The sequence below is a fragment of the Hyphomonas sp. genome (genome assembly GCF_965284475.1).
Taxonomy (GTDB): domain Bacteria; phylum Pseudomonadota; class Alphaproteobacteria; order Caulobacterales; family Hyphomonadaceae; genus Hyphomonas.
Genome location: NZ_OZ260087.1, coordinates 2,623,017 through 2,853,702 on the forward strand (window position 1 = coordinate 2,623,017; position 230,686 = coordinate 2,853,702).

Consider the following 230,686-nt stretch of genomic DNA (forward strand, 5'->3'; position numbering starts at 1 on the left):
CGGATGAGTTCAGAATCCATCTTCATCACCGGCGCCACAGGTTTTCTGGGCAGCACGCTCAGTCGCGCTCTGCTGAAGCGAGGCCATCGGGTTGTCGCGTCGGGACGGCGACCAGACCGGCTGAAGGTATTGCAGGATGGCGGAGCCGATATTCTGCAATACGACCTGTCCCGGCAGCTCACGCCAGCCGTGCCTGAATGCGGCTACATGGTGCATTGCGCCGCACTGTCTGCCCCCTGGGGCCGGAAAAGTGCATTTGAGCAAGCCAACATAGATGGCACGCGAGGTGCGATTGCCCTTGCGCGGGCAATGGGCGTTCATCGCCTGGTTCATATCTCCACCCCGAGCGTGTATTTCAGGTTCGCAGATCAGGATCGGGTTCGCGAGGACGCCGCCCTTCCCAAGCCTGTCAATGCTTACGCGCAGAGCAAACGCGTTGCCGAGGCCCTGATCTGCGCAGCGCCAGATCTCAGTCCTATCATCCTGCGTCCACGTGGTCTCTATGGAAGGGGAGATGTCGCACTCCTCCCGCGCCTTTTGCAAACAGCGGCCCAGCGTCCCCTCCCGTTCATGCGAGACGGGGCTGCCGCGACAGACCTGACCCATGTCGACGATGTCGTCAGCGCCGTCATGGCCGCGCTCGAGGCACCCGGGCGCCTATCGGGCCAGGTCTTCAATATTTCGGGCGGCGCCGCTCTCCCGGTCACAGATGTTGTCAATGCAGCCTGTGCCCGCGTCGGCATACGGGCACGATGGCGCTCGCTTCCATTCAGACTCGTCAAAACTTACGCGCAATTGTCCGAGAGCCTGTCCAGGATTCAACCATCTGCTCCGGAACCTCCGATCACTGCGTATGGGGTAGGATTGTTCGCCTTCCGGCAAACGCTCGACATATCAAACGCGCAGACCCATCTGGGATGGCGGCCTGCCATTGGGTTCGAGGAGGGGCTTGAGCGTACCTTTGGTGATGGAGCAAGCTGTTGAACGTCACGTTTCCGAATAGTGCCATCGTGCGCGCGCCTGAGCGCTTCGTGTTGCGTGGCGGGCGATGGAAGTGGATCGATATCCCGGTGCGCTACGGTGTGTTCGATCACCCGGTCGGTGGTCGCTGTCTTGTCGATACCGGATATTCCAGCCGCACTTTGCGAGGACCACGGTCCCTGGCGCTCACACTCTATGCTGCATTGTTGCGGCCCCGGCTGACGGCGCGCTCCCTGCCCAAGGCGGAGCCGGATATAGACGCAATCCTGCTGACCCATTTGCATGCCGACCATGTCAGCGCGCTTCGTGATTACCCTTGTGCCAGGCTGTATGCGAATCGACGTGCCGTGCGGCATTTTTTGAGCGGCAACCGGATGGCCCGCCTGCGACATGGCGTGTTCAGGGAATTATTGCCTGATGACCTGTCAGACCGCATTCTGGCGTATGAGGACATGACGCAGATTGAAGCCCCTTTGGGGCTCGGCAAGTCTGCCGACGTGTTCGGGGATGGAAGCGTTCTTGCCGTACCCCTGCCGGGTCACATGAGGGGACATACCGGATTCCTCTGGACCGATAGGCAGCGCCCGCTGCTTTACGCCGCCGATGCCGAATGGGTCCGGGAGGCCATCACGGCCGACCACCCGCCAGGTCTGCCCGCGAAATTCATTCTGGATGATGTGCCCGCATCCCGTGACAGCGCGGCACGTCTCAGGCGTTTCATCGAACAGGGGGGAGATGTGGTGCTCTGCCACGATCCGGAGCCGCTATGATCATGCCGCAGGTATTGACTCTGGCGGCCTTCGCACGTGCGCGCATCAGGATGTCCCGCCTGAACACGCGGTCAAAGCTCGATGCCTTTCAAAAGCGCAGAATTGCACGTTTCCTTCGAGATCAGGTGCCGCGGGTGAGTGCCTATAGCCAAACCAGTTTCGACAGGCTCTGCCAGGCGCCCGTGATGGACAAGGCGCAATTGATGGAAAGCTTCGCATCCTACAATCGCCTGGGACTGGGAGCTGACAGAGGTTGGCGTATCTTCGATGGTATGGAAGTCGCCCCGAGGGGTTACGCGGTCGGCGCCAGTACCGGTACAAGTGGCAACAGGGGACTGTATGTCGTGTCTGATGCTGAGCGCTACGTGTGGCTGGGTGTCATGCTTTCGCGCGCCTTTCCAGACCTTCTGACACAGCGTGAGCGTGTCGCCGTCATCTTGCCACAGACCAGCCGTCTCTATGACTCGGCGAACGAAAGTCAGCGCCTGAACCTGAAATTCTTTGACCTGGGTTCAGGTGTGGAGAGGCAGATCAAGCCGGTCACCGCGTACAAGCCCACCGTGATCGTCGCGCCGCCGCGTGTCCTGACTGCCCTGGCACAGGCTGACACGCCCCTGGCCCCGCGACAGATTTTCTCAGGCGCCGAAGTTCTGGATTGTGCAGACAGGGCAATCATCGAGGCACGCTTTGGTTTGTGCGTGCGGGAAATTTACATGGCATCCGAAGGCCTGTTCGCCATCTCTTGCCCGTTCGGTACACCCCACCTTGTCGAGGATCATGTGATGTTCGAGTGGGAGCCGGTGGAAGGCAGCCGAGAGCTCAGGACGCCGCTCATAACGGATTTCACGCGTCGCACACAGATAATGCTCCGCTATCGCATGAATGACCTGATAGAGCTCGACGATCGGACCTGCGCCTGCGGTTCGCCGCAGCTTGGTATCAGGCAGATTGTCGGACGCCAGGATGATGCTTTCAGTCTTGTGAGCCGTGACGGAAAGCGCGTGACCATCACGCCGGACATCATTCGCAATGCCGTGTTGAACTCGGATCGCTCCATCCTGGAATATCAGGTAACCCAGACGGCCGCGAACGAGATCAGGATAGAATTGCCGCCGGCGCATGAAACGCTACTGAAAGGCGCCGCGGCGGCCTTGCAGGCTTTGTTTTCAGAGGCGGGTCTTCATCCGCACCTTGTCAGCATGGTGCGCGCCTTCGGTGATGAAGGCCCCCGGAAACGGCGCCGCGTACTGGTCGACATGAAGGGGGAGGCCGTGTGAAAGTCTCGATCCAGGTATTAGGGTCGCTTGGCGATGTCATGCCCTATATATCGACAGCATTGGTCCTGAAGGAACAGGGGGTCGACGTTTCGATCCTTGCACCGCGTGACTTCTCGGCACTCATCGCGTCACACGGTATCGCAGTTGCCGAAACCGCTGACTTTTCCCTGGATGCGTGGATGGAAGAGGCAGCCACGCGTGGAACGCTGGGCGGGCCCATCTCCTTTTTCCGCGACTGGAGTGAAATGATCCAGCCTCATATCAATGACGTGATGGCGCGTTGCCTGAGTGCCGCTGACAAAGCCGATGTCGTCATGGGCAATCTCATCTGCGCGCCGGCGCGGGTTGCAGCAGAAGCAGAGGGAATCCCCTTTATCCTGACAGGCCAGCAGCCTGTCCTGAGTCCGACGCGGCAGGAGCCATGTGCAATGACGTGGCGTCCGTGGCATGGCGAGCGCCTCAATCGCGCCAGTTATCTCATGATAAATCTGGCAAACAGGGTGATCGGCGTCACACTGAGCAAACATCGCAAATCCCTTGGTCTGTCCAACCAACCGCGCTTTTCCGATATGCGTATGCATCTCGGTCGTCCATTGCCGAAGATATCCACGATTCCCTGGCCCATCATGCGCGAGCGGCCGCAAGACTGGGGGCCGCACGATTTTCTCACAGCCTACCCGTCACTCAGGCCGTCCAGGCCCGATGCGCTGAGCCCTGGTTTGAGACGTTTCCTCGCCGCAGGATCGGCGCCTGTTTACATTGGCCTCGGTTCGCTGGCAGCAGCCCATGGCAACCATGTGCTCGGCGAGGCGATTGAAAGTGTGGAGCAGCTTGGATGTCGGGGCCTGGTCGCGAAATCGATGGTGAACGATGCGGCGCGGCTTTCGGACCGGTTTTATGTGGTTGATCACGAACCTCATGATCAGGTGTTCCGTCACTGCTCCGCAGTGATTCATCATGGTGGCGCGGGTACGTCTGACACGGCCCTGCGCGCGGGCGTGCCACAAATCCTGCAACCCCATTTCCTGGACCAGTTCTGGTTTTCTGACCGGCTGAAACAGCTTGGCGTCGCTCCGGGGCCATTGCCTGTTCGGGGACTTGCGAGCCGGCATGTTGCAGACGCGATTGAGTTTGCTGTGTCGCCTGCGTGCCGCAAGCAGGCCGAGATGGTGCAGAATGATGCCATGGCCCATTCCGGTGCCAGTGATCTTGCGGCGCTTATCCTGTCCCAGCTGGATCGGGGCGTCGCCAGGAGGTGACCAGGCGCCACAGGAGTGCGAGCGAAAGAAGCAGGCACTGCCCGCCTATGAACAGCGTCCAGAAATGCGTCTCGAGAAATGTTTTCGGATCGAACCCGCCCCGTTCAGCGGAATAGGCGCCGAGCCAGCCGAGCACCAGAAATTGCCCGACACCCAGCACGACACCAATCAGGGAGCCAAGGGAAAACCTGGAATACGGCATCGACAGGTTGCCCGCCAGAGGGGGCGTGATCCACGCGATCGGGCCCATGAAGCGACTGGCGGCAATCATCACAATGCCACGCTTTTCAAGCAAGGCGCCAGCCCGCCGGATAATCCTGCGACGACGCGCGGTCTTGAGTGCGAAGCGCCTGAACGAGCGCCGGGAGAAACGGCCCATACCATAGCTGCACTGATCTGCGGCATAGGCCCCTCCATAGGCTGCAAGAATTGGGAGAAATGATCCTGATGTGTAAGCAAGCCCTCCTGCCAGCAGGAACACGGCTTCACCAAAGACAAAGAGACACGTCACGAGCCAGGCGTCGAAAAACGCCCCCAGAAAAATCGTCGCCAAAATCGCGATCGTGATCGTGTCTTCCATGCCTCAACTATAGATACGTCAACGCCGTGTTTGTCACCTCCTGCTCCGGGCTAGCAGCTCTGGGGGTGCTGCCCGGCGCGAGTTCTGCCGAAGACGATATCGCGGCATATGCGTTGCTCTTTACCGAAACCGGTCTTTTCTGCCAAACTCGCGGCCAGAAACCATTCATCGTTCACGATGCCAAGCGCCATCCTGGGGGGTGCGTGATACTGCTCCAGTCAACCGAAGCATTTTTTTCCGCGTGAGCTTCCGGCCCAAAACATAAATTGTTTCGCTCACCTTATTTTCAGGATTGCGCCCCAGCCAGCCCATGGTCGCTGACGGGGAACGGATTATCTGATATTACAGAGGCAAAGCACCCAATCTCTGGACCGCTATCTCGCGCCAGAAATCCGCTCTTCGATCAGTTTAATATTAGCGGGGCGCACGCCGTGCGCTTTTGCCAGATTGCTCCATTGCGCGAGTGCATCGCGCGTTTGCGTGATGATCTCCTGAATGCGGCTTGCTGCCAAGTCAGCATCCAGTCCGAGCTTCAACAAATGCTCCGTGCCCGGTGCTTTTCCTTCCCCCAGAACCATCGTTGTCTGTTCACCGCCCGGACCTGCAGAAAAAGTCAGATCGTAGGCAGGGGAGAGCCGCCAATCGCCGCGCTCATCCATCAGGAAGGTGAAATTTTTCGCGTGATCATCACGGTTATGAGCCAGCACGTTAAACGCTGCGAGTCGGAACATCTCCTCAGCTTCGCGAATATCGCGTGTGAGCCGCATGCTCAATGCCATCAGGTCTTCATAGTCGAGCGAGGGTGTACGGTGATCGGCATGAAATAAGCCAGAAGCCGTATGCGCATGCAGGCGCCTTCCATGCTTTCGGTCGAACCGCCGCGTCGCAAAGAACCCTGCACCCTTTCGGGCGGGGAAGAGATGCGCCTCCATCATCTCCAATCCTGCGCTTTTGGCCATCTGCGCATAAACATATTCAATTGCGCCGGCATCGAGGCCGTCTTGCGTGTTCGGAAACTTCACCAGCCAGTGTTCAAAGCCGTCCGGCAGGTCGATGTTCCCGTGTATTATCGCGCCCGTAGCCGGGTTGTAGCCGATCATCGCCTTGGGACGCGCTCCGGCAGAAGATCCATTCAGGGAGATAAGCTCGGCCAGTACCTCATCCGCCTGACCTTCCAGAACGGCCTGCGCCTGTCCTGCCAGAAGGTTGAGGTCGATGGCCTCACCGGCCGCCTCAGGCCCCTTGTCCGGCTCATAGACCAGAGCGCCCATGCCCGTGCTGCCGACACACGCCAGCCGATCAAGCGGGCTTGGCTGCTCGGGCAAAATTCCTTCGGCCCGCATGGCGCGGTCGAGCAGCAATCGACCCCAACCATCGGGCAGACTGTCATTGAACGCGCCAGGCAGTCCTTCGAACAACAGCGTATCAAAGCTCTGAAGTCCTGGCTGCAGAGGCAACTGCAAGGGCGAGAGTTCAAGACCGCGCGCAGTAAAGCCGCGATCATATTCGAAGTAAATTTTCCGCGCGCGGACGGCCAGGCGACCAACCGGCGAAGGTCCGCCTCCAAAATCGATACCGACATTGACCGTGCTCACAGGGGTGAAGCTCATGATCGCCACCCGTGTTTGCGTTTGGGTTTACCGTCCGCTTTCAGAACCTCATCAATGGTGGTGAAGTCACTTTGCTTCGGGGCGCTCGCCTCAACGACATCCTCCAGCCCGCCCACAACCATCAACAGCTTGCATAGCACCTCTATTGAGGCCGCGCCCGTTTGCTCAAACTTGCGCAGTGTGGAAAGCGGCACGCCAGAGCGGGACGAAAGTCCGGCCTGCGTCAGCCCCATATCCAGGCGCCGCGCCTGCACATTACCGGCGAGAGTCTCTAGAGCTTTGTTTGGTGTTAAAAGTGATATCATAAGAGTAATTCTATAGGATATTGGTTAAAAATACCACTATAATATTACTTATGATGAGGCTGACAGCGACCCTGTCTACTTCGTTCTCGCATTTGATCAGTGCATTCTCGCCGCGCATCCCCAAGGCCTTTCGGTTTCCGTTTGATAGCCAGACGGGCTCGATGACCTGGCAGCGAAGCCAGCAGTGTTGTTGGACGCAATCGCTTGACGAACGCGCTGCGCGCCAATTGCAGACGATGTTTCAGGGTGAGATCACCAAAATGCATGTCACGATGGAATCATTCCGTCTTCGCCGCCCATCGCCATGCTGATCGCTGTCGAAGAACCGGAACTGCTGGGACAAAATGGTGCGTCCGTTGTGCTACAAATTGCGCACAAATTGTGCTACAAATGGGTGCCTCGATCTTCATAATACGTTGAAAATAATCAATAAAAGTATGCGTATCGAGTCCTCTTGACCGCACCAATGAGGTCGTTTCTGACGGCGCAGGATTTCCGCTTTACATGCGTGGGTGGGACCGGCGCGAAAAGGCTGGGTCAACGACGTGATGTCTTGCAGGTAAGCAGCAGAACCTGGCGGCGGCGCACGCCATACTTGCCCGTTGCCCGCTTCTGCACGCAGGTCCAAACGCATACGATGCCCGCCAACAACATGGCGGCAGCCGTGCGAAGGTTCCCGGTTGAGAGGATGTGCATCAGGCTGGCAATGTTTCCACTCCGGTTGCGAAGTCCAGGGCGGGGGCGGTCGGCGTGAGTGAAAAGCTGGCGTGTCATGCCGAATGAACTGGCGGTCCTCAAAAATGTTCCGGCGCACGTCCGGTGTTTTACAGTGCATGCAGCATGAAATTCCCGTGCAGCTTCGGAACGGTCTGCCGGCCCGTCCGTTGATTTGGCGAGGGCTGGAGCCTGGCCATTCAAGCAAGGAGACCAAATCATGACCACCACACTCGAAAAATCCGCCAATCCACTGATCAGCTCCGAACGGGTCGAAGGCACGACTGTCTTCAACGCCGAGGGCGACAAGCTCGGTTCGGTCGATTGCCTTATGCTCGACAAGGAGCATGGCAAGGTTGCATATGCCGTCATGTCGTTCGGCGGGTTTCTCGGCATTGGCGAGAAACGCCACCCTCTGCCATGGCAGACACTGGCCTATGACGAAGACAAGGACGGGTATGTCGTCCACCTGTCAAAGGACCAGCTGGAACGCGCACCAACAATGGACGCTGGCGATTATGATCGCCTGAAAGACCGGACATTCGGGGCCTCGGTCTATTCCCACTATGGGCAGACACCTTATTGGACGCCCATCATCTAAGTTCGATGACCATGGTATTCGAGGCCGGTGCCACTGGCATCGGCCTCTTTCATATCGATAGGGAGATGATGAAATGGCAACGATAACGAACGCCAATCAGGAGGGCCGCTTGCTGGCACAGCGCCAGGTGCTCGCCGAACTGCTCGCGGCATGCGCCCGCACGCAGGGTCCGCTCGCGAACTGGGTGCGGGAATTTGTCGGCGCAGACTACGGCCTGAAGGACTATAATGAGGATCCCGGAGCCGTGCCCGATGCGGCGTTCGCCGTCGAGAGCATTATAGCCGAGGAGAAACGCATGCTCGTTTCCGAGACAAAGCGCATTCTTGATGCTGACACGCGGTAATCGCCGTCATTTGGCCTCTGCAACATGGAAATTTTGCAGCAATACATGTGCTGCGGTATAGTCTGACTTCATTTCCGTGGCAGCCGTAAGGTCTTCATAGGCGCGGGGCAGGTTATCCAGCGCCCAATGGGCTATGGCACGGTTATAAAAAGCCACATGCCTGCGCTCCACCGAAATTGCTTCAGGATCTGACAATACATCGACAGCTTCTTCAAACCTGCCGAGGCGAACGAGTACTGCGCCAAGGTTGATGGCAATGTCTGGCGTGGCGGCACCGAGAGCGCGGGCTGTCTCGAAATCAACAAGGGCTGCGTCGAGGTCACCTCGGCGCATTTTCATGATTCCGGCATTGGCCAGCGTGGCCGCGTGGCTGGCCTGTGTCAGCCCTTGGTCAAGAAGTGCGTTTTCGCAGAGGCGCAGAACAAGGGCTGACCGCTCTTCCGGGTCGGCAACGCGAGCAGCGCAGGTCTCCGCCTTGGTGCCGCCGGCATGGTACACAGTGGCGCCAGCATTGGCTGTAAGGATGGGCATGGTGAACAGCAGGGCAGCGGGGAGGAGGAAGGCAAGAGGTTTCATGTGTCTGGTCTTTCTAAATGTGTATATACACGACAATAGGCCAACAAATGGCCATACGCGATCAAAAGGCCCCGTCTGACCGGACGGGTCAGACGGGGAGTGGCATGTCGGTAAACGGAGGGCTGGCTGATAGCTTCAGGAATACGCGACACACAGAAGAATATATGTGTGTATATACACGATAAGGAGATGTCAACCAAGATTCTCTAACAGGAATGCAGTGTCAGCCGCAAGACTATTGATGTCACGACGTAAAGCTGTATATGCACTTCATATGATGACACCACCGGATAAACTTGAACCATACTCGCCCTGCACCGCAGCACGCCTGCTCAGGGCGACCCGAGTTGTTACCCGTCACTATGATGATGCATTGCGCCCGGCGGGAATAACGATCACACAATTCGGGCTTCTGAACATGATCAAACGCTACGAGCCGGAATCCATCTCGGACGTCGCTCAGATGCTGGACATTGAGCGCACCAGCCTGTCGCGCAACCTCAAGCCGCTCGAGAAAGCCGGCCTTGTTTTTCGGGGCAATGAGGGCGAGGGTCGTCGGCGCAGGGTGCTTCTGACAACGCTGGGCGTGGCCAAGCTGAAGGAAGCCGCGCCACTTTGGCGAAAGGCCCAGAGCCGCATCGAGGAAGTACTCGGCGAGGCGAACCTACAGGATCTTTACAGTGCCCTGTCACTGATACGGCCCGAGACAATCGCTGAAGTCTGACCGGCCTAAGGTCGCCGCTTGCCGAAACGCTTCAACACCGGCAAGAACAGCGCCATGACCGATACTTCGCAGCCATCACCCAAGACGCCGGACGCGGCCGAGATTGACGCCGCCCTGCTGGCGGATATGGCAGATGCTGTCGAGGAGCGTGATATACGCTGGCTGGTGCGCATGCTTCAGCGCATGCACCCGGCCGATGCGGCCGACCTGCTTGAGCAGTTGCCCTATGACACTTTCGAGGATGCGGTCGGTCTGCTTGGCGGAGAGCTGCCGCCGGACATCCTGATCGAACTGCGCGATTCCTATCGTGAAGGCGCCGTTGATGTCCTGCCGGACCATGCAGTGGTCAATGCGCTCGACGAACTTGATTCCGATGACGCGACGACGATCCTTGATGACCTGGAAGACGAACGCCGGGAACGGATCCTTGAAGACCTGGCCCCGATTGACAGGGCCCAGTATGAACGCGGCCTTGCCTATGAGGAAGAAACCGCTGGCCGTCTCATGCAGACGGAATTCGTGGCCCTGCCTGAATTCTGGTCCGTCGGCCACGCGATTGACCATGCGCGCGACCTGGGCGCTGACCTGCCGGAAGTTTTCTACGAAGTCTATGTCATCGACCCGGCCCACCGCCTTGCGGGTGTCGTGCCGCTGGCAACATTGCTGCGCACGCCGCGTGATACCCCGCTGTCGGACATCATGGAAGATCCCATGTCGACGATCTCGACCGATATGGATCAGGAGGAGGTGGCCTTCCAGTTCCAGAAATACTCGCTCGCCTCTGCGCCCGTCACGGATATGGCAGGCCGGCTGGTCGGCATGATTACGGTTGATGACATGGTCGACGTCATCCAGTCTGAACATACCGAAGACCTCCTTTCGCTGCTCAACGTGCGCTCGGCTGACGGGTCAGATACCGTTTGGGACACGGTCATGGCCCGGGCGCCCTGGTTGGGTGTGAATCTGTTTTCAGCCTTTATCGCGTCCGCCATCATTTCTATCTTCGAAGGGACAATCAAAGAAATCGTGGCCCTAGCCATCCTGATGCCCGTCGTGGCAGCACTCGGCGGCAATGCCGGAAGCCAGGGACTCGCCGTTGCTGTACGCGCCATTGCCGAACGCCAGCTGGATGGCGCCGCCGCTCGCCGGGCCGTTGTTCGGGAGTTTCTCAGTGGTTTGGTAAACGGAATCATTTTCGCCATCGGTGTCGGCATCATCGCCCTGATCTGGTTCCAGAACCTGAAGCTCGCGCTTGTGATTGCCGCCTCCATGCTGGCCACCTTTATGTGGGCGGGTCTGTCCGGAATCCTTGTTCCACTTGGCCTCAAGCGCCTGGGCGCCGACCCTGCAGTGGCCTCGTCCGTTTTCGTTCTGACATTGACCGATGTGATGGCGTTCTTCAGCTTTCTCGGGCTGGCATCCCTAGTATTGCTGTAAATCAGGGCAATTTACAGTCTGCTTTCGCCGCTCAGGCGAACAGGCGCGCCTTTTGCACTGTTGCGCGATAGTAAAAGTCCAATTGTATCAATACGGGAGCCATAAGTATGGCCCGGCCAATGCGAACGTCTCGGCAAGGGCTCGAGCTCATCAAGAGCTTTGAGGGCTTTCGTTCGCGTGCAGCCCGCCTTCCAAGCGGCTTCTGGATCATTGGATACGGCCATACGGCTACGGCCCGCAGGGGCCTCTCCGTTAACCGTGACGACGCCGAACTGATCCTGCAGCACCACGATCTGCTGCCTGTCGAGCGGGCGATTATCGACCGCGTCCTTGCGCCGCTCAGCCAGAATGAATTCGATGGTCTCGTATCCTTTGTCTTCAATATTGGCGTGGACGATTTCACCGCATCGGACGTGCTCGCGCATCTCAATAGCGGTGATCGCCTACAGGCGGCCGACGCCATGACCTTTTGGCGCAAGGGCCGTGTCGACGGTGAAGTCAGGGTCATCGACGCTCTGGTGCGCCGCCGCGCCGCCGAGAAGGCGCTTTTCCTCGAACACCCGGCAGGGCGCGCATCGGTGCCGTCCGCTTTGGTCCACCCTGAATTCGATGCGGCGGCCTCGCTGGCAGCCCCCCGCGAGCGTGCTGTCATCGTCGAAACCCGCGTCAGCGGTGACCGGGCAACAGCAAGCACAACCAGTGCCCCTGAAGCCTCGCCTCAGGCTGCTGCCCGCGCCGTCAATGAACGTCTCACCCGCATCCTCGGCGAGAATGCTTCACTCGCTTCCGGGCAGACCCGTCCCGTCGCCGACAATGATATAGCGCAGGATGGTCCCAGCATTGACGAGATCACGCGGGCCGTTTCGGCGCTGGCCGATCCTGCAGCCAGCCAGCAGGCCTCTCCCGTGATCGATATCGCAAAAGGTCCGCCGGAAGGTGTCGAGCGTCGCCGGACACCGCGCCCCCCCAATCAGTCCCCCTACAACTCCCCCCTCGAACATGGCGGCGGCATGTTGCCCCCGGCTGAACCGACCATCGTTGACGACCTCGAACAGGTTCGCCTCAGCGATGAGGAAATTCAGCGCACGCTGGCGGAGAATGGCAATTACGACGACGACACCTGGTATGAAGTCCTTCGGGAAGGCTGGCCGTTTGCACTGCTCGCTGGCCTCGGCCTGATCGGTTTTCTGCTCGGCGTTGATCGTTTCTTCCGCGAAGCCTACCGGCTCGCTGACCGGTCATCCGATATTTTCGTCGGCCCGCTTCTTTCGCTCGGAAGCGGTGTGATTCTCGTGATCTCGGCCTATTACCTGATGCGCTCGCTTTCGCGCCGCACGTGATGACGCCGCGGCGGTTTTTCCGCTGACATCCGGGGCCGGCCCTGCTAGTCAGGTCACATGATCCCGAACACATATCCCACGCTGAACTTCGATCTCGGTGAAACTGCGGACATGATCCGCGAAACCGTGAAAAACTTTGCCCAGAACGAGATCGCGCCCCGCGCCGCCGAGATCGACCGGACGGACACGTTCCCTCGCGATCTCCTGCCAAAGATGGGCGAGCTTGGCCTCCTCGGCATCACGGTCGAAGAGGAATGGGGCGGCACCGGCCTCGGCTATCTCGAACATGTCGTCGCGATGGAGGAAATCTCCCGCGCCTCTGCCTCGGTCGGCCTCTCCTACGGCGCCCACTCGAACCTCTGCGTCAACCAGCTGCGGCGCTGGGGCAATGACGACCAGAAGGCGCGCTACCTGCCCAAGCTGATTTCCGGCGAACACCTCGGCGCCCTCGCGATGAGCGAAAGCGGCGCCGGCTCCGATGTGGTGTCGATGAAACTGCGCGCAGAGAAGAAAGGCGACCACTACGTCCTCAACGGCACGAAGATGTGGATTACCAATGCGCCGGATGCCGATACGCTTGTCGTCTACGCCAAGACAGACCCCGCCTCCGGCTCCAAAGGTATCACCGCCTTCCTGATCGAGCGCGGCTTCAAGGGCTTCTCCGTCGCCCAGAAACTCGACAAGCTCGGAATGCGCGGCTCCGAAACCGGCGAACTCGTTTTCGAGGATTGCGAAGTGCCCGAGGCCAACGTCATGGGCCCGGTCGGCGCCGGCGCCCGCATCCTGATGAGCGGCCTCGACTATGAGCGCGCCGTGCTCTCCGCCGGACCCACCGGCATCATGCAGGCCTGCCTCGATGTTGTGATCCCCTATATCCACGACCGCAAACAGTTCGGCCAGTCGATCGGCGAGTTCCAGCTGGTGCAGGGCAAGCTCGCGGACATGTACGTGCAGATGAACGCCGCCAAGGCTTACGTCTATGCCGTGGCCAAGGCCTGCGACCGCGGCGAGACCGCCCGCAAGGACGCCGCCGGCGCCATCCTCTATGCGGCAGAGACCGCCACGAAGCTCGCGCTTGACGCCATCCAGCTCCTCGGCGGCAACGGCTACATCAACGAGTATCCCACCGGCCGCCTGCTGCGCGACGCCAAGCTCTACGAGATCGGCGCGGGCACATCGGAAATCCGCCGCTGGCTGATCGGGCGGGAGCTGTTCGGAGAGACTGCGTGACGCGATTTTTTCTGATTGCCGCGTGCGTGAGGATTTCTACGGCAGACGTTCATGTGGAGGAAAATCCGCCAGCCGATGATTGAAAGCACCCGCAATCGAGCAGTTTGAAGCTTGCCGCCAGACAGGCGCTATTGATCATGGTCTCTGCGAAGGCCGAATGGGCCTGATCCTGGCTGCATGTCCCGGCAAAGATGGCAGTACATCGTCTATGGTCGGGTGCTATGAAATTGAGCGCCAATACTGGGCATCCCAGATCGTTTCCCCGCTCCAGACACTCCGGAATTACAAGGCAAAATACGATAGCGACGACGAGTATGCGGTCGCCCCCGTCTCGACACCTACCAGCAAGACCGGGAAATCCGGCTGCGAAACCAACGCGCCTTTGCAGGCTCCCGGTATGGCCGGGGCAGCATTGGCCGTATCACGCGTGGGCTATGCGAGATCCGGACAATTGGTGAGCGTGTTTTTGAACTCGAACTGACGGTTCGGCAGGAGGTTCGCCAGTGGGAACGGGACACGCTAATCCTGCCTTCGCGCTCAGGCCCTGCGGCGGCGCTCGCTGAGTGTTGTCCCGCCGGCCAGTGCCTCCTCGACGACTGACAGGATCGAGCGCTGATCGACCGGCTTGGAGACATAACCACTGAAGCCGCGTGCGATATATTTCTCCCGGTCGCCGCGCATGGAATCTGCTGTCAGGGCGATGACTGGAACGTCGCGATTGCTGCTCTCACCCGCACGCAGCTGGTCAAACGCCCGCTGTCCATCGAGTTCGGGCATGTGGATATCCATCAGCACAAGGTCGAATTGAGATCCGTCAAGCTTCTCCAGCGCATGCTTGCCGTCATGGGCCTCGTCGATCTCATAACCGCTTTGTTCAAGAAACGTTCGCGCGACACGGCGGTTGATCGCATTGTCGTCAACCACCAGAATGCGCCTGGCATTTGGCGTTACTTCAGCGGATGCCGCTTTCGGGCTTGTTGCAACTGGTTCGAGCTTGCGCAGCAGCGCATCCCTGGAAACCGATTCGGCGATTTCGGATTCGAACGTGAACGTGAAGATGGATCCTTTGCCCGGCTCGCTGACCACGGAGACGTCTCCCCCCATCAGCTGGGCAAGTTGCCTCGTAATCGGCAGGCCAAGCCCGGTGCCGCCATATTTGCGGGTCGTCGTCCCGTCAGCCTGCGCGAAGGATTCGAAAATCCGGTCCACCTTGTCGGCGGGAATGCCGCACCCGGTATCCGATATGTGAATGGTGATTTTCACCCTTTTGTCTGCCAGCGGTTGACCCGTGGCCACGACCAGGACATCGCCAGAATCTGTGAACTTGATGGCGTTGGAAATCAGGTTCCCGACACATTGGCGCACGCGCACAGGATCAATCGTCAATGCTGCCGGAACGCTCGGATCGACAAACAGTTTCAGCTTCAGGCCCTTGTCGTCTGCCGTCGGCTCATAAAGCTTGCAGACCCTGTCCAGCTTGTGGCGCAGATCGGCCTCGATAACCGTCACTTCCATGCGACCTGCTTCGATCTTGGAAAGGTCGAGAATGTCATTCAATATCGAGAGCAAGGCATTGCCCGACTCCAGGATGACATTCACCTGGTCGGCGCGTACATCATCCAGGCCCGAACTCGCCAAAACCTGGGCCATGCCGAGAATTCCGTTCAGGGGTGTACGGATTTCATGGCTCATGTTTGCCAGGAATTCAGACTTCAGCAGGGTCGCCAGTTCGGCCTTCTGAACCGCCGATGCCAGCTTATGCGCCAGTTTGCGATCTTCGCGCACATCGCGGGCATGCGAAATGTAAATGCGTTCGCCGCGCACTTCGGAATAAACGCTCGACAGCGCATTCGAAACGACAATTTCCTCTCCGGTCTTGCCGATCAGGATCAGGTCGATGATTTGCTGGTCAAGCTTTCCGCCCCACATCTGGGTCCCGGCTTTTACCACGGCGCGGTAGTCCTCGGGCCGCATGATCTCGCTGCTCGACTTGCCCACCATCTCGCCGGGCTCGTATCCGAGAAGTTCATGAATCGCCGAATTTGCGTAGATGATGTCGCTTGACTCTGTCGTCAGCGTGATGCCTTGCACAGCGTGATCAAAGGCGGCCTTGAACATTTCGACAGAGTCGAAGGCTTCATCGCGCGCATTGATGATATCGGTTATCTCGATCGAGAAAATGATGCAGCCCTTTTCCGAGGGCACCATCATGTATCGAATGACAGTTCCCTGCAGGTGCCTGAGGCGGCCATGCGGGCTGGGGCGCCGTCCGCTATTGTCGAGTTCCCGGGGTTGTCCGGTCTCGATACACTTGACGGCATCGAAGAACATCTCTGATTCGCGATAGGCTGGGTCGATATCGCAGACGCGCAGGCCGACAATCGAACCGCCCTCCGGCAAAACGACGCGATTGGCAGAATCGTTTGCAGATTCCCAGACGAAATCGACAATTGTGCCGTCCTCATCCCGTATGGGCGATATTTCCACACACGTGAAAGGGAGCAGGTCGAATATTGCTGCGTCCATCAAACAGTTCCTCCGGTCCGGACCGGTTATTGTGTTTCGGTCTCAGTTGAGAAGCAGAGTGCCGCAGTTACGGTTAATGGACCGTTGAAGCGGTGTGTACGAACAGGATCAAACCGGGCAGCAGTGTTGCTTTATGTCGCTTGTTTCCAAAGCTTTTTTCGCCGCTTCATAGCCCGCTTCGACGGTCGCGTCATAGGCTTCCCAGTCGCGCAGCTCCGTGTCGATCAGGTCGGGCAGGATCAATACGTCCGTCATGTCACGTCCGAAGGTCCGGTCTGCGCGTATGGTGGCGGCGCGCATGAGCAGGCCGGCAATGGGTGGCGCGGCCGAAAAGCCGTTCATCAGCACCCAGCGGAAGAAATTGGGTGGATTGATGAATTCCTCGGCATTCAGGCCTTCGGGCTGCTGGGTTACGTCACCGCCAACAACATAGCCGCGATGCATCTCGCGCATCACGTCCACAGGGAAATTGTTCAGGACCGCGCCGTCAACCAGCACATCATGTCCGTCCACGACAGGTGGCAGGATGCCAGGCAGGGAAATCGACGCGCGCAAGGCTTCGCGCAGCAGGCCTGCCCGGTGCAGCCGCAGCGTGCCCGAATTCAGATTGGTCGATGTGGCGAAGAACGGAATCCCGAGGTCGCCGATTTCGGTATCTCCGAAATGCTCCTTCAGGCGCGCGTTGACGCGCAGGCCCTTCACCATGCCTACCACAGGCAGGTTATAGTCTCCCAGCGGATTGGTTTCGACGAACGCTTTGCGAATGCGCCAGTCTATTTCCTTGTCGTCCCAGCCCATGGCGACGCAGGCTGCGATGACGGCGCCCATTGATGAACCGCCGACAAAGTCAATCGGGATGTCCTGTTCGCGTATCGCGCGCACCATGCCGATATGTGAATAGGCCCGCGCACCGCCGCCCGACATGACCACGCCAACCGACCGGCCCGACATGATCCGCGCAAGCCTGCCACAGCTTGGTCCCTGAACCCCGGTCCAGTGAAACACGCGGCTGCCGCCGGACGCTTGAAGCCACTCCAACGGCCTGGCCGCGCGCCGTTCATTGCCGTGATGCAGCAGCACGACGTCCACCAGTTTGAGCGCCAGCGCAGGCGACCTGTCATCCGGAAACAGCGGAATGGACGGGCGCGCATCGGCCCGGGCCATCACCCAGATGCGGTCGGCCTGGCGGATCGACAGGCGGAACCAGGCATTGTCACCAATCGTCGAGACCAGGATCACGACGTCATGGTTCATCTCAAGATCGTCGAAGAAGGACGCGGGCTTCTCGTCGCCTTCCTTTTCGGAAATGATGACACAGGAACTGCCAAGACTGGCGAGGCAGGCCGCAAGCGCCCTGGCCCGCAGACTCAGGTCGATTGTGGGAGATGTGGCCACCAGCGTGAACACTTTCGGTGCGGCGCGGGTCGACCGCTGGCCGGCGCGCCCCACCCGGCGCAGGATCACGCGGATCATTGCTTCCAGCAGTTCCGGTTCCGCCTTCACCATCCGCTCCCATCCCTTGCGGGTGATGGCGATGACTTCCGAATCGCGGATCGCATAGACCGATCCCGTGTGCGGAGCGTCGTTGATCTGGCCATCGCCGTCCAGGTCAATGCCGCCCAGAAACAGCGCCATCTCGCCCACCGGTTCACCGGCGCGGATGTGGCCGATGAAGTCGCTGGCGCCTTCCGGTCCATCATGGAACGCACCGAGTGATCCCGACAGGACGAAATAGATGCAGTTTGCGGGTTCGCCGGCCTTGAACAGCGCGCCGCCTGCGGGCAGCGAGAACCACTTGGCTTCCTTGCCAGCCGCCTTCATGGCGCGAGCCGGTACATCCTTCAGGAACGGAATGTTCTTCAGCGTCGGCGTGACGTCGATATTCATGGTTTTGAACATGCCCATTTCGTAGGGTCCTTCCAAGAGCCACACTACAATGACAGTCTCAATATTGGGTTACAGTCGCGTGACACAGGGCCCGGCCCTCGCTAAGCAGGCACGAGGCCCATCAGGGAGGCATCATGCCGGTATTGAAATCGAGTCTCGACGTCGCAGGGCCGGGCTTTGCCCGCAATCGCGCCGCCATGCAGGCACTTCTGGACGAACTGGCGGAAAAGACCGCGAAGGCAGCGCTGGGCGGGCCGGAGGCTTCGCGCCTGCGCCATACCGAGCGGGGCAAGCTGTTGCCGCGAGAGCGTGTCGAGCGCCTGGTGGATCCGGGCAGCGCCTTCCTCGAGATTGGCGCGCTGGCCGCGAATGGCATGTATGATGATGATGCGCCCGGCGCGGGCATCATCACCGGTGTCGGCCGTATCGAGGGCCGCGAGTGCATGATCGTGTGCAATGACGCAACGGTGAAGGGCGGCACCTATTACCCGATGACGGTCAAGAAACACCTGCGCGCACAGGAGATCGCCCTCGAAAATCACCTGCCATGCATCTATCTTGTGGACTCAGGCGGCGCAAACCTGCCCCACCAGTCTGAAATCTTCCCGGACCGCGAGCATTTCGGCCGCATCTTCTACAACCAGGCCCAGATGAGCGCCAAAGGCATCCCCCAGATCGCCGCCGTCATGGGCAGCTGCACCGCTGGCGGCGCCTACGTCCCGGCAATGAGCGACGAGACCATCATTGTGCGCAAACAGGGCACCATCTTCCTCGGGGGCCCGCCGCTGGTGAAGGCCGCCACGGGTGAGATCATCTCGGCCGAAGACCTTGGCGGCGCCGATGTCCATGCCCGCCAGTCCGGCGTCGCTGACCATTACGCCGCCCATGATGCCCACGCGCTCGCCATCGTGCGCTCCATCATCCGCACCCTCGCCACACCCAAGCCCCAGCCCTTCACTCTGACAGAGCCCGCCGAACCCCTCTACGACCCCGCCGAACTGCACGGCCTCGTCCCGCCGGACCTGAAGGAAACCTATGATGCCCGCGAAGTCATCGCGCGCCTGGTCGACGGCTCCGAATTCCACGAGTTCAAGAAGCTCTATGGCGAAACCCTGGTCTGCGGCTTTGCCCGGCTCTACGGCATGCCCGTCGCGATCCTGGCGAACAATGGCATCCTCTTCTCCGAGAGCGCCCAGAAGGCCGCCCACTTCATCGAACTGGCAGACCAGCGCCGCATCCCGCTCGTCTTCCTGCAAAACCTCACCGGATTCATGGTCGGCTCGAAATACGAGGCCGGCGGCATCGCCAAGGACGGCGCCAAGATGGTCACCGCCGTTGCCACCGCCGGCGTGCCCAAGTTCACCGTGGTGACGGGCGGAAGTTTCGGGGCAGGCAATTACGGCATGTGCGGGCGCGCCTATGGCCCCCGCTTCCTGTTCATGTGGCCGAACGCCCGCATCTCCGTCATGGGCGGCGAGCAGGCCGCGTCCGTGCTCGCCACGGTCAAGCGCGAAGGCATCGAGCGCAAGGGCGGCGACTGGCCTGCGCCGGAAGAAGAGGCCTTCAAACAGCCGATCCGCGATCTCTACGAGGCCGAAGGCAACCCCTATTTCTCCACCGCCCGTCTCTGGGACGATGGCATCATCGACCCGGCCGACACCCGCCGCGTCCTCGGCCTCGCCCTCTCCGCCAGCCTAAACGCCCCATTCCCCGAACGCGGCTTCGGCGTGTTCAGGATGTGAACATTACATCTTGTTCGTGAACTGATTTTCACGCCCAATTAAGGGCGGCTTGCTGTAGCGTCTGTTGTTGAAGGGGTGTGGCCCGGCAGGCAATGAGGAGACGGCATGGTGAGACAGGCAGCGATCATTCTGGCGGCGGCCATGGCCGCCTCGCCGGCCGCACAGGCCCGGCAGATGCCGTCCTTCACCCAGTTTGACCTTGATGGTGACGGCCTGATTTCCGAAGACGAATATGTCTCCCATCAGACCGGCACGCGCCGCGCCAGCGAGTCCGAAGCCATCGCCAAGTTCACCAAATTCGATCTCGACCAGAACCGCATCGTCACCGAGGATGAGCTTTACGAGGCGGTATACGCCGCGCAGGGCGACAGGACAGGAACATCCGTGTCCGCGATTGATCTGGCTGATAGTCAGTAACCGCATTTGACATGGACCGGGGGAGGGCCTGCCGCTGGCGGGCCCTCTTTGCATTTCGCCCGCCTAGGGAGAAGTCCGTATGGAGCAAACCCGCCTGTTGAAGCTCATATTGCCACGGGACAGCACGCAGAGGAGACCCGCCATGGCAAGGATTTGCATCATCGACGGCCACCCGGACCCGGCCCCCCGGCACCTCATTCACGCCCTGTGCGATGCCTATGCCGAAGGCGCGGTGCAGGAAGACCACGCCGTCTCGCGCATCAACGTCGGAAGTCTCGATTTCGGCTTCCTCAGCACGCCGGACGACTTCGCCACACCGCCACCGGAACCCGTGCTGAACGAACGCCGGAAGATCTCAGAGGCTGATCACCTGCTGATCGCCTTTCCGCTCTGGCTCGGCGGCATGCCAGCCAAGCTGCGGGCCTTCTTCGAACAGGCGGCGCGCGCAGAATTCTTCCTCGCCGCCTCCGACAGCGCCCACAAATGGCCCGAGCAGATGATGAAGGGCAAGTCCGCCCGCACGGTCATCACCATGGGCATGCCCGGCCTGGTCTACCGTTTCGGCATGGATGCCGGCAGCCTGCGTGCGCTCGAGCGCGGCGTCCTCGGCCTGTCCGGCTTCAAGCCGCTGCACCACACCATCCTTGGCGGTGCGGGCGATGTCGATGAAGCCAAGTTCAAGCGCTGGTGCACTGATATGCGCGTGTTCGGCCGCGAAGGCGTTTAAACAGGCCGGGGCACGCGCAGGCTTGATTTTCCCGCCTCTGGCTGTGACCAGTGTCGCCGGAGGATTTCGCCCGTGCAGACAAACCGATTCGACCTGCTGCGTCTGGTTTTCGCCTCCATGGTCGTCGTGTTCCACGCCGTGGCCCTGACGGCGATTGACCCGTTCGGTCCGGGCGAACTCTGGTTGGGGCAGGGCGCCGAGATCGCAATCCAGGGCTTCTTCATCACCTCCGGCGCGCTCGTCTCCGGCTCGCTCGCCCGCGCGCAAACCCTGTCAGACTATGCCGGCAAGCGCGTCCGGCGGCTCTATCCGGCCTATGCGACTGTCATCCTCATTCCCGCGATCATCTCGCTCATCCTCAGCGGCGATCTTGCCGGCGTCCTTGCCTACCTAGCCGCAAACCTCACCTTCCTGAATTTCCTCGCACCGAACCTGCCGGGCCTGTTCGAGGCGAACCGCTTCACCGAGGTCAATGGCGCGCTCTGGACGCTCAAGATCGAGGTCATGTTCTATGTTGTCCTGCCGTTCATTGCGGTCGTCCTGCGCCGCATGGGCGCGCTCTGGTGGCTCGGCATCGCGCTGCTTTATGCGGGCGGGGAGGCATGGCGCCTTGCCTTGCCCCATTTCTTTGACCACCCCGCCGCCGCCATGGTCGCCCGCCAGCTGCCCGGCCAGATGGCCTTCTTCGCCAGCGGCATTGCGCTCTGGCAGGTTTGGGACATCGCCAAGGCCCGCCCGTACGTGTTCGGCGTTATAGGTCTCGTCCTCACGGCCGCTTCGTTCGCGCATTCGGCGCTTGAGCCCTTGTGCGCCGCAGGCCTCACCGGCCTGATTGCCGCCATCGCCTTCATGCCCGGCCCGGTCCTCAACGCTGCCCGCTTCGGCGATATCAGCTATGGCCTCTACATCACCCACTTCCCGATCCTGCAGGCGCTTGTGATGCTTGGTGTTTTTGCCACGCTCGGGCCTGTTGCAGGCTTTATGGTTACGGGATTAATCGTATTCGCCGCGAGCCTGCTTCTCTGGCATAGTGTCGAGAAACCCGCCTTGCGTCCGTCCAGTCACTACCGGCAGGCTGCCGGAACCGAACGGCCCATCAAACGTCAGGATATCCCATGACCGACACCGTAACCGACCCCGTCTATGAAACCATTCGTCTTGCAGCGACGCAGGAAGGCCTCGCGGTCGTCACGCTCAACCGGCCCGACGTGCACAATGCGTTCAACGCGCTGGTCATCGAGGAACTGACAGATGCGTTCGACGCGATCGCCGATCAGGAAACCATCCGGATGATGATCCTGCGCGGCAATGGCCCGTCCTTCTCCGCCGGGGCTGACCTCAACTGGATGAAACAGGCCGCCGAACTCCACACCAGGGAAGACAATGAACGCGACGCTGAACGCCTCGCTGCCATGCTCCAGTCACTCTTCGACATGCCGCAGATGACACTCGCCCTCGTGCATGGCGCGGCCATGGGGGGCGGTGCAGGCCTCGTTGCTGCTTGCGACGTGGCAGTCGCCATGAAAGGCACGAAATTTCGTTTCTCCGAAGTCCGCCTCGGCCTCACGCCAGCAACCATCAGCCCCTATGTGATCGACGCCATCGGCCCGCGCTGGGCCCGCGCCCTGTTTGTCACCGCGGAAACCTTCGATGCCGACTATGCCGAGCGCATGGGCCTCGTTCACTATGTCGTGGACGACCAGGCCGGCATGACGGCGATGGAAGAGCATCTCGCCAACCTTGTCTTCGCTGCTGCGCCGGGGGCGATTGCCGATGCCAAGAAGCTTGTCGCCGATGTCACCGGCGAGGTCATCGACAAGGATCTCGGTCACGATACGGCCCGCCGCATTGCTGCCCGCCGGGCGTCAGACGAAGGCAAGGAAGGCATCGCCGCCTTTCTCGAAAAGCGAAAGCCTAATTGGGCTCGCTAATCAGCTTCTCAGTCGCGGTCTTGACCGGCAATCCCATGTCACCAAGGAATTCAAGTGTCGCAGCCACCGGGTTAATCCCTGTCATATTGGTGATCGGGGTCTGGAAGACATAGACCAGCACGCCGAACATTATGACATAGATAACGAACTGCATCGCCGACTTCAGCAGGAACGCCCCGGCGCTGCCTGCAACAAGGCCGACGCCGCCCAGAATCATTGCGCCCGCTATGGGTGGCAAATTGCTGACATCGGCGGCCTGTGTGTAGCCGATATAGCCGCCCACTGCCGCCCCAATGACGCCGGCAAGACCGCTCAACTGAACTCCCGAAGCATAAGCCATAATTAGTCCCCTCGATTGACTAGGGTTAATCCTTACGACACGCAGCAGTCGTAACAAAGTCGGAATTTCACCCCCGGACGACCCCGGAGCGGTCTCAAACCTGCCTGCTTCCGGGCCGAGGGACATGGCATGACGTCCACCCCCACGCCGCCCCCCGCCACCCGCTTGCAGCGCCGCCTGCATGACGCCCGCGCTGCTCTCCACGCCCGCTGGGTGCGCGGTCCCGTCAGTCAGGCGGCGTTCGAATTCCTCGCCTTCGGCATCAAGCAGGCCTGGGCCTGCCTGTTCGGCGGCGCCATGCTCGCCCTCCTGCTGGCGACATTCCTGTTCTACCCCGAAGGCGCGCCCGTATCGCGCTACGACTTCCTTGTGATCGCGGCCATCGGCATCCAGGCCATTATGCTCCTGTCGGGTCTGGAGACGTGGGAAGAGGCCCGGATCATCCTCGTTTTCCACGTGGTCGGCACCGTAATGGAACTCTTCAAGACGCAAGCCGGCAGCTGGATCTATCCCGAGGAGAGTTTCCTGCGTATCGGCGCCGTGCCGCTCTTCTCCGGCTTCATGTATGCCGCCGTCGGCTCCTATCTTGCCCGCGTCTGGCGCATCTTCGCCTTCCGCTTCACCCACTTCCCGCCGCTCTGGCTGCAGGGCCTGCTGGCGGTCGCCATCTATGTGAACTTCTTCGCCCATCACTGGCTGCCGGATGTGCGCCTCGCTCTCTTCGCAGCCACCCTCCTGATCTATGGCCGCTCATGGGTCCGTTTCCGCCCGGATGTTGCCTGGCGCAGAATGCCGCTGATCGTCGGGTTCCTGCTGGTCGCGCTCTTCATCTGGTTCGCGGAAAACCTCGGCACCTTCGCCCGCGCCTGGGCCTATCCGGGGCAGGAGGATGGCTGGGAAATGGTGTCGCTCGCCAAACTCGGCTCATGGTATCTCTTGATGATTATCAGCTTCGTGCTGGTCGCAACAGTTCACCGGTCCCGGTCCGTCCAGCGCATTGCTTGACCCCGCAACTTGTCTTTTTGGGCAAAATCGGGTCTTGCTGCGGCCATGATCAAAAGCCTCCTCATCGCCAATCGCGGCGAAATCGCCTGCCGCATCATGGCCACCTGCCGCGACCTCGGCATCCGCACCATTGCTGTCTATTCCGACCCTGACGCCCGCGCCAAACACGTCCGCGAGGCAGACGAGGCTGTGCATATCGGCCCGGCCCCGGCATCCGACAGCTACCTGCGCGCAGACCGCATCCTCGCTGCCGCCAAGGCCACCGGCGCCGACGCAATCCATCCCGGCTACGGCTTCCTGTCGGAGAATGCCGAATTTGCCGAGGATGTGCGCAATGCCGGCCTCATCTGGGTTGGCCCTCCGCCCTCCGCCATCCGGTCCATGGGCCTGAAGGACGAAGCCAAGCGCATTGCCGAGGAAGCAGGCGTTCCTGTATTGCCCGGCTATCGCGGTGAAGCGCAGGACCTGAAGACGCTGACGGCCGCTGCGAAAGACGTCGGTTACCCGCTGCTCATCAAGGCCATCGCAGGCGGCGGGGGCAGGGGTATCCGTCTGGTCTCCAAGGCATCGGCTCTGAAGGACGAATTGGAAAGCGCCGTGCGCGAAGCCGAAGCGGCCTTTGGTGATGGCCGCGTCATGCTGGAAAAACTGGTCGAACAGCCGCGCCATATCGAAGTCCAGGTCTTCGGCGATGCCCACGGCAATGTCGTTCACCTGTTCGAGCGTGACTGCTCGCTCCAGCGCCGCCGCCAGAAAGTGCTGGAAGAGGCCCCCGCGCCCGGCATGCCGGATGATGTTCGCGCCGCGATGACAGACGCCGCCGTGAAACTCGCGAAGGCTGTGAAATACGAAGGTGCCGGAACGATCGAGTTCATCGTCGATGGCAGCCGCCCGCTCAGCGTCGACAGTTTCTGGTTCCTCGAAATGAACACCCGGTTGCAGGTCGAACATCCGGTCACTGAAATGGTCACGGGCACCGATCTGGTCGAATGGCAGCTGCACGTCGCTGGCGGCGGCGAACTGCCCCTTGTGCAGGACGAGATCACGCTCAGCGGCCACGCAGTCGAGGCCCGAATCTGCGCCGAGGACCCGTCAGACGGCTTCCGCCCCGGCGCCGGCCTGATCCTCGAATTCGGCCTGCTCGAACCCGTCGACGGCGATCTGATCCGCTGGGACACAGGCTTTGAAACCGGCGACCGCGTGCCTTCAGCCTACGATTCCATGATCGCCAAGCTGATCGTCTTCGGCGATGACCGCGACGAGGCTGTCGATCGCCTGATCGACACGCTCGCCCATACCCAGCTTGTCGGCGTCCCCTCGAATGCCGGCTTCCTGCGCCGCTGCGCCATGTCTGATGCCTTCCTTGACGCCACCCACCACGTGAACTGGATCGCCGAACAGGGCGACGCGCTCACAGCCGCACCAGACTCCCACCAGCACGCTTCTGTCATCGCCGTCTGCGACGTCCAGCTTGATGCCTCCGGCGCGGCCCAGCCATGGGACGTGAAGGATGGCTGGCGCATGAATGGCGCACCGATGCGCAAGGTGATGGTCGCGGTCGGCGGCGATGCCGACTGGATCGACCCCAATGAGTTCGATGTCGATCAGGACCTGCCGCTGCCCCTCGTCACCGACCTCTCGCCCCGCCGCTACGCCGTCACTACGGCAGGCGACAGTGTACTGGTCGACGTACCGGACTATGACGCCGATGTCGAAGCCCTGCTCGGCGGCGATTCGGTCAAGGCGCCGATGCCCGGCAAGATCATCGCGATGAACGTGAAGGCGGGTGACACGGTCGCGCGCGGCGACACGCTCGCCGTCATGGAAGCCATGAAGATGGAACACAGCCTCTCCGCCCCGCGCGATGGCGTCGTGGAGGCCGTCTCGGGCACAGTCGGAGAGCAGGTCGCCGAGGGGATGGTGCTGGTTCAACTGATCGAGGAAGAATAGGTCCTCACCTCCCACTGCCGAGGGCAGTGGGAGGTGAGGGTTTTTAAGCCGCCTTCAGCCGCGCCCGCGTCCGCTCCCGCCCGATCAGCGGCAAGAGGCTTGCCATGTCCGGCCCGTGTTCCTGACCCGTCAGCGCCCTGCGCAGGGTCATGAACAGGCCCTTGCCCTTGCGGCCCGTGGCGGCCTTCACCGCGTTGGTCCACTCGCTCCAGGTCTCGGCGGTCAACTCGCCTTCGGGCAGCAGGTCAGCGGCCTGCAGAACGAAGTCCTTGTCCTCGGCATCGACCAGCGGCGCCACATCGCCAAACACGACATCGACCCAGGCTGACACGTCCGGCAACAGCGAGCAGTTCTGGCGCACCACGGTCCAGAAGGCTTCATCGGCGGCCTTCGGATCAATCGCCGCCAGCCGATCCTTCACCGCATCAAAAGGCAGGCCGTGCAGGATGGCAGCGTTGAGCGACAACAGGTCTGCCTCGTCAAACCGTGCCGGCGCCCGGCCGATCTTGCCAAAGTCGAATTCCTTCGCCAGTTCATCAAGGCTGGTGCGCGCCTCGACATTGTCCGACGTGCCGATCTTGGCCAGCAGGCTGGTAATCGCCATCGGCTCATAGCCCTGCGCGCGCAGCTCGCCCATCGACAGCGAGCCGAGCCGCTTCGACAGGCCCTGTCCGTCCGCGCCGATCAGCAGCGGCGTGTGGGCCATTTGCGGCGCCGTGCCGCCCAGCGCCAGGAAGATTTCGATCTGCGCGCCGGAATTGGTCACATGGTCCTCGCCACGCACGACATGCGTGATCTTCGCATCGATATCGTCCACCACCGAAGGCATCGTGTAGAGATAGGAGCCATCCTCGCGAATCAGCACCGGGTCTGACAGGCTCGACGTGTCGATGCTCTGCGGCCCGCGAACAAGGTCGTCCCATTCCACCCGGTTGCCGGACAGTTTGAACCGCCAGTGCGGCTTGACGCCATCGGCTTCCAGCTTCGCCTTCTCGGCATCGCTCAGGTCCAGCGAGGCGCGGTCATAGACCGGGGGTCGCCCGCGCGAGAGGGCGATCTTGCGCTTGCGCTCCAGCTCGTCGGCGCTCTCGTAGCAGGCGTACAGAAGGCCCATCTCCTTCAGGCGAGCGGCGGCCTTGTCATATTCTCCAAACCGGTCGGACTGGCTGAACGTGTCCGCCCAGACGAGTCCGAGCCAGGTCAGATCCTCGCGCAGGCCGTCTTCATAGGCCTTTGTCGAGCGTTCCACGTCCGTATCATCGATGCGCAGGATGAATTTGCCGCCCTTCGCGTGCGCAAACAGCCAGTTGATCAGGGCCGTGCGCACGTTGCCAACGTGCAGGCGCCCGGTGGGCGAAGGGGCAAAACGGACAATCGGGTGGGTCATGGGCGTTGTTTTCCAGTCATTCCAAGCCGCTTTCGACATCAAATTGCCGAAAAAGCCAAGGCATCAGCGTCACAATCTTGCTATTGTTTGTGCTAATCATCGAGACTCAAGCGAGTCGCCCAGAGGAGTGGGACATGAAATTTGGCAGCATCTTGGCCGCAACGGTTGCGGCGGTCGTTCTGGCGGCCTGTGGCCAGTCCGCGGACACACCAAGTGAAAGCGAAATTGTACCCAATGAGGGCAATGAGATGGCCGAGCCCGGCTCCCTCAGCGAAACGCCGCAAGGCAGTGACTATGTGGCGCCGGACTTTGCCAAACTCTCCGGCTATGGCGAAGGCTGGTACATTTCTCCCGGTTGGCCGGGCGAATACCCGGCGGGCTTTGTCGTGCTCGATGAGGGGGTCAGCGTCATGGGCCGGTCCAGCCCGAACCCGGCCGCGCCGCAGGAGATAGACTGCACCCTGCCGCAACTAGCCAATTACCAGCTCTGGAACAATCCGCGCGTTTCGGCTGACGAACTGGAATTCTTCGTCGCCACGAAAACCTTCCCGGTTACGCTCAATCAGGACGCCCAGATCGAATATATCAGCGATGCGGGCAGCATGCAGATGCTGAACCTCAAGCAGGGCGAACAGCTGAACTACCTGCGCTATCTAGGCGAAGGCTTCGCGATCCTTTCCTATGCCGGCATCGAATATGACATCAACGAAGCCGAGCTGATGGACGTCACCGATATCCAGGCCACCAAGGGTCAGGAAGATGAGTGGGTGCGGGTGACCTGTGCGGATGCCGCCAAGGCATGGCTGCTATATGACGAGGTCGTCGCCGTGCACGGCATCCTGCCGTCGCCTATCACGGGCTATGGCGATGCATCAGACATCACGCTCGATCAGGTGGCCGGTATCCGCGCTGAAGCGGAACAGAACGCCGCGCTGGCAGCCAGCGTCGGCGAAGGCCCGGTAGAATAGGCGCTTCTTCAGGCTGGTCTTCTGGATGCATCAGACGCAATCGCGAACAAACGCGGCTGTAGGACCAGCATGACCCCGCTTGCCGCCAGACTGTAGAGTCCCATGCCGAGCAGCTGCGTCGGGAACGCAATGCCATGATCGATCAGGTAGCCGGTCAGCAGCGGCGACACGGCCGAGGCACCCACCACGAACGCAAAGGTCAGCGCGCGCAATTCGCCGAGATATTTCAGGCCGAACAGTTCCGGCCAGATCGCCCCGGAAAGCGCACTGTCAAACCCCGCTGTGAACCCGATCAGCACCATGACAGGCCACACGACCCAGAACTCGCCCACCAGCCCCAGTGAGATCATGCCCAGCGCCATCGGCAACAGGTAAAGCGGCAGCATCCGGCGCGCGCTGAACCGGTCGATCAGGCCGCCCGCCAGCAGCGACGCGCCAACCTGCACCGTCGCGAACACGGAGAAGGCCGAGGCATACTGCACCATGTCCCACCCCTTCACGGAAATCAGGTTCAGCTGGTGGAACAACAGGCTGGTCATCATGAAGGCAGGGCAAAGCATGCCGGTCAGCATGAACCAGAAGGCCGGTGCGCGAACCACATTGCGCCGCCGCCAGCTGGTTTTCTCACGGGCCACGCCAGTCCCGTCCGCTAGCGCCGACCCCGACGGCACGCGCTCGCGCGACAGCAGCACGTAGAAAACGGGCAGGGCAACCACCAGCATGACAGCGGCTGCAATCAGCCACAGTGAACGAAAGCCAAGCGCCGCCAGTCCGGCCACGGCCAATGCCGGCGTGAACGCAATCCCGGCTGCGTAGCCCAGCGTCACGATGCTCAGCGCCCGGCCCCGGCGCGCATCGAACCAGCGTCCGGTCGCGGTCATTGACACCTGGCTCATCATTCCCTGCCCGAACAGGCGCAGGCCCAGGAAAGCGAAGAACAGCATCCACACCGCTTGCGTCATCGCCATCAGCAGGCACGCCCCAGCGAGTCCTGCCGAAACAATCACCGCCGCGGTGCGGGTCGACACGCGGTCCACCAGCTTGCCGAATTCCAGCAGGATCAGCGCGCTCGTAGTCGTCGCCAGTGCATAGACAAGCCCGATCCCGCCATGGCTCAGGCTGAAGCGCGCCATCAGCACGTCATTCGACAGCGAGATGAAATAGGTCTGGCCGAAACTGGACGCGAGGCACAACAGGAAGCCCGCGAAGAGCCATCGCGCTTCGGCGCGCAGGAAACGGATCATGCTGGATTGCCTTTCGGTGCTTCAGATCCTTATCGAACACTCCGAAGCGGTGAAGCCGGTTTCCTGAAACAGCGGCTTTCAGTCGTCGCGGAACCTGTTTGTAATCGGATAGCGGCGGTCGCGCCCGAAATTCTTGCCGCCCACTTTCACGCCGGGCGGGGCCTGACGGCGCTTGTACTCCGCGATGTAAAGCAGATGCTCTATCCGGCGCACCGTCGCCACGTCATGCCCGCGCGCCAGGATGTCATCAATGTCTTCTTCCAGTTCCACAAGGCCGCGCAGGATATCGTCCAGCACGTCATAGGGCGGCAGGCTGTCATCGTCGCGCTGGTCCTCGCGCAGTTCAGCCGATGGCGGCTTGGTGATAATCCGCATCGGGATCACTTCACCACCGGGCCCCAGCGCTCCGCGCGGTATGGTTGTGTTGCGCCACCTGGCCAGCTGGAACACTTCGGTCTTGTAGAAATCCTTCAGCGCATTGTAGCCGCCGCACATGTCACCATAGAGCGTCGCATAGCCCACGGCCATCTCGCTCTTGTTGCCTGTCGTCACCACCATTTGGCCAAACTTGTTCGACAGGGCCATCAGCGTCACCGCGCGCAGGCGTGACTGGATGTTCTCTTCCGTCGTATCCGGCTTTGTCCCGGCAAACTGGCCTGCCAGCATCTCGTCCAGCGCATCAACGCCGGGGCGGATATTGATGATGTCATACTTGCAGCCCAGCATCTCGGCACAGGCCTTTGCGTCTTCCAAACTGTCGCTGCTCGTATATTTCGACGGCATCATCACGCACCAGACGCGCTCTGCTCCAAGCGCATCGACTGCAATCGCCGCCGTCAGCGCGCTGTCGATGCCGCCGCTCATGCCCAGAACGACGCCGGGGAACCGGTTCTTGTTCACATAATCGCCCAGCGCCAGAACGGCTGCGCGATACTCCGCTTCCCAGCCCTCGGTCAGCGTTTCCTTTGGCCCACTCTGGAAACTGCCGGTCGCACCGTCGAATGAGACCATCGCCGTGCCGGTCTCGAAATCCCCCAGCAGCTGGTGCTCGGTGCCATCATCGTCCACGGCATAGCTCGACCCGTCAAACACCAGTTCGTCCTGTCCGCCCACCTGGTTGACGAACAGGTAGGGCACGCCTGTCTTGCGCCAGGCGGAAAAGGTCGAGTGGCGTTCCTCATGCACCGTCCGGCGCCACGGCGACCCGTTCGGCACCACCAGCATCTGCGCGCCTGCCGCCTTCAGCGCCAGCGGCACCCGGTCGAACCAGATATCCTCACAGATCGCGACGCCCACTTTCACGCCCTTCAGCGTGAACACGAAGGGTGCGCCTTCGCCCGGCGCAAAGATGCGCTTCTCGTCGAACACGCCATAATTGGGCAGTTCGCGCTTATCACAGCGCCCGGCCACTTTACCGGCCTGCAACAGCACGCTGGAATTGTGCACCTTGCTATCCTCTGCCCATGGGCACCCGATCAGGATGGACGGCCCGTCCGCCGTCTCCTCGGCCAGCGTCCTGACCGCTGCCATGGAAAGCTCCACCGCCGAGGGCTTCAGCACCAGGTCTTCTGCCGGATAGCCGAGGATGAACAGCTCGCTCAGCACCAACAGGTCCGCGTCCCGCTCCCGCGCCTCGGCATAGGCCTCGCGCGCCAGCGCCAGGTTGCCATTGATGTCACCAACAACAGGGTTCAACTGCGCCGCGAGAATATCCAGGACTATGCTCATATTGAGCATTTAGGCGGGCTGAAAAGGATAAGCAATCGATCGAGGACCGATTGCCATCCGCAAGAGCTTGCCGCCCGGACCCGGCCCGCTAAGACTATGCCTCATCCGCGAGTGCGAAGAGGCCCCCCATGCAAACCCCCGCCCAGGCCGTCCTCTGCCTCGCCTTCCTCGTCCTCGCCGCCTGCGTCTCGCCCCTGCAGCGCGATCTGGACTCCATCCTCCAGCCGCCGGAACTCCAGGGCGTGCGCTGGGGCCTCCTCGTCACCGACATGCAGGGCCGCGAGATCGCCGCCCTCAATCCCGACCAGCGCTTCCTGCCCGCCTCCAATACAAAACTGTTCACCACCGCAGCCGTCTATCGCTGGCAGGATGATTTCGCTCTCATGGCCCCCCGCCTCGCCACACATGTGACGCTCGAAGACGCAGGGGAAGCTGCCCCGCCGACCCTCGTCCTGCACGGGCGCGGCGACCCGGCCCTCAGCGACGCGCCCGACTGCGAGACAAGTTGCCTCGCCCACCTCGCAGACGCCGTTGCCGCCAGCGGCCTCACCCATATCACCCGCGTGATTGGCGACGACACATGGTTCCCGCACGACCGCTGGCCTCCTGGCTGGAGCTGGGAAGACCTGCAGGCCGATGACGGCACGGCTGTCTCCGCCCTCACCCTGAATGACAATGCCCTCACGCTCAGCGTCACGCCCGCCGCCACAGAGGGCGACCCCGCCATCGTCGCCTGGGCCGATGGTGCCGCCGCCTATGCGATTCTGAACGAAACCATCACCGCAGCCTCCGAGACAGACGATTTCGTCATTGCCAGGCCGCCCGGCGCAGACACGGTCCGCGTCTTCGGCCATGTCCCGCCCGGTTCGCCCGCGCGGTCCTACCGGCTCGGAGTGGACAATCCGGCAGCGCTCGCCGCCCGGCGCTTCAGCGCGTTGCTCGCTGCGCGCGGCCTCACCGTCGACGCCCCCGCCACCGCGCGCCACCGCACACCGGGCCTCGCGGGCGCAGACGCCGCCGCCCTCACCGCGCTGGAGGCCGGCTCCGCGCCGCTCGCCTCGCTCCCCTCACTGTCCTTTCCCGATGCGCTTGCGGCGGTCTCGAAGGACAGCCAGAACCTCTATGCCGAGCTCCTGCTGCGCCATCTCGGCCACCTGTCCGAAGACGGCGCGGCCGGGGCCGGACTGACCCGCGTCACCGCCCTGCTGGAAGAGGCCGGCGCCCCGGCCAACGGGCACGACCTGTTCGACGGCTCCGGCCTGTCGGTCTATAACCGTGTCAGCCCACGGACGATTGTCACGCTCCTGCGCCACGCCGCGGCGCAGGACTGGGGCGATGACTGGCGCGCCACCTTTCCCGTCGGCGGCCGCGATGGCTCGCTCCGGCACCGCTTCCGGGGTACAATTCTGGAAGCACGCATCGTCGCCAAGACGGGCACCCTCAAAGGCACCAACGCCCTCTCCGGCTACCTCATCACAGCCAGTGGCCAGACCCTTGTCTTCGCCCTTATCGCCAACGAACGTCCCTTGGTCGTGCCTTCAGTCATCCCGTTCATGGACGCGGCATTGGTTAGGATTGCGGAGGGGAGTTGAGCGGAATCATGGATGCATAGTCACCATATCTGGTGATAGATCGACTCGGATGGCGCACGAATCCCGCCGCTCGCCGTGACGCCTTGACCCTTCATCCTCAATTCATCTCACAAGGAAGAAGAGGGCAGAATCAGATATCCAGTTCGTCCACAAAGGCCGCGTTTTCCTGGATGAACTTGAAGCGGGTTTCGGCCTTCTTGCCCATCAGCGTGTTGATCAGGTCGCCCGGCTTCAGTTCGGTCAGTTCGTCCAGCGAATCCGGCAGCGTGATGCGCGCCAGCGTGCGGGTAGCCGGGTTCATCGTGGTTTCCTTCAGCTGAGCAGGGTTCATCTCGCCAAGGCCCTTGAATCGGGTCATGTCGACCTTCTGGTTCGGCTTGAAATGCTTGGCCATCACTTCGGCGCGGTGGGCCTCGTCCATCGCATAGGCAATCGTACCCTTGTTCGACAGGCGGAACAGCGGCGGCATCGCCATGAACAGGCGCCCACTCTCTATCAGACCCGGTGTCATGCGGTAGAAGAAAGTGATCAGCAGCGCTGCGATATGGGCGCCGTCAACGTCCGCATCGGTCATGATGATGATTCGCTCATAGCGCAATTCATCAAGATCGAACTTGCGGCCAAGCTGGGTGCCGAGCGCGAGGGCGAGATCGTTGAGTTCCTGGTTGCCTGCCAGCTTGTCGGCCGAGGCGCTTTCCACGTTCAGGATCTTGCCGCGCAAAGGCAGGATGGCCTGCGTTTTCCGGTCGCGCGCCTGCTTGGCGCTGCCGCCAGCCGAGTCGCCCTCAACGAGGAACAGCTCGGTGCCTTCAGGCCCCTTCTCGGCGCAGTCGGCCAGCTTGCCGGGCAGGCGCAGGCGCTTGGTGACGGACTTGCGGCTGATCTCTTTCTGCTTGCGGCGGTTGGCGCGCTCCTCGGCCCGGTCAATCGCCCAGGTGAGCAGCTTCTCGGACTCCTTCGGGCTTCCGGCCAACCAGTGGTCAAACCGGTCGCGCACGGCATTTTCAACAAGGCGGAAGGCCGCCGTGGTCGACAGCTTGTCCTTCGTCTGGCCAACGAATTCCGGGTTGCGGATGAAGACAGACAGCAAAAGGCCCGAATGGCCCATGATATCTTCGGCCGTGATGTCGGCGCCCTTTTTCTGGCCGGTCAGCTCGGCAAAGTTGCGCAGGCCCTTGGTGATGGCCGACCGGAAACCGGCCTCATGTGTGCCGCCTTCGGGCGTCGGGATCGTGTTGCAGTATGAGCGGGCAAAGCCGTCCGCCTCGCCAAAACCGGCGCGGGTCCAGGCAATCGCCCATTCAACCTTGCCTTCCTTGTTCATGTCGACAAGGCCAGTGAAGGCGGTTTCGGTGATCGTGACCTTGTCATCGAAAACTTCGCCCAGCTGGTCGGCGAGACCATTTGGATAGGAAAGCACGGCTTCGGCCGGGATTTTCGAATCTTCCGGCAGAAGGGCCGGATCACAGTTCCAGCGCACTTCGACGCCGCGGTAGAGATAGGCCTTCGATCGCGCCATCTGGAACAGGCGAGCCGGGCGAAAGCGAAGCTTCTCGCCGAAAATCTGATGGTCCGGGCGGAATTTCACGCTCGTTCCACGCCGATTTGGCGCTGCGCCAACCTTTTCAAGTTTTCCCTTCGGCAGTCCGCGGGAGAATGACTGGCGGTAGAGTATCTTGTCCCGCGCCACTTCAACCTCGACCAGGTCCGACAGGGCGTTGACAACGGAGATCCCGACGCCATGCAGTCCGCCGGCGGTTTCATAAGCCTTGTCGGAGAACTTGCCGCCCGAGTGAAGCGTGGTCATGATGACTTCAAGGGCTGATTTCTTGGGGAATTTCGGATGCGGATCGACCGGAATGCCACGCCCGTTGTCCGAAACGGTCAGGAATCCGTCGCTTTCGAGCTTGATCTCGATCCGCGTTGCATGGCCGGCGACCGCTTCGTCCATCGAATTGTCCAGCACTTCTGCGAACAGGTGATGGTAGGCACGCTCGTCGGTGCCGCCGATATACATGCCCGGCCGCTTGCGAACGGGCTCGAGGCCTTCAAGGACTTCAATATCCTTGGCCGAATATCCCGAAGAATCTGGTATCATTGCGTCGAACAGCTTTGCTTGATTGGCGGCGGCCATGTTTGGTCTCCCTTAATGGGCACGCGACTCAGTGTCGATATTGGGAGAGCATAATGCCCGTCACGATTAATACCCCGTTAACCCTGCAGAGTGGCCTGACGTTCCCGAACCGGTTGGTGAAGGCCGCCATGACAGAGGGACTCGCTGATCCGCGCAACCGGGTAACTGATGCGCATTCGACACTTTATCGCCGCTGGGCCGAGGGCAGGGCGGGCGGCCTGATCACCGGAAACGTCCAGATAGACCGCCAGCATCTGGAGCGCGTGGGCAATGTCGTCATTGATGCAAAAGCCGGTGACGACGAGATCGGCATGTTCTCGCGCTGGGTGGATGCCGCCAAATCGCAGGGGGCCGCGTTCATCATGCAGGTCAGCCATGCCGGGCGCCAGACACCGAAACTCGTCAACCCGCGCCCCGCTGCGCCCAGCCCTGTGGCGCTTGGCCTGCCGGGCGGACAGTTTGGCCAGCCTCGGGCGATGACGCAGGATGAAATCCGGCATGTCGTCGAAGGTTTCGGTCGTGCCACCCGGCTGGCGAAAGAGGTGGGGTTTGACGGCGTTCAGGTCCATGCTGCCCATGGCTACCTGCTAAGCTCGTTCCTTTCACCCCTCGCCAATCGCCGCGAAGACGATTGGGGCGGTCCGCTGGAAAATCGCGCGCGCCTGCTTGCCGATTGTGTCCGCGAGACGAAAATCGAAGGCGGAGCGGCCTTCTCGGTTTCGGTGAAGCTGAACTCGGCTGACTTTCAGAAGGGCGGGTTCAGCCATGTTGATTGCCTCATGGTCATCGACATGCTCAACGCGCTTGGCGTGGATTTTGTCGAGATTTCCGGTGGCAATTATGAACAACCCAGGATGATGGACATGGAAGGCCTTGAGCCCTCCTTCGAGGAACCGAAGCGCAGCTCAACCCGCGAACGGGAAGCTTATTTCCTCACTTATGCGAAATCCGTCCAGGATCGTGCCAGCATGCCCCTGATGGTGACAGGCGGATTTCGAACGCTCGCAGGCATGAATGCGGCCGTCGCAGCGGGCGAAACCGACCTCATCGGAATCGGCCGGCCGCTCTGTGTCGACACGGCAACGCCGATAAAGCTGTTATCAGGCCAGATCGAGGCGGCCGACCGCTGGGAATCGCGCTTGCGCATTGGCCCGGGCATATTCGGGCCGAATTCGCCGATCAAGCTGATCAAGGCGCTGAACGGTTTCGGCGCCCAGGGCTGGTATTATGAACAGATACGCTTTCTGGCGGCCGACATGGCGCCTGACCCCGAATTGGGCGTCCTGCAGGCATTCCTGAAGCATCAGAGGCGGGAAGCCTCTGGCGCCCGGGCCTGGCGCGCTGCCATGCCTTGAATTCAGGCGTATTTCCAATTCCCCAGAATCTTGCGCATTCTTCGGGTTGAAGCAGCGCCCCTCGCGATCCACATCTTAGTCAATCGCCCGACTCTCGTCATGATTGACAGGCAGGGTAAAAAGGGTCGCCGCAAGGCGGGGCCCGTATTCCAAGGAGGCATTCAAATGCCAAGACTGAAAAACCTTCCGGTGTTGCCGCTTCGGGACATCGTTGTGTTTCCTGACATGGTCGCTCCGCTCTTTGTCGGACGCGACAAGTCTGTGCGTGCGCTCGAAATGATCGACGAGGGCGACAATGAAATCATGCTGGTGGCCCAGCGCGACGCCGCGATCGATGATCCTGGCGCCGGTGACGTGCACGAGATCGGCACCGTGGCCACCATTCTCCAGCTTCTGAAACTGCCCGATGGCACCGTAAAGGTACTCGTCGAGGGCCAGACCCGTGCACGGCTGAAAACGCTGCATGACCGCGGCGACTATTTCGAAGCTGAAGTTGAAACCATTCCGGAAGCCGATAGTGACGGCGGTGACGTGCAAGCGCTGATGCGCGCCGTGCAGGAGCAGTTTGAGAATTACGTCAAACTCAACCGCAAGATCCCGCCGGAATCCGTTTCCACAATCGGCCAGCTGACGGAGCCGGGTAAACTGGCCGATGCCGTTGCCTCACAGCTTTCGGTCAAGATTTCCGACAAGCAGGAATTGCTCGAGCTTCCCGACATCAAGGACCGCCTCGAAAAGGTGTTCGCCCTGATGGAAGGCGAAATGGGCATGCTGCAAATGGAGCGGAAGATCAAAAACCGCGTCAAGCGGCAGATGGAGAAGACCCAGCGCGAGTATTACCTCAACGAGCAGATGAAAGCGATCCAGCGCGAGCTGGGTGAGCAGGGCGGCGAAGGCGGCGAACGCGACGAAGTGGCCGAACTCGAGCAGAAGATTGCCGATACGCCCTTCTCTGAAGAGGCGCGCGCAAAAGCCGAGGCTGAGGTCAAAAAACTGCGCCAGATGTCGCCGATGTCGGCCGAATCCACGGTCGTGCGCAATTATCTCGACTGGCTGCTGTCCCTGCCCTGGGGCCAGCGCAAGGATATCCAGACGGACCTGTCCAAGGCCGAGAAACAGCTTGATGACGACCATTACGGCCTTGAAAAGGTCAAGGAACGCATCCTCGAATACCTTGCCGTGCAGAAGCGCACCGGCAAGCTGAAAGGACCGATCCTGTGCCTGGTTGGCCCTCCGGGCGTCGGCAAGACCTCGCTTGGCAAATCCATTGCCGAAGCCACGGGACGCGATTTTGTTCGCGTGTCTCTGGGCGGCGTGCGTGACGAGTCCGAAATCCGTGGTCACCGCCGCACCTATATCGGCTCGATGCCGGGCCGGATCGTGCAGTCGCTGAAGAAGGCCAAGAGCGGTAATCCGCTCTTCCTGCTCGACGAGATCGACAAGATGGGCATGGACCATCGCGGCGATCCTGCTTCGGCCCTGCTCGAAGTGCTCGACCCGGAACAGAATGCGACCTTCAACGACCACTATCTCGAGGTCGACTACGACCTTTCGGATGTGATGTTCGTCACCACGGCGAACTCGCTCAACATGCCCCAGCCCTTGCTGGACCGCATGGAGATCATCCGGATCGCCGGTTATACCGAGGACGAGAAAGTCGAGATCACCAAGCGCCACCTGATCCCTCAGGTGCGGGGCGATCACGGCCTGAAGGACGAGGAATGGATTGTCACCGACGAAGCCGTTCGCGACCTTGCGCGGTACTATACGCGTGAGGCCGGTGTCCGGTCACTGAAGCGCGAGATTGCGCGTCTGGCCCGCAAGGTGGTGCGCAAGCTGGCAACGGATGAATCGCTGACCAGCCTGACCATCTCATCAGACAACCTCGCCGATTATGCTGGCGTGCGGAAATTCCGCTATGGCCTCGCTGACGAGACCGATCAGATTGGTGCCGTCACGGGACTGGCCTGGACGGAATCCGGTGGTGACCTTCTCACGATCGAGGCGGTCAAGATGCCTGGCCGTGGCAATATGAAAGTCACGGGCAATTTGCGCGATGTGATGAAGGAATCGATCCAGGCGGCCAGCTCGCTGGTGCGGTCGCGGTCTGTTGCCCTTGGCATAAAGCCGACCGTGTTCAGCACGAACGACATCCACGTGCACGTGCCGGACGGCGCGACACCGAAGGATGGCCCTAGTGCCGGTGCGGCCATGACTACGGCCATCGTCTCGCTGCTTACCGGCATCCCGGTGAACCGTGAGGTCGCGATGACGGGCGAGATTTCGCTGCGCGGACGCGTTCTGCCAATCGGTGGTCTGAAGGAGAAACTCCTGGCGGCTCTGCGCGGCGGCATCAAGACGGTGCTCATTCCGGAAGAGAACGAGAAGGATCTCGAGGAGATTCCGGACAATGTGAAGACCGGCCTGCGGATCGTGCCTGTGTCGGACATCAATGAAGTGCTTGAACTGGCATTGAGCGAACCGCTGAGCCCGATTGTCTGGTCCGAGGCCGACGAGGCTGCCTTGCAGGCAAGCCTGTCCGGCCAGCCATCATCCGCGTCGGACGCCGTTCGCACGCACTAGATACTTGCACATCAACAGGAGGCGGCCGCGTTCATGACGCGGCCGCTTTTTTGTGGCCTGTGCGCAAGGCGGAACATTGCCCGCTTGCGGCCATTGTTCTGTCAGGAAATCAAACAGACAGGAGACACGCCATGAGAATTCTCGTTGCAGGCGCGACAGGCAATACAGGCGCACGCCTTGTGCAAAAACTCACTGACGCTGGCCACACGCCGGTCGCCATGGCGCGTGAGAGTTCCGACACGAGTGTCCTTCCGGAGGGGTGCGAAATCAGGCGGGCGGACCTCACCGATCTGCATGGCGACGTCGCCGATGATGTGGATGTCGTGATCTTCGCAGCAGGTTCGGGCGGCCAGACCGGCAAGGATATGACAGACAATGTCGACCGCGATGGCGCCATTGCGCTGATAGACGCATCGGCTCGTGCGAACGTCAGCCGTTTCGTCATGCTCAGTTCTGTCGGCGCAGATGACCCTTCAAAGGGGGCGGATGGCATTCGGCATTATCTTGAAGCCAAGCAGATCGCCGACATGCACCTCAAGGACGCTGGCATGCCTTATGTCATCGTCCGGCCGATCACACTCAGCGATGATGAAGGCAAGGGTCGTGTCGAGCTGGCAGATCATGTTGACCGCGGTGGCAAGGTGACGCGCGATGACGTTGCCGCCGTGCTGGCTGAATCCGCAACACAGGCGGGCATGAATAGCAGAGTGTTCGAGATGGCGTCGGGCAATACACCGGTCGCACAGGGGGTTGCCGACGTCGCCGCCTGGCCGGACCAATGAGGGCAAAGCGTGCTTTTTGACACGCGCACTCTTGCTTTTTGGCGCAATTCTCAGCACAAGCCACCGACCGGATAGGGCGGTTAGCTCAGTTGGTAGAGCATCTCGTTTACACCGAGAGGGTCAGCGGTTCGAGCCCGTTACCGCCCACCACCGGACCCAGGTAACACGCAGCGCCGGTATCAGATCGTGCCTTCTTCCCAATCCATTGCCTGTTCGACGGGTGCGGAGGCGGTATCAGTCGCGTCCAGGCTGTGTTCGAGCTTTGCCGCGACTTCCGTAATCGTGGTCCCGCTCAACAGGTCTCTCAAGCCGATGTCGACATGCAGCGCTGCCTTGATGGCATTCCGGACCTGAACGGCCATCAGGGAGTCAAAGCCAAGGTCTGACAGTGGCTTGTATGCGTCGATGGTCGACGCGCTGTACCCGAGCGCGCGTCCGACATGACCCCTGAGAAACGCCTCAATAAGCTCTGCTCGCTCGTCTGCTGGCGCGGAGAGGATGTCATGGTCAAGTGAGATGGTCGGCTCTTCCTGCGTTCGGGACTCCAGGCCGCTCAGCCCGAAGAGTGCGCGGACACGCGGCGTGCTCTGAGCTGCAAGCAGCTCTATATTCGCTTTCAGAACTGCCGCGTAGGGCATTTCCTGTCCGACCACCCGCTCCATCGCGTCCAGTCCCTCTTCAAGGTCTATCTGACCCAGGCCGATCCGCTCCCAGCGTTCCCTGACGGAATCGGACAGGCGCGCTGCCATTCCGACTTCACCCCAGGCACCCCAGCCAATGCTGGTGATAGGCCGTCCGGCAGCGCGCCCCCCTGCGGCAAGACTGTCGAGCCAGGCGTTCGCGCTGGCATAGTTTGCCTGTCCAGGCCCGCCGAACATGGCCGAGCTTGATGAGAAGGCCACGAACCAGTCAAGCGGGGAACGCCCGGACGCCTTCATCAGGTTTTGTGCGCCATCGATCTTGGGCCCGGCCACGGCGCGGAACCTGTCACGGTCTTGTTCACCGATGGGGGCGTCATCAAGCACACCTGCGGCATGGATGATCCCTCGCAATGGCAAGTGTGTGGATACATGTTGCTTCCAGAGTTCAGCTACGGATTCCGGATCCCCGATGTCACATGCAATCGCGCGAACGATGCAATCGTGTTGCTGGGCCAGATTTGCGGCGGTTTCCTGGGCTTGGGCGCTATTGCCAGAGCGGCTGACCAGTGTGATTTCGCCTGCGCCCCGTTCGGCGAGCCGCTGTGCCACAGCCAGTCCCAGACCTGCAAGGCCACCGGTGACGATATAGGATCCGTCAGAGCGGACAGTCATACGGTTTGTTGGCTCGGGATCAGGCACAATCACGACCTTGCCCATGTGACGCGCGTTGGCCATGAACCGAAACGCATCCTTGGCCTTGGCCAGCGAGAAGGCCTGAACGGGCAGCGGTGCCAGCTCCCCTTCTGATATCGCGTCGAGAATACTCTGGAAGGACGTGCGAACCTGCTTCGGATCGACGATGATCTGATCACCGAGGTCGACGATGTGATAGTTGACATGCGGCGCGCGTTCTGCGGCTTCCTGCGGCGTCCATATATTGTTCTTGCCAATTTCCATGAACGCGCCGCCGGGGCGGATCACACGCATGCCTGCGTATATCATGTCTCCGGACAGGGCGTTGATGACGATGTCGACCCCCTCACCTCCGGTTGCCTTCTCGATGGCATCGCCGAAGCTGGCTGACCGCGAGTCAAAGGCATACTTTGCCCCTTCGCCCAGCACAAAAGCGCGCTTTTCGTCAGACCCTGCTGTCGCAATGACTTCAGCGCCGGCATTCAAGGCCATGCGCATGGCCGCGAGACCGACACCACCGGCCGCAGCGTGAACGAGAACGCGCTGTCCGGGCTTGATACCTCCAGCCATCGAATAGCAGAGGGCCGCAGTCAGATAGGTGTTGGGAAGCGTCACGGCCTCCGCAAAAGTTATGCAATCAGGTTTCGCCAGGACGAACCTCTGGCTCACGGTGACATGGCTTGCGAGGCTGTCGCCAGCAAGCGCGACGACTGCATCGCCGGGCTTCAGTCCTGTAACATTTTCACCGACGCGGGTAATAATGCCGGCACATTCACTTCCCAGTGCGCCGGCATCGCCCGGATACATTCCCAGTGCGTTCAGAACGTCGCGAAAGTTGAGGCCGGTTGCGCGCACGCCAATTTCGACTTCGTCCGGTTCTGGAGCGCTGCGCGGCTCCTCGACGAGATGCAGCCGATCAAGGTCGCCTCTTTCCATAATACGAATGACACTGCGTTGGCCGCTGGAAAGTGGTGGCGCTGATGTGACCGGAGCAAGGCGCGCGGCAAAGAGATCGCCATTGCGCAGCGCCAGTTCAGGCGCTCTGTCTGCCAGGGCGAGGGCATCGAATACATCCTGCGGATCAGGTGCCCGGCCTGGATCAAGATCGAGTTGCAGAAGAGGCATCGTCGGGCATTCGGCATCAATCGTGCGGCCCAGTCCAGCAAGCGTGCCCATGGCAAGAACCGGCGAGTCGCCCGGCGCAACGGCTTTGGCACCGCTGGTGAGAATGCATAGGCCGCATCCGGGTTTCTCGGACTCAAGGATTTGCGCGGCAGACAAAAGGTCAGCGAAAAGTTCTTCTTCGCGCCCTTCCTGCGTGTCGGTGTCGGCCGAGAGAGACGCGCAGTACACGACCCATGATGGTGTGGAAGTCCTGAGCGTTGCTGACAGGTCGCCGAGCGTCACCAGTTGTGCACCTTCAACATCGGCAAGTGATGTTGCGAACTCGGTATTGTCTGAAACGATCAACAGGTCCTTCGGAATGCTGGCTTCAGGCCGCGGGACATTTTCCCAAGACAATTCAAGCTCATGGAGTGACATCTTGCTCGCGCCAAGCATCTTGGAAAGCGATGCGGCAGAGACAGCGCGTGCACGAAGTCCTTCAAATTGGGCGATGGGTTCGCCTGTCTCGGTTTCCATTGCGAGGTCCGCGACGAGCTCAACCTTGTTCGAGCTTTCCTTGCGGAGTCTTGCCGTCACGACGACCCGCCGCGGAGCCGTTCTCTCCCAGCGTATACGGTCAATTCCAATGGGCAGGTAAAGTTGATCGTCTCCATCGTCCGGAACAATCGCACTTACGGCGTGGAACAGATTGTCGACCAGCGCTGGATGGAAACGGTAGTTGGCCATGTCTTCTTCGGCGTCGGGCAGCACGGCAAGGCCGACTGCGATGCCGTCGCCTTTCTGCAGCGCTTCAAGCCCGCGGAAAATGGGGCCGTAATTCAGCCCCAGGGATTCCAGCCGACTGTAGTGTGCCTGAATATCAAGCGTTTCCGGGCACTCACTCTTCGCCTGTGCAGCACTCGGCATGGAAAAGCCGCCCAGGTCTGGCTGACGCGTCAGCCTGGTGCGCACGAGCGTGCGCCATGGCATGGCGGCGTCGTCGGGCACTTCGCGAACAGTCAGGGAATAGCTGTTCTTGTCCGCAGGCTCCAACTCGGTATGAACCGTGCAGGATGAGTTTGCATATAGCTCGAGGGGCGCTTCGATTGAAAGATCGGAGAGGGTAACGCTTCCCTTGCCAAGAATTGCCTCACCTGCAGCGAGCGCCATCTCGACATAGCCGGTCGCAGGAAAAATGACCCGCCCGAGGATCTTGTGATCCGCAAGGAAGGAAGGTGATTGGGCATCAATTGTGGAGATAAACGCCTTGCGCGGCGGCGGGACTTGCTGGATTTCTCCCAGAATCGGATGGAAATGATTGGTGTCCGGGCGCTTGCTGGCAGGCTGATCGTCAAACCAATAGCGATCATACTGGAAAGGGTAAGTCGGCGCGGGCACGAGGTGTCCGCTGCGATGCCGGTAGACACCCTTCCAGTCAATTTTGGCGCCTGCTGCATACGCCTGTGCCAGCGCGTTGAGCGCCGTGGCGTTATCATCCTGGCCTCTGCGGAGGCTGGGAACAGTTTTCCACTTTGCTGCAGGACGGGCACGTGCCGTAAGCCCCAGCAGGGCGGGCTGTGGGCCGAGCTCGATCAGGATGTCGGCCCCGGCCTCTTCCAGCGCCGCTACGCAGTCGCCGAAACGAACAGCATTCCGGGCGTGGGCGCGCCAATAGGCGGCGTCAGGTTGAGTGCCTGTCTGGAAAGCTGATCCAGTGAGGTTTGAGATCAGCGGGATGCGGGCAGGCCGATAGGTGACTTTCCCTGCGGCTTGTTCGAACGCGTCCAGCATGGGGTCCAGGAGCGGGGAGTGGAATGCATGGCTAACCGTCAGGCGGCGCGTCGTCACGCCCTTGCTTTCCAGTTCCTTCAGCACTGCCTCCACGGCAGATTCAGTTCCGGAAATGACGGTTTCTTCCACGCCGTTGACACCAGCGATGGCGATCTCGGTTTCACGGCCACCGAGCATGGGTGAAACCTGATCCTCAGGTGCGAAAATGGCTGCCATGGCGCCACCAGCCGGAAGCTGTTGCATGAGGCGCCCGCGCTCTGCCACAAGTTGCAATGCGTCCTCGTGACTCATTACTCCAGCCAGGCAAGCTGCGACGTATTCTCCGATACTGTGACCGACAACCATGGAAGGTGTGATGCCCCATGACCGCCACAGCTCTGCCATCGCGTACTGGACTGCGAATAGCGCAGGCTGTGTATAGGCCGTTTCCGATATCGGGCTTTCCGCACCCTCACTGGGGTACAAGACATCCTGAAGCGGTAGTTCAAGCGCGTCTTTCAGAATAAGTGCGGACTGGTCGATCGACGCACGAAACACAGGCTCGGACTCATAAAGTCCGCGTGTCATGCCAGGGTATTGAGCACCCTGGCCGGTGCAAAGGAAAGCAACGCGCGGCGAGCTGCCGCCGCTGGTATGACCGATAGTCATTCCCGGGAGACTGTCACCCTTTGCCAGCGCCGCCAGCTTTTCGCGAAGGTCATTGCTGTCGGATACGACGAGAGCCGCACGATGCATGAGCTGTGACCGCCCGACGGCAAGTGTCCGTGCAAGATCGTTGAGCGCGGGTGCGCCATCTCTTGAGACAAAGTCACCATATCGCGCAGCGAGTTGCCGGAGCGCGCCCGGCGTTTCGGCAGATATCGGGATTATGCTGGTGCGATCACTCCCGGCGGGCGATCGTTTGTTTTGCGGGGCGTCGGACAGGATCGCGTGGACGTTTGTGCCGCTGAACCCGAATGCGCTGACCCCGGCGCGTCGGGGCGTATCACGTCTAGGCCAAGGGGTCGTTTCGGTCACAACTTCGAGCGGCAGATCATCCCAGTCTATTCCCGGGTTCGGGATATCAAAATGCAATTGCGGCAGAATGGATTCCGACCGGAAGCAGACTAGGACCTTGAGCAGCCCTGCAATGCCGGACGCCGCTTCTGCGTGGCCAAGGTTTGTCTTGATTGAGCCGATACGAAGCGGCTGAGAAGGGTCGCGTCCATTACACAGGACAGCCCCGAGAGCGCCAGCCTCGATAGGGTCTCCGATTGGCGTGCCAGTGCCGTGGGCCTCAATATAGTCGATGTCCAGGGGGCCGAGGTGCGCGCTTGCCAGAGCGGCCTTCAACATGCGCTCCTGCGCGGGACCACTCGGGACAGTCATTCCGCTCGAGCGGCCATCCGAATTTGTTGCCGAACCGACGAGCAGTCCAAGTATCGGATTGCCGTCCTTCTCGGCATCGGACAGTCGCTTCAAGGCGATCATGGCGCAGCCCTCGCCGCGGGCAAAGCCGTTAGCTGACGCGTCAAATGTCTTGCAAGCGCCATCTGGTGAGAGCATTCCCCATCTTGAAAACATCGCCATAGCATCGGGCATGGCGATGACGGCCACGCCACCGGCCAGGGCCAGGTCGCTTTCGCCATTCCGAAGGCTTTGGCAGGCGAGGTGAATGGCATTCAGTGATGACGAGCAGGCAGTATCGATGGCGGCGCTGGGCCCAAGGAAACCGTAAGTGAATGAGATGCGGCCAGGGGCTGCATTCATGGCGCCTCCGGTGGCCGAATAGACGTCGGATTGTTCCGCGCCATTGGACCACATCAGGCGCCCATATTCGGTCGTCGAGATGCCGACGAAGACGCCGGTTGCGCTTCCTTCAAGCTGATCCGGCGCGATGCCAGCTGTTTCCATCGCTTCGTGCGCCGTTTCCAGAAGCATTCGCTGCTGTGGATCCAGCGATTTTGCCTCCCGTGGAGAGATGCCGAAGAATTGCGGGTCGAACTGATCAATCCGGTCCAGAAATCCGCCCTTCTTGGTTACAATCTTGCCGGCTGCGTCACGGTCCGGCGAATAATACGCCTCAGCGTCCCAGCGGTCGGCGGGGACGGTGCGGACCGCGTTCACCTTGCCGGAAAGCAGGGCCTGCAAATCGTCCAGGGAGCGGACCCCACCAGGATAGCGCAAGCCGCAGCCCACAATGGCAATTGGCTCAGACTTTGCACGCTTGGCGACATCAAGTTTTGACTGGAGGCGCTCAATTGCGACGAGGGCGTCTTTCAGCATATCCCGCGGTGTGGTCATGGATTTATTCTTTTCAGGTGTGCGTTCAGCGTAAAGATGAGTGGGGTGGCACATGCGATGCAAATGATCGCTAAAAGGACAATTCTGTTCGAATTATATCCTTCATTGTCTATAAGCCAGCCCGCCAGGAATGCCAGTGGAACCGGAGCAAGTAGAAGCGGCGCGGATGGCGCAATTGGTGCCAGGAAGGCGGCTCGGTCTAGCAGTAGCAGAGCCAGCAATCCCAACACGCCTGTCACCGCGAAATGAAGACTATGTCGCAATTCCAGTTCCACCCACATGCCCGGCATAAACGGTGCAAGAATGATCACAATACCTGCTGTGACATAGAACAAGTTCGTGCTTGTTTTTTCGCCGCGAAGAGCGCGCGACAGAACAAGAAACAGGCTGAACGAGACGGGCATGCCCAGAATTGCGAGCCATACAAACCCGAACGGGATAATGTCTCCCTGAGCATAGATCGCCATTGCCGCAACACTACCCATAGTAGCAACCAGCCACGTCATGTGGTTTGCACGTTCTCCTAATAATATAGCCGAGAATAGAATCACCAGAATGGGAGTTCCCCAGAAGGCGGCATGAACGGCGTGCCCGTACCCTGCATTGGAGGCGAATGCCCAGGACACCGGCATCAACAGCAGGAACACCGCGCGAAGTATCTGTGTCACCGGCTTTTGGGTGCGGATAAGATCGCCACGTGACCTGAAGCCAGCGATCGCCACCCACATACACAGCAGTATCAGATAGTGCAGCCACACGACCTGAAACGGCGGGTACTGATTCAAAAGCGTGCCGACAATCGCTTCGGTCACGGTCCAAACGAGGACGAATCCCAGCATCAGGGAGATGGTACGATAAGAACCCGTCATTCGAGTGAATCCAGTGTGGCCCGAAGGCGCGCCGCCAAGTCTTCCTCGCTTATGGAATCATAGTCGTCGACTGGTTGGGAAAGCTCTGTCTTGCCGGTCGTTTCCATTTTCGCTGGAGACGTCTGAATTCCAAAGCGTGAATCCAGGAAACCGGCCAGCGCATTTACATTCGGATAATTGAACGTCACCGTCGTGGGCAATTTCAGTCCGGTTCCCACCTCTAGCCGCCTGCGCAGCTCAACTGACATGAGGCTGTCCATACCCATTTCGAAGAGCCCCCGGTCAGGCGAGATGGCATCACCTGAGGCCTCACCCATAACGATGGCCGCCTCTGCGGCCACGAATTGGGCCAGAATGTCCCGGCGTGCCGACTCGTGAGCGTTTGCGAGCTTGTCCAGGAGATCCTTCGCCGCGGACGAACTGTCATTGTTGGCTTGGGGGGCTTTAAGGCTGTCGGGCGCTGCTTGGTCGGCATGGCCGAGCTTTGAAAGCAGCGGTCGCGGACGGCGGGTTTCATGTAGTGCCTTCAGGCGCCCCCAATCGATCGAGGCAACAAGCCGCTGGCCGGACTGCGGCGCGTTGATCAGGCCACCCAGCGCATCCAGTGCCGCCTCGGCATACATGGGCTGGAGGCCTTGCTCGCTATAAGTTCGCTGGATGTCATCGGATGCCAGTCGCATCGTGTCCCAGGTCCCCCACCCAACGGAAAGCACATTCAGGCCGCCCGTGCCTGGATTCTGAGCGCTGGCGTCAAGAAATGCGTTTGCCGCCGCATAATGGGCAAAACCAGGCGCACCGAGCACAGCTGTTGTGGATGAAAAAAGCGCCAGGAAGTCGGCCCCCCGTTTGGATAGCGTTGCCTCAAGCGCAAGCGTCCCTGCGATTTTCGGCCGCAGCATGGCGTCGACTTGTGACAGACTCAGATCCCCCATGGCGACAGCTTCGAGGTGAGCGGCTGCATGAATTGTGCCACGGAGCGGAGGGCCCGACAGGAGCAGATCATTGAGGGCATCCTCAAGTGAGGCTTCGTCGGCAATGTCCACTTTTATCGCAACTGCATCAGCGCCAGCCTCGCGTATAGCGGTCATCGCAGGGCCATCGGGCTCTGGGTTCCGGCCGAGAAGCGCGACGCGGCCGGCGCCATGATCAGCCAGCCATTTCGCAACAATCGTACCGAGTCCTCCGAACCCGCCAGTGACGAGATAAGTGCCGTTAGCGTCGAAACGCACAGTTTCTTCACTGATTGCGGGAACCTCACAAAGGCGTGGGACAAAACGTTGTCCGTTTCGCCATGCACATTGATCCTCATCGTCACGCGTCACGATTGATTTGACGAGAGCGCTGGCCTGGGCGGTCAGTTGGTCTTCACTATCGAGATCGATCAAACCTCCCCAGCTTGACGGCGCCTCGAGCGCAGCTGTCCGGCCAAAGCCAAGCGCTGGGGCTTGCCATCTTGAATGGGCTGCAGGTTGAGATCCATCACAACAGTGAACACCTCTTGTGGCGACCCAGAGTCTGGAGCCGTCATGCTTTTCCGCAAGACGAAGCAGATGCCGCAGGGGTGCCATGAAGGCCGCCTCTTCCATTTCAGTGAAAGCTGACATGTCTGGCGCAAAGCCCGGATTCGCAAGCGCGAGCGCGCCAAGATAGACAATGTCACAGGGTTCATCAGAGCTGATCTCTGCTTCCGGGTGCACAGCGAAGCCTCGCGCCTCAAAGGTATGAGTCACAGCTTCCTGGAACTCTCCAGCGTCCCCCACAATCGCAATATGACGTTTGCTTTCAGGCTTGCGCGCGGCAATCAGCATTTGCTGCGCGCCGGCCCTTCCAAGTCTGGCTTCACCGCCAACGCGGGCGATTTGATTCAAACCTGTCTGATGGAGCAGTTCGGACCAGGCCGCTGCGGATATCAGGGGGTAATCAGGGCGGAGTGACTTGTCGCTAAATCTCCACCATCCTGGCGTCATCCCGAATGTCAGGTCTACCCACCGCTCGGGAGCGACGCCTTCCAGGAGCAGCAACTGACCGCCCGGGGAAAGCAGCGATTGAGCATGCAAAACGGCTTTGCACAGGTCCTCGGTTGCGTGGAGGACATTTGCGGCGACCACAATATCGAATGATTCCAGCTCCTGGCCCTGTGAGGCCGGATCGCTCTCGATGTTCAAAATGTCGGTAGAAAACCCAGCGACGTGGCCGTAAGTCCTGGACGCATCGTCGAGGAAATGCGGAGACACGTCGGTGAAGACGTACTCTATCTGCCTGCCTTCGAAGGCCGCAAGTATTGATCCGGTACTACCGCCTGTGCCGCCTCCGATTTCGAGTATGCGAACGCGGTGGTCGTCCGGAACGGTCTGTATCACTTGCCGGAGCAGCTCGGCGATCGCGCCGTTGAACGTGCGGGCGAAGGGCGCCTCGATGTACAACTGGCGCGCTTCTTCGAGAGAGCCATCCGGGAAGAGAAGGCCCACTGCATTCTTCTCACCTTTCAGTACGTCTGCGAGCGCGACACCACACCGCCGAAGGATTGAAAGTTCTGCGCACTTGCTACCAAACTGCTCAACGGCGCGCTCATACAGGTCAGCTGCATCGTGCCGGGGCAGGGGATAAATTGGCCAGAATTCGGTTCCGTCTGTAGAAAGAATATTCTCTTCTGCAAGAATCTGCAGCAGCCTGCTAAAGAGTTGGGTCTGGTCCGGAGCGACCGAAAGACGTTTCGCCTCTTCTGTCGCCATAAATCGTCGGCCAACGCTTTCGTCGAATCCGAGATCCCTAAACGCCTTGCTCACATAGGCGAGTGAAATGTGATCCAGCGCAGGCAACAGGTCATCATAACTGCCTAGACCATGCGCTGTGGCGAGATCAGTGAAAGCTGACTCAAGAGCGCTGTGCACGGATTCCGGCGAACGGAGAAATTCTGCTGCTGACAGCTTCGCTGGCGCCGGCTCCCACTGAATCTCGTACTGACTTGGCGCATTTGTTCGATAACCGTCAGCGCGGGTGAGCTGAATTCCGGTTACAACGCCAATGCAGTTGCCTTCACCGTCAAAGATTGTGGAATCGACGCGCTGTCGGCGTTCACCCTGAGGACTTTTAAGTGTTGCGCGGCACCAAATGCTGGATGGCAGCGGACCCGACAGTGAAATATGTTCGATACCGGTCAGGAAGAAGAGCGGGCTTTCTTCGTTTTTCTTTCTCGGCAAACTTGCCCCGGCCGTTTGAAGAATGCCATCAAGCAGGCCAGGGTCGGCAAAAGATACTGCGAGAGGTGACAGCCCCTCGGGGAGCGCGAGCCGGGCTATGGCGACGCCATTCTTTGTATGCAGCCGGTCAAGTGCTCGAAAGCGACCGGAAAGCTTGATGCCAAGGCCTTCCAGCATCGCAAGATGGGTCGCCGCCAGATTGTCTGGGTGAAGCTCGGTCGCGGCGGCTTCGATATCTTCGGCTTCAGTCGCAAAGTGGACGGCTGGGAATGTGAGTGTCCCTTCCGCATGCCGCGTCCAGGATGTGTCCGATCCGAATTGCGGTCTGCTGTGAATCGAGAAGTCCACCCGGCCGCCAGATTCAGTTCCCAAACGTGTCTCGACTATAAGCGGTGCGCTCTCCAGCCGCATGGCATGTTCGATAGTGAAATTCTCGATGGACCAATCAGCTGCACCCAAGGCCTTTGTGGCGGCACCTACCGCCATGGACAGATAGACGGGCCCGGCGACCAGAGTACTTCCGTGCACGATGTGATCTGAAAGCCAGTCATGGCTATCGCTTGAGAGCAAGGTTTCAAAAACAAGCCCGTTGGCGTCTCTTTGTGTTCCGGCAAGCAAGGCTGCTGAAGATCTGGCCTGGTCGGGACTTTTGGGCCGATGGCTGCTCTCGATCCAGAACCGGCTGCGCTGGAAAGGATACGTCGGCAAGGAAACCGGTCGTGGCCGGGGTGTCGGGACGGTTCGATTCCAGTTGACCGACACGCCCTCTACGAACAGCTTTCCCAATGCATCGGCCATCTCTGCCCAATCATCGTGGTCACGCCTCAGGGAGCCTATAAACGCAGGCATGCAGTCGGAACTGGTATCATCGAGATCTCTTGCAGCGAGCGCTGCCAGGACTGGATGCGGGCCGAGTTCGAGGAATACGCGATGCCCGGCGTTGCGCAGGCTCGACATGCCAGCGGAAAACTGAACGGGCTCGCGAAGATGACGCCTCCAGTAGGCCGCATCAGGTGCGCCGTCGGGTAGTTGAGCGCCGCCCGTGAGGTTCCAGGCGACAGGAATGCTCGGCGGGCGGGCGGTGATGCCGGTCGCAACCGCTTCCATTGCGTCGAGGGCAGAGTCTACCAGCGGCGAATGGGCAGCAAATGATATATGGAGGCGATGCCCATGCATGCCCTGTTTTGCCAATTGCGACAAAACCGCATCAATGCCCGTCAGGCTACCGGAAATCGCGACACTATCGCGCGCATTCACGGCGGCGATGGAAACCTCTCCCTTGAATGGAAGGATCAGTTCTGCAACCTCTGCTTCGCTGAGGAAAAGAGCCGCCATTGCGCCGCCGGCCGGGAGTCCGGACAGGAGCTTGCCTCGTTCGGCAACCAGTTTCAGTCCATCTTCAAGAGTAAAGACGCCTGCTATTTCTGCCGCTGCGAATTCACCTGCAGAATGACCAATTACGGCCGATGGCTCGACGCCCCATGAACGCCAGACGGCGGCCAGGCCACATTCGACGGCGTATAATGCTGGTTGTGTCCACTCAGTCTGGTGAATCGGGGCTTCAGGTCCTTGTCCCGAATTCATCACGTCAATCAGTGTGCGGCCATCCGGTTGCGGTCCTAACGCCGCATCGCAGCGCTCTATGACTTCCCGAAAAACGGAAGAATGCTCGAAAAGGCCACGCGCCATTCCTGGATACTGCGCGCCCTGTCCGGTACAAAGAAAGACGACATCAGACGATTGCCCCGGTGCAACATGCCCGCAGTTCAGGCGCGGTGATCCCCTGCCGTTGATATAGTCGTTCAGCGCCTCAACTGCGCCCTGCTTGGTTGATGCGGAAATGGCCAGACGCTCCGGCAGATGTGCCCTGCCGGTCGCAAGCGTGTATGCGATGGATCCAAGGTCTGAATCACTTTCCGAGATGGCGGAACTTAGGCGCCTGGCCTGGGCCAGAAGCGCTACCTTGCTGCGGGCGGAAACCGGGAGACAGTATGACGACAACCCGGCACGCGTAGGTGTACCAGTCGGCTGCCGCGCGGACTCAAGAACGATGTGAGCATTGGTGCCACTAAAGCCAAATGAGCTGACACCTGCCAGTCGACGCCCGTCCATTGTCGGCCAGCCTCGTGCCTTGGTCGGTATTTCCACTCCCGCGCTATCCCAGTCAATCCCGGGATTGCCTTCATTGAAATGCAGATGTGGTGGGATTATCCCATGGTGCAGAGCCAGCGCAGTCTTGATGACGCCGGCGATACCCGCTGCGCTTTCGAGATGGCCGAAATTGGTTTTTGCCGAGCCAACAATAAGGGGCTGGTCTGGTGTCCGCCCGGATGTGAGGGCCGCTGAAATAGCCCGGATTTCAATCGGGTCGCCGAGTCGGGTGCCGGTGCCGTGCGCTTCGACGTAGCTGATCTCCTGCGGGGTGACGCCAGCATTGGTCAATGCCGCCCTTATCAGTGCTTCCTGCGCGCTTCGACTTGGAACAGTGAGGCCGGCGCTTCGCCCGTCCTGATTGAGGGCGCTGCCCCGAATGACGGCATAAACCTGGTCATTGTCGCGTTCGGCATCCTCAAGCCTCTTGAGAGCAACAAGTCCGCAGCCTTCGCCGCGCGAAAATCCATCTGCAGACGCATCAAATGCTTTGCAGCGACCATCCGGAGCGAGCATACCTGCCTTCGACAGCGATACCATGGTTTCAGGTTCGCAGATAACATTGACCCCGCCCGCCAGCGCCAGAGAACACTCGCGGGTGCGCAGAGACACTATGGCCTGATGCACAGCCACCAGCGAGGATGAGCATGCTGTATCGACCGAAATCGCCGGTCCACTGAATCCCAATGTGTAGGATATCCGTCCTGCAGCAACGCTCGAAGCATTGCCGGATGCAATGTAAGCATCGATTTTTTCGGCTCCGCGCGCCAGCACCCTGTGGAAATGGTCACTGTTGCAAATCCCGACAAACACGCCTGTCTGGCTTCCCGCAAGACTGTTTGGCGCTATCCCTGCATGCTCGAGCGTTTCCCACGCAACCTCCAGCAATAATCGCTGTTGCGGGTCCATCGTTGCAGCTTCGCGCGGCGTAATCCCGAAACTGGCCGGGTCAAAGTCTGTGATGTTGTCAAGGAATCCGCCCCGTTTGGCGGACATTCTGCCGCTTGTTTCCGGATCAGGGTCAAACCATTCATCTGCATTCCAGCGGTCAGCCGGGATATCGCGTATGGCTTCCCTGCCTTCGAGCAAAAACTTCCAATACGTATCCGGACTATCAATACCGCCAGGAAATCTGCAGCCTATGCCGACGATTGCAATTGGAGCAGTCTGCGCTGTCTTTGTCTGTTCCAGCTCCTTGCTAAGCCGGAGTGCCAGCACGGCCAGTTGCTTCTGGGACAGCTTTTGAATGCGTTCAAGAAAATCGGTCATGCTTCATCCTTTGCATTCAGTCCCAGCATGAGATCCAGTTCTTCTTCGCTAAGGTCTTCAAGTCCGTCCAGCGCGCTGGCGCCAGCGCTCTGCGGTGACACTGCCATGGCAACATCAGCTGGCGCGGCGATGAATTCAGCGATCAGGGTTTCTCCCAAAGTGTTGATAGTGGGGCTTTCGAAGAGCAGCGTGGCAGGTAGCTTTCGTCCAAGTGCCCGGCCCAACCGGTTGCGTAGTTCGATCGCCAGGAGTGAATCAAGTCCCATCTCGCCGAAGGGCATTTCCGGATCAATTCTTCGGCCGGCTGGCAGTGCAAATGTCGTGCGGAGCATGTCTTCAATGAATAGATCAAGAACCTTGCGCTTTTGGTCATCTGGCGCACCCTTGATGCGGTCATGCAGATCGACTGGTTCAGGGTTTCCACCCGCTCGCTCATTTTTACCGTGATTGCGACCTGGTACAGGCCCGGCAGTGGTGCCTGAATCCTCTCGTCTTATCAAATCAGAGAATACCGGATTGGCTGGTCCTCCCCGCCATTCAGACAGTTTCCGCCAATTTACCGGGGCCACGGCAACCTGGCCTGTGGCTGTATTCATCAGGTAGGCGCTTGCTGCGCGTCCCTCGGCTGGCGACAGGGCTGAAATGCCTTGCTCGGAAAGCCGCGCCAGGGTGTTGTTTCCTGCGGCCGCGCCAATATCGCTCCACGGGCCCCAGTCAATCGCGAGCCCCGGCAGTCCGCGGCTGTTTCGCTCGCGCATGATGCTTCCAAGCGCAGCATTGGCCGCCGAGTGGTTTGATTGGGTCGGTGAGCCCAATACGGCGGAGAGCGATGAATACACACAGAAAATATCGATCGGGTCGCTGCGGCTGAGTTTCTCAAGGATATAGGTCCCGTCGACCTTTGGGGCCATGACGGTTCGAACCGTTTCGGCGTTTTGTTGCTGTATGCCCGCATCGGCAAGCGTACCTGCTGAATGAATGATCCCGCGAAGAGGGGGACCATCCTTGCGGATGCTTGAGAACAGGCGCTCCATGGCGGCTTCGTCAGTTACGTCCACTCTGTGGCTTTCGATGAGTGCACCATTTTTGCGGAGCGCGTCCAATACAGTTTCAGCCTCGGAAGACGGCGTACTGCGTGCCGTCGCGACAATACGGCCGGCGCCTTCCTCAGCTAACAGGCGGACGGTGTCGAGGCCAATGCCCGAAAGGCCACCGGTAACAAGGTAGGTGCCAGACTTGCGGATAGTGGGCCGTGGCGGGTCTTGCCAGCCAATCACGATCTTGCCGACATGCCCTGCTTGAGCCATCAGTCTAAACGCATCGGTAATCCGGTCCGGGCCAAAGTTGTGCTGAGGGAGAGGGGTGAGAATGCCCGCATTGAATTCAGCAACGACCCTTTGCAGGATCTTACCAATGTAAGCCGGGTCTTCGTCGGCAACATGGCCCCAGTTCACAGGAAGGTATTCAAACGCGTTCACTTGGCGAGCGGACGTTTCTTCATCCCGCACGTCACGAACGCCGAGTTCAATAAAACGCCCACCCTTTACCAGGATACGCATGCTGGCATCGACCATGTCGCCGGTCAGCGCATTCAGTACCAGATCAACGCCCCGTCCGTTGGTTGCCTCCAGCACTTCATCTGCGAACTTTGAGTTTCGAGAATCCATGACGAGCTTCGCGCCCAGACGGCTGACGAGCTTCCGCTTCTCGGGGCTTCCAGCCGTCGCATAGATTTCTGCTCCGGCGGCACGGGCAATTTGAACGGCTGCCATGCCGACGCCCCCAGAGGCTGCATGGATCAGAACGCGATCACCAGCCGCTATCTTTCCAAGTTCGCGAAGGCAGTAGTCGGCTGTTACGAAAGGAATGGCGAATGCGGAACCATCCAGCATGTTGAAGTCGTCAGGAAGATGCGCTGCAAGGGCGGCTGGCAGCGTGACATGTGACGCGAACGCGCCACTTGTCAGAGCAACGACAGCGTCACCTGTTTCAAACCCCTCAACGCCTGTTCCCTTGGCGACCACGCGGCCTGCGCATTCGCCGCCAAGAGGAGGAGCACCCGGATATTCGCCAAGGGCGTTGAGCACATCGCGGAAATTCAATCCTGTCGATTCGACTGCAACTTCAATTTCTCCCGGGCCGGGCACGCGCCGCCGCAATGGTTGACGTTGAAGCTGGTCCAGACTTCCTGGTGCAGCATTTACAAGTCGCCACGGTTCGGTGTGTCCTGCTTCCATGGTTTCGGGACGCCATGGCCGGAGCCTTGCTACATACCGTTTCCCCCCTCTGATCGCGATCTCGGTCTCATTGTCCTGACACAGGAGCGAGGCGGCGATCACAGCATGGCTCTCAACGTCAGGGTCGAGATCAATGCGGCGGCATGCAAGTTCCGGCAACTCCAGGGGAAGGCTTTTGGCTAGCCCGCCAATGGCTGCGCTGGCTGGTCTGAGTTTCGATTCAGTGCCGGATACGTCCTCTCCTCCCTTCGTCAGGAAAGTGAGTCTGCTGGTCGGGCTTGCCTTCAGGGCTGCTTGAGATGCGGACAGGGCGGAGATGAAACGCTCCGACACATCTGTCACGCTGTCATCATCAACAATAACGATCTCGTCGAAGGGCTGGCTTTGATCCAGGAATGCTTCGAGACTGGATTCGCTGTCCGCGCCTGAACTCCGATGGAACACCGAAACCGTCTGGCCGGCAATCGTCAGTTCTTCTGCGAACGCGTCAGCCTTGGATTGTGATGAGGAGGCGATCAGCCAACGCTCAGAGCACTTGCTGGCCGATGCAACCAGGATGGTTTGCGATCCCCGGCAGCCGGGCACATCTGGATCGCCGTCGATCGCCATGACGTCTCCGAGACCTGCCTCCTTGAGGAGGTTGATCCATGCCGATTTTGTGAGCAACGGGGTCTTGTACCTGAGGTGAGTGTCCTCGTAGGCCCACCAGCCAGGCGTCAGGCCAACTGTCAGATCAAACCAGCGCTGCGGTTTTGTCACTTCCAGTATCACCAGCCGTCCGACGGGCGACATGACGTTTCTTAGGCGCTGCAGCGTCTCGCCCAGGTTTCTGGTAGCATGTACAACATTGGCGCCAATCACGACATCAATCGAATGCGCCTCAATGCCCTGTTCAATCAGGTCGCGTTCGAGATCAATCGTCTTGAACCGCATACCTGACCGATGCCCAAAACGGCTTTGGGCGCGATCGACAAAACTCTGTCCAATGTCAGTAAATGTGTAGTCAGCTTCTGCGTTCAGCTTTTCGACAAGACGTGCGGTTGTGCCGCCCGTACCACCGCCAATTTCCAGAATTCTGATGGTGCGTCCATGGGATACGAGATGAGCCACCATCTCCGAGATCAGCCCGTTGAAGTAGATCGACGTGGGCACGTCGCGGTAGAGTGCTTCATTCGCTTCGGTGCTGCCCGCCGGGAACAGCAGTTCCAGCGGATCGCAGTCACCGACCAGCGCCTGTGCGAATCCGGATTGTGCCCTGAGGACAATGTCCAGTTCAGGCGCGGCGGCCGGCGGAGCAGATTTACGCAGAATGTCTGCAAGCTCGCTGAATTGGGTTTGCTTCAGCTCACGCACAACCAGCCAGTCCTCACGAACCTGCTGCAGGTCTCCTGCTTCCGCCAGTATCTCCAGCAGGCGGTTGAACAGACGGTAGTGTCGCGGCAGAATCTTCAAACTATCTGCAAGAACAGCTGCATTGAATCTTTCACCTGCCGACGGCGCCCAACCAAGTGCGCCAAACGTGTTCCGGACGAATTCGACACAGACGTCCTCCAGTCTCTGGACGAAACGGTCATAGGCCTCGAGATTGGCCTCCGCGGCCAGGGAGTCAGCGTGATGCTCTGCGATCGTCGAAAGCTCCTGCGGCGTTGGGACAGGCGATTGTTCGACCCAGTCCATAGTGTGAAGGGCCTCGCCCAGCGGCCGACCTGCTGCAGTGAGCGTCGCAACCGGATCAAGCTTGCGAAGCCGGACCCCCACAAGCTCCATAACCACACTGCCATCGTCAGCGTATGCTGTGATGTCGGCGGACAGCATGTCTGCCCCCTCTGCGCGAACCGTCGCGCGGGTCCAGACCTGATGTCCGGGGGGCGAATGGATTGAGAACCGGTCAATGGCGAAGGGGAGGAATGCGCTCCTGCCGGTGGCTTGAACCTGATGTGTTGCGGCTGCCACTTGCAGGCACCCGTCAAGCACGAGCGGATGGACGGGAAGAGTTGGGTCTGTGGGCAAGTCGTCCGGTATCGTCACGCGGGCCCATGCGCATTCTGGATCAGCGTGAATGTCGCTCAGGACCTTGAATGCCGGTCCCAGCACAATTCCACGCTCATGCAAATCCTCGTAAAAATGCTCCGCGTCGACCTGACTGTCAGTCGGTTTAAAAGCACTCTCTATATCGATAACGGCGGGGACATCAGGGCTGGCTGCATGCATAGCTGTGGCATGCCTGCTCCATGTTGTGCCCGCGGACGTTCCCTGACGGCTCACCGAAAGCGTACCATCGGCTGCATGTCGAATGGTCTGCAGCTTTGTCTCCCGACCATCTCCTGGAATGGAGAGTGGTGCTTCGATAATGACATCCTCAAGTGATACGCGGCTGGCGGTCTCGGAGGCCGCCAATCCCGCGGCTGCCATCATGCTCAGCAGTGCTGCTCCGGGAACAATGAGATCGTCGTCCACAACATGATCACGGAGCCATGCAGGTGAGCAGGCCGATGCTTCGCCTTGCCATATTCGATCAGCCGCAGCAGTCGGAATGGCGTGTCCGAAGAGGGAGCCTGTCGACTTCAACGCATTTTGGAAGTGCGCCTTTGGAGCGATCCAGTGGCGCTCTCGTGCAAAGGGATAAGTCGGGACGTCTGTTACATTGCCCCCGCGCGCCTGCTCGACGGCGCGCCAATTGATCGGCAATCCGTTCTGCCAAAGCGATCCGAGGGTCAACTGAATCTGATCCCATTCATTTCGCCCACGACGTAATGACGCCAGAAAGGTCGCGCCTTCGCCAAAGTCATTCGCTTCGAGAGTCTCTCGGGTGAGGGCGGTCAGCACAGGCTGCGGCCCGATCTCCACATAGATCTGTACTCCATGCTCTGCCAGAGAGGCCGCACCATCTGCAAATCGAACCGTGTCGCGCATGTGCTGGCGCCAATATGCCGGTGTGCAGATTGTTTTGGAGTCTGCGGTCTTGCCGGTGAGGTTGGAAATCAGGCGAATTCTTGGAGGCGAGAACGCGACCTGACTGGCGCGCGCCTCAAATGCGTCGAGCACAGGATCCACCATGGACGAATGAAATGCATGCGACACGGGCAAGGTGCGATAGCGGATTCCGTTCGATTCCAGGTGGCTTGCCAAATCAGACAGTGCGGAAACAGGGCCGGCGACCACAGTTTGCTCTGGCGCGTTGACCGCGGCGACGCTCACGGCTGAAGGCAGGTATGGCAGCACCACTCCTTCGGCGGCATTGACCGACATCATGCCTCCGCCAGCTGGCAGAGTATTCATCAGCCTGCCGCGCTCAGCCACCACGTCCAGACCGTCCTCGAAGCTCAGGATGCCCGCGACGCAAGCGGCGGCATATTCCCCGATGGAATGGCCGATCACAAGATCAGGCTCAATCCCCCAGGATTGCCACACTCGGTAGAGTGCGTACTCGATGGCAAACAGGGCAGGTTGCGTATAGCGCGTCTGATCGAGCAGGCTGTCGTCTTCGGCTGCTCCGAATATGACGTCGAGCAGCGATACTTCCAGCCGATCCTTCAGGCGTTCCGAAGCGGCGTCCAGCACCGCCTTGAAAACAGGAATGCGATCATACAGCTCCCGGCCCATCCCAATGAACTGGGCACCCTGTCCTGTGAACAGGAAGGCTACCTTTGGCCTGGACCGAATGGGACCAGTGATCAGTTGATCATCACGGGCGACTTGCAGAAACCCTGCCTGCATTTCCGCGTGCGTAGCGCCTGACACGACTGCGCGATAGGGCAGCTGGGCGCGCCCGGCATTTGCCGTGCGGCACATGTCTTTTAAAGCTGGTGCGCTGGATTTCGACAGCGCCTCTGCGTGGCGAGATGCGAGTTCACGCAAGGCTTCCTCAGTGGCTGCTGAGACAGCAATGATCGACGGTTCTTCACAAGCTGGCGATGACGTGTGGCTGTCAGCTTCCTCAAGGACCACATGTGCATTCGTTCCGCTGAACCCGAACGAGCTGACCGATGCGATACGCCTTCCATTGATGGCCCCCCATGGCTCAGCCTGCGTTGGAATGCGAACTGGCAGACTATGCCAGGGTATGTGTGGGCTCGGCGTATTGAGGTGCAGGTGAGGCGGAATGCGCCTCGCAATCAGCATGAGCACCAGCTTGATTACACCGGTGACGCCGGCAGCTGCTTCGAGATGGCCGATATTGGTTTTCACTGATCCCACAATCAGCGGCGCGGCCCGGTGGGACGCGAAAACATTGCCGATCGCCTGCATTTCCTGCGGGTCGCCCAGCGAGGTTCCCGTGCCGTGGGCTTCAAGATAGCCTAGGTCCGAGGTCTCGATCCCGGCATCGGCCAGCGCGGCCCTGATAACCGCCTCTTGCGCCGGGCCGTTCGGAGCGGTCAATCCACTGGAGGGACCATCCTGGTTGATCGCACTGCCGCGTATGACCGCAAGCACGCGATCGCCGTCGGCCTGTGCGTCCACGAGCCGCTTCAGCACAATGACGCCGCAGCCCTCGCCGCGCGCAAAGCCGTCAGCGCTTGCATCGAATGTCTTGCATCGTCCGTCTGGTGCCAGCATGTGGGCGCGCGACAGTGCAATGAATATTTCCGGGGACAGGATCGTGTTGACTCCGCCCGCCAGCGCCATGCGCGTTTCACCGCGCCGCAGTGACTGAACAGCCTGATGGACCGCCACAAGTGAGGACGAGCACGCGGTGTCGATCGTGATGCTCGGCCCTTGCAGACCAAGCAGGTAAGATAGGCGACCGGAGACGATGCTATGCGCTATTCCTGAAGTGAAATGGGCGTCGAGGGCTTCCGGATCCTGTGTCGCAAGCTGCATGTACGCATAGTCGGAGCCAGTGACGCCACAAAACACGCCCGTCCTGGTGCCCGACAAGCTGTCAGGCGCGAGTCCGGCATTTTCCAGCGCTTCCCATGCGGTTTCGAGGAACAGGCGTTGTTGAGGGTCCATGCTACGCGCTTCACGCGGCGCAATGCCGAAGAGGTTGGCATCGAACCGGTCAACTTGTTCCAGAAATCCGCCCCTGTTTGTGGCAATGCCTCCCGGTTGATCAGGGTCAGTCGTATAATATTTGTCATGGTCCCAGCGGTCGGCTGGTATGGGGCGCGTCGCGTCGGTTCCGGAATCTAGAAGCTGCCAGAAGGCTTCCGGGCGGTCAGCGCCCGGAATACGGCAGCCCTGTCCTATGATCGCGATGGGAGCCCGTGCGGCATCTTCAAGCCTCTTTGCGCGTGCTTCAGCTTCTTCCAACGCCAAAAACGCCCGTTTGAGCGGCGAAAGCTCCGGAATGTTCGCGTCCTTGGTAGGGAGTTGAGACGTCATCGTTTGAGGCGCTCCAGCAGCAGGGCTTCAACCTCTTCGTCTGTCATATTGGTAACGTCCGTGGGAACGATGTCTTCAGTCCGTTGCCTGACGGCAGAACCAGCTTCTGCAGGTTTGGACGTGCCATTTATTGCGGACAGGAATTGGGACAGGGCGCCAATGGTCGGATAATCGAATACAAGTGACATCGGCAGCCCGCCGTCAATCCCGAGATCGTGGGTCAGGGCATTTCTGAGTTGAACCGCCATGAGCGAGTCCAGACCAATGTCGCGTAGTCTCTCATCATCGCCAGGTGGGCGGTCCGTCCGGCGGCGAAGCAACATCACGACACGAAGGCGAACGAGTTCACTGATTGCCTTGGCACGTTCGCCCGGCAGCGCATTGGCAATCGCTTCAATCGCTGCGGCAATTTCCGGAGCAGCTTCGAGACGGGGCGCTTCGATAAACTGGGGTGTTGCGAAGAGTGTGTCAGGCTGGGCGATTGCCGTATCCGAAGGGGCTCTCGCGACAAGCAGGTGCTGACCAACCGATTCCGCCGAGGAACCCGGTCTCGGCCAGCTCTCAACAGCGCTGAAGCCTGCGTCCAGCAGCGCACCTTGCCACTTGGTGGCGTCCATGAGTGCGAGGTCGTCACGCAGGTCGTCCTCTGCATGGCGCCAGCCCTCAATGAGACCAGTGGTCACGTCGAACCAAGCGAAATGCGTCGTCGACTCGATGAGCAACAACACGCCAGACGGGCGTAGGAGACTGCGAAGATAGGCCAGTGTATCCGGCAGGTTGCGTACGGCATGAACGGCGTTTGAGGCGAGGACAATATCGAAGCTGGCCGGTTGAAACCCCTGCTCGCTGGGCGAAGTCTCAAGGTCAAACCGCGCATAGCTGACGCGGTCATGATCGGCGAACCGTTCTTTTGCACGATCCAGGAATAGATCGGAAACATCCGTGAACGTGTAATTGCCCTGGGCGCCGTCGAGCACATCAAGGACAGCTGCTGTCGTGCCTCCAGTTCCTGCTCCCGCTTCCAGAATGGCGAGGTTTGGCTTTGTCGCTGCGAGTGCCTCGAAGGCTGCGGCGGCAAGGTCATTCATGTAACGCATGGTTGAGGATCGCTCGTACAGTCCAAGTGCAAGCGAAAAGTCGCCGCCGGGAAACAGTGTCTCCAGCGGACTGGCCTCGCCCCGCAGGACAGGACCGAGAAGGTTTGCGCAGTGAAGCACGTAATCACAAAGCGGTACGTTATCGCTAAGCATAGTTTTGACGTGGGTCATGGCAGACGGAAGGTCCGGGTTCGCAAGCTTGCGCGGCGCGGTTATCCGATCATTCTCGATGTCGAGATCATCGCTATCAGCCAGGGCATGAAGCCAGCGACCTACAAGCGGAACCAGTTCTGCGGTCACGCGCATTTGCCTGGATACGTCGGCAAAGGTTCGCTGTTCTCCATCTTCTGTAAACAGATTATTATCTCGAAGCAGGGAAATTACGAGTGCGCGGCGGAGATCGCCAAGAGCTTGCCATTTCTCTGGATAGGCTGCCGCGTCGAATCCAAGGGGGCCGCGCTCAGATTGCCTGTCCAGGCGAGCGGAAAGTCTTTTCCAGTGAGTGTCCGTTTGCCACACGCCTGACGCTCCGGGTTGCGGTGCGCTTGGGTGCCAGTGCCGGGTGCGCTCAAAGGGATAGGTCGGTAGCGGAACGCGGCGGTTGTTGCGGTTTCTCGAAAGGGAAGCCGGATCCACGTTAGCGCCATCAACGTAGAGGCGCGCCAGGCTCGTTGCAATCTCGAGACCAGGCTCGCCATTTCGGCGTAGGGATGCCAGAAACGCCGCCCTGTTGGATGACCCCGTTCGTTCGTCTGATTCCATTGCCATGGCAGAAAGTACCGGGTGCGGACCAATTTCAACAAAGTGCGTAATGCCGAATTCACGCAAGCTCTGAATTCCGTCGGCGAAGCGAACGGGTTGGCGGAGGTGATTGACCCAGTGGTCAGGTGTTTCCATGGCACTGGAGTCCGCAAACTCTCCCGTGAGATTTGATACGATGGGGATTGAACCCTTCTGGAAGTGGACTTTTTCAGCAGCGGCCTTGAAGCGGTCCAGAACCGGATCGACAAGAGCGCAGTGCGCAGCAAATGCAATCCTCAGAGGTTCGGCACGGATTCCCATAGTAGTGAACTGCGAGATAAGGGGTTCCAGTTCATCCGAATGGCCGCTCAGGACATGATTGTTCGGGCCATTATAGGCTGCAATCTCAACCGATTGCGTGCCTTCGGTGAGAGGCAGGATCGTGTCGGCGCTGGAGAACACGCTGGCCATCATCCCGCCACTGGCTGCCTCGGCCGACAGTCGACCACGCTCGGCGACAAGTGAAAGTGCATCCTGAAGCGGCAGAATGCCGGCGATTGTTGCCGCGACAAACTCTCCAAGGCTGTGCCCGCACAAGGCGTCAGGTATGACACCAAATGACATCCAGAGTCTCGCCAGTGCATATTCCAAGGCAAACAATGCCGGCTGCGCAACGCTCGGATCGATCACGCGTGTGTCGTCCTGGTCGGCATGCAAAACGGCCAGCAATCCCCCGGGGACAGCGTCTCCAAGCAGGTCATTGCATTGATCGATTGCATCCCTGTAAACCGGCTGCGTGTCGTAGAGCGCGCGCCCCATTCCTGGGTGTTGTGCCCCCTGACCCGTGAAGAGAAAAGCCACTTTCGGTCGGTTGCCGGGAATTGCACGTCCTGACACAAGGCCGGGATGGCATTGACCACTCGCTGCGCTTTGCAGTGCTGCCGAAAGTTCGGCCTTGTCCCGGACTGCTACGGCGAAGCGATACTGAAAATGGGCCCTGCCTTCCGCTGCCGTAAAGCACAGGTCTGTCAGCGGGTCGTTACGCTCAGCGAGTACCGTGGCCGTCCGAGCGGCGAGTTCCGACGCGGCTTCGGGCGTTCGTGCAGACAGAGGGAAAACCTGGCAGGGCAGGGACGTGTCGACCGCCTTCGGATCTTTATACTGAGCCTGTTCCAGCACCAGGTGGGCGTTGGTGCCGCTAAACCCGAATGAGCTCACTCCGGCTCGTCGTGGCCCTTCGTTGACTGGCCAGGGCTGGGGATCAACCGGTACGGTCACGGAACTGGATGGCCATTCGATGTGATCGTTGGGCGTCTTGAAATTCAGGTGCGCAGGTATTCGTCCGCTCTGCAGTGCGACGATGCACTTCAGGACACCGACGGCTCCAGCAGCAGACTCAAGGTGCCCGAGGTTGGTTTTGACGGATCCGACGAACATCGCCGGCGCGCCGCTATCGTCCCGGCTGTAAGCGCTCGCAAGCGCATTCATCTCGATTGGGTCGCCCAGCGGTGTGCCGGTGCCGTGCGCTTCGACATATCCAACTGTGTGCGCATTCACGCGGGCATCGTTCAGGGCCGACTTTATGACGGCCTCCTGAGCGGGACCATTGGGTGCGGTCAGGCCGTTGCTGCGGCCATCCTGGTTGATGGCGCTGCCTCGAATAATGGCCAGAATATTGTCGCCGTCTGCTTGCGCATCCTCCAGCCGCCGAAGGACGAACAGGACGCATCCCTCGCCACGGACATATCCGTCAGCATCAGCGTCGAACGTCTTGCAAAGCCCATCACTCGCCAACATGCTCGCGCGCGAAAAGTTCACATGAACTTCGGGAGAAAGGATGAGGTTGGCGCCGCCTGCCAGGGCAATGTCGCATTCTCCGGACTTGAGCGCGTGACAGGCGAGATGCATCGCAACCAGTGAAGATGAGCATGCGGTGTCCAGTGTGATCGCAGGGCCCTTGGCGCCGAGGAAGTAAGCCAGTCGCCCGCTCGCCACGGAGAACGCCGAGCCTGACGTGAAATAGGGATCGATGGCTGGCAGGTCGCGCAACAGGCTGCGCCCGTAGTCACTGTTGGCCATGCCAAGAAAGATTCCCAGTGACTTTTCCGAAAAACTGTCCGGCGCGTGTCCCGAATGCTCGAGCGCCTCCCAGCCTGTTTCCAGTACCAGTCTTTGCTGCGGATCCATGCTGGCGGCTTCAGTGCCGGATATGCCGAAAAATTCCGGGTCAAACATATCGACTTGATCAAGAAATGCGCCATACCTCGCCGATTTTGGAAGATCCGCAGGGGCATCTTCCGGGCGCCACCGGCTTGCAGGCACTTCCGTTATGACATGCCGGGCCTCATCAAGGAGCGCCTCAAATCCCGCCAGACTGGAAATGCCGCCGGGCAATCGCAAACCTGTTCCGACGATTGCAATCGGCCCGGAATAGCTGCCCGCCTCCTTCGCCTCAAGGTCCCTGCGGAGACGCCGTATTTCGAGCAGCGCTTGTTTGATTTGCTCAGATGCAGACGTCATGACTGCGGCTCCCGTTTCGCATCCCGGCTGATTCCGGAGGCGGCCAGTTCCTCCTCCAGTAGGGCGGCGAGTTCCTGATCAGACAAATTGTCGAGATCATCCGCGTCACGCATTGAAACCGTTGATGTTTCGGGCTTGGCCGGAGATAGGGCGCGATCCAGATGCTCAACCAGGCGATTGAGGGTCGGAAAATCGAACAGCAAAGTCGCGTTTAGCCGCAGGCCAATTCCACGTGCTAATTCATTGCGCATTTCGACGGCCATCAGCGAATCCAGACCGATGTCTTTTAGGGGTTTGTCGGGATCAATATTCATGTCGGTTTGAATTCCGATAATGTGTCTGGCGGCCGTCTCAACGCAGTCCCGAAGTTTGGCGCGGCGTTCGGCTGGTGACGCGATCTTCAGTTTTTCGCCTAGAGTCTGTTCCTGCGCTCTGACTGGTTCGCGTCCCGTTAACGTGGGTCCTTTCATGAACTCGGAAAAAGGACGCACATCCAGCGCTTCCGGTGCGGTCGCAGCAAACCTGCGCCAGTCAATTACCATTGCCATGGCATTTGGCATTCCCGACCGGAGCATCTGCTCAAGCTGCGGGAAACCAATCTCAGGTGTGATGTTCCCGAGCCCCCTCTGAGCCCAGACATCGCGTCCATTTGCAGCAAGCTCTGCAAGCATGCCTGCACCGCTCCAGGAACCCCAGGCGATACTCGAAGCCGGATATCCAGCGTGCCTGCGTCTTGCGGCAAGCGCGTCAAGCGCTGTGTTTGCGGCCGCATAAAGCGATTGACCCGGTGCACCGAGCGTCGTGCCTGCCGCTGAATAGCAAACGAAGAAGTCCAGCGGTAGATCGCGCGTAAGCTGATCCAGCGATTCGGCGCCTGCGAGCTTGCCACGAAACACCGCTTCCACATCTTCACGCTGGCGGGTCAGCACCGGGCCGTCACGCAAAGCGCCGGCTGCATGAATGATCCCGCGCAAAGGCGGCATCGTATCCTTGATCACCGCAAGCGCCTTCACGTTGGATGCATGATCGCCTGCATCACACGTGAGCACATGGACTCTTGCGCCAGTTTTCTCGATCCCGGCAATCGCGGCCTTGGCGGATTCGCTCGCAGCGTGACGTCCGCTCAGCACAATATGTTGCGCGCCGCTGTCAGTGAGCCACCGTGCCGTATAAAGACCAAGACCGCCCAGCCCCCCGGTGATCCAGTAGCTCGCATTGCCCCGGACAGTAGAAGTCAGCCTTGGTGGTACGCGGAGGACGACTTTCCCGACATGCTTGGCAGACGCCATGAAACGCATGGCTTCCTCAGTCTGCTCAATGCCGAAGACACGCGTCGGCAGGGGCGAAAATTTCTTGTCCGCTATCCCGGTCAGGACAATATCGAGCACAGGCTTAAGGCGGGCCGGTTCGGCCTCGATGATTTGCCCAAGGTCGTACACGCAATAGCTTGCAGCGGGCCGGATGGCTGAAAACTCATCTTGGCTGAGAAGATTCCGTTTGCCGAGTTCAAGAAAGCGCCCATTAGCCGAAAGTGATCGAACACTCGCCAGTATGAAATCGCCGGCCAGAGAGTTGAGCACGACATCGACGCCTTCGCCCTGCGTCGCGTCCAGAACCTGTTTCTCGAAATCGAGTGCGCGGGAATCAAAGACGTGATTGACGCCCAGGCTCCGCAGCATGTCACGCTTGCGCTCTGATCCAGCGGTCGTGAAGACTTCTGCCCCTCGGGCAAGTGCAATCTGGACCGCTGCGAGCCCGACACCACCAGCACCGGCATGTATCAGCACGCGCTCGCCCGCTTTCAGTCGCGCAATGCTGTCCAGCCCATAAAGCGCCGTTCCAAATGCGACTGTCAGGCCAGCTGCATCTTCATCCGTAATTTGATCAGGTATCAGCGTCATCCATTCCGCCGGAACGATGACTTCCTCGGAAAACGCACCGGGAGCATAGCCAAAAACACGGTCGCCTGCTTTGAATGCTGTCACCTCCGGGGAAACTTCAATAACTTCACCGGCGCATTCCACGCCGAGCGGTGGCAAAGTGCCATCCAGCATTCCAAGCGTGCTGAGGACGTCACGGAAGTTCAGGCCAGCATGTCGGACCGCGACGCGAACCTGGCCTTTCGAGAGTTTGTTCCGCTCCAGCGTTTCCATCGTGAGGCCATCAATGCCAGCAGAATCCCGGCGTCGGACAGCCCGATAGCTAGAAGTGCCTGCGAGGCGCGCCGGTGTAATATGCGGAGACAGCCAGTCCTCGCCCCTCAATGCCAATTTTGTGGGCCCTTTGCGCCCGAGCTGTGCAGACAGGGCTGCGGCAATCTCATTCGCTGAAGACATATCTGCTGCCGGATCGAGATCGATACCGCGAATGGCCATTTCGGGATGCTCAAGCGATGCTGTCGCAGCGAATCCCTGAATTGCCGCTCCCTGTACCGATGGCGCTGATGCGTCGCCATCAGTTGTGAAAGCACCGCGTGTGACAACAGCGAAGCTCGCCGAAGGTGCATGGGCTGCGATTGCCTGGACATGTTCCAGTGTCGTGATCACAGCCTCGGCAGGGCCAGCCCCGTCTGCCAGCCCTGTCAGATCGATGATTTGCCGTGGCTCGGGAGCTGCAGAGAGCCAGTTGAGGGCTGCGCTCAGTTCCCCTTCATCAGCTTTCAGGCCGAGTACACGCACGTCATCCGTGATCGCTTTCAAGGCGTCAGTCAGCTCTTCGCCCTGCTTGTCGCCAGACATGACAAGCCATGATTGCACGGGAGCGACTGGCGAGTGCGCTTCACGCGCCTCTGCCTGCCACCGGGTCGCATAGAGCTGTACCGGGGCTGCAATACCTGCGGCCAACGTGGCTTGCGTAGCTTTTGCGAAGCGCAGGCCTGTAATTTCTGCAATAAGCAATCCGGCGGGATCGCGATAGCTGATGTCCGCGATAAGCGTGCCATTGCAGCCGTTTGCAATGAGCCGCACTTCGGCGTCGAGGCTATGCGATGCTGACGGATTGAGCGTTCTGAATGACTTCACCGCAACCGGAAGCCAGGTCGTTGCGGCATCTCCGGCGGCGGCAATGACGCAAAGTTGTACGCCCGCGTCCAGAGCCGCTGGATGAACAAGGTGGGCGGACCCGGTCAGCGCCTCTGGCAATGTTACCCGCCCGGTAGCTGCAGCTGGCGCAATCTTGACGTCTGAGAGCAGCTGGAATGATGCGCCGAAATCAGCACCGATTGTGCGGAAACGCGAAATCACTGCCGAATCTGTAACGGTCGTCTTGCTATCGTTGAAGGCTTTATCGTCTGTCAGGAACTGGCTGTCGGGTTCGTATGGTCGAGCTGGAGCAAGGTCTGCCGAGACGCTGGCCTCAGCAATCGCCCTGCCTTCGGAAGTGCCGACATCATCATCCAGCAAGTTGAGCTTCAGTACCCAGACGTTTTTGCGGAGCTGTGCGACAACCTGCCAACGCGATTGGAGCTCGCCAGGTCCGCCTAGCGGTAGCGGCGCCAACTGGGTGAAATCATCAAGCCGCGCCGTCTGGCCGCCGATAGCCCGCGCAGCGGCGGCCAGCAGTTCCATGACTGCTGTCGCCGGTGCAATGGCCTGACCAAAAATCCGGTGCTCAAGCAACCAGCCCAAACTCGCTGTCTGGCCACCTTCGTAAACGACAAGGTCGTCGGCCGTGATGTTCAGGCGGTAACCCAGCAAAGGGTGACCGGAATCGATGCCGGCCTGTTGTAGCACCGACGTATTCACGTCCCGCCAGTGCCGTTGACGCTGCCATGGGTAATTGGGGAGAGAGACAACGCGTCCGCCTGAAGGCTGCAGGGCGGACCATTTCGGAGAATATCCGGTTTCGAATAGCTTCGCTGCACATTCGGCTATCACCTCCCGGTCGAGCCGGCCGCGTCGCAAGGTCGGAACGATTGGCCGGTCCGGTGCTCCGGCCTGGTCCATGCTCGCTGCAATCGAAGCAGACAGGACAGGGTGCGGGCCGATCTCGACATAAACAGTCCGCTCGTCGCCTGCTGTTGCTTGCATCGCCTTGGCAAAAAGAACTGGCGCGCGAATGCCGCGTGCAAAGTGCGCCGCGTCGACCTGCTCGACAGGCTTGCCCGTGACGGTGGAGATGGCACGTATGCCGGTTGCCGGATGTGAGGTCACCGCGCGAACAGTTTCAACCAGGCGCTTCTCAAACGGCGACATCTGTTCGCTGTGAAATGCGTAGCGTACGGGTAGGCGGTGCAGTCCAATGCCTTGCGTCTTGAGCGTATCCAGCAGCGCGTCCAGAGCAGCGGATTCTCCGGATATCACCGTCTCCCCCGGCGCATTAATTGCGGCGATGCTGAGCGCCTTGCCGAACGGGGCAATCGCTTCCGCCGCCGCCGCAGAATCCACCAACACCGAAGCCATGGCACCTGTACCGTCAGCGGCCTGCATGATCTCGCCTCTATGACAGGCGATACGGATAGCATCCTCGAGAGACACGATACCGGCTGATTGCAGGGCTGCGATTTCGCCCACGCTATGGCCGATGACGGTGTCGGGTTCCAGGTTCCAGGATTTCAGCAAAGCGACCAGCCCGGTTTGCAATGCGGTCAGCGCCGGCTGTGCAATCGCAGTCTCCTGCAATCGGCTATCGACGTCCTCCCGCGCGAGTTCTTCCAGGAGTGACCACCCAGCATATTGCCGAATCAGCCCGTCACATGTCTCAAGGTGCTTGGCAAAAACGGGCTCGCAGGCGGCCAGCGACATGCCCATGCGTGCCGTTTGGGGGCCCTGACCACAGAACACAAAGCAAATCTGTGGGCAGGGCGCTTCAATGGCTTTTGCGCTACGCTCTGCCAATTTCTGGGCGAGGGCGGTCCGGCTCGTCGCCGACACGGCGATGCGATGCGCATGATGCGACCGCTTCTCTGCCGCTGTGTGGCAGAGATCCGTCAGGGAAGGAGAGGGGGAGGCGAGTACGCCCTGCCAGTCTGCCGCGCTTTGCAGCAACCCTTCCGGTGTGCGTGCCGAAAGCGGCAACGTCCAGATGTCACTGTCTCGTGCATCAGATTTTGGAGCATCGACTTTTGGCCCGGCCTCAAGGATGACATGCGCGTTCGTGCCCCCGACGCCAAACGAGCTGACACCGGCGAGAGGCGTGCCGATTGACCTGGGTAATGGCTGCCGCCTGGTCGCGATTTCAAAACGCGTCCGGTCCAGGTTAATGTGCGGGTTCAGCTTCTTGAAACCGGGCTGTGCTGGCACTTCACCCTTGTTCAGGACCAGTGCCGCCTTGATGATGCCAGCCACGCCGGCTGCCGCCTCAAGATGCCCGATATTGGCCTTTACGCCGCCCAAGAGGCAGGTCGGGCGGTCAGCCGCTTTTGCGCCAATTGTTTCAGTCAGCGCATCTACTTCGATCGGGTCACCCAGGATCGTACCGGTGCCGTGGGTTTCGACGTAGACAATATCATCTGCGTCAACCCGCGAGGTTGCGACAGCTTCGCGCACCAGGGCTGCCTGGGCCTGCACATTGGGAGCGGCAAGCAAAGTCGACTCCCCGTCCTGGTTCACAACCGAACCACGAATCACAGACCATATACGGTCGCCGTCCGCCAAGGCGTCGGACAGGCGCTTCAGGGCAATCACCCCGCACCCTTCGCCCCGCCCGAAACCATCGGCGCTCGCGTCGAATGTCTTGCACAGGCCATCAGGCGCCAGAAATCCGAGCCGCGACATGCTGACCATCAGTTCCGGTGCAAGGATGGCCGAGACCCCGCCTGCCAGAGCCACATTGCTCTCGCCGGTGCGGAGACTTTGGCAGGCCAGGTGCACGGCAACGAGCGAAGACGAGCACGCAGTGTCGATGGAAACGCTCGGACCGCGAAGATCGAAAATGTATGACAGCCGGTTCGCCAACACGCTGTGTAGCGTGCCCGTCAGGGTTCGCTGGTCCATGGCGGCGGGGTCGCGGTAGAGCATCTGTGCATAGTCATTGTGATAACTGGCTACAAACACCCCGGTGCGTGAACGCCGCAGGTCTTCGAATCGAATCCCGGCGTCCTCCATTGCCTGAACAGCCACTTCAAGGAAAATCCGCTGCTGGGGATCCATCTGATCGGCTTCGCGGGGCGGAATACCGAAATATCCTGAGTCAAACGTGTCGACAGACTCAAGGAAAGACGCACCAGCGGCGGTGCTGAGTCCGACAGCATCCGGGCCCTCTCCGTGCCATTTTCGAGCATCCCACCGGTCTGGTGGTACGGGCGATACCGTCGTGCGACTTTCCAGCAAAAACGACCAGAAACTCTCAGGGTCGTTGCCGCCTCCGGGGAACCGGCATCCAATTCCGACAATCGCGATCGGATCAGCTGCGAGTGTCGCGCCAACTTTTTCGCGTGCACTGCGCGCCATCAAGGCAAGTTTTATGGAAGAAACTCGATTTGTATGCGTTTCAGCGTGGCTCATTTGCGCCCTCCAAGTAGGGCCGCAAGGGCTTCATCTTCGCTCAGGCCCTCGATTGTTGAGAAGCTTGTCTCAAGGTCGTCGGACGAAAGAGCCGCTTCCGGAACCGGTGCAGAGGTTGGTGTCTGCGCGCCATGTGGACTGGCGCACAGGAAGTCGATGATTTTACTGGCTGTCGGATAAGTCCAGGCTAGCGTGGCAGGCAGAGGGCGCCCCACCAACTTTTCAAGCGCGTTCCGCAATTCGATGCCCATCAGTGAGTTCAATCCCAAGTCCCCGAGAGGTCGAATTGGGTCAAAGTCCTCAGGGCGCAGCTTGAGGACCTTCGTCACGATCGCAGGAACAAAGGTCATCGCTGCCTTCCGGCGGTCGGTCAGGGACAGACTTTCGAACGACGCGTTGTCAGAAGACGTGTCGACGCCCCCGGCGAACAGCTCTTCGAATAGATGGTACGCGCGCCCTGGCCGGCTTTTGCTGAATGCCGACCAGTCCATTCGGAACGCGCTCACGGCAGGCATTGACTGGCCGATGACCCAGTCAAGCAAGGCATCTCCTTCGCGCGGATCCATGGCGAGTTCGCCATGTTCCTCGAATTCGTCTGCGACATGATCAAGCGCAGCGCGACCGAGTTGGTTCCACGGGCCCCAAGCGACGCTCACAGCGGCTTGTCCACGCGCATGCCGATCATACGCCAGGGCATCCAGGCCGCAGTTTGCGGCAGCATAAGCCGCCAGCCCCTGGTGGGGAACAAACGCCATCGTGGAGGAATACAGAACGAACAGGTCAACGTCCGGAAATTCACGGTCAAGTATTCGCGCGCCATCCAGTTTGGGGGCAATGGCCAGATTGAAACTGTCTTGGTTCGTGTCAGCTGCAAGCCGCGTATCATAAGCTGTTGCCAGATGGATCACCCCCTTGACGGACGGCCGCATTTCGGATTCGCGCGCTAAAAGAAATGCCCGCAAGGCGTCGGCATCCGCAATATCAAGCGCCGCGATCTCCACCGAAACGCCGGAAGCCTCTAGCGCAACAACGCCTGCGATGCGGTCCGCGTCATCGGTTCCTTCGGCGACACGCCCCCAATGCTTGCGAGGCGGAAGAGGGCGCCGCGACATCAGGATGATGTGGCGTGCACCGGCGTTTGCAAGGACACCTGCTGCCCGCAGCCCCAGTGCACTCAGGCCGCCGGTAATCAGGTAGGCGGCGTCCTTCTTCAATTCGGGACCCGTCTTGTGAGCGCCAGTGTTCATGAACTGGCGCAAGCGCGGGACAAACCAGCTCCCTTGTCGGTACGCGGCCTCAGGCTCCGCGCTATCGGCCAGGCACTGGCTCGCCAGTGCGTCCGCCTGTTCGGCAAGCGGAAAGTCGGGGTCGGAATCAATGAGGCGAAAACTGAATTCGGGATGCTCATCGGCAACGACCCGAAAGGCACCCATCATGGACGCCTGATCGATAGCCACACGCTGTTCCGGGCCACCTGCAACTGTGGCGCCTTGCGTTACGATTATGACCCTCTGAGACCCGACACTGTTCTCGCGCAGGAGCTGAAGCAGCCTGATGGGCAAGAACCCGGCACCCAGGTCTGGTGCGATCGACACGATTCCATGATAGGTGTGACCCGAAGCGAGCGCACTATGAGCGGCCTTAAATTCCAGGCAATCGACCTCGGCGCCTGTCTTCTTCAGCGCGGCAGCCAGTGCACTCGCATCTATCATCTCTGGGCTGATGACCAACCAGTCCTGCTCTTGCGCCGAGGTTGCGTCCTTGTGCTCTACCGGCTTCCAGGCAAGCTGGTGGAGCATGTCGCGCGCGTCTTCGGACAGGTGCGGGCGTTTGCGGTTGTTGCTTGTATGCGTCCCCTCGGCTGCCTCGTGCCAATGCCGGGAACGTTGCCAGGGATAGTGAGGCAGCGGCACATCGTGACGCGGCGTGCCTGAATAGGCGCCCCAGTCAATATCAGTGCCGCGTGTCCAGAGTTTAGCCATGCCTTCGGCGATGATATCCATTGCCGGGCTGTCGCGGCGCTCACTGGCAGCCAGGACAGCATCCGCATCCCCGTGGCTGAGAATCTGCTCGACCGATGTCAGCAGTACGGGATTGGGACCAAGCTCGATGAATGCACCGGCGCCTGCCTCCAGCGCTGCTTCGACAGCGTCAAGGAATTGCACGGGTTCGCGCAAATTTCGTGCCCAATAGCTGCCATCCAGTTGCAGGCCGGCCGTTGCGCTACCCGTTACGGTCGAGAGCATTGGTACGCTGAATTCGGCGGGGGTGATGTCATGAAGCTGGGATGCGAGCTCAGGCGCCAGCGCCGCCATTTGCGGACCATGGGACGCAACGTCCACCTTGACCTTGCGACAGAAAATGCCGTCGCCTGAAAGCTTTTCCAGAACGGTATCCAGTGAAGCGACCTCACCAGAAATGATGCTTGCGCGGGGGCTGTTGATTGCGGCAACACAGAGTTTGCCGGAGTAGGGATCCAGAATCGGCTCGAGATCCGCTCGCGGGAGTTCCACCAGTGCCATGCCGCCCTCGCCGCTGGTGCGCGCCATCAGGGCGCTACGCGCAACCACTACCCGCATTGCATCCTTCAGGCTAAGAATTCCCGATATGGCCGCCGCAGAGACCTCGCCCATGCTGTGGCCGATTGTCAGCATCGGGTGAACGCCAAATGAGCGCCACAGTTGCGCATAGCTGATCGCGAGTGCGACGAGTACGGGCTGAATCACCCCGATTTCGCTGAGGCGATGCCCGGCGTCGCTGTCTCCGAGCTGAAGCTGTTCCTGCAGAGACCAGTCCACCAGTGGCGCAAGAGCCTGCTCACACGCATCGATGGATTGCCTGAAGACCGGTTCGGCTGCGATGAGCGATCGTGCCATGCCAGTCCATTGTCCGCCTTGCCCCGGCGCGACAAATGTCACGACCGGCGAAGTGTCCGTCCAGACCTGCCCACGAATCGCATCGTCATCACCGAAGCGGAAGCGTTCAAGGGCCGCGATCAGTTCATCGCGGTCATGGCCAACAAATGCGGCGCGATTTGTGAGGGCTGTCCGGTTGCCGGCCGCCGCGGCGCAAATTTCGTGAACGGATATACCAGTCTCAGTACGGAGTGTTCTTTCATACAGCCGGGCAAGTTCACGCAGGGCGTCGTGGCTCTCGGCGGAGATTGGCAGGATGGCGGGACGAGAACAGTTCGCCTGCGTGATCGGTCCCAGTTTGGCTGCCGGCGGGTTCTGAACAAGAAGGTGCGCATTCGATCCGGCAATCCCGAATCCACTGACGCCGGCGATCCGTTCGGGGCCATCCCAAAGCTGGCGTTCGCGCGCAATTTCGAGCGGCGCGGAATCCCAGTCGATGTCCGGGTTCGGAGTGTCAAAGTGGAGGCTGGCCGGCACATGTCCCATCTTGACGGCCAAAGCTGCCTTGAGCAGTCCGGCCATGCCGGCCGCGCCTTCCGTATGTCCGATGTTCGTCTTGACCGAGCCAACGTGGAGAGCCTGGCTGCGGCCGCCCCCAAGGACGGCACTGATCGCGCCGAGTTCTACGGGGTCACCGGAACGTGTCCCTGTGCCGTGCGCCTCGACATAGCCAACGGACGCCGCTGGCAAGTTCGCATCAATAAGCGCCTGGCGGAGCAATGCTTCCTGCCCTTTGCGGCTGGGTGTCCCGAAAGAGCCGCTTGACCTGCCATCATTGTTGATGGCGCTACCGCGAATGACGGCATGTATCCGGTCGCCATCCGCCAGCGCGCGGTCCAGCCGCTTGAGCAGAACGAGGCCGGCTCCTTCACTGCGAACATAACCATCGCCAGAAGCGTCGCCAAACTTGCAGCGCCCATCTGGTGCCATCATGCGGCTCTGCGAGTAGCCGACGGTGATGTGGGGGCTGAGGATGACATTGACCCCCGCCGCAAATGCGAGATCGGACTCTCCCGAGCGAAGGCTTTGTATGGCGAGATGCACGGCTGTTAGCGATGACGAACAGGCTGTGTCGAGTGTCAGGCTCGGGCCCATCAGGTTCAGGAAGTGCGACACACGTCCGGATGTCGTGTATCTGCCGCTTCCCGTCGTCATTTCGAAATCCGTGATCGTTGGATCGCTGAGGAGCCGCATCTCGAAATCGCTCAGCCATTGGCCGACATAGACCCCGACGGATTGTCCAGCCAAGGCTTTCGCGTCCAGGCCCGCATCTTCAATCGCTTCCCAGGCTGTCTCCAGCAAGAGCCGCTGCTGCGGGTCCATGCGCTCCGCTTCACGAGGTGAAATATGGAAAAATCCCGCGTCGAACTGCTCGATACCCTCAAGGTATCCGCCGAAGCGCGTCATGATCCGGCCAGGCGTCGCCGGCGTCTGCGAATAAAGCCCGTCTACGTCCATGCGGGTTGGAGGGATTTCACCCACAGCATCCCGACCTTCACACAACATCTTCCAGTAGGCATCAGGCGTATTCGCGCCGCCGGGAAAGCGGCAGGCCATCCCGATGATTGCTACTGATCGAGTTGGTTCAGGCGCCATATCTTTCACCCTCGACAAAGCTGAGCTTGCGCTCACGGACTACTGGGTGTTGCAGCTGCGGGCATTTTTGCTTCCAGAACGTCCTGGATATGCAAAATGAGTGCCGAGCGCTGGTCTTCCAGATAGAAATGCCCTCCGTCGAACATCTGAAGACGAAAGTCCTGTTCGGTCCAGGATCCCCACCCCGCGAGAAGATGTTCGGGAACCAGCCTGTCGTCCTTGCCGCCAAGAGCGCTGATGGCGATCGGTAACCGGCGGGGAGTGGCGCGCTCGATCCTTTCAAGCGTGCGAATATCGGCCTTCAGCGTTGGCAACAGCAGTTCCAGGACTTCCGGTGCTTCAATGATTTCGCGCGGAATGCCGCCATAGCGCTTGTTCACCTCTTCGACGAACGTCATGTCATCGAGGTGTGAGAGCGGGCCAACGGGGCTGGGCAAGTTGGGCGGTTGCCGTGCGGAAAGAAAGAGGTGCATCGGGGCGTGCATTTCCTGCCGTACGATCTCGGAGGCAAGTTCCGAAGCGAAGACAGCGCCCATACTGTGTCCAAAAAAAGCGTAAGGCCGGTCTGTCAGGGTGGACAATTCCGGAAGAATGGATCGAACGAGTTCAGGAAAACTGTCCAATGGAGGCTCTGCAAGCCGATTGGCACGGCCGGGGGGCTGGACGGGCACGATTTCCAGCCAGGCCGGGGCCTGGGATTGCCATGCCCGATACATCGCGGCGCCATAGCCAGCGCACGGAAAACAGAACAGGCGGATTCGCATTTCAGCCGTAGGCGAGGAACGGAAAAACCAGCTTGCAGCCTGCTGCATGCCACCACGGTTGGGGGCCATGTTACGGATATCCATGATGCTTTACTGTCCCACACCCGTTCCCGGTCGACAACACGGCATCGAAATACCTGACCGAACACTATTTCAAATTACACTTTGCCATGGAAATAGCCACGGTCACAACAAACTTGTGCGAGCATTACAGCACAGCTGTTGTTGAGGAATTGCTACTTTTCGAACATTTTTTGCAGACTGCGGCAGCGCCGGGAATTTGCAACCTCTGGTGCGCTTAAACGCGCCTCCCGCGTGGCCGCAAAATGCCTGTGATCCGACGTGCAATGGCGCGCAGGATGCGGGCAAATTCCATGTGGAGTGGGTGCTTGAGCAGGTAGAGGGAAGCAATCCAGCTCACACCTGCGACACCGACCGCCAGAAGGCCCTCCGCAAGGCCGACATTTGCGCTGCCACCAGAATAGTGAACGATTGCAAGCGGGCCGGCAACAGTCGCGGCGGTCGCAACCGCACTTCGGGAGAGTGCGCGTCCGATATCCAGCCATGTAAATCGTATCACATAAGCCTGCACGAACCAGGTCGACAGGACCACGTTGATCGCAACAATAGGCCATGTGGCCCACGCGACGGCATGGATTCCATACTGTGCGCTGATGACAATTGTCGGGAGTACGATACACGCCTGCAGGATCGCGAGCAGGAATGCACGTCGCACCGCACCCTGGGCAATCAGGATGGGATAGTTCAGTCCGGGGGGAAAATTCAGGAGCAGTCCACCTGCGATAATCTGCACTAGTGGAATGGTTTCGAGCCAGTCATTACCCAGGAACAGGCGGATCAGGGGGGCGGCAAGGACGATGATCAGGCCGAGGCAGGGCCAGATCAATCCGCTAATCCGCTCGACGGCAGCAAGGTAGTATTTCCTGAGGTCACTCTTTTCGCGGGCGGCCTCAGAGAAGGCCGGCAGGGCCGCAGCGCTGACGCCGGCCATGACGGTGCGTTCCGGAAACTGGGCGATCATTGATGCGCGGTTCAACAGGCCGACCATGGCCGGCGGCATGAAATTGCCAACGGCCATAACGGAGAGGACTTCCGTTGCGCGCTGCACAATGCCGGTGCCGCCACTGAACAGGCTGAATGACAGGACGTCTTTCCAGGCGCTGAACGATGGCCGGAAAATTTCGAAACTCGGGCGGAAGTAGAGCAGCAACAATGTGCCGACCAACGCCGAAACAACCTGCGCGTATGCGAAACTCAGATAACTGGCGCCAGCGATGGCTGTGCCGATCAGGACCGCTGAATTGAAGACTGTCGATGCGATGTTGATTACAGCGAGCTTTCCAAATGCGAAGTCGCGCGCAAGCAGCGCATGTAGCGGGTAGACGATGGCACCCACCGCAAACGGAACAGCGCAAATCTTAAGATAGAGATCCAGGCCCGGCGAATTGAGCAGGCGAGCCAGGGCCGGTGCTGACAGAACCATGCAGGGGAGGATGGCGAGGGTCAGGAAAAGATTCAGGGTAAACGCAGCGCGCAGTTTCGCGAGCGTCAGCTCCTTTGCCTGGATAATGTAAGCTGACGAGCCCACGTCGCGTAATGTGTTTGCCATGAGCAGAACGGCTGCGCCCAGAACTGTAACGCCGAATTCTGCCGGATTGATCAGACGGGCAACAATTGCCGTTGTGACCAGCGTGATCGCTGTCGATACATACTTGTCAGCCGTGGCGACAATGACGGCAGTCCTGATTTTATCCATAAGACTTCCCCCGGCTGAGTGCGGATTCCGTTTCAGCGCCGGTCAGGACAAGGCACACCTGAACCATGCTGACAAGCAAAGGACGTGCCGCAGTGTCAGAGTATGTAGAAGTACTTGAAATCGTATGAACCATGCGGGGCTGCCACGGCGGCGCGGTAACCCTGAACCGGTGGCACGTCCCATAGGCCGTACGCATTGATGGCGTCAGCTGCGCCCCAGGCCCGCAGGACAGCAGCCGGCGCGTCAGGATCGACCCTGACTTCGAAACAATTCAGTGGAATTTCAAGGCCTCGACCGTCGGCCTTGATCAGGGCCTCCTTGCGCGTCCAGCAGGCAAAGAAGCCATCCAGGCGCCGCATCTCATCAAGTGCTGAAAGTTCGACATATTCGCCAGGCGCGAATGTGTCCTGGGCGAGCCTCTCCATTCGGTCCAGCGTGCGGATTTCTTCAATGTCCACGCCGATACTGCCCTCTGTTGCCACCGCCAGAAGGCCCCAGCTGCCAGAGTGGGACAGATTGAAACTGAGTGGTCGCGCATGTTCTGGCGTCTGCAGGCGGGGTTTGTTGTTGGTGCCGATGGCGAAAGTCAGGTCTTTTGCCGCGCCGGCACCACAAGCGCTCAGGACGATCCGCATGGCGCCATGTGCGGCGATAAATCGTGAGCGGTGTTCTGCGAAATGGAAGCGCTCGGCGCGCTGACGCTCATCGGCGCTCAATACATCCATAAGTTGTTCCATCTCCAAGGGCGGTTCTGCCGTGTTGAATAACCAGATATGCACGGAACCAGGCTCGGGCCGCCACGAAGGGTGCGTGCCGGACGTTTCAGTCGCTGATCTGGAAAGCTGGGAAATAGAAACGGTCTGGAAGGCCCGAGAACCTAGGTCAGAATGGGGGATTCGCCCGTTTCTGGGTACTTCTGCTGTCACGAAATCGACTTTCGAAACGTTGACTCTTTCGGACGCAATGTGGCACAGCTCGGGACAGAGGGCGGTGCTTGGGGGAGCAGCGTTTTCGCATTCGAAAGCAACGCATCGTATTCGATACTGCAGCTGTCAGTGGTTGAAATACGGGTGCTCACCTCCGGTTGTATCGCAAAGGGACTCGAATTGCATAAAGGCGAGGGGGCGCAACTTGAGATCATGTCGTTCCAGCTGAGTCGATTGCGATTGTTTAAGTAACATGGACGTCGCCCGATTTATAGAAGATCTTTCCAGGGTCGGCGTCACACTCTGGACGTCCGATGGCAAGATTCGCTTTCGCGGTCCCAAAGGCGCGCTTGGCGAAAAAGACAAGTTCACGATACGCGAAAACCATGCGGCAATCGTGGAAGTGCTTGCCAATTGGCAAGTTGTTCGCGACCTGCCACTTGCTGATGGCCAGCGATCCCTCTGGTTTGTTCACCGCCAGGCTCCGCTAAGCCCGACCTACAATTTCGGAACGGCCATACGGGTACGGGGCCCTGTTGAGCCAATGGCACTGAAGACGGCCTTCCAGAAGGTAGTGGAGCGCCATGCTGCCCTGCGTGCCAGCTTTCCGGTCGTGGCGAATAATCCCGTTCAGAGAATTCCGCACGATCAAAAGGTGCATCTGGACTATCACAGGATTGATGGCAGCGCCGATGCGGAGGTCATCGCGCATGTGCTGAGCGTGCACAGGCGCCCTTTCAACCTGGCGACTGGTCCGGTTTCCCGATTGGCTTTGTTCCGGGTGGCACCAAACGATCATGTCATCCTTTTTGGAGCGCACCACATCGTATGTGACGCGACAGGGGGTGCGACAGCCTGCCATGATCTCAAACAATTCTACATCGAAGGGGTTGCAGGCAAGCCGGCTGAGCTGACGCCCCGGACTGCCGATTTCCCGGATTTTGTCGATTGGCAGCGATCAGTACTGTCAGGCCCTCAAGGCGAGGCGTTGCTGGCGCATTGGCAAGAGCGACTGAAGCCTCCGCTTCCTGTGCTTGCCCTTCCGACTGACAGGCCAAGGCCCGTCAACAGACAGTTCCGTGGTGACACCTTGCAGAGGGTTTTTTCATCTGAACAGATAGCGGCGCTCGATGCGCTGGCAACGCGCACGCGCGCGACCCGATCTGCAATATTGATTGCACTTATGGCGGCAATGCTCGGGCGTGTTTGCGATCAGGATGATGTCGTGATCGGGACCCCCTTCTTCGGGCGCGCGGATGAGCGGTTCGAAACGACAGTCGGTCATTTTGCAAACCCGCTTCCTATCCGCCTCACCGTTTCGCCCGCATGTTCCTTCGATGACCTGATTATTGAGGCACGCGAGCGGCTGCTCGACGCGCTCGACAATCAGGATATGCCGCTTCTGCGACTTGTAGATGCCCTCAATCCGCCCCGCGATTCCACGCGGATGCCCTTTTTTGATGTTCTGTTCACGTTTCTTTTGTTCGATCATCTGACGGGCGGTTTGCAGTCAGAAAATGACGCTGAAACACGCGCCATTTTCCCGGTCGAGCCATTATTGTTTCCGCTAATGGAGGGTCAGTTTGACCTGTCCGTCCGGTTCGAGGAGATGAATAACGGTCTCACAATGAACTGGAGCTTTGATACCGATCTGTTCGACAAGTCGACAATCGAGACTTTCGTGAACATTTTTTCGGAACTGGTAACGGAATTTTCAAGGGATTCATCAATTCCTGTGCGGGCCTACAACGCGGCAAGACCCTTGCAAGGCATAAAGCCGGAACAGGGAGAGCCCGAAATGGAAGTGCATGCACTGTTTGGCAGACTGGCGGACAGGGGAGTCGCCTTGTCGCTTGATGGTGATCAGTTGCGCATCAAGGCTCCAAAAGGCGCAATCGGCACGTCATTACGCGACGAACTGGTCGCCATGAAACCGGCCATCGTGGACATGCTCAGGTCCGAAGCTACCGGCTTCCGGTCGCGTTCGCCCCAGAAGGCCAATCTTCCCCTGTCATATGCGCAGCAGAGACTCTGGTTTCTGAACCGGCTTGATCCAACCAGTACCGCTTTCAATGTCGCGGCCGGCGCCTGGATGAGTGGTCCTCTCAATCCGAAACTGATCGCCGAAGCGTTCAGGCTCCTTGCGCAGCGCCACGACGCGTTGCGCATGCGGTTTACAGAGCGCGAGGGCAAGCCCGTTGCTGAAGCGGTCGACGACCTGATGCCCCATTTTGAGTATCTGGACGTCGAGCATGTCGCGTCGGAACTTCGCAGGCAGGAAGCTGAGCGCATTGTCGATGAGCGAATACGCCGGCCGTTTGATCTCGCGACCGGCCCCCTGTGCGGCTTTACGCTCATCCGTCTGTCAGAGGATCGGTACGCATCACTGCTGCTCGCCCATCACATTATTGTTGATGGGTGGTCGATGGCCGTCGCACACCGTGAGGTCGTCGAAATCTACGACGCACTCCTTGAGGGGCGCGAGCCGGGCCTGCCCGAGGTCAAGGCGCAGGCCACGGATCATGCCCGCCGTGAGCGCCGCATGGCCGTGTCGCCTGAATGGGCAGAACACATTGATTTCTGGCGCGAAGAACTCAGTGGCGCACCTGCGGTCATTGAGCTGCCTACGGATCGCAGGCGTCCTGCCAACCAGACCTTCAATGGCGGAAGACTGACTGAGCGGTTCGATGCGAAACTGCTGGCGGACCTGAACGCCCTCGCGCGATCCGAGGGCGTCACACTGTTCATGCTGCTGATGGCCGGATGGGCGGCAACGCTTTATCGCTATAGCGGACAGACGGACATTGTCCTGGGCTCGCCACATGCCAATCGCAACCATGCCGATCAGGAGAGCATGGTCGGTTGCCTGATCAACAACATGGTCGTGCGCTGCCGTGTCGACGGGTCCTTGAGCTTTAGCGACCATCTTGCAAATGTCCGTAGCGCGACCCTCGGATCGCTTGAGCATAGCGAACTTCCGTTCGATCTGCTGGTCGACACCGTCAATCCGGAACGCAGCGCCAGCCACGCTCCGATATTCCAGACGCTTTTCAGCTTGATGACGTTCCCGAAGATCGAACATGGCTTCAAGGGCACCGAAGTTGAGCCGATGATCCCAGGAACGGGTGCCTCAAGGTATGACTTGTCTCTGGACTGTGTGGAGTTCGGCGGCGAGCTCCTGACGCACTACGAGTTTGCGACGGACCTGTTTGACACCGACACGATTCTGAGATTGCATCGTCATTACCAAACCCTGATGCGCGCGGCGATTGCCGATCCCTTGGCGCCCGTCAAATCATTGCAAATGCTGACGCGGGATGATGCGGCAGAAATTGCCAATTCGAACGCGCGGACAGTCAAAGAGTTTGATCGTAGCGCAACCACGCTGGATATGATCGAGTCTTGCGTCCGGGAGGTTCCGGACCAAGGGGCCGTAACCGATGCGCACGGAACACTGAGCTATGCCGAACTCGACGTGCGCGCAAATCGCCTGGCGCACCTGCTGCACAACAACGGTGTGGGTCGCGGCAGTCTGGTCGCGGTAAGTCTCGAGCGCAGCGTGAATCTTCCAATGGCGCTTCTTGCGGTCTGGAAGGCCGGCGCGGCCTATCTGCCACTTGATCCGAAACACCCGCAGGAACGCATCAACAGCATTGTTGCCGATGCCGGTGTAGACTTGGTCCTGACAGAAACAGCCTCGGCAGCGCCGTTCGGCGACAACCAGCCAGTGCTGGCGCTCGATCAGTTGGAAAGTCGCCTTGACGCGATGCCGCATACGGCACCGGACCGCGAGACAACGCCTGAAGATCTGGCCTATGTGATCTATACGTCAGGCTCCACCGGGCGCCCGAAAGGGGTTGAAGTCGAGCACCGCAATCTCGCGGCTTTCCTGGTCGCCATGCAGGAGGAACCTGGAATCCGTGAGGGACAAACGCTCCTCGCCGTGACAACCCCGTCGTTCGACATCTTTGGACTGGAAGCATGGCTACCACTTTCATCGAAGGCGCGTATGGTTATCGCATCGCGTGAAACGGCGCTGGACGGGCGTGCTCTGGCCGACCTTATGGACTCAGAAAATGTCGACATTCTTCAGGCCACACCCGCGACATGGAATGTTCTGATCGAGACAGGCTGGCAGGGACGTGGGGGCCTGAAGGCGCTTTGTGGCGGCGAAGCGCTGCCGCTGGCCCTGGCCGACGCACTTCTGCAGCGCGGCTGTGATCTCTGGAATATGTATGGCCCGACCGAGACGACGATCTGGTCTTCAGTGCAACATATCGAGAAGGCCGATGATGCTATCAGCATCGGCAAGCCCATCGCGAATACGCGCATGTATATCCTGGATGACCAAGGCGTGCCGGTACCGCCTGGTGCGATTGGCGAGCTTTGTATCGGCGGTGAAGGCGTCACGCGCGGATATCGCGGCCGGCAGGATCTCACGGACGAACGCTACCTCTCGCTGGACCTTCCCGGTCACGACAAGGAACGCATTTACCGCACCGGAGATTTCGCGCGTGAAACAGTCGATGGCCGGCTGATTTTTCTCGGGCGTCGCGACTTTCAGGTCAAGATCCGTGGTTTTCGGATCGAACTCGGCGAGATCGAGAGTGAAATTGGCGCATTGGAGAGCGTTGCCGAGTGCGCCGTTATCGCCCACGAGCGTGCCAAAGGTGATCTCGAACTTGTCGCATACGTCGTGCCCGCAGCAGGCCGCACTGTTGAACCCGGGGCCTTGCGTGCGTCACTTCGGTCCCAGTTGCCGAACTATATGGTACCGGCGCATGTTGTTGTGCTCGACGCCCTGCCGCTAACGCCCAACCTGAAAGTTGACCGCAAAGCGCTGCCGCTGCCGCAAGTCAAGCAGGCATCGGATACGTCCGCTGGCAACGTCGTCATGTCACCTGCTGAGCAAAGCGTGGCCGAGATCTGGTGCGCGGTGCTTGGCCGGACCCAGGTCGGACTTGAAGATAACTTCTTTGATATTGGCGGGCATTCCATGCTGTTGGTTCGCTTGCACGAACGGCTCCGGAATGATCTTGGTGCGACGATGGCACTGATAGAACTTTTCCAGCGCACGACAGTCGCGCAGCAGGCTGCCGCCATTCCGGGCGGTGCGGGATCCGGGCTGGTGGGGTCCGCTTCTGCTACGCAGCCGGCTCAGCCCGTCCAGTCAGACCGCCTCACACGGGCAAAAAAACGAGCGGAGCGCATCCGGCATGGCCAGTAAGGAAAATTCCCCTGCTCTGTCTCCCCATGCCATTGCAATTGTTGGCATGGCGGGAAGATTCCCCGATGCGCCGGACATCGACACGTTCTGGCGTAATATCCTTGCCGGGAAAGAATCCCTGCGGACATTTGACACCGAAACACTTGAGAAGGCGGGTGTACCGCAGGCATTGCAGGATCACCCTGATTTCGTTCCCAAAGGCACGCCGCTTGATGAAGTCGATATGTTCGATGCGGAGTTCTTTGGCCTGTCGGCTGGCGAAGCCCGGATAATCGATCCGCAGCAACGCGTCTTTCTTGAATGTGCGTGGCAGGCCATGGAGCATGCAGGCTATGCGCCGGGCGAGCTTGAAGAACCGGTAGGCGTCTTTGCCGGCACTGGCATGAACACTTACCTGATGGCGCACATCCTGTCAGATCGTGCCGCGGTAGAGGCAGCCGGCGGTTATCAATTGATGCTCGGTAACGACAAGGACTTTCTTTGCACACGGGTTAGCTACAAACTGGACCTGCGCGGGCCAAGTGCCACTGTCCAGACGGCATGCTCAACATCTCTCGTCGCAGTTGAAATGGCCTGCAGGGCCTTGTCGCGCGGCGAATGTGACATGGCGCTCGCAGGCGGGGTCTCGATCGCCTTTCCCGACAAGGCGGGGTATCTCTACCAGGAAGGCATGATCTTCTCGCCCGATGGTCATTGCCGCCCGTTCGACATCGACGCCAAGGGCACCCGGGCAGGTGCCGGAGCAGGTGTCGTAACCCTGAAGCGCCTTGCAGACGCAGAGCGGGATGGCGACACGATCCACGCAGTAATCCGCGGCATCGCTGTCAATAATGATGGGGCGGCCAAGGCGGGCTATACGGCCCCGTCAATTGACGGACAGGCCGAAGTCGTTGCGATGGCGCAGGCGCTCGCTGGCGTATCGCCGCGCTCAATCGGCTATCTGGAAGCTCACGGGACAGCAACACCGCTGGGTGACCCCATTGAGATTGCAGCCCTGACCCAGGTTTTCCGCGAAGAAACCGACGATGTCGGATTTTGCCGCTTGGGGGCGCTCAAGGCGAACATAGGTCATCTGGACGCGGCCGCCGGGGTGGCGGGTCTCATCAAGACAGTGCTCGTCCTGCGTGAGGGCATCATCCCGCCGCTGGTCAACTTCAATAGCCCGAATCCAAAACTGGAGCTGGAAACCAGTCCGTTCACGGCAATGTCAGAAGCAACCGATTGGCTTGCGACAGACGTGCCACGGCGCGCTGCTGTCAGTTCCTTCGGAATTGGCGGTACCAATGCGCATGCAGTGCTGGAGCAGGCGCCAGTTCGCGAACCGGACACCTCGCGGCGTAAGCATCAGCTCCTGGTCATGTCTGCCCGAACGCGTAGTGCGCTCACGGAAGCCTCGACCGCACTGGCGACCCACATTGCCAGCACGCCCTCTGCGCCTCTGGCTGAGGTGGCCTGGACACTTCAGTCCGGCCGGACAAATTTTCCCGTCCGGCGTTTCGTTGTGGCTGCGGACGGCGAGGAAGCCGCCGCGTCGCTGTCGAAACCATTCCTCCCGCGGCAACATGATGGCGGATCACGCCGCGTTGCCTTCCTGTTCAGCGGCCAGGGCAGCCAGCATGCCGGCATGGGGCAGGATATATACAAGGAAGAGCCAGTCTATCGCCGGGCAATCGACCGCTGCGCCAGTATCCTTAAGTCGGTTGTGGATTTTGATCTTCACAAGGTTCTCGGCAGCGGCAGCGATGTCGAATTGTCTGAAACCCGCATCACCCAGCCCGCGCTTTTCGCGACCGAATACGCCATTGCAGAGCTTTGGAAAAGCTGGGGGATTGAGCCAGCCGCCATGCTCGGCCACAGCATCGGCGAATATGTTGCAGCCCACATCGCAGGCGTCATGACGCTGGAAGACGCGCTCTGCCTTGTCGCCGAGCGGGGGCGCCTCATGCAGATGATGCCTGCCGGCGCAATGGCAACAGTTGAGCTGAGTGCAGAGCGGCTTCGCCCACGCCTTCGCGATGGTATCGAGATTGCGGCCATGAATGGCCCCGAGCTGACGGCTGTTGCCGGGTCAAAGGATGCCATTGAAGCCTTCCTGTCCGGCCTTGAATCGGAAGGCATCGGGGTCAGGCGGCTTCACACGTCACACGCATTCCATTCTGCGATGATGGAGCCTGCTCTCGCGCCTCTGCGCGAATATGCCAGCAAGCTTGCGCTCAAGGCACCGCGGATTCCTTATGTCTCCAATGTCACCGGCACATGGATCACGGACGAGCAGGCAACATCACCTGACTATTACGCGCAGCATCTGCGTCAGGCGGTACTGTTCGAGCCCGGGCTCCAGTTGCTTGCGCGGGATGCAGGCCTGTTCCTGCTGGAAGTCGGGCCGGGTATCACGCTGTCGGCGCTCGCAGGCATTTCGCTGGATGGTGAGCGGCACCGAATTGCATCATCAATGCCGCATCCCCGGGACGACCAGCATGACATGCGCGCGGTCCTTTCCGCCGCTGGCGCCATGTGGGCGGCGGGCGTGCCACTGGACTGGGCGGCGTTGCAGGGCGGTGACATGCCACCGCGCCGCCTGCCATTGCCAACCTATCCTTTCGAGCGGAGCCGTTTCTGGGTTGATCCCAAACCCGGCGGCGGCCTCTTGCAGGTCGCCGCAGAGCCAATCCTGGAGACGTCCGCGCCTGCAGGAGACCTTGGCCAGTATCTGCACACCACGACCTGGACATCCGTGCCGGTCGATACGCAGGGCGTGCCGGAACTCTCAGGCGGCTGGCTGATCATTGCTGACAATGCCGCCTTCGGAAGCAGGCTGGTTGAAGGGTTCGAGACGAGCGGCGCCACCGCATTGCTCGCTAACGTGGCCGCTGACGCAATTGATAAAGGTTTTGACACCGTCGCAGCGCTGGCAGGTCAACTCGCAGGGAACCTGAGCGGGATCGTCATTGCCATCGGGTTGGAGGCGGCCGCCAACATACCCGGTCGCCTTCGCTATGACATGCTTGGCGCTGTGGCGCGGCTGCCGGAACTGACAGGTGTTAAACCGGTAAGAATAATGGTCGTGACACGCGGCGGTGTTCCGGTCCTTGATGAGCCGGTGTCGGATGATGAGGCAAGTCTGGTTTTCGGCCCCGTTGGCATGCTTGAGGTCGAATCCGAAAACCTCATGCCACAGCACATAGATTTCGGTGCCGATGGCGACGCGATGTCCGACCGGAACATACGCCGTCTCCTCGCTGAAGCGGCGCAGGAGAAATTCGAGCGCCTCGTGGCATGGCGCAAGCGTCGCTGGCTGCGTCGCTTTGAGCCGGTTGCACTGCCTCCATCTCAAGAGGCACCCGCCATCTTGAAGGACAGGGGCGTCTACCTGATCACGGGCGGTACGGGCGGAATCGGGCGCACCCTTGCCCGTTGGCTTGCCGAGCATGTGTCGGCCCGGATCGTCATGACTTCGCGGAACCCGCTGCCGCCACGTAGTGAGTGGGATCAGCTTGTCGCCAACCCAGGCGAGGGTGACCGGATATTGCGGATCATTGCCGATCTTCTGCACATCGAGGCGGCGGGTGGCGAGATTTCCGTCGAATGCGCCGACGTGGCTGACCGCGATGCCATGCGCGGGGTGGTCGAGCGTACGCGCCAGGAATGGGGCGCCATAGACGGCGTCATCCACGCCGCCGGCAACCCGGGTGCCGGCAAGCTTTTCGTCATGGACGATCCTGAAGAAGTGTCCCGTACATTGTCACCCAAGGTCGGCGGCATGAGCGTTCTGGCGGAAATCCTTGGTGATATGCCGCTCGACTTCTTTGCAGTCATGAGCAGCATCAACGGAATCTTCGCGGCACCCGGCAACGCAGCCTATAGTTCTGCCAACGCCTATCTTGATGCCTTTGCCAACGCCGCGGCACGCCCCGCTAATTGGAAGCGTTACGTGGTGTTCAACTGGGATGCCTGGCGCGACGTGGGCATGGCGGCGCGGATTGAAGTCGCCGAGAACCGCCGCGCTGAACGCGAACGCTTTCTTTCCAAGGCAATCCTGCCGGATGTCGGCGCGGAAATATTCGCGCGCCTGCTCGGTTCGGACATCGATCAGGTTGTTGTGACGCCCTACAATCTGCCGCTCATCGTTGCCGCGCAACGGACCCGGACTTGGAAACGGGCCTCGGCTGGAGACGCTGCAGGCAGCTTCGGAAACGAGTTTACGTCAGGCGCGTCGATTCCGGTTTCCGAGATGATTGCTGCCCGGTTTGAACGCGAGGAAGAACGCGTCATTGCTGCAATCTGGGAAGAGTTGATCGGCGCCGAAATGGAAGGCCCGCACGAAAACTTCTTCGAACGCGGGGGGCACTCCCTGATGGCAACGCGTGTCCTGTCCCGCCTGACGGCTGTTACAGGCGTCAGGCTTACGCTGCGGGACATATTCGATGCGCCCACAATCGAAGAACTCGCAGACTGCGTGATCGCAAAAAGTACTGCAGGGGGCGGGGAAAGCGGCGATGATCGCGAGGAGTTTGTGATTTGAATGCCGCAGACCTCCTGTCCCAACTGAACGCTGCCGGCATTGAGCTGCGACCGAAGGCAGACAAACTGGTTGTCAATGCACCGGCCGGGGCATTGACGGCGGACCTGCGCGAGAAAATCGCCGCGCATAAGGCCGAGTTGCTCGACTTATTGTCCCGCTCCGCAAACGGGGATGTTCCGCTGTCACGTCTGCCGCGCGACAGACCGTTGCCACTCTCTCATTTCCAGGAACGCATGTGGCTGCTCCAGCAACTTGACCCCGGTAATACGGACTATAATCTTGTCACAGTCTGGCCGATGGCTGCGGATGTGCGTCCGGATCAGGTGGTCAATGCGATGCGCAGCATCGTGGCACGGCACGAAATTCTGCATCTCGGCTTCCAGCGGCGTGGCGACAGGCTTGAGGCCACGGCCCTCGATCCGGAAGCTGTGCCGATGGGCATTGAAGACATTTCAGCGCTATCCCCGGATGCCCAGAGGTCGCACATCGAAGCGGAGGTTGCGCGTCAAGTGGCGCGTCCCTTCGTTCTGGAAAGTGAACCGCCCTTGAGAGTGATCGTGTTTGATGCAGGGCCGGCGGGGTGTGCACTCCTGATTGCTGCGCATCATGTTGCCGTGGATCATTGGTCCTTGTCCCTGCTGAGGCAGGACGTGTCGCGTGAGCTGGAAGGCACTGCTGGTCAGGAAAGCGGCGAGACCTTTCAGTATGCCGATTATGCTGGTTGGGTCCGTGCCAGGGAGCGCACGTCGACAATGGACGACAGTCTCGCCTGGTGGGGCGAATACCTGAAATCCCCGCCAGACATGTGTGCCTTCGATGCTGACACCACCCCGGACATGCCAGGCTCTGGCGGCAGTGTGTCATTCATATGGGATGAGGCGCTGACCGCAGATCTCAACTGCTTTGCCAGATCGGAAAACGCGTCCGTTTATATGTGCCTTGTGGCTGCCTGTGCGGCGCTTCTGTATCGGCAGACAGGCCAGCAGGACATCCTGATCGGCACCGCCGTGGGTGCCCGCCAGCGACCGGAATTCGAGACGATTATCGGCCCGTTCGTGAATTCGGTGACGCTACGTCTCGCTGCTGGTCCGTTGGTTTCATTCCGCGAATTGCTGGCGCAGGCACGGGAAGCGGTTCTCGAAACGAGTGGAAGGGCAGACGTCCCGTTCGAATCTGTCATTGAACGTGTCCAGCCGGTACGCAACGTGAACCGGTCGCCCCTCTTCCAAACGGCCGTTGTCATGCAAAATGCCGGAAGTGGACACGCCGAGGCAATTCATGGCGGCGGGGCGGTTCATGATTTCACATGGTTCATCCGCCCGCTCGAAAACCGCCTGGTCGGGTCGATCGAATACAGTGCGGGCATTTATTCAAAGTCGACGATACAGGACATCCTGATCCGCCTGGAAGCCTTCATCCGTTCCGCACTGGCGACGCCAGACCGCGCTATCGGCGAAATCCCGGTTTTTGCGGAAGGCGAGCGCGAACGCCTGATCGCACAGTTCAACCCCGCACCGGCCGCCTATGGCCGCACCCTGATGGCCGATCAGATCGCGCACATTGCTGCCCAGTCGCCAGAGCGGCCGGCATTGGACTGTGCGGGATTGACCACCAGCTATGGCGAACTGGATGCGCGGGCCAATCAGGTAGCGCATCGTCTGGTGCACCTGGGTGTTGAGCCGGGAGCCATTGTCGGTGTGTGCACAGAGCGCAGCCCTGTTCTGCTTGAAGCCATCATCGGGATTCACAGGGCAGGGGCCGCCTTTTTGCCCCTGGATCCCGATTTTCCTGTCGAGCGCTTGAAGTACCAACTGGCCGACAGCGCTGCCAAGGCGCTGGTTGCTGACACGGCATTTGCGGCGACGCTTGACCTGCCGGGGGAAGTGGCACTGCTCGACATCAATGCCGAGAAGGCCCATCTTTCGGCTTTGCCCGTCACATGCCCCGATCGTGACTCGTCTCCTGAAGATGTCAGTCACCTCATCTACACGTCCGGCTCGACAGGGCGTCCCAAGGGGGTGGTGATTCAGCACAAGGCAGTGTCCAACCTGTTTCAGGCGATGCGGAACGCGCCAGGCATCCAGCGCGACGATATTGTCGCTGCAACCACAACAGCGTCATTCGATATCGCGGCCATCGAGCTCTTGCTGCCGCTGACAGTGGGCGCCCGGATTGAGCTTCTTCCACGCGTGATTGCAATGGATGGACTGGCGCTTGCCGGTGCCCTGGCGGCGTGTGGCGCAACGGTGGTTCAGGCGACGCCATCCGCCTGGCGCATGCTTGTGGAAGCCAATTGGGAAGGCGGCGAGCACATCAAGGCGATCACGGGCGGAGAGCCGCTCACGCGCGACCTGGCCGACAAGCTGCTTGCGCGCGTGGGTGCGCTCTATAACGGTTATGGTCCGACTGAAACGACGATCTATTCCTCCGGTTGCTTCATTGAGCGGGGCAGCGCGCCGATCAGCATCGGCAAGCCGGTCGCCAATACGCGCATCTATGTTCTGGATGCCAATGGTGAACTGGCTCCCATCGGCATGCGCGGCGAGATTTGCATTGCGGGTGAAGGCGTCGCTGTGGGCTATCACGGAATGCCGGAGGAAACCGCAATTCGATTCCGGCCGGATACGTTTGTTAGTAACACGGCCCCAACGAGTGAGGCACCACGCTTTTACCGCACAGGTGACATCGGCAAATGGTCAGCGGATGGGATGCTCTATCACCTCGGGCGCAGTGACCACCAGGTCAAGATTCGTGGCTTGCGCATCGAGCTGGGCGAGATCGAGGCGACCCTGCTCGCCGATCCAGCCATCCGCCAGGCTGTCGTGGCTGTCAGCGAGGCAGGCAAGGATGACCTGCGGCTGGTGGCCTATGTCGTTTTCGAGCCCGGTCAGGAACGCACCGCAAGCGAAACCCGACAGCTGGCGCGCGAACGGCTGCCCAATTACATGGTGCCCTCCGTGATAGTCGAACTCATGGACTTGCCGATGACACCAAATGGCAAGGTGGACCGCAAAGCATTGCCGGATCCGTATGGCCGGGCCATGCAGCGCGCTGTCCGGGTTCCCCTCGCGCCGGGGCTTGAAAGTGATTTTGCGCAAATCTGGGCGGATGTGCTTCAGGTAACGGATATCGGTGCCGAGGATAATTTCTTCGACTTGGGCGGCCACTCCCTGCTAACCTTGCGCGTTGTCGCCCGCGTAGAGGAACAGCTTGGCATGAAATGCGACCCTAGACTCATGTTTTTCCAGAACCTTCGACAGGTCGCTGCCCAGCTTCGCCGCATATCCGAGGCGGACGCATGACCCCGTTCTATTTTGGATCGCGTGAACGCCGTCTTTTCGGTGTCTATCACCCTGCCCAGGGTGGAAAGGGCAACCGCGCTGTCCTGCTTTGCTACCCGTGGGGCTTCGAATACGTCAATTCTCACCGCTCCATGGTCCGGCTGGCTACATTACTGTCCCAGGCCGGTTATCACACGCTTCGGTTTGACTATTTTGGAACGGGTGACTCCGCGGGCGAGGATCGTGAGGCAGATCTGGAAGGCGCGAGGCGTGACATTGCCACGGCAATCGGCGAGTTACGCGACCTCAGCGGTGCCGATAGTGTCTCGATCATTGGCTTGCGTGTTGGCGCATTTCTGGGTGTGCTGGCTGCGCATGACTTACCGTCGTCCGTCGACCGCATCGTCCTGTGGGACCCGGTTATCGACGGAACGAAATATCTGGAGGAACTCTACACTCTCGATGATACGCTGGACATTTCGGGTGTTAGTCCGGCATCGGCCTTTCCTGATGAACTGGGCGGGGGCCGTGAAGTCATGGGCCTTCCACTCACCAGCCATGTGGCATCCGAACTGTCTGAGATCAGGTTGATAAGCGCCATGTCCGGCCTTCCGCACCCTACGTTTGCAATCACGACGCGTGGTGGTCCGGGGCAGAAGGAATTGCGCGCCTGGATGGAAGCGGCCGGAGCAGGATCCACATTCGAACAAATTGACGATCATCCCGCTTGGCATGAAGACTGGCCAGACAACGCAGGGATTATCCCTGTTTCTGTGATAAAGCGGATTTCGTCATGGATGAACTGAGGCCGGAGATAACCGAACGGGCCATGCGGCTTGGAAGCGACGAATCACTCGCCGCAATCGTCGCGCGCCCCGTAGTTGAAACGGGGCTGCCTGCTGTCGTCATTCTTAATACTGGTGTTGCTCATCGGGTTGGCCATCATCGCAAATTCGTTGCCCTGTCGCGCAGGCTCGCCAGGTCAGGCCACACAGTTGTGCGATTTGATTTTCCGGGCCTCGGGGACAGTTCAGACATTACCGGAGACGGAGCGCTTCTGGACGCGAATCTCGCTGCCATTCGGGACGTGGTTGACTGGGTGGAGCGGACTTTTGCAATCCGGCGCTTCGTGATGGTTGGGCTCTGTTCGGGCGCGGATCAGTCAATCATCTATGCGAGCAAGGACAAGCGCGTAACAGGGGCGGTGCTGCTCGATCCTTCCGTTCCGCGTACCAGGCGCTATTACATGATCGATTTATACCGTCGCATCATCAGCCGCTCGATATGGATCAATTTTCTATCAGGTCGCGGTTTTTTCTGGACACGCATGCGCCGCCTGACCGGCAAGGGCGAGATGACGGCAGTGAAACGGGGCCAATTTTCGCGCCCCAATCTTGAAAGCCCGGAGGCCATTGCCTTCCTGGAGGGCGTTTACCAAGGCGCGATCGACAATGATGCCCGTCTGCTCGCGGTCTTCACTGCCGGTCCCGATTACCAGCATAATTACCGCGAACAGATACTGGAGGCTTTGCCAAAGGTGCGGTTTGGGAAGCGGATCAGCCTGCACTTTCTCAAAGATTGCGACCATACGTTCATGCGGGAAAGCAAGCGGGAATACCTGTATGCGTTGATCGCTGACTGGCTGCAGTCACAGTTCCCCGGCCGTGAACCGGCCGCACCGGTTCCTGGCCCGGAATCCACAATGGAGTCCGTGGAGTTCTGACCGGCGGGCAGCACGCATCTGTCCCTGAGGTAAACCTATTCGGCGGCGGGCAGGATCCGGTCACGCTCCTTGCCATCCTGATCGGCTAGCAAATGCACGGTATCAGCAGGCTTCTGGTCGAGCACACGATCCTTCATGCGCCGCATCCACCGGCCAACACGGTGCGGCACCAGAAGCCAGACAGGCGTGACCAGCAGGATCATGATCGTCGAGAAGGCAAGGCCGAACACGACCGCTGTTGCCAGCTGCACCCACCATTCCGATGAGGCGCTGCCGAAATTGATCGCGCCTTGGGAAAAGCTCACATTCATCTGGTAAACCATCGGCAAAAGGCCGCAAATGGTCGTGCCCGTTGTCAGCAGGATGGGCCGGATACGCTGGGCGGCCGTGGCAATCGCCGCATATTCAGGCGTCCGCCCATCGCTGCGCAGCCGGTTATAGGTATCGATCAGCACGATATTATTGTTCACCACGATCCCCGCGAGCGCCACGACGCCCGTGCCGATCATCAGTACCGAGATATAAGGCAATAATAGCTGAACGCCGACCAGTACCCCGGCAGTGGATATGATCACGGCCGTCAGGGTCAGAAGCACCTGCCAGAAATTGTTGAATTCCCAGAGCAGGATCACGGCCATCATGAACAGTGCTGCCATGGCAGCGCCCGCAAAGAAGGCGCCCGCTTCGGCCGCATCCTCGTCTGCGCCTTCAAACCTGACCTCGACACTGCCCGGGATAGTCTGCGTTGCAATCCACTCTTTCAGCTCCGCCACAATGGCGGCACCGGCGCCTTGCTCAATTGCATTGGCGCGGACGTCGATGACACGCTTGCCGTCACGCCGCTCGATCTGGCTAACGCGCGGCGCGGGCACTCTTTCGACGAACAGCGACAGGGGAACATTCCCCGCAGGTGTCGCAATGCGCAAGTCGTCTATCGCGGACGCGCTTCTGTCGCTCTGGGGAAAGCGCACACGGATGTCGACTTCGTCCGGCGCATCATCCGGGCGGTAGCGTCCGACCAGGATGCCATTGGTCACCAACTGGACGGCTGCGCCGACCTGCGAGATGTCGACACCGAACTTGCCGGCCTCGGCGCGATCCACTTCCAGTTGGTATTCAATGCCGGGCAGGGGCCGCGTATCATCGATCTCGTGCAGCTCCCGCATGCTTTCGAGCTTGGTGCGCAGCAGTAATGCGGTCGCATTCAGGGCCTGGCTGTCTTCCGACAGAAGCGCAATCTGGATGTCCTTGCCCGAAGGCGGACCATTTTCGCGGGCCTGAATCTGGTATTTAAGCCCCGGTACAGCGTCGAGCAGCACCCGGACTTCCGCCAACGTCTTGCGTCCATCATGCACGCCGTCATCCGTGGCAAGATCAAGCAGGATTTGTCCAATCGAATCGACTGGTGGTGATGCGCCACCGAAACTGATTCCGTCCTGTCCGCCCTTGCCGGCACGCGTTGAAATGTCTTCGATACCCTCGACATCCTTGATCACGGCCTCGGCGCGGCGAACCAGGGTGGCCTGTTCTGCGGCTGACAGGCTGCCCTGCGCCTGAACGAAGACATAGGCCTGCTCCGGCTCGATATCGAGGAAGAATTCGGATTTGTGAGGTGTTGAACCGAACCACACGAAGATGAGTACGACCGATCCGAGCGCGGCACCCGTCACCATCAATGGGCGTGCGATCAGGCCCTTGATGAGTTTCACATAGGCGCCAAGCCAGCCTTTTGCCTGTTCGGGGTCGGCGTCGGCAGCGAGGGCAGCAAGGTCTTCATTCGTGCCGCTCGGGCGTGCGCCTATGACTGAACCAAGCACGGGCAGGAAGATCAGCGCCATCACGAGCGAAGCCGTCAGGACAAAGATCAGCGTGATCGGCAGGTAGGCCATGAACTTGCCTGGCATCGAATTCCAGAACAGGAAGGGCACGAAGGCCGCCAGCGTCGTCGCGTTGGAGGCAACGACCGGCCAGAACATGCGCTTGCCGGCCAGACCATATGCTTCCTTCCGTTCCAGCCCTTCGGCCATCTTCCTGTCGGCATATTCGGTGACGACAATCGCCCCGTCGACAAGAATGCCGACGGCAATCACCATGCCGAACATGACCATCATGTTGATCGTGTAGCCAAACGCGCCAAGCAGCAGAAAGGCCATCACGAATGAAGACGGAATTGAAATACCTACCAGAAGCGCTGAGCGCAGGCCAAGGGCGGCAACGCAGATGATCATCACCAGCAGCACGGCGGTGACGATCGAGCTTTGCAGCTGGCCGAGTTGTTCCCCGATTAGCTCGGACGCATCGGACGTGATCTGCGTCTTCACCGTATTTGGCCAGTTTGGCCTGGTTTCGTCGATCGTGTCCCGAACGAAGTTCGCCGTATCAAGAATGTTGGCGCCCGTTCGCTTGACGATTTCAATCAGCAGGGCCGGTTGCCCGTTGAACGTCGCATAACCTGTGGCATCCTTGTAGGTGCGGCGCACTTCGGCAACGTCCGACAGGGTCACAACCGCGTTGTCCGTGCGCCGGATCGGCAGGTCGAGTGCGTCCTTTGCCGTCCGGATCAGGCCGGGCACCTTCACGGCAAAGCTGCCTTCGCCCGTATCGATCTGGCCTGCCGGGACGAGCTGGTTATTGGAAGAGACGACCTGGAGGATTTCCTGGTAGGAAATGTTGAAGGTTTCCAGTTTCACCGGATCGACGACAATTTCGAGGACGTCATCGCGACGACCGACAATGCGCGCTTCAAGTATGCCAGCATCGCGTTCAAGGCGATCCTGCAGATCCTCGGCAATCGTGTTCAGGCCGCGCTCAGGCGCATCGCCATACAGGTTCACGACCATGATCGGAAACTGCGCCGCGTTGACCTCGGTAATGATTGGTTCGCGCGCATCGGCGGGGAAATAGCGCTTGGCCATGTCCACCTTGTCTTTCACGTCGAGCACAGCCTGGTCGATGTCAGTATCGATCTCGAATTCCAGCACGAGCTGGCCGGCGCCCTCAGCGCCATAACCGCGGAAAGTCTTGAGGCCTTCCAGGGACTGGATTTCCTGCTCGATGGGTTTGACCAGCAGGCGTTCGGCATCTTCCGGCGTTACGCCCGCGAGCGGCACCGTGATACCTACAACGGGGATCTGGATGTCCGGGTCGGCTTCCTTGGGCAAGCCAATATAGGTCGCGGTGCCAGCGATGATGGCACAGACCAGAATGGCAAGCACCATGCGAGCCCGCCCGATGGCACCGTCAATCAACCCGTTCATTGCACGGCTCCACCAGCAGGAATGGGATTCACTTTCACCCCTTCGCTGAGGTAATCCTGTCCCATTGAGATTATACGGGCCGTGTCCGGCAATCCGGTCACCCATGTGCCGCCAACGCCCTCGTCCACCACCTGGATAGGCGCAAACCGGACCGTGTTGTCGTCTTCGATATATCGTACACCCAGTTCACCTGCATCCGACAGGGTCAGCAGGGCAGGCGAGATCAGCGTGGCCGGTACGCTTGTCACAGGCAGGACCAGGGATGCTGATACACCTGCAGGCACAGTCGCCTCGCTCGTAGTATCGAGTTCGGCCTCGATCAGGAACGTGCGCGTCTGCTCGCTGGCAGCGCGTGAAATGTAGCGGACTCTGGAATTGTAGGTCTCACCGCTGGCCAGCCTGGCCTTCGCCTCCATTCCGACTTTCAGGCGGCTGGCATAGTCTTCTGACACTTCAGCGGCGACGATGACGGGGGTCATGTCGATCAGCACGCCACAGGCAGCGCCGGGCGCGAGAAAATCGCCGGCCTCGGCCAGCCGGGTTTCGAATATGCCGTCAAACGGTGCGCGGATCTGGGTCTTGGCCAGTTCCACCTTGGCGGCGTTAACGGCCGCTTCGGTTGCGTCCAGCGTGGCCTGGGCCGCGGCTTCGCGGTTGGCAGGCGTCAGGCCCTTGGCGGCCAGGGCGCGCGCGGCCTCGTAATCCACCTTGGCAGAATCGCGCTGGGCCTCGGCTTCCCGGACGCGGGCGCTGCGGGCCTCCACATCCAGGCCGCACAACAAGGCGCCCTTGCGCACAAAGCTGCCTTCACGGGCCGGGGTGGTGACCACAGTGCCCGTCGTGCCGGCCTTGACCGTGACGGCCTTGTCAGGCGCGGTGCGCCCCTTGGCTTCAATCGTCACCGCGTGCAGCTGGCTGGAAACCGTTTCCACAATGGCATCGGGCGTTTGCACCGACCGGTCGATGGCGACCGCTTCAGTTTGCGAGCTGATACTGCCGCGCATGACGCTGCGAATGCCGAAATAGGCGACAATAAGAACGAGTAGCCCGAGGGCAATGGCGACAGAACGGTTCACAGGCAGGGTCTTTCCGGGAGCTGACACTAGCAAATATAGGTCGTCGCGTCGCCAGGATAAGCGCCGCTTCAGCCTTTAACTACGGTAAGTGCATTGAATTATGACAAAGGTTCTGCGTCGTTTTCGAGGCAACCTGAAAGTTATGGTTAACAAGTAACCTTAGGGAAGGTCTGCAGGGTCATATCCAGCGGCGCCAGCGGAAGATCGCCAGCATGGCCGTCGTGGCGACGATCAGCCCGGCGACAAGCAGTGCGAAGGCCAGTGGGCTGTCCACGCCGGGCATGCCGCCAACGTTCACGCCGAACAGTCCGGTCACAAAGCTGATCGGAAGGAAGACGGCCGACAGGATCGACAGCACGAACAGCCGCTGGTTCATCATGTCGGAGCGTTCTTCCATGATCTGTTCCTGCAGGACAACCGAACGCTCCCGGATGGCATCAAGGTCTTCGGCAAGGCGCGTGACACGGTCAACCGCTTCTCGAAGATGGAGCACGTCCGTCTCGGAAAAGAAGGCCGCCGCGCTGCCTTCGCGTGCCAGCTGCGACAGGGCCTCCCGCTGGGGCACGATATAGCGCCGCAGCGCCAGCACCTTGCGGCGAAATTCCGCAAGCTCCGCGCGGCCCACGCGCACTTGTGGGTCGAGAATGTCATCCTCGAACCCGTCTGCCTGCTCGTCGAACGCTGCAAGCTCCGGTTCCATCCGGTTGGTCAAGGCATTGGCCAGCGCCGCAACCAGGCCCCCCGTCGAATCTGGCGCTTCACCGGCTTTGACCATGGACTCGACATCGCGGGCCGCCTGGATCGGCTTTGCGCGCAGGGTGATCAACAGCGCATCACTTGCCCACATGCGCAGGGCCAGCATGTCCTCCAGCGCTTCACCGGCATTCAGGTTCACGCCGCGCAGGTTGATCAGGAAGCCATGCGTGTGCCGGGTTGATCTTGGCCGCGTGTCTTCCTGCAACAGGGATTGCGCCGCCAGCTTGTCGAGCCCGCTCTTGCGGTACAGCCATCCCTGCGCCTGGCGCGAGAGACGATTGAGGTGCAACCAGACCCGCGCATACTTCGAGAAATCTCCCGACAGCACGTCTTCCCAGGTCAGGGGTGTTGCCGCGCCATCGGCCGCGAACCCGAAACCGAACAGGAAGGGCTCGATGCCAGGGACATCCTCCGTATCCGGGCTGGTGGCGGGCTCGATTATCACCTAGCTGGCAACCACGCCCGGCAGCCTGTCGGCCCATGGCCGGGCGGCTTCCAGTTCCAGTGCCAGTTCGAACAGAAGCGCATCGTCACCCTTCTTGCCGGAGAAAAGCGAACCAATAGGCAGGCCCGAAGGTGACCATGACAGTGGCACGCTCATCGAGGCGGCACCGGATACATTCATCGGCGCCGTGAAGGCGGCAAAGTTCAGCACGCTTTCCATCACCGTGTCGAAATCTCCGTCGGGGGCCTGCTCGCCGATGGGAACGGCCGGGCTGCCGGTCACGGGCGACAACATCAGGTCCATCGAGTCGAACCATGCGTTATATTGCTGCTCGAACGCGAGGAGGTAGCCCACGGTTTCCGGCATCTCGGCGCGGCGTGCCTGCGCACGTGCGGCCAGTCCCAGTGTCCATGGTTCAAGAATGTCAGGGCCAATCGGCTTGCCTGAATAGGCGCTGGCCTGTTCGGCAAAGGCCGCTGCACCGGCAGCCCAGTAGAGCAGGAACCTGTCGGTGAACTCGGCGCCGTTCAGAGGTGGTTTGAAGTCGGTAACCTCATGGCCCAGGTCGCGGCAGAGCTGCGCAACCTCGTCCAGCGCTGCGCGCGTCTCCGGCGCAACCGGTGTGCCGCTGACCGATTCCGGCGCATAGCCGATCCTCAGGCGGCGCGCCAGAGGTGTCAGGTTCCCCAATGGCGCAAATGCGCCGTCATTGATCTGCGCCATGCGGAACAGGTTGATGGAATCACGCACACTGATCGTGACGGCGTGATTGACGGAAATATCGACAGGTGGTGGCACGCCCGCTTCGCGGCTGGGCAACTGCCCGCGTGACGGCTTCAGGCCGAACACACCGCAGGTGCTGGCAGGAATGCGGATTGATCCGCCACCGTCGCTGGCATGCGCGAACGGCACCACACGCGCGGCAACCAGCGCCGCGGCGCCGCCAGACGAGCCGCCCGGAATCCGGCTCAGGTCCCACGGATTGCGCGTGGCCCCTGTGACCAGCGGTTCGGTCGATGAGGTCAGGCCCATTTCGGGCGATGTACTCTTGCCCAGCGAGACGACTCCAGCAGAGCGCCATTTTTCCGCAAAGGGCGAGTCGTCCGCCGCGATGTTTCCGCGAAAGGCGCGGCTGCCCCACAGGGTTTGCGTGCCTTTCCAGTCCAGCAGGTCCTTGATGAAGGTTGGCACGCCCGCAAAGGCGCCGGTCATCGGCAACAGCGCCTCGGCGCGGGCCTGTTCAAATGTCTCGGTTGCGATGGCATTGAGCTGTCCGTTCACCGACTCGGCTCGCGCGATGGCGGCAGCGACCTGCTCCTGCGATGTCGTGTCACCCGCTGCGATCGCGGCGGCCATGGCGGTGCCGTCCATGCGGCCGGGTGCGGATGGCGCCGGTGCCTCAGCGCCTGCAGGAGGCGCGGCCTCAGGGACCGCCGTCTTCTGTCCACAGGCGGCCAGGGCTGTCAGGGCGCTTCCGCCAAGCAGGGCGCTGCGTCGGGTAAATCGGGTCATGCGTGTGTCCTCCCACATCTGGTTCTTATGGGGCACACCGTGTATCGGTCCGCTGGCGAGCGCAAGAGGACGACACGATGACAGCAGATGCCCCCACGTCGCAGCCAGCCTCACTGAAGATGGGCCTATTTGATCACGCCGCAGGCTACCCGCGCACCGGCCCCGCCAATCGGCTGGGTCATGTGGTCGTCTTCGCTTTCATGAATCAGGATGGCGGACCCGTCTTCATCAAGCAGCTCTGCCATCTCGGCCAGCGTCGTGTACGCCTCGTACCCGGCAGCGCCATCAGCGCCTGCCCATATATTCGGGATGTCACCCCCTTCAGGTCCCTTGGGGTTGAGCAGGCCGTGGCCGCCCGACACCATGCCCACATGGCCGCCAGACGCCTTGAATGTGCCGATATCCGAACAATCGCCCACCGCATGCAGGTGAAGGCCATGCCAGCCCGGTGTTAGTCCGCTCGGCGCAATTTCAACACGGATGAGCAGGCCATTGGGGCCGCCCAACAGGTTTGCCGTGCCAATCTCGGTGCCTTCTATGCCCACGATGGATGCCGTCGAGCGCATCATTGACGGATACACGCCATCCGCCGGTCCGGGCAGTTCCTCGGCAGCGGGCAGCGCGTCATGCGGCATGTCCTGCGGCTGGGCCGCTTCCTGGCTGCAGGCTGCGAGGGAAAGGGCGAATAGTCCGATTGCAAGCCGGTCCAGCATGATATGTCTCCTGTCGATCTTTGTCCTATTATAGGGCAGTACGCGCAGATTGCAGGGGAAGTTTCATGAAATGAAGGAACGGGCTGATAAACTCCTCGTGTCGCTCGGCCACTTTGACAGCCGGGCCAGCGCCCGCGCGGCCATCGAGGCCGGCGGTGTCACGGCCAATGGCGTGATGGTCGTAAAGCCGTCACAGATCCTGTCGGCAGATGACGCGATCCAGGCCCAGCCCGCCCATCCCTATGTTTCGCGCGGCGGCCTCAAGCTTGCCCATGCGCTGGACGTGTTTGGTGTTGACCCGAGTGGCCGCGACTGCCTCGATATCGGGGCGTCGACGGGCGGCTTCACGGACGTTCTCGTCCGGGCAGGCGCGGCGCATGTGACGGCGGTTGATGTCGGCCATGGCCAGTTCCACGCATCCCTGCAGGGTCACCCGCGCATCACTTCGCTGGAAGGCAGGGATGCCCGTGCCCTCACGGCCGCCGACCTGCCCGCGCCGCCAGGCCTGCTGGTCTGCGACGCAAGCTTCATTTCGCTGGAAAAATTACTGGACGTCCCGCTTGGTCTCGCGGCGCCGACGGCTGAATTCGTCGGCCTGTTCAAACCGCAATTTCAGGTCGGCCGCGCTCATATCGGCAAGGGCGGGCTGGTGACGGATACCAAGGCCACCGAACAGGCCGCCGCTGCATTTTCACAATGGATGAAAGAAAAAGGCTGGCCCATCCATGCATGGACGGCCAGCCCGATTTCCGGCGGCGATGGCAATGCCGAACGCCTGTTTCACGCAAGGCGCACTTAGTAGCCGTAAAGCTCCTCGTCGCGCGCCTGGTCGTTCACCACGCGCCATGTCTCTGTCGGATTGTTGCGGCAGGCGCGCACATGGCCGCCGTTCTGATAGATCATCCTGCATTCCTGCTGACTATAGGTCTGTTCGCCATAATAGGCCTGATCGTCATAGCCCTGAGCGGAATAGCCCCCATCATCATATCCCTGATCGGAATAGCCGTCATCGGGGTAGGAGGATGCCGGATAGGTCCGTGCCGGCGGCTGGTTGTAGGGATAGCCACGCTGATCCATGACGTCCGGCCCGCCATACAGACCGTCGGTCGTGCGCGGTATGGAGCTACCCTGATAGGTGCCTCCGCGATAGGTGTTTGATGGCTGGTAGGGCGTCGGTCCGGCTAAACCGCAATTCGCGTTCGAGCCGCTTGCCATCTGGCTGCCCGCGACACCGCCCACCAGTGCGCCGAGCAGGGCGCCGACCACGACCTGGTCGCTATTGTCATCGTCACGGCGATAGCCATGGCTGTACCCGCGGCGGTGGTGCCCGCGGCCATAGCCGCGATGGCCCCGGCGCCCGCGATAATGATCGTCGCCGCTGTCTATATTGTTGCCGATGGCCCCGCCGATCAGACCGCCGACCAGCGCGCCTGCCACGCCGCCAGCTAGCTTGTCGTCGCTGCGCTGGCGTTCGCATGCCGAATTCTGCGGCGCATAGCCGTAACCTGACTGCGCGGCTGCAGCCCCGGGGATGGCAAATGCAAGAGCGACTGTGGCTCCGGCGAGAAGCGATCGTTTGATCATCGCGTATCTCCTTTTTGGCAGGCACGATGCCGCCAGACTAAGGCCAACAATGACAAGGCGAACCTGAACCAGACCTGAAGGCTGGACGGTCTTACAGCTGCGCCCCATATTGACGGCATGGGATTGTTGAGCATCGCCTCGAAAACGGCTGCCCGCGCACGTTATGCGGCGCAGCAGGGCCTGCGTTCGGCCTGGTATGGCGCGCAGATGACGGCGGCCCGGCGCAGTGCGAGCGGCTTCAACCGGCCGGGCGAGCCCAAATTCGAACCGTCACGCGGCGCGCCTGACATGGCGGCTTTGCGCAAGGCCTATTTTGACCTCTTCATCCAGGACCGGCTGAATGTCGAGGCGGGGCTGTATCCGGCGCCAAATGACCTGCGCCTGCGTGACCTGCCCAATGCCCTGAAATCCGCCCGCGCCTTCCGCGAGGATGTCGCCGAAGTGGACCGGCGCCGTAAGGCCCGCGATGGCGCCGAGATTCGCGATTCCCTGCCTGGGCAGTCCAATCGCTATCCCGAATACTATACCCAGAATTTTCACTACCAGTCCGGCGGCTGGTTCACTGACGAAAGTGCGCAGCTCTACGACACGCAGGTCGAGGCGCTTTTCACCGGTACGGCAGATGCCATGCGCCGCGCCGCGCTGGCCGAGATATCGCGGGAACTGAAGGGCCGGGACCAGCGCCGGGTGCGCCTGCTGGATCTTGCCTGCGGCAATGGCCGGTTCCTGTCACGCGTGATGCATGTGTATCCGCGCCTGCAGGCAAGCGGGCTCGATCTTTCGCCCAGCTATACCGAGGCGGCCCGCAAACGCCTGTCGCGCTGGCCGCAGGTCGAACTCCTCCACGAAGCCGCCGAAGCCATGCCGCTGCCGGATGCCAGCCAGGACGTTGTGGTCTCGATCTTCCTGTTCCATGAATTGCCGCCCGAAGTGCGCGGGCCTGTGCTGGCAGAGGTCGCGCGCGTTTTGAAACCGGGAGGGCTGTTTATCCTCGCCGACAGCACGCAGTTCGGTGACTATCCCGAAATGGACGGCCTGCTTGAATACTTCCCGCACGGTTTCCACGAACCTTATTATGAAGGCTACCTGTCCTGGGACATGGCGGCGGCCTGCACCGGCGCTGGTCTGACAGCGGAACGTGAAACGCTGGCCTTCCTCACCAAGGTCACCACCTGGCGCAAGCCCTGAAGATCAGAAGCTCGGCAGGCGGCCTGTGCCGATGAACGGCATCGCGAAAGCCAGCAGGATCGAGATGATCAGGCCCAGAAAGGCCCGGCCCGCATCGCTCAGCACATCCCGGACGGCCTCACGCTTGTTGCGCAGGTGGGCGACATAGGCAATCGCCAGTTCGCGCCCCGCCAGCAGGCCCAGGAATACCCAGGTCGTGCTCATCGGCACATTGCTGATTTCCTTGAAGACGAACAGGATGATGCCATAGAAAACGTCCACGATCGTGGCGGCCCGCACGTCCACCGTATTCACTTTGGACTGTACGATTTTCTGGATCTCGCCGCCCTTGGTCGCGAAGATATAGGCTTGGATCACGACAAGCAGGATCGTCCCGCCGATCACATAGGTCAGGTCGAAACTCACATGCGTCTCGCCGGAGATGACCGAGACATCGCGGGGAAGATAGATGAAGATATTGGCCAGATCCTGCATCAGCCATTGCGACCAGAGGAAGGTGGTCGACATCCACTGGAACGTGACCCAGTAGGGCCAGGGCAGTTCTTCCTTCGTGTCGAACACCCAGCGTTCGAACGTGCGGGAAATCACGATCCAGATGATCACGCCAACCACGAAAGCCACGACATAGCCGAGGGCTGACTTGATCAGCATGCTTTGCAGTACGCCCTCGGTTGCCGAGCCGCCCGACAGGGCAAACAGAGTCAGTACGAGGAAGGTCGTGGAGACCGGAATGCCATAGCGGGTCATGACCAGCAGGACGAGGGGCGGCAGGGCATGCCACCACTGGATGCCTGGTACGAACGTGCCGCTGCGATCGCCTTCGCCCGGCAGGACGGACAGCTTGTCGAGCCGGTCATAGGCGACATCGCCTGCGCCGCTGATATACCCGTAGGCTACGACAGCGACCAGGATCGTGCTGGCGAAAATCCACAGCACCCACCAGGGCCGCTTTGAATTTGATGCCAGGAACGTGCCAAGCGTCTGGATGGAATCATTGGCCACAACCGCATATGCGGCCACGGCAAAGCCGATGACCCCGAAGACTTCAATCCCGCCCATCACGTGCACCCGCTTTTTACTGAACCCGCGTGTCAGTTAGCAGTTTGGACAGCTGATTCCGATTGGGAGGAATATGAATATAATGTGACGGTTACAGACGGTCATAGCGCGCATTCAGCGCCCTGTCTGGCCCCGGTGGCGCAGCTTTGCGTCGGCCAGCACGCAGGCCATCATCGCCTCGGCCACCGGCACGGCGCGAATGCCGACACATGGGTCGTGGCGGCCCTTGGTGCGCACATCAACATCCTCGCCATCGCGGGTTATGGACTTCACCTCGTTCAGGATCGAGGAGGTCGGCTTGACCGCAAGGCGCACGACCACGTCCTGTCCGGTTGAGATGCCGCCCGCGACGCCGCCATTATGGTTGGAAAGGAAGCGCACGCCGTCATTGCCCGCGCGCATCTCGTCGGCATTCTGTTCGCCGCTGAAGGCCGCTGCGGCAAATCCTGCACCGATCTCCACACCCTTCACGGCATTGATGCTCATCATCGCGCCGGCCAGCTCGGCGTCCAGCTTGCCATAGACCGGCGCGCCCCATCCCGCAGGAACGCTGCTGGCATGCACTTCGACGATGGCCCCCGCCGAGCTGCCAGCCTTGCGGGTCTCATCGAGGAAGCTTTCCCATTGAGCAGCCATGTCCCGGTCAGGGCACCAGAACGGATTCTGCTCGACACTATCCCAGTCCCATTTCGACCGATCCACGGCGTGGGGTCCGATCTGGACGACAGCGCCGCGCAGGGTCACGCCCCCCAGCACACACCTTGCCACCGCCCCCGCGGCCACACGCGCAGCCGTCTCCCGCGCACTTGACCGCCCGCCACCACGATAGTCCCGCACACCATATTTCGCGTCATAGGAGAAATCGGCATGACCCGGACGATAGCGGTCACGGATTTCGCTGTAATCCCTGGACCGCTGATCGGTATTCTCGATCATCAGTGAAATCGGCGTTCCCGTTGTCACCGGCCCGCCGGTGCGGTCATCCTCGAACACGCCGGACAGGATTTTCACCGCGTCCGGTTCCTGGCGCTGGGTGACGAAGCGCGATGTGCCGGGGCGGCGCTTGTCCAGGAAGCCCTGAATCCAGTCAGGTGTCAGCGCCAGTCCGGGCGGGCAGCCGTCTATGACACAGCCGAGCGCGGGCCCATGGCTTTCGCCCCAGGTCGTGACGCGGAACAGGTGACCGAATGTGTTGTGTGACATGTTGTGCCGCAGCCCTCGTTTAAGTTCGCTGCCTCCTATATGAAAACAGGACGCCTAACAAATCCGCAAAGAGGGCCCGTCATCGTGTCTAAAGTCATTCCGCCGTCCCCCAGCGCTGCAGATTACGCTTCTGACGGCGACCGCCCGCTTATCGCGGTTACCGATGACCCCATCGCTTATTTCAAGGAATGGATGGCTGAGGCACGGGCGAAGGAACTCAACGATTCCAATGCAATGTCACTGGCCACGGTCGATTCGGACGGCATGCCGGATGTCCGTATCGTGCTGCTGAAAGACATTTCCGATGCGGGTTTTTCCTTTTTTACCAATCTGCAAAGCCAGAAGGGCCGGCAATTGACGGATAATCCCCGCGCTGCCCTTTGCCTGCACTGGAAAAGCCTGCGCAGGCAGGTGCGCATGCGCGGCACGATTACCCGCGTGTCCGAGGCCGAGGCCGACACGTATTTCGCCTCCCGCGCCGCCCAGAGCCGGATCAGCGCTATCGCGTCAGACCAGTCGCGGCCCTTGCCGGACCGGTCCGTGTTCGAGCAGCGCATCGCCGAAGTCTCCGAAGTCTACGGCGATGGACCGGACATTCCACGTCCCGAATTCTGGGGCGGCTTCCGCCTCGCGCCGACGGAAATCGAGTTCTGGCAGGACCAGGCGTTCCGCATGCATGACCGGCTGCGTTACACGCGCGATGGCGATAACTGGACGACCACGCGGCTCTATCCCTGATCACGTCAGACAATGCCGTTCGCGACGGAGAGCAGCCGCATGTGCGGGTGGCCGTCGCTGGTCTTTGACCAGGAACTGCCGTCGGCCGAGATCGTGGCGGTGACGCGCTGGCGATAGGCAGAGAAGCTCTCGAACTCGACCACATCGACCGGCTCGTCAAAGTGCAGCGTCACCTCGAAGGCCGCGCCGCCGCCGATGTCGCGCACGGCAATGACGACGCCTTCGAACGGCTTTTTCAGGTAGAGGCCACTGACGCGATCACCCACCTGCACCGGCACTTCGGGCAGGTTCGAGAGGCGCGCCGAGGCGGTGTTCCAGTCGCGATAGCCGAGTTCGGCCGCGACGCGTTCAAGCGCAGCGGAATGCGAGATGGGGTGACCGGCCAGCGTTTCCATGGCGCGGATTTCACGCGCACGGGCCTTGGCCTGTTCACGCGTAGTGATGGTGGGAGACATGGGGTTCAGATCCTTTACCGTCGTCCAGAAGCGGTCAAGTCAATGCGGGGGCTCGCCTTGCCGCAGGACCGCTGGAAGAGGTTCAGCATCCTGATGGGAACAGGCGCCTTGCGGGGCCTGTGAGATCTTCACCTTCGGGATTTTCGTCCCGGCGAGCGGCTGGTGTCTCAAACCAGGGCCGCAGATACGCCGGGTTTGCGCGTCCGTCAACGCCCGCATGTCTGGCGGGCGAGGTCATCGGAGGTGAGAGCGGCGGCGACGCGGTAGGGCTCATCGGTCGCGAGCAGGACGAGGCCGTTGTCGACAAGCTCCCGGTATTCACTGCCATCGCCGTCGGCCCAATACAGATCGTCGAGACGTTCACCCCTGCGGCCGAGTGTGCCGAAGGCGGGTTCGACGCCTTCCTTCAGGTTGCGGGCCCATGCGGCATAGTCCGGCGAATTGGTGCCCGTCCAGGCGACGAGGCGGGTGCGGTCGACGCCGAGGGCTTCAAGGCGGCCTATGTCGCGCGATCCCCTGGCGGAGGCGGTCAGCATGAGGGCCGGATCGGCGGCGGCGATCTCGGCGGCTTCGGCATCTGAATAGGAGATCATCAGCACATTGTCTCCGGCACCGGCGGCCCGCACGGCGGAGGCGATATTGCGGAAGCTGGTGGTCGGCTTGCGGTCGAGTTCGAGGATGGCGCCGGATTGCTTCGCCCAGAGGAGGACATCGGTCAGCTTGGGCGGCTGGAAGTCCGTGCGCTGGCCGTCATTATCGATCATCCTGAGGCCCGAAAGCGTCGCCCAGTCAGTGTCGGCAACGTATCCGTCGCCGGTCGTGGTGCGGTTCAGCCGGTTGTCATGCATCAGCAGCAATACGCCATCGCGGCTCTCGGCAACGTCGATTTCGAACACGCGGATGCCCTGCGAGAAGCCATATTGCAGCGTCTCCAGCGTGTTTTCCGGATAGCCCGGCGCAGGGCCGCCCCTGTGGGCGGCGATCAGCACGCCCTTGTTCTGGCGGACACAGTCGAAATAGTCAGGCAGCGGTAGCGCGGGTGCGGAGGCCGACAGGGCCGGGTCGTCGGCTGCGTCAGGATTCGCCTTTTGGGATATATCCCCGCAGGCCGCGAGGGTGGCCAGTGCCGCTATCGATAACGTAATTCTCAACATGCCGCGCTCCTAGTTCCTTGCGCTGCAGCAATAGCGCGAATAAACCCGACGACAACGAAGAAAACACGGCCCCTTGGGCATATGGAGGAGGAATACCGATGCAAGGCATCATGCAGGACTGGCCACTGACGGTGAACAAGATCCTTGAACATGCGAATGTGCAGCATGGCAATCGCGAGATCATCACCCGCCGCGTGGAAGGCAATATCGTCCGCACGACCTATGCAGACCTCTTCAACGCGTCGAAACAGGTGTCCAACGCGCTCAAGGATATCAATATCGGTCTCGGTGACCGGGTCGCCACGCTGGGCTGGAATTCCGAGCGCCACATGGCGTCATGGTATGGCGCGATGGGCATTGGCGCCGTGCTGCACACGATCAATCCGCGCCTGCACCCCGAACAGATCGCATGGATCGCCAATCATGCCGAAGACAAGGTGCTGATCTTCGACAAGACCTTCCTGCCGATTGTCGAAGCCATCAAGGACCATCTCCTGACGGTCAAAACCTTCGTCATCTTTGCCGGCGCGGACACGATGCCGGAAAACACGCTGGGTGCGATCCCGTTCGATATCTGGATCGATGGGCGCTCCACCGAATGCCGCTGGGGCGATTTCCCGGAAACCACGGCTTGCGGCCTGTGCTACACATCCGGCACGACCGGCAACCCGAAGGGCGTGCTCTATTCGCACCGCTCCAATGTGCTCCACACGCTGGTCACCATGTCGAAGGATGCGATGGGCATGGGTGCGGCCGATGTGGTGCTGCCGGTGGTGCCGATGTTCCATGCCAACGCCTGGGGCCTGGCACTCAGCTGCCCGGCGACGGGGGCCAACATGGTCATGCCGGGCGCACAGATGGATGGCGCATCGATCTATGAATTGCTCGACACCGAAAAGGTCTCGATCACGGCAGCTGTGCCGACTGTCTGGCTGATGCTGCTGAACTACCTCCAGGAGAACAATCTGAAACTGCCGTACCTCAACAAGGTGCTGATCGGCGGTTCGGCCATTCCGGAGAAAATCCTCCGCGCCTTCGAGCAGGATTATGAAGTCGATGTCGTGCATGCCTGGGGCATGACCGAGACATCGCCGCTGGGCACGCTGGGTACGCTGCCGCCGCACCTGATGGACGCAGATATCGACACGCGCATGAACCAGAAGATGAAGCAGGGCCGTCCGCCCTTTGGCGTCGAGCTGCGCATCGTTGACGACAATGGCAAGGAGCTGCCGCGCGACGGCGAGACGTCCGGCCGTCTCATGGTGCGTGGCGCGGCCATTGCTGCGGGCTATTTCAAGGGCGATGGCGGCAATGTGCTATGCCCGGACGGCTTCTTCGATACCGGTGACGTTGCCACGATTGACGAGATCGGCACGATGACCATCACCGACCGCGCCAAGGATGTGATCAAGTCCGGCGGCGAATGGATTTCATCCATCGACATCGAGAACATCGCTGTCGGCCACCCGAAAGTGGCGAACGCAGCGGCCATCGGCATCTACCATCCGAAATGGGACGAGCGGCCGCTGCTGATCGTGCAGGCCGTGCCGGGCGAAACGCCGACCAAGGAAGAAGTGCTGCAATCGCTCGAAGGCAAGATCGCCAAATGGTGGACGCCGGACGATGTGGCTTTTGTGGACGAGATCCCTCTGGGCGCGACGGGCAAGATCAACAAGCTGGCCCTGCGCGAGACCTTCAAGGACTACAAGCTGCCGACAGCCTGACATCTCGGCAGCAAATGCGGCGCCCGTGAAGGCGCTTGAGGGCGAAACTGAATTTTAAAAGCTGCGCTGCCTGGTCAGGAATCCGGCAGCGGCAGGGCCTGCGTGCGCGATGCGGCCCGGCGCGGTCTGGCCGATGGCGGGATGCGGGCCGGACGGGCTGCGGGCGCAAGGCAGAGGAATGCGGGCGTGAAATCCCGCCCGCTGAGTGCGTCGGCAAGGCGCCGGGAGGCGGGTGATTGCGCGGGCAGGACGTTCGTGCGGTCACGCGAATCAAGATCGATCCAGACCAGCACGACGCGCCTGGCATGGGTCACGCCCCAGCAAAACTGATAACCGCGCCCATAGGTCAGCCGGACCCAGGCGAGGAGAAGCTGGTGCTGCAGCCAGATCCACGGCCAGATCGGCAGAAGATTGGCGGGCACATGGGCAGGGGGCGAGAGCAGCGACATTACCCGCCATGATACGGCTATCCGTCGGCTGTCGGATAAATTTCTGAGCCATGCCGCGAATGTTACTGAACGTGGCGCAAAAACTGTCGGATAAGGGCAGGGGCGACAAAGCGGGCGGGCCGCGCTATCTGATGGGAAAGCCGAGGGAGAAACGCACATGACCAGCACAAATGAAGAGACACAGGACGCGGGATGGCGCGGCAAGTTTGCCGGATTTGCGCTCGGGCTGTCGCTGTTTTCGATCCTCTGGTTCGCTGCGGCGGCCGTCGGCACCAAGCTTGGCCTGTGGGGCTGGCAGTTCGGCCTTGGCACGATGACGATTTCCTGGGGGCCGCTGCTGTTGATGGCCGCGCTGGGCCTATCCGTCATTGCCATCATCATCGCGCTGATCAAGGCGCCCCGCAAACAGGCCCTGATGCTCGCGCTCGCGGCCCTGCTCGTGTCGGGGCTGGCGTTCGGGCGGGTACTGGCGTTCAAGGGGCAGGCTGAGCGGCTGCCACCCATCCATGAAGTCCAGACCGACTGGTCAAACCCGATCCAGCCGTCCGAGGCGATCCTGGCCGCGCGCACGTCGACGGGCGCGCTCAACACGATCGAGGATGCGCCTGTCGTGCCCGAAGCGGTAGATGCCCGCTGGCCGGGCATGGGCGGACGGCTTGTGTCTGACCTGCAGGCAGAGGCGGAGTTTGATCCCGCGCGGCACAAATCCGCGAAGCAGGCGCCTTATCCGGCGCTCGACACGCTGGTCGTGCCTGCCGCCTCCTATGACATGGCATTCAATGCGGCGCTTGAGGCAGTGGACGCGCGCGGCTGGGCGATTGTCACCAGCGACATTGAATCCGGCAGCATCGAGGCGACGCAAAGCTCGTTCTGGTTTGACTTCAAGGATGATGTTCTGATCCGCGTCATGCCCGAGGGCGACGGGTCGCGCATCGATGTGCGCTCTGTCAGCCGTGTCGGCCTGTCGGACCTTGGTGCCAACGCGAAACGCGTGCGTGACCTGCTCGACGAAATCGAAGTGCGTTTGAACTAGGCGCCGTTGCAGGGACGGGAGTATGCTCCAGCCTCTCGGCGCGCTGACCGTGCGGGCCTGTGTGGACGATGACGTACCGAGGCTTGCGGAGATATTCCGCGAGGCCGTCGCGGTGATCGGGCCATCCGACTATAGCGCCACGCAAGTACAGGCCTGGCTTGCGCGGGTGCCGTCTGCGGACGTCCTGGCCGGGCGCCTGGGGGACGGCCGAAAGGTCTGGGTGCTTTCCGATGCGCGCCGTTGCGCCTTCGCGTTTGCGGACCTTGAGGCGGATGGGCATATCGATCTGCTTTACGCCTCGCCGGCCATTGCCGGGACGGGCGCCGTAGCCCGCCTGTTGGCGCACCTTGAGGCGGCCGCGCGGGCTGCGGGCATGGAGTGTCTCCATGTGGAGGCCAGTGCGGCCGCGCGGCGGTTCTTCCTGAAGCAGGGTTTCGCGGTGCTGCATCGCCGGACGTTCGAGATCGGCGGTGTGGAAATCTTCAATTTCGCAATGGAGAAGCGGCTCTAGCGCTCCTTCGGGTCGAGGGCGTCGCGCAGGCCGTCGCCGATGAAGTTGAGGCAGAGCAGCGTGACCGCCATGGTGATGGCGGGCGCGAGCAGCATCCAGGGCTTCTCGCCCATCGTCTTCGCGCCTTCGGAAATCAGCACGCCGAGCGATGTCAGCGGTTCGTTCACGCCAAGGCCGAGGAAGGACAGGAAGCTTTCTGCCAGGATCACCACCGGAATGGTCAGCGTGACATAGACGGCGACCGGGCCGATCACGTTGGGCAGGATGTGGCGGATGATGATGGCGCGCCGGGACACGCCCGATGCGCGGGCCGCCTCGATGAATTCCTTGCCCTTGATGGCCAGTGTCTGGCCGCGCACGATGCGCGCCATGGTCAGCCATTCGATGGCGCCGATGGCGGCGAAGATCAGCACGATGTTCCGTTCGAACACGGTGAGCAGCAGGATGACGAAGAAGATGAAGGGGAGGGCGTAGAGCACGTCGACGATGCGCATCATGAAATTGTCGACCCGGCCGCCGAGATAGCCGGCGGTTGCGCCCCATGTGACGCCGATGACGAGGCTGACGGCGGTGGCGACGACGCCGACCATGAGCGAAATGCGCAGGCCGATCATCAGGCGGGCCAGCAGGTCACGGCCCTGGATGTCGGTGCCGAGAATGTGCCAGTTGTCCATGGTGGGCGCGATGGTGCGCGCGTCCGAGATGGCCTTGTAATCATGCACCCATAGGATTGGGCCAAGGGCGGCGATCAGCACGATCACCCCGAGGATCCACATGGAGACCACGGCGGCCTTATTGCGGAACAGGCGCGCGCGGGCATCGTCCCACAGGGACCGGCCGCCAATGATGGCCTGTTTCATGGGGGCGATGCGACCGGTCGGGTCGAGCAGGGGATCGATGTCGGTCATCAGTCGTACTTCACTTTCGGATCAAGCACCGCATACAGCACGTCGGCCACCAGGTTCAGGATCACGATCAGGCCGGCATAGACAATGATCGCCCCCATCACGAGCGTGTAGTCCCGGTTGAGCGCGCCATTGACGAAATACGAGCCGAGGCCGGGCAGGCCGAAAATCTTCTCGATCACGACAGAGCCGGTCATCACGCGGGCCATGGCCGGGCCGGCATAGGAGATCAGCGGCAGCATGGCAGCGGGCAGCGCGTGGCGCACGATGACCTGGCGCTCGGACAGGCCCTTGGAGCGGGCGGTACGGATATGGTTTGAGCGCATGGTCTCGATGATCGAGGCGCGCATCAGGCGGGATATGATGGCAATCTGCGGCAGCGCGAGCGTGACCACTGGCAGGGTCATATTGTGCCAGTTCATGCCGATATTGGGATACTGGCCAAGGCCGCCCACGGCGAATATCCCCGCACCGAGGGACAGGAGCAGAATCAGGATGGGGCCAGTCACAAAGGTCGGGATGGATATCCCCGCCATCGCGACGCCCATGACGCTGAAATCGGCCGCCGTGTTCTGTCTCAGCCCCGCAAATACGCCGAGCAGCGTGCCGAGGCCGAGGCCCAGCAGCATGGCCAGCGACCCGATGGTGAGCGAGATTGGCAGGCCGTCGGCGATGAGGTCGTTCACGCTCTTGCCGAGGGTCTTGTAGGAAGGGCCGAAATCGCCCTGCAGGACGCCGCCGACATAGTTGAAATATTGCTCGTGAAGCGGCTTGTCGAAGCCGAACTTGGCGGCGATGGCCTGTTCGGTCGCGGCTGGCAGCTTGCGTTCGCCGTCAAAGGGGCCGCCCGGGGCAGCGCGCATCATCAGGAACGCCATCGTGATGATGGCGAGCATGGTCGGGATCGCGATGAGCAGGCGCCTGAACGTGTAGGCCCATGGAACGCGGCTGAGAGCTCTCTGCAGGGATGACAAGGGAGAGTGGCTTTCTGTAATTGTGACTGGTCTGTCGGCGAAAGTTCAACCCGCAAGCTTGGAAGGTTGCACCATCCTCCTTAGCTTGTGTACAGAGCCGATCAAGACTGCGCCAACATTCAGGATATGACCCATGGCAGATATTCGACGCGTTACAGACGCTTTTTCAGTCGCGCCCCAAATCACTGAAGACGATGTCGAGGAAATCGCGGCGGCAGGCTACAAGACCATTGTTGTCAATCGCCCCGACGGCGAGAGCGGCGTTGACCAGCCGCGCATGGGCGCCATCCGCGCAAAGGCAGAATCACTTGGCCTCAGCTTTGCGGCCCTGCCGTTTTCGGGGGCGCCAACGCCGGAAATCGTCGAGCGGATGTCGAATATCCTGAACGAGGCCCCCCAGCCTGTTCTGGCGTATTGTCGCACGGGCACGCGCTGCATCACCGCCTGGGCCCTTACACAGGCCGGGCAGGGGGCTGCGGGCGACATCATTGATGCTGCGGCCGCAGCAGGATACGATCTTTCGAGTCTGGAGACGCTGCTCTAGCGAATCCCGGAGGGAAAGATTGTGAGCAAATCTTCACGTTTGCGCCGCATTAAGTGTGTTGTCAGTGAACAGGCGCCGTGCGAGGCAGGGCGAAACGAGGGGGATGCCGTCTGGCTGTCCCGCCGCAGGAGTTGACGCCATGTCGGAACGTCTCTGGATTACCGATTTCAAGTATGACGAAGGCACCATCCTGGTGAAAAAGACCGGGCACCGGATCGTGCCCGATCTGTCGCTCCTCCACAGCATTTTCACTTGGTTCTGCTTCTATTTCTTCGCCCAGACATGGCGCACATGGCGCCGCGTGACGGGCCACAAGCGCCCCACCATCGCTTTTTATCCCGACAAGCCGCGGCCATGGTACTTTATCTGGCCGGTCATGCACGTTTCCGGCGCCAAGCTGATCGACGACGTGTGCACGGCCGATATCGTCTTCCAGTTTGATGATTCGACCGAAACGAACAATGCCGTGCCACCCGTCCGCGAATGTGCCCGCCTCGTGAATTTCGGGTGCCAGGACGTATCCAAGACGACCGTGGCTGAGGCATTCGCACGCGCCGCAGGCTATACGCTCAGGGTCGATCCGACCACATATGAAGGCCGCATGGTCGAGAAATCCGAATTGAACGCGGCACATGATGGCCGCGTACTCGAGGGACCGCTCGATGCGCCGGTTGAGGGCAAGACCTACCAGCTGCTGGTCGACAACGAGATTGCCGGCGGACTGGTCGAAGACCTGCGATGCTGCATCGTTGGCGGAACACCGATTATTGTCTTTCGCAAGCGCCGGCGGCTTGATCGGCGCTTTCTGAACGAGAATGTTGAAGTTTTGCTCGACGAGCCTCGCAACTGCTACACGGCGGATGAAATTGCTGTGATTGAGCGCTTTGCTGCAGAGGTCGGGCTGGACTGGGGCGGCGTGGACGTTCTACGTGATCGCACATCCGGACGAATCTACATCGTCGATGCGAACAAGACTGACATGGGCCCGCCCGTCGCGCTCAAGCTGGGCGCCAAGCTACGGGCCACCCGCCGCATGGCGGTTGCTTTTGCCGGCGCGTTCGCACCGAAGAAACGTTGATCTGACCGGCACGGCAAGAGGTTCAAGAATTTACACATGGCTATTCCCTACGTTCGCGGCATTGAATTCGAGTATGGCGAGGTGCAGCAGGTCTCTCCGCTGATCCGCCGTGTTATCGCAAACAATCCGGGCCCCTTCACCTATGTCGGAACAGGCGTCTACATTATCGGGCATGGCGAAGTGGCCGTGATTGATCCGGGTCCGATGGATGAGACGCATTTCGCTGCGCTGAGAAAAGCGCTCGAAGGTGAGACCGTGACCCACGTGCTGGTCACACATGGCCATTCGGACCATTCGCCACTGGCGGCGCCGATGGCGGAATGGGCCGGCTGCAAGACCTACGCGAAGAATTGCGGTGTGCCGACGGCCAAGGGCGAGCTTGGCAGCGCCGATGACCTTGGCTTCATGCCGGATGTCAAAGTGGGCGACGGCGACAGTTTCTCAGGCCCCGGCTGGACGCTCGATGTGATCGAAACACCGGGCCACACATGCAACCATCTCTGTTTTGCCCTGCGCGAAGAGAATGCCTGTCTCTCCGGCGACCATATCATGGGCTGGTCGACGACCGTGGTCGCGCCGCCGGATGGTGACATGGCAGACTATATGGACAGCCTGGAAAAGATCCGCGTGATGGGCTTTGAAACCCTCTGGCCGACGCATGGAAACCCGGTGCGCGGCAAGGATTTCGTCAACACGTTCATTACCGAGTATGCCAGCCACCGCCGTGCCCGCGAGGCGTCGATCCTTGAACATCTGCGCAGGGGCGAGACATCGATACCGGCCATGGTCGAGATCATGTATGCCGACGTGGAAAAACGCCTTCATCCGGCCGCAGCCATGTCCGTGCTCGGCCACATGATAGCGTTGATCAAGACAGGGGTTGTCAGCACGCCGGATGCGGCACCAACGGTGCGCTCACATTTCGAACTGGTTCGTTCCGCCGCCTAAGCGGCTAATCGCTCGCCGTCAGGTCCAGACCCGCATACCAGATCGGTGAAGACCATGCTCGCTCCTGCACCGTTGTGGGCAATTCCGGATTGTGCGGTGTACCGTTGCGCACAGCATCCCATGTTGACCAGCGGCAAGTTGGGTTCTCCAGCACACGCACATAGTACGCAGCTTCACGATCCACGCTGAAGTCAGGGTCCGTCCAATAGGCCTTCAACTCGTTGGCGCCTGAGCCTATTTCGGTGCTGCAGTCTGATATATTCACACTCGCCCCATTATCCGGGCAGCGATGTGTGTCAGCATCAGGCACGGTCCCGCCCGAACAGGCCACATCGTGGACCGCCTCGTGCGTCTCGCCGCCATCCGTCCAGACTTTTACCACTTGCGCACGCTGAAGCGGTGCGCTCATCGGATCGCGCATGGCCCAGACAAGGAAGCCTGGCGCGGCGTCGCCGCTTACATTACCGAGCTGTCCGCCCATCGGCACCCCGCCATCATAGGCGCGCGCCAGCAGGTCAGCATCGTCCAGCATCGACGGCGAATATTCCATGCCCCCGAAGAAGCGCACCGTCATGCGTGGTCCCGACGTGCCAAAGGTTTCCTTGCGCTTCATGGCATCGAAGATTGCCTCGCGGGTGTTGGATTCCGCCCACACGCCCGCCAGCCCGCTTGAGGCGAACTGGGTTGCCGTGATTTGCCGCCTTGTCTGCGGGTCATCTGCGCCGTCCCACGTCTTGCCGCCATTCGGCGGAACGGATCGGCGTCCTTCGGGGCTGGCACCATCCTGTGGAGTCTTGCCCCAGTGGAACTCCTCGACGAGCGACGCTGCGGCAACGTGTGTGTCGCTCGAGCTGATCAGTCCGAACTTGTACGGATTGAATCCGTCGGCCTCCTGCATGGCAAGCCCGCGCTTATAGGCCGAGCGGACAAAGTCGCCCGCGCCTGCAGTAAGCCTCACAGAGCTGCCGACGAAATATTCGTATTGTTCAAAACCGGCCCATTCGTCATTGGGCGACAGGGTCGCGTTGGTTTCCGACGTGCCTTTGACCTGGGACACTTCGACAAGTGGCTCGTTCCGCATCCGCCTTTCGGCATAGTCGGCCGTCATCGGTGCGCCGGTATAAGTTTGCAAAGCGAACATCTCGCCATTTGAGATATTAGAATTGTGAGGAATGGCGAGCACGTCCCGGCCTTCTCCGCGCTGGGTCTCCATCCACGTCCACAAATCTTCCGGATTGGTGGAATCAAGCGTCGAAAAAAGACGCGGCGGTGCGTCGCCGCGAAAGATGACGTTACGGTGCAGATTGCCGGCCGCTGGCGGGCCGTCACCTGGAACCGCCATCATCGCCGTGAATTCATAGCCTGAGAAAGCTGTGAACTTTCCGGGTTCGTTATTGCGTTCGGCGGAATCGATTGTCGCCGCCCAGACGGAATCGATCAGGCTGCGGTCGTAGATTTCCTCAATCTCTTCGCCTGTCGCGACCGTCACGCCAACGCGCAGGAACGATTTGCCAGGATCGGTTGCGTTTTCGCCGAACACGGATTGTGCAATCTCGGTTTGCGACAAGGGCGAAGACGGCGTGTTCATCGCGGGAACCACACCCAGGTATTCGCCATGATCGGTGACAGCAAGGAAATCCAGCGGCGGACCTGACAGCTGCAAATCGTAGCCTGCAGGGTGGCGAATGGCTTCGCCCTTTGCGAATTTGTAGGCATCGTCCGGGGTCGCGCGCACACCGAAGATATAGGCATCGAACGAATTGCTGGTGTGCACGTGAACATCGCCGAAATACGCGTTTCGCATCGGGTTCGCGACCGGTGCGACCTTTGCTGGTTCAACCGTGGCAGACGCGCTGATATTGTTGGCGATGTTAGTGTTTGGCGCACACGCGACCAATGCGAGAGCCGGAACGGCCCACCCCAGATACTTGCTCATCTCGTTCCCTCTCCGATTATATTTTTGGAGAGAGTGCCGAAAGCATCGGCCCGTGCCAAGGCAATTCCGAGTTGGCGCCTATTGTTCGCGCTGCACCCGGAATGCCAGGCCGCCATCCAGCTTCATCTTGTAGCTGCCGAGTGAGGCAGAATAGATGCGGGCCTCTTTCACGTTCTTCGCGCGGACGCTCTTGTCATCGGTCTGCACCCAGACCTGCCCGTTCTCGAGCCTGACCCGCCAGCGGCCCGCACCGTTCCGGCTGACAGAACTCACGGCAGCGGTGACTTCGTCGAGTTCCTCGTCGCCGCCGCCACTTTTCCGGAGGGCCAGCGAGGGCAAAGACGGGATCGAGAAGCCGAAGGAATCGCGCTTGACCTGTTCGACTTCGGACCGGGTGATGGTTGTTACTTCACCCGAATCTTCGGCCGCCTTGAGGCGTCCGACGGCAGCATCATAGCAGGCCAGGCGCTCAGCATCCGTGCTGATCCCTGCGCAGGCATACACGTCGTCAGTCGACACATCTTCCGCCAGCGCAGGCATGGATACGAGGCATATCGCGGCAATCGCGCTCAGGAATCGGGTCATTGCAGGTCGTCCTCTGTGTTCGTGTCAGGGCGCAGGCTTTCCAAACTCACGCCAGTCTGGCAGCACTGTGGCAAATCTGGCGCACGCCGGAAAGACACCGGAGACAGGAAACATGATGCTGAAACCCTTGATGAGTTCGTCCATGCTGGCCGCACTGATGCTTTCACTGGCGGCTTGCGGCGGCGGTGGCGGCAATGCCGCGGACGACGTGCCGACGCTTCGCCGGGGTATCTCAGCCAAGGTGGACACGCTGGATCCGCACAAATCCTCTGCGCAATGGGAAAACATCGTGATCGGCGACATGATGATTGGTCTAATGACGCATGGCCAGGACGGCAAGCCTGTCTTCGGCATGGCAGACAGCTATGAGACCGACTCGACTGGCCTGGTCTGGACCTTCAAGCTGGGCGATTATGTCTGGTCGGACGGTGTGCCGGTCACGGCGGATGATTTTGTCTATGCGCTCCGCCGTATCCAGAAGCCGGAAATCGCGTCGCAATATTCATCCCTGCTTTATCTGATCAAGAATGCGGCGAAAGTGAACACGACCGAACTGCCGCCCGAAGAGCTCGGCGTGCGCGCGATTGACGACAAGACGCTGGAGATCACGCTGGAATATCCGGCGCCCTACCTTCCGGGCCTGCTGACCCATTACACGACCTATCCCGTGCCCCGGCACATTGTCGAGCAGTATGGCGATGCCTGGATCCAGCCCGGCAACATTGTGACCAACGGACCCTACAAGCTGGTTTACTGGCGCACGGGCGACCAGCTTGTATCGGAAAGGAACCCGACCGGTTTTGCGGCCGACCAGGTCTGTTTCGACCGTGTTGTCTATTTCGAGCTTGAGGACCAGACAGCGGTCGAGAACAAGATTGCCGCCGGCGAACTCGACATCAACAATGCCTTCGATGGCGCCCGCCAGGCCGAGTTGGAAGAGAAGTTCCCCGGCTGGCCGCGCACGACGCCGTCACTCAACACGACATACTGGAGCATCAACTCCTCGCAGGACGTGTTCAAGGATGTACGCGTGCGCAAGGCGCTGGCCATGGCGCTCGACCGGGAATTCATCGTCCGCAACGTGCTCACGCCAGGTTTTGAGCCGGCTTATTCCATGGTGCCGCCCGGCATCGACAATTATGCCGTCGAGCGCCCGGCGGTGGCCTGGAAAGACATGCCGCGCGCCGAGCGGCTGGCGGAATCCAAACGCCTGCTTGAAGCGGCCGGATACGGCCCGGTCAAGCCTTTCCGCTTTGAATTTATCCACCGTTCGACGGACGATAACCCGAAGGCAGCGCCTGTCGCGCAGGCCAACTGGGCTGAAATCGCGCCCTGGGTTGAGCCCGTCATCATCAAACAGGACACGAAAGTGCTCTATGCGCGGCTGCGCCAATCTGATTTCCAGGTGGCTGATGGTGCCTGGGTAGCGGATTTCGACGATCCGATCAATTTTCTCTACCTGCTCGATTCCAAGACAGGGCAGCAGAATTACGGGCGGTATGCCAATCCGGAGTATGACGCACTTCTTGCCAAGTCCAATGCCGAGCTGGATCTAAAGAAGCGGGCGGAAATCTTCGCCGAGGCCGAGCAACTTATGCTCAACGACTATCCGATCACGCCGATGTGGTACCAGGTGACGAAGAACCTCGTCGACCCGACCCTCTCAGGCTGGAGCGAGAACGCCGTTGACCAGCACCGCTCGCGTTTCCTGTGCCGGGAGGGTATGAAGGCCGAATAGTTACCTGCGTCGCGGGGAGGGCGACATGGAACACGAAGCTGAGGCTGTTGGTGCCGCATCACTGGGCGGCCTGTCGTCCGGCAGGCATTTCCCGGTACAGTCGGGCGCCCCGTGCGCCAATTGCGGGCAGGTTGTGCCGGACAGGTTCTGTACGACCTGCGGCCAGCTCGCATCGGACTTTCACAGGCCATTCTGGGAACTGATCGCCGGCAGCCTGGGCGACATGTTCGCCCTGGATGGGCGGCTGTTCCGGTCTGTGCCGATGCTGATGTTCCGGCCCGGCCGGATGACCCGGAACTACCTCAATGGCCAGCGAGCCCGGTATGTGCCGCCATTTCGGATGTTCCTGCTCGCCTCGATCATCTTCTTCCTCACGGTCTTCACGCTTGGCGACGAACTGGGCTGGTTTGACGGATGGCGGTTCGATCCGGTGCCGAATGGCGGATTTTCGCTCGGCGCGCCGGAATCCGGGAAGCAGGCGGTTTTGGGCGATCTGGATCCGCATCTCGAACAGGCCGATATTGACCCGCCAACGCGCGAAATCATCGCAAATTCGGTTGTCGATGGGGTCGAGGCGCTGCCTTTTGGCGAATTGGTGCAGGCGGACGGCAAAATTGACCGGGTCAAGCTCCGCGCATTCGTGGAAAGCCGTATGGAGGCGAATGTGGACCCCGCTGAGATGGAAACAGCCTATCTCGCGGCAGATCGCGCGGCGACGGTCTATGAAAACCAGGACCGGTTCGGCGTGCGGTTGCGGGAATGGGCCCCCAGGTTCAGTGTCTTGTTTTTACCGGTATTTTCTCTGCTTCTGACGCTGCTTTACGCATGGCATCGCCGCGTCTACATGTTTGACCACCTCATCGCCGGCCTGCATTTCCAGACTTTCCTTTACGTATTGGGAACCCTGCTCCTGCTTGCTGCAGCGGTCTTCCCGCAAGGTGCCGACTGGCTGATTGGCGGCGGGTTCCTGGCAATAATCGCCTATCTTTACAGGATGTTACGCATCACCTATGGCTCCGGACGGATCCTGTCGGCCTTCCGAACCTCCATATTGCTGATTTTCGGCATGATCTTGCTTGGCGTTCTGGCAATTGGCCTCGTCATTCTCAGCTTTCTGCTGACCTGAGGCACGTCATGCCCGGAACTGAGGCAAATAAACCACACCCGCCTTCTTTTGATGACAGATGCGTAACGACGCGTTGACGATCATGTGACGAACGCCCTATCGATATGGCCAAGTCCCGGAATCAGGGGTCCGGGCTAGCGTCCTATACGGGCGCCTTTGTAACCATTGGAGGTACCAACGTGAACGGGAATACGATGAAATCCCGCCTGCTTGCCTCGTCCGTATTTGCGGGCGTAGCATTCATGGCATCGGCGAGCATGCTCGCAACCGCACAGGAAACGGACGACACAGTCGACACCGTTGCCGCACCAGCCGCCGACGAAGATTCGACCGCACGCCAGGCAACAGTCTACGTCACCGGCTCGCGCATCCAGTCGCCAAACATGGTCACCACCAGCCCGGTGGCGTCTGTTTCGGCTGCTGACATCAAGCTTCAGGGCGTGACCAAGGTCGAAGACCTTATCACCCAGCTGCCACAAGCCTTCGCCGCGCAGAACTCGACTGTGTCAAACGGCGCTTCGGGCACAGCAACGGTCGCCCTGCGTAACATCGAGTCGACCCGTACGCTGGTCCTCGTTGACGGCAAGCGCATGCCTTACGGTTCGCCAAACGATCCGGCTGCCGACCTTAACCTGATCCCGGGCCAGCTGGTTGAGCGCGTTGACGTGCTGACCGGTGGTGCGTCGGCTGTCTATGGTTCGGACGCGATTGCAGGCGTTGTCAACTTCATCATGAAGGACAATTTCGAAGGCGTTCAGCTTGATGCCCAGTATGGCTTTTTCCAGCACAATAACGACTATGACACGAACGGCTCGCTCCGTGACGTGATCGAAGGCCGCGCTGCATCAAACCCTGCCCAGTTCCAGCTTCCTGATGACAATGTTGATGACGGCTTCTCGAAAGAGATTACCGGCATCATGGGTGTCAACACCGATGATGGCCGCGGCAACCTCACTGCCTGGCTCAGCTTCCGTGACAATGGTGAAGTGCTTCAGGGCGAGCGCGACTATTCCGCATGTGCGGCCGGTCTCGCAGCGTCTGGCGATTTCAACTGCGGTGGTTCGTCCACTGCGTTCCCGGGCCGTATCACGGACTTCAACTCGTTTGACTACACGATTGACCAGTCGACCGGCAATACGTTCCGTCCATGGAACGGCGCAACCGACCAGTACAACTTCGGTCCGCTGAACTATTACCAGCGCCCTGACCAGCGTTATTCGGTTGGTTTCAACGGTCACTACGAGCTCAATCCGTCGGCTGAAGTCTACACGCAGTTCATGTTCATGGACTACGAGTCCAAAGCGCAGATCGCGCCTTCAGGCAACTTCTTCGTCACGCAAGGCATCAGCTGCGACAACCCGCTCCTGTCTGCCGACCAACAGGCTGGCCTTTGTGCCATCGACCTGGTGCCTGATGTCGTAGATGATCCGGAGACAGCCGAAAACGAAGTCACCGATTTCATCGCCGGCTTTGAAGATCCTGCTGTCGGTGCAGCCTGGGTTGCTGCTACGATCGGCGAGCAGAATGCCATCACTGGCGCTGCGCCTACTCTGAACCCGGACGGCACGCTTGGTGCGAACCCGTTCAACGGTGTCGCTCCGGCTTACTTCGGTCGTCGTAACGTCGAAGGCGGCGGTCGTGCGGATAATCTCGGCTACCAGACCTATCGCGGCGTGATCGGCCTGCGTGGTGAGCTCTATGACGCACCAGGCTGGAACTACGATATCTCGGCTCAGTATGCCCAGGTTTCGCTGACACGTGCCTACACCAACGAATTCTCCGTCACGCGCCTTAATCGCGCCATGGACGTGGTTGATGATGGTGCCGGCAATGCTGTTTGCGCGAGCGTCCTTGACGGCACCGATCCTAATTGTGTGCCGTACAACATCTGGACCGTCGGTGGTGTGACCGAAGAAGCCCTGAACTACCTGCAGGTTCCACTGCTCCAGAACGGTACGACAACCCAGAACGTCGTGTCGGCCGTCCTTTCCGGCGACATGGGCCAGTATGGCTTCAAACTGCCTTCTGCTGACGATGGCCTGAAGGTTGCCATGGGTATCGAATACCGTCGTGACTCGCTCGAATCCATCACCGACAACTCGTTCGCAACGGGTGACGGCGCTGGTCAGGGTGGTCCTACGATCGGTCTTTCTGGTGCGATCGACTCCTATGAGGTCTTCGGTGAATTCCAGCTGCCGCTCGTCACGGGCCAGCCAGGTATCGAGCTTCTGTCGATTGAAGGTGCCTACCGTTACTCCGATTACTCGACCGGCATCAGTGCCGACTCGTACAAGATCGGTGGCGACTATGCGCCAACGTCCGACATTCGTTTCCGCGCCAGCTTCCAGAAAGCTGTCCGCGCACCGAACGTCATCGACCTCTTCGAGGCTCAGGGCTTCAACCTGTTCGACCTTGACGATGACCTCTGTGACTTCACGGATCCGGCTGAAGACGGTACGGGCGGTGCTGCCTGTATCGGTTCCAACCCATGGCAGGTTAACGCTGCACAGGCTAACTCGGGCGCTCTGAATTCGCCTGCTGGCCAGTACAACTACCTGCAGGGCGGCAACCCTGACCTTGATGCGGAAGAAGCTGAAACCTACACGATTGGTTTCGTTGCGACGCCAACCATGGCCCCAGGCCTCAGCCTGTCGGTCGACTATTACAACATCGACATCACGAAAGCGATTACGACTGTTGGTGCCAGCATCACGATGCAGCTTTGCTACCTTCAAGGCGATGCTGACGCGTGTAGCAAGATCATCCGCAACCAGAACGGCCAGCTTTGGGTCGGTACCGGTAACGTGGTCGACACGAACGTGAACATCGGTGGCTTGTCCACATCCGGTGTCGATATCGCAGCAGCCTATGGCTTCGACATCGGTTCGGCTGGTGCGCTGAACTTCTCCCTGAACGGCACGTGGCTCGAAGCACTCGACTACGATCCGATCGGTCAGTCGTTCGCTGAGTATGAGTGTGTTGGTAAGTACGGCAACGACTGCCTGACACCGACTCCGGAATGGCGTCACCGCGCCCGCATGGGCTGGACCACACCGGTTGACGGTCTGGACCTGGCTCTGACATGGCGCCACATGGGCGCTGTGGATCTCGACACCGGTGCAACCGGCCGCGTCGACTCCACACTGGACGCTGTGAACTACTTCGATCTCGCCGGTACGTTCGGCGCGACGGATTACGCAACGTTCCGCTTCGGCGTCAACAACGTGCTGGACGAAGATCCGCCACTGTCGGCTTCGGTCGGTACGACGGGTAACGGTAACACCTATCCGCAGTCTTACGACGCAATGGGCCGTTACATCTTCGTTGGCGCGACGCTGGACTTCTAGTCCAACGCCTCACGGCAAACTTTCGGAAATGGCGGTCCTTCGGGGCCGCCATTTTCTTTTTTGTTCATTTGTCAGGGGATGGAAGGCATGCGCCCGCACCGACGCAAGACGGCCGCCTTCGTGATTTAATGTGCTCTATCGTACAGTCTGCGTGCTGTTTTCGTGGTTTTTTACGTGCAACGGAACGGGTGGAAAGCGCCAGCATTGTCCACCCTGTCAGGCGGCGCGCCACCTGGCGTATAGGGCCGTCGGCAACAGGCGTGTGGACCCCTGCTGCGGCAGCGCCATCTCTCCCTGTTCCATCACGCCGCCGAGCGGGCTTAGCCTGTCGGCCAGCGTTTGCGACAGGGCGAGGTAGGACAGGCGCACTGCGTAGGCCGTCGCGATGACGAAAAGCGGCGTCTCGCTCAGCAATTCCCGAATATTATCAAGCAGCGGCGGCAGGTCTTCCTCGAATTTCCATGTCTCGTTCTTGGGGCCGCGGCCGAATTTCGGCGGGTCCAGCACGATGGCATCGTACCTGTTTCCCCGGCGAATCTCGCGGGCCACGAACTTCATTGCATCATCCGCGATCCAGCGGATCGTGCGGTCCGACAGGCCGCTCATGGCCTGGTTGTCCTTGCCATACCCGTTCGATTTCGGGCTTGCGTCCAGATGCGTCACCTCCGCCCCCGCCGCCGCGCAGGCCAGCGACATCATCCCGGTATACCCGAACAAATTCAACACCTTGACCGGGCGTTTGGCCGCGCCGATCTGGTCCTGCGCGAAGCGCCAGTGGACAGAATGTTCCTGAAAGACGCCCATGTGCCGAAAGGCCGTGCGGCGGGCTTCGAAGGTCAGGCCGTTCCAGCGCATCGGCCAGGATTCGACGGCGCGGGGGGAGAGAATTTCCCACTGGCCGCCACTCTCCTCATCGCCGGACTTGCCGGAGAAGATCGCGTCGGCTTTCCACGAATCCAGTGGGCGGGCCGGTTCCCAGAATGCCTGCGGATCGGGGCGGATGACGGTCTGGCTGCCAAAGCGTTCCAGCTTCATCAGATGCCCGCTGTCGAGCAGTGCGTAATCGTCCCAGTCGTCGGCGATAAGCAGTCTTGTTTCTGTAATCATTGGAAGTTTCTCTGGCGCCATGCCTCATAGGTCAGGATCGCCGTGGCTTGTGCAAGGTTCAGGCTGTCGGCGCCGCCCCGCATCGGGATCAGGGCCAGCGTGTCGCATGCCGCTTCGATGGGCTCCGGCAGGCCGGCCTGTTCATTCCCCATGATAATCACGGCGCGGGGCCCGTATGGCGCCTGGTCGTGACGCACGGTGCCGTTCACTGACGCGGCCGTGAGGCTCATGCCGCCAGCCTGCCGCCAGGCGTTGAACTGTTCGAATGTGGCATTTGCAAAGGGCATGTCGAAGATCGATCCCATGGAGGCTCGCACCGTCTCGAAACTGTAAGGGTCACAACAGGTTTCCAGAAGGATCACGCCCTGTGCCCCGGCGCAGTCTGCCGTCCGCAGGATCGTGCCAAGATTGCCGGGGTCGCGCACTTCATATAGGGCGACCCAGATACCGTCGGCCGCCGCGTCGAGGGCGTCCAGCGGGCGGTGGACCTGATGGAAGGAGGCGATGACGCTCTGGGCATTGTCCTTGTGGGTGATCTTCGACATCAGCCGTTCGGGTGCCTGCACGACCCGCGCGCCAGCGGCACTTGCGCGGCGCGCCAGGGCGGCCAGATGGGGGCGGTCGGCCATCGTGGAGGCGATGACCAGCGTCTCGGCTTTCCAGCCTTGTTCAAGGCCCTGTTCGACCAGTCTGGCGCCTTCGGCAAGGAACAGTCCGGTTTCGCTGCGCCCCTTCTTCCTTTCAAGACTTTTCAAGGACTTAATAAGCGCGTTTGACGGGCTGGTGATGGTCTCGATCGGTGGGTTCATGGGGTATCAGGCCTGCAGCAGAAGTCTTGCGATTAGGGGGTGAATAGGGCATCCCTGAGCGGAGGGAAGTGTCTTCAGGGAAAATAAGGGGTCCCAATGAGGCTACTCGAATACCTGTTTGCGCTTGTTGCGCTCGCCGGGCTCGTCACGGCGGGCTGGTGGGGCGTTTACCAGTCACCGCAGAATGCTGCAAACCTGCAGGCGCATCTCCAGCAGGAAACCTCCGCTGCGCTGCAGGCCGCCGGCATGGACTGGGCCGTCGTGCAGATGGATGGCCAGCGCGCGATCCTCTCCGGAAAGGCCCCGTCTCCGGAGGCCGTACGCGACGCCGCCCTCACCATCCTCAACGCCGATGGGCCTGGTGGACTGATCTTTGGCGGGGTCACGCAGGTCGAGAATGCTGCGGATAGCGCCCCGCCTGTTTCGCCCTTTGCGTGGCGCGTCGAGAAAACCACCGACGGCAAGCTGATCCTGTCTGGATACGTGCCATCAAAGGCCATTCGCCATGTGCTGCTCACCGAAGCCGCCAAACTATCGGACGGGGCAGAGATTGAGGACGCCATGCGCCTGGCCTCAGGTGCGCCTGCTGGCAATTGGCAAGGCATGGCCCGCCTGGCGCTGGTTCAGCTGGACCGGCTGGATTCAGGTGAAGTGAATCTTGTTGATACGAACCTGCGTGTCAGCGGTGTATCAGCCGACGCTGCAGTGCGCGCCAAGGTGCAGGCCGAGATTGCGAATGTGGCGGCCCCGTTTCGCGGCGAGCCGATGATCCGCGGTGCTGCGTCGTGGCTGGCGCGTGTCTCTGCGTCCGGGCTGGTCCTCAAGGGCAATATTTCGAGCGAGACTGAGCGTCGTGAAGTTCTCACCCTCGCGCGCAAGCATTACAAAGGCCAGATCGAGGACCAGATGGTCGTGGTGGATCAGGCCTATCCTGGCTGGATGGAGGTTATCAGACGGGGTCTGCCGCAATTTGTCAGGTTCCAGCAGGGCGAATTGGGATTTGATCCCGAGGGCGCTGGCTTTGTCATCGTTGGCGAAGCACCACCGAGCGCCCTGGCCTATTTGCGGGATGATCTGGCATTGGTCTCAGGCCCTCATGCTGTGAGCATTGCCGCAGACCCTCGGCTGCCAGCCACGCCGCCCAATCCGACACACGATGCCTGCCAGGCCCATCTCGACACGATCCAGATACGCTTTGCGACGGGCAGTCCGGTGCCTGACCGCGCCAGCGGCGATGCGCTTGACCTCTTGGCTGCCGGGCTTCAGTCCTGCAATCCTTCGCTCGCTTTCTCGATTGCGGGGAAGGGCGAGTCCACCAATGGTGCGCGTGCCGACCAGGCATTGGGACAAGCCCGCGCCGAGGCCGTGGCTGCATTCCTGATGGCGGCAGGCATCGACGACGACCGCTTGTCTGCGATTGGCTATGGTGCCGAAGCGGCGGAGCAGGCTACTGATTCCCGCAATGCCGGGCTTGACGGCAAGTATATCGCAATCACAGTTCTGGAACGGAGCGAATAATGGCCTGGCTACTTGCACACATGTGGATGGCACTCGCGGCTGTCGGACTGTTTGGCCTGATTTTCGGTTGGGCGATCCGGGGTATTCTCGTTGTAGGAAAATTGCGCACGGCGCGCGTTGATCGCGATGTTGCGAAGACCGAACTGGAGCAGGCGCGCGCTGAAATCGAAGGCCTGTACGCCGCCCAGCGCAATGTCGCGACAGGCGCGACGGACCCTCACCTGAAAGCCGAGCTGAATGTACGCGAGAAGCGCATGACGGAACTGTCAGCTGAGCTTGCGCGGTCGAAGGCCGAGCTTGAGGCGCTCAAGGCCGGTGCCGGCCGCGGGACTGCAACCGCCGCGCCTGCGGCAGCCAGGCCGACAGTGGCTGGCCAGCCGGAAGAGCCGACCTTGCTCTGGCGCAACCGTCACCTTGAAGGCCGCGTTCGCCATCTTGAGGCCGCCCTGCATGAGCAGGCATCTGCCACACAGGGCGCATCACCTGCAGCCATTTCAGCCGCCGATGCGGCGACAGCGACAGTAGCGGCTGTCGCACAGGAAGTGGACACGACCGAAATCGACAAGCTGAAATGGCAGGGTGATTTCCTCAAGCAGCGCGTTGCCGCGCTCGAAGCGGAGCTGGCCAGCCAGCCAGTGGCCGCTGTGATTGCCGAAACGCAGCCTGAGAATGACGCGAATGAGGAACTCGCGCGTCTTCGCTGGCGCAACCGGTTTCTCGAGGGGCGGGTCGCGTATTTTGAAGGCGACACCGCGTCCGGAGTGGAGCCTGTCGAAGACCCGGCCGGTGATGCGGCGGAGGAAGACAGTGACGCGCTGACCTCGGCCACGGATTCCATCCTGCACGAACTGGAACAAGCCGACGCGGCTGCTGATGCAGAGGAACGCGATGCTGCCGCCGAAGAGGATGACTTTGAAGACGAATACGAAGATGACGACTCGGAACTCGACGAAGACGACGAAGACGAAGATGAAGTCGATCATGATGACGACGTCGACGAGGATGACGCAGTTGAAGACGACGACATCGAGGATGATGTTGAGGAAGGTGATGAGTCCGATGAAGAAGACTCTGACAAAGATTCTGAAGAAGACACTGAAGACGATGAAGACGGCGACGATGAAGATGACGATGACGCGTTGAGTGAGGACGATACACTCGAAGACGATGATGAAGCGTTCGAGGACGAGGATTTCGATGAGGATGAATCGGAAGACGATGCGTCCGATAGCGATGATGACGCGCTGGTTGATGAAGATCCGGTTGCGGCGGAACGGCCCATTGCGCTGGAAAAGCCCGTCGCAGGGGCGCCCGACGATCTCACGATCATTGGCGGCATTGGCCCCAAGATACAGGAAGTGCTGAACGAGCTCGGCATCTACCACTATGACCAGATCGCCGCATGGACGCCTGAAAACATCGCCTGGATTGACGATCGCCTGAACTTTTCCGGCCGGATTGCGCGCGAAGGATGGGTGGAGCAGGCCGCCATTCTTTCAGGTGACGTTGCCGACGAATAGGCTCGCACACCTGATCGTTCATGACGGGTTCAGTCGCCAGGGACCAGGTTGAAGATTGCTTTTCCATGGCCGGTCGTTACCCTTGGCGCCAGACCGAAACGGAGACTGAGATGGCTGAACTGATCGAATTTGACGGCAAGATTCTCGAAGGTGCACCCAAAGTGAACCTGTCCCGACGCGGCATTATCAGCGGGCTGGCGGCAGGAACGGTGTTCCCGTTCGTTTCAAGCTGCACAACCAATCCGTCGACGGGGCGGAACCAGTTCCTCCTGTTCGGCGACGAGCAGATCGCCGGAATGGCGGCTTCGGCCTGGACCGACATGAAAACACAGACGCCGCAAACCTCGAACACTGCACTCAAGAACAGGGTTCTGAATGTCTGGAGCCGCACCGCCAGAGGCGCAGGCAGGTCGAACGAACAGTGGGACGTGGCCGTATTCGATACCGATGACGTCAATGCCTTCGTCATGCCGGGCAACCGGGTTGGCGTATACCGTGGCCTAGCGGAACTGACCGAGAATGACGACCAGTTGTCATCTGTCCTGGGTCATGAAACAGGACACGTGGCGGGAAAACACGCCGCCGAACGCCTGTCGATTACAACTGCCGCCCAGGTTGGCATGATGGCGGGCCAGATTGCGGTCGGCCAGTCGGAAACGCTGAACAAATATGGCGCAGCGATCGGTGCACTGGGGGGCGCCGCAGTCCAGTATGGCGTCATACTGCCGTATAGCCGCTCGAACGAGCTTGAGGCTGACAGGTTGGGCGTCGATTACATGCACAATGCCGGGTATGACGTGAAACAGTCGGTTCGCCTGTGGGAATTGATGGATGCCAATTCGACGGGGGCCCGCCCTGTTGAATTCATGTCCACTCACCCGGACCCGGCTCGGCGCGCCCAGGAATTGCGCAACTATATCAATGCGCGCGGCTATGCGGTGATGTAGCCGCCCGCAAAAGTGATCCTGAAAGCCCGGATGATTTGCGTCGTCCGGGCTTTTCACATCCGCCCAGCTTGACCGGCACAGGTGATTGCGCCATACGCGCGCTTCTGTGGAAGGCAAGCCAGCCGGACCGCGGAACCTCGACACCCAATCGGGACGGATCGAAAGACCACCGTCCCCTCGAAACAATTGTGAGGACACAATGGCTAAGAAACTGCTGGGGCAGATCAAGCTCCAGATTCCCGCAGGCAAGGCAAACCCTTCCCCGCCCGTCGGCCCGGCGCTCGGTCAGCGCGGCATCAACATCATGGAATTCTGCAAGGCGTTCAACGCCAAGACGCAGGGCCTGGAAGAGGGCCTCCCGATTCCGGTTGTCATCCAGTATTATCAGGACAAGTCGTTCACGTTCGTTACGAAGACGCCGCCTGCATCGGTTCTGCTGAAGAAGGCCGCCGGCCTGAAGCTCGGCAAGAAGCCGGCATCGGGCTCCAAGAAGCCTGGCTATGACACGGTTGGTAAAGTCTCCATGAAGCAGGTCCGCGAAATTGCGGAAATGAAGATGGAAGACCTCAACGCAAACGATATCGAAGCAGCGTCCAAGATCATCGCAGGGTCCGCCCGCGCGATGGGTCTGACGGTGGTGGAGTAAGAATCATGGCGAAACCAGGAAAACGTGCTCGCGCGATTGCTGAAACAGTTGATCGTGACAAGGCCTACACGGTCAGCGAGGCTGTCTCGCTCGTGAAAAGCAATGCGACCTCGAAATTCGACGAAACCATCGATATTGCCGTGAATCTCGGTGTTGACCCGAAATATGCCGACCAGATGGTCCGCGGCGTGGTCAACCTGCCTTCGGGAACCGGCAAGGATGTGCGTGTTGCCGTGTTCGCGAAGGACGCAAAGGCTGACGAAGCCAAGGCGGCCGGCGCTGATTTTGTCGGTGCTGAAGACCTGATGGAGAAAATCCAGGGCGGCTTCATGGACTTCGATCGTGTGATTGCATCACCCGACATGATGGCGGTTGTTGGTCGTCTCGGTAAGGTGCTCGGCCCGCGTGGCCTGATGCCGAACCCGAAAGTCGGTACGGTCACACCAAATGTGGCACAGGCCGTCAAAGACGCGAAAAGCGGTTCGGTTGAATTCCGTGTCGAAAAGGCCGGTATCATCCATGCAGGTATCGGCAAGGCCAGCTTCAGCGAAGCAGATATCGAGAAGAACGTGAAAGCGTTCCTTGATGCGCTCGTCAAAGCGCGCCCGACCGGTGCAAAAGGCACTTTCGTGCGCAAGATTTCCCTGTCGTCCACAATGGGCGCGGGTGTCATCATCGATACGGCTGAAGCAAAATAGTCCCGCCACTGCGGTGATTTTGTCAGAAACTAGTGAGCCCGCCCCGGAAACAGGGCGGGCTTTTTCTGTCGGCCCGATATTTTCTGCCTCAAAGGGGTTGCGGCCCTTTGGATAAAGCGTTAACAGACCTCTCTTGACGGGAGATCACCGATGTGTATCGGCGGCCTCCCGTTTTCCTGTCCTAGACCATAGGTCAAACCTTAGGGTGAGATAAAGGCATTCTGGCCACCTATGCAGACGGGGTGAGGCGTTGAAACGGTTCGGAAAAACAGGATTTCCTGTTTTGCTTTACCGGGCAGGCCAATCCCTGGGCAGGCGCTGGAAGTTCTCACGAACGGAAGGCGATTACCAGGGCGGCCGGATGGTCCGGGCGCCTCTACTGGAGACCCGCTATGGATAAAGCTGGAAAAACAGTGGCCCTCGAGACCCTGAAAGGGGTTTTCGAAGAGTCCGGTGCTGTCATCGTGACGCACTATTCCGGAATGACCGTTGCGGAAATGACAAAGCTGCGCGGCGCCCTTCGCAAGGACGGCGGTCAGCTTAAGGTGGTCAAGAACCGTCTGGCGAAAATTGCGCTCGACGGTAAAGGCGGCGACGATGCCCAAGCCCTGTTCCAGGGGCCTGTGGCAATCGCTTATTCACCTGATCCGGTGTCGGCTGCGAAAGCGGCTGATGAATTCGCGAAAGACAATGCGAAATTCATCATCATCGGTGGCGTGATGGGCGACGTGGTACTGGATGCCGAAGGCGTTCAGGCTCTCGCGAAGCTTCCGTCTCTCGACCAGCTCCGTGGCAAACTTATTGGCCTCCTGCAGGCACCGGCAACGAAAGTTGCTGGCGTTATCCAGGCACCAGCCAGCCAGCTTGCCCGTGTGGTGTCGGCATATGCGTCGAAAGACGCCGCCTAGGGCACCCGTTTTCGCAACTAATTGAAACTGACAACCGAACCAAACAGGAAATCATACAATGGCAAATCTCGAAAAGATTGTCGAAGACCTTTCGGCCCTTACCGTCCTTGAAGCTGCAGAGCTTGCAAAGCTGCTCGAAGAAAAGTGGGGCGTTTCCGCTGCCGCACCAGTGGCTGTTGCCGCTGCTGCCGGTGGTGCTGCACCCGCTGCTGCTGCTGAAGAGCAGACAGAATTCGATGTCGTTCTGACATCGGCGGGCGACAAGAAGATCAACGTTATCAAAGTTGTGCGTGACGTTGTTCCTGCGCTCGGCCTGAAAGAAGCAAAAGACCTCGTCGAGGCTGCTCCGAAGGCAATCAAGGAAGGCGTTTCGAAGGCTGAAGCCGAAGAAATCAAGAAGAAATTCGAAGACGTCGGCGCAACGATCGAAATCAAGTAAGCGTCAGCTTGCTCAAATCCGGATGGTGTTCGCGCGAGGCTCCATCCTATCCACGAAATGCGCGGCGGTCTCTTTTTGAGGCCGCCGCGAACTCGCGTTCTGGTGATAAGGTCTGTGGCCATGTGGCCCGGACAGACAAAATTGGGAACCTGGGATGGCACTCTCCTTCACGGAAAAGAAACGTATCCGCAAGTCCTTCGGGCGCATTCCCGAAGCCATCGAAATGCCGAACCTGATCGAGGTTCAACGCGATTCTTACGAGAGCTTCCTTCAGATGCACACGCCGCGCGAGAAGCGCACGGACGATGGGCTCGGAGGCGTTTTTAAGTCGGTATTCCCGATTACTGATTTTTCCGAGCGCGCGACGCTCGAGTATGTAAACTATGAGTTCGAAACGCCGAAGTTCGACGTTGAAGAGTGCATGCAGCGCGACCTGACCTATCAGGCTCCGCTCAAGGTGCGCCTCCAGCTCGTCGTGTTCGATATTGACGAAGATACCGGCGCCCGTTCCGTCAAGGAAGTCAAAGAGCAGGAATGCTACCTGGGCGACATTCCGCTGATGACTGACAAGGGTACGTTCGTCGTGAACGGCACCGAGCGTGTGATCGTATCCCAGATGCACCGTTCGCCGGGCGTGTTCTTTGATCACGACAAGGGCAAGACCCACACGTCGGGCAAGCTGTTGTTCGCCGCCCGCATTATCCCTTACCGCGGCTCGTGGTTAGATTTCGAGTTCGACGCGAAAGACATCCTGAACATCCGTATCGACCGCAAGCGCAAGCTGCCGGCGACCACGATGCTCTACGCGCTAGGCTATGATACCGAGCAGATCCTCGACCTGTTCTATACGCACTCCATCTATCGCATGGAGAAGAATGGCTGGATTACCGGTTTCCGTTCGGAAGCCTGGAAAGGCCTCAAGCCGGAATTCGACCTGATCGACGCGAAGTCGAAGAAGGCCGTGGCCGAGGCGGGCAAGAAGATCACTGCACTGAAAGCCAAGCGCATCGCTGAAGCCGGCACGGACGAGATCCTCGTGCCGTCCGAAGCCCTGGTCGGCAAGTTCCTGGCACGCGATGTCGTGAACATGGAAACCGGCGAAATCTTCGGTGAAGCCGGCGACATGCTGGAAGAGGAAATCATCGCCGAGATGCGCGACTATGGCATCAAGACGATCGAAGTTCTCGACATTGATGCGTCCGGACGTGGCCCCTGGCTGCGCAACACGCTGAAGGCCGACAAGAACGAAACGCGTTTCGAGGCCCTGTCGGACATCTACCGCGTCATGCGCCCGGGCGAGCCGCCAACGCAGGAAGCCGCTGACGCTCTGTTCGGCCAGCTCTTCTTCGATCCTGAGCGCTATGATCTCTCGGCCGTTGGCCGGGTGAAGATGAACATGCGCCTCAGCGTGGCCGTCAAAGGCTATGAATCCGCTGCCGACGACATGCGCGTGCTGCGCAATGACGACATCATTGGCGTCATGAAGGTCATCCTCGACCTGAAGGACGGTAAAGGCGACGTCGACGACATCGACAACCTTGGCAACCGCCGTGTCCGTTCGGTCGGTGAGCTGATGGAAAACAATTATCGCATCGGTCTCGTGCGCATGGAGCGCGCGATCAAGGAACGCATGGGCTCGGTCGATATCGACACGGTCATGCCGCACGACCTGATCAATGCGAAGCCGGTTGTGGCTTCGGTGCGTGAATTCTTCGGCTCCTCGCAGCTGTCGCAGTTCATGGACCAGACTAACCCGCTGTCGGAGATTACCCACAAGCGCCGCCTTTCGGCCCTTGGTCCGGGCGGCCTGACACGCGAGCGCGCCGGCTTCGAAGTGCGCGACGTGCACCCGACCCACTATGGCCGGATCTGCCCGATCGAGACGCCGGAAGGCCCGAACATCGGTCTGATCAACTCGCTCGCCACGCATGCGCGCATCAACAAGTACGGTTTCATCGAGAGCCCATACCGCAAGGTTGTGAACGGCAAGCAGACAGCCGAGGTCGTCTATCTGTCGGCCATGGAAGAGTCGATCTATTCGATCGCCCAGGCCAATGCGTCGGTGAACGACAAGGGCGAGCTGCAGAACGAATTCGTCAACGCACGTGTCGCTGGTGAAGCGACCATGGTTTCGAAAGACGATATCCAGTACATGGACGTCTCGCCGAAACAGGTTGTGTCGGTGGCGGCCTCGCTCATTCCGTTCCTCGAAAATGACGACGCCAACCGCGCCCTGATGGGCTCAAACATGCAACGTCAGGCCGTGCCCCTGGTTCAGTCCGAGGCGCCATTCGTGGGCACCGGCATGGAAGCCATTGTTGCGCGTGACAGCCGCGCCGCGATCATCGCCCGCCGGGCCGGTGTCGTGGAGCAGGTCGATGCGCTTCGCATCGTGGTGCGTGCAACGGAAGACCTTGAAGGTTCGAAGTCGGGCGTAGACATCTATCGTCTCGCCAAGTTCCGCCGGTCGAACCAGAACAGCTGCATCAACCAGCGCCCGATCGTCAAAGTGGGCGATACGGTCTCGAAGAATGACATCATCGCAGACGGCCCGTCGACTGACCTGGGTGAACTGGCGCTCGGCCGGAACGTGCTCGTCGCGTTCATGCCGTGGAATGGTTACAACTTCGAGGACTCGATCCTGATCTCCGAACGTATCGTGAAGGATGACGTGTTCACGTCGATCCACATCGAAGAGTTCGAAATCGCCGCGCGTGATACGAAGCTCGGCCCTGAAGAGATTACCCGCGACATTCCGAACGTCGGCGAGGAAGCCCTGCGCAACCTCGACGAAGCCGGTATCGTGGCTGTCGGCGCCGAAGTGAAGGCGGGCGACATCCTCGTCGGCAAGGTTACGCCAAAGGGCGAAAGCCCGATGACGCCGGAAGAAAAACTCCTCCGCGCCATCTTCGGTGAAAAGGCGTCTGACGTTCGCGATACTTCGCTGCGTGTGCCGCCAGGCGACGCCGGCACCGTTGTGGATGTCCGCATCTTCAACCGCCACGGCATCGACAAGGACCAGCGCGCCCTTCAGATCGAACGGGAGCAAATCGAACAGCTGCAGGAAGACAAGGAAGACGAACAGTCGATCCTCGAGCGTAACACCTACGCGCGGCTTGCGGAGCTGCTGACGGGCAAGGAAGCCGTCGCGGGGCCGAAAGGCTTCAAGGCGGGCCGCATTGCGGCGGCAGCGCTCGAAGAACTGAGCGAGAGCCAGTGGTGGGATATCGCGCTGAAGTCCGAGAAGGCGCAGGCCGAACTCGACGCCCTGCGCGCCCAGTTCGACGGCTCCATCCATGAACTTGAAGCCCGCTTCAATGACAAGGTGGACAAGGTCCAGCGCGGCGACGACCTGCCTCCGGGCGTGATGAAAGTCGTGAAGGTCTTCCTCGCTGTGAAGCGCAAGCTTCAGCCGGGTGACAAGATGGCTGGCCGTCACGGCAACAAGGGTGTGATTTCGAAAATTAACCCGAGCGAAGACATGCCGTTCCTTGAAGACGGTACGCCGGTCGATATCGTTCTGAACCCGCTGGGCGTGCCATCGCGCATGAACGTCGGGCAGATCCTCGAAACACACACCGGCTGGGCCTGCCGCGGTCTCGGCCGCATCATCGACCAGGCGCTGGAGGAGTTCCACCAGAAGCACGACATGAAAGCGCTGCGGAAGGCGCTGACAACGGCCTATGGCAAGGAACAGGAAATGCCGGAAACCGATGACGAGATCATCGAACTTGCCGGTAACCTGCGCAATGGTGTGCCGATTGCGACGCCGGTCTTTGACGGCGCGCGGGAGAGCGACATAAACGATCTTCTGGAGCGTGCCGGTCTCGACACGTCGGGTCAGGTCAAGATGTTTGACGGACGCACCGGTGTTCAGTTCTCGCGGCCTGTTACCGTGGGCTACAAGTACCTGCTCAAACTGCACCACCTTGTGGACGAGAAAATCCACGCGCGTTCGACCGGGCCCTACTCGCTCGTTACCCAGCAGCCGCTGGGCGGCAAGGCGCAGTTCGGCGGCCAGCGCTTCGGTGAGATGGAAGTGTGGGCACTGGAAGCCTATGGCGCCGCGTACACGTTGCAGGAAATGCTGACCGTCAAGTCGGATGACACGGCGGGGCGTGCGAAGATTTACGAATCCATCGTGCGCGGCGACGACTCGTTCGAAGCCGGTATTCCTGAGAGCTTCAACGTGCTGATCAAGGAAATGCGCTCGCTCGGCCTCAATGTGGAGCTGATCGAAGAAGACAATGGCGAGATCGAGGACGAAGAGTCCACAGTCCCAGCCGAGTAGATAGTACGCGAAATACGGGGCGCCCCGCGAAACGAGAATCGTTTTGCCGGGGCGTCACGGTCGACACGAAATTTCACGAGGGCAGGGGCCCATGGCCCCGACAACATCGCCCACCCAAGGAGCAGACACCCATGCGCCAGGACGTCGCCAGCATTTTCAACCCGAATACTCCCGCCCCGACTTTCGAGGCGATCCGCATTTCGATCGCGAGCCCGGAAAAGATCCGTTCGTGGTCATCCGGCGAGATCAAGAAACCCGAGACCATCAACTACCGGACTTTCAAGCCGGAGCGCGATGGCCTCTTTTGTGCACGTATCTTTGGCCCCGTGAAGGACTATGAGTGCCTTTGCGGCAAGTACAAGCGCATCAAGTATCGCGGCATTGTCTGTGAGAAGTGTGGTGTCGAAGTGACTCTGGCGCGCGTCCGGCGCGAGCGCATGGGCCATATCGATCTTGCGGCCCCGGTTGCGCACATCTGGTTCCTGAAGTCGCTTCCTTCCCGGATTTCGACACTTGTCGACATGGCGCTGAAAGACGTGGAGCGGGTGCTCTATTTCGAAAGCTATGTGGTCATCGAGCCCGGCCTGACCGAGCTTGAGCCCAAGCAGCTTCTGACAGAAGAAGAATACATGGATGCGCAGGACCGTCTGGGTGAAGACGCGTTCACGGCCATGATCGGCGCGGAAGCCATCCGTGAAATCCTGCGCAATCTCGATCTGCCAACGCTGGCTGATACGCTGCGCGACGACTTGCGCGATTCCACGTCTGAACTGAAAACCAAGAAGGCGTCAAAGCGCCTGAAGGTTGTTGAATCCTTCCTTCAGTCGCGTGCCAAGCCCGAGTGGATGATCCTTACGGTCGTGCCGGTTATCCCGCCGGATCTGCGCCCGCTTGTGCCGCTGGATGGCGGCCGGTTTGCGACATCGGATCTCAACGATCTCTATCGCCGCGTCATCAACCGGAACAATCGCCTGAAGCGCCTGATGGAACTTCGTGCACCCGACATCATCATCCGCAACGAAAAGCGGATGCTGCAGGAATCGGTCGACGCCCTGTTCGACAACGGCCGTCGTGGCCGGACGATCACGGGCACCAACAAGCGTCCGCTGAAGTCGATCTCCGACATGCTGAAGGGAAAGCAGGGCCGATTCCGCCAGAACCTTCTGGGCAAGCGGGTCGACTATTCCGGCCGTTCGGTCATCGTGGTGGGGCCGAACCTGAAACTGCACGAGTGCGGTCTTCCCAAGAAGATGGCCCTCGAACTGTTCAAGCCGTTCATCTATGCGCGTCTCGACGCGAAAGGCCTGGCAGGGACGGTCAAGGCGGCCAAGAAACTGGTTGAGAAAGAAAAGCCGGAAGTGTGGGACATCCTTGATGAGGTGATCCGCGAGCACCCGATCCTGCTCAACCGTGCGCCGACGCTGCACCGCCTTGGTATCCAAGCCTTCGAACCGAAACTGATTGAAGGCAAGGCGATCCAGCTTCACCCGCTCGTCTGCGCCGCGTTCAACGCAGACTTCGATGGCGACCAGATGGCTGTCCACGTGCCGCTGAGCCTTGAAGCCCAGCTGGAATGCCGTGTACTGATGATGTCGACCAACAACATCCTCTCGCCCGCCAACGGCAAGCCAATCATCGTGCCGTCACAGGACATCATCCTGGGTCTCTACTACCTGTCGCTGGATCGGGCTGAAGAAGTCGGCAATGGCATGATCTTTTCCGACCTTGCTGAAATGGAGCAGGCGCTCGACAATGGCTTCGTCTCGCTACACTCGAAAGTGAAAGCGATGTATGAAGGCGTTGATGACGAGGGCAGCCCATGGCGCCGGGTCATCGAAACCACACCTGGTCGCTACATGGTGGCGAACATCCTGCCGCGCATGAAGGGCATCCAGCCCGACATGGTCAACACGACGCTGACCAAGAAGGCGATCGGCAAGATCATCGACGAAGTCTATCGTCTGTGCGGCCAGAAGGCGACGGTGATCTTCTGTGACAAGATGATGGAACTAGGCTTCAAGGAAGCGGCCAAGGCCGGCATCTCGTTTGGCAAGGATGACATGGTCATTCCGGCCGCCAAGAAGCGGCTTGTTGAGGCCACGAAGGAGCAGGTGTCCGAATACGAACGCCAGTATGCTGACGGCCTCATCACCCGCGGCGAAAAATACAACAAGGTCGTGGACGCATGGTCAACCTGCACCGACAAGGTTGCCGACGCCATGATGGATTCGGCTGCTGAAGCCCAGGTTGCCAAAGGCGACCGGAAGGCACAGGTCAACTCGATCTACATGATGGCCGATTCTGGTGCGCGCGGCTCGAAGAACCAGATGAAGCAGCTGGCCGGTATGCGCGGCCTGATGGCCAAGCCGTCGGGCGAGATCATCGAAACGCCGATCATCTCGAACTTCAAGGAAGGCCTGACCGTTCTTGAATACTTCAACTCGACCCACGGCGCACGTAAAGGCCTCGCCGATACCGCCCTGAAAACCGCCAACTCCGGTTACCTGACCCGTCGTCTTGTCGATGTCGCCCAGGACTGCATCATCAACGAAGATGATTGCGGTACGGAAAAAGGCATCGATATCAGTGCCGTCATGGAAGGCGCAGACGTGGTCGTTTCGATTGCCGAGCGTCTGCTCGGTCGTGTCACGGCTGAAGACGTCAAGGGTGCCGACGGCGCGCTTGTCGCGCCTGCCAACACCTATGTTGACGAAGACCTTGCCGAGTTGATTGAGCAGTCGGGCGTTGATGTGGTCAAGGCGCGCTCGGCCCTGACATGCGAAGCGCGCAACGGCATCTGTGTCCAGTGTTACGGACGCGATCTGGCGCGTGGCACCGTGGTCAACCGCGGCGAAGCGGTTGGCGTCATCGCAGCCCAGTCGATTGGTGAGCCGGGTACCCAGCTGACCATGCGTACATTCCACATTGGTGGCGCAGCGCAGGTGGCAGACCAATCATCCGTCGAAGCGAGCTTCGAAGGCACCGTGCGGTTTACCGATGCGGAATTCGTGACGCGCAAGGACAAGAGCATTGTGGTCGTCGGCCGGCGTATGCAGGTCGAGATCGTCGATGCCGATGGCCGTACCCGTCAGTCGTTCCGCCCTGCCTATGGAACGCGGCCCATGGTCAAGGATAAGGCAAAGGTCACGCCGGGCATGTTACTGGCTGACTGGGATCCGTTTGCCCAGCCAATCGTTTCGGAAGTAGCCGGCGAGGCCAAACTGGTCGACGTGATCGACGGAGTCTCGGCGCGCGAAGAGACCGACGAAGCCACCGGCATCTCGTCGCGTGTGGTGATCGACTGGCGTTCGGCTTCGAAGTCGGCAGACATCAAGCCGTCCGTTCAGGTCGTCGACAAGAACGGCAAGCCCGTGAAACTGCCGAACGGCTCCGACGCAGTCTACCTTCTGTCAGTCGGCGCCATCCTTTCTGTGGCCGATGGTGACAAGATCGAAGCTGGCGATACACTTGCGCGTGTTGCGACCGGTGGTGCGAAAACACGGGACATCACGGGCGGTCTGCCGCGCGTGGCTGAACTGTTCGAAGCGCGCCGTCCGAAGGACCATGCCATCATCGCAGAAGTCGATGGCAAGGTACTCTACGGTCGTGACTACAAGAACAAGCGCCGCGTCTCGATCGTTCCGATTGAGGAAGGCCGCGACCAGATCGATTACCTCGTTCCCAAGGGCAAGCACCTTGCCGTTCAGGATGGTGACTTCATCAAGCGTGGTGAATACCTGATGGACGGTAACCCGGCGCCGCAGGACATCCTGTCGACACTCGGCGTTGAAGCGCTGGCTAACTACCTCATCGACGAAGTGCAGAAAGTCTATCGCCTGCAGGGCGTGCCGATCAACGACAAGCATATCGAAGTGATCGTTCGCCAGATGCTCCAGAAGGTCGAAATCGTCGATGGTGGCGATACGCCATTCATCGTGGGCGAGCACATTGACCTGATCGACTTTGAAGATGCGAACGAAACCGTCCGCAAATCGCGCAAGAAAGACCAGCGCGAAGCGACGGCGAATCCGCTCCTTCTCGGCATCACCAAGGCGTCGCTCCAGACGCGCAGCTTCATCTCGGCTGCATCGTTCCAGGAGACGACACGCGTGCTCACCGAGGCGGCCATTCAGGGCAAGATCGATACGCTGGACGGACTCAAGGAGAACGTCATTGTTGGACGGTTGATCCCGGCTGGTACCGGCGGTGGTATCCGTCAGTTCCGCCGTGTAGCTGCCGAGCGCGACAACAAGCTCAAGGCAAAACGTGCCGCCGCCATGGCGAAGGCGCAGGAAGAGGCGGCAAACCTGGCCATGGCCGCGCTGCCGGCACCGGCTGCGGAGCCTGCCGACGAATAGTCCGGCCCGGATTGGACTTGAACCAGAAGAGAAAGCCTGCCAGCCTTGGCAGGCTTTCTTGTTTTGACGCATGGAGTCTAAGATGGCGCGAAATGACCTGATCGGCGCTGTTTGTGCATTCGTGGCTATCGGCCTGATCGCTTGGTTATCGATGGAAAGCTGGGTAATTGCCGATTGCCGGAACGTGCTGCGATCCGCTGACTTCGCCCGGACCGCGGAGCTTGAAGCGCCAGTTCCTGCTGAGCTTCTGGAATTTCGAAGTCGGCTGGAAGCAGGCACAGCGGGCCCAGAGGCAGCGTCCTGCGTTTCCAGGATCGGTTTGCCGTTCTAGCGGTGACCCGAAGGCCCAAAGATTGCTGCGGCTGAGCGGCAAGCGACCCTTGACGCAAGCGCCTGAGAGGCTTACACGCCACAAATCGTCAGAGAGGTGCTTGGGTTTTACTCAATCACCGCACCGGATCAGGAGTGAGCCGGCCAATCTGGCCCCCAAGTTTTCAGCCGTCCCGGAAGCTGTTTGCAGCATTCGGGACATCATTTCGTTATCGGCCCATCGGGCCATGAGTTCAGAAGAGACAGAAGGCCCGAATGCCCACAATTCAACAGCTAATCCGCAATCCGCGTTCGCCAAAGCCGACGCGTACCAAGACCCCCGCTCTGAAGGCCTGTCCTCAGCGCCGTGGCGTTTGTACGCGCGTTTATACAACAACACCGAAGAAGCCGAACTCGGCGCTCCGCAAAGTGGCAAAAGTGCGTCTCACCTCCGGGTTCGAGTCGCTGTGCTACATTCCGGGCGAAGGCCATAACCTGCAGGAGCACTCCGTTGTGCTTATCCGCGGCGGCCGCGTGAAAGACCTTCCGGGCGTTCGTTACCACATCATTCGCGGCGCGCTGGACACCCAGCCCGTCAAGAACCGCAAACAGCGCCGTTCGCATTACGGCGCGAAGAAACCGAAATAAGAGGGCCGCTACATGTCTCGTCGTCACAGTGCAGAAAAGCGCCAGGTCCTCGCGGACCCGAAATTCAAGGACATCGTTGTCACGAAGTTCATGAACCAGATCATGCGCGATGGTAAAAAGTCGGTTGCAGAGCGCATCGTCTATGGTGCGTTCGATCTCGTCGAAACTCGCGCGAAGAAAAATCCGGTCGAGGTTTTTCACGCCGCGCTTGAGGCCGTCGCGCCATCCGTGGAAGTGCGTTCGCGCCGCGTTGGCGGTGCAACATACCAGGTGCCGGTCGAAGTTCGCACCGAGCGTCGCCAGGCGCTTGCCATCCGCTGGCTTTCAGCCGCGGCTGCAGGCCGGAACGAAAACACGATGCGTGAGCGTCTTGCAGGCGAGCTGATGGATGCGAGCCAGGGGCGTGGCAACGCCGTCAAGAAACGCGAAGACACCCACCGCATGGCCGACGCCAACAAGGCGTTCGCGCACTACCGCTGGTAATCACTCTGGAATTTTCAGGCAATTACGGGTAACGCGCCCGTCAGTTGCCGTATTTTCCTCCCGGAACGCAGACACGAAGGTTTACTCACATGGCCCGCGAATACACGCTGGAGCGCTATCGTAACTTTGGCATCATGGCTCACATTGATGCTGGCAAGACCACGACGACCGAGCGTATCCTCTACTACACCGGCAAGTCCCACAAGATCGGCGAAGTCCATGACGGCGCCGCGACCATGGACTGGATGGAGCAGGAGCAAGAGCGCGGCATCACGATCACGTCTGCTGCGACGACCACGTTCTGGGAACGCACCGAAGACGGCACGACTCCGCTGTCGGACAAGTACCGTTTCAACATCATCGACACGCCCGGGCACGTTGACTTCACGATTGAAGTTGAGCGCTCGCTGGCCGTTCTCGACGGCGCAGTCTGCGTTCTCGACGCAAACGCCGGTGTCGAGCCGCAAACGGAAACCGTTTGGCGCCAGGCTGACCGCTACAAGGTTCCACGCATCGTGTTCGTCAACAAAATGGACAAGATCGGCGCCGATTTCTACAATTGCGTTCGCATGATCAAGGACCGCACGGGCGCAACGCCTGCACCGATCCAGTTCCCGATCGGTTCGGAAACGGATCTGGCCGGCCACGTTGACCTTGTTACGATGCAGGAATGGGTTTGGGAAGGCGACGACCTCGGCGCTTCCTGGGTGCTCAAGCCGATCCGCGACAGCCTGAAAGAGCAGGCAGAGAAAATGCGTGCCGAGCTGGTCGAGCTTGCCGTTGAGCAAGACGATGATGCCATGGAAGCCTTCCTTGAAGGTAACGAACCCGACATCCCGACCCTGCGCAAACTGATCCGCAAGGGGACTCTTTCGATGTCCTTCGTGCCGGTTCTTTGTGGCTCCGCGTTCAAAAACAAGGGCGTGCAGCCCATGTTGAACGCCGTTATCGATTACCTGCCAGGCCCGCTCGACGTGCCGGCCTACATGGGCTTTACGCCAGGTGATGAGGAAGAAACCCGCAACATCGAGCGCCGCGCCGATGACAGCCAGCCATTCTCGGGACTCGCGTTCAAGATCATGAACGACCCTTACATGGGCACGCTGACTTTTACGCGCATCTATTCGGGTACGCTGTCGAAGGGCGACTCGTTCCTGAACTCGACCAAGGGCAAGCGTGAGCGCGTCGGCCGGATGGTCATGATGCACTCGAACAAGCAGGACGAGATCACCGAAGCCTTCGCAGGCGATATCGTTGCGCTCGCCGGTCTGAAAGAAACGACGACCGGTGACACGGTCTGTGATCCGAACAAGCCGGTCGTCCTTGAGACGATGAGCTTCCCGGATCCGGTGATTGAAATCGCGGTTGAGCCGAAGTCGAAGGCTGACCAGGAAAAAATGTCGGTCGGCCTGCAGCGCCTCGCTGCAGAAGACCCGTCTTTCCGCGTCGAGACAGATTTTGAATCCGGCCAGACGATCATGAAGGGCATGGGCGAGCTTCACCTCGACATCCTGATCGACCGCCTGAAGCGCGAGTTCAAGGTGGAGGCCAATATCGGTCAGCCGATGGTGGCCTATCGTGAGAAAATCGGCCGTGCAGCCGAGATCGACTACACACACAAGAAGCAATCCGGTGGTACCGGCCAGTTCGCGCGTATCAAACTGCAGTTTGAACCGCTTGAAGCCGGTTCAGGCTTCCAGTTCGAAAGCTCGATCGTCGGTGGCGCTGTTCCGAAGGAATACATCCCCGGTGTGGAAAAGGGCCTGAACATGGCCAAGGAAAACGGTCTTCTGGCTGGCTATCCTGTGACTGATTTCAAGGCCGTGCTGGTTGACGGTGCTTTCCACGACGTTGACTCCTCGGTCCTCGCTTTTGAAATTGCCGCCCGCGGCGCATTCCGCGAACTGAAGGGCAAGGGCGACCCGCGCCTGATGGAACCGATCATGAAGGTGGAAGTTGTCACCCCGGAAGACTATATGGGCGATGTGATTGGCGACCTTAACTCCCGGCGCGGACAGATCCAGGGCTCGGAACCACGCGGCAACGCGGTGGCGATCAATGCCTTCGTTCCGCTGGTCAACATGTTCGGTTACGTTTCGAACCTTCGCGGCATGTCGCAAGGACGCGCTCAGTTCACGATGATCTTCGATCACTATGACGAAGTGCCGCGTGCCGAAGCGCAGAAAATCATCCAGGAAGTCGCAGGCTCCTGATCCATCCCGACCGGAGAACCGGTCTATTGAAGTTAGAATGAAGGAGAGGCCCGATGGGCAAGGCAAAGTTTGAACGCAACAAGCCGCACGTGAACATCGGCACGATTGGACACGTTGACCATGGCAAGACGACGCTGACGGCGGCGATTTCGATGACGCTTGCGGCGGCATCGGGTGGCGAAGCCAAATCGTATGCTGATATTGACTCTGCGCCGGAAGAGAAGGCGCGTGGCATCACGATCAACACGGCGCACGTTGAATACGAGACGGAGAACCGTCACTATGCGCATGTCGACTGCCCGGGCCACGCTGACTATGTGAAGAACATGATCACCGGTGCGGCCCAGATGGACGGCGCGATCCTGGTTGTGAACGCAGCTGACGGCCCGATGCCGCAGACGCGCGAGCACATCCTGCTGGCCAAGCAGGTTGGCGTGCCGGCCATGGTTGTCTTTCTGAACAAGGTTGACCAGGTTGATGATGCCGAGCTTCTGGAACTGGTCGAGATGGAAGTGCGTGAACTTCTGTCCTCGTACGACTTCCCTGGCGACGACATTCCGATCATCGCGGGTTCCGCGCTGGCGGCTGTCGAAGGCCGTGATGATGCGATCGGCAAGGACAAGGTGCTTGAGCTGATGCAGGCTGTGGATGACTATATCCCGACGCCAGAGCGTCCGCTGGACAAGCCGTTCCTGATGCCGGTCGAAGACGTGTTCTCGATTTCTGGCCGTGGCACGGTTGTGACCGGGCGTGTCGAGCAGGGCATCATCAAGGTGGGTGAGGAAATCGAGATTGTCGGCATCCGCCCGACGGTTAAGACGACCTGTACCGGCGTTGAAATGTTCCGCAAGCTGCTCGACCAGGGCCAGGCTGGCGACAATATTGGCGCGCTGCTTCGCGGTGTTGACCGTGAAGGCGTCGAGCGCGGCCAGGTTCTCTGCAAGCCAGGTTCGATCACGCCGCACACGACGTTCGAAGCCGAAGCCTACATCCTGACGAAGGAAGAGGGTGGCCGTCACACGCCATTCTTCACCAACTATCGTCCGCAGTTCTACTTCCGCACGACCGACGTGACGGGTGTTGTGACGCTGCCGGCCGACAAGGAAATGGTTCTGCCAGGCGATAACGTGAAAATGGATGTCGAGCTGATCCAGCCGATCGCCATGGACCAGGGCCTGCGCTTCGCCATCCGTGAAGGCGGCCGCACCGTCGGCGCCGGCGTCGTCTCGGCCATCAAGAAGTAAGCTGGAAACAGCAACCCAAAGACAAAGGCCGCTTCCAAAAGGAAGCGGCCTTTTTTGTCGCGGCAAGGCGGGCGGAATGCGCGCCTAATTTAAGCAGGGTAGAGATCCGTTGATACCCGTCAGATATGGCGTGTATTTCAGGCTGTATCGTTGGCGCTTGCCGCTTCAGCAAGCCTGCGCGCTGCGAGCTGCTGAAGATTGTCCTCATGGTCCCCACGATCGATGCGGTAGTAGCCGACAGCGATGATCATGCACGTCCACAAGAGAAGCAGTGTCGGCGCATAATACGCGCCCAGCCGCCACAATGTCTCCGGCGAGACCTGGTCCACGGTCGCGCCTTGCGGAAAAGAGACGATGGACAGGATGAGGCCGGCGGAAAAAGCACCGAGGCCCTGGGTCGCTTTGCGGGTGAAGGTCACTGCAGCGAAAAATACACCTTCTGACCGACGGCCGGTCCGGAGCTCACTCTGCTCCACAAGGTCTGCGATCATCGAATATAGAACCGCCTGCAGCGCGATAATCAGGGCGACATCAATCGTGTTGATCGTCGCAACTATGGGATAGAGCAGCGGGTGGCCATTCTCCGGCATGAGGCCGAAGAGACGCAGGATGACCGGGGCCGGGGCCATCGTGAACGCAACGACACCGAGCCAGATGACACCTCGCTTCTTGCCGAACCGTTTCACGATCATGGGCGCAACCAGCAGGCCGATCAGCGCCGAAATGAAAACCAGCAGGGTCCAGAGGAAAATCTGCGAGCCGGAGAAGCCCCAGAAATAGGTCAACATGAGGAAGGCGAGCGCAGCGGAGAGGCCCGACGCCACCGCGCCGAACAGCGTGGCGACAAACAAGGCGAAGAAGGACCGGTCACCCAGCGTTTCGAACACTTCCCTGAAGATCGTGCCCAGACCGATCTTCCGCTTCGGAGGTGGCGGGTGGAAATGTCTTATCTGTGAATGCGTACCCAGCGCGGATATCATGATGGCGAGGAAGATCAGGATCGACGAGATGATGCCATAGGTCGCGTAGCCGTCGCGGTTGAGTGTGCCGACCGGGTACTTTTCGGTTGCGACCAGCAGCACACCGAACATCAGCACACTCATGAGGTTGCCACCGGTCCAGCCAAAATAGAGCCGCCACGCCTGCAGCTTTGTGCGCTCGTCATAGTCCTGCGACAGCTCGGGCATCAGGGAGGAGCTGGGTGTTTCGTAGAATGTGATGAATGTGCGGATCAGAATGGCCAGCAACAGCAAGTACCAGAACATCTGGCCGTCGCTCAGTTCGGGCGGATTCCAGAGCAGGAAATAGCTGATCGATACGGGAATGGCCGCAGCATACATGAAGGGGTGCCGACGCCCCCATCGTGACCGCCAATTGTCGGAAAGGTAGCCCACAACCGGGTCGCTGACCGCGTCCACAAGGAGGGCGATGAAGATGGCGAGGCCGACAAGGCCAGGCTCAACCCCCACAACCGTGCCGTAGAAGATAAGCAGGAAATAGCCGAACCCTGCTTCCTTTACGCCATACGCGACCGAGCCAAAGCCATAGGCGATCCGGGTTAGCAGGGTCGTGCGGTGCGGCGGTGCGGCTTCCATCGTGTGGGCAGTTTAACCTGCCCGGAAAGGGAGTCACCCTGAATCGGACGGGGTTGTCCCGGCGTAAATCTAATTATTTTTGCGATTGTCTGGTCGCTTCGGCGAGACGCCGCTGGGTGGCAAGGCTGGCGCCAGGGCCAGGTTCGGTAAGGATGTCTGCGCGCGAAAGTGTTGCGCCATCGCTACCTGTGGGAGCCATGGGTCGCAGCGGCAGGCCAGTTGCCTTCTCCACCAGAAGCACCGGTTCATTCCCGGGACCATAGACGTGCGCATTGCCCCATTGGTGGAGTGCGAGGAGGATAGGGTAGAGGGATTCGCCCTTGTCAGTGAGGATATAGGCATAGCGAGTGCCGTTCGCGCCGACATCCTCGCGCCTGAGGATTCCCTCTTCAAGCAGCCGGTCCAGCCGCTCGCTCAGCACATTCCGGGCGATGCCGGTATTGCGCATGATTTCGCTGAAACGGGTTGCGCCATAGAAGGCCTCGCGGACGATCAGCCAGGTCCAGTTGTCACCAAAAATATTGAGGACTCCCGCGATCGGGCAGGTGTGCGTGTGCCGCTTGGCCATGTCAGGTCTCCCATCGGCGAACGAATAATTTGGTTGCGTTTCCGTACCATTACGATATTGGTAGTTTTTTGCAACCAATTTGCGCAGTGAGGGAAACGCCATGGCCGCCAAGCAAGCCTGCCTCGTGATCGGTGCCGGGGATGATACAGGCGGGGCCATCGGTCGGGCCTTCGCGTGGGAGGGTATGGTGTCATGCCTGGTGCGTCGGCCAACACATGCCGATGCGCTGGAAGTGCTGGCGCAAAGTATTCGGGATGAAGGGAACGAGGCGGTGGCCCTTCCAACGGATGCGCGCGACGAGGATGCTATGGTTGCGCTGATCGACAAGATCGAATCGGAGATCGCGCCGATTGAGGTCGCCGTGTTCAATATTGGCGCCAACGTCCAGTTCCCGATCACGGAAACCACGGCGCGCGTGTATCGCAAAGTGTGGGAGATGGCCTGCTTCGCCGGATTCCTGATGGGGCGCGAAGTCGCCAAGCGCATGCTGGAGCGCGGTCACGGGACAATCATCTTCACGGGCGCAACAGCGAGCACGCGCGGACGGGAGCGTCTGGCCGCCTTCGCGGGTGCCAAGCACGCGCTCAGGGCCTTGGCCCAATCGATGGCCCGGGAGCTTGGCCCGCACAATATCCACGTCGCGCACACGATTATCGATGGCGCGATCGATTCCAATTTCATTCGCGACATGGTGCCGGATGTGGACGCGAAGCGCGATGCCGATGCGATCCTCAACCCGGACCATATCGCCCAGAATTATGTGATGCTGCACAGGCAGCCACGCACCGCCTGGACGCATGAACTGGACCTGCGCCCGTGGAAGGAAACCTGGTAGGAGAGTCACCCATGACAAAGTCCATCGACTTCATATTCGATTTCGGCAGTCCCAATGCCTATCTCGCGCACCAGCTGATGTCGGGCATTGCCGCTCGAACGGGCGCCACTGTGAACTACATTCCCTGCCTGCTGGGGGGTATATTCAAGGCAACCGGCAATCAGGCCCCCATGATCGCCTTCGGAAACGTGAAGGGAAAGCTGGCCTATGAGCAGCTGGAAATGGCACGCTTCATAAAGCAGCACAAAGCCGACCGGTACCGGTTCAATCCGCATTTTCCGGTCAATACGCTGATCCTGATGCGAGGAGCGGTCGCCGCACAGATGAACGGCCAGTTGGACGCCTATATTGAGGCGGGACTGAAGCATATGTGGGAAGATGGCCTGAAGATGGATGATCCTGACGTATTCGCTGCAGCAATGACGGAAGCCGGCTTCGATGGACCCGCCCTTCTGGCGCAAACGCAGGATCCGGCTGTCAAAGAGCGGCTGGTCGCGAATACAAATGCCGCCGTCGCGCGCGGCGCCTTCGGCATTCCGACCTTCTTTGTGGGCGATGAGATGTTCTTCGGCAAAGACCGGCTCGTGCAGGTCGAAGCAGAAGTGCTTTCGCAAACCTGAATGGGGCACGGTCGACCTGCGAACTCGCTGGTCTAAACACGCCTGTGCGCGGGGAGGATTTCCGCGCGTAGCGCGGCGGGCCAAACCGACGCAGCCATTGTCTGCAAATTCCCCGTTTCGCCTGTTGACGCCGGTGATTCCTTCCCATAGAAGCACCAATTCGCCGGGATGGCCGCGCTTAATTAGCGAACGCTCCCTCGAAACTGACAATTTAACCCCACCCAACCCGGGCGCTCGATGCTGACGAGCCATCGCCCTGGGCTTAAGTGTTTTGTGCGGACGGACGAGAACGATGGAACGACAAAATATCCGGATCAGGCTGAAAGCCTTCGATCACCGCGCCCTCGACATGTCGGCGAAAGAGATCGTGAACACAGCAAAGCGCACGGGCGCTGAAGTCAAGGGTCCGATCCCGCTTCCAACCCGTATCGAGCGTTTCACCGTGAACCGCTCTCCGCACGTTGATAAGAAATCGCGAGAGCAATTCGAGATCCGTACGCACAAGCGTATCCTCGACATCGTGGATCCGACCCCGCAAACGGTCGATGCCCTGATGAAGCTCGACCTGTCGTCTGGCGTCGGTATTGAAATCAAGCTTGAGGGAGCGCGCTAATGGCTCTTCCGGCTCCCCGTTCCGGCGTGCTGGCCCGCAAACTGGGCATGACACGCGTCTTTGATGAAGACGGCCGCCACATTCCCGTGACGGTTCTGTCGCTCGACGGCTGTCAGGTTGTTGGCGTGCGCACCGAAGACGAGCGCTCTGTCACGACCAAGAAGGGTGGCGAAGTCACCCGTACGGACGGCTACAAGGCTGTCATCCTTGGTGCTGGCGAAAAGAAAGCCAAGCGCACGAACAAGGCCCTGCGCGGCCAGTTCGCGAAAGCCGGCGTGGCGCCCAAGGCCAAGCTGAAGGAGTTCCGCGTCTCGGGCGATCTGCCTGAGGTCGGCGCTGAAGTTCTGGCTGACCACTTCGTGCCAGGCCAGAAGGTCGACGTAGCCAGCTACGCAATCGGCAAAGGCTTTGCCGGTGCGATGAAGCGCTGGAACTTTGGCGGCATGCGCGCCACCCACGGTGTGTCGATCTCTCACCGCGCCCATGGTTCGACCGGTATGAACCAGGATCCGGGCCGCGTGTTCAAGAACAAGAAAATGGCTGGCCACCTCGGTACCGACCGTATCACGACCCAGAACCTGACGGTTGTGCGCACAGATGTTGAGCGTGGCCTGATCCTCGTGAAGGGCGCTGTGTCCGGTCATGACGGTTCGTTCGTGGAAATCCGCGATGCCGTGAAGAAGGCCCTTCCGGCTGATGCGCCGAAGTCTGGCTCCTTCAAGTCGGCTAACGCTCCTGCCCAGACAGAGGGTGCTGAATAATGGAACTCGCAGTCAAAACCCTCGCTGGCAAAGCTGCCGGCAAGATTACGCTCGATGATGCGATCTTCGGGATTGAGGATATCCGCAAGGACCTCCTTCATCGTACGGTCCGCTGGCAACTCGCCAAGCGTCAGGCTGGCACGCACAAGACCCAGTCGCGGTCTGAAGTGTCCGTGACGACCAAGAAATTCATCCGCCAGAAGGGTTCGGGCGGCGCTCGCCACGGCTCGCGTAACGCCCCGATCTTTGTCGGTGGTGGTGTCGCTCACGGCCCGCGCGTCCGCAGCCATGCGCATGACCTTCCCAAGAAGGTTCGCAAGCTGGCGCTGGCCCATGCCCTGTCGTCGAAAATCGTTGCCGACTCGTTCATGGTGATTGATGCGGCGACGCTGAAAGAAGCCAAGACAAAAGACCTGGCGGCCCATTTCGCAGGTCTCGGCATCGAGAATGCCCTGATCATCTCGGGCATCACGGTTGACGAAAACTTCGCCAAGGCCGCGCGCAACATCCCGAACGTGGATGTGCTCCCGGTTGCCGGCCTGAACGTGTATGACATCCTGCGCCGCAAGACGCTGGTCATAACGAAAGAAGCTGCTGAAGGCATTCAGGCTCGCTTCGACGGCACGCTGGCTCAATCCGCAATCGCAGCAGAGGCTGAATAGTCATGGCTGATCCGAAGCAACATCACTACGACATCATCCGTCGTCCGATCATCACCGAGAAATCGACGCTGGTCGCTGAAGAGAACAAGATCGTCTTCGAGGTGTCCATGGACTCCGACAAGAAGTCGATCAAGGAGGCTGTTGAGGCCCTCTTCAAGGTTGAGGTCACCAAGGTCAACACGCTGCTCCAGAAGGGCAAGACAAAGCGTTTCAAGGGTCATCTCGGCCGTCGTAATGACGTCAAGAAGGCCATTGTCACGCTCGCCGAAGGCCAATCTGTCGACATTTCGACAGGCCTGTAGGGGAAGGACGTAGAAAATGGCACTCAAGACATTCAATCCAACTTCCCCAGGCCGTCGCCAGCTCGTGCTGGTTGATCGCTCGGACCTGCACAAGGGCAAGCCCGTAAAGGCGCTGACCGAAGGCCTGTCCAAGAAGGGTGGTCGCAACAACCGCGGTCGTATTACCGCCCGCCGTATCGGTGGTGGCGCCAAGAAGCTGTATCGCAAGGTCGACTTCAAGCGTAACCGCTGGGACATGCCAGCTGTTGTCGAACGCCTGGAGTATGACCCGAACCGCACGGCGTTCATCGCGCTGATCAAGTATGAAGACGGCCTGCTGTCCTACATCATCGCGCCACAGCGCCTTGAGGTCGGTGACACGGTCGTGACGTCCGCAACGGCTGACATCAAGCCGGGCAACACGTTGCCGCTGAAGAGCATTCCGGTCGGTACGATCATCCACAATATCGAGCTGAAGCCTCAAAAAGGCGCTCAGATGATCCGTTCAGCCGGTACATATGCCCAGCTGGTCGGTCGTGACGGTGGTTATGCGCAGATCAAGCTGACCTCTGGCGAGCTTCGCATGGTGCTCGACACCTGCCTTGCAACCATCGGCGCCGTTTCGAACCCGGACAACATGAACCAGGTCCTCTCCAAGGCCGGACGCAAGCGTCACATGGGCAAGCGCCCGTCTGTCCGCGGCGTCGTCATGAACCCGGTCGACCACCCGCACGGTGGTGGTGAAGGCAAGTCGTCCGGTGGTCGTCACCCAGTGACGCCATGGGGCAAGAAAACCCGCGGTCCGAAGACCCGTTCAAACAAAGCGACGGATCGCCTGATCATCCGCCGCCGTAACGCGAAACGCTAGAGGAGCCGCGAGACATGTCACGTTCTGTCTGGAAAGGCCCATTTGTCGACGGCTATCTGCTGAAGAAGGCCGAAGAGGCTCGCGCCTCCGAGAAGCGCTCGGTCATCAAGACCTGGTCGCGTCGTTCGACAATCCTGCCAAACTTCATCGGCCTGAACTTCCAGGTCCACAATGGCAACAAGTTCATCCCGGTCACCGTCTCTGAAGAGATGGTCGGCCACAAGTTTGGCGAGTTCGCTCCTACCCGTACCTATTACGGCCACGGCGCTGACAAGAAAGCGAAGCGGAAGTAGTCATGGGAAAGACGAAAAACCCTCCGAAGCAGGCCAGCAACGAGTCACGCGCCGTTTTGCGCATGTACCGTTCGAGCCCGCAGAAGCTGAACCTGCTGGCCCAGCAGATCCGCGGCCTGCCTGTGGAACGCGCGCTGGCTGAGTTGCAGTTTTCGCCAAAACGCCCTGCCAAGGACGTTCGCAAGCTGCTGCAGAGCGCGATCGCCAACGCAGAGAACAATCACGGTCTCGACATCGACAGTCTTGTCGTTGCCGAAGCCCACGTCGGCAAGAACATGGTGATGAAGCGCATCCGGGCCCGCGCCCGTGGCCGTGCTGCGCGCGTGCTCAAGCCGTTTGCGCAAGTTACCATTGTCCTTCGTGACACAAGCATGGAAGCGGAGGCCGCCTGATGGGTCAGAAAGTCAATCCAATCGGTTTTCGTCTCGGTATCAACCGGACGTCAGACAGCCGCTGGTACGCAGACAGCGCCGATTTCGGCCGCTTGCTTCATGAGGACCTTGCGATCCGCAAGGCGATCCGCATCAAGCTGAAGCAAGCCGGTATTTCGAAAATCATAATCGAGCGTCCGCACAAGAAATGCCTCATCACCATCCACACGGCGCGTCCGGGTCTGGTGATCGGCAAAAAGGGTGGCGACATCGAGGTTCTCCGCAAGGAACTGGCCAAGATGACGGATGACGAGGTTCGCGTGAACCTGGTCGAAATCCGCAAGCCGGAAATCGACGCAACGCTGATCGCCGACGACATCGCGCGCCAGCTCGAGCGCCGGGCCTCGTTCCGCCGCACGATGAAGCGTTCGATCCAGTCCGCCATGCGTCTCGGTGCTGAAGGTATCCGCATCATGGTGTCGGGCCGCCTCGGTGGTGCAGAGATCGCGCGGACCGAGCAGTATGCAGAAGGCTCCGTGCCGCTGCACACGCTGCGCGCCGATATTGATTACGGCACGGCTGAAGCCCTCACCACCTACGGCATCATCGGCATCAAGGTCTGGGTCTACAAAGGCGAGATCATGGAGCACGATCCGATGGCCCAGGACAAACGCCTTGAGTCTTCGGGCCAGTCACGTGCCCGTGCCAATGCCAACCAACGCGGACCGGCCACCGGTGCGCAAGCCGCCGGAGCGTAAGAGATGCGTCAGCCGAAGCGAACCAAATTCAGGAAGGCCTTCAAGGGCCGGATCAATGGCACTGCCAAGGGCGGCTTCACGCTGGCCTTCGGTCAGTTCGGCCTCAAGGCGCTTGAGCCTGAGCGCGTCACGGCGCGCCAGATCGAAGCCACGCGTCGTGCCGTCACGCGCTACATGAAGCGCCAGGGCAAAGTATGGATCCGCGTTTTCCCGGATGTGCCTGTGTCGGCAAAGCCGATTGAAGTCCGGATGGGTAAGGGCAAGGGCTCGGTCGACCGTTGGGTCGCGCGTGTCTCGCCTGGCCGCATCATGTTCGAGATCGACGGTGTGCCGGAAGATATTGCCCGCGAAGCCCTGCGCCTTGGCGCAGCCAAGCTTCCGATCAAGACCAAAGTCGTCAAGCGGATTGAGGGGATCTGATCATGAAAGCCTCTGATGTGAGAAACAAAAGCGCCGACCAGCTCAAGGATGAGCTGATCAAGCTGAAGAAAGAACAGTTCAACCTGCGTTTCCAGTCGGCCACCGGCCAGCTGGAGAAAACAGCCCGAGCCAAGGAAGTTCGCCGCGACATCGCTCGCGTCAAAACGATCCTTCGCGAAAAGGCTGTGGCAGGTCAGGCTTAGGAGAGAGAACATGCCTAAACGTATTATGGAAGGTGTCGTTGTCTCGACGAAGCAGGACAAGACAGCAATCGTTCGCGTCGAGCGTACCTTCACCCACCCGGTGATGAAGAAGATCGTTCGCCGTTCGAAGAAGTACCACGCCCACGACGAAGCCAATGTGGCTGTCGAGGGACAGACCGTAACCATCCAGGAATGCCCACCGCATTCCAAGCTGAAGCGTTGGGAACTCGTTTCCGGCGAAGGGAGTGACGCATGATCCAGATGCAATCAAATCTCCGCGTCGCCGATAACTCCGGCGCTCGCCGGGTCCAGTGCATCAAGGTGCTGGGCGGTGCTGGTCGCCGTTACGCGTCCGTTGGCGACGTCATTGTCGTATCCATCAAGGAAGCGATTCCGACGGGCCGCGTGAAGAAGGGTGACGTCCGCAAGGCTGTCGTCGTTCGAGTCGCGAAAGACATCAATCGTGCAGACGGTTCGACCATCCGGTTCGACTCCAATGCCGCAGTGCTTATCAACAATAATGGTGAGCCAATCGGAACCCGCGTTTTTGGCCCGGTCCCGCGTGAACTTCGCGGCAAGAACCAGGTCAAGATCGCCAATATGGCGCCGGAGGTTCTGTAGTCATGGCTGCGAAGATCAAAAAAGGCGACACGGTCATCGTGATCGCAGGACGCGACAAGGGTACGAAAGGCGAAGTGCTTAAAGTGCTCGTCGACGAAAACCGTGTTGTCGTTCGCGGCGTGAATGTCGTTAAGCGCCATCAGAAGCCAACACAGATGGACCCGGGCGGCATCAAGAATTTTGAAGCCCCGATTCAGGTCTCCAATGTTGCACACGTTGACCCACGCGACGGCAAGGCCGTTCGCGTCGGCTTCAAGACAGACGAGCATGGCCGCAAAACGCGGTTTGCCAAGCGTTCAGGGGAATCCATCGATGTCTAAGGCATACGAACCCCGTCTCAAGACGAAATACCGCGATGAGATCCGGGGCAAACTGCAGGAGCAGTTCAATTACACGAACCCAATGCAGGTTCCGAAACTCGACAAGGTCGTGATCAACATGGGCGTGGGCGAAGCCGTCTCCGACTCCAAGAAGATCAAGGCGGCCCTTGCCGAACTCGAAGCCATTGCGGGCCAGAAGCCTGTTGCCACGAAAGCGCGTAAGTCGATTGCCGGCTTCAAGCTTCGTGAAGGCATGCTGATCGGCTGCAAGGTTACGCTTCGCCGTGACCGGATGTTCGAATTCCTCGACCGCCTGACCAACATTGCGCTTCCGCGCGTGAAGGACTTCCGCGGCCTGAACGGCAAGAGCTTCGATGGCATGGGTAACTATGCCATGGGCCTCAAAGAACACATCGTTTTCCCGGAGATCGCTTACGATCAGGTGGAAGAGATTCGCGGTATGGACATCATTGTCTGCACCACCGCCTCAACCAACGAAGAAGCCAAGGCACTCCTCGCCGAGTGTGGCTTCCCGTTCCGGAACTAGCGCCAGGAGATCTGCTGATATGGCAAAGAAGAGCGCAATCGAGAAGAACAAGCGGCGCCAGAAGCTTGTCGCACGTTATGCGGACAAGCGCGCCGAACTGAAGGCTATCGCGATGGACGAGAACCTGTCGCTTGAGGAGCGTTTCAAAGCACGCCTCAAGCTGGCTGAGCTTCCTCGGAACTCTGCGCCAAGCCGTGTTCGCAATCGCTGCGAAGTTACCGGGCGTCCGCGCGGTTACTATCGCAAACTAAAAATGTCGCGGATCGCGCTCAGGGACCTCGGTTCCACAGGCATGATCCCCGGTCTCGTGAAATCCAGCTGGTAAGGAGGGAGAGCAAATGAACCTGTCTGATCCCCTCGGTGATATGCTGACACGCATCCGGAACGCCCAGATGCGCGGCATGTCGAAAGTTGTCACCCCGGCGTCGAAGATCCGCGCCCGCGTCCTGGATGTCCTCATTGATGAGGGTTACATCCGTGGTTACGTGGAAGTGGAAAAAGACGGCCACAAGAACCTTGAAGTCGAGCTCAAGTATTACGAAGGCCAGCCGGTCATTTCGGAGATCAAGCGTATCTCCAAACCGGGTCGCCGCGTGTACTCTTCGGTCTCTGACATTCCGCTCGTGCGCAATGGTCTGGGCATTTCCATCCTGTCTACTTCGCAGGGTGTGATGTCGGACAATGCCGCACGGACGAAGAATGTCGGTGGCGAAGTGCTCTGTCGGGTATTCTAGGAGAGCGCTGATGTCACGTATTGGAAAACTCGCAATCCCGGTCCCGAATGGCACGACGGTTTCCGTCAGTGGCCAGACGATCACGGCAAAAGGCCCCAAGGGCGAAATGTCTTTCACCGTTGCGGAAGTCATCACACCGAAGTTCGAAAATAACGAACTGTCCGTGATGCCTCGCGCAGACCTGGTGAAGGCTGCAGAAGACAAGATCGCGGCCGAAAAGGCTCGGGGCCGTCGACTGCCGACATTCGCCGAGGCACTCGATTCGACGGCTCGCACCCAGTGGGGCACCGCTCGCGCGCGCGCTTCGAACATGGTGCAGGGCGTGTCGGAAGGCTTCACGAAGTCGCTTGAACTCGTCGGCGTTGGTTATCGCGCCCAGATGCAGGGCAGTGACCTGAAGCTGGCACTCGGCTTCTCGCATGATGTGATCTACAAGGCGCCAAAGGGAATCTCGCTTGCTTCCTCGAAGCCGACCGAGGTTGTTATCACTGGCGCTGACAAGCAGGCCGTTGGCCAGGTTGCAGCTGAAATCCGCAAGTATCGTCCGCCTGAGCCTTACAAAGGCAAGGGTATCCGCTACGTTGGCGAATATGTCCGCCGCAAGGAAGGCAAGAAGAAGTAAGCCGATGAAAAGTTCACGCGAAAAAATGCAGCGCCGCGCCCAGCGCGTCCGCGCCAAGCTCCGGAAGGTCGCCGAAGGGCGTCCACGCCTGTCGGTTGCCCGCAGCCACAAGAACATTTCTGCCCAGATTATCGACGACGAAAAGGGCGTTACGCTCGCTTCGGCATCGACCCTGGAAAAGGATGTTCTTGGCAAGGCCAAGACCGGCGCAGATTCTGCTGCTGCGGCCCTGGTTGGCAAGACGCTCGCTGAGCGCGCCAAGCAGGCCGGTATCGAGGACGTCGTGTTTGATCGCGGCGGCTACATGTTCCACGGCCGGGTGAAAGCCCTGGCAGACGCCGCCCGCGAGGGCGGCCTCAAATTCTAAGGAGACGCCGTCATGGCTGAAGAAAGAGGAAGAGGCCGTCGTCGCGATCGTGAGGAAGAAGTTTCCGAGATCGTTGACAAGCTGGTCGGCATCAACCGCGTCGCCAAGACGGTGAAGGGCGGCAAGAATTTCGGTTTTGCTGCGCTCGTCGTGGTCGGCGACCAGAAGGGCCGCGCAGGCTTTGGCAAGGGCAAGGCCCGCGAAGTGCCGGAAGCAATCCGCAAGGCAACCGAAGAAGCCAAACGCAACATGGTGCGCGTGCCGCTTCGTGAAGGCCGCACGCTCCATCATGATGGCAAGGGTCGTCATGGCGCCGGCAAGGTCGTGCTGCGCGCAGCGCCTCCGGGAACGGGGGTTATCGCCGGTGGTCCGATGCGTGCTGTGATGGAAGTGCTCGGCGTCCAGGACGTTGTTGGCAAGTCGATCGGTTCGTCGAACCCTTACAACATGGTTCGCGCTACGTTTGATGCGCTCAAAGAACAAGCCAGCCCACGCTCCGTCGCTTCCAAGCGCGGTCTCAAGGTTCAGGATGTTGTCGGTCGCCGTACCGATGGTGCGTCCGAAGCCGGCATGGCTGACATCGTAAGCTAGAAGGACAGGCGACATGGCGAAGAAAATGCTCACCGTCCGTCAAACGGGCAGCCCGATCGGCCGCGATCCCAGCCAGCGCCAGACGCTGATGGGGCTCGGTCTGAACAAGGTTGGCCGTACGAAGGAACTCGAAGATACTGCGCCTGTGCGTGGTATGATCCGCAAAGTGGCCCACTTGGTCGAGGTAGTTGGCGAGTAACGCGCTTATCGCGGACTGGCAGCGCTCTCACAGAATAGAATATCGGAAGATAAAGCGATGAAACTCAACGATTTGTCCCCAGCAGAGGGCTCGACAAAGAACCGCATGCGCGTTGGTCGCGGCGTGGGTTCCGGCAAGGGCAAGACAGCCGGTCGCGGCGTCAAGGGCCAGAAGGCCCGCTCCGGCGTCGCCGTGAATGGGTTCGAAGGCGGCCAGATGCCGATCTACATGCGCCTGCCAAAGCGCGGCTTTAAGGCTCGTAATTCCAAGTCGCATGCCTGGGTTAACCTGGGCCGACTTGGCAAGGCCATTGAAGACGGCAAGCTCGACGCCAAGAACGTGACAGAGGAATCGCTTGTCGCAGCGGGCCTCGTGAACAAGCTCGGTGACGGTGTTCGCCTGCTTGCCAAGGGCGATGCGCCGAAAAAGGTCAACATTACAGTGACGGGTGCGTCCAAAGCTGCGATTGAAGCAATCGAAAAAGCTGGCGGCACAGTGACGGTGACCGGAACCAGGAAAGACACAGCTGAAGTTTAATCAGCGGTTTTTTCCGGATACCCCTTCACAAACACAGTTTCGCCGCCGATTTTGGCGGCGAACGCTTTTTCAGGGAGGCTGAACGGCCGATGGCGAACGCTGCAGAACAAATGGCCCGCAATGTGAACTTTGCGAGCTTCGCGAAGGCCAAGGACCTCCAGAGCCGAATCCTGTTCACGCTGGCGATCCTGGTCCTCTATCGCCTCGGCACGTTCATCCCGATCCCTGGCCTTGATCCGTCGCAGTATGCGAGCCTGTTTGCCAGCCAGTCGAGCGGCATTCTCGGTTCCATGAACCTGTTCGCCGGCGGCGCCGTCGAGCGGATGGGCATTTTTGCCCTGAACGTGATGCCCTACATTACCGCTTCGATCATCATCCAGATGATGACGTCGGCATCTCCGACACTTTCGAAACTCAAGAAAGAGGGCGAATCGGGCCGCAAGCAGATCAACCAGTATACGCGTTACCTCACCCTCGCGTTCGCACTCGTGCAATCCTTCGCTATTGCGGGTGGCCTCTCTTCGGTGAGAATCGAGGGGATTGCGCCATGGTTCTTTATCCTGACTGGCGTTGTGACGCTGACAGGCGGCACCATGCTGCTGATGTGGATGGGTGAACAGATCACGGCGCGCGGCATTGGCAACGGTATCTCTCTGATCATTTTCGCGGGCATCGTGGCTGAACTGCCGCGGGCGATCTTCAACCTGATCACGCAGGCACGCACGACGTCGGTCAACATCGTCTTCGTTGTTGCGATTGCAGCCATGGTCATCGCGCTCGTCATGTTCATCGTGTTCATGGAGCGCTCTCAGCGACGGTTGCTGATCCAGTACCCCAAGCGACAGCAGTCCCATGGCTTCGCGCAGGGCCAGCGCAGCTTCCTGCCGCTGAAGATCAACACATCGGGCGTCATTCCGCCGATCTTCGCTTCCGCCCTGCTGATGTTGCCAATGACGGCCATTGGTTTCCTGGGCGGAAATGTTGCCGATACGGGCGGCAGCGGGCTTCTCGGTATCCTGGCGACCCACTTCTCGCCGGGCTCGTGGACCTACATCATCACGCAGGCCGTCCTGATTGCCTTCTTCTGCTTCTTCTACACGTCGATCATGTTCAATCCGGAAGAAACCGCAGATAACTTGCGCAAGTATGGCGGGTTCATCCCGGGCATTCGTCCAGGGTCGAACACGGCGGCCTATATAGACTATGTCCTGACGCGCCTGACGACGATCGGCGCCCTGTACCTGGTCTTCGTCTGCATTCTGCCCGAGCTCCTGCGTCGTTATTTCCCGGAAATTCCGTTCTATATCGGTGGCACCTCGCTTTTGATCGTGGTTTCTGTAACCATGGATACAGTGACGCAGATTCAGTCGCATTTGATCGCGCACCAGTATGAGGGCATGATCAAGAAGTCGAAGCTCGGGGGCCGGAAGAAATGAATTTGATACTGTTCGGGCCGCCTGCGGCTGGAAAGGGTACACAAGCGAAACGTCTGGTGCAGGAGCGCGGCTTCGTGCAGTTTTCCACGGGTGACATGCTGCGTGCTGCGCGGGCCTCGGGCTCGGAACTTGGTCAGCAGGTCGCCAAGATCATGGATGAGGGAAGCCTTGTTTCCGATGAGATCGTTATTGCGCTGATTGACGAGCAGCTGGAGGTGCAGGCTGGTGCGCCAGGCTTCATTTTTGACGGCTTCCCCCGCACGGTTGGCCAGGCGGAGGCGCTCGATCAGTTGCTTGAATCCCGCGGCAGCTCAGTGGATCTCGTAATTCGCATGCTGGTCGATGACGACAAGCTGATGAGCCGGGTCACCAAACGGTTCGAAGAGCAGGGGCGCAAGGACGACAATCCGGAGACTTTTGCCCGTCGGCTCGAAAAATATTACGAAGATACAGCGCCATTGCTGCCGATTTATGCCGAACGGGGGGTTCTGGTGGAGATTGACGGAATGGGTGCAATTGACATGGTCGCGTCAGAAATTGACACGGCCCTGAAACAGACCGCCTAAAGCTGGGATTCCGCTGTTGACGCGGGAATTTGCGGGGTTATAAGCCTCTTCTCTTAGCTTAAGGCTTAATCGCCAGTGCGCGACGGGGCGAAATCCGCCCCCTTGCGCTCTTTATGTTTGAAACAGTCGCTTCAGGAGTAACGGCTTTGGCCCGTATTGCAGGCGTTAACATCCCGACCAATAAGCGCGTTGAAATCGCGCTCCGTTATATTCACGGCATTGGTCCGGCGATGGCACGCGAAATCATCGAAAAAGTGGGCGTCGAGCCTGAACGCCGTGTGGCTGACCTGTCCGATGCAGAAGTCATCCGCATTCGTGAAGCCATTGACGCCGACTACATGGTCGAAGGTGACCTGCGTCGTGATACGTCGATGAACATCAAGCGCCTGATGGACCTTGGCTGCTACCGTGGCCTGCGCCATCGCCGCAAGCTGCCGGTTCGCGGCCAGCGTACCCATACCAATGCGCGTACCCGCAAGGGTCCGGCCAAGCCGATCGCCGGCAAGAAGAAATAATAGGATCAGACCAAGATGGCCCGCGATACATCCACACGAGTCCGCCGCAGAGAACGCAAGAACATCACGTCCGGTGTTGTTCATGTGAACTCGAGCTTCAACAATACAATGGTCACGATCACCGACGCGCAGGGAAATGCTATTTCCTGGTCGTCTTCGGGCGTCGTCGGCTTCAAGGGTTCGCGCAAATCGACACCTTATGCGGCCCAGATGGCCGCTGAGGATGCTGCGAAGAAAGCCCAGGAGCACGGCCTCCAGACGGTTGAAGTGAACGTGCGCGGTCCCGGTTCGGGCCGGGAGAGCGCGCTGCGTGCACTTCAGGCCGTTGGTCTGACGGTGACGTCGATCAATGACACGACACCGATCCCGCACAATGGATGCCGCCCGCCGAAGCGTCGCCGCGTCTGATTAAACCACTCCAGCGGCGCACTTTGCGCCGCTTGCCGCTTTCAAGGATAGTCGCCCATGGCTGACAAAGAACTCATCTCCGTCAACGACCGCAACTGGAAAGAGCTCATCCGTCCGAACCGCCCGGTGGTTCAGGCTGGGTATGACACCAAGCGCAAGGCCAAACTGGTCATTGAACCGCTTGAGCGCGGCTACGGCACGACGCTCGGCAACGCATTGCGCCGCGTGCTCCTTTCCTCGCTGCAGGGCGCAGCGATCATCGGCGTTCAGATTGACGGCGTTGTGCACGAGTTCTCGGCAATCCCGGGCGTTCGTGAAGACGTTACGACGATCGTGCTGAACCTGAAGCAGGTCGCGATCTTCATGGAATCCGATACGCCTAAGCGCATGGTGCTGAAGGCGAAAGGTCCGGGCGAAGTCAAAGCCGGCCAGATCGAAACGTCTGCTGACAGCAAGATACTGAACCCGGATCACGTCATCTGTACGCTGGATGAGGGTGCGGAAGTTCGCATGGAGTTCACGATTGCCACCGGCAAGGGTTATGTCCCCGCCGACGCGCTGCGCCCCGAAGATGCTCCAATCGGCTATATTCCGATTGACGCGATCTACAGCCCTGTTCGCCGTGTTGGCTACCAGGTTGAAGACACGCGCGAAGGTACTGTGCTGGACTATGACAAACTGACTTTGGACATCGAGACCGACGGTTCGGTCACGCCGGAAGATTCCGTGGCCTATGCCGCGCGTATCCTTCAGGACCAGTTGCAGCTGTTCATCAACTTTGAAGAACCAACCCTCGAAGTGGGCCAGCAGCAGGAAGAAACCGACCTTGGCTTTAATCCTGTCCTTCTCAAGAAGGTCGACGAGCTGGAACTGTCCGTACGTTCGGCAAACTGCCTGAAGAACGACAATATCGTTTACATCGGCGACCTCATCCAGAAATCGGAAGCAGAGATGCTGCGTACGCCGAACTTCGGCCGCAAGTCACTGAACGAGATCAAGGAAGTCCTCGCCGGCATGGGCCTTCATCTCGGCATGGAAGTGCCGGATTGGCCGCCTGAGGACATTGAAGGCCTTGCCAAGAAATACGACGACCATCTATAGGACCCGATCAATCTGATTACGGGGGCCTGATCACCTCCAGAGGATACGACAATGCGCCACGGACTAGCTCACCGCAAACTGAACAAAACGACTTCGCACCGCAAGGCGATGTTCGCGAACATGGCGGCCAGCCTGATCACGCACGAGCAGATCACGACGACCCTGCCAAAGGCCAAGGAAATGGCGCCGCTCATGGACAAGCTGATCACGCTTGCCAAGAAGGGTGATCTTGCGGCCCGCCGTCAGGCCATCGCGAAAGTGCGCGACGAAGACGCTGTGCGCAAACTGTTCGACGTGATGGGCGATCGTTACAAGGACCGCAACGGTGGTTACACGCGCGTGATGAAAGCCGGCTTCCGCCATGGTGACAATGCGCCGATCGCCGTGCTTGAACTTGTCGACCGTGACGAGAGCGCCAAGGGCGCCGCCGACAAGGCCCGTCACGAGGCTGAGCTGGAAGCGATGGACGAATAGTCCTCCTCGAAAGCCGAGAATTGAAGCGCCCCCGAACGGAAACGTTCGGGGGTTTTTCTTTTTCAATCCTGGTTGACAGTAAACCTAGGCTGGCGTTATACGCCGCTCCCTTGCGGTGAGCCCTGTGAAAGGGACCACCCGCCCAACTGGAAGAGAACTGAGATGAAGCTGAGTTGTACACACACGACCAGCTCCTCGTGGCTACGGGGAGCGCTGTCAGCGTCCCCGCGCATTGGCCGGTGATATCTGACCTCGCATTGAAACCTTAAATCCGCCGCCGCCTTAGCGCGGTCGCGATTTGAAAGGAGGTGGATCATGGGCACGCCCATGACCCTGATGCATGTGCATCCGAAAGGGCGCGCTGCAGTTCAGACACCGCTGCTCGGCTTCCTGGCCGGGCCGCACGCCGCGATTATCGCCGAGGCGTGGCCAGCCCCGCATGGCGGGTTTCTGGCCCTGCCAACGGCCCGCCGTCATGCGGCGGCGATCCTGTTCGCAAGGCAGGCAGGCTGCCGCAGTCTGGACGTGGTTCACGCTGTCGAGCGGGGCCGGGACCGCGATGTCGCTTGCCTTCTTGTCGGTGGCGAGGCACCGGGCGGCCTGATGAAGGCGCTCGGGCGGTTGGGCGAAGTGCTGTGGGAAACGGCTGACTATGACCGTTTCCTTCGCCTGTTCGTCGAAGATGATGCAGGCCGTGTGCTGCGGCACATGCAAGTCATCGCCGCAGACCGGATCGAATTGATCAGCACTCTGCCTGCGGTGCTGCGTCAGGCCGGTATCGTTGGGCGGATGCCATCTTCGACCGCTGCGGTTGAGGATCTGGCCGAAGCCTTCCGGCTCGCCCTGCGCATTCATGGCGCAGGTGAGGCGGCGCGGATTGCGCAGCGATGGAACCGGGCCGGCGATGCGCTGGCTCTGTTCGACATGGCCGCCGAGGCGCTTCAGCCGGTGCAGTTCGGGCAGATCCTGCCTGCACCGCGCCTGCCGGACGTGTTCGTCCCGGTGCGTGATCGTAAGGCGCTCGTCAGCGTGGCGCTGGAGTTTCGCAACTGCCTGCGGGACTTTACCGGCGACCTTGCCGCCGGACGCATGGCTGTCTTCACTGTCCGCGAGGGCAGCGAGATGGTCGCTGTGGCCCTGCGGCAGGATCCCGCCGGGTGGCGCCTTGCAGAGGCGAAAGGGCGCCAGAACGCGGAGGTCTCGGATGAAGTGCTGCGCCGCATCATCGCCATGCTCGAACTGGCCGGTGCCCGCACCGGCGAGTCCACCTGGGCGATTGCCCGGCGCCTGCACGATCATGTGTGCCAGCGCTGTGGCCCGGCCTGTACAGGCCCGCGTGAAACCTGGCGTGACCGGCTTATGCTGGGAGCCTTGTGGGACTGAGGTGTCTGCCGAAAGCCCCTTCTCCAGCCGGAGGAGGGGCTTTTTCATGCGTGGAGCGTTCGGGATATGCCAGCAGGCTCACGCAGAGGCATGATAAGAAGTCAGGCCCTAGTTCGTACGAAGACGCGAGCCTCCGGCATTCATCTGGACGCCGCCCATGCCGCGCTTCGAACCTTGCGAGCTCAGCACAAGACGTCGCTCGCGGCGATCAAGCTGCACCCTGAAGATCGAAAGATAGTCCAGCCCAAGCACCATGACGGGTTCGTCGGCAAGGCCGAGATGGGCGAAGATGGCGGGATCTGCCACGAGAAGGTCTGGCCCAAGAACCCGGTGTCGGCCAAGGCTGAACCGGCGCGCTGTTGCCACGCGAATGGCAATGCCGCCGCCTGTAATTCCGTGGAGCGTCTTGGTCTTTTCCTCGTTCGGCCTGGCGCCTGCATCGTCAGCGAACCGGCTGTTCACGTAAGAAATGCTGGAGCCCGTATCGATCAGGGCAAGCCCCTTTGTACCGTTGAGCTTGACTTCAGCAAACCACAGACCGTTCACCTGGCGCATGGGCAAACGGCTGGAAGTCAGCGTCGTGCTGGTGTCGGGGCGGCCGTCGTAAACCAGGATCCGTCCAGCATCGAAATCAAAGTCGATAACGTCCCCGGCGAATGCATTTGCGGGCACGACATTGTGGACCCCCAGAACTTCGATCCGCCGGTTCAGGGCTGCGTTCATCCGACCAATCCGCACATTGCCGGCCGACAGACTGTCAACGCGTACCAGCGGGAAGATTTCGGCGCCTTCCAGTCCGAGCACATTGATCATGGCATCACCGGGTATGGGAACACCGGCTGCATTCGCAGTCGCGAGATCGATCATGGCGTGGGTCGCCGCCGTATCAACGACCCCAATGGCCTGGGAAGAATCATTGATGCGGAACTGGACCACCATTTGCCCGTGCGAATTGACGTCAAAGGGAACGACGAGGCGTTCGGCGGCATAAGCAGGAATATAACAGAGCAGGGCAAGCAGGATGACGACGAGACGACGCATGTGTCTCGTCAAAAGACCGTTTCGGCCTATTCCATATCCATGTCTCGCGCTTGTCACGCTTTCCTCGCCTTCGTTTCTCCAGAATGCCACAAAATCGGCAGACGGCCAAACGGGTACGACGAGACCTGCTTTCATGTTTGCGCGGTTTGCGTATAATCTTGGCAAAAGACATCAGGAGGAAAACGGACATGGCAGACGGACAGGACGTTGGCGAGCGCGCACAGTTTCGCGAAATGCTTGAAGGCACCAAGGAAGACTGGGACATCATCGTCGCCCACTCGAAGAGCTTCAACAAGGGACTCGCCAAGCGTGTTCTCGACCATCTTCGGCTGCTTGACGGCGACTATGGCGGATTCCCGGTCGACCGCCTGACCCACTCCCTCCAGACCGCCACACGCGCACACCGCGACGGACGCGACGAGGAGTATGTGGTCTGCGCGCTGCTGCATGATATCGGCGATACGCTTGGCAGCTTCAATCATCCCGATGTGGCCGCCGCAATTCTGAAGCCGTTTGTGTCTGAGGCAAACCTCTGGATGGTCGCCAATCACGGGGCGTTCCAGGGCTATTATTTCTTCGAGCATATTGGCCTGGACAAGAACATGCGTGAGCATTTCAAGGACAGCCCGCATTACGAATACTGCGCGCAATTCTGCCACTTGTATGATCAGGCCGCGTTCGACCCTGACTATGAAAGCGAGCCGTTGGAGTTCTTCGAGCCCATGGTTGAGCGTCTGTTCGCAAAACCGGTAAATTCCATGTATCTCAAGGCGATGCAGGAATAGAGTCGAAACGGCCCCCTTTTCGGGAGGCCGTTCTCGTCAACCTTTGCAGGCGCCCTGGCTTGCGACACTCGTGCCGTCAGCGTGGGCTTCGCACGTATTGGGATACGTCTTGGCGTTGCAGCCGCAGACTGGCGCGTATTCACGTGTGCAGAACGGTCTGATTTCCGTGCATGTGCCGGCCACGTCCGCTGTGTTCACGCATGCGCCATCATCAAGTTTGCAGAAAAAGCCTTCTTCGCATTGCAGGCCGGCAATGCCGCCGCACATCTCGCCGGCGGCGCTGATCGCTTGCGGCTGGACGATTTCAGCAGGTTGGTCAGCCTGAGGTGGCGCACTGCACGCCGCCACGAGCATGAGAATCGGGAATAGAAGTGTAGGTGCAGTGAACCGCATGGATTCTCCTCAGATTAGCGTGTGAGGAGAATCCTGCGGTAAAAACTCGCTAGAAGCAAGCACCTAGGCCTTAACACCGCCTGCGACGAGCGCGAACATGTGCTGGCCATGCTCGCCACCCCCCTTGAACGCCGGAAGCGTTTTCGACGTATCGGTGATCTGATCCCACTTGGCGGCAACAGCTTCAGCCGTGAGTTCATCGCCCTGACCGACGAAGGCACCTTCGGTTTCAACGATGCGGGCCATCGAGAACGCGCCTGCGCCGGCCGAAAGGATCACGCCGGTGGGCGCGTCTTCCTTGACGAGGTTCATGACGCCTGGCGTGACGTACTCAGGCTTGAGCTGGGCCAGAACGGCCTCCGGCATCAGGCCTTCTGTCATGCGGGTTGCCGCAACCGGGCACACCGAGTTGATCTTGATATTGTTCTTGGCGCCTTCGATTTTCAGCGTGTTCATCATGCCGACGAGGCCGAGCTTGGCGGCGCCGTAATTGGCCTGGCCGAAATTGCCGTAGAGGCCGGTCGAGGACGTGGTCACGACAATACGGCCATAGTTCTGCTCTTTCATGATGTCCCAGGCGGCGTGGATCGGCATGAACGAGCCGCGCAGGTGGACGTCGATCACAAGGTCAATGTCGGCCTGGGTCATCTTGGAGAAGGACTTGTCCCGCAGGATGCCGGCATTGGCGATCAGGATGTCGATGCGGCCGAACCGGGCCATCGTGTCGTCGATCATCTTCTTGACGCCAGCTTCATCCGCTACCGACGAGCCGTTTGCCATCGCTTCGCCGCCCATGGCCTCGATTTCCTTGACGACAGCTTCGGCAGCGGCCGAGTTGCCGCCCGAACCGTCCATGCTGGCACCCAGGTCGTTGATAACGACCTTTGCGCCGCGACGGGCGAGTTCGAGTGCATGGCACCGGCCAAGGCCGCCACCTGCACCCGTAACGATGGCAACGCGACCGTCAAAACGGATATCTGACATGGGAGAACTCCTGCTTTTATTGGAAATCGGTTTGATCGGCTTCACACCAGACGTTCACGTAAACGTCAAGCCGCGCCCCTGCGTCATATCTTGCCGAGCCGCGCTCGGGAGGCCAGAGTTCAAGAAAGATACGCATGAAAAGGGAGGAACCAACATGCTAGCCTACGTCACCCTCGGAACAAACAATAAGGAGAAGGCGCTGGCTTTCTATGACGCCGTCCTGGGCGAAATGGGCGCCAAGCGGTTCTTCGCCAATGATCGCCTGCAATTCTACGGCGTTGGCCCCGGCCAGCCGATGATCGCCATTGGCGACCCCTATGACAAGGATGCAGCGACGTGCGGGAACGGCGTGATGCCGGCTCTGGCCGCCGTTGATAATGCAACAGTCGACAAGGTCTACAACAAGGCCATCGAACTTGGCGCCGTGGACGAGGGCGCCCCCGGAAACCGGATGCCGACGTTTTACGGCGCGTATTTCCGCGATCCCGACGGTAACAAGATCTGCGTCTGCAAGCTCGGCTAAAGCCCCCTTAACCGTGTATCCCCGGGATTCTGCCCCGGGGATGCCGGTCCCGCTCCTAGTCTGGTCGCCTGTCCTCGAGCCGGTCTGCGTAGAATGCCCTGATGTCGGCGCTCAGCGCTTCCAGCGCGCCGTCGTTCAGGTACATCATGTGCCCGCCCTGGTAATACGTCATGGCAACCCGCTCCTGGGGGATTCCATAGCGGGCGAAAGTGATCTCCGCGTCAAAGAACGGCGTGATCATGTCATAGTACCCGTTTGCCACCATCACCTTCAGCGACGTGTTGCGGCGCATCGCGGTAGTGAGTTGCCGACCGACATTCAGATAGCGCGGCTCCCAATACTCTCCCTCCGGCACGTCCCGGAAATTCCACTGCTCGCCAGCGTCTTCGCTCGACATCATGTAGGCGCGATCCATCTCGACACCGAGATCGCTCGACAGATACTGGTTCAGCAGTGCGGAATAGGCTGAACTGATCGCATAGCTCGACACGTCATCGTCGGGTGTCTCGGCAATATCGTCGGCTTCGTCGCCCATATACCGTCCATCCAGTCGACCAATCGCGACCCCCTTGTCACGCAGAAGCTCCTTCTGGAAGCGCGGCATCAGGACCCTGAGGTTCGAGGTTTCGATATAGTCAGGTGCCAGTCCGGTGAAATAGGCCAGCCTGTCACGAATGCGGGTTCGCTCCTGCGTGCTCAGCCGGTCGCCTTTCCAAAGGGCGGGGCCATATTCATCGCGGGCAAAGGCACGCGCATCGTTCAGGAACTGGTCCTGCGGAATGCCCACGCCTGCCCGTCCGTGATACTGCGCGGCAGCGGCCATGCTGGGCAGGTAGGTGATGTATGAATACACATTGTCGTGGATGGAGGTCGAGCCTTCATAGTCCAGCGCCTGGGAGATCAGGACGAGGCCGTTGAGCGCGATGTCGACATCCCCTGTGGTCAGCTGGTTGGCGATATAGGCTGCCCGCGTGGTGCCGAAACTTTCACCGATCAGGTATTTGGGCGCGTTCCAGCGCTTGTGCTTGCTGATCCATATGCGGATGAACTCGGAAATCGACCCGCCATCACCTGCTTCATTCCAGTAGTCCTTGTTCTCACCGCTGCCGATAGCCCGGCTGTATCCGGTGCCGACAGGGTCGATAAAGACAAGGTCGGTCAGGTCCAGGATGCTGAGCGGATTATCCACCAGCGTGTAGGGCGCGGCGCCATCGTCTGCATCGGCATCGCTCGCCACCTCGGCGCGCTTCGGTCCGAGCAGGCCGAGATGGAGCCAGACCGATGCCGATCCCGGGCCGCCATTGAACACGAATGTCACCGGGCGCTGAGTACCGGCATTTTCCTTGATGTAGGAGATCGCAAACAGGCTTGCAGTCGGCTCGCCTTCTTCATTGTCGATATGGGTTTCTCCGGCTTCGACCCTGTAGGAAAGGCGCTCGGAACCGAACACTCCCTTGTGAGAACTCACGAACAACGCGGGATCGTGCACTGGCTTTGCCACATCCTCCTTTGCGGCATCTGTTGCCTCTGAATCGGATTGGGCGAAGGCAGGCATGGCAACAGCCATGGCCATTGCCAGGACGAGGGCGCGCATTTTCATCGGTGGGTATGTCTCCGGAAGCATGACCCGCTCGACGGTTTGAGTAACGGATCAAAGGCTTGATTATTATAGCAAAAACCTAAGCTCGGGTTGCCGCTCAGTCAACACGCGTGCAATCGCACGGGATCGAATGCGGCCATCAGCGCCTTTTGTGAGCATTCCGGTGCGCGACTTTCGCCACTACACTTGCGCGCTTTCCAAGCCGGGCCGTCACGGCTAAGTCATAAAGCTATCAAAACGGGCTCGGGAGCGATTTTGGATGCTGGCAGGTTATGAATGGGGCTGGGACAATGCCCGCGCACTGATCGGGATCGCGCTTATCTATGGCATCTGCTGGCTCGTCTCTGAAAAGCGTGGCCTGTTTCCCTGGAAGATCGTGCTCGGTGCAACCGCGATGCAGTTTGTATTTGCGCTGATCCTGTTCTGGATCACACCGGTGCGAAACGTGTTGCTGCAGGCGAACGTGGTTGTCGACGGTCTGCAGGACGCGACGCGCGCCGGCACGGGCTTCGTGTTCGGATATGTCGGTGACAATGTCGCCGCGACCAACATGATCGGCACGGATGCGCCACCGCTGTTCTTCTTCCAGATATTGCCCATCATCATCGTCGTTGCGGCCCTCTCGGCGATACTTTGGCACTGGAAGATCCTGCGCTGGGTGACCAATGGATTTGCCTACATTTTCCAGCGTACGATGGGCCTCGGCGGGGCCACGTCGCTCGCGGTCTCGGCCAACGTGTTCATGGGCATGACCGAAGCGCCTGTCCTGATCCGGCCTTACATCAAGGGCATGACGCGGTCTGAGCTGCTGATCATGATGACGGCAGGCTTTGCCACCATCGCGGGCTCGGTACTCGTCGTCTATGGCGCGTTCCTCGACGGGAAGATGGCCAACCCCCTGCCGCAGCTGCTGGCCGCATCCCTGATTGCCGCACCTGCGGCGGTGGCCGTAGCGCTGACCATGATCCCGGAAACCACGCCGTCGAGCGAGCGGATGCAGGAGCCGGATTTCAAGTATGCCTCGACAATGGACGCGTTCTCCACAGGGGCAACAGACGGCCTGAAGATCGTATTCAATATCGCAACGATGCTGATCGCGGCCCTGGCTCTGCTCTGGATCGTGAATGCCGGGTTCGGCATGTTGCCGAATGTGGCCGGTGCGCCGCTCTCGATCGAGCGTATTCTCGGCTGGGTATTTGCGCCGCTGATGTACATGATCGGCGTGCCGATGGGCGAGGCGGCGCAGTCCGGCTCGCTGATGGGCGTGAAGACCGTGCTGACGGAGTTCGTCGCGTTCATCCAGCTGGCCGAGCTGCCGGTGGACGCCATGGACCCGCGCACGCGGATGATCACCGCCCATGCGATCTGCGGCTTTGCCAATTTTGGCTCCATGGGCATCCTGATTGGCGGGCTTTCAATCATCGAACCGGCGCGGCGGGATGATTTCCTGTCGCTGGCCTGGCGCACGCTGCTGGCCGGAACGCTGGCGACCTGCCTCTCGGGCGCGGTCGTTGGCGCGCTGCCCTACCAGCTCTTTGCGGGCGCGGGCGGCTGACCTGACGCCCGGGGAGGGCTCGCTATGCGGAGGGCTTGGCCCTAGGTATCCCATGGGGCACAGCCTCTTTGCCTAACCGAAGGAATTTCCATGCTTCACCGATTGACTGTGACGTCTGCAAGCCTTGTCGCACTGGGTTACTGCCTGTCGGGACAGGCCGCAGCCCAGCAGGACACAGCCGTCTCCCTCGAGCCAGTAACCGTGTTCGGCGACAGGTCGCCTGAACAGCCTGGGTCAATTACTTACGCGGACGCTGACGCCATCGCCGAAACCCTCGCCGACCACCCCGCCGAAATCCTGAACACGCTGCCGGGCGTGAATATCCAGATGAATTCCGGGCAGGAGCATCTGATTGCCATCCGCAGCCCTGTGCTGACTGGCGGGGCAGGACAGGGAAGTTTCCTCATCCTCGAGAATGGCGTGCCGACGCGCTCGCCGGCTTTCGGCAACGTCAACAGCCTGATGGAGCCGCACCATGAGGTGGCAAGTGCCATCGAAGTGGTGCGCGGGCCGGGCAGCGCGAAATATGGCTCGAATGCCGTGCATGGCCTCATCAATGTGATCCTCGGCCAGCCGGGCGATGGCAGCTTTGCCAGCGCGAGCTATGGCACGCTCGGCCGCTACCGCACCGACATGACGCTGGATGAGGGCAGCCATGTTCGCCTCGGCCTGTCCCTGCAGCACGACACGGGCTGGCGGGACAATACCGGCGCCGATCAGCAGAAACTGTCAGTTGTCGGAGCGCATGAGCTGGGGCCATGGGATGTGACGCCGTGGCTGTCGGCCTCGAATCTCAACCAGGAAACGGCGGGTTTTTTGCAGGGCGCCGACAGTTACAAGGACCGCGATCTCGTCACGCAAAATCCGAACCCCGAAGCTTATCGCGACGCCTGGTCGGCGCGCATGGGCGCGCGGGCCGAACGGACGCTGGGGCCTGGAACGCTGGTGCTGATGCCCTATGCGCACAGCCAGGCGATGATCTTCTCGCAGCACTTCCTGCCGAATGGCGGCGTCGAAAAGAATGCTCACACCGGCGGCGGCCTGATGGCGCGTTACGGATGGCAGGCGAGCGACGTGCTGGAATTGCGTGTCGGCACCGATGTGGATGTGGCGAGTGGCTATTTGAAGGAAATCCAGCCGGACCCGTTCGGCTTTTTCCCGGGCGATACGCGATTCCCGCAAGGGGTCCATTATGACTACACGGTCGACACGACCACGCTGGCCCTGTGGGGCGAAGCGGAATGGCGCCTCGGCAACAATGTCAGCTTTTTGGCAGGCTTGCGCGGCGAAGCGCACGAATATGACTATGCCACTGATGCCCCGGCCGGCATCAACGGGCGATTCAATGTTCCCGCCAATCGCACGGACAGCTTTGACCTGCTGACGCCGAAACTCGGCCTGATCTGGTCGTCGGGCGAGGTGAGCTATTACGTCAACTATGCGCGCGGCGAGCGCGCGCCGCAGGTATCGGACCTCTTCCGGTTGCAGAACCTGCAGGTGGCGGGCGAGGTGGAGACCGAAACGCTGGACAGTGTGGAGATCGGTGCGCGCGGCAGCGCGATTGATGGCCGTCTCGTCTTCGATGTCGCAGCCTACTGGATGGACAAGGAAAACTTCTTCTTCCGCGACAGCGACGGCCTCAACGTGCCGGATGGCTCGACGCGCCATGTCGGCGTGGAAGCAGCCGCCGCGTTCGAAATCACGGACACGCTGGCGCTCAAGGGCAATGTCGGATGGTCCGACCAGACTTATACATTTGACCGGATTGTCGGCTCGGGCTCCGAAACCATCCGCGATGGCAACCAGATCGATACAGCGCCGGAATGGCTTGCGGATGCGTCACTCGACTGGCAGGCGACAGATGCGTTGAGCTTGTCCGTTTCGGTGGAGCATGTCGGCGAATACTATATGGATCCGGCCAATACGGCCATCTATCCGGGGCATACGGTGATGTCAGCGCGCGGCGCCTATGCGCTCGATGAAGGCACAGAAGCCTTCCTGATCATCCGCAACCTGACGGATGAGGCCTATGCGGACCGCGCTGACCTTGCTTTCGGCAATGGTCGCTACTTTCCCGGTGAGCCGATCAACGCGACACTTGGCGTAAGAAAAACATTCTAGGTCACGGCAGGCTCATCGTGAGCGCTACGATAATGAGAAAGGGAGAACGAGCATGAAACTTTACCAGAGCCCCAAAGCCCCCAATCCTGACCGCGTCGTCTTTTTTCTGCGGGCAAAAGGCAAGCTGGATGCTGTCGAACTGATCGACGTTTCGATCATGGACCAGGAGCACAAGACCGCCGAGTACCGGGCGCTGTCACCTTATGCACAGGTGCCGACGCTGGTGCTGGACGATGGCACGGCGATCACCGAGAGCCGGGCGATCTGTACCTATCTTGAGGGGGTGTTCCCGGAGCCGAACCTGATGGGCACCGACCCGAAGGAAAAAGCCCTGATCGAGATGTGGGACCGGCGCATTGAGCTGATGTTCTTCATCCAGTTTGCCGGTTGGTTCCGTAATGCCCACCCGATGATGGCGCCACTGGAAGTGCCGCAAAGCCCGGAAGCGGCCGCAAAGGGCGAGAAAGCGGCGCGGACAATGGCGAAACGCCTCGACGACCACCTTGCAACGCACGAATTCGTCGCCGCCGACCGGTTCTCGATTGCCGACATCACGCTCTATATCGGGGTCGGTTTTTGCCGGGTCATGCAATGGCAGCCGCAGAAGGAGCATGAGAGTCTGGGCCGCTGGTACGATGCGATGACCGCGCGCGGGTTTGCGAAGGGTTAGCCCCGCAAACCCTGTCTTCGGTCAGGCATTCTTGATCGACATGCCGCCATCGACGGGAATGTGCACGCCGTTCAGGAAAGAGGCGGCCGGCAGGACCAGCGACAGCGTCATGTTGGCGACCTCTTCCGGAATGCCATAGCGGCGCAGCGGCACGCGGCGCTTGGCGTAGATTACCTTATGTTCGTCCGGGATGCCGGACGTGATGCCGGTAATGATCGGCCCTGGGCAGATGCAGTTCACGGTGATGCCCTCACGACCGAGATCCACGGCAAGGCCGCGCGTCAGACCGACCACGCCATGCTTGGCGGCGACGTAAGGTGAATTGCCCGGCGTTGCGCCAAGGCCTTCGGTCGAGGCGATATTGACGATGCGCCCCCAGCCATTCTTGCGCATGTAGGGCAGGGCAGCGCGGATGGCGCGCTGGTGCGAGGTGAGCATCACATTGATGCTCGGCCCCCAGCTATCCTCATAACTTTCTTCGCCAACGTCGCCAGCCTTCGCAAACCCGGCATTGTTCACTAGAATGTCCATGCCGCCGAAATGTGCCGCTGCATTGTCGATCACGCGCTTGATGGCTGCAGCGTCCGAAACGTCCAGCTCCCAGCCTTTCACATTGTCAAAACCGGCGGCCTTGATCTCGTCCACCACGACATCAACATCGCCCTGGCGCAGGTCGGTCACGGCGACGTTCGCGCCCTCGCGGGCGAACAGGTGGGCAGTCGCCCGGCCCATGCCGCTGGCGGCGCCGGTGATGAGGGCGGTCTTGCCTTTGATCGAGCGGGAAAGTTCCTGATAGGGGGGCTGGCTCATGGTTTCGGCTTTCTGAGTTTGATGGTTCCGGAGAAATTGAGGACAGGGCGGCCATCGGCTGTCACGAGACCGCGCACAAAGGTGAGCGACCGCCCCTGGCGCAGCACATCGCCGCGCGCTTCGATCAGTTCGCCTTCCTTGGCGCCATCCAGGAATTCAGATGTAAACGCGACGGTGAGCCCGTAGACGCCTTCCATACCGTGATGGGCAATGGCGAACAGGGCAAAGTCGGCGAAGGTCATCAGGCACCCACCATGCATCACGCCGCCCGCATTCATGTGCTTGCGTTGGGCGCGGAAGGCCGCAACCTGTCCCTGATCGTCGGTGCGCATGTAAAACGGACCAGCCGTGTCGTGTTCGAACGGTTCCTCCGGCCAGGTCTGCCAGCCCTTGAATTCGCCTTCTGTCACTTCTGTTGCAACCATTTCCGCCTTGTTCCTCCCTTTTGGCTTTGATACCGCACAGTCACCCTTCGACAACCCTGTCGCAACGGCATATCATGGTTGGGACCAATAATTCACGGGAGCAAACTGATGGCTTTTGACGCCGAAATTCGTGCCGCCCTGATCGAACAGGTTCGCCGGTTCGTGAACGAAAAATGCATACCGATCGAGGCGGAAGTCGGCGACAATGATGTTGTCCCGCAATCCATCGTCGACGAGATGAAGCAGCTTGGCCTGTTCGGCATCGCCGTTCCGGAAGAATATGGCGGTCTCGCGCTGGACATGGAAACCGAGTGTCTTGTGGCATTCGAACTGGGCAACACGTCGCCTGCCTTCCGCTCTGTGGCAGGCACGAATATCGGCATTGGCAGTCAGGCGCTGGTCCTGTTCGGTACCGATACACAGAAATCGAAATGGCTGCCCGGCATTGCCAGCGGCGACCTGATCGCAAGCTTTGCGCTGACAGAGCCGGAAGCAGGCTCCGATGCCGGCAGCCTGACAACCAAGGCGATCCGCGACGGTAACCATTACGTGCTGAATGGCACCAAGCGTTACATCACCAATGCCAACAAGGCCGACCTGTTCACGGTCATGGCCCGCACCGATCCGTCCATGCCCGGCGCCAAGGGCGTGTCGGCCTTCGTGGTCGAGCGCAGCACGCCCGGCGTGTCCGTGGGCCAGCCCGAAAAGAAAATGGGCCAGCAGGGCGCCCACATCTGCGACGTGATCTTCGACAATGCACGCGTTCCGGTCGAAAATCGCCTGGCTGGTGAGGGCGAAGGGTTCAAGGTGGCGATGAGCGTGCTCGACAAGGGCCGCCTGCACATCTCCGCTGTCGCGACCGGCGTGTCCGAGCGCCTCATCAGGGAAATGGTCAATTACGCGCTTGAGCGCAAACAGTTCGGCAAGCCGATCATGGATCATCAGCTGATCCAGGCAATGATCGCAGATAGCCAGGCTGAAACCTATGCCGCGCGCTGCATGATCCTCGACGCCGCGCGCCGCCGCGACGCCGGCGAGGACGTCACGATGCTCGCGTCCTGCACGAAACTGTTCGCCACGGAGGCGTGCGGCCGCGTCGCGGATCGCGCGGTGCAAGTGTTCGGCGGTGCAGGCTATGTAACCGACTATGGCATTGAGCGCTTCTACCGCGACGTGCGCATCTTCCGCCTCTATGAAGGCACGAGCCAGATCCAGCAGATCATCATCGCCCGGGAACTCGCCCGGGCCGCCAAGGCAGGAAACCTCTAGATGTTCGACCACGACCCCACCGATCCGCACGAAGTCGGCCTCAACGCCGAGCGCCTTGAAGCGATTCCGGAATATTTCCGAGAGAATTACATCGACACCGGCAAGCTGCCCTGCATGGCGACGCTCGTGTCGCGCGGTGGTGAAATTGCGCTTGAAGACTATTCTGGCACCACCGAAATGGGCGCAGGCGAGCACATCGGGCCGCACACGATTTTCCGCATTTATTCCATGACCAAGCCGCTTACGTCGCTGGCGGCGATGATGCTGTTCGAAGAAAGCAAGCTGCGCCTCGACCATGACGTCAGCCGGTACATCCCGGAATTTGCCGACGTGATGGTGTGGGATGCAGGCGACAAGGACACTTTCACGACCCGCAAGCCGGACCGCCCCATGAAAGTGCTGGACCTGTTTACGCACACGTCCGGCCTCACCTACGGGTTCATGATGCAGCACCCGGTCGATTTCCTCTACCGGCAGGAGAAGATTGGGCGGCCGGACGAAACCCTTCAGGCCATGTCGAAACGGCTGGCGGCGCTTCCGCTCCAGTGCTCGCCGGGCGCTGAATGGTGGTATGGCCATTCAATCGACGTGCTCGGCGCGATTGTCGAGATCGTCTCGGGCATGGAGCTGGATGAATTTTTCCGTCAGCGCATTACCGGCCCGCTCGGTATGCACGACACTGAATTCTGGGTGCCGGAAGAAAAGATCGACCGTCTCATGGCCTGCTACCAGAAAGATGCGGAGACAGGTGTGACCAGCCTCGCAGACGGGCCCGGCAGGGCCTCGAAGCTCTACACCAAACGCCCCACATTGCTGAATGCGGGCGGCGGTCTCGTTTCCACCCTGCGCGACTATCACCGCTTTGCCCTGATGCTGTTGCGCGGCGGTACGCTGGACGGCCAGCGCCTTGTCAGCCCGAAAACGGTTGAGTTCATGCGCCAGAATCATCTTCCCGGCGGCAGGACGATGCGCGACATGGGCAAGTCCATGTTCACGGAAGTCATGTCTGACGGCGTGGGTTTCGGCCTCGGCGGATCGGTTGTCGTGGATGTCGTGGCTGGCCAGCAGCCCGGCAGCGAGGGCACGTTCAGCTGGGGCGGCCTTGCGTCAACTTTCTTCTGGGTGGATCCGGAAGAGGAGATCATCGCGATCCAGGCCACGCAATTGATGCCGTCCTCGACCTACCCGATGCGCCAGCAATTCCAGCAACTCGTCTACGCGGCGATCGACTGGTGAGCGAGCCGGGGCACAACGCTGTCCGAGACGCGATCCTGAAACTGACGGCGGAGTGCGGCGTCGGCAAGACGATCAGCGCCGAACAGGCCGCCCGTGCGGTGAGCGAGGAAAACTTCCAGCGTGTCTTGAAGGATGTGCGCGCAGAGGCCGTGCGTCTGGCCAAGGCGGGAACCATCACGATCTATCGCAAGGGTAAGCCGGTCGACCCGGATACGTTCAAGGGTGTCTACCGGCTGGGTCTGCCTCAGGGCTGATACGGCGCGCCATACCGGCGCAGTTCAGACTCAACGGTGTCGCCCGAGATTCGCAACACATAGAGGCGGTCATATTCGGCCGCCTCATTGATTTCAACGCCCGGTTCACCTCCCAGGAGCCCCACCAGATCGGGAGTCGTGTTGGAGTGCCCAACAACGAGTATCCTGCCGCTTTGAGAATTCAACTCAGACACGAAAGAAAGCGGGTCTGACGCATCATAGAAATAGACCGGCAAGGACATGAAATCGGCCAGCGGCGCGGCCGTTTCGCGTGTTCGCGCATAGTCGGTGGAATAGATGTGCGCAATACCCGCATCAGCCAGCGTGTCGGCAAGCAACTGGGCGCGCGCGGCGCCTTCCGGCGTAAGCGAGGGATCATCACCCGCCTGCTTTTCTGCGTGTCGCACAAGATAGATCGTCCGGTCAGGTTCGGGCGGACCGGGGCGTGTACATGCTGCGAGCAGTAGGGTTCCTGCAGCCAGACGCATGAGGCTGCGCCGCGTCAGCCTCATGCGACCTGTGGCCGGAGAATCGGCTGATCGAGAGAGAAAGCATAATTGCTCGAACCGTTTTCACGCAGGTGCAGCAGCCGCTGCCATCCGTCTTCCATTGTGAAGCGTTCGCCGCGCGGGGCCCACCACATGACAAATCCCGCCCCCTGGCTGCGGTCGAGCTGTTCTTGCAGGCGCCGCATACCGGCAGAATGGGTTTTGCCCGAATAGACGAAGGTGCGCATGTCTTCGAGTGACCTCCAGCCGGCCATCGTGCAGACATCGGGCGCGGCCATGCCATTCGGATAGGGGAACGCCTGATAGAGATCTCGCCAGTCGCCGTCCGGTTGTCTCAGCCCGTGCGTATGCCAGTGTACGCCGTCAAAGCTGTCGGCATCGCTGAAAATGCGGGGAAGAATAGCGAGGAACACACGAACGAATTCGTTTTCAAATGTGAACTCGCCCTTCGGGCGCGCGCAATTGAAATGGATCAGTCGATAGTCCATGCGATAATCCGCCCCCCGGCCCATATGTACGTCTGTCGCAGGTTGTCATGGATGCCTTACTCTATCCTTAATCGCATATGAAATGATGCAATCACAGGATGATCATTTTCCCTTGAATTCGGCCTTGCGTTTTTTGAGGAAGGCCGTCACGCCTTCCTTGAAATCGTCGGTTCGGCCAGCCGTCCGCTGGGCAAGGCGTTCGGCGCGCAGCGCACCATCGAAATCGCCATCGCAGGCGGCCCAGACCAGTTTGCGTGTCATGGCCAGCGCCAGTGTCGGTCCCTCTGCAAGCTGCCCGGCAATCTGCTTTGCCGTCGCCATCAAGGCGTCATCTTCGACGACGCGGTTGACGAGCCCCCAGGACATGGCCTGCTCGGCCGGCACCTTTTCGCCCAGCAGAGTCATTTCCATAGCCCGTGCCCGTCCGATGGTGCGGGCAAGCAGGTAGGTGGAGCCACCGTCGGGAACGAGGCCGATGCGGCGGAATGCCTGCAGGAAATAACCGCTCTTGCCGCAGATCACGAGATCGCCGATCAGACCCAGCGCGCAACCAACACCTGCGGCGGCACCGTTCACGGCCGTGATTACGGGATGGGGATGGTCTTGGATTGCCAGGATGAGGGGGTTGTAGTGCGTTTCAAGCGCCCGGCCTGCGTCCGGCTGGGACCCGGGGTGGCTCAGCGCGGTCCCGCTACCGGGATTGGCGCCGAGATTGGCGCCTGAACAGAAGCCGCGTCCCTTGCCCGTCAGGATCGTGCAGCGGGCCTCGGTGCGCGCCGTTTCGAATGCGTGGAGCAGCTCCTGCGCCGTGTCGATGCCGCAGGCATTCATCGTCGCCGGATCATCGAAGCTGATGATGGCGGTGCTGCCGTCCAGTTCGTAGGAAATCTTTTCATAGGCCATCTGTGTCGCTCCCGGATATGTTTGCGCGCAATCTAACCAGTCCTGCCCACATGGGAACGCCTCACGCAGCGGCAATGTATTTCCCTTTGTTAACAGCTGAACGCGGGCTACAGTGTTCACACGAAGCACGGCATGGGAGAATTTGGCATGGCACTCGACAGCGCAACCGGCACGGGTATGGAATCGATTCTGACGCGGCAGAAGGCAGCTAACCTGCGTGACGGCATTCCGTCGGCGGCAAAGCGGATTGAATGGATCGACAAGGCCATAGACCTGCTGATCACGCACGGCGATGCCTTCAACGATGCCATGTGCCAGGATTTCGGTCACCGCTCCAAAGACCAGTCGGGATTTACCGATATTGTTTCGTCGATCGGCGCGCTGAAATTTGCCAGGAAGCATGTTCACAACTGGATGCGGCCGGAAAAGCGGAAGGTGGAATTTCCGCTGGGCCTGATCGGGTCCCGGGCCCAGCTGCAGTTCCAGCCCAAGGGTGTTATCGGCGTAATCAGCCCCTGGAACTTCCCCGTGAACCTGACTTTCACGCCACTGGCAGGCGTCTTTGCCGCTGGCAACCGGTGCATGATCAAGCCATCCGAATTTACCGAAGCCACCTCGGAACTGATGAAATCCGTGATCGCACAATACTATGACGAAGAAGAAGTGGCCGTCATTACCGGCGGCCCGGAAGTCGGCGCCGAGTTCACCAAGCTGCCTTTCGACCATATCCTGTTCACCGGCGCGACCTCGGTTGCCAAACACGTCATGCGGGCGGCCGCCGACAATCTCGTGCCCCTCACCCTCGAACTTGGCGGCAAGAGCCCTGTTATCCTCGGCCGGTCGGCTGACATGCAGAAGGCGGCTAACCGCATTATGGCCGGCAAGACGCTGAATGCGGGCCAGATCTGCCTCGCGCCGGACTATGCCTTCGTGCCGAAGGAAAAGACGGCGGAATTCACGGCGGCAGCAACCAGCGCCGTGCAGAAAATGTTCCCGAGCGGCCTGAAGGACAATGACGATTACACTTCCATCGTAAACCAGCGGCACTTCGACCGGATCATGGGATATCTCGAAGACGCGCGCGCCAAGGGTGCTGAAGTGATCGAAATCAATCCGACCGGCGACAATTTCTCGCAACAGCCGCACCACAAGATCGCCCCGCACATCATCGTTGATCCGACTGACGATATGAGCGTGATGCAGGACGAAATCTTCGGTCCGATCCTGCCGATCAAATCCTACGGCGAAACCAGAGATGCGATTGCCTATATCAATGCCAATCCGCGGCCACTGGGCCTGTATTACTTTGGCGAAGATTCGGCCGAACGTGACACGGTGCTGAACAACACCACATCCGGCGGCGTCACCGTCAATGACGTCATCTTTCACGTCGCACAGGAAGACCTGCCCTTCGGCGGCGTCGGCCCGTCAGGCATGGGCAGCTATCATGGTCGCGAAGGGTTCTACGAGTTCAGCCACAAGAAGTCCGTTTACACGCAGACAGGCAGTGAGATGCTGGCAATGATCCGGCCGCCCTATACGGATGCCTTCCGCAAGCAGATGTCGTCCCGGCTGAAACGCTAATGCACAAGGCGTTCGGGTGTCGCCTGCACAGGGCATAGCCGGGCGACTTGCTGCGCGAACTCGCAGGCATGTGAATGCTAAGTACAGTTGAAGGCTTCAAGTCGGTTGTTCTCGATCAGCTCGCCGAAGGTGTCATCGTCGCGGATGCGGATGGCCGGATCATCAGCGTGAACCGCGCTGCGGAAGAGCTTCACGGGCGGGTCAGGCTGGACGTGCTGCCGGACGGTTATTCTGAAAGCTACGCCCTCCTCACAATGGACGATCTGCCCTATCCACCAGACGACCTTCCTCTGGCGCGGGCCGTTCTCAAGGGCGAATCCGTCGTGGACGTGCCGTGGAAAATCCGCCGGCCTGATGGCTCTGTCATCATCGCCGTCGGAACGGCCCGGCCGGTACGCAACGCCGCTGGCGATCAAATCGGCTCTGTGCTGACAATGCGGGATGATACGCTCCGTGTGCGTGCGGAGCAGGAATTGCTCGAGGCGGTCAGGATAAAGGACGCACTGCTGTTTGAAGTCAATCACCGCGTGCGCAACAGTCTTCAAATCGTGTCCTCCATACTCGCACTACCCTTGAAGCGCGTACAGGACGATCTGGCGCGCGAGACGCTTGCTTTGACGCAGCAGCGCATAGAAGTGATCTCGACGATCCATCGTAGCCTCTATGAACTTGGCAAGCATGACGAAGTTGATTGCATCGCCCTGTTGCCAGAGCTGTGCAAGGACGTTATCGAAACCTGTTCGGTACACGGGGCGGTTGGCTTCATTTGCGAAACCCGCGGGGAGCTGGTTCTGCCAGTCAGCAAGGCGACGTCCGTATGCCTTGCTGTGACAGAGCTGATCACCAATGCATGCAAGCACGCCTATCAGGGCCGCACCCGGGGGGGCGTCCGGCTGTTGCTGGACGGCGCGACCGATCAGGTGCTGATCCGGGTCGAGGATGACGGTGTTGGCATGCGGACCGTATCCGGGAAAAGCGAACACCGAGGTATCGGCATGATCCTTGTGGACTCGCTGGCCAAGTCCCTCGCTGCCGATATCAGTATCGATTCAGGCCCCTCGGGAACGTGCTTTACCATCGCCTTCACCAAGCCTGGACCGGTTCCGGACCTGTCGCATGCATTGGTCACAAACCGGCACAACAAGGACGTCTGAGTCCCGGCTGTGCCCGGTATTGATCGGGTGTCAGCGCTTCAGGAACGCCGGAACATCGTCGCCGAAGCCTTTGACGCGTTCAGGTGCTGGCGCCAGGATCGGATCGTCATCCTTGCGCTTCTGGTCGCGCTGCGGACGGCCACCGCGTGACCCACGCTCGCCCCGCGCCGTCTTTTCGCTGGCGTCATCCCTGTCAGTCTTTTCGACCTTTTCGGATTTGTCAGCCTTCGGTGCGCGCGCGCGCTTGGACTTTTCAGTCCGTTCCGGCTTGGGCGTGTTCTCGGCTTCAGGCTCTGCCTTTGCGATTTCAGTTTTTGGCGCGTCCGATGCCGCTGTACTGCGTGACCGGCCACGTTCCGGGCGGTCACCGCGGCCACGACTGCGGCTGCTGCCACCGCTGCCACGATCACCACGGCCGCCCCGGCTGGAGCGTTCTTCCGGTGGCAGGTTTTCCAGTTCCTCGAGCAGGCCTTCCGGCATGTAGGATTCGACATCCTGCTGGATCATCTTGAGAACGAAACTCCAGGACTTTTCATCCGTTGGCGACACAATCGTGAAGCTTTCACCTGTGCGTCCGGCGCGGCCTGTCCGGCCGATCCGGTGAACATAATCTTCGTCTTTCGGTGGCGGCGAGTAGTTGAACACGTGGCCAACATCTGGAATGTCCAGGCCGCGCGCGGCAACATCCGATGCGACCAGCAATTTCAGGTCACCATCGCGGAAGCGCTGCAGCACTTCGGTGCGGAACGCCTGCGGCAGGTCGCCATGGATAGCTGCGGCATCATGTCCGTGTTTCTGAAGCGACGCGGCAACAACATCGACCTCGACCTTGCGGTTGCAGAACACGATACCGTTCTTCACGTCACGGGACTCGATCACGCGGCGCAGGGCCGTGCGCTTCGCCTTCGCGTCATTCGACGGAATGTGTACAACATGCTGCGTGATCGTCTTAGCCGCGTCCGTGGGGCGGGCGACTTCGATCTTGACTGGATTGCGCTGGAAGCTTTTTGCCAGGCGCTGGATGTCCGTCGGGAAGGTGGCCGAGAACAGCAATGTCTGCCGGTTGGGCGGCAGTTTCGCCACGATCTTCTCGATATCGGGAATGAAACCCATGTCGAGCATGCGGTCGGCTTCGTCGATGATGAGATAGTCGACACCCATCAGCAGCAGCTTGCCGCGTTCGAACTGGTCCATCAGGCGGCCGGGCGTTGCGATCAGAACATCAACGCCGCGCTGGAGCAGGCCTTCCTGTTCCTTGAAGCTGACGCCACCGATCAGCAGCGCCATGGTGAGTTTCAGATACTTGCCGTATTTCTCGAAATTCTCTGCCACCTGCGCGGCAAGTTCACGTGTCGGGCAGAGGATGAGGCAGCGCGGCATGCGGGCCCGGGCCCGGCCGCGCGCCAGCCGGTGGATCATTGGCAGCACAAAAGCGGCTGTCTTGCCTGTGCCTGTCTGAGCGATGCCGGTAATGTCACCGCCCGCGAGAATGTGGGGGATGGCTTCCAGCTGGATCGGGGTGGGGATCGTATACCCAGCTTCTTCTACAGCTTTCAGTACGTTCGGCCCGAGGCCGAGATCTGCAAATGTTACGTCGTTCAAAGTGTTTCCAGTCCAAGGATTGTTGAGAATACCCGACGCTGCCCGAATGGCAGCCTTGCCGGGCGAATCCTGAGCCCGGAACGTCTGTTGCGCTGCACATAGTTCAAATTGTGGAAAAGGTGAAGGGTTCTCCGGCAGAATGGTCGAATCAGCGCCGGAAGGATCGCAAGCCGGGGCTGCCCATATGCGGCCCATGCTCTTGCTCACCGGCCAAAAAAAGACCCGCCGTCTCCGGCGGGTCCTGTTCATTTGCCTGCCGCGACGGGCCTAGGCGAGGTTATTGTTCGCGAAATCCCAGTTGATCAGACTATTCAGGAACGCATCCATATAGTTCGGACGGCTGTTCTGGTAATCGAGATAATAAGCGTGTTCCCAGACATCCATGGTCAGGATCGGCGTAACGCCTGCCTCGGTCAGCGGCGTTTCCGCGTTCGGGGTCTTGGTGATGGCCAGCTTGCCATCCTTCTCGACCAGCCAGGCCCAGCCTGAACCGAACTGGCCGCCACCTGCCGCCTTGAAGTCCTTGACGAACTGGTCGTAGCCGCCGAGATCCCGGTCGATCATTTCTGAGACCTTGCCGGTTGGCTTGCCACCGCCGCCGGGCTTCATCGAGTGCCAGTAGAACGTGTGGTTCCAGACCTGTGCCGCGTTGTTGAACAGGCCGGCTTTCGATTTATCGCCAGCGGCCTTGTTGATGATCTCTTCCAGCGTCGCGTTCGCCAGGTCAGTGCCTTCGATCAGGCCGTTCAGGTTCGTCACATAGGCCTGATGGTGCTTGCCATGGTGGAAGTTCAGGGTCTCCTCGGAAATGTGCGGGGCGAGGTCGCTACGTCCATAAGGGAGGTCGGGAAGTGAAAATGCCATGTCAGCATCCTTTCTTGCATAAGATTGACTGGTGTATCAGCGCGTCATCCCACATATGGGTTCCATGTCAAACGAGACCAGCCCCTTGAGCAAAACACAATGGAAGGCGATCGATGCCCGCGTGAAGCGAGTGGACGAAGATCGCTGGATATCAAGCCGCTTTGCTCCCGAGATTTATCGCAACGCCCTGATAGCACTTTACGCGCTGGCTTACGAGCTGGCCCGCGTCCGGCTCGCCGTGACGGAGGAAACCCTGGGTGCCATCCGCTTCCAGTGGTGGCGCGATGCGCTGTCCGAGATCGAGGCTGAACAGGCGCCGCGCGCCCACGACGTGTGCCTGGCCCTCTATGAGGAAATCGCCTGCCAGCGGCTGAAGGTTGGCGCGCTGCAGAAACTCATCGACGGCTATCAGGCCGCATTCGAGGCTGAGGACCGCGCGCGAGAACCAGAGGCGTGGCTTGCCGCCGTTGCCGCCAGCGTGCTCGCCGGCGCGCATGGCTGGGGCACCGAAATCCAGCAGGTCGCACCGGCCTATGCTGCCGCCCGCCGCAGCGAAACCAAGGCGTTCGGTCCGCATGTCGCGCCGGCACCCAAGCCGATCCGCCCGGCCATCGCCCACTTCCGCCTGCGCAAATTCTACTGTGACGGCCGCAACCCGAACCCGATCACCAAGCGGCTCTGCATCATGAAGGCAATGAATACCGGCGAAGTGTGATCCTATTCGGCGGCAACCAGTGCCGCTTCGCCCGCCAGCCATGCATCAACATCTTCCAGCGCGCGCACCGCCTGTGCCCGCTTCTTGGCGCGGCCCTTGTCCTTGCCGCGCAGCCGTTTGCCGTCCGGGCCGACTTTCGAATAATCCGTGATGTCCGGGAACAGGCCGAAATTCACGTTCATCGGCTGGAAGGTCTGCTTGCCCTCCAGATGGCCGCCCGTGATGTGCCGCACCAGCGCGCCCAGCGCCGTGGTCGGCGGTGGCGGTGCCAGCGTGCGGCCGAAGCGCTCAGTGGCGGCAAACCGCCCGGCCAGCAGACCCATCGCCGCGCTCTCGACATAGCCTTCAACGCCAGTCACCTGACCTGCGAAGCGCAGGCGCGGCATGGATTTCATGCGCAACTGCTCATCCAGCAGTTTCGGCGAATTCAGGAACGTGTTGCGGTGGATGCCGCCGAGGCGTGCAAACTCCGCTTTCTCGAGACCCGGGATCATCCGGAAGATTTCAGCCTGCGCGCCATGCTTCAGCTTGGTCTGGAAGCCCACCATGTTCCACAGCGTGCCGAGCGCATTGTCCTGGCGCAGCTGTACCACGGCGTGTGATTTCACGGTCGGGTCATGCGGATTGGTCAGGCCGACCGGCTTCATCGGGCCGAAGCGCAGCGTCTCGCGCCCGCGTTCTGCCATCACTTCAATCGGCAGGCAGCCTTCGAAATAGGGCGTGTCCTTTTCCCAGTCCTTGAACTCGGTCTTCGGCGCTGCGATCAGCGCATCGAGAAAGGCATTATACTGGGCCTCGTCCATCGCGCAGTTGATATAGGCTGCCGTGTCTCCGCCGGGGCCCGGCTTGTCATAGCGGCTCTGGCGCCAGGCCTTCGACATGTCGACGGAGTCCATGTAGATGATCGGCGCGATGGCATCGAAGAAGGCCAGGTCGCCTTCGCCCGTATGCGCATGGATCGCCTCGGCCAGCGCCTGCGAGGTCAGCGGCCCGGTCGCGATAATCACGCTGTCCCAGTCTTCGGGCGGAATGCCGGTAATTTCCTCGCGCACCACGGTGACCAGCGGATGCGCCTTCAGCTTGGCCGTAATCGCCTCGGCAAAGCCCTCGCGGTCCACCGCCAGCGCGCTGCCGGCAGGCACCTGATGGTCTGCCGCCGTGGTGATGATCAGGCCGCCCGCGCGGCGCATTTCCTCGTGCAGCACGCCGACGGCATTGGTCGTATGGTCGTCGGAACGGAAGGAATTGGAACAGACCAGCTCGGCCAGCTTGTCCGTCTGGTGGGCTTCGGTGCCCTTCACGCCGCGCATTTCGTGCAGGATCACGGGCACGCCCGCATTTGCCGCTTGCCAGGCAGCTTCGGACCCGGCCATGCCGCCGCCGATGATATGTATGGGTTTGATGCTCATGGGAGGGGACATGCGCAGCCCGGTCCGGCGCGTCAAGATGGTGTTTGCCGCCAGCCTCCTTGCAGTTTAGGTGTCTCGGCAGTGAGGAGCGCAAGAATGGCCGATAAACTTCCAGTCGTCGGGATCGCCGTGGACTCATGGCTGCTTGCCCTGCGCAGCTTCGTGCCCGGCCTGCCATGGCTTGCGGCCCTGATGGTTGCCGCCGGATTTTACCGGCTGGCGCTCGGCTCGGCAGCGGGCGGCGGTTCGCTGGTTGCCTTCGCCCTTTTGGCGGCAGTGTTCCTCGCCGGCGTGGCCTATTCACTGCAGGTCTACCGCGCGATGCTGGGCCGGCCGGCTGGCAAGTTCATCCAGCTCGCCCATGCCAACCTCGCTGCCTATATGGCATTCATTTTCATTGGCGTGTTCATCGGCTTTTTCCTCGCCATCCTGCCCGGCATCCTGCTCGAAGCTTCCGGTCGCACCGATCTGGGCGTCGACACATCGCCTGCCATCGTCCAGGGGGCCTTCATGGACATGTTGCCCACCGCCTATGGCGCGGTGTTCCTCGTCGCCTGCGCGGCCGGGCTATGGGCGCTGTGTTTCCTGGCCTTGCGATTGCTCCTGATCGGCGCCGCCACCGTTAGCCGCGGCGAAACCATGGTGTTCCGCACATGGCCCTGGACCAAAGGGCACAGCCTGCGCCTCGGCCTTGCGGCTATGGCCACCCATGTTGCGCCCTTCGCCATCGCTGTCACAGCCAATGCCGCGCTCGATCCCGTGCTTGGTGCCAGCTATGCCGGGCTGTTTGCTGGCGGGGCGCTGGGTATGCTCCTGCTCACCCCGTTCATACTCGCAGGCCACGCTCTGGCCGTAACCGTACTGCCCCGTCTGGCACCGGACGAGAATGACGCACCAGCGATTGCCCCGGCACCGTAAATCGCTTTAGTCTCTCCCGCAGACAGGGTGGGAGTGGGACTTTGCCGACACAATTTTCATTCGAAGGCGCGCTGAGCAACGCATTCCGCGCCGCACATTTTCGCAGCTTTCCATGGATTTACGCCAGCGTGTACGCGCTGGCCGGCCTACTATTCTACGGGATTGTCGCTTTCCTGTCCCGCACGGCGGTTCTGGATTTTGTTCAGGCGATCGAGGCTCTGGAAAACGCCGATCTCGATAATGCAGACCCGCGCGAAGTCATGATGCGCGTGTTTGGCGCCCTGACGCCTTTCCTGCCCATGGCGGCGAGTATCACAATCGGGTCGTGGATCGGATGGGCCGTGTTCGAGGCCGCTTCCCAGCGCCGCTATGTGCGTGACGCGCGTTTCAGCATCGGTTTCGGTGCAGACGAAATGCGCATGATGATCGTTGGCCTGCTGTGGAGCCTGCTGGCAATAGCTTGCTTCCTGCCCATGCTGTTCATCATGTTCGGGTCAGGTGTGTCGCTGTTCAATCAGGCGCTGGAGGGTGGGTCAGATGCCAGCATGCAAGACGAAGCGATCGCCACCGTTTTTGGTGCGCTCGGCCTCATGCTGCTGCTGTTTCCCGTCTACGTCTTCCTCGCCACGCGCCTGTCACCGTGCTTTGCCATGACCATCAAGGATCGCAAAATCGTCTTTTTCGACGCGTGGAATGTTTCGCGCGGGCGCTTCTGGCCCATACTCGGCGCGTACCTGATCATCGCGATTGTCAGTGGCATCGTCGCAGGTGTCGTGGATCAGATATTCCAGGTCGGGCTGATCTCCACCATGGCCCGTTTCACGAACGTGCAATCCGGCGAAGAATTCATGGACATGGCCTTCTCGGCGTCAGTCCTCGTACCGTTCGGGGCATATATTTTCGCCAGCATGTTCATGTCCGCCCTGCAGCAGCACTTCAACGGCGCGCCTGCGGCCTTTGCCGCCCGTCATGATCCGCGCGGGGGTGTCGATGACGCGGCCCGCATGGCCGTTTTCGATTGAGCAAGGAGGCCAGTCCATGACCCATCCCGATTTCAGTTTCGGAAACGCCTTGTTCCACTTTCGCCGCACCGGCGGCCCGAAAGGTTTCCTGTGGAAATATGCGTTGGCCTTCGCGCTGGCAGGCTTCGCGATCCAGTCTTTCAACACGGTGATGAGCTGGCCGATCTACGAAGTCTATCTGCGCGTCTTCACAGAGGGCGATGGCGATATCACTCAGTACACCGCCGACATAAACCGGGCCTCGATGCGGTCAATGATGTCCAGCGTCCTGATATTTCCGCTCGGCATCCTTTTCTGGATGGTCTTTGAAACCGCCAGCCTGCGGCGATACATGCGCGGCGACGGATTCCGCCTGCGTGTCGGGGCCGACGAATGGCGCGTACTGGTCGTCGGCCTGATCTGGTTCGGCCTTCTCATCGCCGCCTATATCGGCCTGTTCATCGTGATACTCGTGCCGATGGGCCTCGGTGCCATTGGCGGACGGGATTCTGCAGCCGTCGGCGCAGTCGTCGGCCTCGTTCTGATGCTGGTCTACATGCTCGCCTGTCTCTGGGCAGGCATCCGCCTTTCGCCTGCTGCCGCGCTGACGGTGCGGGACGGCCAGATCAGGTTCTTCGAGGCGTGGCGCGTCACCAGGGGACGGGCCGGGGTCCTGTTCGGCGCGTGGCTGGTCATCGGCCTCGCGATGATGGTGGTCATTCTGATTGCTTACAGCATCATGGCGGTCGTGGGTTTCGTCCAGCTTGGGCCACTCTTCCCGGCGCTGCAGGATGGGTCTGCCACGAGCGCAGACATCCGCGCCGTCGTCACGTCGCCCGGCTTCTGGGGGCCGCTCGGGCTGATCTTCCTCCTGCTCGTCGGCGTACAGGCCATTGCCCAGCACATCTTCGGCGGCCCCGCCGCACTCGCCGCCAGGACCGATCCCAACTGGGTCGGCCAGCCTCGCGTCTCCGACACGTTCAGCTAGGGCCTATTTCGCCGCGCTGGCCGTTTTCGTCTTGCGCCTGGCCGCAGGCTTCGGCTTGGCCGCCTTCGCTGTCTTCTTCGGCGTCCCGGCCTTGCCCGCAGCAGCGGGCGGCTTCGCACGTTCGCGCTTGTTGCGCTGGGCGCGGCGTTCGTCCTGCCGGCGGAAGGTTTCGGCCAGGAACTTGCCGGTCCAGCTTTCCTTGTTGGCCGCGATGTCTTCCGGTGTGCCCGCCGCCACCATCCGTCCGCCGCCATCGCCGCCTTCGGGCCCAAGGTCCAGCACCCAGTCGGCCGTCTTGACCACGTCCAGGTTGTGCTCGATCACCACCACCGTATTGCCCGCATCAACAAGCTCGTGCAGCACTTCCAGCAGCTTACGCACATCATCAAAGTGCAGGCCCGTCGTCGGCTCGTCGAGGATATACAGCGTCCGCCCGGTCGCGCGCTTGGACAATTCCTTGGCCAGTTTCACCCGCTGCGCTTCGCCGCCCGACAGCGTCGTCGCCTGCTGGCCAACCTTTACATACCCAAGGCCCACCTGCACCAGCGTGTCCATCTTCGACGAGATCGCCGGCACCGCCGAGAAGAATTTCGCGGCCTCTTCCACGGTCATATCCAGCACATCGGCAATGGATTTGCCCTTGAACAGCACTTCCAGCGTTTCCCGGTTGTAGCGTTTGCCCTTGCAGGTCTCGCAGGTGACATACACGTCCGGCAGGAAGTGCATCTCGATCTTGATGACGCCGTCGCCCTGGCAGGCTTCGCAGCGCCCGCCCTTCACATTGAAGCTGAACCGCCCGGCCTTGTAGCCGCGCGCTTTGGATTCCGGCAGGCCGGTGAACCAGTCGCGTATCGGCCCGAAGGCGCCTGTATAGGTTGCCGGGTTAGAGCGCGGCGTGCGCCCGATCGGGCTCTGGTCAATGTCGATCACCTTGTCGAGATATTCGAGGCCTTCAAGGCTGTCATAGGGCTGCGGCGGGCTCGAGGCGCCGTTCAGTTTACGCGCCAGTGCCTTGTACAGCGTCTCGATGATTAGGGTCGACTTGCCGCCCCCGGATACGCCCGTGATGCAGGTGAAACTGCCAAGCGGGATCGTCGCGGTGACGTTCTTCAGATTGTTGCCAGTCGCGCCTTTCAGCGTGATCTTGCGTCTGGTCTTCTCCACCGGGCGGCGCTTGGGAATCGGAATTTCACGCGTGCCGTTCAGGTAATCCGCCGTCATGCTTTTCGGATTGGACAGCACCTGCTGCGGCGTGCCCTCGGCAATGATCTCGCCGCCATGCACACCCGCCGCCGGCCCCATATCGATGACATGGTCCGCGGTCAGGATCGCATCCTCGTCATGCTCCACGACGATGACCGAATTGCCGAGGTCGCGCAGACGCTTCAGCGTTTCCAGCAGGCGCGCATTGTCGCGCTGGTGCAGGCCGATGCTTGGCTCGTCCAGCACGTAGAGCACGCCCGTCAGGCCCGATCCGATCTGGCTGGCGAGTCGGATGCGCTGGCTTTCGCCGCCCGACAGAGTGCCTGATCCGCGATTGAGCGTCAGGTATTCAAGGCCGACATCATTGAGGAAGTTCAGCCGGTCATTGATCTCCTTCAGGATGCGCGACGCAATTTCGTTTTGCTGCTTCGTCAGCGTCTTCGACACTTTGCCGAACCAGTCGCCGGCTTCCTTGATCGAGAACGCGCCGGAGTCCGAAATATCGAGCCCGGCAATCTTCACCGCCAGCGCCTGCGGCTTCAGGCGCTTGCCGTCACAGGCCGGGCATGGCGCGGCAGACTGGAACTTGGCGACTTCCTCGCGCACCCATGCCGAGTCGGTCTCGCGATAGCGCCGTTCCAGGTTCGGGATCACGCCCTCGAACGTCTTCTTCACCTCATAGCGGCGCATGCCATCATCATAGACGAACTTGATTTCGTCCTCGCCGGTGCCGTGAAGGATCATCTGCTGAATGTCTTCGGTCAGCTTGTTCCACGGCTTTTTCAGGTCGAAACGGTAATGCGTCGACAGGGCCTGCAGCGTCTGCGTCTGGTAGGGCGACGTGGATTTCGCCCAGGGCGCAATGGCGCCGTTCAGCAGGTCCAAATCCTTGTCAGGCACGATCAGGTCCGGGTCGATTTTCAGCTGGTTACCAAGACCGTCACAGGTCGGGCAGGCGCCGAACGGATTGTTGAACGAGAACAGGCGCGGCTCGATTTCCGAAATCGTGAAGCCGGAAACCGGGCAGGCAAAATTGGCGCTGTACGTGATCCGTTTCGGATCACTCTCGCCCTGTTCAAGGTCGGCATATTCGGCGATCGCGATTCCCTGCGCGAGGCCAAGCGCGGTTTCAAAACTCTCGGCAAGGCGCTGTTCCATGCCCTCGCGTACAATCACGCGGTCGACCACGACATCGATGTCATGCTTGAACTTCTTGTCCAGCTTCGGCGCGTCTTCCAGTTCGAAGAATTCGCCATCCACCTTGACGCGCTGATAGCCATTCTTCAGCAGCTCGGCGAATTCCTTGCGATACTCGCCCTTGCGGCCGCGTATCATGGGCGCCAGCAGGTAGAGCCGCGTGCCATCAGGCAGTTCCATGGTCCGGTCGACCATCTGGCTGATCGTCTGGCTTTCGATGGGCAGGCCGGTGGCGGGCGAATAGGGGATGCCGACGCGGGCCCAGAGTAGCCGCATATAGTCGTAGATCTCGGTCACGGTGCCGACGGTCGAGCGCGGATTGCGGCTGGTCGTCTTTTGCTCGATGGAAATGGCGGGTGAGAGGCCTTCGATGCTTTCGACATCCGGCTTCTGCATCAGTTCCAGGAACTGGCGCGCATATGCCGACAGGCTTTCGACATAGCGCCGCTGGCCCTCGGCATAGATAGTGTCGAATGCCAGCGAGGATTTGCCGGAGCCGGACAGGCCGGTCATCACCACAAGCTCACCGCGCGGAATGTCCACGTCGATATTCTTGAGATTGTGTTCCTTGGCTCCGCGCACGCGGATGAAGGGCGATTCTAGTCGGGCCATGCGGAAAGCTCGTTGCGGTGACGAAACAGGTCTGGGCGTGTTGCTAGGCTCTATGTGTGGCCTGAGTCCACCTTGACCACAAGAACAAAATGTGAACACTTCTAGCTAGCTGTTATTTTAATCTTAGCCTGTGGAAAAACGGCTGGGGAGGCGACAGGCGGACCCGGTCGCGGTAGAAGATAACAGATTCGACAACGAAACAAGTCTGAGCGGAGATGGATATATGGCAGGATCAGTGAACAAGGTCATCCTGATTGGAAACGTGGGGCAGGATCCAGAAATCCGCCAGTTCCAGAATGGTGGACAGGTTGCCAGCTTCACGCTCGCAACCTCGGAGACCTGGAAAGACAAGGCGACGGGCGAGCGCAAGGAAAAGACCGAGTGGCACCGGATCTCAATCCTGAGCGAAGGTCTCGTCCGGGTCGTCCAGAATTATGTGAAGAAGGGCTCCAAGCTCTACATTGAGGGCCAGCTTGAAACCCGCAAGTGGCAGGACAAGGACGGCCAGGACAAGTACACGACCGAAGTCGTGCTGCGCGGCTTCGGCAGTACGCTCACCATGCTTGACAGCGCAGGTGATCGTGGCGGCGGCGCCCGCTCCGGCGGCAATGATTTCGGCTCCCAGCAAGGCGGGGCCCGTAAGATGAGCGGCCCGGCCGAAAGTTTCAGCCAGGACCTCGACGACGAGATTCCGTTTTAGGAGACACACGTGCCGCGCAGGCTGGCCCATTCTTCACCCATCGCCACAGGCCTGATCCTGGCCCTGGCGGCGTGCCTGCTGGCCGCCTGCATGACATTGACCCGGCCGCCGCTCCTGAGTGCCAGCGTGGCAGCAGCCGGGGTTGATCCTGAAACCTCAACGCTGGTCGTCTACCGGCTGGAGGATCAGCGCACCTGGATCAGCAATCCTGACCGGGCAAAGGCGCGTTTCACGCCCGCCTCGACCTCGAAAATACCCCACACCCTGATCGCGCTGGAAACCGGCGCCGTGTCCGGCCCTGACGAAGTTTTTGAGTGGGACGGCGTCAAACGCTTTGCCGACGGGTGGAACGAGACCCAGGATTTCGCCGCGGCCTACACGCGCTCGACCGTCTGGATCTATCAGGCCGTCACGCCGCGAATCGGGTCGGCCGCGCTGCAGGAATGGCTCGCTGCCTTTAGCTATGGCAATGCGGACACGGGCCCGCCCGAAAACGTGTCGTCCTACTGGCTGAAAGGCCCTCTCGCGGTCTCTGCCGAGGAACAGGCCGCCTTCCTGGCCCAGCTGGCCCACCGTACCCTGCCGCTCTCTGCGCACACCTATGAGCGCGGCGTGCCGATGATGGTGGCCGATTCCGGCCCCGGCTGGACGCTCTACGGCAAGACGGGCTGGAAATGGGTAGAGGGCGAAACTGATATTGGCTGGTATGTCGGCTGGCTGGAGCAGACCACGGGAGAAGCCCCCGGCACTTATGCCTTTGCCTTCAACATGGACATCGCCGACCCGCAGGCCGACGTGCCGAAACGCAAGGCCGTCGTCCAGCGCGCGCTGTCCGATCTTGGCGCACTGCCCGCTGCGCAATAGGCCGCCCGCCTCGTTAGGCGATCCAAGCCTTTTCGGGCCGTTTTCAGGCTGTTTCCGTGCACTTTAAGTGCTTTTTACGTGCTGTTATTCGTGCGTTTCAGAGGCCGTCAGCGAACTGTTAAAACACCCCCGAAAGGCTGGCTTTCCGCCCCCCCGGCTGCTAAGCTTTTCCTTAGTGATTATTGGCGATTCGGGCATGGTCCCCGCCATTTGAGACCGGACACGCAGAAAGCCCCCTCATGAGTGACGATACGACCCCGCCGGACGAGCCGGAAACCCCCGAAAATGCGGGTGACCGCCCCCACGCCCTGCCTGACGGCATCGAGCCGATCTCGATCGAATCGGAGCTGAAAAGCTCGTATCTCGACTATGCGATGAGCGTAATTGTCAGCCGGGCACTGCCGGACGTGCGCGACGGCCTGAAGCCGGTCCATCGCCGCATCCTGTATGCCATGCAGGTCGGCGGCAACACGCCGGACAAGCCCTACAAGAAATCCGCCAACATTGTCGGCGCCGTGATGGGTAACTTCCACCCCCACGGCGACAGCGCGATCTATGATGCCCTTGTGCGCATGGCCCAGCCTTTCTCGATGGGCCTGCCCATGGTCGATGGCCAGGGCAATTTCGGCTCGATCGACAATGATCCGCCGGCCGCCATGCGTTATACTGAAAGCCGCATGACCAAGGCTGCGACCTACCTGCTCGCCGATATCGAGAAGGACACGGTCAACTTCCAGGACACCTATGACGGTTCGCAGCAGGAGCCGATGGTCCTGCCGGCTCAGTTCCCGAACCTGCTGGTCAATGGCGGCGGCGGTATCGCGGTCGGCATGGCGACCAATATCCCGCCGCACAATCTCGGCGAAGTCGTCGACGCGACACTGGCTGTCATCGAAGACCCGCTGATCGACGATGAAGCGCTGCTCGACATTGTGCCCGGGCCGGACTTCCCGACCGGAGGCCTTATCATGGGCCATGCCGGCAGCCGCAAGGGCCTGACCACCGGACGCGGCTCGGTCATCATGCGGGCCAAGACAGATATTGAAGAAGCCAAGAATGGGCGTCAGGCCATCATAATCACCGAGATTCCATATCAGGTGAACAAGGCCGCGATGATCACCAAGATTGCCGAACTGGTGCGCGAAAAGCGCGTCGAGGGCATCTCGGACCTGCGCGACGAATCCGACCGCAACGGCATCCGGGTCGTCATCGAACTGAAAAAGGATGCCAGCGCGGAAGTCGTGCTGAACCAACTGTTCCGCTTCAGCCAACTGCAGACCAGTTTCGGCGTCAACATGCTCGCCCTGAATGGCGGCCGTCCCGAGCTGATGAACCTGCGCAAGGTGCTCGATTGCTTCATCACGTTCCGGCAGGAAGTGATCGTCCGGCGTACCAAGTTCGAACTCAACAAGGCGCGTGACCGGGCCCACGTTCTGGTCGGCCTGGCCCTCGCCGTCGCCAATATTGACGAAGTTATCCGCATCATCCGCCATGCACCTGACCCTGCCACCGCGCGTGAGCAATTGCTCGCCAAGGCCTGGCCGGTCATGGATATGGGCCCGCTGCTGGAACTCATCGCAGACCGGCGCACGCGCTGGTCTGGCGGTGACACGATCTACCTGTCCGATGAGCAGGCGCGCGCCATTCTCGACCTTCGTCTCCACCGTCTCACTGGCCTTGGCCGCGACGAGATCGGCAGCGAGGCCAAGGGCCTGTCCGACAAGATTGCCGACCTGCTCGACATCCTCAGATCACGGCCCCGGATCATGGAAATCATCAAGGCCGAACTGGCCGAGGTGAAGGACAAGTTCGCGGTGCCGCGACGGTCCGTATTCGCCATGGGCGGTATCGACATGGAAGACGAAGACCTCATCGAGGTCGAGGACATGGTCGTCACCGTCACGCATGGCGGTTACGTCAAACGCACCCCGCTCTCGACCTACCGGACCCAGCATCGCGGCGGCAAGGGCCGCTCCGGCATGGCGATGAAAGACGAGGATTTCGTGGTCAAGCTGTTCTCGGCGACGACCCATACCGAGATCCTCTTCTTCTCGTCGGCTGGCATGGTCTACAAGGAAAAGGTCTGGCGGCTCCCCGTCGGCGGGCCGAACTCGCGCGGCAAGGCGCTGGTCAATATCTTCCCGCTGGCCGTGGATGAGCGCATCGAGAGCGTCATGCCCCTGCCGGATGACGAAACGGCGCACGAGGTGCTCGACCTGATGTTCGCCACCCGCTCGGGAACAGTGCGTCGCAACAAGCTGGCGGACTTCACCCGCGTGAACCGGAACGGCAAGATTGCGATGAAGCTGGACGAAGGCGATGGCATCGTTTCGGTTCAGATATGTTCCGAGCTTGACGATATCCTGCTCACCACGGCGCTGGGCCAGTGTATCCGCTTCCCGGTCACCGACGTGCGTGTCTTTGCCGGACGCAACTCCACAGGTGTGCGCGGCATTCGTCTCGGTTCGCAGGACGAAGTCATCTCCATGGGCATCCTGCGCCATGTCGAAGCCTCCTCGGAAGAGGCGCGGGCCTATCTCAGGCACGCGGCCGCCATGCGCCGGGCGGCAACAGGCGAGGAAGAGGAAATCAGCGAGGATGATACCGACGAAAACGTCGCTGAGGCCGCGCTGAGTGCCGAACGCATTGCCGAACTGGGCGCTGCCGAGGAATTCATCCTCACCATCGCCGATGACGGCATGGGCAAGCGCTCGTCAGCCTTTGATTACCGCACCACCGGGCGCGGCGGCAAAGGCCTCGTCGCCCAGAATATCTGGGGGCGTGACAAGAAGAACGGGCCAACAAAGAAGGTTGCCCAGTCCTTCCCCGTCAATGATGGCGACCAGGTCATGCTTGTCACGGACGGTGGCCAGCTGATCCGCACGCCGGTTGACCAGATTCGCATCGCGGGACGGTCGACAGGCGGTGTCTGGGTGCTGCGGACAGCCGAGGGCGAGCACGTCGTTTCTGTTGCACGTCTTGTGGAAGACGCCGAAACCGATATGGATGAGGGCAACAAGGAGGCGCCGGGCGAAGCCGGAGCGCCAGATCCGCAGGAATAGGCAACAGGGGGCGCCAGTGCATCGTATCGGACTTTACCCGGGTACATTCGATCCTCCGACCAATGGTCATATCGACATTTTTGGTCGTGCGATGAAACTCGTCGATACGCTGGTCATCGGCGTGGCGGTGAATGAGGCCAAGAAGCCCCTGTTCACGCTGGAGGAACGGGTGCGAATGGTGAAGGCCGAATGTGCCCGCTTCAACGGTCCGGGCATGGCGGAAATCAAGGTCATGCCGATGCACGGCCTGCTCATGAAATTTGCCGAAGCCTGTGGCGCGCAGATGATCCTGCGTGGCCTGCGGGCCGTTCAGGACTTCGAATACGAATTCCAGATGACGGCGATGAACGAGCAACTGAATCCCGACATTGAAACTGTGTTCCTGATGGCCGATGTTAGGCACCAGGCGGTCGCATCGCGGCTCGTAAAGGAAATTGCGAGTCTCGGCGGTGACATAGCGCCTTTTGTAAGCCCTGACGTGAAACGCGCCCTCATGGAGAAATACGGTAAATGAAGCTCGCAGCATTGGTGTTTGCCGCCTCGGCCCTGGCTTTCGGACAGATCGCGCAAGCGGATACGTCAACGGCAGTTGAGGCCGAAGCGGCTGTAACGGTTGATGCAGCAGAGGCAGATACGGAAAATTGGCGGCGGGTCGATGCAGAGCGCCTGTTCATTTTCCAGACCAACAAGGGGCGCATCCTGATCGAGGCGTTCCCCGAAGTTGCCCCAAAGCATTACGCACAATTTGCCGCGCTTATCCGGTCCGGCGACATGGACGGCACCAGTTTTCACCGTGTGATCAACGGGTTTATGGCACAGGGCGGCGACATCTACGCGCTCAAGGGCCGCGAATCCGGCCTGCCGGATATTCCCGGCGAGTTCACGTTCCGCCGAAATCCGGCAGAGATGCCGCTTGATGCCGGCATCGGCCCGGTGGATTCGGCGAAAAACGGTTATGTGAACGGCTTCCCGATGGCCACACAGGCCTCGTTCTTTGCCGAAATGTCGGTCGATGGACTGGTTGAGAGCTGGATCCCGCATTGCCGCGGCGTTGTCTCGACCGCACGCACAGCAGACCCGAATTCAGCCAATTCGCAATTCTTCCTGATGCGCGACACGTCACCCCATCTCGACAAGGAATACACCGCCTGGGGCCGTGTGGTCGAAGGCGAAGATGTGGTTCTGGCACTGAAGGCCGGATCGGAAGCCCTAAACGGCGAGGTCGCGCTACCTGACATCCTGATGTCGGCAAAGGTGGCCGCTGACCTGCCAGAGGGTGAACGCCCGAACGTCTGGGTCACGCGGACTGACGGACCTGTCTTCACGGCGCAGCTTGCCGATGTCGGCGAAGACGTCGGCGTCTGCGACCTGCCATCGGTGCCATCTGTCGTCGAGAACTAGACGCACGGCGCCTCAAGCGGGCAGACATTCCTCAATGCCCATGAACCTTGCCGCATTCGATTTCGACCTGCCGGAAAACCTGATCGCCCTGCGACCGGCAGACCCGCAGGATTCTGCCCGGCTGCTGGTCGTGCACGGCGACGGGCGGCTGGAAGACGCCGTAGTGCGCGACCTGCCACGCTATCTGTCCGCCGGTGATGTGCTCGTGTTTAACGACACGCGTGTGCTGCCGGCCGCGCTCAAGGGCATTCGGCCTGGGCGCGGCGAGACGGGGACTGATGTCGCCTGCGACGTGAACCTGGTCGAACGCATTGATAGCAATACATGGCGCGCATTGGCCCGGCCCGGCAAGCGCCTGAAGCCGGGCGATACGATCCGGTTCGCTGACGGCTTCCACGCCCTGCTGACCCAGCGCATCGATGGCGGCGAGATAGAACTTTCGTTCTCCCTGTCCGGCGCGGCGCTGGAACAGGCGCTCGACGCGCACGGCGCCATGCCGCTGCCGCCTTACATCGCCCGCCGCCGCCCGGCTGACGCGCGTGACCGGGATACGTACCAGACCAGCTTTGCGGGCGAAGATGCCGCCTCGGTTGCGGCGCCGACGGCGGGGCTGCATTTCACGCCGCGCCTCTTGTCGGAACTGGATGCTGCCGGTCTGCGCCGCGAGACTGTTCGCCTCCATGTTGGCCTCGGAACTTTCAAACCGCTGGAAGCGGCACAGCTGGAGGCTAACCGTCTTCACGCCGAATGGCGCCGCCTGACGCCCGAAACCGCCGGCCGGCTCAACGCTGCGCGCGCCGCAGGCCACCGCTGCGTCCCCGTCGGTACCACAGCCATGCGCACGCTTGAAAGCTGCACCACCCCCGCCGGCACACTCGTTCCGGCCACCGGCCCTACCGATATCTTCCTCAAGCCCGGCGACGCGGTGCGGACAACGGACGCGCTGGTAACAAATTTCCACCTGCCCGCGTCCAGCCTGTTCATGCTGGTTTGCGCGCTGATGGGAACAGATGTGATGCAGGCGGCTTATGCGCACGCGATCGCATCGGACTATCGCTTCTATTCCTATGGAGATGCGTGCCTGCTGCTGCCCTAGGTGGCCGACTGCGCGGCTGGCCCGCGCAACTCGTCCATCGTGCGGATCGCCTTGGCGGCCGTGATGCGCGCCAGGTGGCGGCCTTTCTCATCACGCCAGTCGGCCTCGACCAGCCCGGTCGTCTTGCCCCGGCTCACCAGCCGTCCTTCAATCGTGATCAGGCCGTGGGGTACGGGCCGCAGGATGCGCGTCTGCAGTTCCATCGTTGTGAACCACTCGCCGTCCTCCAGCGCGCTGGCCATGGTCATCGACACGATATGGTCCGACAGGCCTGCAACCCAGCCGCCAAACACGCGGCCTTCATTGATGTCGCGCGACCCGTCATTCGGCCATTCATAACGCGTATGCCCATAGGAGACCTCCTTCAGCCACAGGTCCGGCCGGATGCCGAGATTCCTGATCCCGGCGGGAAAGTCCCATGTGCCATTTTTCAGGCGGTTGAAGAATTCGGTCTGCTGGGCAGATAGTTCAGTGCGGCTCATGCGAGGCGGGCTCCATTGGGGACGGGAAAGTCGGGTGAGAACATGACGATCTCATTGTCGGCATCCGGAAATCCAAGTGTCAGGACTTCCGACATGAACTTGCCGATCTGGCGGGGCGGAAAGTTCACCACGGCGGCAACCTGCTTCCCGATAATGGCTTCCGGCGCATAGTGCGCCGTCACCTGGGCAGAGCTCTTCTTCGCGCCTACGCCCGGTCCGAAATCGATGACAAGGCGCAAGGCGGGCTTGCGCGCGCCTTCGAGGGGCGCAGCCTCGATGATCGTCCCGATACGGATGTCAACGTCGCGAAACCTCGCGAACTCAATCTGCGCTGCAGCCGGAGAGTCCGGTTCGTCAGTCAAGTGCATTGCGGGTTCAGCACGTCGCACCGCCATCGACGACCATCATCTGGCCAGTCATGTAGGAACCTGCTTTGGAAGCGAGGTAACAGGCTGCGCCGGCAATCTCTTCCGGCTCGCCAATCCGCGCCATGGGCGTGCCGGACAGGGCGCGCTTGAGGTTCTGCGGGTCTTCCCACAGGGCGCGGGCAAAGTCGGTGCGGATCAGGCCGGGCGCGATGCAGTTCACGCGGATATTGTCCTTGCCGTATTCGGTGGCCAGGTTGCGGGCGAGCTGGAAGTCCGCGGCCTTGGAGATGTTATAGGCGCCAATGATCGGCGAACCGCGCAGGCCGCCAATCGACGAGACGAGGATGATCGCGCCATCCTTGCGTTCCCGCATCTGCGGCATGCACATCTGGATCAGCCAATGATTCGATATGATGTTGTTCTGCAGCACTTTCTCGAACTGCTCGTCGGTAATGCCTTCCATCGGCCCGTAATACGGGTTGGCGGCTGCATTGCAGACGACGACATCAACTTTGCCGAACGCCTTGTTCGTGGCGTCGACCATGGCCTGCAGCTCGTCCTTGGACGAGATGTTCGCGGGCACGGCAATCGCGGTGCCGTCGCCATGCTTGTCATTGATGCCGGCCGCCACTTCCTGGCACGGGCCTGGCTTGCGCGACGAGATGGTCACCTTGGCGCCCTGATCGGCCATGGCTTCGGCAATCGCCCGGCCAATGCCGCGCGACGATCCTGTGATGATGGCTGATTTTCCCGATAGATCAAACAGGCTCATGGCGCCGCTCCCTGATGTTTTGCTTTGAAAGCGAGCGTAAGGCCTGCCATGCGCAGCGGCTAGGGGTCACCTAGCGAAAACTCGCGAACAGACAGGCGTGGCCAACTGGCGGCGCGTCGGCTCAGACCGCCAGATTCCACTCATTGACCAGAATTTCCGCCAGGCGCTCGGTGCGTTTGCGCACCACTTCCGGCGTCCAGGCATCCTGGTCGATCAGGTCGCGGGTCAGCGCGAAATCGGCGCCGCCGCCTCCGTTGAAGTACACCTCTTTCTTGGCGCGATAGTCGTGCCGGTCGGCCTTCTGGTTCACCTTGTGGGTCAAAAGCACGAAATTGCCGAGCGTGTCGCATTGTTCGCGGCGTTTGGCTGGGTCCGGCCAGGTTATCATCCAGTGGCTGTCTTCCTGCACACTGCGCGGCAGCACGTGCTCGACAGTCGCATCGGATTCCGGGGGGATGGTGAAACCGTCGTCCAGCGCTGCATTCAGGCGCAACGCCATGGCCCGGCGCTGGCCGAAGGTCGCAAAGCGGCCCAGCAGGCGTTCGTGCACCTTGCGGGCCTCATCCTTCGAGACGGAAAACGGCCCGTTCTTGCCCAGCAGTGTGCGCTCATTCGTAACCGCGTCGCTGACCTTGCTGAAACGTTTGTTACGCTGGTCCTTGTCGTGAAGGATCAGCTGAATCACATAGCCGAGCCGTTCCAGGCCCGTGAAGAATTGCGGCGCAATCGGTGAATCGATCCCGCGCTCGACCAGGAATTTGAGGGCAGGGGCGCGCCAGCTCTGCTGCTCAAGCGCACGCAGCTGGTTCAGTTTGTCAGATACAAGCGCCGCGTTCGGCCCGTCATTCACCTTTGCCGTCGTGATCTGGCGATAGGCGGCCACATAGTTGGGCAGCAAGTCATCAAGGAATTTGCGCGGATCGATTTTCGACAGGACGGCCTTCTGGAAGCCGGCAACAAGGTCACCCTTGGGTGACCTGTCGTGGATGGCGCGAATCTGCCGAAGCAGGTCGTCAAAGGCCCCGCCGCCCAGAACCGCTTCATGCTCGGCCCAGCGTTCGGCATAGGCGTTCGCCTCCTTGACGGAGAATTTGGCCTTCTGGAACAGTTCGGTCTTGATGATGTCGTGTGCGTCGGGTTCCTTGCCGCGCGTATTGAGAACCCGGAACACCTTGAACCCCTGATCCTTGTCGTTCACCACCACCCTCACCAGCGCGCAGCCAGCCACGACCGTATCGGTCAGCGCGCGCCGCCGCTCGTCGGTCATCTTTTTCAATTCCTTGAGTATGGCCGTCGCGTTTCCAACCATGCGTTGCTGGCTGTCACTTTCGCCCGGCTCGTTCTGAAGGGATTTCGTGGCACCAAGCCGCTGGATGGTGTCGCGGAAGAACGCGCCGTCCATATAGTTCAGCGTCAGTCGCCAATTGGCCGCCTCGCCCAGCATGGGGCGGGCTTCGTCAGCGATCATGGCGTGCAGTGAGGCAGCGCGCTCCGCGTCCGTTTCCAGGTCGCGCAGAACCGCCAGCAGGATGGTCAGCGTGGTCAGCCGCTGCTGCCCGTCGACGATTTCCACCATGCCGGTTTCCGAGCCGTTCACGAGAACGATCGCGCCAATGAAGTGCGGGATGCTGCTGTCGGTTGCTTCGGCAAGGTCGCCGAGCAAGTCGAGCGCTTCACGCTCTCCCCACGAATAGCTACGCTGGTAAGGCGGCATGCACAGGCGTTCTCCCTGTCCAAATATACCGCTAAGCGAGCTCTCCTGAGCTCGTACGCCTAGGCTCATCACAATTCCCCTGTACAGCCCACTTCACTAGCCCTTGCCAAAGACCATCACAACGCGGGATGAACGGTTGGCGATGCGTTTGGGCAAAAGTGTGACGGGAGAGTAACGGTATGCGTCTGGTGAGGTTCCAATTGGGTGAAGAGGTGCAGTTTGGCGACTTGAAAGCGGACTCCGTTGTGCCGCTTGCAGGTAACACGTTTGATGCTGCGCTGAAGGCGGCGCCATCCGGTGACCCGATCCCGCTGGAGGACGTTACGCTGCTGGCGCCGGTGCCGAAACCAGGCAAGATTCTTGGCATAGGTGTCAACTACGCGGCGCATGCCGCAGAGAGTGTCAGCTTCATCGACACGAAGAAACCCGAGGTCCAGAAATGGTTCAACAAGCAGGTGACGGCGGTCAATGGTCCCTATGCCGATGTGCACCTGCCGAAAGTGTCAGAGCAGCTCGACTATGAAGGCGAGCTGGTGGTGATCATCGGCAAGCGGGGGCGCCATGTCCCGCCCGAGCGTGCCTTCGAGATCGTCGCCGGCCTCACGGTGGGCTGCGACTATTCGGTGCGTGACTGGCAACGCGCCAGCCAGACCATGATCATGGGCAAGGGGTTCGACACGCATGCCGTGTTCGGTCCGGCCATCGTCACGCTGGACGAGATTGGCGACCTGCCATCCGTCGAACTGCGCACCTTCGTCAATGGCGAACCGCGCCAGGTGGGTTATGTGCGCGACCAGATTCATGACATCGCCGCACAGATCGCTCACCTCACGGCCGCGTTCACCCTCGAGCCGGGCGATGTCATCTTTACGGGTACGCCGGCCGGGGTCGGCGCCGGTCATACGCCGCCCAAATGGTTGAAGGCGGGTGATCGCGTCCGCGTCGAAATCGACGGGCTGGGTTTCATCGAAAACGAAATCGTAAGGGAACCGGGTGAGACCATCATCGCCTAGTCCGGAGTTTCCACACATGCGCATCGTGTACTTGCTGGCCGGTCTTGTGATTGCGGCCTGCGGCGGCCCTGCCGCGCCGCTGCCTCCGCCTGAACCCACACCCCGCAACATCGCCAGCACCGACTTCGCCCTGCTGCCCTGCGCCCCTGTCACCACCCCGAACCCTTGCGTGCTCGTGATGGCGGGCGGAAAGCGTGTCCTTTTTGGCACACCTGCCGGTGTCGTGCAGGGCATGAGCTCCGAGCATCTGCGGAATCTCGATGCCGTCATGCTGTTTTCGCTGCGCGGCGAAGACCTTGAGGGCCTCGACGATGTGCGCAATGCCAGCTGGCGGGCAGGGCATGAATCGCCCCTTCGCGTGTCCGGCCCGGCAGGGACGAGCGAGGTCCTTTCGGCCATCAACAAGGCCTATGAAGTGTCCGACGCCTTCACCTTTGTCGAGCAGTCTCCGCCGGGCGGATTCAACGCCGCTATGCTCCAGCCGCTACCGGGTGAAAAAGACACGAAGGCCCGCGTGTTCAACACCGGAGACCTGATCGTGACCCACCTCGTCAATGACAAGGACCGCGTCGGTTACTGGATTGATTACAATGGGATTCGCCTCGTGCTTGAGCCATGTGGCATGACCCAGGCCTCGCAGTTTGCCGAGGAGAGGCGCCTTGCCGTGGGCTGTCCGGGCGCTGATCTGACCTGGCCGGTTTCGGACCTGGTTTTTGTCGATCAGGGCAAGCGGAAAAAGGGCGGCAAAGCCCAGTAAGATGACAGGGCGCCGACGGCTGCGGGGCCGCATTCGCCACCGTTCAGGTCAGTGGGATAGGCATAAACGTGGTGCAGGCTGACAGCTCGGGTGCCGGCGCCCTAAACCTTTGTCTAGTGCAGTCAGACGTGCCATGACTGTGACATAAAAAAGTCTGTGACCAAGGAGCAGCGCTGGACGCCGTCGGGATTGTCGGAGATGCCAAATCAGGCCATTTCCACGCAATTCGTTAACCAATGAGGCTTATTTGTTAAGGTTGATGGAATGAATTGGGTGCTGAACGTATGACATTTGTCCTGTTCCTGCTGTATATCGCAATAGGCAGCGGCGTCGGCTATGGCGTGAATGCCTATGCCGGTGTGAGCCTGCCCCTGTCGATCGCCAGCGGCGCAATCACCTCGGTGATTCTCGCCCAGATCCATGTCCTGATCGCCAGCACCAGCTCCAGCCGCCGACTCGACGAGCGCATGGATCAGGTTGAACGCAGGAACCGCGACACGGCCGAACGTGTCGATGTCATCGACGCGCGCACCGATGCCGTCGAAGCGACCGTCAAGCATGAGCTGACCGAGCGCCGCGATGCGCTGGTAACAGAGATGAAACAGCTCGAAGGACTGATCGACCGCCTGTCGCGCAGCTTCGAATCGAAACTGGCCGAACCCTCGATCGTGTCCGCTGTCGCGCCACAGGAAGATGCCATTCTGCGCGATGTTAAGGACGCCCTGAAGGATGGCCGGGTTGACCTGCACCTCCAGCCCATCGTTTCGCTGCCACAGCGCCGCGTGTCGTTTTACGAAGGCTTCACGCGTCTTCGCCGGCCCGATGGGTCGCTCATCCTGCCGGCAGAGTTCCTTGATGCCGGGCGCCGCGCCAACCTGATGGGAATCATCGACAATTTCACGCTGTTCCGCTGCGTGCAGATCGTCCGCCGCCTTGCCGAGCGCGACCGCCGCGTTGGCGTGTTCTGCAATATCTCGGCGTCTTCGCTGGAAGATACGACCTTCTTCCCGATGTTCCTTCAGTTTATGACCGAGAATCGTGACCTGTCCGGCGCTGTCATCTTTGAAATCCGCGCAGATCGCTTTGAAACGCGCTCGCGGACGATGCGGGACAATATGGACCGCCTCACGGCGCTCGGCTTCCGCTTCTCGATCGATCATGCCTCTGACCTCTCGCTGGACCTGCCGCGCCTTCAGGCAGCTGGCGTGCGCTTCGTGAAAATGAATGGCACGACGCTGATCGACCAGTTGCGCGACCCGCATGGCGCGCGTCCCGTTTCGTCCATCAACCGGCGTGTCGGCGGCGAAGAAGTCAGCGCTGTCTTCTCCCGGTATGGCGTGACGATGATCGCCGAAAAGATCGAGGATGAGGCCAGCGTGGTTGAGATCCTCGAATACGATATTCCATACGGCCAGGGCCACATCTTCGGTGCGCCACGCCCGATCAAGGCCTCGCTAATGGAAGAGACCGCGCCGCCACTGGCCCTGATGGAACGCCTGTCCAGCTTCGGCTGAAACAGCAGGCATCTTTTTGCCCCAATCGTCATGCCTACTGAACCTGTCCAAAAGTGACAGGAGCGGCCCCATGCGCATGATTACATTGACCTTTTTGGCGCTTTGCTCAGCGCTTGCAGCAGACGCCCGGACTCCGCCCGATGTGATGACCGTCAGCGCCATACTCCCTGGCTCGCAGGAATTCGAAGCGCCACCAGCCCTTGAGGCCATCGAGGACCATTCGGTCGTCCTGCTGGACCTGACACTTTCGGTTGAGGCCTACCCCTCATTTGAAAATGACGACGGCACATATTCCGGGCTGGAAGGCGATTGTGATTTCGGCCTCATGGAAGGCGTCCGGATGATGTCGATCCCCACCGGTTCGAATCATCTCCTGATGTACGTTCGCCCGGGTGACCCGGCCCGCTTTGCTGCCAATGGCGTGACCTGCGAATACATGCACAGTCTTCAGCTTGGCGAGAATATCGGCCAGGTCGTCACCGTGCGCGGCTGTTACCTGGCTAACGCCCACGCCATTCCGACGGCCCGGCTGTTGATGCTGAATCCCCTGCCTGCGAGCGCATGCGGCCTGACGCAATAGGCCCGGTTCCGATTGACCCCCGCTGCGGCGCAGCCTAGGTCGCGGCGCATGAGCAAAATTCAATTCCCTGCAGGTCTGTCGGCCATTAGTGGACAATACGACTCCATCCTCTGCGATGTGTGGGGCGTGATCCACAATGGCCGGGCGGCCTTCACTGAAGCCTGCGCCTCGCTGGTCGCGTTCCGCCAGCAAGGCGGGCGGGTTTGCCTGATTACCAATGCGCCCGTCCCCAAGGCCCAGGTCATCCGGTATTTCGAGCCGCTGGGTGTGCCCCCTGAGGCCTTTGACGATTGCGTCTCCTCCGGCGATGCGACCCGCGCCGAACTGATGCTGCGCCGCGACCAGACGGTCTGGCGGCTCGGATCAGACGAGGGATTCGAGCATGACAGGTATCTGTATGATGGCCTCGACCTGAAATTTGAGGACAGCGCCCGGGCGGACCTGTTGCTGTGCATCGGCCTGCGCGACCAGGTGAATGACCGCCCGCACGATTACCGCGCCGAGCTGCAGCAGGGCATCGACCAGAACCTGCCCATGATCTGCGCCAATCCCGACAAGCAGGTGCGGGTTGGCGGGAAACTTTACTGGTGTGCCGGTGCCCTGGCGGAGATTTACGAGGAGCTTGGCGGCAAGGTGATCTATCCCGGCAAGCCCCATGCGGCGATTTACAGGCTGGCCGTCGAGCGCCTTGGCGAGCACGGCACGAACCCATCCCGCATCCTGTGCATTGGCGACAGTCCTGCGACCGACGTGCGCGGCGCGCGGTTACAGGGCTTTGACAGCCTCTACGTCGGCACTGGCCTGAAGGAGCACGGCGCTGATTTCGAGCGCGAAGTCATAGACTTGCTCGCCGATTATGACGAACAGGCCACCTATGCCATGTCCGGTCTAAGATGGTGACGGGGGCGTTGTGCCCGTGTATCGAGCTTTTCAGACCAATATCGGAGACCCGAAAAGAATGAGCGAGTTCAACGGCTTTAAGTATGAAGACCTGGAGATCGGCATGGCACACGAAACCGTGCACACGATCACGGAAAAGGATATCCAGCTATTTGCTGAAGTGTCGGGTGACTACAATCCCCTGCACATGGATGATGAATTCGCCGCCAAGACGGTTTTCGGACGCCGCATCGCCCATGGGGCGCTGACCGCCAGCTATATCTCCGGCATTCTTGGCAACAACCTGCCCGGACCCGGCGCGATTTTCATCGGCCTGTCCATGCGGTTCAAGCGTCCGGTTCATATCGGCGATACGGTCACTGTCCGCGCTGAAGTGTCCGAGAAGCAGGATCGCGGCAATCGCGTGACGCTGAAGGTTGACTGCACGGTGGACGGCAAGCGCGTGATTACGGGTGAAGCCGAAGTGGTTGCGCCGCGCCGGGAGGCCTGATGGCCGTTTTCGCCGACTATCGCGGTCTGCCGCAAAGTGCCCGGGGGGCGTCAGTCGCCCTCGGCAACTTTGACGGGTTGCATGTGGGCCACCGGGCGGTGATCGATGCGGCCCGCAAGGCCGGTCAGGGGACGTTCGCGGTCGCGACGTTCGAGCCGCCGCCACGCGCCTACTTCAGGCCGAACGACCCACCATTCCGCATCTTCCGGCCTGAGCGGCGCAATGCCTGCATCCTGGCCGAGGGTGCCAGCACGGTTTTCGAGCTGCCGTTCAATGGCGAGATGGCGGCGATGACCGACGAGGCCTTCGTGCGGACAGTGCTGGTTGAAGGGCTGGGCGTGTCACACGTTTCGGTCGGGTTCGACTTCCGCTTCGGTCGCGGGCGCATGGGCCACGCGGCACGCTTGTCCAGCCTCGGGCGGGCGCTCGGTTTTGGCGTCACGATTGTCGAGGAAGTGCTGGAATATGGCGCCAAGGCATCGTCAACGGCGATTCGGCAGGCGCTCATGGCAGGTGAGCCGGAAGTGGCGGCCGGCATTCTGGGTGAGTGGTGGATTGTGGACGGTCCGGTCGAGCCCGGCGAGAAGAACGGGCGCAAGTTCGGCTTCCCGACGGCGAATGTGCATCTCAACGACCTGATTCACCCCCGGCATGGAGTCTACGCCGTGCGCGCGCGCACGCGCGCGGAATCGGTTTGGTATGATGGCGTCGCCAATTTCGGACGCACGCCCACGACCGGCCTGCGTGATCCGCTGCTGGAGACATTCATTTTTGACTTCGACAAGGATATTTACGGCCAATGGCTCGAAGTGCAGCTGATTGCCTACCTTCGGCCGGAGCTGAAGTTTGACGGCGTCGATGCGATGATCGCGCAGATGCACAAGGATACCGCTGAAGCACGCATCCGACTGAAAGACGCTGCAGTCCCGCCCAATTAGGGCCCGATTTACCCGGAAAGCTGATACTTTCAGAAGGAACGCTTCAAGGGTTCCAACGTTGGGAGTTCCATGCAGAAATTTCTTGCGCCTCTCGCCATGTGTCTTGCGATGCCGCTTACCGCCGTCGCCCAGTCGCCGGGTGCCAGATCGCCCGACATGACGATTGGATCGGTCAGCGTCGGCGACCTGCATATGATACTGGACGGCATGGGTGCCACCCTGACACTGACGGGCGAGAGTGACCTCAAGGCCCCCTACGTTTTTGCCATCAGCAAGGACGGCATGTCATTCGGCATATTCACCGCCTGCGCCAATCCTGACGGGACCGATTGCCGTGGGGTGGAATTCCTCGCCGTTTTTGATTCGGAGCAGTCGGCGGCCGATATCAGCGCGATCGACCAGTCCTACGCGGCGGTGTCGGTTTTCAAGACCGATGAAAACACCGTCCATGTCTCGCGCTATGTCATCCTGGACCATGGTGTGTCCTGGGCAAATCTTCTGGAGAATGCCGAAGTGTTCGAAGTGCTCAGCGCAAAAATCTCTACGCAGGTCAACGGGCACGTCACCGCGCAGGTCACCCTGGATGGCGTCAGATAGTGACAGGGCTTGTCCCGCCTGCTAGGCGGAAAACATGGCACGGATAGGCTGCATTCGAATTAGACGCCCGGCGGCGCTCTGACCCGGTTTGACGGGGCGGGCGAAGCCGGGAATTCATGCTGCAGAAAATATCCAGAAACCCGTGGCAATCCCGCGGGAAAACCGTATCAAACCCAAAGATACCTCAAGAAGCCATACATATCAGATGACCGATTCCCTGACTGACCGCGATTATCGTGACACGCTGTTCCTGCCGACAACCGATTTCCCGATGCGCGGCGGCCTGCCGCAGCGCGAGCCGGAATGGATCAAACGCTGGGACGAGATGAAGCTCTATGGCCAGCTGCGGGCCGACGCCAAGGCGCGCGGGGCGAAGCAATGGATCCTGCATGACGGCCCGCCCTATGCGAACGGCCACATCCATCTCGGCACGGCGATGAACAAGATCGTCAAGGATATCATCGTGCGCAGCCACCAGATGACGGGCCATGATGCTTCCTACCTTCCAGGCTGGGACTGCCATGGCCTGCCCATCGAGTGGAAGGTGGAAGAGGAATTCCGCGCCCGCAACCGCGGCAAGGATGACGTGCCGGGCGACGAGTTCCGCGCCGCCTGCCGCGCCTATGCCGAAAAATGGGTCGAGATACAGGGCCGCGAATTCCGCGCCCTCGGCATCGAAGGCGAGTGGGACAATCCGTATCTCACCATGAAGTTCGAGAGCGAGGCGACGATCGTTGCCGAGTTCCTGCGCATGGCCATGCAGGGCGCGCTGGTGCGCGGCGCCAAACCGATCATGTGGAGCCCGGTGGAGCGGACGGCGCTCGCCGAAGCGGAAGTGGAATATTACGACCGTAAAGTACCGGTGATCTGGGTGAAATTTCCAATCCAACAAGCAATGGTTGGGCATGATGTCGGTCCGGACGGTCCTGAAGTGTTTGGAGCTTCTGTCGTCATCTGGACAACCACGCCCTGGACGATCCCGGCCAATCAGGCCGTCTCATTCAGTCCCGAGATTTCTTACGGGCTCTACACGGTTGATGCCGTGATGACCGAGGAAGATCTTGGCTTTGCGCCTTACGCGAAAGCTGGCGAGAAACTCATCATCTCCGACGCACTGGCGCAGTCTGTGATGGACGGCGCCAAGGTGAGCGCGTTCACGCGCGTCTCGGACGTTGATCCGGCAGGCTGGAGGCTGGAGCACCCCCTCGCAGGTATGGACCCGTTCTTCGACAAGCCGATCCCCATGCTCGCAGGCGATCACGTCACCGCCGATGCCGGTACGGGCTTCGTGCACACGGCGCCTGCGCATGGCGAGGATGACTTCAACGTCTGGGTGGGTTCCGGCCGCACGACGCAGGAAATCCGCCAGATCGTCGATGCCGATGGTTGCTACACGCCGGATGTGCCGCGCTTTGGCGGCATGGATATCATCCGCACCAGCGGCAAGAAGCGCGGCGAGCCGGGCAAGGCGAATCCGGAAGTGATCGCGGCGCTGGCCGAGAGTGGCAACCTGCTGGCGCGCGGCATCACGACGATCCGCGATGCGCACTCGTGGCGCTCCAAGGCCCCCGTGATCCGCCGGGCGACGCCGCAATGGTTCATCGCAATGGACAAGCCGGGCCCGAACGGGAAGTCGCTGCGCGAGAATGCGCTTAAGGCCATTGACGATACCGAATTCTTCCCCGCCGTGGGCCGTAACCGCCTGCGGTCCATGGTGGAAGGCCGCCCGGACTGGCTGATCAGCCGCCAGCGCAACTGGGGCGTGCCAATCACGATCTTCGTGGACAAGAGCGGCCAGCCGCACACGGCGGCCCTGCCGGCCGACACCGCGCAGGCCATCAACGAGACGATCAAGGCCGCCATCGCCAAGGGCGGCGTCGAGGCCTGGTTCAGCACGCCTGCCGAAGACTTCCTGTCGCTGCATGGCCTTGCCGCCGCTGACTGGGACAAGGTGACGGACGTGCTGGACGTCTGGTTCGATAGCGGCACGACGCATGCCTTCGCCCTGCGCGAGCGCGGTATCATAGACCCCGAGACCGGCCAGGCCGATCTCTACATGGAAGGCTCTGACCAGCATCGCGGCTGGTTCCAGTCATCCCTTCTGGAATGCTGCGCAACGCGCGGCATGGCACCCTACAAACAGGTGCTGACGCACGGCTTCATCGTCGATTCCGAAGGCAAGAAAATGTCGAAATCGATCGGCAACACGATCGAGCCGGAACAGATTGCCAAGCAATACGGTATCGAGATCCTGCGCATCTGGACGGCGTCTGGCGACTATACCGAAGACCTGCGCATCTCCGACGAGATCATCAAGGGATCGGTGGAATCCTATCGCAAGCTGCGCAACACGGTGCGCTACATGCTGGGCGCGCTGGACGGTTACACGGCAGGCGAAGCCATCGCGGCGGACAAGATGCCCGGTCTCGAACGCTGGGTGCTGCACCGCCTGTCGGAACTGGATGCACAGGTGCGCGCCGCCTACAACGTCTACGACTTCAAGAGGGTGATGAGCCTGCTCATCAATTTCTGCGGTGTGGATCTGTCGGCCGTCTATTTCGATATCCGCAAGGACAGCCTCTATTGCGACCCGCGCGCGGAAACGGCGGATGCCTGGGACGAGGCCACGGCCGCATTCGGCAATCGCCGCCGCGCCGCGCGCACCGTCATGGCCGCCGTGCTGGAGCGGCTGCTGACATGGCTCGCGCCGGTCATGCCGTTTACGATGGAGGAGGCTTTCCTCGAAAGCCACCTGAAGGACCGCGCGCCCTCCGTGCACCTGCTGCAGTTCCCGGACACGCCGGACGGCTGGCGGGATGACGGTCTTGCGGCGCGGTGGGAGAAGATCTTCACCGTGCGGCGCGTGGTGACGGGGGCGCTGGAAGTGGAGCGCCGCGAGAAGCGTATCGGCGCCTCGCTGGAATCCACACCGCGCGTGCTTGTTGCAGACGAAGCGCTGATTGCGGCCTTCGAGGGCGAAGATGCGGGCGACCTGTTCATCACGTCAGGCGCAGAACTTGTCCACTCGGCTGAGGGCGAGGGCGGCGGGTTCACGCTGGACGATACGCCGGGCGTGATCGTCTATCCGGTCAAGGCCAGCGGTGTGAAATGCCGCCGCAGCTGGAAATACTTCGATCCGGTGAGTGCCGACCCGGCTTTCCCGGATATTACGCCCCGCGACGCCCTGACGGTGAAGGCCTGGGATGCGACGCATGACTGATGAGAATCGCTTGATTGGCCCGGCGGGGTCTGCAATCTGCTGCCCATGAAGTTCAATCCGGCAAATATCTGGGCGCTGGCCCTCGTGCCTGTCGTCGTCCTGGCCGATCAGGTGACGAAATGGCTGGTCCTGTCAGAGCCGCGATTCAATGCGCTGCCGTGTCTGGATGCGCCCAGTACGTGCGGGACGATCCCTCTGCCCGGGCCGATCGATTTCAGCATGCTGTGGAACCGGGGCATGAGCTATGGATTCCTGCAATCTGAAGGCATTATGCGCTGGGTGCTGAGCGCGGTCATGCTCGTGATCGCCCTCGGCTTCCTCGTCTGGCTGATGCGCGCGGAGGGGCGGCTGCTGAAACTGTCACTGGCCATGGTTGTCGGTGGCGCGTTCGGAAACCTGATCGACAGGGTGCGTTTCGGCGCCGTTGTTGACTTTATCAACGCGAGTGACCTGTTTTTCCCATGGGTCTTCAACGTTGCCGATGCTGCAATTAGTGTTGGTGCAGTCTTGCTGTTTGTCGACCAGTTCTTACTGTCGGGCCGAAAGCAGGCTAAAGCTTGAAAAATGACGATTAAACCGATGCCAAACCAAGGCGAGGACGCCCTATCATGATGAAACCCGTACTTTTGATTGCAGCGGGGGCTGCCATTGCCGTGACCACCGCGTGCAGTTCCGGCAGCAGCGGTGCCCGTACGCCTGACGAATTCCGCGTGGTGACCAAGGCGCCATTGATCGTGCCGCCGGAATATGCGCTGCGTCCGCCGCAGGCTGGCGGCTCGCTACCAGCGGAAGTCGATCCGTCCCGCACGGAAATCGCTACCGCCTTTGGCTCGACGATCGGCAAGGATGCCAGCAAGTCTGAGCGCGCGCTTGTCGCGGCGGCTGGCGCGAACGCCGTCAACCCGATGGTCCGCTCGCAGGTTGACTATGAAGAGACCAAGACGATCCGGAAATCGTCCGGCGTTGTCGATACGCTGCTGTTCTGGCGCAAGGACAATGCGGAAGACCTTGAAGCGGCCCGCACCGACAATGCAACAGGCGGGGGCGATATCGTCATCGAGAAGTCGACTGGCTCAGCCCGACTGAAATTGCCTGGAACCTGATCACACCCAACGCGGAATACCAGAGATGATGAGACGGAGTACGCCCATGAAACGGATAATCACCGGGGGGCTGCTCGCGGTCGCTCTCCTGTTCCCGGCCGCGCTGGCGGACGATGCCGCGTGGTCGCCGGAAACCTTCACGCTCGACAATGGTATGGAGGTCGTGGTCGTGCCCGATCACCGCGCCCCGGTCGTCACGCATATGGTGTGGTACAAGGTCGGCGCCGTTGACGAAGATCCGGGCAAGTCCGGCCTCGCGCACCTTTTCGAGCATGTCATGTTCAAGGAGACCGAGAATCTCGGGCCCGAGGAATTCACCACGATCGTGCAGCGCAATGGCGGCCAGCTGAACGCCTTCACCAGCTGGGACTATACAGCCTATTTCGAGCGCGTGGCCAAACCCCAACTGGGCAGGATGATGGAACTCGAGGCCGAGCGCATGGTCAACCTCAAGATCAATGATGATCCGAAGGGGCCGTTCATTTCGGAGCGTGATGTCGTAAAGGAGGAGCGTCGCCAACGGATCGAGAACAATCCCGGTGCTATCCTGCAGGAGCAGGTATTGTCGGCGCTGTGGAAGGGACACCCCTATGAAATCACCGTGATCGGTGAGATGGACGAGGTTGCCGCCCTGACGCCGGAAGACGGCATGGCCTTCTACGAAAAATACTATTCCCCCGAGAATGCGATCCTAGTTGTCGCCGGTGACGTAACGGCCGACGAGGTGCGTGCACTTGCCGAGGCGACTTACGGCCAGATCGAACCCACCGGCACTGTGGACGGGACCCGCAAATGGGCGCCGGTTCCATTGCTGGCCGAGACGCAGCTGATCGTGCATGCTGATCCCAAGGTACGCCAGCCGATCTGGAGCCGGTATTATACCGGCCTGTCACAGACCCGGCAGCAACGCGAATCCTATGCCCTGGACGTTGGCCTGGCAGTGCTGGGCGGCGGAATGACCAGCCGGCTCTACCAGGCGCTGGTCGAGGATGAACAGATCGCCATAGACGTGAACACATATGCGTGGACAACGCTGCATGATGAAGGCCCGGCCGTTATCAGCGCCAGCCCGGTCGATGGCGTGTCGCTGGAGGAACTGGACACGGCCGTCATGGCGCAAGTTCGCGAAGTGCTGGCCGAAGGCTTCACCGATGCCGAAGTGGTGCGGGCGCGCAATTCACTGGCGGCCGAGGCGATCTATGGTCGCGACAGCCAGTCTGCTATGGCCAACACGTTCGGCTCCACGCTGGCCCTGGGCGGCACAGTCGATGACATCCTGAACTATCCTGATGCGGTTCGCTCGATCACGACAGAAGAGGCCCTTGCGGCCGTTCGCAAAGTGTTCGGAGAGGACCGGCACTATATCGAATCCGAACTCGTTCCAGCCGAAGGAGACCAGTAGCATGACACGCCTGAAGCTGATGATGGGTGCCGCGACCGCTCTGGTCCTTGGCGCATGTACGACCCAGCCGCTGCTGGAACCGGCCCCAGAGACGCTGACCGATGTCATTGCCGAACCGGCGATGAAGGTTGATGTCCACAAGGGCGACTTTGCCGAAATACAGCAATTCGTGACGCCCGGCGGCGTTTCCGTCTGGCTCGTTTCGGAACCCTCCATTCCCATCCTCTCGCTGGAGATGGCTTGGAAAGGCGGGGAAACGTCAGATCCCGACGGCCTCGAAGGCCTGTCTGATTCTGTCGTCTACAACATGAATGAGGGCGCGGGCGATCTCGACTCGCTGGGTTTCCAGACCCGGATGGAAGAGCTGAACATGAGTTTCGGCTGCTCGACCGGCAATGACTGGACAAGCTGTTCAAGCTCGATGCTGACCGACAATGCATCCGATGCGATGGATCTGATTGCCACGGCCTTCGCGGCGCCCCGTTTTGATGCTGGCCCGTTCGAGCGCTTCCAACGCGAGAACCTGATCGCCATCAAGCAGCGCGAGACAAGCGCGAACTGGCTGGCGCGAAAGGCGCTGACCGATGCGATGTATCCCGAACACGCCTATGCGCGGCAAACGAGCGCTGAAAGCATTACGGCGCTGACGCCGGACCTTGCCCGCGAACACATGCGCAAGCTGATGGTGAAGGACAGGCTGCTGGTGACCGCTGTGGGTGCGGTGACGCCGGAAGAACTGGCGCCGATGATCGACAAGGTGATGGCGGATTTGCCTGAAACGAGCGAAACCGGAACCGTTGCCGACATCGTCCTGCCAGACGCTCTGGCCGAGCCGATCATCGTCGACCTGCCACAACCGCAAAGCCTCGTTTCCTTTTCGGCGCCGGGACTGCCGCGGGATCATCCTGATTTCTTCACGGCCTATGTGTTGAACTACACGGTCGGCGGGGGTGGCTTTGAGAGCCGCCTGATGAAGACTTTGCGGGTCGAGAAGGGGCTGACCTATGGCGTCTATACGGGGCTTTCCACGTCCGATCATCTCAACACCTGGAGCGGTGGCGGACAGACAAAGAATGAAAGCGCCGGCGAGTTCCTCGCGGGCATCAAGGATGAACTCAGCCAGTTCGTCGCCGATGGCGTGACCGAGGAAGAACTGTCCGATGCCAAGGCCTATCTCACGGGTTCCTACGCGCTGGGTTTCGATTCGAACGCGAAGATTGCAGACCAGATGATGGGCGTGCGCCAGGAAGAACTCGGCATCGACTATTTCGACACGCGCAACGCCAACATGAATGCCGTGACGCTGGAAGACGTGAACCGCGTGGCGAAGGAATACCTGTCACCCGACAGGTTCACCTACGTCATCGTGGGGCAGCCGGAAGGCCTCGACTGATCATTCCTGGGTCTTGCGCGGTGTTGCGAGACCCGGTGCGGCGATGCCGCGGACATAGTCCCGGCGGAATTCATGCAGTTCTGCCGGACGTCCGCCCGTACTGGTTTCCAGGCGTCCCGTGCCTGCGACAAGGTCTGTCTTGTCCAGGGCGCGCCGGAAGTTCTGCGTATGTAACGACAGGCCGAGAATGGCTTCCACGGTGCGCTGCAGCGCCGAGAGTGTGAAACGCTCAGGCAGCAATTCGAACACGACGGGCCGGTATTTTATCTTGCCCCGCAGGCGCGAGAGCGCAGTGGCAAGAATCCGGCGGTGGTCGGAGGCCATGCTTGCGCCGAAACATGTGGTTGGCTTCGGCAGGCCGGCATCGCGGGCGCATTCCGCCACAAGCCCCGCCTCATAGAGCAGCTGATACCGCTCCAGCACTCGCTCTTCGACCCAGCGGTGGCCATCGAGGCCGAAGGTGATCCGGGCGCGCTCAAGCCGGCGTTCGTTGCCTGCCGCCCACGTGTGAAGATGCGGCGTGATCTCTGCGTCGAGCATTGCAGGCCGGCCATTGCGCAGGTCTTCCCACGGGAAGTAGCGGTACCAGCCCTGCCAGCGGGCTTCGAACTGGTCGCCGGTGGGGGCCGCTTCCGGCATCAGCGCCAGGTAACCGACGGAGATGACCCGCGCTGATGGCGGGGCATCGGCGAGCGTCGCTTCGGGCGTCTCGCGATCCTTGTCGCCGAACGTGTAGAGCTGTTCCACATAGCCGAGTTCGAACCCGGTCTGTTCGCGGACCCAGCCGCGAAGGGACAGGTCGAACGTGCGGTGGCGTTCAGGGTCGAACGGGCCAAAGGGCAGGGCGTCTTCCCCGGTATCGCGCCGCGTGACGAGCACCAGCGGTGTGTCGTCCTGCACGGCCACCATCACGGCCGAGAGACCAATCAGTACGGAATAGGTCATCGCCGTTTGCTCATTTCGACTTCAGAGTGGAGTTGGCTGTAGCGGGCAAGGAATGCGGCCTGCGCATCGGGCACGGCAAGTGGTTTCAGCCTGAGCCGGATGCCTTCCGGCGGCTTGCCGAACAGCTTGTTGGATTCTTCCTCGGAGAACCCGGCCAGCTGGACCGCCTCGAACCAGGCCGAGATATGGTCGGCCTTCTTGATCAGCTTCTTGAGCCGCACCGGCGTTACCGGGGCCAGTTCGAACCGGATGTGGATGGCTTCCTGCAGGCGGGACTCGATAGACTTGTAGCTTTCGCCAAGCAGCGCCTTGAAGGGCGAGATCATGTCACCGATCACGTATTCGGGGCTGTCATGCAGCAGGGCCGTCAGGCAGTCGCGTGGATTGAGGCCGGGTTGAAGCTGACGGCACAGCGATTCCACGATGATGGAATGCTCGGCCACCGAGAAGGCATGACCACCCTTTGTCTGGCCGTTCCAGCGCGCGACGCGGGCCAGGCCATGCGCAATGTCCTCGATCTCGACATCCACGGGAGAGGGGTGGGCAAGGTCGAGCCTGCGCCCCGACAGCATGCGCTGCCAGACGCGAGGAGGTTTAACAGAACGCTTCACGGGAGTGCTCATCAGGGCCATCTTTAAGCTATTGGTAGCAAGGGTAAAGAAACGGAGGCGATCCGGTTACGAACTGACCCCATTTCTGCCTCGATTGGAAAATGCGGTGTTAAGTCCTTTCAGGCATAAGCATTGCATATCACAGGCAACAGGCCGCCGCTAAAATCCCGGCCGGGCAAGGACCAGACATGATCGACATGATGACCCAGTTCGTTTCCGGCCAGACGCTGCCATTCTGCGTGTTGCTCGGCGGCTGTATCATCGTTGTCGTCGAAGCCTTCCGTGCCAGCCGCCGCGCGCTGTGGGGCGACATGTTCGCCGAAGACCTCGAAGAATAGGCTGGCGTTTCAGGCCGTCTTTTCGACAAAGACCGATCCGGCTGAATACCCCGCCCCGAACGAGCAGATCAGGCCCTTGTCACCGGGCCTGAAGTCTCCCGAATGCTTGTGAAAGGCGATGATCGACCCTGCCGAGGACGTATTGGCATAGGTGTCGAGCACAGTGGGGCTCTCATCATCTGTCGCTTCATGTCCGAGGACCTTTGACGAGATGAGCCGGTTCATGTTGGCATTGGCCTGGTGCAGCCACATGCGGCGCAGGTCAGAGCCCTGCAGGCCAAGCTCGGCCAGATGTTCGGCAATCATGTTGGCGACCATGGGCACCACTTCGCGAAACACCTTGCGGCCTTCCTGGACGAACAGCTTGTCCGGCGCGCCGATGCCTTCCGGTGCAGCGCGGTTCAGGAAGCCGAAATTATTGCGGATATTGTTCGAGAACTCGGTCTTCAGCTTGGTGCCCATGATTTTCCAGTGCCCGTGGGGGGCAATGCTTTCTTCCTCGACCAGCACGGCCGTGGCCACGTCACCAAAGATGAAATGGCTGTCACGGTCGGTGAAGTTGAGGTGGCCGGAACAGATTTCCGGATTGACCATCAGGACAGACTTTGCGCTGCCGCTGCGGATGAAGTCTGCTGCTGTCTGGATACCGAACGTGGCGGATGAACAGGCCACGTTCATGTCGAAGGCGAAGCCGGTGCAGCCGAGCGCATCCTGAATCTCGACGGCCATGGCGGGATAGGCGCGCTGCATGTTCGACGCGGCGCAGATGACGGCGTCAACGTCTTGAGGTTTGCGGCCGGCACGCTCAAGCGCCTCGCGCGCCGCCAGAACGGCCATTTCGGCCATGACGGAGATCTGCTCGTTGGGACGTTCGTCAATCCGCGGGGCCATGGTTTCAGGGTCGATGATGCCGTCTTTGTCGACCACGAAGCGCGACTTGATGCCTGACGCCTTTTCGATGAATTCGACCGAGGAATGGGTTTTCGGGTCAACCGTGCCCGCGCCGATCTCGGCTGCGTAGGCGACATTCCAGCTGTCGGCCCACGCATTGTAGCTTTTGACGAGTTCTTCATTGGAAATCGCATGCGGTGGCGTCCAGAGACCGGTCGCCGATATGACTGCAGTTTTCATCTTGCCCTCAGGGTGAGCGCATTGGGGTCTGCGCCTCGAATGATCGCTAATTCAATGAACTAGGTCTAAACCGCGTTTGGCTCAGGGTCGAGAGAAGACATGCACACGTTTATTCTGGCCAGCGCAGACCGGAATCGGTTGTCTGTTTGGCCGCCTCGGGCGGAACACCATGCGCTTCGGCCTGCGCCTGGCGGTCTTCAGCCTCTTGTCGGCGGGCCTCAAGGCTTTCAGCCTGGGCCCGGTCGGCGGCTTCCAAAAGTGCGATTTGTGTCTTGATGCAGGACGCGCGGGCTTCAGGCCCCGGCGAGCTGGCGCAGCGGTTCCAGGCGACCTGCTTGCGGTAGTCAACGCCGGAGGTGGCCGTGCAGGCTGCGAGCAGTGGCAGGCTTGCGAGTGTAATGATGGCAAAGCGTTTCATGATCCGGACTCCTGTACAGCTTTATGGCGCGGGCAAGTTACATCATGGTCATTCACCATGCCGACTGCCTGTGCCCAGGCGTAGACGATCGTGGGGCCGACAAACTTGAAACCCCGTTTCTTCAGGTCCTTGGACATGGCTGTCGACCAGTCGGTGAATGTCGGGGCCTGCCGGAAGTCCTTCCAGCGATTGACGATGGGCTTGCCGCCCACCCAGTTCCAGCAATAGTCCGAGAAATCCTCACCCGCTTCGGCCATGTCGAGGAAGGTGCGGGCATTGCCGATCGTGGCTTCGATCTTTTTCGGACTGCGGATGATACCTGGGTTCTGAAGCGCCTTCGCGATGCGGGCCGGTGTCCAGCGGACAAGGCGCTCGGGGTCGAAGCCGTCGAATTCCTCCCGAATGGAGTCGCGTTTGCGCAGGATCGTGATCCAGGACAGTCCGGCCTGCATGCCGTCCAGCTGGAGCTTTTCCCACAGCGCGCGCGGGTCGCGCTCCGGCACGCCCCATTCCGTGTCATGGTAGCCGCGATAAAGCGGGTCATCAAGCGGCGCCCAGGCGCAGTGGAGCGCGTCAGTCATTGGCGGCCGACAGGGCGATCAGTTCGAGGTCCAGCCAGGCCGGACGGTCGATGGTGATGGGGCGGCCGCCGCAGGTGAAGGCGTGGCCGGCGGCTTCGGCCGAGACCAGCCGGTCGGTGCGCAGGAGCGCAAGGCCGTGGGTGCCTGACACGCTGGAAATGGTACCGATGGAGGAACCGGCCAGCACGTCGGCGCCGACTTTCAGGCCGTCGCCGTGAACGGGCAGGGTGCGCTTGCGGATCTTGCCCTTGCGCTTCATGCGGCTGGCGACTTCCTGGCCGACAAAGCAGCCTTTCCTGTAGTCGATCCCGCCCATGACATCGAGGTTCACGTCGGTCGGGAAAACTTCCGAGCCGCGGTAGTCCGCGCCCCATTCGGGAACACCGGCGGCGATTCGGGCGGCGTGCCATTCCTCGCGGGTCATTTCGAGGCCGATCTCGGCCTTCGGTGATATGGCGCGGTGGGGCAGGTGAGTGGAGCGGACATCGACCCAGCTTCCTTCGGTGACGACATCTTCGGTCAGGCGTTCGATCACGACGTCCGAGCGCAGGCGAAACAGCTTGAGCCGCTTTTCCAGTTCATCCGCGGCGCCGCTGTGCACATCAAGATAGATATTGTCGAGCGACAGCATGGCCAGGTAATCGGCGATAATCTTGCCTTGGGGGGTCAGCAGCGCGCCATAGCGCATCTCGCCGGTGTTCCAGTTGTCGACGGAATGTGTGACCGTGCGCTCGAGCAGGGCCAGCATGTCCGGGCCGGACAGGCGGATGATGGATCGGTCGGGAATGATGCGCTTTGACATACGGTCAACCTAGTGGGCGCTGAGCGGTTTGTCAGTGTCTTTCGTGCTGTGCCCGCGCGCGACTGCACTCGTACGGGATGACAGGTGCCGCGCGCAGTAGCATAAGGAAGCCATGAAGAAGACATTTGACCTGATCCTGCGTGGCGGCACCGTTGTCACACCCGGCGGCCAGACCCGCACCGATATTGGCGTACGCGGCGAGCGGATCGTTGCGATTGGCGACCTGTCAGGCACCAGCGCGGGCGAGACCTATGACGCCATCGGGCTGCACATATTGCCGGGCGTGATCGACAGCCAGGTCCATTTCCGTGAGCCGGGGCTGGACTGGAAGGAAGACCTTGAGACCGGCGCGCGGTCTGCTGCGCTGGGCGGCGTGGTTGCGGTGTTCGAGATGCCGAACACCAATCCGTCGACGACCAGCCCCGAAATGCTGGCCGACAAGCTGGCTCGTGCCAAGGAGCGGATGGACATTGACCATGCCTTCTATGCGGGCGCGACGCACCACAATGTCGGCGTTCTGGCCGAGATGGAGGCCACGCCGGGCTGCTGCGGCGTCAAGGTGTTCATGGGGGCGTCCACGGGCGACCTGCTGGTGCAGGATGATGAAGGCGTTGAAGCCGTGCTGCGCGCGATCAAGCGCCGGGCCGCATTCCATTCCGAAGACGAGTACCGGCTGGCTGAGCGCCGCGAGCTGGCGGTGACGGGAGACTGGCAAAGCCACATTGTCGTGCGGGACGTGGAAGCGGCGGTTTCGTCGACGCGGCGCCTGCTGCGCATCGCGCGGGCCTGCGGCAAGCGTATCCATGTGCTGCACATTTCCACCGCTGAAGAAATGGAATTGCTGCGCGACGCCAAGGATGTCGCCAGCGTGGAGGTGCTGCCCAACCACCTGACGCTGGCGGCGCCCGATTGCTACGACCGGCTGAAGGGCTTTGCACAGCAGAACCCGCCGGTGCGCGAACAGCGCCATCAGGATGCGCTGTGGCGTGCGCTCAATGCCGGGATTGTCGATGTGCTGGCCACCGACCACGCGCCACACACGATCGAGGAAAAGGAACGGCCCTATCCGGCGAGCCCCAGCGGTATGCCGGGCGTTCAGACGCTGGTGCCGGTGATGCTGACCCATGTGAATGACGGCAAGCTGAGCCTGCAGCGTTTCGTGGAGCTGACCAGCGCGGGGCCGCAGCGCGTGTTCGGCCTCGCCGACAAGGGCCGCATCGCCGAAGGCTATCATGCCGATTTCACGGTCGTGGACCTGAAGCGCAAGGAGACCATCACGGCGGAATGGTCCAAGTCGAAATGCGGCTGGACACAATTTGACGGGTTCGAGGCGACCGGCTGGCCGGTGGCGACCATTGTGCGCGGCGGCTTTGTGATGCGCGACGGCGAGATTGTCGCCAGGGGCGGCGGCAAGCCGGTGCGATTCAACGAGACGCTGGAGCCTCAGGCTTGAGTGACCGCAAGGGGCTGAACCGGGGCCTGTTCTGGCTGTATGAGGGGCATGGTAAATGGCCCTTCACGTTCCGCTGGGCGATGCTGATCTTCGACCTGCTGACAATCATGTATTTCCTTGTAGCGCCCTTTGCGGAGCGCGGGTCGCAGCATTACGGAATAGACTATGCCATCGGTGCCGTAATCCTGCTGGACCTAATGGCGCGGTTCTATATTGCAAAATCGAAGCGGCGATTCCTGACGCGGTTCATGCCGTGGGCGGATCTGATCGTCGTCATTACCATGTTTGCGCCCCTGCTGGTGGCCAACCTGGCCTTCCTGCGGGTATTGCGGGCTGTTCGAGCCGTCAGGGCCTTCACCTTCATCAAGCGGGCCGGCCGCATGTGGGGCTTCATTACACGCCACGAGCAGATCATCGACCGGGTGACGAACCTTGTTGTGTTCATCTTCATCATGGCCGCTTTGGTCTATGTCTCGCAGGTTCACATCAATGAGGATGTCGATTCGTATCTTGATGCGCTGTATTTCACGGTGACGAGCCTGACGACGACGGGCTATGGCGACATTCTGCTGGTGGGAGACAGCGGCAAGGTGATTTCCATACTCATTATGGTGCTGGGCCTGACCCTGTTCCTGCGGCTGATCCGGGCGATCCTGCGGCCGACCGACAAGGTGGAGCAGGAGTGCGAAACCTGTGGCCTGTTGCGCCATGATCCTGACGCGGTCCATTGCAGGCATTGCGGCGCCGTCATTCACATACATACAAAAGGCATAACATGAGTTCCTCAAGCCTTCCTTTCCGCGAAGTGCCTTATCTTCCGCTCAGACTGGACGTCGACCGGCGTGCCGACGGGACGATCTACCTGAATAACGGGCACCCCCTGAAGCCCTGTCCACCGCACATGCTGGCGCCGCTGGTGAAGTGGGCGGCCGAGGCGCCGGGCCGTGTCTGGCTGGCCGAGCGGGTGCCGGAAAACCCGGCATCCGACGGATGGCGGGAGATGACCTATGGGGAAGGGCTGGAGCGCGTGCGGCGGCTTGCGCAGGGCTTTATCGATGCGGGCGCGGGGCCGGATACGCCGGTGATGATCCTGTCGTCGAATGCGATTGACCATGCGCTGGTCATGTATGCGGCGATGTGGACGGGCAGCCCGGTCGTGCCGGTGACACCGGCCTATGCGTTGCTGAGTCAGGACTTTGCGCGCCTGAAATATATCGACCAGCTGACCAAGCCGAAATTCATCTATGTCGAGGATGGCGCCGCGTATCAGCGCGGACTGGATGGCATGGGCGTTGGCAACCGGCTGGTTCTTTACAGCCGCCATGAGCCGAAGGGCTGCGACTGCGCCAATATCGGCCTCTTTGCCAAGGAGCCGACCGAGGCTGTCGATGCGGCCTATGCGGCGCTACGCCCCGATACGGTGGCGAAATACATGCTGACATCCGGTTCGACCGGCGAGCCGAAGGCCGTGATCAACCTGCATGGCATGGTGGCGGCCAATGCGAAGATGATCCGGTCGGTCTGGGACGAGGCGCGCCTCGAGGCGATCACCGGCGGGCCGCAGGTGATGTGCAATTTCCTGCCGTGGAGCCATACCTATGGCGCGCATTCCATCCTTCACAACATGCTGGACTGGGGCGGAACGCTGTATCTCGACCAGGGCGCGCCGACGCCGGCCCGCCTGCCGGAAATGATCCGGAACCTGAAGGAAATCTCCACGACGCAGCACACGACCGTTCCGGCGGCCTGGGCGGCCCTTGCGACGGAACTGGAGCGGGATGACGCCCTTGCCGAGGCCTTCTTCAGGCGCCTGATCTGCATGGCTTATGGCGGCGCCGCGATGGGGCAGGATATCTATGAGCGTATCCAGGCCGTGGCGGTGCGGGTGACTGGCGAGCGTATCTCGCTGTCAGCTGGTTACGGCGCGACCGAGACATCGCCGACCGCATCAAATGTGCACTGGCCGAATGATGTGATGGGCCTGATCGGACTGCCGCTGCCGGGCAATACGTTCAAGCTGGTGCCGAATGCCGGTAAACTGGAGCTGCGCGTGAAGGGTGTCAACGTGACGCCCGGCTATTACCGAAACCCGGAGCAGACCGCTGCGGCGTTCGACGAGGAAGGCTATTACCGGCTGGGCGACGCGGTTCGGTTCGTCGATCCCGAGCAGCCGGAAAAAGGCCTCGCGTTTGACGGGCGCACCGCCGAGGAATTCAAGCTGGCGAGCGGGACCTGGGTGTCGGCTGGCACGGTGCGGGTTCAAGCCGTGGCGGCGACGGGGGGCGCGCTGTCCGATGCGGTCGTGTGCGGCCTCAACCGGGATGAAATCTGCCTGCTGGGCTTTCTCAACGAGGCCTGGTGCCAGCGCCTTGTTGGTGAAGCCCTGCCGATGGCCGACCTGTCGCGGCATCCTAAAGTCATCGCGGCCGTGAAGGCGGGTCTGCAGAAACACAATGCGGCCAATCCAAAGCCATCGGCGCGAATCGCCCGGATCCTGCTGCAGGAGACACCGCCGCAAGCGGACGCGGGCGAGATTACCGAAAAGGGCTATATGAACCAGGGGCGCACGCTGGACCTGAGAAAGGGCCAGGTTGAGTTGCTTTATGCGGGTTCTGTATCTGATCCTGTAGTATCTATTGGCGC

Annotated in this window: 186 protein-coding genes and 1 tRNA gene (2 of these 187 only partly in view); 123 read left to right on the forward strand and 64 right to left on the reverse strand. The window is 60.5% G+C overall.

Annotated features, from left to right (window positions below):
• The 5 genes in view from ACQ66M_RS12870 to ACQ66M_RS12890 are tightly spaced (at most 2 nt apart) and all read left to right on the forward strand, a layout consistent with a single transcriptional unit that may run on beyond the window.
• A protein-coding gene (locus tag ACQ66M_RS12870; protein ID WP_430404321.1) for a 3-oxoacyl-ACP synthase III family protein crosses the window boundary here: on the forward strand, positions 1 to 7 show its end. It extends 809 nt beyond the left edge of the window; 7 of the gene's 816 nt are visible here — the last part of the coding sequence; its start codon lies beyond the left edge, outside the window; it ends in the stop codon at positions 5 to 7.
• Positions 4 to 984: an NAD-dependent epimerase/dehydratase family protein gene (locus ACQ66M_RS12875; RefSeq protein ID WP_430404323.1), complete on the forward strand. Its 981-nt coding sequence runs from the start codon at positions 4 to 6 to the stop codon at positions 982 to 984. The genes ACQ66M_RS12870 and ACQ66M_RS12875 overlap by 4 nt, the downstream gene beginning before the upstream one ends.
• Complete coding sequence (locus ACQ66M_RS12880; RefSeq protein WP_430404325.1) at positions 981 to 1,751, forward strand: MBL fold metallo-hydrolase; 771 nt, start codon at positions 981 to 983, stop codon at positions 1,749 to 1,751. Before ACQ66M_RS12875 ends, ACQ66M_RS12880 begins: the two co-directional genes overlap by 4 nt.
• A gap of 2 nt (positions 1,752 to 1,753) precedes the next feature.
• Positions 1,754 to 3,028 (forward strand): F390 synthetase-related protein, encoded by a 1,275-nt coding sequence (locus tag ACQ66M_RS12885; protein WP_430404327.1) that lies wholly within the window; start codon positions 1,754 to 1,756, stop codon positions 3,026 to 3,028.
• Positions 3,025 to 4,287 (forward strand): glycosyltransferase, encoded by a 1,263-nt coding sequence (locus ACQ66M_RS12890; protein ID WP_430404329.1) that lies wholly within the window; start codon positions 3,025 to 3,027, stop codon positions 4,285 to 4,287. Before ACQ66M_RS12885 ends, ACQ66M_RS12890 begins: the two co-directional genes overlap by 4 nt.
• Here the strand turns inward: ACQ66M_RS12890 and ACQ66M_RS12895 are convergent.
• The 4 genes from ACQ66M_RS12895 to ACQ66M_RS12910 form a co-directional block, all read right to left on the reverse strand.
• Positions 4,247 to 4,867 (reverse strand): DedA family protein, encoded by a 621-nt coding sequence (locus tag ACQ66M_RS12895; protein WP_430404331.1) that lies wholly within the window; start codon positions 4,865 to 4,867, stop codon positions 4,247 to 4,249. The two genes, ACQ66M_RS12890 and ACQ66M_RS12895, sit on opposite strands and share 41 nt — an antisense overlap.
• A 374-nt stretch (positions 4,868 to 5,241) precedes the next feature.
• Complete coding sequence (locus ACQ66M_RS12900; protein ID WP_430404333.1) at positions 5,242 to 6,477, reverse strand: type II toxin-antitoxin system HipA family toxin; 1,236 nt, start codon at positions 6,475 to 6,477, stop codon at positions 5,242 to 5,244.
• Entirely contained in the window at positions 6,474 to 6,782 is a 309-nt protein-coding gene (locus tag ACQ66M_RS12905) for a helix-turn-helix domain-containing protein (protein WP_430404335.1), read from the reverse strand. The genes ACQ66M_RS12900 and ACQ66M_RS12905 overlap by 4 nt, the downstream gene beginning before the upstream one ends.
• Before the next feature lie 537 nt (positions 6,783 to 7,319).
• The gene (locus ACQ66M_RS12910; RefSeq protein WP_430404337.1) at positions 7,320 to 7,556 is read right to left on the reverse strand and encodes a hypothetical protein; all 237 of its coding nucleotides are present in this window, start codon (positions 7,554 to 7,556) and stop codon (positions 7,320 to 7,322) included.
• A 160-nt stretch (positions 7,557 to 7,716) separates the two neighbouring features.
• On the opposite strand from ACQ66M_RS12910, the gene ACQ66M_RS12915 reads away from it, so the two are divergent.
• Positions 7,717 to 8,097, forward strand: a complete 381-nt coding sequence (locus ACQ66M_RS12915; protein WP_430404339.1) for a PRC-barrel domain-containing protein — start codon at positions 7,717 to 7,719, stop codon at positions 8,095 to 8,097.
• 73 nt (positions 8,098 to 8,170) lie between these two features.
• Positions 8,171 to 8,440: a hypothetical protein gene (locus ACQ66M_RS12920; RefSeq protein ID WP_430404341.1), complete on the forward strand. Its 270-nt coding sequence runs from the start codon at positions 8,171 to 8,173 to the stop codon at positions 8,438 to 8,440.
• Between the two features lie 6 nt (positions 8,441 to 8,446).
• Here the strand turns inward: ACQ66M_RS12920 and ACQ66M_RS12925 are convergent, their stop codons facing one another.
• On the reverse strand, positions 8,447 to 9,016 hold the full coding sequence (locus ACQ66M_RS12925; RefSeq protein ID WP_430404343.1) for a hypothetical protein: 570 nt from the start codon (positions 9,014 to 9,016) through the stop codon (positions 8,447 to 8,449).
• Positions 9,017 to 9,293: 277 nt separating this feature from the next.
• Here ACQ66M_RS12925 and ACQ66M_RS12930 point away from each other — a divergent pair, with 277 nt between their 5' ends.
• The 5 genes from ACQ66M_RS12930 (at position 9,294) to ACQ66M_RS12950 (ending at position 14,228) form a co-directional block, all read left to right on the forward strand.
• Positions 9,294 to 9,740 (forward strand): MarR family winged helix-turn-helix transcriptional regulator, encoded by a 447-nt coding sequence (locus ACQ66M_RS12930; RefSeq protein ID WP_430405171.1) that lies wholly within the window; start codon positions 9,294 to 9,296, stop codon positions 9,738 to 9,740.
• A 54-nt stretch (positions 9,741 to 9,794) separates the two neighbouring features.
• Positions 9,795 to 11,177, forward strand: coding sequence for a magnesium transporter (gene mgtE, locus ACQ66M_RS12935; RefSeq protein ID WP_430404345.1), 1,383 nt, complete (start codon positions 9,795 to 9,797; stop codon positions 11,175 to 11,177).
• 107 nt (positions 11,178 to 11,284) lie between these two features.
• Positions 11,285 to 12,517: a glycoside hydrolase family protein gene (locus tag ACQ66M_RS12940; RefSeq protein WP_430404347.1), complete on the forward strand. Its 1,233-nt coding sequence runs from the start codon at positions 11,285 to 11,287 to the stop codon at positions 12,515 to 12,517.
• 57 nt (positions 12,518 to 12,574) lie between these two features.
• Positions 12,575 to 13,747, forward strand: coding sequence for an isovaleryl-CoA dehydrogenase (locus tag ACQ66M_RS12945; RefSeq protein ID WP_430404349.1), 1,173 nt, complete (start codon positions 12,575 to 12,577; stop codon positions 13,745 to 13,747).
• A gap of 157 nt (positions 13,748 to 13,904) precedes the next feature.
• Positions 13,905 to 14,228: a hypothetical protein gene (locus ACQ66M_RS12950; RefSeq protein ID WP_430404351.1), complete on the forward strand. Its 324-nt coding sequence runs from the start codon at positions 13,905 to 13,907 to the stop codon at positions 14,226 to 14,228.
• Positions 14,229 to 14,284: 56 nt separating this feature from the next.
• On the opposite strand, the gene ACQ66M_RS12955 is transcribed toward ACQ66M_RS12950, so the two are convergent.
• Complete coding sequence (locus ACQ66M_RS12955) at positions 14,285 to 16,273, reverse strand: ATP-binding protein (protein ID WP_430404353.1); 1,989 nt, start codon at positions 16,271 to 16,273, stop codon at positions 14,285 to 14,287.
• A gap of 108 nt (positions 16,274 to 16,381) precedes the next feature.
• The gene (locus ACQ66M_RS12960; RefSeq protein WP_430404355.1) at positions 16,382 to 18,178 is read right to left on the reverse strand and encodes a patatin-like phospholipase family protein; all 1,797 of its coding nucleotides are present in this window, start codon (positions 18,176 to 18,178) and stop codon (positions 16,382 to 16,384) included.
• A gap of 116 nt (positions 18,179 to 18,294) precedes the next feature.
• Between ACQ66M_RS12960 and ACQ66M_RS12965 the strand changes: the two genes are divergently transcribed.
• The 5 genes from ACQ66M_RS12965 (at position 18,295) to ACQ66M_RS12985 (ending at position 22,977) form a co-directional block, all read left to right on the forward strand.
• Positions 18,295 to 19,902, forward strand: coding sequence for a carboxyl transferase domain-containing protein (locus ACQ66M_RS12965; protein ID WP_430404357.1), 1,608 nt, complete (start codon positions 18,295 to 18,297; stop codon positions 19,900 to 19,902).
• 105 nt (positions 19,903 to 20,007) lie between these two features.
• Positions 20,008 to 20,319 carry a hypothetical protein gene (locus ACQ66M_RS12970; protein ID WP_430404359.1) on the forward strand — a complete coding sequence of 104 codons (312 nt, stop codon included), beginning with the start codon at positions 20,008 to 20,010 and terminating at the stop codon, positions 20,317 to 20,319.
• A 142-nt stretch (positions 20,320 to 20,461) separates the two neighbouring features.
• A complete protein-coding gene (locus tag ACQ66M_RS12975) occupies positions 20,462 to 21,046 on the forward strand; it encodes an NAD(P)H-dependent oxidoreductase (protein WP_430404361.1) in 585 nt (194 codons plus the stop codon).
• A 72-nt stretch (positions 21,047 to 21,118) separates the two neighbouring features.
• Complete coding sequence (locus ACQ66M_RS12980; RefSeq protein ID WP_430404363.1) at positions 21,119 to 22,165, forward strand: acyltransferase family protein; 1,047 nt, start codon at positions 21,119 to 21,121, stop codon at positions 22,163 to 22,165.
• Complete coding sequence (locus tag ACQ66M_RS12985) at positions 22,162 to 22,977, forward strand: enoyl-CoA hydratase-related protein (protein ID WP_430404365.1); 816 nt, start codon at positions 22,162 to 22,164, stop codon at positions 22,975 to 22,977. The genes ACQ66M_RS12980 and ACQ66M_RS12985 overlap by 4 nt, the downstream gene beginning before the upstream one ends.
• Here ACQ66M_RS12985 and ACQ66M_RS12990 read toward each other — a convergent pair.
• The gene (locus tag ACQ66M_RS12990; protein ID WP_430404367.1) at positions 22,961 to 23,317 is read right to left on the reverse strand and encodes a hypothetical protein; all 357 of its coding nucleotides are present in this window, start codon (positions 23,315 to 23,317) and stop codon (positions 22,961 to 22,963) included. The two genes, ACQ66M_RS12985 and ACQ66M_RS12990, sit on opposite strands and share 17 nt — an antisense overlap.
• A gap of 129 nt (positions 23,318 to 23,446) precedes the next feature.
• Here ACQ66M_RS12990 and ACQ66M_RS12995 point away from each other — a divergent pair, with 129 nt between their 5' ends.
• Both ACQ66M_RS12995 and ACQ66M_RS13000 read left to right on the forward strand, forming a co-directional pair.
• Positions 23,447 to 24,322: a DUF817 domain-containing protein gene (locus ACQ66M_RS12995; protein ID WP_430404369.1), complete on the forward strand. Its 876-nt coding sequence runs from the start codon at positions 23,447 to 23,449 to the stop codon at positions 24,320 to 24,322.
• A gap of 45 nt (positions 24,323 to 24,367) precedes the next feature.
• Entirely contained in the window at positions 24,368 to 26,272 is a 1,905-nt protein-coding gene (locus ACQ66M_RS13000) for an acetyl/propionyl/methylcrotonyl-CoA carboxylase subunit alpha (RefSeq protein WP_430404371.1), read from the forward strand.
• A gap of 43 nt (positions 26,273 to 26,315) precedes the next feature.
• On the opposite strand, the gene gltX is transcribed toward ACQ66M_RS13000, so the two are convergent.
• Positions 26,316 to 27,659, reverse strand: a complete 1,344-nt coding sequence (gene gltX / locus ACQ66M_RS13005; RefSeq protein WP_430404373.1) for a glutamate--tRNA ligase — start codon at positions 27,657 to 27,659, stop codon at positions 26,316 to 26,318.
• 134 nt (positions 27,660 to 27,793) lie between these two features.
• On the opposite strand from gltX, the gene ACQ66M_RS13010 reads away from it, so the two are divergent.
• The gene (locus tag ACQ66M_RS13010; RefSeq protein ID WP_430404375.1) at positions 27,794 to 28,627 is read left to right on the forward strand and encodes a hypothetical protein; all 834 of its coding nucleotides are present in this window, start codon (positions 27,794 to 27,796) and stop codon (positions 28,625 to 28,627) included.
• 8 nt (positions 28,628 to 28,635) lie between these two features.
• Here the strand turns inward: ACQ66M_RS13010 and ACQ66M_RS13015 are convergent, their stop codons facing one another.
• Both ACQ66M_RS13015 and ACQ66M_RS13020 read right to left on the reverse strand, forming a co-directional pair.
• On the reverse strand, positions 28,636 to 29,871 hold the full coding sequence (locus ACQ66M_RS13015) for an MFS transporter (protein WP_430404377.1): 1,236 nt from the start codon (positions 29,869 to 29,871) through the stop codon (positions 28,636 to 28,638).
• A 78-nt stretch (positions 29,872 to 29,949) separates the two neighbouring features.
• A complete protein-coding gene (locus ACQ66M_RS13020; RefSeq protein ID WP_430404379.1) occupies positions 29,950 to 31,599 on the reverse strand; it encodes an NAD+ synthase in 1,650 nt (549 codons plus the stop codon).
• Positions 31,600 to 31,727: 128 nt separating this feature from the next.
• On the opposite strand from ACQ66M_RS13020, the gene dacB reads away from it, so the two are divergent.
• Positions 31,728 to 33,191, forward strand: coding sequence for a D-alanyl-D-alanine carboxypeptidase/D-alanyl-D-alanine endopeptidase (gene dacB, locus ACQ66M_RS13025; RefSeq protein WP_430404381.1), 1,464 nt, complete (start codon positions 31,728 to 31,730; stop codon positions 33,189 to 33,191).
• A gap of 130 nt (positions 33,192 to 33,321) precedes the next feature.
• On the opposite strand, the gene parE is transcribed toward dacB, so the two are convergent.
• Complete coding sequence (gene parE, locus ACQ66M_RS13030) at positions 33,322 to 35,325, reverse strand: DNA topoisomerase IV subunit B (protein WP_430404383.1); 2,004 nt, start codon at positions 35,323 to 35,325, stop codon at positions 33,322 to 33,324.
• 53 nt (positions 35,326 to 35,378) lie between these two features.
• On the opposite strand from parE, the gene ACQ66M_RS13035 reads away from it, so the two are divergent.
• From ACQ66M_RS13035 to ACQ66M_RS13050, 4 genes are all read left to right on the forward strand, one after another.
• Positions 35,379 to 36,680 (forward strand): NADH:flavin oxidoreductase/NADH oxidase family protein, encoded by a 1,302-nt coding sequence (locus tag ACQ66M_RS13035; protein ID WP_430404385.1) that lies wholly within the window; start codon positions 35,379 to 35,381, stop codon positions 36,678 to 36,680.
• Positions 36,681 to 36,845: 165 nt separating this feature from the next.
• Positions 36,846 to 39,263: an endopeptidase La gene (gene lon / locus ACQ66M_RS13040; RefSeq protein ID WP_430404388.1), complete on the forward strand. Its 2,418-nt coding sequence runs from the start codon at positions 36,846 to 36,848 to the stop codon at positions 39,261 to 39,263.
• A gap of 131 nt (positions 39,264 to 39,394) precedes the next feature.
• Complete coding sequence (locus ACQ66M_RS13045) at positions 39,395 to 40,045, forward strand: SDR family oxidoreductase (protein ID WP_430404390.1); 651 nt, start codon at positions 39,395 to 39,397, stop codon at positions 40,043 to 40,045.
• A gap of 74 nt (positions 40,046 to 40,119) precedes the next feature.
• Positions 40,120 to 40,195 (forward strand) — tRNA-Val (locus tag ACQ66M_RS13050).
• A 29-nt stretch (positions 40,196 to 40,224) separates the two neighbouring features.
• Here ACQ66M_RS13050 and ACQ66M_RS13055 read toward each other — a convergent pair.
• From ACQ66M_RS13055 to ACQ66M_RS13100, 10 genes are all read right to left on the reverse strand, one after another.
• Positions 40,225 to 46,557: an SDR family NAD(P)-dependent oxidoreductase gene (locus ACQ66M_RS13055; protein WP_430404392.1), complete on the reverse strand. Its 6,333-nt coding sequence runs from the start codon at positions 46,555 to 46,557 to the stop codon at positions 40,225 to 40,227.
• Positions 46,554 to 47,426, reverse strand: coding sequence for a hypothetical protein (locus ACQ66M_RS13060; RefSeq protein ID WP_430404394.1), 873 nt, complete (start codon positions 47,424 to 47,426; stop codon positions 46,554 to 46,556). The genes ACQ66M_RS13055 and ACQ66M_RS13060 overlap by 4 nt, the downstream gene beginning before the upstream one ends.
• A complete protein-coding gene (locus ACQ66M_RS13065) occupies positions 47,423 to 54,046 on the reverse strand; it encodes a type I polyketide synthase (protein WP_430404395.1) in 6,624 nt (2,207 codons plus the stop codon). The genes ACQ66M_RS13060 and ACQ66M_RS13065 overlap by 4 nt, the downstream gene beginning before the upstream one ends.
• Positions 54,043 to 61,608: an SDR family NAD(P)-dependent oxidoreductase gene (locus tag ACQ66M_RS13070; RefSeq protein WP_430404397.1), complete on the reverse strand. Its 7,566-nt coding sequence runs from the start codon at positions 61,606 to 61,608 to the stop codon at positions 54,043 to 54,045. Before ACQ66M_RS13070 ends, ACQ66M_RS13065 begins: the two co-directional genes overlap by 4 nt.
• Positions 61,605 to 65,966, reverse strand: coding sequence for a type I polyketide synthase (locus ACQ66M_RS13075; protein WP_430404399.1), 4,362 nt, complete (start codon positions 65,964 to 65,966; stop codon positions 61,605 to 61,607). Before ACQ66M_RS13075 ends, ACQ66M_RS13070 begins: the two co-directional genes overlap by 4 nt.
• Positions 65,963 to 72,355 carry a type I polyketide synthase gene (locus ACQ66M_RS13080; protein WP_430404401.1) on the reverse strand — a complete coding sequence of 2,131 codons (6,393 nt, stop codon included), beginning with the start codon at positions 72,353 to 72,355 and terminating at the stop codon, positions 65,963 to 65,965. Before ACQ66M_RS13080 ends, ACQ66M_RS13075 begins: the two co-directional genes overlap by 4 nt.
• A 50-nt stretch (positions 72,356 to 72,405) precedes the next feature.
• Positions 72,406 to 76,920, reverse strand: coding sequence for a type I polyketide synthase (locus ACQ66M_RS13085; protein WP_430404403.1), 4,515 nt, complete (start codon positions 76,918 to 76,920; stop codon positions 72,406 to 72,408).
• 32 nt (positions 76,921 to 76,952) lie between these two features.
• The gene (locus ACQ66M_RS13090) at positions 76,953 to 77,753 is read right to left on the reverse strand and encodes a thioesterase II family protein (RefSeq protein ID WP_430404405.1); all 801 of its coding nucleotides are present in this window, start codon (positions 77,751 to 77,753) and stop codon (positions 76,953 to 76,955) included.
• Between the two features lie 229 nt (positions 77,754 to 77,982).
• Positions 77,983 to 79,461 carry an oligosaccharide flippase family protein gene (locus ACQ66M_RS13095; RefSeq protein ID WP_430404407.1) on the reverse strand — a complete coding sequence of 493 codons (1,479 nt, stop codon included), beginning with the start codon at positions 79,459 to 79,461 and terminating at the stop codon, positions 77,983 to 77,985.
• 95 nt (positions 79,462 to 79,556) lie between these two features.
• Positions 79,557 to 80,198, reverse strand: a complete 642-nt coding sequence (locus ACQ66M_RS13100; RefSeq protein WP_430404409.1) for a 4'-phosphopantetheinyl transferase family protein — start codon at positions 80,196 to 80,198, stop codon at positions 79,557 to 79,559.
• A gap of 442 nt (positions 80,199 to 80,640) precedes the next feature.
• Between ACQ66M_RS13100 and ACQ66M_RS13105 the strand changes: the two genes are divergently transcribed.
• Genes ACQ66M_RS13105 through ACQ66M_RS13125 form a run of 5 tightly spaced genes read left to right on the forward strand, consistent with a single transcriptional unit; the run spans position 80,641 to position 95,140 of the window.
• Positions 80,641 to 85,614: an amino acid adenylation domain-containing protein gene (locus tag ACQ66M_RS13105; RefSeq protein WP_430404411.1), complete on the forward strand. Its 4,974-nt coding sequence runs from the start codon at positions 80,641 to 80,643 to the stop codon at positions 85,612 to 85,614.
• On the forward strand, positions 85,604 to 90,136 hold the full coding sequence (locus tag ACQ66M_RS13110; protein ID WP_430404413.1) for an SDR family NAD(P)-dependent oxidoreductase: 4,533 nt from the start codon (positions 85,604 to 85,606) through the stop codon (positions 90,134 to 90,136). Before ACQ66M_RS13105 ends, ACQ66M_RS13110 begins: the two co-directional genes overlap by 11 nt.
• Positions 90,133 to 93,438: an amino acid adenylation domain-containing protein gene (locus ACQ66M_RS13115; protein WP_430404415.1), complete on the forward strand. Its 3,306-nt coding sequence runs from the start codon at positions 90,133 to 90,135 to the stop codon at positions 93,436 to 93,438. The genes ACQ66M_RS13110 and ACQ66M_RS13115 overlap by 4 nt, the downstream gene beginning before the upstream one ends.
• The gene (locus tag ACQ66M_RS13120; protein ID WP_350171387.1) at positions 93,435 to 94,223 is read left to right on the forward strand and encodes an alpha/beta fold hydrolase; all 789 of its coding nucleotides are present in this window, start codon (positions 93,435 to 93,437) and stop codon (positions 94,221 to 94,223) included. The genes ACQ66M_RS13115 and ACQ66M_RS13120 overlap by 4 nt, the downstream gene beginning before the upstream one ends.
• Positions 94,211 to 95,140 (forward strand): alpha/beta fold hydrolase, encoded by a 930-nt coding sequence (locus ACQ66M_RS13125; protein WP_430404417.1) that lies wholly within the window; start codon positions 94,211 to 94,213, stop codon positions 95,138 to 95,140. The genes ACQ66M_RS13120 and ACQ66M_RS13125 overlap by 13 nt, the downstream gene beginning before the upstream one ends.
• 35 nt (positions 95,141 to 95,175) lie before the next feature.
• On the opposite strand, the gene ACQ66M_RS13130 is transcribed toward ACQ66M_RS13125, so the two are convergent.
• The 5 genes from ACQ66M_RS13130 to ACQ66M_RS13150 form a co-directional block, all read right to left on the reverse strand.
• The gene (locus ACQ66M_RS13130; RefSeq protein ID WP_430404419.1) at positions 95,176 to 98,397 is read right to left on the reverse strand and encodes an efflux RND transporter permease subunit; all 3,222 of its coding nucleotides are present in this window, start codon (positions 98,395 to 98,397) and stop codon (positions 95,176 to 95,178) included.
• On the reverse strand, positions 98,394 to 99,473 hold the full coding sequence (locus ACQ66M_RS13135; protein ID WP_430404421.1) for an efflux RND transporter periplasmic adaptor subunit: 1,080 nt from the start codon (positions 99,471 to 99,473) through the stop codon (positions 98,394 to 98,396). The genes ACQ66M_RS13130 and ACQ66M_RS13135 overlap by 4 nt, the downstream gene beginning before the upstream one ends.
• A 178-nt stretch (positions 99,474 to 99,651) precedes the next feature.
• On the reverse strand, positions 99,652 to 100,674 hold the full coding sequence (locus ACQ66M_RS13140) for a zinc transporter ZntB (protein WP_430404423.1): 1,023 nt from the start codon (positions 100,672 to 100,674) through the stop codon (positions 99,652 to 99,654).
• Positions 100,675 to 102,186, reverse strand: coding sequence for an amidase (locus tag ACQ66M_RS13145; RefSeq protein ID WP_430404425.1), 1,512 nt, complete (start codon positions 102,184 to 102,186; stop codon positions 100,675 to 100,677). It abuts the gene before it with no gap.
• A 125-nt stretch (positions 102,187 to 102,311) separates the two neighbouring features.
• On the reverse strand, positions 102,312 to 102,899 hold the full coding sequence (locus ACQ66M_RS13150) for a superoxide dismutase family protein (protein WP_430404427.1): 588 nt from the start codon (positions 102,897 to 102,899) through the stop codon (positions 102,312 to 102,314).
• Between the two features lie 70 nt (positions 102,900 to 102,969).
• On the opposite strand from ACQ66M_RS13150, the gene ACQ66M_RS13155 reads away from it, so the two are divergent.
• On the forward strand, positions 102,970 to 103,698 hold the full coding sequence (locus ACQ66M_RS13155; protein WP_350171380.1) for a TlyA family RNA methyltransferase: 729 nt from the start codon (positions 102,970 to 102,972) through the stop codon (positions 103,696 to 103,698).
• Here the strand turns inward: ACQ66M_RS13155 and ACQ66M_RS13160 are convergent.
• The gene (locus tag ACQ66M_RS13160) at positions 103,695 to 104,483 is read right to left on the reverse strand and encodes a hypothetical protein (RefSeq protein WP_430404429.1); all 789 of its coding nucleotides are present in this window, start codon (positions 104,481 to 104,483) and stop codon (positions 103,695 to 103,697) included. The genes ACQ66M_RS13155 and ACQ66M_RS13160 overlap by 4 nt on opposite strands.
• 117 nt (positions 104,484 to 104,600) lie before the next feature.
• Here ACQ66M_RS13160 and ACQ66M_RS13165 point away from each other — a divergent pair, with 117 nt between their 5' ends.
• On the forward strand, positions 104,601 to 105,671 hold the full coding sequence (locus ACQ66M_RS13165) for a class I SAM-dependent methyltransferase (protein WP_430404431.1): 1,071 nt from the start codon (positions 104,601 to 104,603) through the stop codon (positions 105,669 to 105,671).
• Positions 105,672 to 105,674: 3 nt separating this feature from the next.
• On the opposite strand, the gene ACQ66M_RS13170 is transcribed toward ACQ66M_RS13165, so the two are convergent.
• Positions 105,675 to 106,730 carry a hypothetical protein gene (locus tag ACQ66M_RS13170; RefSeq protein ID WP_430404433.1) on the reverse strand — a complete coding sequence of 352 codons (1,056 nt, stop codon included), beginning with the start codon at positions 106,728 to 106,730 and terminating at the stop codon, positions 105,675 to 105,677.
• A 114-nt stretch (positions 106,731 to 106,844) separates the two neighbouring features.
• Positions 106,845 to 107,933: a chorismate synthase gene (gene aroC / locus ACQ66M_RS13175; RefSeq protein ID WP_430404435.1), complete on the reverse strand. Its 1,089-nt coding sequence runs from the start codon at positions 107,931 to 107,933 to the stop codon at positions 106,845 to 106,847.
• 81 nt (positions 107,934 to 108,014) lie between these two features.
• On the opposite strand from aroC, the gene pdxH reads away from it, so the two are divergent.
• Positions 108,015 to 108,671: a pyridoxamine 5'-phosphate oxidase gene (gene pdxH / locus ACQ66M_RS13180; protein WP_430405173.1), complete on the forward strand. Its 657-nt coding sequence runs from the start codon at positions 108,015 to 108,017 to the stop codon at positions 108,669 to 108,671.
• A gap of 5 nt (positions 108,672 to 108,676) precedes the next feature.
• Here the strand turns inward: pdxH and ACQ66M_RS13185 are convergent, their stop codons facing one another.
• Complete coding sequence (locus ACQ66M_RS13185) at positions 108,677 to 109,126, reverse strand: glyoxalase superfamily protein (RefSeq protein WP_350171375.1); 450 nt, start codon at positions 109,124 to 109,126, stop codon at positions 108,677 to 108,679.
• Between the two features lie 206 nt (positions 109,127 to 109,332).
• A complete protein-coding gene (locus ACQ66M_RS13190; protein WP_430404437.1) occupies positions 109,333 to 110,280 on the reverse strand; it encodes a glycerophosphodiester phosphodiesterase family protein in 948 nt (315 codons plus the stop codon).
• A 98-nt stretch (positions 110,281 to 110,378) separates the two neighbouring features.
• Here ACQ66M_RS13190 and ACQ66M_RS13195 point away from each other — a divergent pair, with 98 nt between their 5' ends.
• Positions 110,379 to 112,004, forward strand: a complete 1,626-nt coding sequence (locus ACQ66M_RS13195) for a long-chain-fatty-acid--CoA ligase (protein WP_350171373.1) — start codon at positions 110,379 to 110,381, stop codon at positions 112,002 to 112,004.
• A 74-nt stretch (positions 112,005 to 112,078) separates the two neighbouring features.
• Here ACQ66M_RS13195 and ACQ66M_RS13200 read toward each other — a convergent pair whose 3' ends face one another.
• On the reverse strand, positions 112,079 to 112,453 hold the full coding sequence (locus ACQ66M_RS13200) for a hypothetical protein (RefSeq protein ID WP_350171372.1): 375 nt from the start codon (positions 112,451 to 112,453) through the stop codon (positions 112,079 to 112,081).
• Between the two features lie 157 nt (positions 112,454 to 112,610).
• On the opposite strand from ACQ66M_RS13200, the gene ACQ66M_RS13205 reads away from it, so the two are divergent.
• The gene (locus tag ACQ66M_RS13205; protein WP_350171371.1) at positions 112,611 to 113,486 is read left to right on the forward strand and encodes a DUF1499 domain-containing protein; all 876 of its coding nucleotides are present in this window, start codon (positions 112,611 to 112,613) and stop codon (positions 113,484 to 113,486) included.
• 22 nt (positions 113,487 to 113,508) lie between these two features.
• Positions 113,509 to 113,997: a GNAT family N-acetyltransferase gene (locus ACQ66M_RS13210; RefSeq protein WP_350171370.1), complete on the forward strand. Its 489-nt coding sequence runs from the start codon at positions 113,509 to 113,511 to the stop codon at positions 113,995 to 113,997.
• On the opposite strand, the gene ACQ66M_RS13215 is transcribed toward ACQ66M_RS13210, so the two are convergent.
• Positions 113,994 to 114,905, reverse strand: a complete 912-nt coding sequence (locus tag ACQ66M_RS13215; protein WP_430404438.1) for an ABC transporter permease — start codon at positions 114,903 to 114,905, stop codon at positions 113,994 to 113,996. The genes ACQ66M_RS13210 and ACQ66M_RS13215 overlap by 4 nt on opposite strands.
• Positions 114,905 to 115,876, reverse strand: a complete 972-nt coding sequence (locus ACQ66M_RS13220) for an ABC transporter permease (RefSeq protein ID WP_350171368.1) — start codon at positions 115,874 to 115,876, stop codon at positions 114,905 to 114,907. Before ACQ66M_RS13220 ends, ACQ66M_RS13215 begins: the two co-directional genes overlap by 1 nt.
• Before the next feature lie 133 nt (positions 115,877 to 116,009).
• On the opposite strand from ACQ66M_RS13220, the gene ACQ66M_RS13225 reads away from it, so the two are divergent.
• From ACQ66M_RS13225 to ACQ66M_RS13235, 3 genes are all read left to right on the forward strand, one after another.
• Positions 116,010 to 116,420, forward strand: coding sequence for a TIGR01244 family sulfur transferase (locus ACQ66M_RS13225; protein WP_350171367.1), 411 nt, complete (start codon positions 116,010 to 116,012; stop codon positions 116,418 to 116,420).
• Positions 116,421 to 116,559: 139 nt separating this feature from the next.
• Entirely contained in the window at positions 116,560 to 117,498 is a 939-nt protein-coding gene (locus ACQ66M_RS13230) for a hypothetical protein (RefSeq protein WP_430404440.1), read from the forward strand.
• Between the two features lie 36 nt (positions 117,499 to 117,534).
• Positions 117,535 to 118,446, forward strand: coding sequence for an MBL fold metallo-hydrolase (locus tag ACQ66M_RS13235; protein ID WP_430404442.1), 912 nt, complete (start codon positions 117,535 to 117,537; stop codon positions 118,444 to 118,446).
• 4 nt (positions 118,447 to 118,450) lie between these two features.
• On the opposite strand, the gene ACQ66M_RS13240 is transcribed toward ACQ66M_RS13235, so the two are convergent.
• Entirely contained in the window at positions 118,451 to 120,382 is a 1,932-nt protein-coding gene (locus tag ACQ66M_RS13240; RefSeq protein WP_350171364.1) for a DUF3604 domain-containing protein, read from the reverse strand.
• Positions 120,383 to 120,460: 78 nt separating this feature from the next.
• Entirely contained in the window at positions 120,461 to 120,967 is a 507-nt protein-coding gene (locus ACQ66M_RS13245; protein WP_350171363.1) for a hypothetical protein, read from the reverse strand.
• A 112-nt stretch (positions 120,968 to 121,079) separates the two neighbouring features.
• Between ACQ66M_RS13245 and ACQ66M_RS13250 the strand changes: the two genes are divergently transcribed.
• The 3 genes from ACQ66M_RS13250 to ACQ66M_RS13260 all read left to right on the forward strand — a co-directional run bounded on the left by ACQ66M_RS13250 (position 121,080) and on the right by ACQ66M_RS13260 (position 127,178).
• Positions 121,080 to 122,705 (forward strand): peptide ABC transporter substrate-binding protein, encoded by a 1,626-nt coding sequence (locus tag ACQ66M_RS13250; protein ID WP_430404444.1) that lies wholly within the window; start codon positions 121,080 to 121,082, stop codon positions 122,703 to 122,705.
• Positions 122,706 to 122,730: 25 nt separating this feature from the next.
• Complete coding sequence (locus tag ACQ66M_RS13255) at positions 122,731 to 123,831, forward strand: DUF3667 domain-containing protein (protein WP_430404446.1); 1,101 nt, start codon at positions 122,731 to 122,733, stop codon at positions 123,829 to 123,831.
• 179 nt (positions 123,832 to 124,010) lie between these two features.
• Positions 124,011 to 127,178 carry a TonB-dependent receptor domain-containing protein gene (locus tag ACQ66M_RS13260; protein WP_430404449.1) on the forward strand — a complete coding sequence of 1,056 codons (3,168 nt, stop codon included), beginning with the start codon at positions 124,011 to 124,013 and terminating at the stop codon, positions 127,176 to 127,178.
• Between the two features lie 216 nt (positions 127,179 to 127,394).
• Here ACQ66M_RS13260 and ACQ66M_RS13265 read toward each other — a convergent pair whose 3' ends face one another.
• Both ACQ66M_RS13265 and ACQ66M_RS13270 read right to left on the reverse strand, forming a co-directional pair.
• Positions 127,395 to 128,285, reverse strand: coding sequence for a class I SAM-dependent methyltransferase (locus ACQ66M_RS13265; RefSeq protein ID WP_430404451.1), 891 nt, complete (start codon positions 128,283 to 128,285; stop codon positions 127,395 to 127,397).
• The gene (locus ACQ66M_RS13270) at positions 128,282 to 129,094 is read right to left on the reverse strand and encodes a TrmH family RNA methyltransferase (RefSeq protein ID WP_430404453.1); all 813 of its coding nucleotides are present in this window, start codon (positions 129,092 to 129,094) and stop codon (positions 128,282 to 128,284) included. The genes ACQ66M_RS13265 and ACQ66M_RS13270 overlap by 4 nt, the downstream gene beginning before the upstream one ends.
• A 96-nt stretch (positions 129,095 to 129,190) precedes the next feature.
• Between ACQ66M_RS13270 and ACQ66M_RS13275 the strand changes: the two genes are divergently transcribed.
• From ACQ66M_RS13275 to tuf, 14 genes are all read left to right on the forward strand, one after another.
• Positions 129,191 to 130,612, forward strand: a complete 1,422-nt coding sequence (locus ACQ66M_RS13275; protein ID WP_350171357.1) for an OmpA family protein — start codon at positions 129,191 to 129,193, stop codon at positions 130,610 to 130,612.
• Positions 130,612 to 132,132: a hypothetical protein gene (locus ACQ66M_RS13280; RefSeq protein WP_430404455.1), complete on the forward strand. Its 1,521-nt coding sequence runs from the start codon at positions 130,612 to 130,614 to the stop codon at positions 132,130 to 132,132. The genes ACQ66M_RS13275 and ACQ66M_RS13280 overlap by 1 nt, the downstream gene beginning before the upstream one ends.
• A 20-nt stretch (positions 132,133 to 132,152) precedes the next feature.
• Positions 132,153 to 133,079 carry a M48 family metallopeptidase gene (locus ACQ66M_RS13285; protein WP_430404457.1) on the forward strand — a complete coding sequence of 309 codons (927 nt, stop codon included), beginning with the start codon at positions 132,153 to 132,155 and terminating at the stop codon, positions 133,077 to 133,079.
• Between the two features lie 199 nt (positions 133,080 to 133,278).
• Entirely contained in the window at positions 133,279 to 133,725 is a 447-nt protein-coding gene (gene rplK, locus ACQ66M_RS13290) for a 50S ribosomal protein L11 (protein ID WP_350171354.1), read from the forward strand.
• Positions 133,726 to 133,730: 5 nt separating this feature from the next.
• Positions 133,731 to 134,423 carry a 50S ribosomal protein L1 gene (rplA, locus tag ACQ66M_RS13295; protein ID WP_350171353.1) on the forward strand — a complete coding sequence of 231 codons (693 nt, stop codon included), beginning with the start codon at positions 133,731 to 133,733 and terminating at the stop codon, positions 134,421 to 134,423.
• A gap of 392 nt (positions 134,424 to 134,815) precedes the next feature.
• Positions 134,816 to 135,331: a 50S ribosomal protein L10 gene (gene rplJ, locus ACQ66M_RS13300; RefSeq protein ID WP_350171352.1), complete on the forward strand. Its 516-nt coding sequence runs from the start codon at positions 134,816 to 134,818 to the stop codon at positions 135,329 to 135,331.
• Positions 135,332 to 135,389: 58 nt separating this feature from the next.
• The gene (rplL, locus tag ACQ66M_RS13305; RefSeq protein WP_350171351.1) at positions 135,390 to 135,770 is read left to right on the forward strand and encodes a 50S ribosomal protein L7/L12; all 381 of its coding nucleotides are present in this window, start codon (positions 135,390 to 135,392) and stop codon (positions 135,768 to 135,770) included.
• 154 nt (positions 135,771 to 135,924) lie between these two features.
• On the forward strand, positions 135,925 to 140,061 hold the full coding sequence (gene rpoB, locus ACQ66M_RS13310; RefSeq protein WP_350171350.1) for a DNA-directed RNA polymerase subunit beta: 4,137 nt from the start codon (positions 135,925 to 135,927) through the stop codon (positions 140,059 to 140,061).
• Positions 140,062 to 140,192: 131 nt separating this feature from the next.
• Positions 140,193 to 144,419 (forward strand): DNA-directed RNA polymerase subunit beta', encoded by a 4,227-nt coding sequence (gene rpoC, locus ACQ66M_RS13315; RefSeq protein ID WP_430404459.1) that lies wholly within the window; start codon positions 140,193 to 140,195, stop codon positions 144,417 to 144,419.
• 82 nt (positions 144,420 to 144,501) lie between these two features.
• The gene (locus ACQ66M_RS13320) at positions 144,502 to 144,750 is read left to right on the forward strand and encodes a hypothetical protein (RefSeq protein ID WP_430404460.1); all 249 of its coding nucleotides are present in this window, start codon (positions 144,502 to 144,504) and stop codon (positions 144,748 to 144,750) included.
• Positions 144,751 to 145,004: 254 nt separating this feature from the next.
• A complete protein-coding gene (gene rpsL, locus ACQ66M_RS13325; protein WP_034740661.1) occupies positions 145,005 to 145,376 on the forward strand; it encodes a 30S ribosomal protein S12 in 372 nt (123 codons plus the stop codon).
• Between the two features lie 12 nt (positions 145,377 to 145,388).
• Entirely contained in the window at positions 145,389 to 145,859 is a 471-nt protein-coding gene (gene rpsG, locus ACQ66M_RS13330; protein WP_034740664.1) for a 30S ribosomal protein S7, read from the forward strand.
• Between the two features lie 89 nt (positions 145,860 to 145,948).
• Complete coding sequence (gene fusA, locus ACQ66M_RS13335; protein WP_350171347.1) at positions 145,949 to 148,072, forward strand: elongation factor G; 2,124 nt, start codon at positions 145,949 to 145,951, stop codon at positions 148,070 to 148,072.
• Between the two features lie 53 nt (positions 148,073 to 148,125).
• Positions 148,126 to 149,316, forward strand: a complete 1,191-nt coding sequence (tuf, locus tag ACQ66M_RS13340) for an elongation factor Tu (RefSeq protein ID WP_430401255.1) — start codon at positions 148,126 to 148,128, stop codon at positions 149,314 to 149,316.
• 137 nt (positions 149,317 to 149,453) lie between these two features.
• Here tuf and ACQ66M_RS13345 read toward each other — a convergent pair whose 3' ends face one another.
• Positions 149,454 to 150,911, reverse strand: a complete 1,458-nt coding sequence (locus ACQ66M_RS13345) for an MFS transporter (RefSeq protein ID WP_350171390.1) — start codon at positions 150,909 to 150,911, stop codon at positions 149,454 to 149,456.
• 73 nt (positions 150,912 to 150,984) lie between these two features.
• Entirely contained in the window at positions 150,985 to 151,479 is a 495-nt protein-coding gene (locus ACQ66M_RS13350; RefSeq protein WP_430404462.1) for a winged helix-turn-helix transcriptional regulator, read from the reverse strand.
• A gap of 100 nt (positions 151,480 to 151,579) precedes the next feature.
• Between ACQ66M_RS13350 and ACQ66M_RS13355 the strand changes: the two genes are divergently transcribed.
• From ACQ66M_RS13355 to ACQ66M_RS13500, 30 genes are all read left to right on the forward strand, one after another.
• Complete coding sequence (locus tag ACQ66M_RS13355) at positions 151,580 to 152,314, forward strand: SDR family oxidoreductase (RefSeq protein ID WP_430404464.1); 735 nt, start codon at positions 151,580 to 151,582, stop codon at positions 152,312 to 152,314.
• Between the two features lie 11 nt (positions 152,315 to 152,325).
• The gene (locus ACQ66M_RS13360) at positions 152,326 to 152,934 is read left to right on the forward strand and encodes a 2-hydroxychromene-2-carboxylate isomerase (RefSeq protein WP_350171393.1); all 609 of its coding nucleotides are present in this window, start codon (positions 152,326 to 152,328) and stop codon (positions 152,932 to 152,934) included.
• A gap of 292 nt (positions 152,935 to 153,226) precedes the next feature.
• The gene (rpsJ, locus tag ACQ66M_RS13365) at positions 153,227 to 153,547 is read left to right on the forward strand and encodes a 30S ribosomal protein S10 (protein WP_034738419.1); all 321 of its coding nucleotides are present in this window, start codon (positions 153,227 to 153,229) and stop codon (positions 153,545 to 153,547) included.
• Positions 153,547 to 154,308, forward strand: a complete 762-nt coding sequence (gene rplC / locus ACQ66M_RS13370; protein ID WP_350171394.1) for a 50S ribosomal protein L3 — start codon at positions 153,547 to 153,549, stop codon at positions 154,306 to 154,308. Before rpsJ ends, rplC begins: the two co-directional genes overlap by 1 nt.
• On the forward strand, positions 154,308 to 154,970 hold the full coding sequence (gene rplD, locus ACQ66M_RS13375) for a 50S ribosomal protein L4 (RefSeq protein WP_350171395.1): 663 nt from the start codon (positions 154,308 to 154,310) through the stop codon (positions 154,968 to 154,970). The genes rplC and rplD overlap by 1 nt, the downstream gene beginning before the upstream one ends.
• A 2-nt stretch (positions 154,971 to 154,972) precedes the next feature.
• The gene (locus ACQ66M_RS13380; RefSeq protein ID WP_350171396.1) at positions 154,973 to 155,272 is read left to right on the forward strand and encodes a 50S ribosomal protein L23; all 300 of its coding nucleotides are present in this window, start codon (positions 154,973 to 154,975) and stop codon (positions 155,270 to 155,272) included.
• Positions 155,273 to 155,288: 16 nt separating this feature from the next.
• The gene (gene rplB, locus ACQ66M_RS13385) at positions 155,289 to 156,119 is read left to right on the forward strand and encodes a 50S ribosomal protein L2 (protein ID WP_350171397.1); all 831 of its coding nucleotides are present in this window, start codon (positions 155,289 to 155,291) and stop codon (positions 156,117 to 156,119) included.
• A 14-nt stretch (positions 156,120 to 156,133) separates the two neighbouring features.
• Positions 156,134 to 156,412, forward strand: coding sequence for a 30S ribosomal protein S19 (rpsS, locus tag ACQ66M_RS13390; protein ID WP_350171398.1), 279 nt, complete (start codon positions 156,134 to 156,136; stop codon positions 156,410 to 156,412).
• A 2-nt stretch (positions 156,413 to 156,414) separates the two neighbouring features.
• On the forward strand, positions 156,415 to 156,804 hold the full coding sequence (rplV, locus tag ACQ66M_RS13395) for a 50S ribosomal protein L22 (RefSeq protein ID WP_350171399.1): 390 nt from the start codon (positions 156,415 to 156,417) through the stop codon (positions 156,802 to 156,804).
• Positions 156,804 to 157,541: a 30S ribosomal protein S3 gene (gene rpsC / locus ACQ66M_RS13400; protein WP_350171400.1), complete on the forward strand. Its 738-nt coding sequence runs from the start codon at positions 156,804 to 156,806 to the stop codon at positions 157,539 to 157,541. Before rplV ends, rpsC begins: the two co-directional genes overlap by 1 nt.
• A 3-nt stretch (positions 157,542 to 157,544) precedes the next feature.
• Positions 157,545 to 157,961 carry a 50S ribosomal protein L16 gene (gene rplP, locus ACQ66M_RS13405; RefSeq protein WP_350171401.1) on the forward strand — a complete coding sequence of 139 codons (417 nt, stop codon included), beginning with the start codon at positions 157,545 to 157,547 and terminating at the stop codon, positions 157,959 to 157,961.
• A 2-nt stretch (positions 157,962 to 157,963) separates the two neighbouring features.
• Positions 157,964 to 158,164, forward strand: a complete 201-nt coding sequence (gene rpmC / locus ACQ66M_RS13410) for a 50S ribosomal protein L29 (protein WP_045694802.1) — start codon at positions 157,964 to 157,966, stop codon at positions 158,162 to 158,164.
• A gap of 10 nt (positions 158,165 to 158,174) precedes the next feature.
• The gene (rpsQ, locus tag ACQ66M_RS13415) at positions 158,175 to 158,420 is read left to right on the forward strand and encodes a 30S ribosomal protein S17 (RefSeq protein ID WP_045694801.1); all 246 of its coding nucleotides are present in this window, start codon (positions 158,175 to 158,177) and stop codon (positions 158,418 to 158,420) included.
• The gene (gene rplN, locus ACQ66M_RS13420) at positions 158,417 to 158,785 is read left to right on the forward strand and encodes a 50S ribosomal protein L14 (protein WP_034738431.1); all 369 of its coding nucleotides are present in this window, start codon (positions 158,417 to 158,419) and stop codon (positions 158,783 to 158,785) included. The genes rpsQ and rplN overlap by 4 nt, the downstream gene beginning before the upstream one ends.
• A 2-nt stretch (positions 158,786 to 158,787) precedes the next feature.
• Positions 158,788 to 159,105: a 50S ribosomal protein L24 gene (gene rplX / locus ACQ66M_RS13425; protein WP_045694799.1), complete on the forward strand. Its 318-nt coding sequence runs from the start codon at positions 158,788 to 158,790 to the stop codon at positions 159,103 to 159,105.
• Positions 159,098 to 159,652 carry a 50S ribosomal protein L5 gene (gene rplE / locus ACQ66M_RS13430; protein WP_045694798.1) on the forward strand — a complete coding sequence of 185 codons (555 nt, stop codon included), beginning with the start codon at positions 159,098 to 159,100 and terminating at the stop codon, positions 159,650 to 159,652. Before rplX ends, rplE begins: the two co-directional genes overlap by 8 nt.
• A 19-nt stretch (positions 159,653 to 159,671) precedes the next feature.
• Positions 159,672 to 159,977 carry a 30S ribosomal protein S14 gene (gene rpsN, locus ACQ66M_RS13435; protein ID WP_045694796.1) on the forward strand — a complete coding sequence of 102 codons (306 nt, stop codon included), beginning with the start codon at positions 159,672 to 159,674 and terminating at the stop codon, positions 159,975 to 159,977.
• Between the two features lie 13 nt (positions 159,978 to 159,990).
• Positions 159,991 to 160,386 carry a 30S ribosomal protein S8 gene (rpsH, locus tag ACQ66M_RS13440; protein ID WP_045694795.1) on the forward strand — a complete coding sequence of 132 codons (396 nt, stop codon included), beginning with the start codon at positions 159,991 to 159,993 and terminating at the stop codon, positions 160,384 to 160,386.
• A gap of 10 nt (positions 160,387 to 160,396) precedes the next feature.
• Entirely contained in the window at positions 160,397 to 161,008 is a 612-nt protein-coding gene (gene rplF, locus ACQ66M_RS13445) for a 50S ribosomal protein L6 (RefSeq protein WP_350171403.1), read from the forward strand.
• A 4-nt stretch (positions 161,009 to 161,012) separates the two neighbouring features.
• Positions 161,013 to 161,375, forward strand: coding sequence for a 50S ribosomal protein L18 (gene rplR / locus ACQ66M_RS13450; RefSeq protein ID WP_045694791.1), 363 nt, complete (start codon positions 161,013 to 161,015; stop codon positions 161,373 to 161,375).
• A 12-nt stretch (positions 161,376 to 161,387) separates the two neighbouring features.
• On the forward strand, positions 161,388 to 161,966 hold the full coding sequence (rpsE, locus tag ACQ66M_RS13455; RefSeq protein ID WP_045694790.1) for a 30S ribosomal protein S5: 579 nt from the start codon (positions 161,388 to 161,390) through the stop codon (positions 161,964 to 161,966).
• A 13-nt stretch (positions 161,967 to 161,979) separates the two neighbouring features.
• Positions 161,980 to 162,165, forward strand: coding sequence for a 50S ribosomal protein L30 (rpmD, locus tag ACQ66M_RS13460; RefSeq protein WP_045694788.1), 186 nt, complete (start codon positions 161,980 to 161,982; stop codon positions 162,163 to 162,165).
• Between the two features lie 57 nt (positions 162,166 to 162,222).
• The gene (gene rplO, locus ACQ66M_RS13465; protein ID WP_430404466.1) at positions 162,223 to 162,702 is read left to right on the forward strand and encodes a 50S ribosomal protein L15; all 480 of its coding nucleotides are present in this window, start codon (positions 162,223 to 162,225) and stop codon (positions 162,700 to 162,702) included.
• A gap of 89 nt (positions 162,703 to 162,791) precedes the next feature.
• Complete coding sequence (secY, locus tag ACQ66M_RS13470; protein WP_350171404.1) at positions 162,792 to 164,138, forward strand: preprotein translocase subunit SecY; 1,347 nt, start codon at positions 162,792 to 162,794, stop codon at positions 164,136 to 164,138.
• Positions 164,135 to 164,704, forward strand: coding sequence for an adenylate kinase (locus tag ACQ66M_RS13475; RefSeq protein ID WP_430404468.1), 570 nt, complete (start codon positions 164,135 to 164,137; stop codon positions 164,702 to 164,704). The genes secY and ACQ66M_RS13475 overlap by 4 nt, the downstream gene beginning before the upstream one ends.
• Before the next feature lie 146 nt (positions 164,705 to 164,850).
• Entirely contained in the window at positions 164,851 to 165,219 is a 369-nt protein-coding gene (gene rpsM / locus ACQ66M_RS13480; RefSeq protein ID WP_350171406.1) for a 30S ribosomal protein S13, read from the forward strand.
• Between the two features lie 15 nt (positions 165,220 to 165,234).
• Positions 165,235 to 165,627, forward strand: coding sequence for a 30S ribosomal protein S11 (gene rpsK, locus ACQ66M_RS13485; RefSeq protein ID WP_335593437.1), 393 nt, complete (start codon positions 165,235 to 165,237; stop codon positions 165,625 to 165,627).
• Positions 165,628 to 165,684: 57 nt separating this feature from the next.
• The gene (locus ACQ66M_RS13490) at positions 165,685 to 166,728 is read left to right on the forward strand and encodes a DNA-directed RNA polymerase subunit alpha (protein ID WP_350171407.1); all 1,044 of its coding nucleotides are present in this window, start codon (positions 165,685 to 165,687) and stop codon (positions 166,726 to 166,728) included.
• Positions 166,729 to 166,779: 51 nt separating this feature from the next.
• Entirely contained in the window at positions 166,780 to 167,202 is a 423-nt protein-coding gene (gene rplQ / locus ACQ66M_RS13495; RefSeq protein ID WP_045694776.1) for a 50S ribosomal protein L17, read from the forward strand.
• 315 nt (positions 167,203 to 167,517) lie between these two features.
• Positions 167,518 to 168,585: a hypothetical protein gene (locus ACQ66M_RS13500; RefSeq protein WP_430404470.1), complete on the forward strand. Its 1,068-nt coding sequence runs from the start codon at positions 167,518 to 167,520 to the stop codon at positions 168,583 to 168,585.
• 108 nt (positions 168,586 to 168,693) lie between these two features.
• Here the strand turns inward: ACQ66M_RS13500 and ACQ66M_RS13505 are convergent, their stop codons facing one another.
• A complete protein-coding gene (locus ACQ66M_RS13505) occupies positions 168,694 to 169,626 on the reverse strand; it encodes a pepsin/retropepsin-like aspartic protease family protein (RefSeq protein ID WP_430404472.1) in 933 nt (310 codons plus the stop codon).
• A gap of 188 nt (positions 169,627 to 169,814) precedes the next feature.
• Between ACQ66M_RS13505 and ACQ66M_RS13510 the strand changes: the two genes are divergently transcribed.
• Positions 169,815 to 170,411 (forward strand): HD domain-containing protein, encoded by a 597-nt coding sequence (locus ACQ66M_RS13510; protein WP_350171411.1) that lies wholly within the window; start codon positions 169,815 to 169,817, stop codon positions 170,409 to 170,411.
• 36 nt (positions 170,412 to 170,447) lie between these two features.
• Here ACQ66M_RS13510 and ACQ66M_RS13515 read toward each other — a convergent pair whose 3' ends face one another.
• A complete protein-coding gene (locus ACQ66M_RS13515) occupies positions 170,448 to 170,804 on the reverse strand; it encodes a Kazal domain-containing protein (RefSeq protein ID WP_430404474.1) in 357 nt (118 codons plus the stop codon).
• Positions 170,805 to 170,867: 63 nt separating this feature from the next.
• A complete protein-coding gene (locus ACQ66M_RS13520; protein ID WP_430404475.1) occupies positions 170,868 to 171,788 on the reverse strand; it encodes an SDR family NAD(P)-dependent oxidoreductase in 921 nt (306 codons plus the stop codon).
• A gap of 154 nt (positions 171,789 to 171,942) precedes the next feature.
• Here ACQ66M_RS13520 and ACQ66M_RS13525 point away from each other — a divergent pair, with 154 nt between their 5' ends.
• Positions 171,943 to 172,311, forward strand: coding sequence for a VOC family protein (locus ACQ66M_RS13525; RefSeq protein ID WP_430404477.1), 369 nt, complete (start codon positions 171,943 to 171,945; stop codon positions 172,309 to 172,311).
• A 55-nt stretch (positions 172,312 to 172,366) separates the two neighbouring features.
• Here the strand turns inward: ACQ66M_RS13525 and ACQ66M_RS13530 are convergent, their stop codons facing one another.
• Complete coding sequence (locus ACQ66M_RS13530) at positions 172,367 to 173,911, reverse strand: S10 family peptidase (protein ID WP_430404479.1); 1,545 nt, start codon at positions 173,909 to 173,911, stop codon at positions 172,367 to 172,369.
• Positions 173,912 to 174,170: 259 nt separating this feature from the next.
• On the opposite strand from ACQ66M_RS13530, the gene ACQ66M_RS13535 reads away from it, so the two are divergent.
• The 3 genes from ACQ66M_RS13535 (at position 174,171) to ACQ66M_RS13545 (ending at position 178,257) form a co-directional block, all read left to right on the forward strand.
• Entirely contained in the window at positions 174,171 to 175,466 is a 1,296-nt protein-coding gene (locus tag ACQ66M_RS13535) for a NupC/NupG family nucleoside CNT transporter (protein ID WP_350171416.1), read from the forward strand.
• 90 nt (positions 175,467 to 175,556) lie between these two features.
• Entirely contained in the window at positions 175,557 to 177,587 is a 2,031-nt protein-coding gene (locus tag ACQ66M_RS13540; RefSeq protein ID WP_430404481.1) for a TonB-dependent receptor, read from the forward strand.
• Between the two features lie 52 nt (positions 177,588 to 177,639).
• A complete protein-coding gene (locus ACQ66M_RS13545) occupies positions 177,640 to 178,257 on the forward strand; it encodes a glutathione S-transferase family protein (RefSeq protein ID WP_350171418.1) in 618 nt (205 codons plus the stop codon).
• A gap of 21 nt (positions 178,258 to 178,278) precedes the next feature.
• Here ACQ66M_RS13545 and ACQ66M_RS13550 read toward each other — a convergent pair whose 3' ends face one another.
• The gene (locus tag ACQ66M_RS13550) at positions 178,279 to 179,067 is read right to left on the reverse strand and encodes an SDR family NAD(P)-dependent oxidoreductase (protein WP_350171419.1); all 789 of its coding nucleotides are present in this window, start codon (positions 179,065 to 179,067) and stop codon (positions 178,279 to 178,281) included.
• Positions 179,064 to 179,492 (reverse strand): PaaI family thioesterase, encoded by a 429-nt coding sequence (locus ACQ66M_RS13555; RefSeq protein ID WP_350171420.1) that lies wholly within the window; start codon positions 179,490 to 179,492, stop codon positions 179,064 to 179,066. Before ACQ66M_RS13555 ends, ACQ66M_RS13550 begins: the two co-directional genes overlap by 4 nt.
• 108 nt (positions 179,493 to 179,600) lie before the next feature.
• Between ACQ66M_RS13555 and ACQ66M_RS13560 the strand changes: the two genes are divergently transcribed.
• The 3 genes from ACQ66M_RS13560 to ACQ66M_RS13570 are packed head-to-tail and all read left to right on the forward strand — an operon-like array spanning position 179,601 to position 182,251.
• A complete protein-coding gene (locus tag ACQ66M_RS13560; RefSeq protein ID WP_430404483.1) occupies positions 179,601 to 180,761 on the forward strand; it encodes an acyl-CoA dehydrogenase family protein in 1,161 nt (386 codons plus the stop codon).
• On the forward strand, positions 180,762 to 181,997 hold the full coding sequence (locus ACQ66M_RS13565) for a serine hydrolase domain-containing protein (RefSeq protein ID WP_350171422.1): 1,236 nt from the start codon (positions 180,762 to 180,764) through the stop codon (positions 181,995 to 181,997).
• The gene (locus ACQ66M_RS13570; RefSeq protein WP_350171423.1) at positions 181,994 to 182,251 is read left to right on the forward strand and encodes a DUF3253 domain-containing protein; all 258 of its coding nucleotides are present in this window, start codon (positions 181,994 to 181,996) and stop codon (positions 182,249 to 182,251) included. The genes ACQ66M_RS13565 and ACQ66M_RS13570 overlap by 4 nt, the downstream gene beginning before the upstream one ends.
• Here ACQ66M_RS13570 and ACQ66M_RS13575 read toward each other — a convergent pair.
• The 3 genes from ACQ66M_RS13575 to ACQ66M_RS13585 form a co-directional block, all read right to left on the reverse strand.
• A complete protein-coding gene (locus ACQ66M_RS13575; protein WP_430404485.1) occupies positions 182,242 to 182,763 on the reverse strand; it encodes a SixA phosphatase family protein in 522 nt (173 codons plus the stop codon). The genes ACQ66M_RS13570 and ACQ66M_RS13575 overlap by 10 nt on opposite strands.
• Entirely contained in the window at positions 182,760 to 183,248 is a 489-nt protein-coding gene (locus ACQ66M_RS13580) for a DUF3291 domain-containing protein (protein ID WP_430404487.1), read from the reverse strand. Before ACQ66M_RS13580 ends, ACQ66M_RS13575 begins: the two co-directional genes overlap by 4 nt.
• Positions 183,249 to 183,350: 102 nt before the next feature.
• Positions 183,351 to 184,151, reverse strand: coding sequence for an enoyl-CoA hydratase/isomerase (locus ACQ66M_RS13585; RefSeq protein WP_350171426.1), 801 nt, complete (start codon positions 184,149 to 184,151; stop codon positions 183,351 to 183,353).
• Between the two features lie 147 nt (positions 184,152 to 184,298).
• On the opposite strand from ACQ66M_RS13585, the gene ACQ66M_RS13590 reads away from it, so the two are divergent.
• Together ACQ66M_RS13590 and ACQ66M_RS13595 are read left to right on the forward strand one after the other, a co-directional pair.
• The gene (locus ACQ66M_RS13590; protein ID WP_430404489.1) at positions 184,299 to 185,735 is read left to right on the forward strand and encodes a coniferyl aldehyde dehydrogenase; all 1,437 of its coding nucleotides are present in this window, start codon (positions 184,299 to 184,301) and stop codon (positions 185,733 to 185,735) included.
• Positions 185,736 to 185,809: 74 nt separating this feature from the next.
• Positions 185,810 to 186,889: a sensor histidine kinase gene (locus ACQ66M_RS13595; protein WP_430404490.1), complete on the forward strand. Its 1,080-nt coding sequence runs from the start codon at positions 185,810 to 185,812 to the stop codon at positions 186,887 to 186,889.
• A 30-nt stretch (positions 186,890 to 186,919) separates the two neighbouring features.
• On the opposite strand, the gene ACQ66M_RS13600 is transcribed toward ACQ66M_RS13595, so the two are convergent.
• Positions 186,920 to 188,491, reverse strand: a complete 1,572-nt coding sequence (locus tag ACQ66M_RS13600) for a DEAD/DEAH box helicase (protein WP_350171429.1) — start codon at positions 188,489 to 188,491, stop codon at positions 186,920 to 186,922.
• A gap of 267 nt (positions 188,492 to 188,758) precedes the next feature.
• Positions 188,759 to 189,355 carry a superoxide dismutase gene (locus ACQ66M_RS13605; RefSeq protein WP_350171430.1) on the reverse strand — a complete coding sequence of 199 codons (597 nt, stop codon included), beginning with the start codon at positions 189,353 to 189,355 and terminating at the stop codon, positions 188,759 to 188,761.
• 85 nt (positions 189,356 to 189,440) lie between these two features.
• Here ACQ66M_RS13605 and ACQ66M_RS13610 point away from each other — a divergent pair, with 85 nt between their 5' ends.
• The gene (locus ACQ66M_RS13610; RefSeq protein WP_350171431.1) at positions 189,441 to 190,070 is read left to right on the forward strand and encodes a squalene/phytoene synthase family protein; all 630 of its coding nucleotides are present in this window, start codon (positions 189,441 to 189,443) and stop codon (positions 190,068 to 190,070) included.
• Between the two features lie 2 nt (positions 190,071 to 190,072).
• Here the strand turns inward: ACQ66M_RS13610 and trmFO are convergent, their stop codons facing one another.
• The gene (gene trmFO / locus ACQ66M_RS13615; RefSeq protein ID WP_430404493.1) at positions 190,073 to 191,479 is read right to left on the reverse strand and encodes a methylenetetrahydrofolate--tRNA-(uracil(54)-C(5))-methyltransferase (FADH(2)-oxidizing) TrmFO; all 1,407 of its coding nucleotides are present in this window, start codon (positions 191,477 to 191,479) and stop codon (positions 190,073 to 190,075) included.
• A gap of 96 nt (positions 191,480 to 191,575) precedes the next feature.
• On the opposite strand from trmFO, the gene ACQ66M_RS13620 reads away from it, so the two are divergent.
• From ACQ66M_RS13620 to ACQ66M_RS13630, 3 genes are read left to right on the forward strand one after another with little or no spacing between them, the layout of a single operon-like run.
• A complete protein-coding gene (locus ACQ66M_RS13620) occupies positions 191,576 to 192,397 on the forward strand; it encodes a hypothetical protein (protein ID WP_430404495.1) in 822 nt (273 codons plus the stop codon).
• A 41-nt stretch (positions 192,398 to 192,438) separates the two neighbouring features.
• Entirely contained in the window at positions 192,439 to 193,419 is a 981-nt protein-coding gene (locus tag ACQ66M_RS13625; RefSeq protein WP_350171434.1) for a hypothetical protein, read from the forward strand.
• 16 nt (positions 193,420 to 193,435) lie between these two features.
• Positions 193,436 to 194,386, forward strand: coding sequence for a hypothetical protein (locus ACQ66M_RS13630; protein ID WP_430404497.1), 951 nt, complete (start codon positions 193,436 to 193,438; stop codon positions 194,384 to 194,386).
• Positions 194,387 to 194,389: 3 nt separating this feature from the next.
• On the opposite strand, the gene uvrA is transcribed toward ACQ66M_RS13630, so the two are convergent.
• A complete protein-coding gene (gene uvrA, locus ACQ66M_RS13635) occupies positions 194,390 to 197,398 on the reverse strand; it encodes an excinuclease ABC subunit UvrA (RefSeq protein WP_430404499.1) in 3,009 nt (1,002 codons plus the stop codon).
• Between the two features lie 223 nt (positions 197,399 to 197,621).
• Here uvrA and ssb point away from each other — a divergent pair, with 223 nt between their 5' ends.
• From ssb to queA, 6 genes are all read left to right on the forward strand, one after another.
• On the forward strand, positions 197,622 to 198,098 hold the full coding sequence (ssb, locus tag ACQ66M_RS13640; protein WP_350171437.1) for a single-stranded DNA-binding protein: 477 nt from the start codon (positions 197,622 to 197,624) through the stop codon (positions 198,096 to 198,098).
• A gap of 90 nt (positions 198,099 to 198,188) precedes the next feature.
• The gene (gene blaOXA, locus ACQ66M_RS13645) at positions 198,189 to 198,962 is read left to right on the forward strand and encodes an OXA-1090 family carbapenem-hydrolyzing class D beta-lactamase (RefSeq protein ID WP_430405175.1); all 774 of its coding nucleotides are present in this window, start codon (positions 198,189 to 198,191) and stop codon (positions 198,960 to 198,962) included.
• Between the two features lie 239 nt (positions 198,963 to 199,201).
• Positions 199,202 to 202,024, forward strand: a complete 2,823-nt coding sequence (gene gyrA, locus ACQ66M_RS13650) for a DNA gyrase subunit A (RefSeq protein ID WP_350171438.1) — start codon at positions 199,202 to 199,204, stop codon at positions 202,022 to 202,024.
• Between the two features lie 16 nt (positions 202,025 to 202,040).
• Entirely contained in the window at positions 202,041 to 202,538 is a 498-nt protein-coding gene (gene coaD / locus ACQ66M_RS13655; protein WP_350171439.1) for a pantetheine-phosphate adenylyltransferase, read from the forward strand.
• Positions 202,535 to 203,425, forward strand: a complete 891-nt coding sequence (locus ACQ66M_RS13660) for a peptidylprolyl isomerase (RefSeq protein WP_350171440.1) — start codon at positions 202,535 to 202,537, stop codon at positions 203,423 to 203,425. The genes coaD and ACQ66M_RS13660 overlap by 4 nt, the downstream gene beginning before the upstream one ends.
• Before the next feature lie 40 nt (positions 203,426 to 203,465).
• Positions 203,466 to 204,521 (forward strand): tRNA preQ1(34) S-adenosylmethionine ribosyltransferase-isomerase QueA, encoded by a 1,056-nt coding sequence (gene queA / locus ACQ66M_RS13665; protein ID WP_430404501.1) that lies wholly within the window; start codon positions 203,466 to 203,468, stop codon positions 204,519 to 204,521.
• Here the strand turns inward: queA and ACQ66M_RS13670 are convergent.
• The 4 genes from ACQ66M_RS13670 to ACQ66M_RS13685 form a co-directional block, all read right to left on the reverse strand.
• Positions 204,518 to 205,003, reverse strand: coding sequence for a PaaI family thioesterase (locus tag ACQ66M_RS13670; RefSeq protein WP_430404503.1), 486 nt, complete (start codon positions 205,001 to 205,003; stop codon positions 204,518 to 204,520). The two genes, queA and ACQ66M_RS13670, sit on opposite strands and share 4 nt — an antisense overlap.
• Positions 205,000 to 205,371 (reverse strand): tRNA-binding protein, encoded by a 372-nt coding sequence (locus ACQ66M_RS13675; RefSeq protein WP_430404505.1) that lies wholly within the window; start codon positions 205,369 to 205,371, stop codon positions 205,000 to 205,002. Before ACQ66M_RS13675 ends, ACQ66M_RS13670 begins: the two co-directional genes overlap by 4 nt.
• Positions 205,372 to 205,378: 7 nt before the next feature.
• Positions 205,379 to 206,143, reverse strand: coding sequence for an SDR family NAD(P)-dependent oxidoreductase (locus tag ACQ66M_RS13680; protein WP_350171443.1), 765 nt, complete (start codon positions 206,141 to 206,143; stop codon positions 205,379 to 205,381).
• Positions 206,144 to 206,264: 121 nt separating this feature from the next.
• Positions 206,265 to 207,926, reverse strand: coding sequence for a DUF262 domain-containing protein (locus ACQ66M_RS13685; RefSeq protein ID WP_350171444.1), 1,662 nt, complete (start codon positions 207,924 to 207,926; stop codon positions 206,265 to 206,267).
• A gap of 110 nt (positions 207,927 to 208,036) precedes the next feature.
• Here ACQ66M_RS13685 and ACQ66M_RS13690 point away from each other — a divergent pair, with 110 nt between their 5' ends.
• From ACQ66M_RS13690 to ACQ66M_RS13750, 13 genes are all read left to right on the forward strand, one after another.
• Complete coding sequence (locus ACQ66M_RS13690) at positions 208,037 to 208,870, forward strand: fumarylacetoacetate hydrolase family protein (RefSeq protein ID WP_350171445.1); 834 nt, start codon at positions 208,037 to 208,039, stop codon at positions 208,868 to 208,870.
• A gap of 16 nt (positions 208,871 to 208,886) precedes the next feature.
• A complete protein-coding gene (locus ACQ66M_RS13695; RefSeq protein WP_350171446.1) occupies positions 208,887 to 209,627 on the forward strand; it encodes a hypothetical protein in 741 nt (246 codons plus the stop codon).
• A 284-nt stretch (positions 209,628 to 209,911) separates the two neighbouring features.
• A complete protein-coding gene (locus ACQ66M_RS13700; protein ID WP_350171447.1) occupies positions 209,912 to 211,141 on the forward strand; it encodes an EAL domain-containing protein in 1,230 nt (409 codons plus the stop codon).
• 70 nt (positions 211,142 to 211,211) lie between these two features.
• Complete coding sequence (locus ACQ66M_RS13705) at positions 211,212 to 211,721, forward strand: hypothetical protein (RefSeq protein WP_430404507.1); 510 nt, start codon at positions 211,212 to 211,214, stop codon at positions 211,719 to 211,721.
• A gap of 48 nt (positions 211,722 to 211,769) precedes the next feature.
• Positions 211,770 to 212,621: a TIGR01459 family HAD-type hydrolase gene (locus ACQ66M_RS13710; protein ID WP_350171449.1), complete on the forward strand. Its 852-nt coding sequence runs from the start codon at positions 211,770 to 211,772 to the stop codon at positions 212,619 to 212,621.
• A 58-nt stretch (positions 212,622 to 212,679) separates the two neighbouring features.
• On the forward strand, positions 212,680 to 213,111 hold the full coding sequence (locus tag ACQ66M_RS13715) for a MaoC family dehydratase (RefSeq protein WP_350171450.1): 432 nt from the start codon (positions 212,680 to 212,682) through the stop codon (positions 213,109 to 213,111).
• Positions 213,111 to 214,049 carry a riboflavin biosynthesis protein RibF gene (ribF, locus tag ACQ66M_RS13720; RefSeq protein ID WP_350171451.1) on the forward strand — a complete coding sequence of 313 codons (939 nt, stop codon included), beginning with the start codon at positions 213,111 to 213,113 and terminating at the stop codon, positions 214,047 to 214,049. The genes ACQ66M_RS13715 and ribF overlap by 1 nt, the downstream gene beginning before the upstream one ends.
• 69 nt (positions 214,050 to 214,118) lie before the next feature.
• Positions 214,119 to 214,646 (forward strand): hypothetical protein, encoded by a 528-nt coding sequence (locus ACQ66M_RS13725; RefSeq protein ID WP_430404509.1) that lies wholly within the window; start codon positions 214,119 to 214,121, stop codon positions 214,644 to 214,646.
• 205 nt (positions 214,647 to 214,851) lie between these two features.
• Complete coding sequence (ileS, locus tag ACQ66M_RS13730; RefSeq protein ID WP_430404510.1) at positions 214,852 to 217,866, forward strand: isoleucine--tRNA ligase; 3,015 nt, start codon at positions 214,852 to 214,854, stop codon at positions 217,864 to 217,866.
• Positions 217,867 to 217,911: 45 nt separating this feature from the next.
• A complete protein-coding gene (gene lspA / locus ACQ66M_RS13735) occupies positions 217,912 to 218,427 on the forward strand; it encodes a signal peptidase II (protein WP_350171454.1) in 516 nt (171 codons plus the stop codon).
• Between the two features lie 47 nt (positions 218,428 to 218,474).
• A complete protein-coding gene (locus tag ACQ66M_RS13740) occupies positions 218,475 to 218,969 on the forward strand; it encodes a DUF3035 domain-containing protein (protein ID WP_350171455.1) in 495 nt (164 codons plus the stop codon).
• A 46-nt stretch (positions 218,970 to 219,015) separates the two neighbouring features.
• The gene (locus ACQ66M_RS13745) at positions 219,016 to 220,371 is read left to right on the forward strand and encodes a M16 family metallopeptidase (protein ID WP_350171456.1); all 1,356 of its coding nucleotides are present in this window, start codon (positions 219,016 to 219,018) and stop codon (positions 220,369 to 220,371) included.
• 1 nt (position 220,372) lies between these two features.
• The gene (locus ACQ66M_RS13750; protein WP_350171457.1) at positions 220,373 to 221,764 is read left to right on the forward strand and encodes a M16 family metallopeptidase; all 1,392 of its coding nucleotides are present in this window, start codon (positions 220,373 to 220,375) and stop codon (positions 221,762 to 221,764) included.
• Here ACQ66M_RS13750 and ACQ66M_RS13755 read toward each other — a convergent pair whose 3' ends face one another.
• A complete protein-coding gene (locus tag ACQ66M_RS13755) occupies positions 221,765 to 222,709 on the reverse strand; it encodes an NUDIX hydrolase (protein WP_350171458.1) in 945 nt (314 codons plus the stop codon).
• Positions 222,706 to 223,341 (reverse strand): YfbR-like 5'-deoxynucleotidase, encoded by a 636-nt coding sequence (locus tag ACQ66M_RS13760; protein WP_430404512.1) that lies wholly within the window; start codon positions 223,339 to 223,341, stop codon positions 222,706 to 222,708. Before ACQ66M_RS13760 ends, ACQ66M_RS13755 begins: the two co-directional genes overlap by 4 nt.
• Before the next feature lie 167 nt (positions 223,342 to 223,508).
• Between ACQ66M_RS13760 and ACQ66M_RS13765 the strand changes: the two genes are divergently transcribed.
• On the forward strand, positions 223,509 to 223,658 hold the full coding sequence (locus ACQ66M_RS13765; protein WP_299949444.1) for a hypothetical protein: 150 nt from the start codon (positions 223,509 to 223,511) through the stop codon (positions 223,656 to 223,658).
• A gap of 9 nt (positions 223,659 to 223,667) precedes the next feature.
• Here ACQ66M_RS13765 and ACQ66M_RS13770 read toward each other — a convergent pair whose 3' ends face one another.
• From ACQ66M_RS13770 to ACQ66M_RS13785, 4 genes are all read right to left on the reverse strand, one after another.
• Complete coding sequence (locus ACQ66M_RS13770; protein WP_350171460.1) at positions 223,668 to 224,789, reverse strand: beta-ketoacyl-ACP synthase III; 1,122 nt, start codon at positions 224,787 to 224,789, stop codon at positions 223,668 to 223,670.
• A 109-nt stretch (positions 224,790 to 224,898) separates the two neighbouring features.
• Positions 224,899 to 225,207: a hypothetical protein gene (locus ACQ66M_RS13775; protein WP_350171461.1), complete on the reverse strand. Its 309-nt coding sequence runs from the start codon at positions 225,205 to 225,207 to the stop codon at positions 224,899 to 224,901.
• On the reverse strand, positions 225,204 to 225,788 hold the full coding sequence (locus tag ACQ66M_RS13780) for a DNA-3-methyladenine glycosylase I (protein ID WP_350171462.1): 585 nt from the start codon (positions 225,786 to 225,788) through the stop codon (positions 225,204 to 225,206). The genes ACQ66M_RS13775 and ACQ66M_RS13780 overlap by 4 nt, the downstream gene beginning before the upstream one ends.
• Positions 225,781 to 226,590, reverse strand: coding sequence for a YgfZ/GcvT domain-containing protein (locus ACQ66M_RS13785; protein ID WP_350171463.1), 810 nt, complete (start codon positions 226,588 to 226,590; stop codon positions 225,781 to 225,783). The genes ACQ66M_RS13780 and ACQ66M_RS13785 overlap by 8 nt, the downstream gene beginning before the upstream one ends.
• A 112-nt stretch (positions 226,591 to 226,702) precedes the next feature.
• Between ACQ66M_RS13785 and ACQ66M_RS13790 the strand changes: the two genes are divergently transcribed.
• The 3 genes in view from ACQ66M_RS13790 to ACQ66M_RS13800 are tightly spaced (each overlapping or abutting the next) and all read left to right on the forward strand, a layout consistent with a single transcriptional unit that may run on beyond the window.
• On the forward strand, positions 226,703 to 228,043 hold the full coding sequence (locus tag ACQ66M_RS13790) for a dihydroorotase (protein WP_430404514.1): 1,341 nt from the start codon (positions 226,703 to 226,705) through the stop codon (positions 228,041 to 228,043).
• Complete coding sequence (locus ACQ66M_RS13795) at positions 228,040 to 228,822, forward strand: potassium channel family protein (RefSeq protein ID WP_430404516.1); 783 nt, start codon at positions 228,040 to 228,042, stop codon at positions 228,820 to 228,822. Before ACQ66M_RS13790 ends, ACQ66M_RS13795 begins: the two co-directional genes overlap by 4 nt.
• Positions 228,819 to 230,686: the 5' portion of a feruloyl-CoA synthase gene (locus tag ACQ66M_RS13800; protein ID WP_430404518.1), read on the forward strand. 4 nt of this gene lie beyond the right edge of the window; only the first 1,868 of its 1,872 coding nucleotides appear in the window; its start codon is at positions 228,819 to 228,821; its stop codon lies off the right edge, out of view. Before ACQ66M_RS13795 ends, ACQ66M_RS13800 begins: the two co-directional genes overlap by 4 nt.

What these genes read in the sequence shown, in the direction of transcription:
- ACQ66M_RS13680 (WP_350171443.1), bottom strand. Translation starts at nt 206,143, where the DNA reads ATGAGCCTGTTTGATCTATCGGGAAAATCAGCCATCATCACAGGATCG.
- ACQ66M_RS13780 (WP_350171462.1), bottom strand. Translation starts at nt 225,788, where the DNA reads ATGACTGACGCGCTCCACTGCGCCTGGGCGCCGCTTGATGACCCGCTT.
- ACQ66M_RS13785 (WP_350171463.1), bottom strand. Translation starts at nt 226,590, where the DNA reads ATGTCAAAGCGCATCATTCCCGACCGATCCATCATCCGCCTGTCCGGC.
- ACQ66M_RS13510 (WP_350171411.1), top strand. Translation starts at nt 169,815, where the DNA reads ATGGCAGACGGACAGGACGTTGGCGAGCGCGCACAGTTTCGCGAAATG.
- ACQ66M_RS13275 (WP_350171357.1), top strand. Translation starts at nt 129,191, where the DNA reads ATGAGGCTACTCGAATACCTGTTTGCGCTTGTTGCGCTCGCCGGGCTC.
- ACQ66M_RS13000 (WP_430404371.1), top strand. Translation starts at nt 24,368, where the DNA reads ATGATCAAAAGCCTCCTCATCGCCAATCGCGGCGAAATCGCCTGCCGC.
- ACQ66M_RS13700 (WP_350171447.1), top strand. Translation starts at nt 209,912, where the DNA reads ATGACATTTGTCCTGTTCCTGCTGTATATCGCAATAGGCAGCGGCGTC.
- ACQ66M_RS13255 (WP_430404446.1), top strand. Translation starts at nt 122,731, where the DNA reads ATGGAACACGAAGCTGAGGCTGTTGGTGCCGCATCACTGGGCGGCCTG.
- rpsK (WP_335593437.1), top strand. Translation starts at nt 165,235, where the DNA reads ATGGCCCGCGATACATCCACACGAGTCCGCCGCAGAGAACGCAAGAAC.
- ACQ66M_RS13755 (WP_350171458.1), bottom strand. Translation starts at nt 222,709, where the DNA reads ATGACCTATTCCGTACTGATTGGTCTCTCGGCCGTGATGGTGGCCGTG.
- ACQ66M_RS13155 (WP_350171380.1), top strand. Translation starts at nt 102,970, where the DNA reads ATGAAGGAACGGGCTGATAAACTCCTCGTGTCGCTCGGCCACTTTGAC.
- uvrA (WP_430404499.1), bottom strand. Translation starts at nt 197,398, where the DNA reads ATGGCCCGACTAGAATCGCCCTTCATCCGCGTGCGCGGAGCCAAGGAA.
- ACQ66M_RS13705 (WP_430404507.1), top strand. Translation starts at nt 211,212, where the DNA reads ATGCGCATGATTACATTGACCTTTTTGGCGCTTTGCTCAGCGCTTGCA.
- ACQ66M_RS13125 (WP_430404417.1), top strand. Translation starts at nt 94,211, where the DNA reads ATGGATGAACTGAGGCCGGAGATAACCGAACGGGCCATGCGGCTTGGA.
- rpsS (WP_350171398.1), top strand. Translation starts at nt 156,134, where the DNA reads ATGTCACGTTCTGTCTGGAAAGGCCCATTTGTCGACGGCTATCTGCTG.
- ACQ66M_RS13555 (WP_350171420.1), bottom strand. Translation starts at nt 179,492, where the DNA reads ATGGTTGCAACAGAAGTGACAGAAGGCGAATTCAAGGGCTGGCAGACC.
- rpsL (WP_034740661.1), top strand. Translation starts at nt 145,005, where the DNA reads ATGCCCACAATTCAACAGCTAATCCGCAATCCGCGTTCGCCAAAGCCG.
- ACQ66M_RS13790 (WP_430404514.1), top strand. Translation starts at nt 226,703, where the DNA reads ATGAAGAAGACATTTGACCTGATCCTGCGTGGCGGCACCGTTGTCACA.
- ACQ66M_RS12905 (WP_430404335.1), bottom strand. Translation starts at nt 6,782, where the DNA reads ATGATATCACTTTTAACACCAAACAAAGCTCTAGAGACTCTCGCCGGT.
- ACQ66M_RS13345 (WP_350171390.1), bottom strand. Translation starts at nt 150,911, where the DNA reads ATGGAAGCCGCACCGCCGCACCGCACGACCCTGCTAACCCGGATCGCC.
- ACQ66M_RS13085 (WP_430404403.1), bottom strand. Translation starts at nt 76,920, where the DNA reads ATGGCGCCTGAACCAACTCGATCAGTAGCAATCATCGGGATGGCCTGC.
- ACQ66M_RS13535 (WP_350171416.1), top strand. Translation starts at nt 174,171, where the DNA reads ATGCTGGCAGGTTATGAATGGGGCTGGGACAATGCCCGCGCACTGATC.
- rpsE (WP_045694790.1), top strand. Translation starts at nt 161,388, where the DNA reads ATGGCTGAAGAAAGAGGAAGAGGCCGTCGTCGCGATCGTGAGGAAGAA.
- ACQ66M_RS12955 (WP_430404353.1), bottom strand. Translation starts at nt 16,273, where the DNA reads ATGGACGCAGCAATATTCGACCTGCTCCCTTTCACGTGTGTGGAAATA.
- ACQ66M_RS13210 (WP_350171370.1), top strand. Translation starts at nt 113,509, where the DNA reads ATGCTCCAGCCTCTCGGCGCGCTGACCGTGCGGGCCTGTGTGGACGAT.
- ACQ66M_RS13320 (WP_430404460.1), top strand. Translation starts at nt 144,502, where the DNA reads ATGGCGCGAAATGACCTGATCGGCGCTGTTTGTGCATTCGTGGCTATC.
- ACQ66M_RS13270 (WP_430404453.1), bottom strand. Translation starts at nt 129,094, where the DNA reads ATGAACCCACCGATCGAGACCATCACCAGCCCGTCAAACGCGCTTATT.
- ACQ66M_RS13350 (WP_430404462.1), bottom strand. Translation starts at nt 151,479, where the DNA reads ATGGCCAAGCGGCACACGCACACCTGCCCGATCGCGGGAGTCCTCAAT.
- tuf (WP_430401255.1), top strand. Translation starts at nt 148,126, where the DNA reads ATGGGCAAGGCAAAGTTTGAACGCAACAAGCCGCACGTGAACATCGGC.
- ACQ66M_RS13595 (WP_430404490.1), top strand. Translation starts at nt 185,810, where the DNA reads ATGCTAAGTACAGTTGAAGGCTTCAAGTCGGTTGTTCTCGATCAGCTC.
- ACQ66M_RS13740 (WP_350171455.1), top strand. Translation starts at nt 218,475, where the DNA reads ATGATGAAACCCGTACTTTTGATTGCAGCGGGGGCTGCCATTGCCGTG.
- ACQ66M_RS13540 (WP_430404481.1), top strand. Translation starts at nt 175,557, where the DNA reads ATGCTTCACCGATTGACTGTGACGTCTGCAAGCCTTGTCGCACTGGGT.
- ACQ66M_RS13530 (WP_430404479.1), bottom strand. Translation starts at nt 173,911, where the DNA reads ATGAAAATGCGCGCCCTCGTCCTGGCAATGGCCATGGCTGTTGCCATG.
- ACQ66M_RS12910 (WP_430404337.1), bottom strand. Translation starts at nt 7,556, where the DNA reads ATGACACGCCAGCTTTTCACTCACGCCGACCGCCCCCGCCCTGGACTT.
- ACQ66M_RS13070 (WP_430404397.1), bottom strand. Translation starts at nt 61,608, where the DNA reads ATGACGTCTCAACTCCCTACCAAGGACGCGAACATTCCGGAGCTTTCG.
- rpsC (WP_350171400.1), top strand. Translation starts at nt 156,804, where the DNA reads ATGGGTCAGAAAGTCAATCCAATCGGTTTTCGTCTCGGTATCAACCGG.
- ACQ66M_RS12975 (WP_430404361.1), top strand. Translation starts at nt 20,462, where the DNA reads ATGGCAAGGATTTGCATCATCGACGGCCACCCGGACCCGGCCCCCCGG.
- ACQ66M_RS13020 (WP_430404379.1), bottom strand. Translation starts at nt 31,599, where the DNA reads ATGAGCATAGTCCTGGATATTCTCGCGGCGCAGTTGAACCCTGTTGTT.
- ACQ66M_RS13240 (WP_350171364.1), bottom strand. Translation starts at nt 120,382, where the DNA reads ATGAGCAAGTATCTGGGGTGGGCCGTTCCGGCTCTCGCATTGGTCGCG.
- parE (WP_430404383.1), bottom strand. Translation starts at nt 35,325, where the DNA reads ATGGCCGCCGCCAATCAAGCAAAGCTGTTCGACGCAATGATACCAGAT.
- ACQ66M_RS13565 (WP_350171422.1), top strand. Translation starts at nt 180,762, where the DNA reads ATGTTCGACCACGACCCCACCGATCCGCACGAAGTCGGCCTCAACGCC.
- ACQ66M_RS13505 (WP_430404472.1), bottom strand. Translation starts at nt 169,626, where the DNA reads ATGCGTCGTCTCGTCGTCATCCTGCTTGCCCTGCTCTGTTATATTCCT.
- ACQ66M_RS13520 (WP_430404475.1), bottom strand. Translation starts at nt 171,788, where the DNA reads ATGTCAGATATCCGTTTTGACGGTCGCGTTGCCATCGTTACGGGTGCA.
- rplD (WP_350171395.1), top strand. Translation starts at nt 154,308, where the DNA reads ATGGAACTCGCAGTCAAAACCCTCGCTGGCAAAGCTGCCGGCAAGATT.
- ACQ66M_RS13380 (WP_350171396.1), top strand. Translation starts at nt 154,973, where the DNA reads ATGGCTGATCCGAAGCAACATCACTACGACATCATCCGTCGTCCGATC.
- ACQ66M_RS13525 (WP_430404477.1), top strand. Translation starts at nt 171,943, where the DNA reads ATGCTAGCCTACGTCACCCTCGGAACAAACAATAAGGAGAAGGCGCTG.
- ACQ66M_RS13580 (WP_430404487.1), bottom strand. Translation starts at nt 183,248, where the DNA reads ATGGACTATCGACTGATCCATTTCAATTGCGCGCGCCCGAAGGGCGAG.
- rplK (WP_350171354.1), top strand. Translation starts at nt 133,279, where the DNA reads ATGGCTAAGAAACTGCTGGGGCAGATCAAGCTCCAGATTCCCGCAGGC.
- ACQ66M_RS13060 (WP_430404394.1), bottom strand. Translation starts at nt 47,426, where the DNA reads ATGACGGGTTCTTATCGTACCATCTCCCTGATGCTGGGATTCGTCCTC.
- ACQ66M_RS13045 (WP_430404390.1), top strand. Translation starts at nt 39,395, where the DNA reads ATGAGAATTCTCGTTGCAGGCGCGACAGGCAATACAGGCGCACGCCTT.
- ACQ66M_RS13690 (WP_350171445.1), top strand. Translation starts at nt 208,037, where the DNA reads ATGCGTCTGGTGAGGTTCCAATTGGGTGAAGAGGTGCAGTTTGGCGAC.
- ACQ66M_RS13250 (WP_430404444.1), top strand. Translation starts at nt 121,080, where the DNA reads ATGATGCTGAAACCCTTGATGAGTTCGTCCATGCTGGCCGCACTGATG.
- ACQ66M_RS13660 (WP_350171440.1), top strand. Translation starts at nt 202,535, where the DNA reads ATGAAGCTCGCAGCATTGGTGTTTGCCGCCTCGGCCCTGGCTTTCGGA.
- rpsQ (WP_045694801.1), top strand. Translation starts at nt 158,175, where the DNA reads ATGCCTAAACGTATTATGGAAGGTGTCGTTGTCTCGACGAAGCAGGAC.
- ACQ66M_RS13775 (WP_350171461.1), bottom strand. Translation starts at nt 225,207, where the DNA reads ATGAAACGCTTTGCCATCATTACACTCGCAAGCCTGCCACTGCTCGCA.
- ACQ66M_RS13035 (WP_430404385.1), top strand. Translation starts at nt 35,379, where the DNA reads ATGCCCGTCACGATTAATACCCCGTTAACCCTGCAGAGTGGCCTGACG.
- ACQ66M_RS13190 (WP_430404437.1), bottom strand. Translation starts at nt 110,280, where the DNA reads ATGTTGAGAATTACGTTATCGATAGCGGCACTGGCCACCCTCGCGGCC.
- rplA (WP_350171353.1), top strand. Translation starts at nt 133,731, where the DNA reads ATGGCGAAACCAGGAAAACGTGCTCGCGCGATTGCTGAAACAGTTGAT.
- ACQ66M_RS12985 (WP_430404365.1), top strand. Translation starts at nt 22,162, where the DNA reads ATGACCGACACCGTAACCGACCCCGTCTATGAAACCATTCGTCTTGCA.
- ACQ66M_RS12900 (WP_430404333.1), bottom strand. Translation starts at nt 6,477, where the DNA reads ATGAGCTTCACCCCTGTGAGCACGGTCAATGTCGGTATCGATTTTGGA.
- rpmC (WP_045694802.1), top strand. Translation starts at nt 157,964, where the DNA reads ATGAAAGCCTCTGATGTGAGAAACAAAAGCGCCGACCAGCTCAAGGAT.
- ACQ66M_RS13145 (WP_430404425.1), bottom strand. Translation starts at nt 102,186, where the DNA reads ATGACCCGATTTACCCGACGCAGCGCCCTGCTTGGCGGAAGCGCCCTG.
- ribF (WP_350171451.1), top strand. Translation starts at nt 213,111, where the DNA reads ATGGCCGTTTTCGCCGACTATCGCGGTCTGCCGCAAAGTGCCCGGGGG.
- ACQ66M_RS13500 (WP_430404470.1), top strand. Translation starts at nt 167,518, where the DNA reads ATGGGCACGCCCATGACCCTGATGCATGTGCATCCGAAAGGGCGCGCT.
- gltX (WP_430404373.1), bottom strand. Translation starts at nt 27,659, where the DNA reads ATGACCCACCCGATTGTCCGTTTTGCCCCTTCGCCCACCGGGCGCCTG.
- ACQ66M_RS13185 (WP_350171375.1), bottom strand. Translation starts at nt 109,126, where the DNA reads ATGTCTCCCACCATCACTACGCGTGAACAGGCCAAGGCCCGTGCGCGT.
- ACQ66M_RS13200 (WP_350171372.1), bottom strand. Translation starts at nt 112,453, where the DNA reads ATGTCGCTGCTCTCGCCCCCTGCCCATGTGCCCGCCAATCTTCTGCCG.
- lon (WP_430404388.1), top strand. Translation starts at nt 36,846, where the DNA reads ATGCCAAGACTGAAAAACCTTCCGGTGTTGCCGCTTCGGGACATCGTT.
- ACQ66M_RS13090 (WP_430404405.1), bottom strand. Translation starts at nt 77,753, where the DNA reads ATGGCCCCCAACCGTGGTGGCATGCAGCAGGCTGCAAGCTGGTTTTTC.
- rpsG (WP_034740664.1), top strand. Translation starts at nt 145,389, where the DNA reads ATGTCTCGTCGTCACAGTGCAGAAAAGCGCCAGGTCCTCGCGGACCCG.
- secY (WP_350171404.1), top strand. Translation starts at nt 162,792, where the DNA reads ATGGCGAACGCTGCAGAACAAATGGCCCGCAATGTGAACTTTGCGAGC.
- ACQ66M_RS13560 (WP_430404483.1), top strand. Translation starts at nt 179,601, where the DNA reads ATGGCTTTTGACGCCGAAATTCGTGCCGCCCTGATCGAACAGGTTCGC.
- ACQ66M_RS13620 (WP_430404495.1), top strand. Translation starts at nt 191,576, where the DNA reads ATGGCCGATAAACTTCCAGTCGTCGGGATCGCCGTGGACTCATGGCTG.
- ACQ66M_RS13230 (WP_430404440.1), top strand. Translation starts at nt 116,560, where the DNA reads ATGTCGGAACGTCTCTGGATTACCGATTTCAAGTATGACGAAGGCACC.
- ACQ66M_RS13575 (WP_430404485.1), bottom strand. Translation starts at nt 182,763, where the DNA reads ATGAGGCTGACGCGGCGCAGCCTCATGCGTCTGGCTGCAGGAACCCTA.
- ACQ66M_RS13015 (WP_430404377.1), bottom strand. Translation starts at nt 29,871, where the DNA reads ATGATCCGTTTCCTGCGCGCCGAAGCGCGATGGCTCTTCGCGGGCTTC.
- ACQ66M_RS12885 (WP_430404327.1), top strand. Translation starts at nt 1,754, where the DNA reads ATGCCGCAGGTATTGACTCTGGCGGCCTTCGCACGTGCGCGCATCAGG.
- ACQ66M_RS13080 (WP_430404401.1), bottom strand. Translation starts at nt 72,355, where the DNA reads ATGGCGCGCAGTGCACGCGAAAAAGTTGGCGCGACACTCGCAGCTGAT.
- ACQ66M_RS12965 (WP_430404357.1), top strand. Translation starts at nt 18,295, where the DNA reads ATGCCGGTATTGAAATCGAGTCTCGACGTCGCAGGGCCGGGCTTTGCC.
- ACQ66M_RS13280 (WP_430404455.1), top strand. Translation starts at nt 130,612, where the DNA reads ATGGCCTGGCTACTTGCACACATGTGGATGGCACTCGCGGCTGTCGGA.
- ACQ66M_RS13245 (WP_350171363.1), bottom strand. Translation starts at nt 120,967, where the DNA reads ATGACCCGATTCCTGAGCGCGATTGCCGCGATATGCCTCGTATCCATG.
- ACQ66M_RS13105 (WP_430404411.1), top strand. Translation starts at nt 80,641, where the DNA reads ATGGACGTCGCCCGATTTATAGAAGATCTTTCCAGGGTCGGCGTCACA.
- fusA (WP_350171347.1), top strand. Translation starts at nt 145,949, where the DNA reads ATGGCCCGCGAATACACGCTGGAGCGCTATCGTAACTTTGGCATCATG.
- ACQ66M_RS13075 (WP_430404399.1), bottom strand. Translation starts at nt 65,966, where the DNA reads ATGACGTCTGCATCTGAGCAAATCAAACAAGCGCTGCTCGAAATACGG.
- ACQ66M_RS13490 (WP_350171407.1), top strand. Translation starts at nt 165,685, where the DNA reads ATGGCTGACAAAGAACTCATCTCCGTCAACGACCGCAACTGGAAAGAG.
- ACQ66M_RS13285 (WP_430404457.1), top strand. Translation starts at nt 132,153, where the DNA reads ATGACGGGTTCAGTCGCCAGGGACCAGGTTGAAGATTGCTTTTCCATG.
- ACQ66M_RS13130 (WP_430404419.1), bottom strand. Translation starts at nt 98,397, where the DNA reads ATGAACGGGTTGATTGACGGTGCCATCGGGCGGGCTCGCATGGTGCTT.
- ACQ66M_RS12960 (WP_430404355.1), bottom strand. Translation starts at nt 18,178, where the DNA reads ATGGGCATGTTCAAAACCATGAATATCGACGTCACGCCGACGCTGAAG.
- ACQ66M_RS13165 (WP_430404431.1), top strand. Translation starts at nt 104,601, where the DNA reads ATGGGATTGTTGAGCATCGCCTCGAAAACGGCTGCCCGCGCACGTTAT.
- ACQ66M_RS12970 (WP_430404359.1), top strand. Translation starts at nt 20,008, where the DNA reads ATGGTGAGACAGGCAGCGATCATTCTGGCGGCGGCCATGGCCGCCTCG.
- ACQ66M_RS13590 (WP_430404489.1), top strand. Translation starts at nt 184,299, where the DNA reads ATGGCACTCGACAGCGCAACCGGCACGGGTATGGAATCGATTCTGACG.
- rplJ (WP_350171352.1), top strand. Translation starts at nt 134,816, where the DNA reads ATGGATAAAGCTGGAAAAACAGTGGCCCTCGAGACCCTGAAAGGGGTT.
- ACQ66M_RS13205 (WP_350171371.1), top strand. Translation starts at nt 112,611, where the DNA reads ATGACCAGCACAAATGAAGAGACACAGGACGCGGGATGGCGCGGCAAG.
- rplR (WP_045694791.1), top strand. Translation starts at nt 161,013, where the DNA reads ATGAAAAGTTCACGCGAAAAAATGCAGCGCCGCGCCCAGCGCGTCCGC.
- ACQ66M_RS13160 (WP_430404429.1), bottom strand. Translation starts at nt 104,483, where the DNA reads ATGATCAAACGATCGCTTCTCGCCGGAGCCACAGTCGCTCTTGCATTT.
- gyrA (WP_350171438.1), top strand. Translation starts at nt 199,202, where the DNA reads ATGAGTGACGATACGACCCCGCCGGACGAGCCGGAAACCCCCGAAAAT.
- ACQ66M_RS13235 (WP_430404442.1), top strand. Translation starts at nt 117,535, where the DNA reads ATGGCTATTCCCTACGTTCGCGGCATTGAATTCGAGTATGGCGAGGTG.
- ACQ66M_RS13360 (WP_350171393.1), top strand. Translation starts at nt 152,326, where the DNA reads ATGACAAAGTCCATCGACTTCATATTCGATTTCGGCAGTCCCAATGCC.
- ACQ66M_RS12990 (WP_430404367.1), bottom strand. Translation starts at nt 23,317, where the DNA reads ATGGCTTATGCTTCGGGAGTTCAGTTGAGCGGTCTTGCCGGCGTCATT.
- ACQ66M_RS13120 (WP_350171387.1), top strand. Translation starts at nt 93,435, where the DNA reads ATGACCCCGTTCTATTTTGGATCGCGTGAACGCCGTCTTTTCGGTGTC.
- rplV (WP_350171399.1), top strand. Translation starts at nt 156,415, where the DNA reads ATGGGAAAGACGAAAAACCCTCCGAAGCAGGCCAGCAACGAGTCACGC.
- dacB (WP_430404381.1), top strand. Translation starts at nt 31,728, where the DNA reads ATGCAAACCCCCGCCCAGGCCGTCCTCTGCCTCGCCTTCCTCGTCCTC.
- rplQ (WP_045694776.1), top strand. Translation starts at nt 166,780, where the DNA reads ATGCGCCACGGACTAGCTCACCGCAAACTGAACAAAACGACTTCGCAC.
- ACQ66M_RS13715 (WP_350171450.1), top strand. Translation starts at nt 212,680, where the DNA reads ATGAGCGAGTTCAACGGCTTTAAGTATGAAGACCTGGAGATCGGCATG.
- ACQ66M_RS12920 (WP_430404341.1), top strand. Translation starts at nt 8,171, where the DNA reads ATGGCAACGATAACGAACGCCAATCAGGAGGGCCGCTTGCTGGCACAG.
- ACQ66M_RS13745 (WP_350171456.1), top strand. Translation starts at nt 219,016, where the DNA reads ATGAAACGGATAATCACCGGGGGGCTGCTCGCGGTCGCTCTCCTGTTC.
- ACQ66M_RS13695 (WP_350171446.1), top strand. Translation starts at nt 208,887, where the DNA reads ATGCGCATCGTGTACTTGCTGGCCGGTCTTGTGATTGCGGCCTGCGGC.
- ACQ66M_RS13110 (WP_430404413.1), top strand. Translation starts at nt 85,604, where the DNA reads ATGGCCAGTAAGGAAAATTCCCCTGCTCTGTCTCCCCATGCCATTGCA.
- rplB (WP_350171397.1), top strand. Translation starts at nt 155,289, where the DNA reads ATGGCACTCAAGACATTCAATCCAACTTCCCCAGGCCGTCGCCAGCTC.
- ACQ66M_RS13170 (WP_430404433.1), bottom strand. Translation starts at nt 106,730, where the DNA reads ATGGGCGGGATTGAAGTCTTCGGGGTCATCGGCTTTGCCGTGGCCGCA.
- ACQ66M_RS12895 (WP_430404331.1), bottom strand. Translation starts at nt 4,867, where the DNA reads ATGGAAGACACGATCACGATCGCGATTTTGGCGACGATTTTTCTGGGG.
- ACQ66M_RS13685 (WP_350171444.1), bottom strand. Translation starts at nt 207,926, where the DNA reads ATGAGCCTAGGCGTACGAGCTCAGGAGAGCTCGCTTAGCGGTATATTT.
- ACQ66M_RS13055 (WP_430404392.1), bottom strand. Translation starts at nt 46,557, where the DNA reads ATGACCACACCGCGGGATATGCTGAAAGACGCCCTCGTCGCAATTGAG.
- rplE (WP_045694798.1), top strand. Translation starts at nt 159,098, where the DNA reads ATGTCTAAGGCATACGAACCCCGTCTCAAGACGAAATACCGCGATGAG.
- ACQ66M_RS13225 (WP_350171367.1), top strand. Translation starts at nt 116,010, where the DNA reads ATGGCAGATATTCGACGCGTTACAGACGCTTTTTCAGTCGCGCCCCAA.
- ACQ66M_RS13545 (WP_350171418.1), top strand. Translation starts at nt 177,640, where the DNA reads ATGAAACTTTACCAGAGCCCCAAAGCCCCCAATCCTGACCGCGTCGTC.
- ACQ66M_RS13670 (WP_430404503.1), bottom strand. Translation starts at nt 205,003, where the DNA reads ATGAGCCGCACTGAACTATCTGCCCAGCAGACCGAATTCTTCAACCGC.
- ACQ66M_RS13760 (WP_430404512.1), bottom strand. Translation starts at nt 223,341, where the DNA reads ATGGCCCTGATGAGCACTCCCGTGAAGCGTTCTGTTAAACCTCCTCGC.
- rpoC (WP_430404459.1), top strand. Translation starts at nt 140,193, where the DNA reads ATGCGCCAGGACGTCGCCAGCATTTTCAACCCGAATACTCCCGCCCCG.
- rplP (WP_350171401.1), top strand. Translation starts at nt 157,545, where the DNA reads ATGCGTCAGCCGAAGCGAACCAAATTCAGGAAGGCCTTCAAGGGCCGG.
- rplL (WP_350171351.1), top strand. Translation starts at nt 135,390, where the DNA reads ATGGCAAATCTCGAAAAGATTGTCGAAGACCTTTCGGCCCTTACCGTC.
- ACQ66M_RS13100 (WP_430404409.1), bottom strand. Translation starts at nt 80,198, where the DNA reads ATGGAACAACTTATGGATGTATTGAGCGCCGATGAGCGTCAGCGCGCC.
- ACQ66M_RS12995 (WP_430404369.1), top strand. Translation starts at nt 23,447, where the DNA reads ATGACGTCCACCCCCACGCCGCCCCCCGCCACCCGCTTGCAGCGCCGC.
- ACQ66M_RS13765 (WP_299949444.1), top strand. Translation starts at nt 223,509, where the DNA reads ATGATCGACATGATGACCCAGTTCGTTTCCGGCCAGACGCTGCCATTC.
- ACQ66M_RS13515 (WP_430404474.1), bottom strand. Translation starts at nt 170,804, where the DNA reads ATGCGGTTCACTGCACCTACACTTCTATTCCCGATTCTCATGCTCGTG.
- lspA (WP_350171454.1), top strand. Translation starts at nt 217,912, where the DNA reads ATGAAGTTCAATCCGGCAAATATCTGGGCGCTGGCCCTCGTGCCTGTC.
- rplC (WP_350171394.1), top strand. Translation starts at nt 153,547, where the DNA reads ATGGCTCTTCCGGCTCCCCGTTCCGGCGTGCTGGCCCGCAAACTGGGC.
- rplF (WP_350171403.1), top strand. Translation starts at nt 160,397, where the DNA reads ATGTCACGTATTGGAAAACTCGCAATCCCGGTCCCGAATGGCACGACG.
- blaOXA (WP_430405175.1), top strand. Translation starts at nt 198,189, where the DNA reads ATGACATTGACCCGGCCGCCGCTCCTGAGTGCCAGCGTGGCAGCAGCC.
- ACQ66M_RS13605 (WP_350171430.1), bottom strand. Translation starts at nt 189,355, where the DNA reads ATGGCATTTTCACTTCCCGACCTCCCTTATGGACGTAGCGACCTCGCC.
- ACQ66M_RS13630 (WP_430404497.1), top strand. Translation starts at nt 193,436, where the DNA reads ATGACCCATCCCGATTTCAGTTTCGGAAACGCCTTGTTCCACTTTCGC.
- ACQ66M_RS13585 (WP_350171426.1), bottom strand. Translation starts at nt 184,151, where the DNA reads ATGGCCTATGAAAAGATTTCCTACGAACTGGACGGCAGCACCGCCATC.
- rpoB (WP_350171350.1), top strand. Translation starts at nt 135,925, where the DNA reads ATGGCACTCTCCTTCACGGAAAAGAAACGTATCCGCAAGTCCTTCGGG.
- rpsN (WP_045694796.1), top strand. Translation starts at nt 159,672, where the DNA reads ATGGCAAAGAAGAGCGCAATCGAGAAGAACAAGCGGCGCCAGAAGCTT.
- rplN (WP_034738431.1), top strand. Translation starts at nt 158,417, where the DNA reads ATGATCCAGATGCAATCAAATCTCCGCGTCGCCGATAACTCCGGCGCT.
- ACQ66M_RS13710 (WP_350171449.1), top strand. Translation starts at nt 211,770, where the DNA reads ATGAGCAAAATTCAATTCCCTGCAGGTCTGTCGGCCATTAGTGGACAA.
- ACQ66M_RS12925 (WP_430404343.1), bottom strand. Translation starts at nt 9,016, where the DNA reads ATGAAACCTCTTGCCTTCCTCCTCCCCGCTGCCCTGCTGTTCACCATG.
- rpsJ (WP_034738419.1), top strand. Translation starts at nt 153,227, where the DNA reads ATGGAACGACAAAATATCCGGATCAGGCTGAAAGCCTTCGATCACCGC.
- trmFO (WP_430404493.1), bottom strand. Translation starts at nt 191,479, where the DNA reads ATGAGCATCAAACCCATACATATCATCGGCGGCGGCATGGCCGGGTCC.
- rplO (WP_430404466.1), top strand. Translation starts at nt 162,223, where the DNA reads ATGAAACTCAACGATTTGTCCCCAGCAGAGGGCTCGACAAAGAACCGC.
- ACQ66M_RS12930 (WP_430405171.1), top strand. Translation starts at nt 9,294, where the DNA reads ATGACACCACCGGATAAACTTGAACCATACTCGCCCTGCACCGCAGCA.
- ACQ66M_RS12945 (WP_430404349.1), top strand. Translation starts at nt 12,575, where the DNA reads ATGATCCCGAACACATATCCCACGCTGAACTTCGATCTCGGTGAAACT.
- ACQ66M_RS12875 (WP_430404323.1), top strand. Translation starts at nt 4, where the DNA reads ATGAGTTCAGAATCCATCTTCATCACCGGCGCCACAGGTTTTCTGGGC.
- ACQ66M_RS13065 (WP_430404395.1), bottom strand. Translation starts at nt 54,046, where the DNA reads ATGACCGATTTTCTTGAACGCATTCAAAAGCTGTCCCAGAAGCAACTG.
- rpsH (WP_045694795.1), top strand. Translation starts at nt 159,991, where the DNA reads ATGAACCTGTCTGATCCCCTCGGTGATATGCTGACACGCATCCGGAAC.
- ACQ66M_RS13675 (WP_430404505.1), bottom strand. Translation starts at nt 205,371, where the DNA reads ATGCACTTGACTGACGAACCGGACTCTCCGGCTGCAGCGCAGATTGAG.
- rpmD (WP_045694788.1), top strand. Translation starts at nt 161,980, where the DNA reads ATGGCGAAGAAAATGCTCACCGTCCGTCAAACGGGCAGCCCGATCGGC.
- ACQ66M_RS13750 (WP_350171457.1), top strand. Translation starts at nt 220,373, where the DNA reads ATGACACGCCTGAAGCTGATGATGGGTGCCGCGACCGCTCTGGTCCTT.
- ACQ66M_RS13010 (WP_430404375.1), top strand. Translation starts at nt 27,794, where the DNA reads ATGAAATTTGGCAGCATCTTGGCCGCAACGGTTGCGGCGGTCGTTCTG.
- ssb (WP_350171437.1), top strand. Translation starts at nt 197,622, where the DNA reads ATGGCAGGATCAGTGAACAAGGTCATCCTGATTGGAAACGTGGGGCAG.
- ACQ66M_RS12915 (WP_430404339.1), top strand. Translation starts at nt 7,717, where the DNA reads ATGACCACCACACTCGAAAAATCCGCCAATCCACTGATCAGCTCCGAA.
- ACQ66M_RS13215 (WP_430404438.1), bottom strand. Translation starts at nt 114,905, where the DNA reads ATGACCGACATCGATCCCCTGCTCGACCCGACCGGTCGCATCGCCCCC.
- ACQ66M_RS12940 (WP_430404347.1), top strand. Translation starts at nt 11,285, where the DNA reads ATGGCCCGGCCAATGCGAACGTCTCGGCAAGGGCTCGAGCTCATCAAG.
- mgtE (WP_430404345.1), top strand. Translation starts at nt 9,795, where the DNA reads ATGACCGATACTTCGCAGCCATCACCCAAGACGCCGGACGCGGCCGAG.
- ACQ66M_RS13095 (WP_430404407.1), bottom strand. Translation starts at nt 79,461, where the DNA reads ATGGATAAAATCAGGACTGCCGTCATTGTCGCCACGGCTGACAAGTAT.
- queA (WP_430404501.1), top strand. Translation starts at nt 203,466, where the DNA reads ATGAACCTTGCCGCATTCGATTTCGACCTGCCGGAAAACCTGATCGCC.
- rplX (WP_045694799.1), top strand. Translation starts at nt 158,788, where the DNA reads ATGGCTGCGAAGATCAAAAAAGGCGACACGGTCATCGTGATCGCAGGA.
- ACQ66M_RS13550 (WP_350171419.1), bottom strand. Translation starts at nt 179,067, where the DNA reads ATGAGCCAGCCCCCCTATCAGGAACTTTCCCGCTCGATCAAAGGCAAG.
- ACQ66M_RS12950 (WP_430404351.1), top strand. Translation starts at nt 13,905, where the DNA reads ATGGGCCTGATCCTGGCTGCATGTCCCGGCAAAGATGGCAGTACATCG.
- ACQ66M_RS13150 (WP_430404427.1), bottom strand. Translation starts at nt 102,899, where the DNA reads ATGCTGGACCGGCTTGCAATCGGACTATTCGCCCTTTCCCTCGCAGCC.
- ACQ66M_RS13770 (WP_350171460.1), bottom strand. Translation starts at nt 224,789, where the DNA reads ATGAAAACTGCAGTCATATCGGCGACCGGTCTCTGGACGCCACCGCAT.
- ACQ66M_RS13265 (WP_430404451.1), bottom strand. Translation starts at nt 128,285, where the DNA reads ATGATTACAGAAACAAGACTGCTTATCGCCGACGACTGGGACGATTAC.
- aroC (WP_430404435.1), bottom strand. Translation starts at nt 107,933, where the DNA reads ATGTCACACAACACATTCGGTCACCTGTTCCGCGTCACGACCTGGGGC.
- ileS (WP_430404510.1), top strand. Translation starts at nt 214,852, where the DNA reads ATGACCGATTCCCTGACTGACCGCGATTATCGTGACACGCTGTTCCTG.
- ACQ66M_RS13355 (WP_430404464.1), top strand. Translation starts at nt 151,580, where the DNA reads ATGGCCGCCAAGCAAGCCTGCCTCGTGATCGGTGCCGGGGATGATACA.
- ACQ66M_RS13475 (WP_430404468.1), top strand. Translation starts at nt 164,135, where the DNA reads ATGAATTTGATACTGTTCGGGCCGCCTGCGGCTGGAAAGGGTACACAA.
- ACQ66M_RS13195 (WP_350171373.1), top strand. Translation starts at nt 110,379, where the DNA reads ATGCAAGGCATCATGCAGGACTGGCCACTGACGGTGAACAAGATCCTT.
- ACQ66M_RS13725 (WP_430404509.1), top strand. Translation starts at nt 214,119, where the DNA reads ATGCAGAAATTTCTTGCGCCTCTCGCCATGTGTCTTGCGATGCCGCTT.